209 protein-coding genes, 2 tRNA genes, 1 pseudogene and 1 riboswitch (1 of these 213 only partly in view) are annotated in these 204,911 nt (G+C 37.6%); of the genes and pseudogenes, 75 read left to right on the forward strand and 137 right to left on the reverse strand.

Going from position 1 to position 204,911, the window contains the following annotated elements:
• Nucleotides 1-511: the 3' portion of a helix-turn-helix transcriptional regulator gene (locus U9K52_RS12480; protein WP_322926817.1), read on the forward strand. Its footprint begins 386 nt before the window's first position; the window shows 511 of its 897 coding nt (coding positions 387-897); its start codon lies beyond the left edge, outside the window; its stop codon occupies nucleotides 509-511.
• A 37-nt stretch (nucleotides 512-548) separates the two neighbouring features.
• On the opposite strand, the gene U9K52_RS12485 is transcribed toward U9K52_RS12480, so the two are convergent.
• A complete protein-coding gene (locus tag U9K52_RS12485; protein WP_248390424.1) occupies nucleotides 549-926 on the reverse strand; it encodes a winged helix-turn-helix transcriptional regulator in 378 nt (125 codons plus the stop codon).
• A 113-nt stretch (nucleotides 927-1,039) separates the two neighbouring features.
• Here U9K52_RS12485 and U9K52_RS12490 point away from each other — a divergent pair, with 113 nt between their 5' ends.
• On the forward strand, nucleotides 1,040-1,642 hold the full coding sequence (locus tag U9K52_RS12490) for an FMN-dependent NADH-azoreductase (protein WP_263601592.1): 603 nt from the start codon (nucleotides 1,040-1,042) through the stop codon (nucleotides 1,640-1,642).
• A 128-nt stretch (nucleotides 1,643-1,770) separates the two neighbouring features.
• Here the strand turns inward: U9K52_RS12490 and U9K52_RS12495 are convergent, their stop codons facing one another.
• Nucleotides 1,771-3,108, reverse strand: coding sequence for a dihydroorotase (locus U9K52_RS12495; protein ID WP_322926819.1), 1,338 nt, complete (start codon nucleotides 3,106-3,108; stop codon nucleotides 1,771-1,773).
• A 154-nt stretch (nucleotides 3,109-3,262) separates the two neighbouring features.
• Between U9K52_RS12495 and U9K52_RS12500 the strand changes: the two genes are divergently transcribed.
• The 8 genes from U9K52_RS12500 to ribA all read left to right on the forward strand — a co-directional run bounded on the left by U9K52_RS12500 (nucleotide 3,263) and on the right by ribA (nucleotide 10,291).
• Nucleotides 3,263-4,681, forward strand: coding sequence for a lipopolysaccharide biosynthesis protein (locus U9K52_RS12500; protein WP_248390415.1), 1,419 nt, complete (start codon nucleotides 3,263-3,265; stop codon nucleotides 4,679-4,681).
• A 137-nt stretch (nucleotides 4,682-4,818) separates the two neighbouring features.
• Entirely contained in the window at nucleotides 4,819-5,835 is a 1,017-nt protein-coding gene (locus tag U9K52_RS12505; RefSeq protein ID WP_322926822.1) for a sugar phosphate nucleotidyltransferase, read from the forward strand.
• Between the two features lie 113 nt (nucleotides 5,836-5,948).
• Nucleotides 5,949-6,797: a DUF4292 domain-containing protein gene (locus U9K52_RS12510; protein WP_263601596.1), complete on the forward strand. Its 849-nt coding sequence runs from the start codon at nucleotides 5,949-5,951 to the stop codon at nucleotides 6,795-6,797.
• Nucleotides 6,794-8,359 carry a peptidoglycan DD-metalloendopeptidase family protein gene (locus U9K52_RS12515; RefSeq protein ID WP_322926824.1) on the forward strand — a complete coding sequence of 522 codons (1,566 nt, stop codon included), beginning with the start codon at nucleotides 6,794-6,796 and terminating at the stop codon, nucleotides 8,357-8,359. The genes U9K52_RS12510 and U9K52_RS12515 overlap by 4 nt, the downstream gene beginning before the upstream one ends.
• A 29-nt stretch (nucleotides 8,360-8,388) precedes the next feature.
• A complete protein-coding gene (locus tag U9K52_RS12520) occupies nucleotides 8,389-8,595 on the forward strand; it encodes a twin-arginine translocase TatA/TatE family subunit (protein WP_029297620.1) in 207 nt (68 codons plus the stop codon).
• Between the two features lie 15 nt (nucleotides 8,596-8,610).
• Nucleotides 8,611-9,225 (forward strand): DUF4254 domain-containing protein, encoded by a 615-nt coding sequence (locus tag U9K52_RS12525; RefSeq protein WP_248390405.1) that lies wholly within the window; start codon nucleotides 8,611-8,613, stop codon nucleotides 9,223-9,225.
• Nucleotides 9,222-9,677: a hypothetical protein gene (locus tag U9K52_RS12530; protein ID WP_248390402.1), complete on the forward strand. Its 456-nt coding sequence runs from the start codon at nucleotides 9,222-9,224 to the stop codon at nucleotides 9,675-9,677. The genes U9K52_RS12525 and U9K52_RS12530 overlap by 4 nt, the downstream gene beginning before the upstream one ends.
• A gap of 17 nt (nucleotides 9,678-9,694) precedes the next feature.
• Nucleotides 9,695-10,291 carry a GTP cyclohydrolase II gene (gene ribA, locus U9K52_RS12535; protein WP_248390399.1) on the forward strand — a complete coding sequence of 199 codons (597 nt, stop codon included), beginning with the start codon at nucleotides 9,695-9,697 and terminating at the stop codon, nucleotides 10,289-10,291.
• A 65-nt stretch (nucleotides 10,292-10,356) separates the two neighbouring features.
• On the opposite strand, the gene U9K52_RS12540 is transcribed toward ribA, so the two are convergent.
• Nucleotides 10,357-10,869 carry a hypothetical protein gene (locus tag U9K52_RS12540; RefSeq protein ID WP_248390396.1) on the reverse strand — a complete coding sequence of 171 codons (513 nt, stop codon included), beginning with the start codon at nucleotides 10,867-10,869 and terminating at the stop codon, nucleotides 10,357-10,359.
• 118 nt (nucleotides 10,870-10,987) lie between these two features.
• Here U9K52_RS12540 and U9K52_RS12545 point away from each other — a divergent pair, with 118 nt between their 5' ends.
• Together U9K52_RS12545 and bshA are read left to right on the forward strand one after the other, a co-directional pair.
• Nucleotides 10,988-12,688: a glycoside hydrolase family 3 protein gene (locus U9K52_RS12545; protein ID WP_322926827.1), complete on the forward strand. Its 1,701-nt coding sequence runs from the start codon at nucleotides 10,988-10,990 to the stop codon at nucleotides 12,686-12,688.
• Between the two features lie 32 nt (nucleotides 12,689-12,720).
• A complete protein-coding gene (bshA, locus tag U9K52_RS12550; protein ID WP_288243716.1) occupies nucleotides 12,721-13,869 on the forward strand; it encodes an N-acetyl-alpha-D-glucosaminyl L-malate synthase BshA in 1,149 nt (382 codons plus the stop codon).
• Nucleotides 13,870-14,073: 204 nt separating this feature from the next.
• On the opposite strand, the gene U9K52_RS12555 is transcribed toward bshA, so the two are convergent.
• Nucleotides 14,074-14,814 carry a DUF6261 family protein gene (locus U9K52_RS12555; RefSeq protein ID WP_322926829.1) on the reverse strand — a complete coding sequence of 247 codons (741 nt, stop codon included), beginning with the start codon at nucleotides 14,812-14,814 and terminating at the stop codon, nucleotides 14,074-14,076.
• A 30-nt stretch (nucleotides 14,815-14,844) separates the two neighbouring features.
• Here U9K52_RS12555 and U9K52_RS12560 point away from each other — a divergent pair, with 30 nt between their 5' ends.
• From U9K52_RS12560 to U9K52_RS12575, 4 genes are all read left to right on the forward strand, one after another.
• Complete coding sequence (locus U9K52_RS12560; RefSeq protein ID WP_322926832.1) at nucleotides 14,845-15,090, forward strand: hypothetical protein; 246 nt, start codon at nucleotides 14,845-14,847, stop codon at nucleotides 15,088-15,090.
• A 359-nt stretch (nucleotides 15,091-15,449) separates the two neighbouring features.
• Nucleotides 15,450-16,715 (forward strand): DUF2851 family protein, encoded by a 1,266-nt coding sequence (locus U9K52_RS12565; RefSeq protein WP_322926834.1) that lies wholly within the window; start codon nucleotides 15,450-15,452, stop codon nucleotides 16,713-16,715.
• 1 nt (nucleotide 16,716) lies between these two features.
• On the forward strand, nucleotides 16,717-16,938 hold the full coding sequence (locus U9K52_RS12570) for a PspC family transcriptional regulator (RefSeq protein WP_029297636.1): 222 nt from the start codon (nucleotides 16,717-16,719) through the stop codon (nucleotides 16,936-16,938).
• 3 nt (nucleotides 16,939-16,941) lie between these two features.
• On the forward strand, nucleotides 16,942-17,454 hold the full coding sequence (locus U9K52_RS12575; protein WP_322926839.1) for a GNAT family N-acetyltransferase: 513 nt from the start codon (nucleotides 16,942-16,944) through the stop codon (nucleotides 17,452-17,454).
• A gap of 13 nt (nucleotides 17,455-17,467) precedes the next feature.
• Here U9K52_RS12575 and U9K52_RS12580 read toward each other — a convergent pair whose 3' ends face one another.
• Complete coding sequence (locus U9K52_RS12580) at nucleotides 17,468-18,244, reverse strand: carboxypeptidase-like regulatory domain-containing protein (RefSeq protein ID WP_322926842.1); 777 nt, start codon at nucleotides 18,242-18,244, stop codon at nucleotides 17,468-17,470.
• Nucleotides 18,245-18,265: 21 nt separating this feature from the next.
• Nucleotides 18,266-19,003: a carboxypeptidase-like regulatory domain-containing protein gene (locus U9K52_RS12585; RefSeq protein WP_322926844.1), complete on the reverse strand. Its 738-nt coding sequence runs from the start codon at nucleotides 19,001-19,003 to the stop codon at nucleotides 18,266-18,268.
• Nucleotides 19,004-19,183: 180 nt separating this feature from the next.
• Here U9K52_RS12585 and U9K52_RS12590 point away from each other — a divergent pair, with 180 nt between their 5' ends.
• Nucleotides 19,184-22,324 (forward strand): UvrD-helicase domain-containing protein, encoded by a 3,141-nt coding sequence (locus U9K52_RS12590; RefSeq protein WP_322926846.1) that lies wholly within the window; start codon nucleotides 19,184-19,186, stop codon nucleotides 22,322-22,324.
• A 74-nt stretch (nucleotides 22,325-22,398) separates the two neighbouring features.
• Here the strand turns inward: U9K52_RS12590 and U9K52_RS12595 are convergent, their stop codons facing one another.
• From U9K52_RS12595 to folE, 8 genes are all read right to left on the reverse strand, one after another.
• Entirely contained in the window at nucleotides 22,399-22,905 is a 507-nt protein-coding gene (locus U9K52_RS12595) for a ferritin (protein ID WP_072883991.1), read from the reverse strand.
• Nucleotides 22,906-23,028: 123 nt separating this feature from the next.
• Nucleotides 23,029-23,481, reverse strand: coding sequence for a hypothetical protein (locus U9K52_RS12600; protein WP_322926849.1), 453 nt, complete (start codon nucleotides 23,479-23,481; stop codon nucleotides 23,029-23,031).
• Nucleotides 23,482-23,827: 346 nt separating this feature from the next.
• Nucleotides 23,828-24,844 carry a hypothetical protein gene (locus tag U9K52_RS12605; RefSeq protein ID WP_248390357.1) on the reverse strand — a complete coding sequence of 339 codons (1,017 nt, stop codon included), beginning with the start codon at nucleotides 24,842-24,844 and terminating at the stop codon, nucleotides 23,828-23,830.
• A 139-nt stretch (nucleotides 24,845-24,983) separates the two neighbouring features.
• Nucleotides 24,984-27,635 (reverse strand): 4-alpha-glucanotransferase, encoded by a 2,652-nt coding sequence (locus U9K52_RS12610; RefSeq protein ID WP_263601611.1) that lies wholly within the window; start codon nucleotides 27,633-27,635, stop codon nucleotides 24,984-24,986.
• A gap of 122 nt (nucleotides 27,636-27,757) precedes the next feature.
• Entirely contained in the window at nucleotides 27,758-28,924 is a 1,167-nt protein-coding gene (locus U9K52_RS12615) for a T9SS type A sorting domain-containing protein (RefSeq protein WP_263601612.1), read from the reverse strand.
• A gap of 203 nt (nucleotides 28,925-29,127) precedes the next feature.
• Nucleotides 29,128-30,594 carry a cysteine--tRNA ligase gene (cysS, locus tag U9K52_RS12620; RefSeq protein WP_322926852.1) on the reverse strand — a complete coding sequence of 489 codons (1,467 nt, stop codon included), beginning with the start codon at nucleotides 30,592-30,594 and terminating at the stop codon, nucleotides 29,128-29,130.
• Nucleotides 30,595-30,733: 139 nt separating this feature from the next.
• Nucleotides 30,734-31,369 carry a hypothetical protein gene (locus U9K52_RS12625; RefSeq protein WP_263601614.1) on the reverse strand — a complete coding sequence of 212 codons (636 nt, stop codon included), beginning with the start codon at nucleotides 31,367-31,369 and terminating at the stop codon, nucleotides 30,734-30,736.
• Between the two features lie 25 nt (nucleotides 31,370-31,394).
• Nucleotides 31,395-32,060, reverse strand: coding sequence for a GTP cyclohydrolase I FolE (gene folE, locus U9K52_RS12630; protein ID WP_248390338.1), 666 nt, complete (start codon nucleotides 32,058-32,060; stop codon nucleotides 31,395-31,397).
• Between the two features lie 97 nt (nucleotides 32,061-32,157).
• On the opposite strand from folE, the gene U9K52_RS12635 reads away from it, so the two are divergent.
• Complete coding sequence (locus U9K52_RS12635) at nucleotides 32,158-33,312, forward strand: hypothetical protein (protein ID WP_322926855.1); 1,155 nt, start codon at nucleotides 32,158-32,160, stop codon at nucleotides 33,310-33,312.
• A gap of 16 nt (nucleotides 33,313-33,328) precedes the next feature.
• Entirely contained in the window at nucleotides 33,329-33,814 is a 486-nt protein-coding gene (locus U9K52_RS12640; protein WP_263601616.1) for a hypothetical protein, read from the forward strand.
• 93 nt (nucleotides 33,815-33,907) lie between these two features.
• On the opposite strand, the gene metF is transcribed toward U9K52_RS12640, so the two are convergent.
• The 8 genes from metF to U9K52_RS12680 form a co-directional block, all read right to left on the reverse strand.
• A complete protein-coding gene (gene metF / locus U9K52_RS12645; RefSeq protein WP_322926857.1) occupies nucleotides 33,908-34,867 on the reverse strand; it encodes a methylenetetrahydrofolate reductase [NAD(P)H] in 960 nt (319 codons plus the stop codon).
• On the reverse strand, nucleotides 34,868-35,200 hold the full coding sequence (locus U9K52_RS12650; protein ID WP_248390324.1) for a hypothetical protein: 333 nt from the start codon (nucleotides 35,198-35,200) through the stop codon (nucleotides 34,868-34,870).
• A gap of 9 nt (nucleotides 35,201-35,209) precedes the next feature.
• Nucleotides 35,210-37,876, reverse strand: a complete 2,667-nt coding sequence (metH, locus tag U9K52_RS12655; protein WP_322926858.1) for a methionine synthase — start codon at nucleotides 37,874-37,876, stop codon at nucleotides 35,210-35,212.
• 3 nt (nucleotides 37,877-37,879) lie between these two features.
• A complete protein-coding gene (locus tag U9K52_RS12660; RefSeq protein ID WP_263601619.1) occupies nucleotides 37,880-38,971 on the reverse strand; it encodes a fatty acid desaturase family protein in 1,092 nt (363 codons plus the stop codon).
• 83 nt (nucleotides 38,972-39,054) lie between these two features.
• Complete coding sequence (locus U9K52_RS12665; protein WP_263601620.1) at nucleotides 39,055-40,065, reverse strand: homocysteine S-methyltransferase family protein; 1,011 nt, start codon at nucleotides 40,063-40,065, stop codon at nucleotides 39,055-39,057.
• 63 nt (nucleotides 40,066-40,128) lie between these two features.
• Nucleotides 40,129-41,295 carry an O-succinylhomoserine sulfhydrylase gene (locus U9K52_RS12670; protein ID WP_322926860.1) on the reverse strand — a complete coding sequence of 389 codons (1,167 nt, stop codon included), beginning with the start codon at nucleotides 41,293-41,295 and terminating at the stop codon, nucleotides 40,129-40,131.
• A gap of 115 nt (nucleotides 41,296-41,410) precedes the next feature.
• Nucleotides 41,411-42,952: an ACT domain-containing protein gene (locus tag U9K52_RS12675; RefSeq protein ID WP_322926861.1), complete on the reverse strand. Its 1,542-nt coding sequence runs from the start codon at nucleotides 42,950-42,952 to the stop codon at nucleotides 41,411-41,413.
• 3 nt (nucleotides 42,953-42,955) lie between these two features.
• Nucleotides 42,956-43,894: an alpha/beta fold hydrolase gene (locus U9K52_RS12680; protein ID WP_322926863.1), complete on the reverse strand. Its 939-nt coding sequence runs from the start codon at nucleotides 43,892-43,894 to the stop codon at nucleotides 42,956-42,958.
• 61 nt (nucleotides 43,895-43,955) lie between these two features.
• A riboswitch (SAM riboswitch) is annotated at nucleotides 43,956-44,061 on the reverse strand.
• Between the two features lie 187 nt (nucleotides 44,062-44,248).
• Here U9K52_RS12680 and U9K52_RS12685 point away from each other — a divergent pair.
• Both U9K52_RS12685 and U9K52_RS12690 read left to right on the forward strand, forming a co-directional pair.
• Nucleotides 44,249-46,864 (forward strand): MGH1-like glycoside hydrolase domain-containing protein, encoded by a 2,616-nt coding sequence (locus tag U9K52_RS12685; protein WP_263601624.1) that lies wholly within the window; start codon nucleotides 44,249-44,251, stop codon nucleotides 46,862-46,864.
• Nucleotides 46,865-47,094: 230 nt separating this feature from the next.
• Nucleotides 47,095-48,774: a T9SS type A sorting domain-containing protein gene (locus U9K52_RS12690; RefSeq protein WP_263601625.1), complete on the forward strand. Its 1,680-nt coding sequence runs from the start codon at nucleotides 47,095-47,097 to the stop codon at nucleotides 48,772-48,774.
• Nucleotides 48,775-48,846: 72 nt separating this feature from the next.
• Here U9K52_RS12690 and U9K52_RS12695 read toward each other — a convergent pair whose 3' ends face one another.
• From U9K52_RS12695 to U9K52_RS12725, 7 genes are all read right to left on the reverse strand, one after another.
• Nucleotides 48,847-49,272: an OsmC family protein gene (locus U9K52_RS12695; protein WP_248390306.1), complete on the reverse strand. Its 426-nt coding sequence runs from the start codon at nucleotides 49,270-49,272 to the stop codon at nucleotides 48,847-48,849.
• Nucleotides 49,273-49,394: 122 nt separating this feature from the next.
• A complete protein-coding gene (locus U9K52_RS12700; RefSeq protein WP_322926865.1) occupies nucleotides 49,395-50,717 on the reverse strand; it encodes a DUF58 domain-containing protein in 1,323 nt (440 codons plus the stop codon).
• A gap of 48 nt (nucleotides 50,718-50,765) precedes the next feature.
• Nucleotides 50,766-51,797: a MoxR family ATPase gene (locus U9K52_RS12705; protein ID WP_322926866.1), complete on the reverse strand. Its 1,032-nt coding sequence runs from the start codon at nucleotides 51,795-51,797 to the stop codon at nucleotides 50,766-50,768.
• Between the two features lie 80 nt (nucleotides 51,798-51,877).
• Nucleotides 51,878-53,029, reverse strand: coding sequence for a hypothetical protein (locus U9K52_RS12710; RefSeq protein WP_322926867.1), 1,152 nt, complete (start codon nucleotides 53,027-53,029; stop codon nucleotides 51,878-51,880).
• A gap of 8 nt (nucleotides 53,030-53,037) precedes the next feature.
• Complete coding sequence (locus U9K52_RS12715) at nucleotides 53,038-53,829, reverse strand: DUF4129 domain-containing protein (RefSeq protein WP_263601629.1); 792 nt, start codon at nucleotides 53,827-53,829, stop codon at nucleotides 53,038-53,040.
• Nucleotides 53,822-54,784, reverse strand: a complete 963-nt coding sequence (locus U9K52_RS12720) for a hypothetical protein (RefSeq protein WP_322926869.1) — start codon at nucleotides 54,782-54,784, stop codon at nucleotides 53,822-53,824. Before U9K52_RS12720 ends, U9K52_RS12715 begins: the two co-directional genes overlap by 8 nt.
• Complete coding sequence (locus U9K52_RS12725; RefSeq protein ID WP_322926872.1) at nucleotides 54,768-55,751, reverse strand: stage II sporulation protein M; 984 nt, start codon at nucleotides 55,749-55,751, stop codon at nucleotides 54,768-54,770. The genes U9K52_RS12720 and U9K52_RS12725 overlap by 17 nt, the downstream gene beginning before the upstream one ends.
• Before the next feature lie 26 nt (nucleotides 55,752-55,777).
• Here U9K52_RS12725 and U9K52_RS12730 point away from each other — a divergent pair, with 26 nt between their 5' ends.
• Both U9K52_RS12730 and U9K52_RS12735 read left to right on the forward strand, forming a co-directional pair.
• Nucleotides 55,778-56,527 carry an RDD family protein gene (locus U9K52_RS12730; protein WP_248390292.1) on the forward strand — a complete coding sequence of 250 codons (750 nt, stop codon included), beginning with the start codon at nucleotides 55,778-55,780 and terminating at the stop codon, nucleotides 56,525-56,527.
• 154 nt (nucleotides 56,528-56,681) lie between these two features.
• Nucleotides 56,682-56,972, forward strand: coding sequence for a GNAT family N-acetyltransferase (locus tag U9K52_RS12735; RefSeq protein ID WP_248390289.1), 291 nt, complete (start codon nucleotides 56,682-56,684; stop codon nucleotides 56,970-56,972).
• On the opposite strand, the gene U9K52_RS12740 is transcribed toward U9K52_RS12735, so the two are convergent.
• From U9K52_RS12740 to smpB, 5 genes are all read right to left on the reverse strand, one after another.
• Nucleotides 56,961-57,932 carry a glycosyltransferase family protein gene (locus U9K52_RS12740; protein WP_322926874.1) on the reverse strand — a complete coding sequence of 324 codons (972 nt, stop codon included), beginning with the start codon at nucleotides 57,930-57,932 and terminating at the stop codon, nucleotides 56,961-56,963. The two genes, U9K52_RS12735 and U9K52_RS12740, sit on opposite strands and share 12 nt — an antisense overlap.
• A complete protein-coding gene (locus U9K52_RS12745) occupies nucleotides 57,929-58,756 on the reverse strand; it encodes a UDP-2,3-diacylglucosamine diphosphatase (protein WP_322926875.1) in 828 nt (275 codons plus the stop codon). The genes U9K52_RS12740 and U9K52_RS12745 overlap by 4 nt, the downstream gene beginning before the upstream one ends.
• 123 nt (nucleotides 58,757-58,879) lie before the next feature.
• On the reverse strand, nucleotides 58,880-59,620 hold the full coding sequence (locus tag U9K52_RS12750) for a YebC/PmpR family DNA-binding transcriptional regulator (RefSeq protein ID WP_322926877.1): 741 nt from the start codon (nucleotides 59,618-59,620) through the stop codon (nucleotides 58,880-58,882).
• A 93-nt stretch (nucleotides 59,621-59,713) separates the two neighbouring features.
• Nucleotides 59,714-61,213 (reverse strand): OmpA family protein, encoded by a 1,500-nt coding sequence (locus tag U9K52_RS12755; RefSeq protein ID WP_248390277.1) that lies wholly within the window; start codon nucleotides 61,211-61,213, stop codon nucleotides 59,714-59,716.
• Nucleotides 61,214-61,290: 77 nt separating this feature from the next.
• Nucleotides 61,291-61,749, reverse strand: coding sequence for an SsrA-binding protein SmpB (gene smpB, locus U9K52_RS12760; protein WP_248390274.1), 459 nt, complete (start codon nucleotides 61,747-61,749; stop codon nucleotides 61,291-61,293).
• A gap of 191 nt (nucleotides 61,750-61,940) precedes the next feature.
• Here smpB and U9K52_RS12765 point away from each other — a divergent pair, with 191 nt between their 5' ends.
• The 7 genes from U9K52_RS12765 to U9K52_RS12795 all read left to right on the forward strand — a co-directional run bounded on the left by U9K52_RS12765 (nucleotide 61,941) and on the right by U9K52_RS12795 (nucleotide 70,706).
• Complete coding sequence (locus tag U9K52_RS12765) at nucleotides 61,941-63,563, forward strand: ABC-F family ATP-binding cassette domain-containing protein (RefSeq protein WP_169231294.1); 1,623 nt, start codon at nucleotides 61,941-61,943, stop codon at nucleotides 63,561-63,563.
• Nucleotides 63,564-63,658: 95 nt separating this feature from the next.
• Nucleotides 63,659-65,371, forward strand: a complete 1,713-nt coding sequence (gene recJ / locus U9K52_RS12770; RefSeq protein WP_248390268.1) for a single-stranded-DNA-specific exonuclease RecJ — start codon at nucleotides 63,659-63,661, stop codon at nucleotides 65,369-65,371.
• Nucleotide 65,372: 1 nt separating this feature from the next.
• A complete protein-coding gene (gene nadD / locus U9K52_RS12775) occupies nucleotides 65,373-65,957 on the forward strand; it encodes a nicotinate (nicotinamide) nucleotide adenylyltransferase (RefSeq protein ID WP_322926883.1) in 585 nt (194 codons plus the stop codon).
• Nucleotides 65,958-65,963: 6 nt separating this feature from the next.
• Nucleotides 65,964-66,761: a hypothetical protein gene (locus U9K52_RS12780; protein ID WP_263601636.1), complete on the forward strand. Its 798-nt coding sequence runs from the start codon at nucleotides 65,964-65,966 to the stop codon at nucleotides 66,759-66,761.
• Between the two features lie 5 nt (nucleotides 66,762-66,766).
• Nucleotides 66,767-67,108 carry a DUF3817 domain-containing protein gene (locus tag U9K52_RS12785; protein WP_322926885.1) on the forward strand — a complete coding sequence of 114 codons (342 nt, stop codon included), beginning with the start codon at nucleotides 66,767-66,769 and terminating at the stop codon, nucleotides 67,106-67,108.
• Nucleotides 67,109-67,429: 321 nt separating this feature from the next.
• The gene (locus U9K52_RS12790; protein WP_263601637.1) at nucleotides 67,430-69,706 is read left to right on the forward strand and encodes an outer membrane beta-barrel family protein; all 2,277 of its coding nucleotides are present in this window, start codon (nucleotides 67,430-67,432) and stop codon (nucleotides 69,704-69,706) included.
• 139 nt (nucleotides 69,707-69,845) lie between these two features.
• Nucleotides 69,846-70,706, forward strand: coding sequence for an alpha/beta hydrolase (locus U9K52_RS12795; RefSeq protein WP_322926888.1), 861 nt, complete (start codon nucleotides 69,846-69,848; stop codon nucleotides 70,704-70,706).
• Between the two features lie 23 nt (nucleotides 70,707-70,729).
• Here U9K52_RS12795 and U9K52_RS12800 read toward each other — a convergent pair whose 3' ends face one another.
• From U9K52_RS12800 to U9K52_RS12860, 13 genes are all read right to left on the reverse strand, one after another.
• A complete protein-coding gene (locus U9K52_RS12800) occupies nucleotides 70,730-72,487 on the reverse strand; it encodes a discoidin domain-containing protein (RefSeq protein ID WP_322926890.1) in 1,758 nt (585 codons plus the stop codon).
• A 29-nt stretch (nucleotides 72,488-72,516) separates the two neighbouring features.
• On the reverse strand, nucleotides 72,517-73,542 hold the full coding sequence (locus U9K52_RS12805) for a hypothetical protein (protein WP_322926892.1): 1,026 nt from the start codon (nucleotides 73,540-73,542) through the stop codon (nucleotides 72,517-72,519).
• Nucleotides 73,539-75,128, reverse strand: a complete 1,590-nt coding sequence (locus tag U9K52_RS12810; protein WP_322926893.1) for an FAD/NAD(P)-binding protein — start codon at nucleotides 75,126-75,128, stop codon at nucleotides 73,539-73,541. Before U9K52_RS12810 ends, U9K52_RS12805 begins: the two co-directional genes overlap by 4 nt.
• 10 nt (nucleotides 75,129-75,138) lie before the next feature.
• Complete coding sequence (locus tag U9K52_RS12815) at nucleotides 75,139-75,441, reverse strand: type II toxin-antitoxin system RelE/ParE family toxin (protein WP_248390241.1); 303 nt, start codon at nucleotides 75,439-75,441, stop codon at nucleotides 75,139-75,141.
• A complete protein-coding gene (locus U9K52_RS12820; RefSeq protein WP_076391904.1) occupies nucleotides 75,419-75,763 on the reverse strand; it encodes a hypothetical protein in 345 nt (114 codons plus the stop codon). The genes U9K52_RS12815 and U9K52_RS12820 overlap by 23 nt, the downstream gene beginning before the upstream one ends.
• Before the next feature lie 57 nt (nucleotides 75,764-75,820).
• Nucleotides 75,821-77,335, reverse strand: coding sequence for a polyamine aminopropyltransferase (locus tag U9K52_RS12825; RefSeq protein WP_322926897.1), 1,515 nt, complete (start codon nucleotides 77,333-77,335; stop codon nucleotides 75,821-75,823).
• Complete coding sequence (locus tag U9K52_RS12830; protein WP_248390235.1) at nucleotides 77,328-77,543, reverse strand: DUF350 domain-containing protein; 216 nt, start codon at nucleotides 77,541-77,543, stop codon at nucleotides 77,328-77,330. Before U9K52_RS12830 ends, U9K52_RS12825 begins: the two co-directional genes overlap by 8 nt.
• Before the next feature lie 11 nt (nucleotides 77,544-77,554).
• Nucleotides 77,555-77,752 carry a hypothetical protein gene (locus U9K52_RS12835; protein WP_322926899.1) on the reverse strand — a complete coding sequence of 66 codons (198 nt, stop codon included), beginning with the start codon at nucleotides 77,750-77,752 and terminating at the stop codon, nucleotides 77,555-77,557.
• Nucleotide 77,753: 1 nt separating this feature from the next.
• Nucleotides 77,754-79,223: a DUF4178 domain-containing protein gene (locus U9K52_RS12840; RefSeq protein ID WP_322926902.1), complete on the reverse strand. Its 1,470-nt coding sequence runs from the start codon at nucleotides 79,221-79,223 to the stop codon at nucleotides 77,754-77,756.
• A gap of 2 nt (nucleotides 79,224-79,225) precedes the next feature.
• The gene (locus tag U9K52_RS12845) at nucleotides 79,226-79,585 is read right to left on the reverse strand and encodes an S-adenosylmethionine decarboxylase family protein (RefSeq protein ID WP_248390228.1); all 360 of its coding nucleotides are present in this window, start codon (nucleotides 79,583-79,585) and stop codon (nucleotides 79,226-79,228) included.
• 24 nt (nucleotides 79,586-79,609) lie between these two features.
• Nucleotides 79,610-80,533 (reverse strand): citrulline utilization hydrolase CtlX, encoded by a 924-nt coding sequence (gene ctlX / locus U9K52_RS12850; RefSeq protein WP_312171094.1) that lies wholly within the window; start codon nucleotides 80,531-80,533, stop codon nucleotides 79,610-79,612.
• Between the two features lie 316 nt (nucleotides 80,534-80,849).
• Nucleotides 80,850-80,978, reverse strand: a complete 129-nt coding sequence (locus U9K52_RS21315) for a four helix bundle protein (protein ID WP_323673796.1) — start codon at nucleotides 80,976-80,978, stop codon at nucleotides 80,850-80,852.
• A 154-nt stretch (nucleotides 80,979-81,132) separates the two neighbouring features.
• On the reverse strand, nucleotides 81,133-82,047 hold the full coding sequence (locus U9K52_RS12860) for a dimethylarginine dimethylaminohydrolase family protein (protein WP_248390219.1): 915 nt from the start codon (nucleotides 82,045-82,047) through the stop codon (nucleotides 81,133-81,135).
• Nucleotides 82,048-82,437: 390 nt separating this feature from the next.
• On the opposite strand from U9K52_RS12860, the gene U9K52_RS12865 reads away from it, so the two are divergent.
• A complete protein-coding gene (locus U9K52_RS12865) occupies nucleotides 82,438-82,803 on the forward strand; it encodes a hypothetical protein (protein ID WP_322926905.1) in 366 nt (121 codons plus the stop codon).
• A gap of 44 nt (nucleotides 82,804-82,847) precedes the next feature.
• Here the strand turns inward: U9K52_RS12865 and U9K52_RS12870 are convergent, their stop codons facing one another.
• From U9K52_RS12870 to U9K52_RS12910, 9 genes are all read right to left on the reverse strand, one after another.
• The gene (locus tag U9K52_RS12870; protein WP_322926906.1) at nucleotides 82,848-83,276 is read right to left on the reverse strand and encodes a hypothetical protein; all 429 of its coding nucleotides are present in this window, start codon (nucleotides 83,274-83,276) and stop codon (nucleotides 82,848-82,850) included.
• Nucleotides 83,277-83,388: 112 nt separating this feature from the next.
• Nucleotides 83,389-84,675, reverse strand: coding sequence for a citrate synthase (locus tag U9K52_RS12875; protein ID WP_263601651.1), 1,287 nt, complete (start codon nucleotides 84,673-84,675; stop codon nucleotides 83,389-83,391).
• Nucleotides 84,676-84,761: 86 nt separating this feature from the next.
• The gene (eno, locus tag U9K52_RS12880; RefSeq protein WP_248390209.1) at nucleotides 84,762-86,054 is read right to left on the reverse strand and encodes a phosphopyruvate hydratase; all 1,293 of its coding nucleotides are present in this window, start codon (nucleotides 86,052-86,054) and stop codon (nucleotides 84,762-84,764) included.
• A gap of 194 nt (nucleotides 86,055-86,248) precedes the next feature.
• Nucleotides 86,249-86,806 (reverse strand): hypothetical protein, encoded by a 558-nt coding sequence (locus tag U9K52_RS12885; protein WP_248390207.1) that lies wholly within the window; start codon nucleotides 86,804-86,806, stop codon nucleotides 86,249-86,251.
• On the reverse strand, nucleotides 86,803-87,003 hold the full coding sequence (locus U9K52_RS12890) for a hypothetical protein (protein ID WP_322926907.1): 201 nt from the start codon (nucleotides 87,001-87,003) through the stop codon (nucleotides 86,803-86,805). The genes U9K52_RS12885 and U9K52_RS12890 overlap by 4 nt, the downstream gene beginning before the upstream one ends.
• A gap of 35 nt (nucleotides 87,004-87,038) precedes the next feature.
• A complete protein-coding gene (locus tag U9K52_RS12895; protein ID WP_322926908.1) occupies nucleotides 87,039-87,635 on the reverse strand; it encodes a hypothetical protein in 597 nt (198 codons plus the stop codon).
• Between the two features lie 110 nt (nucleotides 87,636-87,745).
• Nucleotides 87,746-88,501 carry a sensor histidine kinase gene (locus tag U9K52_RS12900; RefSeq protein ID WP_263601655.1) on the reverse strand — a complete coding sequence of 252 codons (756 nt, stop codon included), beginning with the start codon at nucleotides 88,499-88,501 and terminating at the stop codon, nucleotides 87,746-87,748.
• 655 nt (nucleotides 88,502-89,156) lie between these two features.
• On the reverse strand, nucleotides 89,157-89,993 hold the full coding sequence (locus U9K52_RS12905; protein ID WP_322926909.1) for a hypothetical protein: 837 nt from the start codon (nucleotides 89,991-89,993) through the stop codon (nucleotides 89,157-89,159).
• Between the two features lie 6 nt (nucleotides 89,994-89,999).
• Nucleotides 90,000-90,632, reverse strand: coding sequence for a response regulator transcription factor (locus U9K52_RS12910; protein ID WP_322926910.1), 633 nt, complete (start codon nucleotides 90,630-90,632; stop codon nucleotides 90,000-90,002).
• A 182-nt stretch (nucleotides 90,633-90,814) separates the two neighbouring features.
• Here U9K52_RS12910 and U9K52_RS12915 point away from each other — a divergent pair, with 182 nt between their 5' ends.
• On the forward strand, nucleotides 90,815-91,234 hold the full coding sequence (locus U9K52_RS12915; protein WP_322926911.1) for a hypothetical protein: 420 nt from the start codon (nucleotides 90,815-90,817) through the stop codon (nucleotides 91,232-91,234).
• A gap of 57 nt (nucleotides 91,235-91,291) precedes the next feature.
• On the opposite strand, the gene rplQ is transcribed toward U9K52_RS12915, so the two are convergent.
• The 28 genes from rplQ to rplC all read right to left on the reverse strand — a co-directional run bounded on the left by rplQ (nucleotide 91,292) and on the right by rplC (nucleotide 105,156).
• The gene (gene rplQ / locus U9K52_RS12920) at nucleotides 91,292-91,816 is read right to left on the reverse strand and encodes a 50S ribosomal protein L17 (RefSeq protein ID WP_248390179.1); all 525 of its coding nucleotides are present in this window, start codon (nucleotides 91,814-91,816) and stop codon (nucleotides 91,292-91,294) included.
• A gap of 6 nt (nucleotides 91,817-91,822) precedes the next feature.
• A complete protein-coding gene (locus U9K52_RS12925) occupies nucleotides 91,823-92,818 on the reverse strand; it encodes a DNA-directed RNA polymerase subunit alpha (RefSeq protein ID WP_066434456.1) in 996 nt (331 codons plus the stop codon).
• 33 nt (nucleotides 92,819-92,851) lie between these two features.
• Nucleotides 92,852-93,460, reverse strand: a complete 609-nt coding sequence (gene rpsD, locus U9K52_RS12930) for a 30S ribosomal protein S4 (RefSeq protein ID WP_169231317.1) — start codon at nucleotides 93,458-93,460, stop codon at nucleotides 92,852-92,854.
• A gap of 19 nt (nucleotides 93,461-93,479) precedes the next feature.
• Complete coding sequence (gene rpsK, locus U9K52_RS12935) at nucleotides 93,480-93,869, reverse strand: 30S ribosomal protein S11 (protein ID WP_002983263.1); 390 nt, start codon at nucleotides 93,867-93,869, stop codon at nucleotides 93,480-93,482.
• Between the two features lie 12 nt (nucleotides 93,870-93,881).
• Nucleotides 93,882-94,259 (reverse strand): 30S ribosomal protein S13, encoded by a 378-nt coding sequence (gene rpsM, locus U9K52_RS12940; RefSeq protein WP_042720400.1) that lies wholly within the window; start codon nucleotides 94,257-94,259, stop codon nucleotides 93,882-93,884.
• Between the two features lie 9 nt (nucleotides 94,260-94,268).
• The gene (rpmJ, locus tag U9K52_RS21320) at nucleotides 94,269-94,385 is read right to left on the reverse strand and encodes a 50S ribosomal protein L36 (RefSeq protein ID WP_007839480.1); all 117 of its coding nucleotides are present in this window, start codon (nucleotides 94,383-94,385) and stop codon (nucleotides 94,269-94,271) included.
• Between the two features lie 111 nt (nucleotides 94,386-94,496).
• Nucleotides 94,497-94,712 carry a translation initiation factor IF-1 gene (gene infA / locus U9K52_RS12945; protein ID WP_029297754.1) on the reverse strand — a complete coding sequence of 72 codons (216 nt, stop codon included), beginning with the start codon at nucleotides 94,710-94,712 and terminating at the stop codon, nucleotides 94,497-94,499.
• A gap of 3 nt (nucleotides 94,713-94,715) precedes the next feature.
• Entirely contained in the window at nucleotides 94,716-96,095 is a 1,380-nt protein-coding gene (secY, locus tag U9K52_RS12950) for a preprotein translocase subunit SecY (RefSeq protein ID WP_066434454.1), read from the reverse strand.
• A 9-nt stretch (nucleotides 96,096-96,104) separates the two neighbouring features.
• Nucleotides 96,105-96,554 carry a 50S ribosomal protein L15 gene (gene rplO, locus U9K52_RS12955; protein WP_248390176.1) on the reverse strand — a complete coding sequence of 150 codons (450 nt, stop codon included), beginning with the start codon at nucleotides 96,552-96,554 and terminating at the stop codon, nucleotides 96,105-96,107.
• A 19-nt stretch (nucleotides 96,555-96,573) separates the two neighbouring features.
• Complete coding sequence (gene rpmD / locus U9K52_RS12960) at nucleotides 96,574-96,750, reverse strand: 50S ribosomal protein L30 (protein WP_029297759.1); 177 nt, start codon at nucleotides 96,748-96,750, stop codon at nucleotides 96,574-96,576.
• A gap of 11 nt (nucleotides 96,751-96,761) precedes the next feature.
• Complete coding sequence (gene rpsE, locus U9K52_RS12965; RefSeq protein ID WP_034712988.1) at nucleotides 96,762-97,283, reverse strand: 30S ribosomal protein S5; 522 nt, start codon at nucleotides 97,281-97,283, stop codon at nucleotides 96,762-96,764.
• A gap of 18 nt (nucleotides 97,284-97,301) precedes the next feature.
• Complete coding sequence (gene rplR, locus U9K52_RS12970; protein ID WP_169231319.1) at nucleotides 97,302-97,655, reverse strand: 50S ribosomal protein L18; 354 nt, start codon at nucleotides 97,653-97,655, stop codon at nucleotides 97,302-97,304.
• 15 nt (nucleotides 97,656-97,670) lie between these two features.
• Nucleotides 97,671-98,216: a 50S ribosomal protein L6 gene (rplF, locus tag U9K52_RS12975; RefSeq protein WP_076391864.1), complete on the reverse strand. Its 546-nt coding sequence runs from the start codon at nucleotides 98,214-98,216 to the stop codon at nucleotides 97,671-97,673.
• Between the two features lie 17 nt (nucleotides 98,217-98,233).
• The gene (gene rpsH, locus U9K52_RS12980; RefSeq protein WP_116095828.1) at nucleotides 98,234-98,632 is read right to left on the reverse strand and encodes a 30S ribosomal protein S8; all 399 of its coding nucleotides are present in this window, start codon (nucleotides 98,630-98,632) and stop codon (nucleotides 98,234-98,236) included.
• A 147-nt stretch (nucleotides 98,633-98,779) separates the two neighbouring features.
• Nucleotides 98,780-99,049, reverse strand: coding sequence for a 30S ribosomal protein S14 (gene rpsN, locus U9K52_RS12985; RefSeq protein ID WP_027387207.1), 270 nt, complete (start codon nucleotides 99,047-99,049; stop codon nucleotides 98,780-98,782).
• Between the two features lie 3 nt (nucleotides 99,050-99,052).
• Nucleotides 99,053-99,604 (reverse strand): 50S ribosomal protein L5, encoded by a 552-nt coding sequence (gene rplE / locus U9K52_RS12990; protein ID WP_072883928.1) that lies wholly within the window; start codon nucleotides 99,602-99,604, stop codon nucleotides 99,053-99,055.
• A 13-nt stretch (nucleotides 99,605-99,617) separates the two neighbouring features.
• Complete coding sequence (gene rplX, locus U9K52_RS12995; protein ID WP_123852737.1) at nucleotides 99,618-99,944, reverse strand: 50S ribosomal protein L24; 327 nt, start codon at nucleotides 99,942-99,944, stop codon at nucleotides 99,618-99,620.
• Between the two features lie 19 nt (nucleotides 99,945-99,963).
• Nucleotides 99,964-100,332 carry a 50S ribosomal protein L14 gene (gene rplN, locus U9K52_RS13000; protein ID WP_007839504.1) on the reverse strand — a complete coding sequence of 123 codons (369 nt, stop codon included), beginning with the start codon at nucleotides 100,330-100,332 and terminating at the stop codon, nucleotides 99,964-99,966.
• Between the two features lie 2 nt (nucleotides 100,333-100,334).
• Nucleotides 100,335-100,589 (reverse strand): 30S ribosomal protein S17, encoded by a 255-nt coding sequence (gene rpsQ, locus U9K52_RS13005; protein WP_029297775.1) that lies wholly within the window; start codon nucleotides 100,587-100,589, stop codon nucleotides 100,335-100,337.
• A gap of 12 nt (nucleotides 100,590-100,601) precedes the next feature.
• Nucleotides 100,602-100,787 carry a 50S ribosomal protein L29 gene (gene rpmC, locus U9K52_RS13010; RefSeq protein WP_089999869.1) on the reverse strand — a complete coding sequence of 62 codons (186 nt, stop codon included), beginning with the start codon at nucleotides 100,785-100,787 and terminating at the stop codon, nucleotides 100,602-100,604.
• 12 nt (nucleotides 100,788-100,799) lie between these two features.
• A complete protein-coding gene (gene rplP / locus U9K52_RS13015; protein ID WP_002983219.1) occupies nucleotides 100,800-101,225 on the reverse strand; it encodes a 50S ribosomal protein L16 in 426 nt (141 codons plus the stop codon).
• Between the two features lie 99 nt (nucleotides 101,226-101,324).
• On the reverse strand, nucleotides 101,325-102,083 hold the full coding sequence (rpsC, locus tag U9K52_RS13020) for a 30S ribosomal protein S3 (protein ID WP_322926926.1): 759 nt from the start codon (nucleotides 102,081-102,083) through the stop codon (nucleotides 101,325-101,327).
• A 7-nt stretch (nucleotides 102,084-102,090) separates the two neighbouring features.
• Entirely contained in the window at nucleotides 102,091-102,489 is a 399-nt protein-coding gene (gene rplV / locus U9K52_RS13025; protein WP_029297778.1) for a 50S ribosomal protein L22, read from the reverse strand.
• A 2-nt stretch (nucleotides 102,490-102,491) separates the two neighbouring features.
• A complete protein-coding gene (gene rpsS, locus U9K52_RS13030) occupies nucleotides 102,492-102,770 on the reverse strand; it encodes a 30S ribosomal protein S19 (RefSeq protein WP_002983209.1) in 279 nt (92 codons plus the stop codon).
• Between the two features lie 2 nt (nucleotides 102,771-102,772).
• Nucleotides 102,773-103,594 carry a 50S ribosomal protein L2 gene (gene rplB / locus U9K52_RS13035; protein ID WP_034678013.1) on the reverse strand — a complete coding sequence of 274 codons (822 nt, stop codon included), beginning with the start codon at nucleotides 103,592-103,594 and terminating at the stop codon, nucleotides 102,773-102,775.
• Between the two features lie 21 nt (nucleotides 103,595-103,615).
• Entirely contained in the window at nucleotides 103,616-103,906 is a 291-nt protein-coding gene (gene rplW / locus U9K52_RS13040) for a 50S ribosomal protein L23 (RefSeq protein WP_322926933.1), read from the reverse strand.
• A gap of 3 nt (nucleotides 103,907-103,909) precedes the next feature.
• Nucleotides 103,910-104,539 (reverse strand): 50S ribosomal protein L4, encoded by a 630-nt coding sequence (gene rplD / locus U9K52_RS13045; protein ID WP_248390169.1) that lies wholly within the window; start codon nucleotides 104,537-104,539, stop codon nucleotides 103,910-103,912.
• The gene (gene rplC / locus U9K52_RS13050; RefSeq protein ID WP_072883922.1) at nucleotides 104,530-105,156 is read right to left on the reverse strand and encodes a 50S ribosomal protein L3; all 627 of its coding nucleotides are present in this window, start codon (nucleotides 105,154-105,156) and stop codon (nucleotides 104,530-104,532) included. Before rplC ends, rplD begins: the two co-directional genes overlap by 10 nt.
• A 315-nt stretch (nucleotides 105,157-105,471) precedes the next feature.
• On the opposite strand from rplC, the gene U9K52_RS13055 reads away from it, so the two are divergent.
• The 3 genes from U9K52_RS13055 to U9K52_RS13065 are packed head-to-tail and all read left to right on the forward strand — an operon-like array spanning nucleotide 105,472 to nucleotide 109,346.
• Entirely contained in the window at nucleotides 105,472-105,615 is a 144-nt protein-coding gene (locus U9K52_RS13055; protein ID WP_248390166.1) for a hypothetical protein, read from the forward strand.
• Entirely contained in the window at nucleotides 105,615-106,592 is a 978-nt protein-coding gene (locus tag U9K52_RS13060) for a hypothetical protein (protein ID WP_322926936.1), read from the forward strand. The genes U9K52_RS13055 and U9K52_RS13060 overlap by 1 nt, the downstream gene beginning before the upstream one ends.
• A 51-nt stretch (nucleotides 106,593-106,643) precedes the next feature.
• Complete coding sequence (locus tag U9K52_RS13065) at nucleotides 106,644-109,346, forward strand: hypothetical protein (protein ID WP_322926939.1); 2,703 nt, start codon at nucleotides 106,644-106,646, stop codon at nucleotides 109,344-109,346.
• A gap of 48 nt (nucleotides 109,347-109,394) precedes the next feature.
• Here U9K52_RS13065 and U9K52_RS13070 read toward each other — a convergent pair whose 3' ends face one another.
• The 9 genes from U9K52_RS13070 to U9K52_RS13110 all read right to left on the reverse strand — a co-directional run bounded on the left by U9K52_RS13070 (nucleotide 109,395) and on the right by U9K52_RS13110 (nucleotide 119,325).
• Nucleotides 109,395-111,641, reverse strand: a complete 2,247-nt coding sequence (locus tag U9K52_RS13070; RefSeq protein WP_322926941.1) for a zinc-dependent metalloprotease — start codon at nucleotides 111,639-111,641, stop codon at nucleotides 109,395-109,397.
• A gap of 144 nt (nucleotides 111,642-111,785) precedes the next feature.
• Nucleotides 111,786-112,283: a low affinity iron permease family protein gene (locus tag U9K52_RS13075; protein WP_322926944.1), complete on the reverse strand. Its 498-nt coding sequence runs from the start codon at nucleotides 112,281-112,283 to the stop codon at nucleotides 111,786-111,788.
• A gap of 80 nt (nucleotides 112,284-112,363) precedes the next feature.
• Nucleotides 112,364-113,170 carry a GLPGLI family protein gene (locus U9K52_RS13080; RefSeq protein ID WP_322926946.1) on the reverse strand — a complete coding sequence of 269 codons (807 nt, stop codon included), beginning with the start codon at nucleotides 113,168-113,170 and terminating at the stop codon, nucleotides 112,364-112,366.
• A 41-nt stretch (nucleotides 113,171-113,211) separates the two neighbouring features.
• A complete protein-coding gene (locus U9K52_RS13085; protein WP_322926949.1) occupies nucleotides 113,212-114,048 on the reverse strand; it encodes a GLPGLI family protein in 837 nt (278 codons plus the stop codon).
• Between the two features lie 217 nt (nucleotides 114,049-114,265).
• Nucleotides 114,266-114,571 (reverse strand): 30S ribosomal protein S10, encoded by a 306-nt coding sequence (gene rpsJ, locus U9K52_RS13090; protein ID WP_002661363.1) that lies wholly within the window; start codon nucleotides 114,569-114,571, stop codon nucleotides 114,266-114,268.
• A gap of 17 nt (nucleotides 114,572-114,588) precedes the next feature.
• Nucleotides 114,589-116,706, reverse strand: coding sequence for an elongation factor G (fusA, locus tag U9K52_RS13095; protein WP_248390145.1), 2,118 nt, complete (start codon nucleotides 116,704-116,706; stop codon nucleotides 114,589-114,591).
• A 6-nt stretch (nucleotides 116,707-116,712) separates the two neighbouring features.
• The gene (gene rpsG, locus U9K52_RS13100) at nucleotides 116,713-117,189 is read right to left on the reverse strand and encodes a 30S ribosomal protein S7 (protein ID WP_169231334.1); all 477 of its coding nucleotides are present in this window, start codon (nucleotides 117,187-117,189) and stop codon (nucleotides 116,713-116,715) included.
• A gap of 22 nt (nucleotides 117,190-117,211) precedes the next feature.
• On the reverse strand, nucleotides 117,212-117,625 hold the full coding sequence (rpsL, locus tag U9K52_RS13105; protein ID WP_027381287.1) for a 30S ribosomal protein S12: 414 nt from the start codon (nucleotides 117,623-117,625) through the stop codon (nucleotides 117,212-117,214).
• A 110-nt stretch (nucleotides 117,626-117,735) separates the two neighbouring features.
• The gene (locus U9K52_RS13110; RefSeq protein ID WP_322926960.1) at nucleotides 117,736-119,325 is read right to left on the reverse strand and encodes a hypothetical protein; all 1,590 of its coding nucleotides are present in this window, start codon (nucleotides 119,323-119,325) and stop codon (nucleotides 117,736-117,738) included.
• A gap of 107 nt (nucleotides 119,326-119,432) precedes the next feature.
• On the opposite strand from U9K52_RS13110, the gene U9K52_RS13115 reads away from it, so the two are divergent.
• From U9K52_RS13115 to U9K52_RS13135, 5 genes are all read left to right on the forward strand, one after another.
• Nucleotides 119,433-119,909 (forward strand): Dps family protein, encoded by a 477-nt coding sequence (locus tag U9K52_RS13115; protein ID WP_322926961.1) that lies wholly within the window; start codon nucleotides 119,433-119,435, stop codon nucleotides 119,907-119,909.
• A gap of 87 nt (nucleotides 119,910-119,996) precedes the next feature.
• The gene (pncB, locus tag U9K52_RS13120) at nucleotides 119,997-121,175 is read left to right on the forward strand and encodes a nicotinate phosphoribosyltransferase (protein ID WP_263601665.1); all 1,179 of its coding nucleotides are present in this window, start codon (nucleotides 119,997-119,999) and stop codon (nucleotides 121,173-121,175) included.
• 5 nt (nucleotides 121,176-121,180) lie between these two features.
• Nucleotides 121,181-121,693 (forward strand): YciI family protein, encoded by a 513-nt coding sequence (locus tag U9K52_RS13125; RefSeq protein WP_263601666.1) that lies wholly within the window; start codon nucleotides 121,181-121,183, stop codon nucleotides 121,691-121,693.
• Nucleotides 121,694-121,697: 4 nt separating this feature from the next.
• Nucleotides 121,698-122,288, forward strand: a complete 591-nt coding sequence (locus U9K52_RS13130; protein WP_322926962.1) for a hypothetical protein — start codon at nucleotides 121,698-121,700, stop codon at nucleotides 122,286-122,288.
• An 84-nt stretch (nucleotides 122,289-122,372) separates the two neighbouring features.
• Nucleotides 122,373-123,128 (forward strand): DUF5995 family protein, encoded by a 756-nt coding sequence (locus U9K52_RS13135; RefSeq protein ID WP_263601668.1) that lies wholly within the window; start codon nucleotides 122,373-122,375, stop codon nucleotides 123,126-123,128.
• 5 nt (nucleotides 123,129-123,133) lie between these two features.
• On the opposite strand, the gene U9K52_RS13140 is transcribed toward U9K52_RS13135, so the two are convergent.
• A complete protein-coding gene (locus U9K52_RS13140) occupies nucleotides 123,134-123,793 on the reverse strand; it encodes an SGNH/GDSL hydrolase family protein (RefSeq protein WP_322926963.1) in 660 nt (219 codons plus the stop codon).
• Nucleotides 123,794-123,958: 165 nt separating this feature from the next.
• Here U9K52_RS13140 and rmuC point away from each other — a divergent pair, with 165 nt between their 5' ends.
• Together rmuC and U9K52_RS13150 are read left to right on the forward strand one after the other, a co-directional pair.
• On the forward strand, nucleotides 123,959-125,467 hold the full coding sequence (gene rmuC, locus U9K52_RS13145) for a DNA recombination protein RmuC (RefSeq protein ID WP_322926964.1): 1,509 nt from the start codon (nucleotides 123,959-123,961) through the stop codon (nucleotides 125,465-125,467).
• Nucleotides 125,468-125,572: 105 nt separating this feature from the next.
• Nucleotides 125,573-126,340 (forward strand): RNA methyltransferase, encoded by a 768-nt coding sequence (locus tag U9K52_RS13150; protein WP_322926965.1) that lies wholly within the window; start codon nucleotides 125,573-125,575, stop codon nucleotides 126,338-126,340.
• A gap of 91 nt (nucleotides 126,341-126,431) precedes the next feature.
• On the opposite strand, the gene U9K52_RS13155 is transcribed toward U9K52_RS13150, so the two are convergent.
• Nucleotides 126,432-126,698 carry a hypothetical protein gene (locus U9K52_RS13155; protein WP_263601672.1) on the reverse strand — a complete coding sequence of 89 codons (267 nt, stop codon included), beginning with the start codon at nucleotides 126,696-126,698 and terminating at the stop codon, nucleotides 126,432-126,434.
• Nucleotides 126,699-126,882: 184 nt separating this feature from the next.
• On the opposite strand from U9K52_RS13155, the gene U9K52_RS13160 reads away from it, so the two are divergent.
• Together U9K52_RS13160 and U9K52_RS13165 are read left to right on the forward strand one after the other, a co-directional pair.
• Nucleotides 126,883-128,046, forward strand: a complete 1,164-nt coding sequence (locus U9K52_RS13160) for a hypothetical protein (RefSeq protein WP_322926966.1) — start codon at nucleotides 126,883-126,885, stop codon at nucleotides 128,044-128,046.
• Nucleotides 128,030-128,614 carry a hypothetical protein gene (locus U9K52_RS13165; RefSeq protein WP_322926967.1) on the forward strand — a complete coding sequence of 195 codons (585 nt, stop codon included), beginning with the start codon at nucleotides 128,030-128,032 and terminating at the stop codon, nucleotides 128,612-128,614. Before U9K52_RS13160 ends, U9K52_RS13165 begins: the two co-directional genes overlap by 17 nt.
• Here the strand turns inward: U9K52_RS13165 and U9K52_RS13170 are convergent.
• Complete coding sequence (locus U9K52_RS13170; protein ID WP_322926968.1) at nucleotides 128,560-129,138, reverse strand: 5-formyltetrahydrofolate cyclo-ligase; 579 nt, start codon at nucleotides 129,136-129,138, stop codon at nucleotides 128,560-128,562. The genes U9K52_RS13165 and U9K52_RS13170 overlap by 55 nt on opposite strands.
• A gap of 106 nt (nucleotides 129,139-129,244) precedes the next feature.
• Nucleotides 129,245-130,609: a rhodanese-related sulfurtransferase gene (locus U9K52_RS13175; RefSeq protein ID WP_322926969.1), complete on the reverse strand. Its 1,365-nt coding sequence runs from the start codon at nucleotides 130,607-130,609 to the stop codon at nucleotides 129,245-129,247.
• A 353-nt stretch (nucleotides 130,610-130,962) separates the two neighbouring features.
• Between U9K52_RS13175 and U9K52_RS13180 the strand changes: the two genes are divergently transcribed.
• Nucleotides 130,963-132,495 (forward strand): trypsin-like peptidase domain-containing protein, encoded by a 1,533-nt coding sequence (locus tag U9K52_RS13180; protein ID WP_322926970.1) that lies wholly within the window; start codon nucleotides 130,963-130,965, stop codon nucleotides 132,493-132,495.
• A 60-nt stretch (nucleotides 132,496-132,555) separates the two neighbouring features.
• Here the strand turns inward: U9K52_RS13180 and U9K52_RS13185 are convergent, their stop codons facing one another.
• The 3 genes from U9K52_RS13185 to U9K52_RS13195 all read right to left on the reverse strand — a co-directional run bounded on the left by U9K52_RS13185 (nucleotide 132,556) and on the right by U9K52_RS13195 (nucleotide 136,045).
• Nucleotides 132,556-133,008, reverse strand: coding sequence for a hypothetical protein (locus tag U9K52_RS13185; RefSeq protein ID WP_248390098.1), 453 nt, complete (start codon nucleotides 133,006-133,008; stop codon nucleotides 132,556-132,558).
• Complete coding sequence (locus tag U9K52_RS13190) at nucleotides 133,008-133,388, reverse strand: RidA family protein (protein WP_029297852.1); 381 nt, start codon at nucleotides 133,386-133,388, stop codon at nucleotides 133,008-133,010. The genes U9K52_RS13185 and U9K52_RS13190 overlap by 1 nt, the downstream gene beginning before the upstream one ends.
• A 68-nt stretch (nucleotides 133,389-133,456) precedes the next feature.
• Nucleotides 133,457-136,045, reverse strand: coding sequence for a putative LPS assembly protein LptD (locus U9K52_RS13195; protein WP_323673797.1), 2,589 nt, complete (start codon nucleotides 136,043-136,045; stop codon nucleotides 133,457-133,459).
• A 66-nt stretch (nucleotides 136,046-136,111) separates the two neighbouring features.
• Between U9K52_RS13195 and U9K52_RS13200 the strand changes: the two genes are divergently transcribed.
• From U9K52_RS13200 to U9K52_RS13225, 6 genes are all read left to right on the forward strand, one after another.
• Nucleotides 136,112-137,398, forward strand: a complete 1,287-nt coding sequence (locus U9K52_RS13200; protein ID WP_263601679.1) for an N-acetylmuramoyl-L-alanine amidase family protein — start codon at nucleotides 136,112-136,114, stop codon at nucleotides 137,396-137,398.
• Nucleotides 137,399-137,454: 56 nt separating this feature from the next.
• A tRNA-Glu gene (locus U9K52_RS13205) sits at nucleotides 137,455-137,526 on the forward strand.
• Between the two features lie 290 nt (nucleotides 137,527-137,816).
• The gene (locus U9K52_RS13210) at nucleotides 137,817-138,137 is read left to right on the forward strand and encodes a hypothetical protein (protein ID WP_263601680.1); all 321 of its coding nucleotides are present in this window, start codon (nucleotides 137,817-137,819) and stop codon (nucleotides 138,135-138,137) included.
• A 67-nt stretch (nucleotides 138,138-138,204) separates the two neighbouring features.
• On the forward strand, nucleotides 138,205-138,459 hold the full coding sequence (rpsT, locus tag U9K52_RS13215) for a 30S ribosomal protein S20 (RefSeq protein WP_072883895.1): 255 nt from the start codon (nucleotides 138,205-138,207) through the stop codon (nucleotides 138,457-138,459).
• Between the two features lie 11 nt (nucleotides 138,460-138,470).
• Nucleotides 138,471-138,542 (forward strand) — tRNA-Glu (locus U9K52_RS13220).
• A 246-nt stretch (nucleotides 138,543-138,788) separates the two neighbouring features.
• The gene (locus U9K52_RS13225; RefSeq protein WP_322927036.1) at nucleotides 138,789-140,006 is read left to right on the forward strand and encodes a site-specific integrase; all 1,218 of its coding nucleotides are present in this window, start codon (nucleotides 138,789-138,791) and stop codon (nucleotides 140,004-140,006) included.
• 35 nt (nucleotides 140,007-140,041) lie between these two features.
• On the opposite strand, the gene U9K52_RS13230 is transcribed toward U9K52_RS13225, so the two are convergent.
• Nucleotides 140,042-141,790 (reverse strand): AraC family transcriptional regulator, encoded by a 1,749-nt coding sequence (locus U9K52_RS13230; RefSeq protein WP_322926972.1) that lies wholly within the window; start codon nucleotides 141,788-141,790, stop codon nucleotides 140,042-140,044.
• A gap of 256 nt (nucleotides 141,791-142,046) precedes the next feature.
• On the opposite strand from U9K52_RS13230, the gene U9K52_RS13235 reads away from it, so the two are divergent.
• Together U9K52_RS13235 and U9K52_RS13240 are read left to right on the forward strand one after the other, a co-directional pair.
• Nucleotides 142,047-142,304 (forward strand): hypothetical protein, encoded by a 258-nt coding sequence (locus U9K52_RS13235; RefSeq protein ID WP_322926973.1) that lies wholly within the window; start codon nucleotides 142,047-142,049, stop codon nucleotides 142,302-142,304.
• 275 nt (nucleotides 142,305-142,579) lie between these two features.
• The gene (locus U9K52_RS13240; RefSeq protein WP_322926974.1) at nucleotides 142,580-142,870 is read left to right on the forward strand and encodes a hypothetical protein; all 291 of its coding nucleotides are present in this window, start codon (nucleotides 142,580-142,582) and stop codon (nucleotides 142,868-142,870) included.
• A 42-nt stretch (nucleotides 142,871-142,912) separates the two neighbouring features.
• Here the strand turns inward: U9K52_RS13240 and U9K52_RS13245 are convergent, their stop codons facing one another.
• The 8 genes from U9K52_RS13245 to dinB form a co-directional block, all read right to left on the reverse strand.
• On the reverse strand, nucleotides 142,913-144,196 hold the full coding sequence (locus U9K52_RS13245; RefSeq protein WP_322926975.1) for a TlpA family protein disulfide reductase: 1,284 nt from the start codon (nucleotides 144,194-144,196) through the stop codon (nucleotides 142,913-142,915).
• A 1-nt stretch (nucleotide 144,197) separates the two neighbouring features.
• The gene (locus U9K52_RS13250) at nucleotides 144,198-145,571 is read right to left on the reverse strand and encodes a RagB/SusD family nutrient uptake outer membrane protein (protein WP_322926976.1); all 1,374 of its coding nucleotides are present in this window, start codon (nucleotides 145,569-145,571) and stop codon (nucleotides 144,198-144,200) included.
• Nucleotides 145,572-145,584: 13 nt separating this feature from the next.
• Nucleotides 145,585-148,830: a SusC/RagA family TonB-linked outer membrane protein gene (locus tag U9K52_RS13255; RefSeq protein ID WP_322926977.1), complete on the reverse strand. Its 3,246-nt coding sequence runs from the start codon at nucleotides 148,828-148,830 to the stop codon at nucleotides 145,585-145,587.
• Nucleotides 148,831-149,151: 321 nt separating this feature from the next.
• The gene (locus U9K52_RS13260) at nucleotides 149,152-150,348 is read right to left on the reverse strand and encodes a FecR family protein (protein WP_322926978.1); all 1,197 of its coding nucleotides are present in this window, start codon (nucleotides 150,346-150,348) and stop codon (nucleotides 149,152-149,154) included.
• Nucleotides 150,349-150,587: 239 nt separating this feature from the next.
• A complete protein-coding gene (locus U9K52_RS13265) occupies nucleotides 150,588-151,682 on the reverse strand; it encodes a S41 family peptidase (RefSeq protein WP_322926979.1) in 1,095 nt (364 codons plus the stop codon).
• A 270-nt stretch (nucleotides 151,683-151,952) separates the two neighbouring features.
• On the reverse strand, nucleotides 151,953-152,546 hold the full coding sequence (locus U9K52_RS13270; protein ID WP_322926980.1) for an RNA polymerase sigma factor: 594 nt from the start codon (nucleotides 152,544-152,546) through the stop codon (nucleotides 151,953-151,955).
• A gap of 109 nt (nucleotides 152,547-152,655) precedes the next feature.
• Nucleotides 152,656-155,709: a DNA polymerase III subunit alpha gene (locus tag U9K52_RS13275; RefSeq protein WP_322926981.1), complete on the reverse strand. Its 3,054-nt coding sequence runs from the start codon at nucleotides 155,707-155,709 to the stop codon at nucleotides 152,656-152,658.
• Between the two features lie 2 nt (nucleotides 155,710-155,711).
• Nucleotides 155,712-156,869, reverse strand: coding sequence for a DNA polymerase IV (gene dinB, locus U9K52_RS13280; RefSeq protein WP_322926982.1), 1,158 nt, complete (start codon nucleotides 156,867-156,869; stop codon nucleotides 155,712-155,714).
• Nucleotides 156,870-156,954: 85 nt separating this feature from the next.
• Here dinB and U9K52_RS13285 point away from each other — a divergent pair, with 85 nt between their 5' ends.
• A complete protein-coding gene (locus tag U9K52_RS13285) occupies nucleotides 156,955-157,719 on the forward strand; it encodes a LexA family transcriptional regulator (RefSeq protein WP_322926983.1) in 765 nt (254 codons plus the stop codon).
• A 51-nt stretch (nucleotides 157,720-157,770) separates the two neighbouring features.
• Here U9K52_RS13285 and U9K52_RS13290 read toward each other — a convergent pair whose 3' ends face one another.
• Together U9K52_RS13290 and U9K52_RS21325 are read right to left on the reverse strand one after the other, a co-directional pair.
• A complete protein-coding gene (locus U9K52_RS13290) occupies nucleotides 157,771-158,067 on the reverse strand; it encodes a hypothetical protein (RefSeq protein WP_322926984.1) in 297 nt (98 codons plus the stop codon).
• Entirely contained in the window at nucleotides 158,060-158,326 is a 267-nt protein-coding gene (locus U9K52_RS21325) for a helix-turn-helix domain-containing protein (protein WP_323673798.1), read from the reverse strand. Before U9K52_RS21325 ends, U9K52_RS13290 begins: the two co-directional genes overlap by 8 nt.
• Before the next feature lie 561 nt (nucleotides 158,327-158,887).
• Here U9K52_RS21325 and U9K52_RS13295 point away from each other — a divergent pair.
• Nucleotides 158,888-162,046, forward strand: coding sequence for an SIR2 family protein (locus tag U9K52_RS13295; protein ID WP_322926985.1), 3,159 nt, complete (start codon nucleotides 158,888-158,890; stop codon nucleotides 162,044-162,046).
• A gap of 478 nt (nucleotides 162,047-162,524) precedes the next feature.
• Here U9K52_RS13295 and U9K52_RS13300 read toward each other — a convergent pair whose 3' ends face one another.
• Entirely contained in the window at nucleotides 162,525-162,770 is a 246-nt protein-coding gene (locus tag U9K52_RS13300; RefSeq protein ID WP_322926986.1) for a hypothetical protein, read from the reverse strand.
• A 33-nt stretch (nucleotides 162,771-162,803) separates the two neighbouring features.
• On the opposite strand from U9K52_RS13300, the gene U9K52_RS13305 reads away from it, so the two are divergent.
• From U9K52_RS13305 to U9K52_RS13340, 8 genes are all read left to right on the forward strand, one after another.
• Nucleotides 162,804-163,196, forward strand: coding sequence for a single-stranded DNA-binding protein (locus U9K52_RS13305; protein WP_322926987.1), 393 nt, complete (start codon nucleotides 162,804-162,806; stop codon nucleotides 163,194-163,196).
• A gap of 35 nt (nucleotides 163,197-163,231) precedes the next feature.
• Nucleotides 163,232-164,305, forward strand: a complete 1,074-nt coding sequence (locus U9K52_RS13310) for a DUF932 domain-containing protein (protein WP_322926988.1) — start codon at nucleotides 163,232-163,234, stop codon at nucleotides 164,303-164,305.
• Between the two features lie 91 nt (nucleotides 164,306-164,396).
• Nucleotides 164,397-165,014 (forward strand): PRTRC system protein E, encoded by a 618-nt coding sequence (locus U9K52_RS13315; protein ID WP_322926989.1) that lies wholly within the window; start codon nucleotides 164,397-164,399, stop codon nucleotides 165,012-165,014.
• A gap of 17 nt (nucleotides 165,015-165,031) precedes the next feature.
• Complete coding sequence (locus U9K52_RS13320) at nucleotides 165,032-165,250, forward strand: PRTRC system protein C (RefSeq protein ID WP_322926990.1); 219 nt, start codon at nucleotides 165,032-165,034, stop codon at nucleotides 165,248-165,250.
• 17 nt (nucleotides 165,251-165,267) lie between these two features.
• A complete protein-coding gene (locus U9K52_RS13325) occupies nucleotides 165,268-166,428 on the forward strand; it encodes a hypothetical protein (protein ID WP_322926992.1) in 1,161 nt (386 codons plus the stop codon).
• Nucleotides 166,429-166,439: 11 nt separating this feature from the next.
• Nucleotides 166,440-167,162 carry a hypothetical protein gene (locus tag U9K52_RS13330; protein WP_322926994.1) on the forward strand — a complete coding sequence of 241 codons (723 nt, stop codon included), beginning with the start codon at nucleotides 166,440-166,442 and terminating at the stop codon, nucleotides 167,160-167,162.
• On the forward strand, nucleotides 167,162-167,968 hold the full coding sequence (locus U9K52_RS13335) for a PRTRC system ThiF family protein (RefSeq protein ID WP_322927037.1): 807 nt from the start codon (nucleotides 167,162-167,164) through the stop codon (nucleotides 167,966-167,968). The genes U9K52_RS13330 and U9K52_RS13335 overlap by 1 nt, the downstream gene beginning before the upstream one ends.
• Nucleotides 167,969-168,286: 318 nt before the next feature.
• Entirely contained in the window at nucleotides 168,287-169,276 is a 990-nt protein-coding gene (locus tag U9K52_RS13340; protein WP_322926996.1) for a hypothetical protein, read from the forward strand.
• Between the two features lie 241 nt (nucleotides 169,277-169,517).
• On the opposite strand, the gene U9K52_RS13345 is transcribed toward U9K52_RS13340, so the two are convergent.
• From U9K52_RS13345 to U9K52_RS13360, 4 genes and pseudogenes are all read right to left on the reverse strand, one after another.
• Complete coding sequence (locus U9K52_RS13345; protein WP_322926997.1) at nucleotides 169,518-170,174, reverse strand: hypothetical protein; 657 nt, start codon at nucleotides 170,172-170,174, stop codon at nucleotides 169,518-169,520.
• A 64-nt stretch (nucleotides 170,175-170,238) separates the two neighbouring features.
• A complete protein-coding gene (locus U9K52_RS13350; RefSeq protein WP_322926998.1) occupies nucleotides 170,239-170,814 on the reverse strand; it encodes a Crp/Fnr family transcriptional regulator in 576 nt (191 codons plus the stop codon).
• A gap of 210 nt (nucleotides 170,815-171,024) precedes the next feature.
• Nucleotides 171,025-171,294: a hypothetical protein gene (locus U9K52_RS13355; RefSeq protein ID WP_322926999.1), complete on the reverse strand. Its 270-nt coding sequence runs from the start codon at nucleotides 171,292-171,294 to the stop codon at nucleotides 171,025-171,027.
• A 95-nt stretch (nucleotides 171,295-171,389) separates the two neighbouring features.
• Nucleotides 171,390-171,665, reverse strand: a pseudogene (locus tag U9K52_RS13360) (TraQ conjugal transfer family protein); the annotation flags it as partial.
• Between the two features lie 277 nt (nucleotides 171,666-171,942).
• Between U9K52_RS13360 and U9K52_RS13365 the strand changes: the two are divergent.
• The 6 genes from U9K52_RS13365 to U9K52_RS13390 are packed head-to-tail and all read left to right on the forward strand — an operon-like array spanning nucleotide 171,943 to nucleotide 178,449.
• Entirely contained in the window at nucleotides 171,943-172,233 is a 291-nt protein-coding gene (locus tag U9K52_RS13365; protein WP_322927001.1) for a helix-turn-helix transcriptional regulator, read from the forward strand.
• Between the two features lie 7 nt (nucleotides 172,234-172,240).
• Nucleotides 172,241-174,574, forward strand: coding sequence for an N-6 DNA methylase (locus U9K52_RS13370; RefSeq protein ID WP_322927002.1), 2,334 nt, complete (start codon nucleotides 172,241-172,243; stop codon nucleotides 174,572-174,574).
• Between the two features lie 34 nt (nucleotides 174,575-174,608).
• Nucleotides 174,609-175,928, forward strand: coding sequence for a restriction endonuclease subunit S (locus tag U9K52_RS13375; protein WP_322927003.1), 1,320 nt, complete (start codon nucleotides 174,609-174,611; stop codon nucleotides 175,926-175,928).
• A 1-nt stretch (nucleotide 175,929) separates the two neighbouring features.
• Nucleotides 175,930-176,364, forward strand: a complete 435-nt coding sequence (locus tag U9K52_RS13380; protein WP_322927004.1) for a hypothetical protein — start codon at nucleotides 175,930-175,932, stop codon at nucleotides 176,362-176,364.
• On the forward strand, nucleotides 176,361-177,839 hold the full coding sequence (locus U9K52_RS13385) for an AAA family ATPase (protein WP_322927005.1): 1,479 nt from the start codon (nucleotides 176,361-176,363) through the stop codon (nucleotides 177,837-177,839). Before U9K52_RS13380 ends, U9K52_RS13385 begins: the two co-directional genes overlap by 4 nt.
• Nucleotides 177,823-178,449: a retron system putative HNH endonuclease gene (locus tag U9K52_RS13390; RefSeq protein ID WP_322927006.1), complete on the forward strand. Its 627-nt coding sequence runs from the start codon at nucleotides 177,823-177,825 to the stop codon at nucleotides 178,447-178,449. Before U9K52_RS13385 ends, U9K52_RS13390 begins: the two co-directional genes overlap by 17 nt.
• Nucleotides 178,450-178,564: 115 nt before the next feature.
• Here U9K52_RS13390 and U9K52_RS13395 read toward each other — a convergent pair whose 3' ends face one another.
• From U9K52_RS13395 to U9K52_RS13450, 12 genes are read right to left on the reverse strand one after another with little or no spacing between them, the layout of a single operon-like run.
• Nucleotides 178,565-179,014: a DUF3872 domain-containing protein gene (locus U9K52_RS13395; RefSeq protein WP_322927007.1), complete on the reverse strand. Its 450-nt coding sequence runs from the start codon at nucleotides 179,012-179,014 to the stop codon at nucleotides 178,565-178,567.
• An 11-nt stretch (nucleotides 179,015-179,025) separates the two neighbouring features.
• Nucleotides 179,026-179,586, reverse strand: a complete 561-nt coding sequence (locus U9K52_RS13400; protein WP_322927008.1) for a conjugal transfer protein TraO — start codon at nucleotides 179,584-179,586, stop codon at nucleotides 179,026-179,028.
• An 18-nt stretch (nucleotides 179,587-179,604) separates the two neighbouring features.
• Nucleotides 179,605-180,498 (reverse strand): conjugative transposon protein TraN, encoded by an 894-nt coding sequence (traN, locus tag U9K52_RS13405; protein ID WP_322927009.1) that lies wholly within the window; start codon nucleotides 180,496-180,498, stop codon nucleotides 179,605-179,607.
• Nucleotides 180,499-180,523: 25 nt separating this feature from the next.
• The gene (gene traM, locus U9K52_RS13410) at nucleotides 180,524-181,852 is read right to left on the reverse strand and encodes a conjugative transposon protein TraM (RefSeq protein ID WP_322927010.1); all 1,329 of its coding nucleotides are present in this window, start codon (nucleotides 181,850-181,852) and stop codon (nucleotides 180,524-180,526) included.
• Nucleotides 181,839-182,123 carry a nitrogen regulatory IIA protein gene (locus tag U9K52_RS13415; RefSeq protein ID WP_323673799.1) on the reverse strand — a complete coding sequence of 95 codons (285 nt, stop codon included), beginning with the start codon at nucleotides 182,121-182,123 and terminating at the stop codon, nucleotides 181,839-181,841. The genes traM and U9K52_RS13415 overlap by 14 nt, the downstream gene beginning before the upstream one ends.
• Before the next feature lie 18 nt (nucleotides 182,124-182,141).
• Entirely contained in the window at nucleotides 182,142-182,567 is a 426-nt protein-coding gene (locus U9K52_RS13420) for a hypothetical protein (protein ID WP_322927012.1), read from the reverse strand.
• 10 nt (nucleotides 182,568-182,577) lie between these two features.
• Nucleotides 182,578-183,201, reverse strand: coding sequence for a conjugative transposon protein TraK (gene traK, locus U9K52_RS13425; RefSeq protein ID WP_322927013.1), 624 nt, complete (start codon nucleotides 183,199-183,201; stop codon nucleotides 182,578-182,580).
• A 25-nt stretch (nucleotides 183,202-183,226) separates the two neighbouring features.
• Complete coding sequence (traJ, locus tag U9K52_RS13430) at nucleotides 183,227-184,219, reverse strand: conjugative transposon protein TraJ (RefSeq protein ID WP_322927014.1); 993 nt, start codon at nucleotides 184,217-184,219, stop codon at nucleotides 183,227-183,229.
• A 2-nt stretch (nucleotides 184,220-184,221) separates the two neighbouring features.
• A complete protein-coding gene (locus U9K52_RS13435; RefSeq protein WP_123860839.1) occupies nucleotides 184,222-184,854 on the reverse strand; it encodes a DUF4141 domain-containing protein in 633 nt (210 codons plus the stop codon).
• Nucleotides 184,855-184,881: 27 nt separating this feature from the next.
• A complete protein-coding gene (locus tag U9K52_RS13440; RefSeq protein ID WP_322927016.1) occupies nucleotides 184,882-187,386 on the reverse strand; it encodes a TraG family conjugative transposon ATPase in 2,505 nt (834 codons plus the stop codon).
• Nucleotides 187,383-187,712 carry a DUF4133 domain-containing protein gene (locus U9K52_RS13445; RefSeq protein WP_322927017.1) on the reverse strand — a complete coding sequence of 110 codons (330 nt, stop codon included), beginning with the start codon at nucleotides 187,710-187,712 and terminating at the stop codon, nucleotides 187,383-187,385. Before U9K52_RS13445 ends, U9K52_RS13440 begins: the two co-directional genes overlap by 4 nt.
• 11 nt (nucleotides 187,713-187,723) lie before the next feature.
• Nucleotides 187,724-188,029: a DUF4134 domain-containing protein gene (locus U9K52_RS13450; RefSeq protein WP_322927018.1), complete on the reverse strand. Its 306-nt coding sequence runs from the start codon at nucleotides 188,027-188,029 to the stop codon at nucleotides 187,724-187,726.
• A gap of 189 nt (nucleotides 188,030-188,218) precedes the next feature.
• Between U9K52_RS13450 and U9K52_RS13455 the strand changes: the two genes are divergently transcribed.
• Entirely contained in the window at nucleotides 188,219-190,360 is a 2,142-nt protein-coding gene (locus tag U9K52_RS13455) for an AAA family ATPase (protein ID WP_322927019.1), read from the forward strand.
• A 2-nt stretch (nucleotides 190,361-190,362) separates the two neighbouring features.
• Entirely contained in the window at nucleotides 190,363-192,168 is a 1,806-nt protein-coding gene (locus U9K52_RS13460; RefSeq protein ID WP_322927020.1) for an ATP-dependent helicase, read from the forward strand.
• 100 nt (nucleotides 192,169-192,268) lie between these two features.
• Here U9K52_RS13460 and U9K52_RS13465 read toward each other — a convergent pair whose 3' ends face one another.
• From U9K52_RS13465 to U9K52_RS13480, 4 genes are read right to left on the reverse strand one after another with little or no spacing between them, the layout of a single operon-like run.
• The gene (locus U9K52_RS13465; protein ID WP_322927021.1) at nucleotides 192,269-192,799 is read right to left on the reverse strand and encodes a hypothetical protein; all 531 of its coding nucleotides are present in this window, start codon (nucleotides 192,797-192,799) and stop codon (nucleotides 192,269-192,271) included.
• A 29-nt stretch (nucleotides 192,800-192,828) separates the two neighbouring features.
• Nucleotides 192,829-193,464 (reverse strand): conjugal transfer protein TraD, encoded by a 636-nt coding sequence (locus tag U9K52_RS13470; RefSeq protein ID WP_323673800.1) that lies wholly within the window; start codon nucleotides 193,462-193,464, stop codon nucleotides 192,829-192,831.
• Nucleotides 193,465-193,475: 11 nt separating this feature from the next.
• A complete protein-coding gene (locus U9K52_RS13475) occupies nucleotides 193,476-193,925 on the reverse strand; it encodes a DUF3408 domain-containing protein (protein ID WP_322927023.1) in 450 nt (149 codons plus the stop codon).
• 4 nt (nucleotides 193,926-193,929) lie between these two features.
• Nucleotides 193,930-194,697, reverse strand: coding sequence for a ParA family protein (locus U9K52_RS13480; protein WP_323673802.1), 768 nt, complete (start codon nucleotides 194,695-194,697; stop codon nucleotides 193,930-193,932).
• A 745-nt stretch (nucleotides 194,698-195,442) separates the two neighbouring features.
• Here U9K52_RS13480 and mobA point away from each other — a divergent pair.
• Both mobA and mobB read left to right on the forward strand, forming a co-directional pair.
• Nucleotides 195,443-195,874 carry a conjugal transfer protein MobA gene (mobA, locus tag U9K52_RS13485; RefSeq protein WP_322927026.1) on the forward strand — a complete coding sequence of 144 codons (432 nt, stop codon included), beginning with the start codon at nucleotides 195,443-195,445 and terminating at the stop codon, nucleotides 195,872-195,874.
• A gap of 8 nt (nucleotides 195,875-195,882) precedes the next feature.
• Nucleotides 195,883-197,163, forward strand: coding sequence for a conjugal transfer protein MobB (gene mobB / locus U9K52_RS13490; protein WP_322927027.1), 1,281 nt, complete (start codon nucleotides 195,883-195,885; stop codon nucleotides 197,161-197,163).
• A gap of 30 nt (nucleotides 197,164-197,193) precedes the next feature.
• On the opposite strand, the gene U9K52_RS13495 is transcribed toward mobB, so the two are convergent.
• From U9K52_RS13495 to U9K52_RS13515, 5 genes are all read right to left on the reverse strand, one after another.
• On the reverse strand, nucleotides 197,194-198,360 hold the full coding sequence (locus tag U9K52_RS13495; protein WP_322927028.1) for an alpha/beta hydrolase-fold protein: 1,167 nt from the start codon (nucleotides 198,358-198,360) through the stop codon (nucleotides 197,194-197,196).
• Between the two features lie 170 nt (nucleotides 198,361-198,530).
• Nucleotides 198,531-199,526, reverse strand: a complete 996-nt coding sequence (locus tag U9K52_RS13500) for a DUF6624 domain-containing protein (protein ID WP_322927029.1) — start codon at nucleotides 199,524-199,526, stop codon at nucleotides 198,531-198,533.
• 197 nt (nucleotides 199,527-199,723) lie between these two features.
• The gene (locus U9K52_RS13505; protein ID WP_322927030.1) at nucleotides 199,724-200,077 is read right to left on the reverse strand and encodes a DUF4377 domain-containing protein; all 354 of its coding nucleotides are present in this window, start codon (nucleotides 200,075-200,077) and stop codon (nucleotides 199,724-199,726) included.
• Nucleotides 200,078-200,165: 88 nt separating this feature from the next.
• Nucleotides 200,166-201,293 carry a M12 family metallopeptidase gene (locus tag U9K52_RS13510; RefSeq protein WP_322927031.1) on the reverse strand — a complete coding sequence of 376 codons (1,128 nt, stop codon included), beginning with the start codon at nucleotides 201,291-201,293 and terminating at the stop codon, nucleotides 200,166-200,168.
• Nucleotides 201,294-202,006: 713 nt separating this feature from the next.
• Nucleotides 202,007-202,384, reverse strand: a complete 378-nt coding sequence (locus U9K52_RS13515; RefSeq protein WP_322927032.1) for a helix-turn-helix transcriptional regulator — start codon at nucleotides 202,382-202,384, stop codon at nucleotides 202,007-202,009.
• Nucleotides 202,385-202,839: 455 nt separating this feature from the next.
• On the opposite strand from U9K52_RS13515, the gene U9K52_RS13520 reads away from it, so the two are divergent.
• Both U9K52_RS13520 and U9K52_RS13525 read left to right on the forward strand, forming a co-directional pair.
• Nucleotides 202,840-204,420, forward strand: a complete 1,581-nt coding sequence (locus U9K52_RS13520) for a T9SS type A sorting domain-containing protein (RefSeq protein WP_322927033.1) — start codon at nucleotides 202,840-202,842, stop codon at nucleotides 204,418-204,420.
• Nucleotides 204,421-204,422: 2 nt separating this feature from the next.
• Nucleotides 204,423-204,911 (forward strand): hypothetical protein (locus U9K52_RS13525; RefSeq protein ID WP_322927035.1); only part of this gene is annotated, 489 nt, incomplete at its 3' end.

Raw genomic sequence — 204,911 nt, forward strand, 5'->3', positions numbered from 1 at the left:
ACATCTCTCTGAAGACGAAGAAAATGATTTGCTTGAAATCTTATTTAAGATTGATAAAGAATGCCAGCACATCGATCATCATACCCAGGAAATTATTCTGTCACAAATTGAGTTATTGCTGAATTATTCCAAACGATTTTATGAAAGACAGTTTATTACCCGAAAAAGTGGAAATCATCATCTTCTGGCAAAATTTGAAGCTTTTCTGAATGATTATTTTAATGATAATTCAGCTGAAAAAGAACTGCTTACTGTTCAGCAAATCGCAGAAGCCATGAATCTTTCGCCCAATTACCTGAGCGATCTTTTGAGGGTTCATACCGGGCAAAATACGCAACAGCATATTCACGAAAAGTTGATCAGCAAAGCAAAAGAGAAACTCTCAACAACAGAGCTTTCGATAAGTGAAATTGCCTATGAGCTGGGATTTGAGCATGCGCAGTCATTCAGTACGCTTTTTAAAAAGAAAACGAAGATGTCTCCTTTGGAATTCAGACAATCTTTTAATTAGTTATAAACAAAACAGACTTTACGAAACATTCCGCGAATTAAAGCATTTCTTCCTTAATTTTTCGTTTATGCGTTTTTCCCCATTGTGACAGCGACATGATCACAGGCTTTAAAGTATGGCTATAATCTGTTGATATATACTCTACTACAACAGGCATCTGTTCGGCATGCACCACTCTTTTTACAAATCCGTTCAGTTCCAGATCTTTGAGCTCATTCGATAAAACCCTTGCGGAAATACCGGGAATAAGTCTTTGTAACTCATTAAAACGAACATTTCCCATTTCCTGCAGAACAATAATGATTTTGAGCTTCCATTTTCCTGCGATCACATATAATGCATCTTCCACCGCAGCAAGATTTTCACTGCACGCAGCCTTACATCCATTTTTACAGACCTGATCCTGATTTTCCATATGATTAAAAATTAACAACTAATAAAAAGGTTAGTACTAACCTTTTGTTCACTACTTACTTTTCATAAGCAAATGTACATAATTTTGTTGAAGAAATTTTAGTCATTCAAAAAATGAAAAACGTACTTCATATTATTTCAAGTCCGAGAACCAATGGTTCGGCAAGCAGAACACTGGGAAACGCCATTGAAGAAAAATTGCAGGAAACGTATCCTGAACATTCCATAACAACATTGGATCTGCTGAAAAACCCTTTCCCTCATTTGGGCGAAGAGCAGGTAGATTCCTGGTTTATTCCGGCTGAAAACAGAACACCGGAACAAAACGCAGCAGTAAAACGCTCGGATGACGCAATTGCACAATTGCAGGCGTCAGATATCATCATCATTTCTGTTCCTATTTATAATTTTGGGATCCCTTCTGCTTTAAAAGCTTATATTGATCATATTGCACGAGGCGGAATGACTTTCCGATACTCCGAAAACGGATTTGAAGGTCTGGTGAAAAATAAAAAAGTGTATATCGCAGTAGCGAGTGGCTCTATTTTTTCAGAAGGCGATTATCAGGCTTATGATTTTGTAGTACCTTATCTGAAAAGCGTGCTTGGGTTTATCGGGATTACCGACATCAGTGTTTTCCGGGCGGAAGGTTTGGGTCTTCCTGTTATCCAGGATACAGCTTTATCAAAAGGAATTGAAAGTATTGTAATTGCCTGAGTTCAGTCACCAACTTTAATATAATAGAAAAGCATTGATCTTATTTGCAATATTAATGCTGAAAGATTATTACGATTACGGGCGGGCTAAAGCCCGCCCGTAATCGTAATATATTAATTTAAACCTTTTTATTCCTGAACTTCAAAAAGCAGTCGCTCCCCGAATTTCTGTTCATTAATCTTTCCGTTTTCGTAAACTAAATTTCCATTTACAAAAGTATGGGTTACCTTAGAATGGAAACTCATTCCTTCCAACGGACTCCAACCACATTTGTAAAGGATATTTTCTTTTTCTACTGTCCAGTTCTCATTCAGATCTACTAAAACCAAATCAGCTTTATACCCCTCTCTGATAAAACCTCTTTTTTCAATTCTGAATAAAATTGCCGGATTATGAGCCATTTTTTCAACGATTCTCTCTAAAGAAATCTTTCCGTTTTTATAATTTTCAAGCATCACCACCAAAGAATGCTGCACCAAAGGTGCTCCAGAAGGACATTTTGTGTAAACATTCTGTTTTTCTTCCCAGGTATGAGGCGCGTGGTCTGTGGCAACCACATCAATTCTGTCATCAAGCAACGCTTTCCACAGTCCGTCTTTATCGTGTTGTGTTTTTACAGCCGGGTTCCATTTGATGAGCGAACCTCTTGTTTCATAATCCTCGTTGGTGAAAGTCAAATGATGAACACAAACTTCCGCCGTGATTTTTTTATCTTTTAATGGAATATCGTTTCGGAAAAGCTCCAATTCTTTCGCGGTTGACAAATGGAAAACGTGCAGCCTCGCTCCTGTTTTTTTTGCCAGCTCGACAGCTTTTGAAGAAGATTTATAACAGGCTTCTTCACTTCTGATCAAATGGTGGAATTTCACCGGAATATCTTCTCCGTACTGATCAATGTATTGTTGCGTATTGGCTCTGATGGTTGCTTCATCTTCACAGTGAACGGCAATCAGCATTTTCGTATTGCTGAAAATATTTTCCAGTGTTTCCGGATTATCAACCAGCATATTTCCTGTAGAAGAACCTAAAAATAATTTGACTCCCGGAACGTTTCTCGGATTGGTCTTTAAGATTTCTTCGAGATTATCATTTGTCCCTCCCATCATAAAACCGTAGTTGGCATATGATTTCTGAGAAGCAATTTCATATTTATCCGCTAATAATTCCTGTGTTACGGCATTGGGAACCGTATTAGGCTGTTCAATAAAACTGGTAGTTCCACCTGCAACAGCTGCTCGGGATTCACTTTCAATATCACCTTTATGCGTAAGGCCAGGCTCACGGAAATGCACCTGGTCATCAATAACTCCCGGTAAAAGATACTTTCCAAAACCATCAATTGTCTCATCTGCCTGTTCTGAAATATTAGTATCTATTTTGGAAATTATATCGTTTTCTATTAAAATATCGCCTTCAAATATTTTTCCTTCATTAACGATTTTTACATTTTTGATTAAGGTCCTCATTTTTACTTTTAAATTAATTGGTGGTAAATTATCCAACTTTGTCAAAGTTCAGAAATTTCACAAAGTTTTTCAAAATTAAGGTTTATGAATGAATTTAATATCGTCAATAAAAAATCAATTTCTAAATATTTACATTTGCATAAAATTTCAGATTTTGAAGAAACTCCTCAACGAAACAATTATCTACGGAATTGGCGCTATTATGCCGAGGATCATTGTTGTACTGTTAAACTATCTCTTTATAAAAAATATTGATAACAGTTCGTTTGCCATTTTTACCAATTTATATGCACTGATATCTTTTGTTAATATCGTTTTATCTTTTGGTTTTGAAACGGCTTATTTCAGGTTTTCATCCGATAAAGATAATGAACAGAAGGTTTTCAATACTTCTTTCTGGTTTTTAACAGGTTTATCAACTGTTTTTCTGGTGTTGGTATTGCTGTTTAATCAGCCCATTGCCAATGTTTTCGGATATTCTGAAACGCCGGAGTTTATTCGCTGGTTTGCATGGATTGCATTCTTTGACAATATTCTTGTAATCCCGCTGGCCTGGTTCAGATTTCACAACAGACCGATAAAATATACTGCGGTAAGAGTGATTCAGGCTGTCTTCCAGAGTGCTTTTGCTATTGCATTATTTCTTTATATTCCGCAGGAATTCAGTTTAAAATTAGGCTTAAAGGAAAAAGTCTCGTATCCGTTTTACAGCAATCTTGCGGCGAGCTTTTTAGGGGTCATATTGGTCTTACCGGTTATCCTGAAGGTGAAGCTGCAGTTTTCAAAAGAACTCTTCTTCCAGATGCTAAAATATTCTTGGCCGATTATGATTGCCGGACTCGCCTTCATGGTGAATGAAAACTTCGATAAATTCATCCAGAAATTTATCATTGATGACGGTGATGCAGGAGCATATGGCGGATGTTATAAAATGGCCGTTTTAATGACACTTTTCGTTACGGCATACCGAATGGGAATTGAACCGTTTTTCTTTAAACAGATGAACAATGAAAATGCAAAGAAAACCTATGCAAAAGTAACCGAATATTTCTCTTTTTTTGCATCGGTAGTTGCTTTGGGAATCATTGCCAACGTATCCTGGCTTAAGCTTTTACTGGTGCCCAACAGTTCATACTGGGTTGCCATTAACATCATTCCTATTATTGTTATTGCTAATCTTTTTTTCGGGATATATTACAATCTTTCCACGTGGTACAAAGTAACTGACAGAACGAGAGTTGGAACCTATATTTCCTGGATAGGGGCCATTATAACAATCGTTTTGAATCTCTTTTTACTAAGGCAATATGGTTTTATGGTTTCGGCCTGGATCACATTAGGTGCTTATTTTACCATGATGGTCTTATCTTATTTTTTAGGTCAGAAATACTATCCTATTCCTTACAGAATGAAGAAAATTTCCTTTTTCGTTATGCTTTTGGCTGTATTCAGCTATATTATCGTAGAATTTTTTGATTATAATCTTTGGATCGGAAACTTATTATTCATCATTTATGCAGGCATATTGATGTATTCTGAAAAAGAGATGCTTCTTTCAAAAATCAGAAAATAAATTTGGTCTTTAATTTGCTGCGTATGGTTTCTGTTTTAATATTATGCAAAACTCCTGAGATTATACCACAAACATAGTTTTATTGCTATCTTTATAAAAAATTATAACCTAATAAAAAAAACATACTAATATAATTTATGAAAATTATCGTTCCTATGGCTGGACGTGGTTCCAGATTACGCCCACATACTCTTACCGTTCCGAAACCTTTGATTCCGATTGCCGGAAAACCTATCGTTCAAAGGCTGGTAGAAGACATCGCCAAAGTCGCAGGAGAAGAAATTGAAGAAGTTGCTTTCATCATTGGAGATTTTGGTCCCGAGATTGAAAAATCCCTTATCCATATTGCTGAAAAACTGGGAGCGAAAGGAAGTATTTATTACCAGACCGATCCTCTTGGCACTGCTCATGCCATCAAATGTGCAGAGCAATCAATGAGCGGTAATATAGTGATCGCTTTTGCCGATACTCTTTTCCGTGCAGATTTTATTCTGGATAAAAATTCGGATGGTGTAATCTGGGTAAAAAGTGTAGAAGATCCTTCCGCTTTCGGGGTTGTAAAATTAGACAACTACGGGTTTATTACAGATTTTGTTGAAAAGCCACAGACTTTTGTTTCAGATCTTGCCATTATCGGGATTTACTATTTCAACAGTGCTGAAAAACTGATGGATGAAATCAATTATCTAATGGATAACGACATCAAAAATGGTGGAGAATATCAGCTTACCACAGCCTTGGAGAATCTCCGCGCAAAAGGAGCGAAATTTACCTTAGGAAAAGTAAACGATTGGATGGACTGCGGAAATAAAAACGCTACCGTAGAAACCAACAGTAAAATTCTCGCCTACGAACAAGAAGCAATGGCCCAATATCCGGCTTCAGCACAAATCGAAAATTCACTGATTATTCCGCCGTGTTTTATTGGTGAAAATGTCAAAATCTCCAACTCAAAAGTTGGTCCCGGAGTTTCATTGGGAAATAACACGGTAGTGGTTAATTCTAATATTGAAAACTCCCTGATTCAGGAAAATACACAAATCAATCACGGAAACCTATCGAATTCTATGATTGGGAATTCTGCGCAGTATTTCGGGGTGTCGAGAGAAATTTCCTTGGGAGATTATTCCGTTCTTGATTTCTTATCGAAATAATTCTGTCAAAATAGATAATTCAACGCAAATAAGTATCTTCAGACCACACAAAATGTTTTGTGTGGTTTGGCGTTAATATTGCAACGTAATTTTATAAATTGAAAGGTAAATACATGAAAAACTGGATCATAGTACTCTTATTGCTTTTTGCTGTAACATCCTGTAAAACGAGAAATGCAGGCAGAAAAGCCAATAAAAATATAAAAACCGACAGTACGTTTGTACTGGAAACCGACCAGAATCCGAGAGATGTGAATGAACCCATCAGAAATAAACTTCCGTTTTTCGAACATGTAATTCCTCCGCCACAGTTTGAGCAGATTAAAATCAGCAGTAAAGTAAATGTAGAAACCGGAAGCTTTATCCCAACCCTTGATGCTACAATATATATTGAAAAAGACAAAAAAGTATGGATGAATCTTCAGGCATTTATCATTACAGTAGCCCGGGGAATTGCTACTCCGGAAGGAATAAAAGGGCAGGATAAAACCAGTAAAACGTATATTGATTCCGATTTCGATTACCTCAATAACCTCCTGAATGTTAATTTCATAGACTATAAATCTTTAGAGAAAATCTTACTGGGACGGACTTTTGTTAAAATAAACGACTCGCAGTTTACCCTTACCCAAAATCCCCAGGGATTTAAAATGGCATCCAACGTTAATCAGAAAATAGAAACCGAAGGAAGAACCAGAGAATATAAAATCGTCCTTGATTACGACACCAATTATGATCTGCTGAACGTTAATCTTAAAGACGTTTTATCTCCTGATGAACTTAATGTTTCCTACAGTAATTGGGAAGAAATCAATGGAATCAGATTGCCTAAAAATGTTAAAATAATTATAAAAGGCTCAAAAAACAGTCAGATTTTACTGGAAAATACGAAATTTGACTTTTCGAGGATGGATACACCTTATTCTGTACCATCCAGTTATAAGAAAATTGAGATTAAATGATTAAAAAATTTAGCTTTTTAATAGGTATTTTACTGTTCGGACTGCACTATGGACAAGGTGGTAAAAAAGAACAATTGCAAAAACAAAATGCTGAACTTAAAAAACAAATTGCTCAGATAAATACAGATTTAGCAAAAACAAGAAATGAATCAAAACTTTCTATAGCTTATCTTGAAAATGTTAATAAAAAGTTGATGTTGAGAGAAAAGGTTTATAACAACACTCAGAAAGAAAAGAGATTTATTGAAGATGAAATCTACCTTCGTCAGCTTGAAATTAACCGCCAGAACAGAGAGCTTAAAATCCTTAGGGAAAATTACGCCAAAGTTTTGGTGAATGCCTATAAAAATAAGGGAGTCCAAAATAAAGTAACTTTTATTCTTTCTGCTAAAAACCTGGGCGAGGCAATAAGAAGGGTTCAGTATTTAAAACAATATTCCGATTATCAGGATAAAAAAGCTGCGGAAATCACAAACGCGGCAACTAAAATTAAAAAATCTATCGCCCAGAAACAGAATTCTGTAAAAGAAAAAGCAAATCTTCTTGTCAATCAGCAGAAAGATTTAACAACGATTAATGCGGAAAGATCTCAAAAAGAACAGCTGGTAGCAGAATTTAAGAAAAACGAGTCCAAACTTACATCAGAGCTAAGACAAAAACAGGCACAATCAAAAGCATTGGAAGGGCAGATCAGATCAATTATAGCAGAAGAAATCAGAATTGCCAAAGCAGAGGAAGAAACAAGAAAAAAAGCCGAAGCTGAAAAAATCCGTCTTGCCAAAATTGCTGCCGAAAGAGAAAAAGCCAGAATTGAAGCTGAAAATAAAGCCCGTGCAGAAGCACTTGAAAAAGAAAGACGGGCAGCAGAAACTGAAGCAAGAAAAGCATCCGAGCTGGCGGCAAAAAGAGCCGAAGAAGAGAGAAAAAGAAATGAAGATGCTGCAAGATCAGAGGCTACAGCAAGAGATGAAGCCAGAAAAATAGCTGCTAAAAAAGCGTCTGACGAAGCAGCTGCGAAAGCAAAAGAAGCCTCCGATAAACTGATTGCAGCAAGAGCCGCAGAAGCAGCTCTGGCGAAAAAGAATGAGGATGATAAAAAAGCTGCGGAAACAAAAGCAATGACCAATTACGGCGTAACAACTGTTGCAGGAAGCAATTTTGCAGATAATAGAGGAAGATTGGGCTATCCAGCTGATAAAATAGGACAGATTACCCACCGATTCGGAAGACATCCCCATCCGGTATTTAAAAATATTGACGAGGAGAACAACGGTATTAAAATTTCAGTACCGTCCGGAACGCGGGCAAAATCGGTATTTCCAGGAACTGTTTCTTCAGTATTGGCCAATAGTGACGGAACGAAAACTGTTATCCTGAAACACGGGAATTATTTCACCATTTATTCCAATCTCGGAAGTGTTAGTGTTTCCAAAGGCCAGCAGGTTTCGGCAGGAACTCCGGTAGGAGTAATAGGACAGGATTTTGATGGAACTTATACCCTTGATTTCCAGGTATGGAACGGAAGCACACCTGTTGATCCTTTAGGTTGGGTTTCTTATTAAAAAAGATTAACTTTGTAAAAAATTTAGCAATGAATACATTAACAATATTGTCATTATCTTGGCAACACATTCTGATCGTAGCCATCATTCTTCTTTTACTTTTCGGAGGTAAAAAAATCCCTGAATTAATGAGAGGAGTTGGTTCCGGTATTAAAGAATTTAAAGATGCAGTAAAGGAAGAAGACAAGCCTGGTTCTGAAAACAAAACCACAAACAACAATCCTTCAAGCAACTAAAAAATTCTATAACCGATGAATTTTACAGAGACCGCATGGAAAGTCTTCAACAAATCTATTGAAGATTATCACGTGTCTGATGACGTTAACACTCTAATTAATAATCCGTTCGAAAAAGACACTTTGGAACGAATTTTGTATGCAAAAAACTGGATTGATACCGTTCAATGGCATTTGGAAGATATAATTAGAGATGAAAATATTGATCCGGCTGAAGCGCTTCAACTTAAAAGGGCGATAGATGCATCCAATCAGAAAAGAACTGATCTGGTAGAATTTATAGACAGCTGGTTTCTTAAAAAGTATGAAAGTGTAATTCCTAAACCTGAAGCAAAAATCAATACTGAAACTATCGCATGGGCGGTAGACAGATTATCAATTCTCGCACTCAAGGTTTATCATATGTCGTTAGAGGCAAACAGAGATTCGGCTTCCGAAGAACACAGAGCCAACTGTAAGGCAAAATTAGATGTTCTTCTTGCACAGCATGAAGATCTTTCAACTTCTATTAATCAGTTGCTTACTGATATTGAGAACGGTGATGTTAAGATGAAAGTGTACAAACAGATGAAAATGTACAACGATGAAAGTCTTAACCCAGTCCTGTATCAAAAGGGGCAACAAAAATGAAACGATCACTTTTTTTTGGGGTATTACTAATTATAACATCTTGTGCAACGGAAAAACAAAACTTTTCTCCGTTGTCTACCGGCTTTTATAGCGAAACCAAAGGATCAGATTCCGATAAAGGAACAAAAAACAGCATTGATATTAATGTAAAAAGTAATGTAAATGCTTCCGAAATTTCCAATCTGATCGCCACTTTTCCCAAATTCAAAAATACAGCTTTAAACAGCGAAATCATTACTTTGAAATACAGCCTGCAAAACTATCTTTATGCGATAGATGCAGATAATCTGAGCGGGAAAAATAAAGCTTTAAAAGACTTTGAAAAATCTTATAAAAAAGTTCAGAAGCTGAGAACAAGTCTTAACAAGGATGATAATGAAATCCTGAACCGGTATCTGGTAAGATTAAAAACCAATGTTTCTGCAATTGAAGATTATATTAAAGCAAATTAAACTAACTAAGGGTATCAATGATTAAAATTCAGGCGGAGTCCAATGTTCCTACGGAATATGGTACTTTCCGAATGATTGCTTTATCCGAAAATGAGAATGACTGGATGCCTCATATGGCTATTGTCGCAGATAAAACAGATTTTTCAAAACCTGTAAATGTGCGTTTCCATTCAGAATGTATTACCGGAGAAGTTTTCCATTCAAAAAAATGCGAATGTGGGCAGCAATTGGATGCAGCCATGAAATATATCCATGAAAATGGAGGAGTTATTATCTACCTTCGCCAGGAAGGCAGAAATATCGGGATCATTAACAAGTTAAAAGCATATTCTTTACAGGAAAAAGGATTTGACACAGTAGAAGCCAATCTAAAGCTGGGACTCCCTGCAGATGACAGAAACTTCGGTGTTGCTATTGAAATTCTTAATTTATTGGATATAAAAGATATTAATCTGCTTACCAATAATCCTGAAAAGGTAAAATATGTAGAAGAAAGCAATATTCATCTTAATTCCAGAATTCCTTTACAAATTCCCGCCAATGAGATCAGCAGAGGTTATCTGCAGACAAAGAAAGATTATTTTGGCCATTTGTTGGATGAAAATGATAAATAAAAGCAAAGCTCCGGAAATTAATTCCGGAGCTTTTTTGTAATTATAAAAAACTGAAAAGATATGTCTTAATTAACTTTGATTGTCGTTATTTTAGACTCATCAAGGTTATAATATTTCACTACAGCATTATAATCACTTGTATCAACTGCTGATGCACCTTTCGCAGGGCTTGCAGGAACCAAAACTACTCTGAAAGTCTGGCTCGTAAGATACTGTGATACCTCAGAAGAAGTCATTGTTGTCTGATCAAAATTGGCTTCAGTGTAAATTTCCACATTTTGAGAATCAAACAAAGCATTGTAATCGAGCTCTCTTCCACCTGACAAATAATAGGTCTTTGGAATTAACTGCCATGCATTACTTGCTGCAGGATCTCTTCTGTATATTAATACAACATCTGTATTTTGTATATTAATCGGAACTGTAAAGGAATATCCGTTTGCATTGGTAAAGCTTCCACTTACATCCCTCATTTTAGGGTAAGTATCGCCGTCTCCCACAACGTTATCATTATCATCACAGCTGAATATAAATAAGCTTACAAAAGCTAACAGCAAAATTGGAAGATATTTTTTCATTTTATAAAAGTTTAATTGTTCTTGTTATTTATAAAGCGTATTCAAATCATATACCAAAAAACTTAAAAACATTGTTTTCATCATCTTTTTAATTGTATTTTTGTTATTATTCAAAATTATGAAGAAACTGGTCTGTACATCAATCTTTATTATCTCATTATTCAGCCCAAAAATTGCGGCACAATATGTCCCGAAAAACCTTTCCAGGGAAGATATAAAAAAAGCTAATCATTGGGTTGATAAAACATACAAAAATCTTTCACAGGATGAAAAGCTCGGACAGCTTTTTATCATTGCATTATACACCAATAAAGGTGAAAATGAGATCAATACCGTACGGAATATTGTTGTAAATGAAAAGATCGGCGGTCTTATCCTGATGCAGGATGACGCGGCAAGAGAAATCAATCTGGTTAATGAATTCCAGCAAAAATCCAAAATTCCCTTAATGATCGGGATGGATGCGGAATGGGGATTGTACCAGAGAATTGCTGCCGCACACAAATTTCCCTGGGCGATGACCCTAGGAGCTATTCAGGATAAAAATCTGATCCGCCAGATGTCTGCCAAAATAGCAGAAGACTGCCACAGAATGGGAATCAACTGGGATTTTGCTCCCGTTGTTGACGTAAACACCAATCCTGACAACCCGATTATCGGCAACAGAAGCTTCGGATCTGAAGTGAGCAATGTTATCCGCTCTGCATCTGCTTATGCCAGCGGTCTTCAGGACAATACTATTCTGGCGGCCATAAAACATTTCCCGGGACATGGTGATACCAGCACAGATTCTCATCTGGATCTTCCGGTAATCTCCCACAACCTTGACAGGCTTAATACCGTTGAACTTGCTCCTTTTAAAGCATTAATGAAAGAAGGCATCGGAGGCGTAATGGTTGCTCATTTATATGTTCCTACCTTAGAATCAGGAAAAGGAATTCCTGCTTCGGTTTCAAAAAATATTATTACCGGTCTGCTGAAAGAAAAATTAGGCTATAAAGGACTCATTATTACCGATGCATTAAACATGGGTGCAGTGGCCAGCAAATATAAACCGGGCGAACTGGATGCGATGGCTTTTAAGGCCGGAAATGATATTATGCTTTTCTCCCAGGGTGTTGCAGAAGGAAAAAAACTTATTCAGAAAGCAATTGATAATGGCGAAATTTCGCAGTCAAGGGTTGAAGAAAGTGTAAAGAAAATCCTTCTGACAAAATATTTCTTAGGCTTGGATAAGTACAGCCCGAAAAATCCTGAAAACATCAATTCAGATTTAAACAATGATTCTCATAAAACATTGGTTCAGAATTTATATGCGAATGCTTTAACATTATTGAAAGATGATAAAAAACTGCTTCCCCTGAAAGGAAATACAATCTATTATGTTCCTCTGGAGGAGGCACCTTATCAAACTTTTGTTAATGAAATGGGTTTTGAATTGATAATTAAAAAAGCAAATGAGATCAGTACAATTCCTGCGAATTCTACAGTGATTATCGGGTTGCATAAGGACAATTCCACAGCTTACAAATCTTACAAAATTTCAGAGGCATCAAAAAAGATATTATATGAATTATCAAAAAATCAAAATGTTATACTGAATGTTTTCGGAAGCGCTTACGCCCTTAAAGATATTGATATCTCAGGCATCTCGACAGTACTGGTTTCTTATGAAAACAACGATGATTCTATGACGGCTACAGCCAATGCACTGAAAGGAAAAACAAAAATACGGGGCAGGCTTCCTGTTTTGGTAAATCAAAAACTACAGGCAGGAATAGGAATTGACCTTGAGCCTGCAGCCGAAAAAATAAAGTGAATTTATTTACAAAATCAAACAACAATACATCAATGAAAATAGGCATACTTTGCTATCCCACCTACGGAGGAAGCGGAATTGTAGCAACAGAACTGGGAATGTCACTTGCCAATAAGGGGTATGAAGTTCACTTCATCAGCAATGCACTTCCGGCGAGATTGGATATTACCAATCCGAATATTTTCTTTCACAGGGTAAATGTTCAGACCTATCCCCTGTTCCAGTATCAGCCTTATGACATTGCACTGAGCTCGATGATTTATCGCGTAGTGAATCTCTATAAGCTGGATCTTCTTCATGCCCATTATGCCATTCCTTATGCTTATGCCGCATTTACCGCAAAGCAGATGTTGAAGGAAGATGATAATGACATTCCGCTGGTTACTACCCTTCACGGTACTGATATCACACTGGTTGGGCAGCATCCGAGCTACAAACATGCTGTAGAATTTTCCATCAACCAGTCTGATGCGATCACTTCCGTATCCGAAAGCTTAAAAAAAGACACTCTTCAGTTTTTCAATATTAAAAAAGAAATTCAGGTGATTACCAATTTTATTGATAATTCTGAATTTGATGAACCTAGTGACTGTCAAAGGACACAATTTGCAAATCCTGATGAAAAGATCCTGATCCACGTTTCCAACTTACGACCTGTAAAAAGGGTGGATGAAGTGCTTCAGATATTCAAAAGTGTACAGAAAAAGGTAAAATCGAAATTAATCATTATCGGGGAAGGGCCGGATATGGAGAAGGTTAATCAGTTCCTTGAGGAAAATCCTGACCTAATCTCAAAAATCCGTTTGCTTGGAAAGGTAAACGACCTGTACCGAATTCTTCAGTTATCCGATGTCTTTTTACTGCCTTCGGAACAGGAAAGTTTTGGTCTTGCCGCACTGGAAGCGATGGCTGCCTATACACCGGTTATAAGTTCCAACGCGGGAGGAATTCCGGAAGTGAACATCCAGGGTGAAACCGGATTTTTAGCGGAAATCGGAAACGTGGAAGCCATGAGCAACTATACCATTAAACTGCTGAGCAATGAAGAACTTTTAATTGAAATGAAGAAAAATGCGAAAGAACAGGCCATTAAATTCGATCTGAAAAACATTCTTCCTATCTATGAGGAAATGTATAGAACGACTATTGAAAATTTTAAAAATGAACTAACTAAAGTATAGATTTTAGAATCTAAAATACAGGCTGCATTTTTGGTAATGCAGCCTTTTTTGTATGATGTTATCAATTAAACGTTAAGATTTTATAAGGTTTAGAGAGAGTTAATAAAATATCTTTAATATTCCATAAGAATTAATGATTCATTTTTGATCTCCCAACCTCAACCTCTTCTCACATTTTACTTCTTACATCTTACTTCTCACTTTTCACATCTCACTTCTAGCACCATTCTCCGGAGCAGCCGTATCCTTACGATTCACCAGCAGTACATTATATTGATCCGTAAGCGCATTCAGCTGATTGATGACGGTGGTGTATGGCGACGGCGGTGTTTCCACCAGAAGATGAAGCGCATCGATCCTGTCACGCAAAGCATAGTATGCGGCATTCACCTCTTCCCTTTTAGACTTAATGGTTTCCGGGTTGGCATCTCCGTATTCCTGGGTTCGGGAAAGATATTTTGTATTGAACAGTTCATTGGCATTCTTCAGTTCCGCCACCCATCCTGAGAGTTGAAAATAGGAAATAGCATCCGCCAATTCCGGCTTATTTTCCCAATCCCTAATGAGATTATTAAGCGTGGCGGTTTCTGCCTGATAATTGAGACGCGCAATGCCGCTGCCGTACAACGAAATACTGTCGAGAAGCAATTGAGCGTTCTCTTTTCTTGCACTTTCAAAATGGTAAGATTGGGACAGAAGGTAATAATTAATCCCTATCACTGCATTATCCCTTCTCTCATCCAACTGTAAAAGTTCCTGTGTCTTCTCATTAGCCAACGCTTTCTTATACAGATTTTCCAGCTCGGAAATTCTGGTGTTAAAGATGGAAAGCTTGGCATCGATCTGTAAGGTTGCGGGGTTGTTCAGGGCGATAATTCCTGAGAAGTCTTTTACGTATTGCAGGTATTCTGCATTGCGAAGTTTTGGTAAGTCGATAAAATTCATTTGTGTATATTTATTATTAAACCATATGATGTGATTAATTATTTTATTCCGGCAGGCTCTGGTATAAAAATCCCTTCGGACGTTCCCGAAAACCTCCTGCAGGCTGCAGGAAGCTTTCGGAGTTTCCCGAAAAGCCGTTGCGAGGGTACGACAAACTTTCGGGTGTTCCCGAAAAGTCATTACAGGGGTGCAACAGCTTTTCGGGAAAAAAGGAAATTACTTGCTGCTTTCAGCCTGGCTTTTCCAGAAAGCAATCTGGTCTTTCAGCTCAAATAATTTTTCAGCTAATTTACTATTTTTTATAACCCGTTGTGCATTTTGATTCATTTTCGTCTCTTCGAGTAGATTTTTTAAAAAATCGTATCGAGAAGTTTATAATTTTGAAGAGAGATTCCATTCTCGATACATTTTTTCTCCACTTTGTTGCGAAAAAACACTCCAAGTGACGAAGCGACTATCAAAATTTTTCAAAATTCACAATCGTATTTTTTATATTCAAAAAATACAACTTTTGTTGGCGTTTTTACAACTTTAGTTCAGATGCATGTGAAATATTTTCTTTAGATTTGCCGCACAACTATAGATTCGACTCAATAGTATTTTATCCTGTTAAGAAATTAGCAAAAAAAACACTCATGACTGAAAAACTACTCCAATATCTTTGGAACCATAAGATCTTTAAACATTTCGATTTCAGGGATATGGAAGGAAATCCTGTTGAAATTATTGACTTCGGGAAATGGAATACCGATTCCGGACCGGATTTTTTAGAGGCTAAAATTAAAGTCGGCGGCGTTATTTTAGCCGGACACATAGAACTTCATATAAAATCTTCCGACTGGATCTTCCATAATCATTCCCAGAATCCGAATTATCAGAACATTATCCTTCATGCCGTTTATGAACATGACATGGACATTGATGAACTGAATAATAAAAACATTCCGACATTGGAACTGAAGCACCATATTGATGAGGGTATGCTTTGGAAATATGAAAAGCTGTTAAGTGGAAATCAGTTCATTGCCTGCGAAAGCAGCTTCAATCCAAAACATATTCCTGTTGGTTTTCATGAACAAAATATCCTGAAAAAACTGAATGAAAAAGCTGAAGACCTTGAAAAAAAACTGAAGAAATTCAACAATAATTTTGAGGCCATTCTGTTCCACAGCCTTGCCTATTCTTTCGGACTGAAGATCAATGCTGAGATATTCAGGCAAATTGCAGAAAGCATTGAATTTTCAATTGTTCTTAAAGTACGCCAAAACAAAACGCAGTTTGAAGCTTTATTATTCGGGATTGCGGGGTGGTTGGAAGATCCGAAGGATGAATTAGTAAAAATCTGGAAAAGGGAATTTGATTTTTTAAAAGCAAAATTTAAAATATCTGATGTAAGAATCCATCCTAAATTTTTAAGGCTGCGTCCGCCTAATTTCCCCACGCTGCGTCTGTCTCAGCTGGCGGATTTGTATCATCAGCACCAGAATTTATTTTCAAAAGTTATTCATGCAAAATCCGCAGAAGAATTGTTCAGTTTATTTAAAGAAATCAAAGCTTCGGAATATTGGGACAATCATTTCAGCTTCGGAAAAATTTCCACGGTACATCAACCCAAAGTATTGAGCAGAGACTTTGTAGAACTTATCATCTTAAACACAATCCTGCCTCTGAAATATACGTACCACCGATACCACCATGAAGAAATTACAGAGGAACTCCTTGCTTTTTATAAAAATCTGCCTGCAGAAAAAAACGCGGTGATTGACAGTTGGAGTAAAATGGATATAAAAATTCTCAGCTCCCTGGAAAGCCAAAGTTTCATTTATCATTTCAATCATTTTTGTGTACAAAAAAATTGCTTAAATTGCAGTATTGGATTTACACTTTTAAAAGAATCTTAAAATGCTAGATAACATCCGCCACAAAATGGAAAGAGAATGGTTCGGTGTTCTTACGAGAACCGGCGCAAAACTGGGTATTCCGGTATCCAAACTCAGAGTATTTTTTATTTACTCTACTTTTGCTACGGCAGGATTTTTCTTCCTGATCTACCTCGGACTGGCATTTACACTATGGGTGAAAGATATTTTCATCACCAGAAGACCTAATGTTTTTGATCTTTAAACTATGGAATTTTTACAGATTACTTCCCCGGAAGATTACAGAGTTGAGCAGATTTACGGTTCATACTGCACCACTTTTTGTGAAAACGAACGAAGAGACTGGGAAAAACTGGTTCCTTTGTTTACAAATCCTAAAGTAAAAATCCTATCTATCCTCCACGAATCAAACAATATTGGGTACCTCATTCTTTGGGAACTCAGCACTTATACTTTTGTGGAACATTTTGAAGTTTTCGAACAATTCAGAAACCAGAAACTCGGCTCACATATTACAAAATATCTTTTTGAAAACTATCCCAGAATAATCCTGGAAATAGAACCGGAACATGTGAATGAAAATGCGGCAAGACGCTATGCCTTCTATCAGAGAAACGGCTTCCGCCTTATCGATGAAATGTATGTACAGCCAAGTTACGGAAAGGGTAAAAAACCTCTTAATTTATGGTTATTATCCAATTATACGCCAGAGAATGTAAAAGATATTAAAGATGAAATTTACGATATTGTGTATCATTAATATCTGAACCTATTTATTTTCCGACAGAACTTTCCTTCAATCTTTCAACGAACACCGGAAGAGATTCTTCCATTCTTGATAAAGCACCTGTGAGGTTTTTAGCCCTTACAAAAGCTCTTGTCTGTGGTTTGTCTAAAAATGAAAATTCAATAAACTCGGAGATCCTTTCTTTGGGAATGCCTTCTTTGATGAAATAATCATCCTCTACCCTTTCGCGAATCCATGCAATATCTTCCTGGAGGTCATCATATTTATACTGCCTTTTCATTCGCCTCGCATCCCCGCTAACAACATCATAAAGCCCCTGAATATTGAGATTTCCCAGCAAAATAGGAAGTAACACCTGTTTTATATCTGCCGGTGTTTCCCTCATTTTCCCAACAGGTTGCGGAAGTCCTACTGCATCTTCCACCAACTTTCCTTTATCGATTTTGGCCATCGCGCGGGAATCCTTTTTGATATCGCCGGTAAGATTGGCGATTTCTACTTCTTCAATCTGTTCAGCGATTCTTATCAGTTTAATCGTTGTTTTATTTTCTGTAAGATATTTTGCCTGTATAGAAGACCTTTCATAGCCGGAACGTATGAACCGTAATTCATCTTCAGGCGCTGCTTCGATTGAAAAAGTTCCGTCTAAGGCAGTATAAGTCCTTTTCTCTGAAGAGATATTCATGATCATCACAGCAGGAAGCGCAACGCCGTCTTCATCAGTAATGGATCCTTCTATCGTTTTTTGTGAAAATACATGGAGAAAAGGAAATATTACAAAAATTAAAAGTTTGATTCTCATTACTTTTAAGATATAATGAACCTAGGGAGTTTTATAGGCCGAGATTCTGTTTAGTACAGCATTTTTAAACCTGTTCAGATCCGCTTCGGTAACATAGCCGTATTTAAGGATATTTTTTCTTTCAAAACCTGTTCTCAGTATATAAAGGATAAAATGCTGTATCTGTGCTTTTTCAATTTTAAGATCTTCAAAAAACTCTGTTCCAAGGGCATTCTGCAGGTAATTCAGGAGATCCATATCATCCCACTTGTTTTTAACTTTTCCCAGAGAAAATACACCTTTTGTTACCGGCTGTACAAATTCCCCCGCACGCGGTGCTAAAACCGAAGGTGCTGATTTTCGCTTCATGTAGACAGCAAGATCACTTTTAAGTTTCTGGACTTTCCTTGGAGGGTTAAGGTTTTTGGAATCAATTTTAAGATCTCCTGTAATTTCTTTTTTCAGTTCTACTTCTGCAATAAGTGTTGCCGATCTCATGAGCGTAACATTAACAGGTGCACTGATGTTTTCTTTATTGATTTTTCTGTTGGCTCTTTCATAACCGTTTTTCACAAACCGAAGCTCATCTCCTGCTCTTCCGGATATCATAAAATGGCCGTCGCGATTGGTTGAAATTCTTTCGTCAGTCCTTATATTAATGACCGTAACATCGGAAATTTCATTATTATCTTCAGAAGTCACCTTCCCGAAAATATAATCCTGGGCCTGAATATTGATGAAAAGAACGGTAAATAAGACAAAAAGTAGTTTAATTTTCACGGAAAGTTTTTTATTAGAGCAAAACTATAATTATTTTTAAATATTTCGGGAAGTTTAACCACAGTTAACGCGTTTTAGCATTTCTTTTTGATTTATAGCTTTAAAACTGTTAAATCAACCGCTCAATTTGTTAAAATTTCACTTAAAATTAAGTAACTTGCACATTGAATTCCAATCGAAATGCAAAATTCTTATACCGTTATCAATGCTTCAGCCGGCTCGGGGAAAACCTATGCGCTGGTGCAGCGGCTTTTGATGATCTGTCTCCGGTATCCTAATCAACAGCAGTCGATCAGGAATATTCTGGCACTTACTTTTACCAACAAGGCAGCCAACGAAATGAAAGAAAGAATCCTGAGCTGGCTGGGAAATTTCTCGTCGGATGATTTCGCGGAAAATAGTGATCTGAAAAATATCCAGAAAGCGTTTGAACTTGAAGGCATTAAGATTACCATTGATGAACTTCATATCCGTGCAAAAAAACTACTGGATTATGTTCTTCATAATTATTCTACTCTGAATATCGGAACTATAGACCGTTTTAACTCCAGACTTGTAAGAAGCTTTTCTTATGAATTGGGTCTGGCTAAAAATTTTAATCTTGAAATTGAAGCCGAGCCCTTCCTTATTGAAGCCGTGGATAAAATGCTTGACCAGATCGGGGAAAATGAAGTGATTTCCGAATCGTTCATGGATTATGTGGATTACAGCCTTGAGAATAATGAAAGAATTAATTTAAATAAAAACCTGTATGATTCTGCGAAAGAATTTGTGAAGGATATTCATTATGAACATCTGAAAAACAATAAAGACTTCGACAGCACGAATTACGAAAATATTAAAAATACACTTCGTAAAGAAATTGTATTAAACAAAAAACAGGCGAGTGATCTTGCCGCAAAATCGATAGAATTATTCAGGTCGAAAGGTATTGAGATTGAAGATTTCGCGCAGGGCAAAAATGGAATCGGCGGATTTTTCACTAAAGTATTAGATTTTTACCAGCAAAAAAGAACGGGTTTTCCTTTTCCTACCACTGCAGAGGAATCCGTTGTCAATAATTACCGTAAAGGTGCTTCTTCAAAATCAAAACACAAGAAAGGTGATATTTTAGAAATTCTTGATCAGCTTCTTGAAAATAGGATGCAGCTGATTCTTCTTTATATTGAAACACAGAAAAAAGAGAAAATCCTTTCCGCACTTTTGCCACTGAAAGTAAATAAAGATATCCAGGATGAGCTGAGAAAAATTGAACAGGAAAATGATCTTGTGCTATTAAGCAAATTCAATATTCTGATCAACGAAAATCTTAAAAATGAGCCGTCTGCTTTCATCTATGAAAAGGTAGGATCCCAGTTTCAGCACTATTTTTTTGATGAATTTCAGGATACCTCCGAGCTTCAATGGCAGAATTTCCTTCCGCTGAGAGACCATTCCATTTCTACTGAAAATACTTCGTTTACATTGGTTGGAGATCCGAAACAGAGTATTTACCGTTTCCGGGGCGGAGAAAGCAAACTGATGCTTGATATTATCAACAAAAAAGAAATTACTCCCAAGGAAGCCGAACTTCTGGTGCTGAAAGACAACTGGCGGAGCGCCAGGAATATAGTCCGTTTCAATAACGATCTGTATCGCTTTCATTCTGATATTTTAGAAGAAGAGCATAAGAATATTTTCGGGACAGACGCAGAACAGACGCCGAGATCTTCAATGGAAGGCCGTGTAAAAGTAAATTTAATTGAAAATCTTACGAATGAAGATTTTTATAATGATACTTCTGAAAGAATGCGGAAAGATATCCAGGAAAGTCTGGATAATGGTTTCAGATTTTCAGACATTACCATTCTCTGCCGCGGGAATTTTGACATTTTCAGTTATTCCCAGAAATTAGGAAATCTGAAGGTAAATTATAAAGGAGAGGAAACGAATATTAAAACAATTTCTGACAAAGGTTTAACCCTGGAGCTTTCCAATACGTTAAAAGCCGTGATCGAATTCCTGAAATGGGAGGTTAATCCGAAGAATAAACCCAACCTGATTATGATGATGTACTATCTTAACCAGCTGGGAAGAATTCATATGGCAGATTTTACCCTGGAGATGAAAGAAATCCTTGATCTTAGCTCTCATGAAGAAATTTTAGATTTCATCCAGAACAGGTATGCCTTAAAGCTTAAGCAGGATCATTTCCCGAGATTTAATCTTTATAATTTTGTAGAATATTACATCAACGAATTTTCCGTTGAAAGTAAAGAAACGGATTTCCTGCTGAACTTTCTGGAAATGCTTTTTAATTTTACCCAAAATGCAGGGGCAAGTACTAAAGAATTCCTTAAATATTGGGACGAAGAAGCTTCTGCGTATACAATTCAGGCTTCTGAAAATATTGATGCGGTACAGATCATGACCATTCATAAGGCTAAAGGTCTGGAATTCCCAATCGTTTTTATCCCGATGATGAATAAAAACCGTGATGCCGAATTTACCAACTGGTTTGAAACTTCAAAAGACACTCCGCTAAAGTCGGTCAACATTAATCAATTCAGCAAAAATCTGGAGGTTTACGATGAAGAAATTGAAAAATTCAACAGACAAAATTCATACAAAAACTTTGTAGACCGGCTTTGCCTGCAGTATGTTGCCACAACGCGACCTGTGGAACAGCTTTTTTTCTATATCCAAAAAGCCAATAAAACATCAAATAATCTTGAGCTGCTGGAGTTTCTCCAGTCGAAAAATCCTGAAAATCTTGATGAATTTGATCTGTACGAGGTTAGTCCTGAAATGCTGAAAAAATATTCGAAGGAAAAAATTTCATCTTTTAAAACCAAGGACATCCGGGTTCTGAAAAACATCAGTGAAAACAATACTTCAATAAAAATCGCAACCCCTTCCAAGAACTATCAGGTAAGAAATGAAAAGGTGAGAATCGGTCTTTTTGTGCATGAACTTTTATCTCAGATCAATACCGCAAAAGACGTTTCTAAAGTTCTGGAATGCTATATTCTTGAAGGTCAGGTAACCCTTGAGGAAAGCCGTACGATACATTCCGAACTTAAAAAAATCATAGAAACCCATGCCGAATTCTTTGATGAAAAATGGGAAGTTATCAATGAAAAAGACATCATGATTTCCGAAAACGGTGAAAGTAAAGTGTACCGGCCCGACCGTATGCTGAAAAGTGATGAAGGCTATATCATCGTTGATTTTAAAACGGGAGAAGAATCTTCCAAAAATGAACGCCAGATTGAGAATTATAAAAATATTCTTGAAAAACTGGGCAAAAAGGTTTTGAAGACAAGGTTGATTTATTTGTAAATCAAAAACATGATAAAAATTTTCGGCGGCACCTTTGGTGCCGCCGAAAATTTTTATCATTAAGTCAATTCAATTTATTCTCCTTTAGGATTAAAAACCCTTTGTGCCAATTCCTGGTCAAAAAGATATAGTGCTGAAGGGTTATCAGATACCATCTTAATTTTTGTTACCAGTTGTGAAGCACTTGCTTCCTCTTCCACCTGTTCATTAATGAACCACTGTAGAAATGAAGTGGTGGCAAAATCACCTTCATCATTGGCATTTTTAACGATATTGAAAATACTTTTTGTTACTTTTCTTTCGTGCTCCAGTGCTTTTTCAAAAATATCAATTGCTCCAAGGAATTCATGTGGAGGCTTAGGAATTTCACCGATGATTATTTCTCCCCCCACATCGTTAAGGTAATCAAACATTTTATCGGCATGCATTAATTCTTCCTTACTCTGCACTCTGAAATAATTGGCAATCCCATCAAGATCTTTTCCCGAAAACCATGCGGACATTGACAGATAATATTGTGCAGCGTACTGTTCGTGAGCTATTTGTTCGTTAATTAATTTTGCAATTTTCTCGCTAACCATAGGGTATAAATTTACTTTCAAAATTAGGGAATAAACTCTTAAAACAAAAGTTTTAGTAAAAATTAATAAAAAAGGGCAGGATAAATCCCGCCCTTCAACACATTAAAAAATCAAAATTATAAACTACTTTGTTGCATCCGGAGCTACCGTATTCATTGGCTTATGCATTCTGGTACCTCTCTCTTTCATCGCCATTCTTCTTTGCTCCATTTTAGCTTTTCTGTCGGCCTGCCATTTATCATATTGCTGAGGTGTTAAAATCTGCTTCATTTCAGCATCCATTTGTGCTCTTTTAGCTTTCATCTGCTCCGCTCTCGCCTGTCTTTCACCTTTATTTTTTTCAAATTCAGTTTTCATTTCAGCTTTTCTCTTATCATGAAGCGCTTTAATTTTATCAACCTGTGCCTGATTTAAATTTAAATCTTTCTGCATTTGAGCCATATGCTCCTGTTCTTTTTGCTGAAACTTCTGCTGCATTTCAGCTTTTTTTGCCTGTCTGTCCTGTGGAGTAGTCTGTTGAGCCATTGCAAAACCTCCGAATCCGATAAATGCTATCGCTAATACTAATTTTTTCATATTACAAATTTTTAAATATTTCTTGTATATCTTTTTGATTATCCGTTAAAATAAAAGTTAAATAGAAAATATCACAATTATTGTTAAAATTAAATATGAATAATTCAACATTAAGGTACTAAAAAAAAGGCAGAATTATTACTCTGCCTTCACACCACTTAAATATAATATATGAAAATCTATTATTCAATTATTCTCTCTATATCTTTTTGATAATTAGCTAAAACAAAAGTTAAATGCAAAATATTATAATTATTGTTAAAATTAAATATGAATTTCATAAATATAAAAAGAGCAGATTTATAAAAACCTGCCCTTCACACCACTTAAATATAATATATGAAAATTAATTCTTTGCAAATCCGTTTCTGAAACCGCCGTTACCTCTCTTTTCACCACCATTATTCTGCTGTCTCGGTGCGGTATTTTCATTTCTTCTGAAACTTCCTTCATTTCTGAAGCCTCCGTTATTTTCTCTTTTAGGAGCCTCTTCTCTTCTAACTTCTCCACCTCTGAATCCACCGCCTCTGTTGCCATTATTTTCAGCTCTTGGAGCACGGAATCCACCATCATTTCTTACGCCGCTATCATTACCTCCTCTGAAACCTCCGTTATTTCTCGGCGCATTACCATTATTTCTGAAACCTGAATTATCATTACTTTTATTTCCAGCATTATTGTTGCGGAAGCCTCCGTTATTGCCATTATTACCATCTCTCACCGAACCCCGGAATCCATTATTTGGTCTGTCGCTGGATCTTACAATATTAAAGGTAGGATTGTCCATTCTTCTGAATTTCGCCCTGTCTACTCTGTAAATATTGATATTTACATTTCTATATCTTGGCATCGGTCTGCAGATTGCAGCATAATGTGTTCTTCTGTAATTCTGGAAATACACTACCGGACTGTATCCTCTGTAATAATTATTCTGGAACACTACAAAAACCCTTGGACCCATGATTCTCTGTAAAGCATAGAATCTGTCATAATACCATCTGTCCGGATTGTATCTGTAGAACCTGTTCCATGATGAAAAACTTATATACAGATTATTCAGTCTCAGGATCTGATCGATCTGCCATGGATTTAGCCTGTTTTGGGTAAAAAATACATTCCAGTTAATATTAACGATACTGTTTCGGTAATCGTTGTAATTACTCTGATAATAATTCTGTGGATAATAATCCTGTGGATAATTATAATAGTAATCATCCGGGAAATAATTCTGGTCATCTTCATCGCTGTAATAGCCACCGTCATTCTGATAATATCCGTCATTGTCATATCCGTAATCCGGATACTGCTGAGCAAAGGAAAAAACTCCGAGACTCAAAGCAAAACCGATCAATATTTTTTTCATTTTTAAAGTCGTTAATTGGTTAATAATATAGTAGAATTCTTCATTCTATCTTTTGGATATAAATAGAAAAAAGAAGTTAAATCTTTCGATAAAACTTCTTTTAATTATACGTTAATAAATTGATAATCAATTGTTAAATTTACAACCTTCCACTATCTTTGATCCAATATGCTATCTTTTTATTGAAGTCGGATTCATGTTTAAGGTCTTCAAGCTTTAGATGCATTCTATACCTCCAATAATGTGGAAAAACGGCAGGATTGTTAATTCTTTCGTTATCCATTTCAATATTAGCCAATCGCTGATCGGTTGCCAGAAATTCCTGTATCGGGAAAATAGCCAGCATTGCATCATTATAAAGATGTTGTTTCATAATAATTTCAGCAAGATAAGGATCAAGATTTTCCGGTGCCTGTCCGTACTGGATCAGTTGGAGGTTAAAATACTGCTGGGTAAGTGAGGGGTTTTCTTTCCACCACTGTCTCAATGTTGAGCTGTCGTGAGAAGAGGCCGTTACCACATTCAGGTATCCTGCATTTTTAGGATTATAAAAAGGAATGTTATCGGATGGCATTCTCTGAACTTTCAAAGCAACGATTGCCAATTCATCCATTACTACCGGAACACAATCCGGAACCAGCCCCAGATCTTCACCACAAATAAGCATTTTGGTGGCATTCAGGATTACAGGTAATTTTTCCATGGCTTTTTCATACCAGAGATGATCCTGCCTTTTAAAGAAATAATCATGGTACAGATCGTATATTGCTTTCTTTTCCCAATCCGAAAGATATTTGTACGATTCTGTGTTATATACATTAAATCTCGGATGATAAACTATCTGTCCGTTTCTTTCTTCAATTAAAAATAAAACATTGGCACAAAGTGATATAAGCTGGCTTTCAATTGGTCCGCGAGGATTTTTCCTGAAGAAATCCGACAATTTTCTTTGGGTATTGAATTCTTCTTTAAAAGAATAAGTGCCGTCGTAATTATTGTCAATAAATTCAAGCGCATTTGCGTTTTCTTCTCCGAAGTAATTCCAAAGAATCTGATCATTGATATACGGCTTACAATACCTGTCGAAATTGAAAGGAATATTCCATTTACCGAATTCCTCCAGCGTAACCGGAACGGCAGGGTAAAAATATCCTAAAATTCCCTGTGTTGCGGAAATCGGCATTCTCCAGATCCTGAAAAAACCTAAAATGTGATCAATCCTCATCGCATCAAAATACTGCTCCAATGCTTTGAACCTGTTTTTCCACCACTTGTAATCATCCGCTTTCATGGCTTCCCAGTTATAGGTTGGAAACTCCCAGTTCTGTCCAAGCTCTGTAAACTGATCAGGTGGTGCGCCGGCCTGAAAATCCATTCCGAATAACTCAGGCTCCGTCCATGCTTCTACCGAATATCTGTAAATCCCGATTGGAAGATCTCCTTTAACGGAAACACCTAGTCTATGCGTGTAGTCAATAGCATCTTTCAATTGCCTGTGAAGCTGATACTGCACCCAGGCATGCAGCATAGACGCATCATAATCTTTACTTTTTGCGCTGAAAAAAGGCGCAATTTTTCCGGCAATATATTTTTTATGCGTCTTCCACTCGTTGAAATTCGGGGTTTTATATTTATCTCTTAAAACACAGAACGCAGCATACGGAATCAGCCAGGATTCATTGTCTTTAATAAATTTTTTAAAGTTCCTGTCTTTATATATTTTCTCTTTATCAGCATCAAAAACCGCTCTCAGGTATTTCCATTTTCCTGAGATCATTTTCTCATAATCGATCAGATCAAGTGCATTCAATTCGGATTTTTCAGCTTTATATTCAGCAAAAAGATCCTCGGGCAACGGGAAGTCCAGCTGTTCCAGAGCAATATACTGCGGATGAAGCGCATAGACAGAAACTGCTGCATAGGGATAAGAATCTGTCCAGGTATAATTTGCAGTGGTATCGTTGATCGGCAGAATCTGAATAATTCCCAAGTTAGTTTCTTTCGCCCAATCTGCCAGTTTTTTAAGATCTGAAAATTCTCCCACACCAAAGCCGTCATCTGTTCTTAAAGAAAAGATAGGAACAGCCACTCCGGCATCGTGATACATCTGGTAAAGTTTGAATTTAAAATAATGGTCTGCAACGACATGCAAAACATCTTTGGATTGATTGGGAAGGGCAAAACGGTTTTCGCCAGCTTCTACATCAAATACTTTTCCGGATGCTTTATCATAAAGACAGTATTTATATTGTATAAATTCATTTTCTGGAATTTCAACTGAAGTTTCCCAGATACCGAAATCCGTCTGCGACAACTGAATAACCTTATCATAATCCCAATTTCCAAGGGAAGCCGTACTGCCGAACAGGACAACCGCCCAGTCGGGATTATAGATGGGCGCTTCAATTCTAAATAAATGGGTATGCTTTTTTAAAACCGATATTTTTTCGGGTTTAAATGTATTCAGCTTATTGTAAAGTATTTTATTGTTAAGGTAATTTTCAGGAAAATTTTTGTTGTTCCAGCGATCAAAAATAATAAACTCTTTATAATTATGAGGGAAATTCAAACGATGCAGGACAAATTCTTCACGCAGCATACTTCCTTTTTCATCTATAACCTGATATTGATAAGAAATAGATTTTGAAAAGTAATCCACTTCACATTTCCATTGTCCGTTTTCTTCATAAAACATAGGATGCGTCTGCGATACAGCATTTTCTTCGCTGATAACCAGCTGAAGTCTTTCTCCGACTTTTGTACTGTAACCTACATTAAAGTATATCTTCATTTACATTTTTTTATAAAAATACATTATAATATCGAAAAATAAAACTTATTGAATATCAAATATTCATTAAAAAAACCTTCTCAAATATTTTGAAAAGGCTTGATATATTGTAAAGATAATGATTATTCTGTCACTACAATTTTCTTATTGAGTAATACTTTTCCGGATTCATCCGTAATGTTTACGAGATAGGCTCCGCTTACAAGATTTCTGAGATACACCTGTTGTCTCAAAAATCCGTCTTTTACAGATAAAGCTTGTGTGAGGACATTCTTACCGGAAAGATCAAAAATATTAAGTTTTACAGATCCTTTTACCGTTTTGTCATTAACATTAATATTGATTAATTTTTCATCTACTCTTGTAGGATAGAGATCAATATTTGCGAAGACATTTCCTAAAGCCGCCTTATCATTTGCAAAATACTTGCTTGCAAGATCATAAATATGCAGATTTTGCTCTCCCAGAAGCTGTTTGGCCTGTAAAGTATTGAGGTCCACTTCGTATAACGGAGCTCCTTTTGCACTGGCAATAACAACATTCCCTTTTGAATTAACTGCGGATCCATTTACCGAATAATTATCAGGAATTCCGGCAATTTTACCGATAAATTTAGCTTTTAATTCTTTTGTCACGACTTTAAATACATTCCCTGATGCGGAAAACACATAAAAATTACCTTCTGCATCAGCAATCATATCACCACCAAAACCGGTTTCCATGATCGTGAAAGAACTTTTGCCGTTGGCAGCATCATCTGTAATGATACCCAGATCAGTGACGTTATATTGATTTCCCGATTTACTTATTTTGATAAACTGTGTCCCTACATTATTAATTGCGTAAATACTTCCGTCATAGCCTGCAGTCATTCTTGTAAAATGAGAATTGATATCGCAGGAAGTAACTCTTGCCACGTTATTTTCAACCAATGTTATTTCGCGTGATTTTGCATTTAAAACATAGATATTTGAGGAAAACATTGGCATATAAACCAGATTATTGTTGGAAGCATCGTAAGCCAGAGTCGCCATATTCACAGCCTGGGCATTGTTATACGTATTCTTATCTTCCGTTACAGCACCATTTCTGTTTTGGGAAAAAACTTTTGAAGAAGAATCTGCCGTAAAAATTACCTCTCCGGAAACTCCTCTGTTTGCATCAATAGTACGGAAATCGTTAAAAATAATACTTGGTGAATCTTTACCGACAAGCGCAAAAAAATCCTGTTGCGCAGAAGCATTAATACCGATAAACAGCAAAAATAAAGGGAATAGATGTTTTTTCATAGTATATAAATTTTAATTTTTAATCATTTTATTATGACTAAGTTACGTATTTTTTGAATTCATTTTAAAAAAATTTAAGGTTAAAGAAGAATTTTGAATTTGAGCTTTCTGTCAATTCGCTTTGCTCCATTCAGAATGATATCTATACAAAAAAACTCCCACAAAACAACTGTGAGAGTTTATAATATAAATATTTAAAAATTTTAATTTAAAACGTATGTTGTTCCATCCCTTCCGTCTTTCAGCTCGATGCCTTCCGCAAGAAGCCTGTCGCGGATCTGGTCTGACAGTTCAAAATTCTTTGATTTTCTAGCCTGATTTCTTAATTCAATTAAAACCTTCAGCGTCTGATCCAGTTTTTCGTTATTATTTTCTTCAATGGTCTGAAGTCCTAAAACATCGAATATTAAAGCATTTAAAGTAGATTTCAAATCTTCCAAATCATTTTTTGAAATGGTTTCTTTTCCATCCTTTAGAGCAAAAATATATTTTACAGCTTCAAATAAATGCGCGATAAGAACCGGTGAATTAAAATCATCGGTTAATGCATCATAGGCTTTATTTTTCCATTCTTCAAAGCTAAAACCGGATTGCTTTTCATCATTCGGCGTAATGGATTGTAAAACTTTAACGGCTTCCATTAACCTGATGAATCCTTTTTCGCTGGCCAGCATGGCATCATTGGAAATATCCAAGACACTTCTGTAATGTGCCTGCAGGAAACAGAAACGTACAATTGCCGGATGGAAAGGCTTTTCGAAAAAGTCATTTTCTCCGGTTACCAGCTGCATCGGCAAAATATAATTCCCCGTTGACTTACTCATACGCTGAGAATTCATGGTAAGCATATTGGCGTGCATCCAGTAGTTTACCGGAGCGCTATCATTGCATGCTTTACCCTGTGCAATTTCACATTCGTGGTGCGGGAACTTCAAATCCATGCCACCTCCGTGGATATCAAATGTTTCTCCCAAATATTTTGTACTCATTGCTGTACATTCCAGATGCCACCCCGGAAAACCTTCTCCCCAGGGAGAATTCCATCTCATGATATGTGCCGGGGAAGCTTTTTTCCAAAGAGCAAAATCCTGAGGATTTTTCTTTTCACCCTGCCCGTCCAGATCACGGGTATTTGCGAAAAGTTCCTCAATATTTCTTTTCGATAATTCGCCATAATTTAATCCTCTCCTATTGTATTCCAAAACATCAAAATAGACGGAGCCGTTGCTCTCATAGGCAAATCCTCTCTCAATCAATTTCTGTGTAAGTTCAATCTGCTCCACAATGTGACCCGTTGCGGTGGGTTCAATATTCGGAGGCAATAAATTAAACATTTCCAGAACTTTATGAAAATCTACCGTATATTTCTGTACGATTTCCATAGGTTCCAGCTTTTCAAGGCGGGTCTGCTTCACAAACCTGTCGTTATTGACGTCACCATCATCGGTAAGGTGCCCTGCATCAGTGATATTTCTAACATATCTTACTTTATACCCTAGATGAGTAAGGCTACGGTAAATGAAATCAAAAGAAAGGAAAGTTCTTACATTTCCCAGATGGACATTGCTATAAACAGTTGGTCCACAGACATACATCCCGACATTTCCATCTAAAATGGGTTTAAATATTTCTTTTTCGCCGGTAAGCGAGTTGTATATTTTTAGTTGCATGATTTAATAAGTAGTAATTAATGATTAATAAATGATTAATAAATGATTTTTAAATTTAATTCAAGATAAATCTTTCACAACAAATAATGGTTGTGATAAAAATTTTATCTGAGATTTTTTTAAATTTTATCATTATAATTTACTTCCAGAAGTGAGGTTTAATATAAAAAACAGTATCAATAAAATATAACACTCCTTTTTGTGTAAGAACATTTTCGTCATGTAAGTCTTCCAGAATAATTCCTAAAGAAGGATTATAATAATCATTGTTTCTTATATTTTCAAATCCATTATTACCAAGAAAACTTTTGACTTCTCTAAGATCAGTTAATTGATCTAATTTAACAAATCTTTGTTTTACGACTGCATATAAGATATCCGAATTCATATAAAATCCAATTAACTCATAAGCTGTATCCGGAAAAAAATAATTATTTAAAAGGAGATTATGAAAGTAATCCAACCATGATTCATAGTAAATAGAATCATTAAGTTTCAAAACAGAACTATCATCTTTCAAATACACTTTTTGTTCCGCTCCTTCTGAGACAAACAGATCAAAGTCTATTGTATCATACCAAAAGTTATTAGAATTAATCCAATTAATTAACTCTAATGTTTCTTTTCTTTTGAAAGGCTTTTCTTTTGAAGCCAGTTTGCCTGTTTCTTGGCTTCTTCCAAGGTAACCGGCGATTGCTTGGATAATATTTCCATGCTTAACTTCGCTCTTTCCTGAAAGGATATATTGGAGTTCATATTTGATATCATTTAGCATTGTTAAAAATAGTACAATTTTTCATTTAATCCAATTTCGCATGGCTTCCCACATAGTGAAGGAATTCCTGTCTTGTAATAGGATTGGTCCTGAAAATACCACTTAATTCTGCAGTAATGGTAGAGCTTGCCGTATCTTTTATTCCCCTGCAATTTACACAAAGATGTTTTGCATCAATGATACAGGCAACATCTTTTGTACCCAAAGCTTCTTTTAAAGCATCAACAATCTGCATGGTAAGCCTTTCCTGAACCTGTGGACGTTTTGCATAATAGTCTACGATTCTGTTGATTTTAGAAAGCCCGATCACTTCACCGTTGGAAATATAGGCAACGTGTGCTCTTCCGATAATCGGCAAAAAATGATGCTCGCAGAATGAATATACGGTAATGTCTTTTTCCACCAGCATCTGGCGGTATTTGTATTTATTTGAAAAGGTAGAAATGCCCGGTTTATTTTCAGGTAGAAGTCCGCCAAAAATTTCGTTAACGTACATTTTGGCAACCCTGCGCGGGGAATCTTTCAGAGAATCATCCGTCATATCAAGTCCTAGTGTTTCCATGATTTCTCCAAAAAGTACGGTTATTTTTTCTATTTTCTCTTCTGGTGATTTCTCAAAAGCATCTTTCCTGATAGGCGTATGTTCTTTTCCAGTGAAAATATCATCGTCGTTGTCCGTAAAATCAACCATTTTTATTTAATTTGCACAAAAATACGGATAAAATCTGTTCGTCATATTTAATTTAGCCGAAAAACATTATCTTTCGCCGCCAACATCACTTTACGTTATGATTATTGCTGAAGAAGTACAAAGCAAAGCCCGGGAAAGGGAATTTTTAGAGTTTCCGGGAAGACTTTATCAAAATGACCCAAACTATATCAGACCTTTAGATAAAGACATAAAAGAAATCTTTAATCCTGAAAAAAACAGATTCTTTAAAAACGGAGAATGCGCCCAGTTTTTGTTTAAAAACAAGGAAAATGACACCGTAGGAAGAGTTGCCGTATTTGTCAACAATTTTTACGAACAGCAGCAGCCGACCGGCGGAATAGGTTTTTTTGATTGTATTAATGATCAGAAGACGGCGGACTTTATTTTTAATTACTGTAAAGAATGGCTCCAAAAAAGAGGAATGGAAGCCATGGACGGATCCATCAACTTCGGGGAGCGGGATAAATTCTGGGGTGTACTAACGGATGGCTTTGAACAGCCTCTGTATGGAATGAACTATAATTTCCCTTATTATAAGGAGCTTTTTGAAAATTATGGATTCAGGATCTATTTTGAGCAGCTCTGTTTTTCAAGACCTATTTTTGCGGAAGTTTCACGCGTTTTTATGGTTATGCATGCAAAGCACCAACGAAATCCTGACATTTCGGCTCAACCCATGAAAAAGAATGCCCTGAAAAAATTCGCAAAAGATTTTACAGAAATCTACAATAAAGCCTGGGCGGCTCATGGTGAAGGAAAATGCATGGAAGAATCTAAGGTACTGAAGATGTTTAAAACCATGAAACCTATTATTAATGAGCATATTTCCTGGTTTGTGTATGAAAATGAAAAGCCTATTGCCATGTGGATGAATATTCCCGATCTGAATCAATGGTTTAAATATATGAACGGAAAATTTGGCTTTTTTCAAAAACTTAAATTCTTATGGGTAAAAAGATTCAAGAAAAATGAAAAAATGGTAGGCCTTGTTTTCGGGGTGGTTCCGGAATGGCAGAGGAAAGGAATTGAAGGATATATGATCTGGGAAGGGACACAGCATTTAAGAAAGCATACTGATTTTAAAGTTACGGAAATGCAGTGGATCGGAGATTTCAATCCTAAAATGATTAAAATTGCTGAAAATCTTGATACTACGGTAACAAGGAAACTGGCAACCTATCGATATTTATTTGATCGTAATAAAGAATTTGAAAGACATCCTACACTATAATCTAAAAATATATTTTATGAATTCAGTATTTGTTTTACTTGTTTTATTTCTTTTCATCATATTATTGATTCCTGCCATTATTTTTCTTATCGCCTATCTTGCTGCGAGAAGCCGAAAGAAAAAGCAGAAAGTACTGCTCGAAAAAATAGGAACTCCCCAATATTATGCTTTTGTAAGATACAATATGGGAAATACACAAAATGAATTCTTTAAGCTCAAAGCATTTCAGGGCAGTGGAATTTTATATGTTGAAGGCCGAAATATTTATTTTGAAGATACTCTACATCAAAATCCGCACGTATTTCCTATGAGTGAAAGCAACATCAAATGGGAAGATGTTAATATTGTAAACGGACTTTTGAAATGGTTTTCTATCGCCGATCAGGAGAAGAAATATTATTTCAATATTGAAAGCGGAATGTTTATTTTCAATCTTGATTCTTCGAAACCTACTACCAAAAGTGTTTTTGATAAATTATTACAACATCAGAATGAAATTTGATGCGTTTAGTTTTTGGCGGCGGCTCCGCCGCCGCCAAAAACTAAAATAAAAAAACCTCATTCTGGATGAGGTTTTTTAGATCGTATGAGTTTATCAGAATAATGCTCCCGCTACTTTTTTAATATTGTCACTTTTGCCCATTGAATAAAAATGCAGTACCGGAACACCGAAGTCAAGCAATTCTTTGCATTGATTGATTGCCCATTCTATCCCGATTTGTTTTACAGCATCATTATTCCTGGCGTTTTCCACTTCACTGATCAGTTCTTCGGGCAGGTCAATTTTAAAAACCTGGGGAAGAAGTTTCAGATGCTTCTTCGTAGCAATCGGTTTGATTCCCGGAATAATAGGTACCGTGATACCCATTTCGCGGGCTTTGGTTACAAATTCCATAAATTTTTTATTATCAAAAAACATCTGCGTTACGATATAATCGGCTCCAGCATCTACTTTTTGTTTCAGCCATTTTAAATCATAATTCATGGAAGGTGCTTCAATATGCTTTTCCGGATAACCTGCTATGCCGACACAGAATTTATTGTGCTCATCACACTCCTGGTCTTCATTGTGCAGATATTTACCTCTTCCCAGATTATTAATCTGATGAACTAAATCCATCGCACTGGCATGACCACCTATAGTGGGTTCAAAATACTGATGTCCTTTCATAGCATCGCCACGAAGCGCCATTACATTATCGATTCCGAGGTACATACAGTCTACCAGAAGATATTCTGTTTCTTCTTTGGTAAAGCCGCCACAAAGCAGGTGCGGAACCGTATCTATATTGTATTTATGCTGAATAGCAGCGCAAATTCCCAACGTTCCGGGACGCATCCTTGTAATACGGCGCTCCATCAAACCATTTCCTTTATCAATATAAATATATTCTTCCCTGGAAGTTGTTACGTCAATGAAAGGTGGTTTGAATTCCATTAAAGGATCAATATTTTTGTAAAGATCTTCGATTCCGATGCCTTTTTGTGGCGGAACGACTTCGAGCGAAAATAAGGTTTTTCCGTTTGCGTTTTTTATATGTTCGGTGATTTTCATTTAGCTTAAAATGTTGTTTTTTAAAGTTTCGTTTTTAATTTTTAAAATTTCTCCAACTCCAATAATTTTTGCCCCTTCAAGGAATTCAAATTTTACTCCTTCATATAATTTATTTTTAAAAAGGTGTGGAGACATTAGTGTTATTTCAGCTTCGACTTCTTCACCAGGGAAAACCCATTCTTTATTAATAAAAACCTGTCTTCCAGATGAGGTTGATTTCTCAAAATCAAATCTTACTTGAGGTCTGTAATTAGATTGAGCAGGAGTCATGCGTCCTCCTTCATCAGTTGTCCGATATTTTAAATACGCAATAAAGTCAAAATCGTCTTTCATAATTCTTATTTAAATTCCATCTGCCAAATTAGGATTTAACCATTTTCTTGCTTCCTGTAAAGAAATTCCTTTCCTTACCGAATAATCTTTCAGCTGGTCTTCTGCAATCTTTCCCAGTCCGAAATATTTTGCGTGCGGACTTCCGAAATAATATCCGGAAACCGAAGCAGTAGGAAACATCGCTAAACTTTCTGTTAAATAAACACCAATGTTTTCTTCCACTTTCAGCAAGTCCCAGATGGCGTGCTTTTCCAGGTGATCCGGACAGGCGGGATAACCAGGAGCCGGACGGATTCCTTTATATTTTTCGGCTATTAATTCTTCGTTAGTTAAATTTTCCTGATTGGCATAGCCCCAATATTCTGTTCTCACTTTTTTATGTAAAAATTCGGCATAGGCCTCTGCGAAACGATCTGCCAAAGCTTTTACCATGATGGCGTTATAATCATCGTTTGCTTTTTCATATTCCTGCGCCAGTTCGTCAGTTCCGAATCCTGTTGTCACACAAAAAGCTCCGACATAATCTGTTTTACCTGAATTTTGTGGTGCAATAAAATCACTCAGCGCCAGATAATCTTTTCCTTTTGATCGTTGCGCCTGTTGCCTTAACGTAATGAATTTTGCTTTTTGTCGGTTGTCTTTGTCAAAGATGAGAATATCGTCCGTTTCAGTGGAATTGGCTTTAAAAATTCCGAAAATGGCTTTTGCTGTTAAGAGTCTTTCATCCAGAATTCTTTTTAAAATGACCTGAGCATCTTTGAACAGTTCTTTAGCCTGAACTCCGACAACCTCATCTTCCAGAATATTCGGATATTTCCCATGAAGATCCCAGCTTCTGAAAAACGGCGACCAGTCAATAAAAGGCAATAACTCTTTTAAATCCTGATTTTCAACAACGGTAATTCCTAATTGATTTGGAGTAAAAATATCTTCATTTTCCCAGTCAATTTTAAACTTATTTCCTCTGGCTTCTTCGATGGAGACATAATCTTTCTCCACCTGCCGGTTCAGGAATTTTTCCCTGAATTCGGAATAATCATTTTTTAAATCCGCAACATATTCCTTATTTCGGTCGCCTAATAAAGAACTTACCACGTTTACCGCTCTGGAAGCATCGTTTACGTGAACGACGGCGTTTTTATATTTTAAATCAATTTTTACAGCGGTATGTGCTTTTGAAGTTGTTGCACCGCCGATTAGTAAAGGAAAATTTAAATTCTGTCTTTCCAATTCCTGTGCGATATAAACCATTTCATCCAGGCTTGGTGTGATCAGTCCGCTTAATCCGATCACGTCTACTTTTTGTTCAATGGCGGTCTGAATAATTTTTTCAGCAGGAACCATTACTCCGAGATCCACAATTTCATAATTGTTACAACCCAAAACCACACTCACAATATTTTTACCGATGTCATGAACATCTCCTTTTACCGTTGCCATCAGAATTTTCCCGTTAGCTGGTTTTGAGCCGTCTTTTTCTGCTTCTATGAATGGCTGTAAATAAGCCACCGCTTTTTTCATGACCCTCGCTGATTTTACCACCTGGGGAAGAAACATTTTTCCGCTTCCGAACAGGTCTCCTACAACGCCCATTCCGGTCATTAAATTAATTTCAATAACGTGAAGTGGTTTTTCCGCCTGCAATCTTGCTTCTTCAACATCTTCTTCAATAAAACGGTCGATTCCTTTTACCAAAGCATGGGTAATTCTGTCCTGCAAAGGATGATTTCTCCATTCTAAATCCTCAACTTTTTCTTTTTTTATGGATTTATGCTTTTCCGAATAATCTAAAAGTCTTTCGGTAGCATCTTCCCTTTTATCGAGGATAACGTCTTCCACCAGCTCAAGAAGTTCTTTATTGATTTCATCATACACTTCCAGCATCGCAGGATTCACGATTCCCATATTCATCCCGGCCTGAATGGCGTGATATAAGAAAACAGAATGCATAGCTTCCCTCACCGTATCATTTCCACGGAATGAAAAAGAAACGTTTGAAACCCCTCCACTTACCGAGGCATACGGAAGATTTTGACGAACCCATCTTGTTGCTTCAATGAAATCGATTGCGTTTCGGCGGTGCTCATCCATACCGGTAGCCACCGGGAAAATGTTTAAATCGAAAATAATATCTTCCGCAGGAAAATTTAAACGATTCACCAAAATATCGTAAGAACGCTTTGAAATTTCAATTCTTCGTTCGTAAGTATCTGCCTGTCCTAACTCATCAAATGCCATGACAATAACAGCGGCACCGTATCTTTTGATTGCTTTTGCCTGCCTGATAAATTCTTCTTCACCTCCTTTGAGACTGATTGAATTAACCACGCATTTTCCCTGTGCCACCTGAAGTCCTGCCTCCAAGATTTCCCACTTCGAAGAATCGATCATTATTGGGATTCTGGCAATATCCGGCTCGGATGCTATTAAATTTAAAAATTTGATCATGGAAGCTTTTCCGTCAATCAGTCCGTCGTCGAAATTGACATCCAGAATCTGCGCGCCACCTTCAACCTGATGGCGTGCTATATCCAATGCTTCAGCAAATTTTTCTTCTTTTATTAATCTTAAAAATTTCTTTGAGCCGGCAACATTGGTTCTTTCGCCAACATTGATAAAATTACTTTCCGGTGTTATGATCAAAGGCTCAAGCCCCGATAATCTTAAATATTTCATTAATTATTCTTCTAAAATAAAATAGGCGTTGTTTGCATTCTGCTTCAGCAAATCAACATGTTTTCCTAAAGCGGTCGCAATCGGAAATCGTTTATAATTTAATCCGTAATCTCTCGCAAACTGCTCAATTTCTTCTGTAATTTCATTATAATAAGCATAACTGTAATTTGGAAAAAGATGGTGGGCAACATGAAAATTGAAATTCCCCAGCACATTTCTTACAAACCAGTTATTTTCCTGTAAATCATTCGTTACTTCAAACTGATGATGCAGCCAGCTGAAAGGCAATCCGTTTTTTCCATCCAGTTTCGGGAAAGCATTGTCAGGCAGCGGGTGTAATGGAAGCAATACAAAAAGTGCAAAAATACTTGCTGCAATTACCTGTAAAAACCAAGCTCCCAGTGCAAGACCTATTGAAACCTTAAAAAACAAAACCGGTACAGCAATCTGATAAAAAAAATAAAACAGTTTATAAGCAATCATCTTTACTTTTTCTTTTACCGGAATTGCTCCCTGCGTTTTCAGGATCACACGGTTGTTATCAAAAAAATCCCTGAAGTCCCTGATAAACATCCAGTTGAATAAATACAGCGGGTATACCAGGAAGAAAAACCGATGCTGATACTTCTGAACTCCTTTTGCTTTAATCCACGGAACAATCAGAAGCACACCACTTTGTTCAATATCAGTATCCCAACCGTCAACATTAGGATAAGCATGATGGCTTGCGATATGTCTTTTTTTCCAGATATAGGAATTAGCCCCTACAAAATCGAAAATCTGCAATACCAGACTGTTGAGTTTTTTACTTTTAAAAATATTATTATGTGCTGCTTCGTGAATCAGATTAAGATAAATTAAAACAAGCGTTAATCCCATCAAAACAAAACTTAAAATATATAATCCGGCATTTTCCGCATTGAATAATGCAAAAACATACAGCCCGAAATACAACAAAGGCAATATAACGGCTTTGATCTGAATATAAATATCCCTGTTTTCAGGAATTGCTTCTACCCGCTGGTTCACTTTTTTTCTTAATTCATTAAACAATTTTGCATCCTCTGAATCTTTTAAGTAAATAGGTTTTTCCATTATATTTAAATTTTGTGTGATACTTAAAGATAATATTAAAAAACATTCCTTTTCTTCCTATTCAATTAAAAAATTCTATTAAATCAGACAAATTCCTTCAATTTTCTTGGTGGATATTGTGAAACCAGATCCGCAATCGCTTTGATATGATCCGGCGTTGTTCCACAGCATCCTCCGATAATGTTGATCAGTCCTTTTTCCACATACTCTTTGATCTGGGCAGCCATATCTTCAGGCGTTTCATCGTACTTTCCGAAAGCATTTGGTAAGCCGGCATTCGGATAGGCAGAAACATAAAATCCAGAGTTGTGCGCCAGAGTTTCCAGGTATGGCGTCAACTGATTTGCTCCCAAAGCACAGTTGAAACCTACGCTTAGTAAATTCAGATGCGAAACAGAGATTAAAAAAGCTTCCGCAGTTTGTCCGCTCAGTGTTCTTCCTGAAGCATCGGTAATCGTCCCTGAAACCATAATTGGAATGCTGATTCTTCTTTCATCCTGAATTTCATCAATAGCAAACAGGGCTGCTTTTGCATTCAAAGTATCAAAAATAGTTTCTACCAGTAAAATATCTGACCCTCCGTCTAATAATGCTTCGCACTGCTGTTTGTAGGCCACTCTCAATTCCTCGAATGTAATGGCCCTGTAGCCGGGATCGTTCACATCCGGACTAAGGCTTGCCGTTCTGTTCGTTGGGCCGATAGATCCTGCAACGAATCGTGGTTTATCCGGGTTTTTAGCGGTGAATTCGTCACACACTTTTCTGGCGATTTTTGCAGATTCGTAATTTAATTCATATACCAGATCTTCCATATGATAATCTGCCATGGCAATCGTGGTGCCCGAAAATGTATTGGTTTCGATGATGTCGGCTCCTGCTTCAAGATATTTTTTATGAACTTCTTCTATTGCGTGGGGCTGCGTTAAAGACAACAAATCATTGTTTCCTTTTACAGGATGTTCCCAGTTTTTGAAACGTTCGCCACGGTAATCCTCTTCTTCAAATTTATACCGCTGAAGCATGGTTCCCATCGCTCCGTCGAGAATTAAAATTCTTTCGGATAATGCTTTGTATAATTGTTCTGAATTTTTCATTTTTTATATTTTTTCCATAGGTTACACCTACGGCTATTATTGTTGAACCCTTCGGGTTTGTTGTTAATCCAATGCCTGTTTCAAGTCAGCAATAATATCATCCACATTTTCCAGACCAACAGAGCACCGCACCAGACCTGCCGTGATTCCGACTTCGCTCCTTTCGTGATCGGACAATTTGGAGTGCGTTGTTGATGCCGGATGCGTAACAATTGTTCTTGTATCGCCTAAATTTGCAGAAAGTGAACACATTTTTATTTTATCTAAGAAGTTCCTTCCCCCTTCGATTCCGCCTTTGATTTCGAAGGCTACGATATTTCCACCCAACTTCATCTGTTTTTTAGCGATTTCATACCCCGGATGGGATTTCAGGAATGGATATTTCACCAATTCTACATTGGGATGAGCTTCCAGAAATTCGGCAACTTTTAAAGCATTTTCACAATGTTTTTCAACACGGATCGCCAATGTTTCCAGACTTTTGGACAACACCCAGGCGTTGAAAGGCGACATGGCAGGCCCCGTATTCCTTGCAAAGAGGTAAATTTCGCGGATGAGATCTTCTCTTCCTACTGCCACTCCTCCTAAAACCCGACCCTGTCCGTCAATTAATTTGGTTGCGGAATGAACCACAATATCTGCCCCGTATTTTATCGGCTGCTGTAAATAAGGTGTAGCGAAGCAGTTATCCACAATAAAAATTAAATTGTGCTTCTTCGCAATCTGTCCGAAAAATTCTAAATCCAAAACCTCGATCGCAGGGTTGGTAGGTGTTTCCAGATATAAAACTTTTGTGTTCGGCTGAATATATTGTTCCACATTTTCAGCATCTTCCGCTTTGAAATAGGTTGTTTCAATATTCCACTTCGGGAAATATTTGGTAAACAATGTATGGGTAGAACCGAAAACCGACTGACAGCTTACGATGTGATCTCCCGCATTTAATAACGTGGCAAATGTTGAATAAATGGCCGCCATTCCCGTTGCAAAGGCATACCCTGCTTCGGCACCTTCCATTTTGGCTATTTTCTCTGTAAATTCTGTTACATTCGGGTTTGAAAACCGGCTGTACAGATTTTTCTGTTTTTCTTCCGCAAAACTCGCCCTCATATCTTCCGCATCCTGAAAAATAAAACTGGATGTTAAATATAAAGGTGTTGAATGCTCATCAAACTGAGTTCTTTCCGTCTGGGTTCTTATAGCGGAGGTTTCAAAATTATAATTTTCCATATTTTTTTGAAACCTTCAAGGTTTTAAAAACCTTGAAGGTTGTTTAATTTATTTTGTTCTATAGTTTCACCTAAGGCTATTGATATTGAACCCTTTCGGGTTCAAATTATTTGTCCTATTTAGTTTCACTTACTCTTAAAATATCCCCAAAAACGCCTCTTGCGGTAACTTTGGCTCCTGCACCGGCTCCCATGATAACGATTGGATTTTCGCCATAACTTTCCGTGTAAATTTCAAAGATGGAGTCTGATCCTTTTAACTGTCCTAAAGCGGAGGTTGCAGGAACTGAAATCAGCTTCACATCAAGTTCGCCTTTTTCTTTTTGTAAATCACCGTGAAGATCTCCGACATATCTTAACACATGGCCGGATTTCTGATTGTTTTTGATCTTTTGATATTCTTCATCCAACTCGTTCAATCTTGAAAGAAATTCCGGTTTTGAAACGGAAAGCAAGCTTTCAGGAACTAAATTCTGGATATTGATGTCTTCAAATTCGTTGATTAAATCTAATTCTCTCGCCAAAATCAATAATTTTCTTGCGACATCATTTCCGGATAGGTCTTCTCTTGGGTCCGGTTCCGTATATCCTTTTTCCAGCGCTTCATTGATAATCGTTGAAAATGCGTCATCCCTCAATGAAAAATTATTGAAAACATAACTCAGTGTTCCGGAAAAAACCCCTTTAATTCTGGTAATATTTTCTCCTGAAAGGTGTAGAAGCTTTATGGTGTCAATCAATGGTAAACCGGCTCCTACATTGGTTTCGTAAAGATAACGACGGTTGTTTTTGTTCAATGTATATCGAAGCTGTCGATATTCCGAAATAGGGAGCGTGTTGAAAATCTTATTAGATGAAACCAGGTCAAAACCGTTTTCCGCTAATGCATGATAATTTTTAACAAATTCTTTGCTTGCCGTATTATCTACTACAATCAGATTTTCAAGTTGATTTTCTTTCGAAAAATTAATCAGTTCCTGAACATCTGACGGATTTTCCGCTGTTAAAACCTCATCATTCCAGTTACTGTCAAACCCTTTTTTGTTAAAAGCAATTTTTTTTGAATTGGCAACAGCTACTACTTTAAGATCGATTTTTTTCCTTCTTTTAATTTCCTCTGAAGACTCCAGAACCTGTTCTATTAAGGTTTTTCCTACGTTTCCATGACCGATAATGGCCAGATGAACTGTTTTTGGTTTTTTAGAAATTTCAGATTCTATGATATTTTTCGCCTTCTCGTCCTGAGAAGAAGTAACCACAATATTTACTCTTTTCTCTGCTGCAATCTGATTAAGCAACAGCGGGAAAACATTATTTCTGGCCAGCTCAGCCAGTATTTTATTTAAATCTTCCGCAACAAAGCCTAAAACCGATACGTTGTTAATACTATAAATCTGGGAAACCTTGCCCGATTTTCTTTCTGCTTCAAATTCATCAATAAGACAATTCACTGCTTTTTCGGAATCGCTTTCCTGTACAAGAATGGAAATCCCGTTTTCTATCGCCTGTTGTGAAATAACCCCAACACTGATTCTCGCTAACGTAAGCGCTTTAAAAATTCTTCCGTCAATACCGATTTCCCCTAAGAAATCCTCTCCTTCAAATTTGATGATTGACCTGTTTCTCAAAAATTTTATTTCGTTTGCATTGCTTTTCATCTTCTACAAAATATTTTTAATGATCGTATTTAATTGTTCATATTCCATTAGGAAGGCATCATGACCATGAATTGATTTAATTTCATGATAGAATACATTCTCTTTATCTTTCTTTAATTTTTCAAAGCACATTCGGATTTCGGAAGCGGGAAAGAAAAGATCCGTATCTACAGCAATGAGATGTATCTGAGCCTTTATCCTTTTCAGTTCGGATTCATCCGCATCAATGGTCATCAGCAAATGATTCATTAACCGGTATGATGGTAAACTAAATCTTTCGTTCAGCGCATTACCGTGATAAATGAGCCAGTCTTCCGACTCCAACCTCTCCTTCTCATGATTGTATCTGTTTTGAAATCTGTCATTTAACGATTCCGGTGTTCTGTAACATAACATGGCATGAATTCTTGCCTTTTGCAGGGGTTCTTCCTTATGATTTAATAAAAATTTCTGAACAAGACATTGCGCATGAAGCCAGTCGTGGGTTTTAAAATCACAGGCAATGGGAATAAATATTTCAGCGAGTGCCGGATTTTTAACCAGCATTTCCCAGCCGATACCTCCTCCCAGAGAGCCCCCGATAATAGTATGTAAGCTTTTAATATTTAAAATTTCAAGACCCTGTAAAAAGATATTGGCGATATCTGATGGTGTAAAATCTTCGTAGTCATCGATAAAAAAATTATCGTAGCCATTTCCCGGAATATTGAAGCACAAAACGGTGTACTGATCTGTATCAATGATCTGCTTTTTTCCAATCAATTTTTTCCACCATCCTTTTTCTCCAGCAACATCCGAATTTCCGGTTAAAGCATGATTTACCAGAATTACCGGTGCAGAAAACAATTCTTTCCCGAACAGCTGATAGCTTAACGAGATATTGTATTCCCTTCCGGAATTGGTGTGATACGAAAAATTAATATGTCTTAGTTCTGCTTTCAATTTTATTTATTTTAAATACAATTGAAAATGCCACAGGAAATGGCTGAAAAGAACTTCAGGTAAGTTATCTGTCCAAATTATTTGGTAGAACGTAGCACCTTCTTTGCTTGCGCAAAGGGTTGCTAAGGTTTCATCGGGTCTAATCCCTCAACCTTTCTTGATAACATTTTCAATATTTGAATGAACGAATGGTGCAAAGATAAAACTTTTATTTCAATTTTTTATAAAAATTTAACTTAACACTTCAACGCCTCATTTAAAAGGCTTTTCGGCATGATATTAAGTTTAATTCAAATTAAGGAAGTTGGAATTTTTTAACAAAAAGGCTACCTTCGTAATGAAAAATGATGAGATATGATTGCTGAAAAACATAGATTACAAAACACAGACTGGAAAAACTGGGGACCATACGTCAGTAACCGGCAATGGGGGAATGTAAGGGAAGATTACAGTCCCAATGGCGATGCATGGAATTTTGCCAACCATAATAATGCAGAAAGCTACGCTTACCGATGGGGGGAAGAAGGTATCGCCGGAATCTCAGACGCCAAACAGATTTTTTGTTTTGCCCTTTCATTTTGGAATAAGAAAGATAAGATGGTAAAAGAGCGTTTTTTCGGATTGAGCAATCCTCAGGGAAATCACGGTGAAGATATTAAGGAGATCTTTTACTACCTGGACAACACGCCCACTCACAGCTACATGAAAATGCTGTATAAATATCCTATCAACGCTTTCCCTTATGATGACATCCGTGCAGAAAATGCCAGAAGAGGCAAAAAGGAAGCAGAATACGAAATTTTCGATACCGGGATTTTTGACAAGGATGAATATTTTGATATTTTTATTGAATATGCCAAAGCGGATCACAACGACTTCTTAATACGCGTAACGGTTTTTAACAGGAGTGATAATGCCGCCCCAATAATAATTGCACCAACAGTGTGGTTCAGAAATAACTGGAAATGGGGTTATAATACCTACAAAGGACAAACTGTGGCTTCGCACGACGGCTGCATTAATATTCAGCATGACAGTATTTCGATTAAAAAATTCTATTCAAGAGACACGGACGCGGAAAGTGTTTTTTGCGAAAATGAAACCAATAATCCTAAATTATACGGAGCTCCTTATCCCGGAAACACCTATTTTAAAGACGGGATTAATGATTATATTATTTATGGCAGCAATACTATAAATCCTGAAAAAACAGGGACTAAAGCTTCGTTCCTGCTGGATGAAATTATTGAAGCCGGAGAATCGAAATCTTTTGACTTCAGACTTTCTCCACAAGATCTTGATGAACCTTTTGAAAATTTTGATGAAATCTTCAGTGCACGAATTACTGAAGCCAACGAATTTTATGAGGAAATCCAGAATGATGTAACAAACGAAGATGAAAGAAATGTACAAAGGCAGGCTTTTGCCGGATTGCTCTGGAATAAACAGTTTTACCATTATAATGTCGGAAAATGGCTCAAAGGTGACCCTAATTATGAAGCGCCTCGTGATTTCTCAAATTATGTAAGAAATACGGAATGGAACCATCTCCATAATAAAGATATTATCTCAATGCCTGATAAGTGGGAATATCCTTGGTACGCTACCTGGGATCTTGCGTTTCATTGTGTTCCGTACGCTCTGATTGATGCCGAGTTTGCAAAAGGGCAGCTTCTATTGCTTACAAAGGAATGGTATATGCACCCAAACGGACAGCTTCCTGCCTACGAGTGGAACCTGAGCGATGTAAATCCGCCTGTACATGCCTGGTCCTGTTTCAGGGTTTTCAAGATTGATGAAAAACAGAACGGAAAGCCCGATCTTTTATTTTTAGAAAAAGTTTTCCAAAAGCTGCTTCTTAATTTCACATGGTGGGTAAACCGGAAAGATAAAAACGGAAAAAATATCTTCGGAGGAGGATTTTTGGGCCTTGATAATATCGGTGCTTTCGACCGGAATATGGTATTAAAAGACGGGCAGCATCTGGAACAGGCAGACGGAACTAGTTGGATGGCGATGTATGCATTGAATATGATGCGTATTGCAATGGAACTTGCCCAATATTATCAGGTATACGAAGATATGGCCATTAAGTTCTTTGAACATTATCTTTATATTGCTGAAGCCATGGAGAACCTGGGTGACGGGACAAAAGGACTCTGGAATGAAGAAGACGGATTTTTCTACGATGTCTTACAGCTTGGAAATGGCGACAGCGTTTCCCTGAAACTGAGAAGTATTGTAGGTCTTATCCCGATGTTTGCCGTAGAAATTATAGACCATCACCTGCTTGATAAGATGCCTAATTTTGTTGAAAGAATGGATTGGGTGCTCAAAAACAAACCCGAACTTACAAAACTGGTTTCCCACTGGGAAGAAGAAGGCCAGGGAAGAAAGCACCTGATGAGCATTCTCAGAAAAACAAGACTTACAAAAGTACTGAGCCGTATGCTGGATGAAAAAGAATTTTTAAGCGATTATGGAATACGGGCCATGTCTAAGGTATATGAAGAAAATCCATTTGTCTTTTCTGTTCACGGAACACAGAATGTTGTATATTATACACCGGCAGAGAGTGACAGCCGAATGTTCGGAGGGAACAGCAACTGGAGAGGCCCGATATGGTTTCCTATCAATTTCCTTATTGTGGAGAGTTTACAGCGGTTCCATTTTTATTACGGAAACAGCATGAAGGTAGAACTTCCAACGGGAAGCGGAGATAAAAGAAATCTTGATGAGGTAGCCCAAAATATAAGCAATAGATTATGTTCTATTTTTCTAAAAGATGAGGTAGGACAGCGTCCTTTTAACGGAGGAAACGCCAAATTCAATTATGATGAAAATTTTAAAGATTATATTACATTCTTTGAATACTTCCATGGTGACAACGGCCGGGGAATAGGAGCATCCCATCAGACCGGATGGACAGCAACCGTTGCAAAGCTGCTGAAACCAAGAATGTCATTCTAAAAGTATTTTACTCATTACAAGCCTCTCTTCAGAGGCTTTTTTCATATACCACACTTTATTAATTCTTTCAATGATAGAATTCAGAAATATAGTTAAAATCTATTTAATCATTAATATAAAAACATTATTACCGTAAAATCAATATAATATTTATAATATTTTTAAATTTGGATTGATTTTTTAACATTATAATATCTATATTAGCAAATAAATTTAATAAACTATTTCTTATGAAAGGAAAATTACTACCTCTTACAGCTTTGGTACTTTCAGCTGTATGCAATTATCAACTCAATGCCCAGGAATATCAGCCGCTGCCTATCCAGAGTGGTTTCAATGCTGATGTTATTGCCAATGGTGTTGGTCCTTCAGCATCTTCCACTAACAATGATGTAGATGGTGTAAGCTATGCTTTTATTTCACGGGATTTTCAACTGACCGCAACAAGCAATCCACTTACGTACGGACTTCCTACAAATGGAATTATCAATTCTGTTGTAGCTTCAACATCCGGTTTATCTTACCAACTTGGCGCTTACAGTTCAAACAATACCCTGAGACTTCAAAATACCAACGACAACGGGACTTTAATTTTCACGACACCAATGCAGGCCATTACAGTATATATGCTGGCAACGGGAGGAAGTGGGGCCTGTACCGTAGATGTGGACGTCAATTTTACAGATAATACTTCTCAGACATTCTCTGCAATCAGCATTTCCGACTGGTACGGCGGAAGCAGCTATGCGATTCAGGGAATCGGGAGAATCAATTTAAACAACGATAATCTTGAATCCGGCTCGGGGACCAATCCTAGGTTATATCAGATTCCTTTGGCTATCAGCACAGCCAATCAGTCGAAAAGTGTAAAGAGTGTAACGGTAACAAAAGTTGGAACGGGAGGTATTCCTAACATCTTTGCTTTTGCGGCAGACGCCTATAATGCATGCAGCACACCAACAAATATCACGGCTACCACTACCATGACAGAAGCAACACTAAGCTGGACAGCACCGGCAAGTGCGCCTGCTTCCGGGTATCAATATTATTACAGTACTTCACCTACAGCTCCTACAGCAACAACAGTTCCTACAGGAAATGTGACTTCAGGAACTACAGTAACTCTTAATCAACTTACAACCGGGCAAACATATTATTTCTGGGTAAGATCGAATTGCGGAGGTTCTTCACAAAGTTTCTGGAAAATGAAAGAATTTACACCGGGACAGATCAGCACACTTTATACAGCCGGCGACATCAATACACAATATAACAATTCCGGCGTTACCACTTCATCCACTACGAACTGCGCAGGAACCTTAAGTGTAAACGTGCCTTCGGGATATAAAATAAAATCTACAGCCGTTTCTTATAAAATGTCTACCGCTTCAAACGGATGGATGGGTGAGCAGAGAAGTCTTTTGGTTTGTACAACCAACAATGTTACAGAACCTTCAGTAACCTCAGGATCCGGATCTTCTTCAGGTACGTATTCTTACAACAGAACAGGACTCACGCTGGCTAATGATCTTACGGGAACCGTAAATTTCGAGCTGAGAGCATGGAGAACATATGGAGGATCAGATTGCACCGCAGAATATAATAAAGTTGATAACAACACATTTACCGTAACAGTTACCCTGGAACCTTTAGCTTTGGCAACAAATGAAGTTACCGTAAAAGAAAAAGAAAGAATTGCGCATCCTAACCCGTTTGTGGATACTTTATACCTTGAGAAGGCCGAAAATGTGAGAAAGGCAGTAATAACAGATCTTTCGGGAGTAGTGGTAAAAACCATTGAAAACCCTTCTTCAACAGTATTTTTAGGAGGACTAAAATCCGGAATGTACATCCTGACTTTACAAATGAAAGACGGTTCTCTGAAAAGCATGAAAACCATCAAGAAATAATAATTATAAATTATATTAAAAACCCGCGGATAATTCTTTATCCGCGGGTTTCTTTTTGTTAGTATAAACAGCCTAAGGCTGAACAACTTCTCCGTTAACCAAAACTTCAAATCCTATTTCTACAGTCGGTTCCAGGGTTTTGGAAACAGAACAGTATTTCTCAAATGACAACTGGGCTGCTTTCTGAGCTTTTTTAGGATCGATATTTCCTTCCAGTAAAAATTTTACTTTGATGGATTTAAAAGGTTTTGCATCGTCAACCTGAATTCTTTCTCCCTCTACCTCAGCTTTAAAATCTGTAATTTCCTGTCTTTGCTTTTTCAGGATAGAAACAACATCAATCCCGCTGCAGCCTGCAACGGCCATCAGAACACTTTCCATAGGCGAAACACCTTTTGCGCCCGGTTGTGTTGTATTATCGAGAAGAATTGAATTTCCCTGAGCGTTGGTACATTCAAACAAAAAATCGTCGTTGATTCTGTTAAGTGTTATTTTCATTATTGCTTATTGCTTATTGCTTATTGCTTATTGCTTATTGCTTATTGCTTATTGCTTATTGCTTATTGCTTATTGCTTATTGCTTATTGCTTATTGCTTATTGCTTATTGCTTATTGCAAAATTATAAAATTCCTCTCGCTTTTATCTCCAGGTATTTATTGATAACATCGATATTCAAGTTTTCAGGAAGTGTATAAACCGTATAAATCCCGTATTTTCTAAGTTCCTGAATAATCAGTTTCTTTTCAAACTCAAATTTTTCGGCAATAATCTCATCATAAATTTCCTGCATATTTTCCGGATTTTTATTAATCAGCGTCTGAAGTTCAGAATTTTTAAAGAAAACCACTACCAACAGATGGTTTTTAGCGATGCCACGTAAATATTTCAACTGACGGTTAAGTCCGTCCAGCGTCTCGAAATTGGTGAACAGCAGTATAAGACTTCTCTGGTTCAAAGAATATTTTACATCCTGATACAGCCTGCTAAAATCACTTTCAAAAAAATCGGTTTTAATATTATAAAGCGCTTCTGATATTTTTCTGAGCTGACCCGACTTGTTTTCTGCGGCAATTTTATTTTCCGTTTTTTTAGAGAACGTCATCATCCCGGCCCGGTCTCCTTTTTTCAGGATAATATGGGATAAAGCCATTGTTGCATTGATGGAATAATCCAGCAGGCTCAATCCTTTAAAAGGCATCTTCATCGTTCTTCCGGTATCGATCAGCATAAAGATCCGTTGGGATTTTTCGTCCTGAAACTGGTTTACCATCAGCCGGTTTGTCTTGGAAGTTGCTTTCCAGTTGATCGTCCTGATATCATCTCCCGGTACATATTCTTTGATCTGCTCAAACTCCATAGTATGGCCGAGCTTTCTTATTTTTTTAATTCCTCCTAATAGAAATTCGCTCTGAATAGCCATCAGTTCATATTTTCTCAGGTGGATGAAAGAAGGATAAGAAGGCAGATTGGCATCTTTCTGAAAATTAAATCTTTTAGACACAAAACCTAAAGGTGAAGAAACATACACATTCAGGCTTCCGAAATTATATTCTCCGCGCTCTTTAGGCTCAAGAATATATTGAAAAAAGGTATTTCTTCCCGGGAAAATTTGTTTTTCAATCAGAAAATCCCTCTTCTGAAATTGAAAAGGTATCTCATCGATTACCTTAACCGAAATTTCAAAATCATAATTATTTTTAATATCGATTTTCACAGGATTTTCATCTCCGTTGGATAATTTTTCAGGCAAAATCCTTTGTGCCGAAATTCCTTTATTTTTGTTAAAAACAAAGAGAGCATCTACCATTACCGCTAAAAAGCAAAGCAGTAAAGCAATATGCGCCGCCCACATAAGAGACGGAAAGAAGAATGCAAAGACATACAGAATTCCCACTCCGATGAGCACGTAAAAAAAGCGCGTATTGATGTATAAGTTTTTCATTTTTAAATGTCGGCTTTCAGGTTGCAGATAGCAGTTGACTTATTACTCCTATCTTGGAATTTCAATTCCTTCTAAAATTTGTCTGATAATTTCATCAGCGGTAAGGCCTTCCATTTCTCTTTCAGGCGATACGATTACTCTGTGTCTCAATACGGCATAACTCGATTCTTTGATATCCTCAGGAGTTACAAAATCTCTTCCTCTCAATGCAGCAAAAGCTTTGGAGGCTGTTAGCAATGCAAGACTTGCCCTTGGAGAAGCTCCCAGATAAAGGAACTGATTTTCCCTTGTATTCACAATAATCTTGGCGATATATTCCATCAAATGCGACTCAACAATAATCTCTTTTACAAGTTGTTGGTAATTTTTCAACTGCTGAGCCGTGATAACGCGGTTTACTACATCTGTTTTGTCTTCCGTTTTATTTTCGTGCTGATTTTTTATGATGGCAATTTCCTGCTGCAGGTCAGGATATCCTACATTGATTTTAAACAGGAAACGATCAAGCTGCGCTTCCGGCAGTCGATAGGTACCTTCATGTTCAATAGGATTCTGGGTTGCCACTACAAGAAAGGGTTCTTCCATAATGTAGCGTGTTCCATCCATCGTAATCTGTCTTTCTTCCATTACCTCGAACAAGGCGGCCTGTGTTTTTGCGGGTGACCTGTTGATCTCGTCAATCAAAATAAAGTTTGAAAAAATAGGGCCTTTTTTAAATTCAAATTCGGAATTTTTTACATTAAAAACCGAAGTTCCCAAAATATCAGACGGCATAAGATCCGGCGTAAACTGGATTCTGCTAAAGCCTACATCAATGGTTTTTGCCAGCAATTTTGCAGTAATGGTTTTTGCAACTCCGGGAACACCTTCGATAAGAACGTGTCCGTTTGATAAAAGTGCAGCCAAAAGATGTTCTACCATACTTTCCTGCCCCACGATTACTTTCGCAATTTCGGACTTTACTTTTTCCAGACTTGTTCTAAGCTCAATCATATCTATCCTAGACTGAAACTGGTCTTCTTTTTTATCAAGATGTATAGAATGCTGGTCTTCTGTATTGGGGTTTTCTATATTTTCCATTATAATATAATTTAACAATTTACCGATGTAGCAACCAGGAGAGTTGTTACATTGTGATATTTTTAGATTGTTATACTTTTTTAAATTATTTCGTCAAGCAATTTATTCATTTTTCCAAGATCTTCTTTCATTACCTGTGCATACGGATCTTGTGCCTTTTTTATCAGATTCATGGCTTCATTAATCATTTCCATAGGTTTGCCGGTTTTTAGCTGAAGTTTCTTGGCAAATTCTTGATCCAGATGCTGTGTATCGATCAGGAGATCCATTCTTACCTTATTCAGAAAATACTGTGCTTTTTTAGCCATCATATCATGAAAGTCTCCTTCCTGAAGATATAAATTGCCGATGCTTTTCACAAAGTCAACAGAGGTATTTTTTAACGGCTCTATGATCGGGACGATACGCTGTTTTCTTTTAGCATTAAAGAAGATAAAAAGAACCAACCCTCCTAACAATACCCACCACGCATACTTTAACGCAGGTTTTGAGAGGATAAATCTTAGGAAAAACTGCGAAACTTTTGCATCGTTTTCTACAAACCAGATTGTTTCACGGTCATCAAGGTAAGAAAAAACATCCTGGGCGTACCTTACATTCCCACGTTTTAACAGATAATAGTTGGTAATGAAAAGGGGTTCGCAATGCACATAAATTTTTCCTTTTCCGAATGCAATCTTAATAAAATTGGCCTGGTCTGAATTGTTTTTCTCAACTGTTTTTCCCAAAACCTCAACACCCGGCTTTATAAAGGTGAAACCTCTTCCTGAAGGAAATTTATCCAAATGGATAAAATCGTTGCTGAATTTTTTGTCCGTAAGCTTCAGCACATTTTCATCTTCGAAAGAAATCTGTGAATCATAATAACCGATACTATCCGAGATTTGTTTAGGCATTTCACTCACGATAAGCATCGCATCCGAACCCTTGGATACCTGATCCAGAATCTTATTCCATGACGGTCTGTCGATTGTCTCTTCTATAACCAGAATATTATGCGGCTTCTTATCAGCCTGATAATAATCGTATGGCGTCTCTGATATTTGTTTGATTTTATTTTTAAAAAGCGTATTTACCTCATTGTTAAAAACAAACAAACCGAAAGGTGATTTCTGGTTGATATCAAAATTTTTCCTCCAGTCCGTTCTTTCCGTTTTATTCGCTTCAAACAATACCAGAATAATCATCACAACGATGAAAATTACAGCATATATTTTGAAAGTTTTATTCATGGCAAGATTTACGGTTTAAACGATTGATACTGGGTTTTAAATTTCTGATAGCTTTCTTCCGAAATGCTGAATTCTCCGTACCATACGTAATCAAAAATGTATGAAAGCTGAAAGAATTCGTCCTTAAGATGCGGGGCTTTTAGTTCTGCCACATAGTCTTTATTGGTTTTTTCAGGATTCCAGCCAATGAGTTTTTTATCACTGAGTTTTTTTAATACAAATAAAAACTGGTAACGCACCGCGGAACGGAAATCACCGGATTTTTCAAACTTCAGGATGCTTTCCGGAAAATTAATTTCGTGAATATTTTCATGAAGCTCTTCATCTTTAAGATCAACCTTTTTGTTTTTCTTCCCGAAAAGAAAACCTCCATCTTTACCGATAAGATATTTAATAATAAAGTATAGCAGGAAGCCCACGAGAATAATTGCGAACAGCCTTACAAGCATTCCTGCAATATTGGCTGAGTTCGTAAAAACCGTTTCTCCGAAAATGCTGTTCAGGATTTCAACGATTTTTTTCATCAGCTTTTCCCATACTGACATTCTCGGTTTTGTTGTGGTATAGTCAAAATCTTCACCTTTATATCTTGACGGAACGTTTTCTTTAAATTTTTTAGGATAAACCGTATTATCTGTAACCGGTTTGTTCTGCAATACAGAATCTGCCCGGTACATATTTTTGTAGTGGCTTGTACTGACAGAATCTACATACACTTCTGCAGTCGGCGGCGGATCATCCTGTGCATGAACATATCCTGCAGCTAAAAAAATCAGTAAAAAAATAAAAAACTTATTCATTAATCCCGATGGTATCTATTTCTGCCAGCTCCATTTTCTGATGAAGATCTGTGCGGCTGTCATAATACATTAATCCCGAGTTGATGTACAAAACATTCATCAGCAGGGTTGAAATAACGGAAGAAATCCCGTACATCACAAAAAACAAAGTTCCGAAGCTTCCGGCAAAAGGATTTTGCTCAAATTGTGCATCAGGAGCTGTTGTTGAAAGTTTCATAATAAACAGGATCATTGGAATAGATGAAAAGAACAGGCTCACAATGTAAAACAACACCATCATAATGATGGTTGCTCCCCAATATTTCCAATACGGAGAATTTTCTCTTCCGTTTTTATAGGAGAACTGCGATCTTATGGCATAACTTAGTGATTCAAAAAATCCTCTTTTCCCGTTAAAATAATCAAAGCAGAAAAATAAAATGATATTAAACAAATTAGGCACCACAAAAAGCATAATTACCAATCCTATAATAATAAAAATAAGAATATATGAGATCCCGAAAATGACAAATGCAATGGGCAACACCAGAAATGTTAATCCGAAATAAGCAGCGGCTACTTTTTTACCGTTTGATTTAAAATCACTGAGGATATCATCTGCCTTTATATTTGTTTTTCCTTCCGCAATTCTTTTCATGTAAAAAACAGGAAACAGAAAGTTTATGATCATGAGCGCTGAAGAAAGAACAAATAACAAAATTCCGCATACAATAAGCATTCCCATATTATCACTGAGAAACTGCTCAAAATAATAACTCTGCCCTGCCATATTGGAACCGAAAATTGCTCCAAGGAATTCTTTATACCCGAAAACAATAACTACCAACATCAGAATCAGCAGCAATCCGTTCAGGAGCAGAAAATTTTTAAAATAATTCTTACCGTATAATTTGAAAAAAGTGAAACTGTCTGTGATAAAAGTTCCGAAATCTCTCTTTTTATAAAACTGCATCATGGATCTGGTTATTGATTTTTCTGTTAACGATGGGAGGATATATAAAATAGTAAAACCCGATAGTGAGAAGTGATCCGAAGATAATAATAAGGTTTAAAGACAAGGGCATATTCAGGGCATGTCTTGTGACGTAACCTTCGATAATTCCGGCACAGATGGTAAAGGGTACCGTACTTAAAAATATTTTAAATGAATCTTTAAAACCATTCTTAAAAGAATTGAACCTTGAAAACGTTCTTGGAAATAAGATGGACGCTCCCAAAATAAGCCCACACATGGCTTCCACCACCATGGAAAAGATCTCAAAAACACCATGAAGCCATATTCCGCGTGCACTGTCGCCCAAAGCTCCGTAATCATAGAAAAAATACTGGAAAGAACCGAGCATTACACTGTTTGACAAAAGCGCCCACAAAGTACCAACTCCTCCAAAAATCCCATAAATATAAAGTTTGGCTCCTACTCCGATATTATTGAATATAATCCCGATTGTACTCCCCCAGGTAGATCCGCTCTGATAAACGCCAACGGCATTACCTTTTTTGATATTTTCAATGGTCTGGTTTACATAATCTTCTCCCAAAATAATTTTAGCAAAATCTTTATCATAGACTGCAGAAAGCAAACCGATGAGGGTAAATAACGTAAAGAATAAGAATGCATAGCCTAAATATCTTCGGTATTGGTATACAAGCAAAGGGACTTCCGTTTTGAAGAAATATACCATACGGTTTTCTTCTACTCTTTTAGTTTTATAAATTTTCTGAAAGATCTGTGAAGAGAGGTGATTCAGATAAACTGTTGTATTGCTTTTAGGATAATAGGTCTGTGCAAAAGAAAGATCGTTGATAAGATTAATGTACAGCGAAGAGAGGTCATCAGGATTTTTTTTAACTTTCCCCTGGATAACCTGTTCGATTCCCAACCATTTTTCTTTATTTTGTTTAATAAAATAAACTTCTCTCATAACTATAAGGCTAAAATAATAAAATTATGTCTCAAATTGCGATTAATACTTCACAAAATGTAAATATTAATTTCAACATCGCCAGTGTTGGAGACCGGCTGATTGCTTTCTTTATTGATCTTTTAATAAAAATAGCTTATGGGATCGCTGTTGTGTATATTTTCTTCACGGTTCTGAATCTTGGTTATTTATTACAGGGGTTGGATCAATGGTCAATTGCAGCAGTTTATATCATCCTGCTTTTTCCTACGGTAGTGTATCCCGTGGTTTTTGAAAGCCTTATGGAGGGGCAGACTCCCGGAAAAAAAGTTATGAAAATCCGTGTTGTAAAGATTGACGGTTACCAGGCGGGATTCGGAGATTACCTGATCCGATGGGTTTTCAGAATCATAGATACTTCTTTTGCAGGAGTTGTTGCACTTGTTTCGATGGTTGTTTCCAAAAATAATCAGCGATTAGGGGATATTGCTTCAGGAACGGCTGTAATTTCCTTAAAAAACAAGATTAATATTTCACATACTATTTTAGAAAATATCCGGGAAGATTATGTCCCTACTTTTCCCCAGGTGATTGCTCTGAGTGACAATGACATGAGAATCATCAAAGATAATTATCTCAAAGCCCTGAGAATTGATGACAGACATGTTATCAGTAAACTTTCCGATAAGATTAAAAGCATTCTCAAACTGGAAATAGATCCTACAAAAATGACGGAAAGGCAGTTTATAGGAATTATTATCAAAGACTACAATTACTACACCGGTAAAGATAGCTAAAACAAAATGGTCAATCTAATTAAGATCTAAATCACATCATTATCAGAAATTGACAAGTACAGTGAATCAAAATCCACCATTTTCCTTTCTTAACGTACATCAAAAGTTCCGCGGTGCAGTTTTTGTATTTTTACTTTACATAAAAACTTAGATTATGAGATTTGAAAATAATAAGTCAGGAAACGGCGGTGTGATTACTTTAAATAATGAGTTAAAAGAAATCGGAAGATTAACCTATACTATTTTTCCGGATGAAAATAAATTTATCATTTCATTCGTTTTGGTACATCCCGAATTTGAAGGCCGCGGAATGGGAAAATATCTTGTAGAAGAAGCTATAAAATTTGCCCGGGAAAATAACTGGAAAGTTTATCCGCATTGTTCTTATGCAAGATCTGTTATGATGAGAATGAATGATGTGGATGATGTTTTTTTACAACGCTAAAACTTCATTCACTAAGATTTCTTCAATATCATCAGGATAATCCACTTTCAGATGGCGGTCTGAAGCTACCCAATTACGAATTTCTTCAAGATTTAAAATTTTAGAATTCGGTATTCCCATTTTGTCTAAAGCGCAGGCATTGCATTCCTGCTCATACTGATTATGAATAGGAATCACAAATAGTTTCTTATCCATGAAAAGGGCTTCTGCAGGAGTTTCAAATCCCGCATTGCAAAGAATTCCATCGCAATTTTCAAAGCTTCTGAGATATTGAATTTCATCAATAGGAAAAATTTCAACATTACTATCTTTAAGTTGGAGTTTTGAGTATTTGGAAAAAACTTTCCATTCAACCGGAATTTGTTTTAAAACTTTAATGATATTTTCATCTGAAAAACTTGGAAGATAGACCAAATAAAAGCCTTTTTTATTTGGGTTAAGGTTTCTTATTTTCCTTCTGATAACGGGCTTTTTAATCTGAGGATGATAATTTTCGAAATGAAATCCTATTCTTCTCTCACCAGGAACGTAATATTTCAGCACAAGTTCTCCAAAAAAATCTTTTTTTTCCGGCTTAGGTGTTTCTTTAAATAGCATGGAAGCCTGATGGCTCAATTCAATCATGGGGTACTTTTTGAATTTGCATGCCCAGCCGGTAAGCGGTTCATAATCATTAATAATAAGATCATATTCAGAAAGATCTATTTCCCTGATCGTTTTGAAAGCTTCCAGAAAATTATTATCCACAAAAGTTTTACGGTAGGATAATCCTCCTGTTTTATTGTATAACAGGGAAATTCCTTTATGCTGGTAATTAATGTCAAAATCAGCCTTTAACTGTGACTGGTGACCGCTGATCAGTGTTTCAACAGACGCATACTTTTTCAGGATGGGAACAATTTCCTGAGCACGGGCAACATGCCCGTTTCCTGTTCCCTGAAATGCATATAAGATTTTCATTTCGTGAAATTGGTTACTATTTTTAAAAGATCGGTACTTTTAATATCCTGAATTTCGTCCGAAGCATCATCTTTCAAAGAATGCTTATGATCTTCGTAATAAAAAATTTTCCATTCTTTATCATGATACTCCAAAGCAGAAAGATTTTCAATCCAGTCCCCGGAATTAAGATAAACGCAGGAACCTTTTTTATTAACTACTTCACGTATTTGTGGCTGATGAATATGTCCGCATACTACATAATCATAATGATTGTCAATAGCAAGTTCGGAAGCGGTCAGTTCAAAGTCTCCGATATACTTAACTGCTTTTTTTACGTTATTTTTGATCTTTTTGGAGAATGAATATTTTTCTTTTCCCATCTTTTCCAAAAACCAATTTACGATATTATTGATAACAATTAACAGATCATACCCCTTTCCGCCGAGCTTAGCAATCCATTTAGAGTGCTGAACGGAAGCATCAAAAACATCGCCATGGAAAATCCATGTTTTTTTATCATCAATATTTAAACAGATTTTATTGCAGACTTTCAGATTACCCAATTCGAAATCGGTAAATTTCCGGAACATTTCATCATGATTTCCGGTGATGTAGTACACATCCGTATTTTTTGTAGCAAATGAAAGGATCTTTTTAATCACTTTCAGATGAGGCTTAGGAAAATATGACTTTTTGAATTGCCAGATGTCGATGATATCGCCATTTAAAACCAGCGTTTTCGGCTGAATAGAATTGAGATACCGCATCAATTCTTTAGCCTTGCATCCATAAGTTCCCAAATGCACATCCGATATCACAACTAATTCAACGTTTCTTTTCATAGTTTTATGCAAAGAAACTACTTGAAAATTAACTGTATATGAATGTTATATTATTTTTATGTATTGCTTAAAACCTCACAGGTTTTAAAAACCCGTGAGGCTTATATTGTATATGCTCCAATATTAAAGAGTGTTCATCAGCTCTTCTGAAACCTCCATATTGTGATAAACATTCTGCACGTCGTCGTCATCTTCGAAACGCTCAAGCATTTTCATATTAGCTTTGAACTGTTCTTCGTTCACTTCTTTTGTGTTATTAGGAATCCTCTGAAGTTCTGCGCTTTTTGCCTCAATTCCAAGTTCATCTAATTTATGGGATAACGAACCGAAATCTTCGAAAGCAGTAGTGATCATAACTTCTTCTTCATCTTTTTCAACATCCTCAGCACCGCCGTCGATCATTTCCATTTCAAAATCGTCCCAATCCATTTTGATCTGAGACAAATCGATGGTAAAAATTCCTTTTCTGTCGAAGATGAAAGCCAATTCTCCGTTTTTGCCAAGATTACCGTCAAACTTATTGAAAACAGCTCTTACATTCGCAACGGTTCTTGTAGGATTATTGGTAGTACACTCAATAAAAAATGCGACTCCTCCCTGACCATAGCCTTCATAAGTAATTTCCTCATAGTTTTCAGCATCTGCACCACTTGCTTTTTTGATAGCTCTTTCCACATTATCTTTAGGCATGTTTGCTCCTTTTGCATTCTGGATACACCTTCTCAATGCAGGATTTGATTCCGGATCAGAACCGCCGGCCTTTACCGCTAGTGCGATATCCTTTCCTATCTTAGAAAAAGTTTTGGCCATCTTATCCCATCTGGCCATTTTAGAAGCTTTTCTATATTCAAATGCTCTTCCCATTTTATTTTTTAATTTTCAACAAAAATAATTAAAAGTGAACGAAAAAAAAATACCTCCAGAAAACTGGAGGTATTTATTATTTAGAAAAATTGATTATTTTTTCTTTTTAACTACTTTTTTCTTAGTAGTTTTCTTAGCAGGAGCTTTTTTCACTGGAGCATCTTCATAATCTTTCTTCTTCATTGCATTCCATTCGTTCATATCTTCGATAGCTCTTACCACTACTTTTCTGTCAACTTGTCTTTCAGCATCAGAAGCTGTAGCTGGAACTGTAGCTTTAGCTTTACCAACACCTACAGATTTAAGTGCGTTAGCATCTACACCTCTTGCATCTAAAGCAGCAACTACTGCAGCAGCTCTTTCTCTAGATAATTTCAGGTTGTAAGCTTCAGAACCTTTAGCATCAGTTTGACCTTCTAATAGATAGTTACCTCCATCTTTAACGATGATAGCAGCTGCTCTATCTAATGCTGGAGTTGATTCAGCTTTGATTGTAGCTTTGTTGAAATCGAAATATACATTTCTGAATTCTTTTTCAACTTCTTCAGCAGTTACTTTTTTAGGCTTAGGACATCCGTTGTATTCTGGAAGACCTGGAACCGTAGGACAAGCATCATCTTTATCTAAGATACCGTCACCATCTGTATCTGGCCAAGGACATCCGTTGTTTTCTGCAGGACCTGCAACTGTAGGACAAGCATCATCTTTATCGATTACACCGTCACCATCTGTATCTGGCCAAGGGCATCCGTTGTTTTCAACCGGACCAGCTACGTCTGGACATTGATCATCTTTATCTGGAACTCCGTCTCCATCTGTATCAGGACATCCCTGAAATTCTGGTAAACCTGGAGTATCAGGACATAAATCATCTTTATCTAAGATACCGTCCTTATCTCTGTCTCTGTTACCGAATCTGAAGTTCAATGAAGCAGAAGCTTGCCAGAAGTTAGCAACATTTGATTTATCACCTGGAGTTGATACGTAATCTCCTTGGATACCTAAACCGAAGTTTTTAGTCAACCAGAAGTTAATACCAGCACCTGTAGCAACAGTAAAGAAGTTTGCTTTACCATTTTCGTTACCGTTATCACCATTTCCAATTACTTCTCCAGTAGGCATTCCGTTAATAAGAGCTTCTCTTGGGAAAGTAAGAGATGTATAATCATGTCTCAGGTAGTTAGCACCAACTCTTAAATAAGGATCGAACCAAGATTCTTCATCCCATAAAAGACCTGCAGCTTTTGCCTGGAAACCAAGACCAGTCATTAACATGAATTCTTTACCCATGTTAAATCTCTTGTTTTCAACATTACCTACAGTAGTTTGCCAGTCGATTACTAAACCTTTACCTATGTTTCTAGCAACAGTAAGCTTAGATAATGGCGGAGTAATAGAGAAGTTGTTCACATTGAACATGTTCTTCGTCAAATTATTAGCAGAGAACGTATTACTGAAGTTGTCTCTCTGTGCCGAGTGGTTTTCCGCATGAGCACCAACCCCGATCATCCACGGATTGTTGGTAGTCTGAGCGAACACAGTAGAAGCGACAGTAAGCGCCAATGCTGAAATTCCTAATTTTAGATTTTTCATAGAATTAAATGATTAAATAATTGATAATGCAAAATAAATATAATTTTTCTTTATATACAAAGTTTTTCCGATGATTTTTAACTTTTCTTTAATATTCTGTCGAGGTTACGTTTATTTTCTCTATCTTTAATGCTCTCCCTTTTATCAAAGAGTTTTTTACCCCTTCCGAGGGCAATGAGCACCTTTGCTTTTCCCTTATCATTGATATATAATTTCAAAGGTATAATGGTATTCCCTGCATCCTTTAATTTCTTTTCAAGCTTTTGCAGTTCTTTTTTGTGCAACAGCAATTTCCGTTCCCTTTTTGTTTTATGATTATAAAATGTACCCAATTTATATTCATCAATCATCATATTAATTATATATAATTCCCCGTCAATAAACTGACAGAAGGATTCTGCAATAGAAGCCTTGGAAGAACGCAAAGATTTTATCTCCGTACCGGTGAGCACCATTCCGGCTTCATATTCTTCAAGAATTTCGTATTCAAATCTGGCTCTTCTATTGAATATATTGACTGTTTTTTCTATTTTCATCTTGATTTGTCTGATATCTGAATAAATAAGGTCTATCTGATACTCATTAAATTATTTTTGAGAAATCCTTATTTATATAAATTTATTAATGAAATATATAAAAAATACCTTACATTTAAAAACTTGAATATTACATTATTACGAAATACCCAAATTCTTTTCGTATTTTTGCGCCAAATTTACAAAACTATATGTTAACAGTATCTAACTTATCTTTACAATTCGGGAAAAGAGTTCTTTTTGACGAAGTAAACATTATGTTTACGAAAGGAAACTGCTACGGGATTATCGGAGCAAATGGTGCAGGAAAGTCTACATTCCTTAAAATATTAACAGGAAAACAGGACCCAACAACAGGACACGTATCTTTGGAACCTGGAAAAAGAATGTCAGTTCTTGAGCAGGATCACTTTGCTTACGATCAATATACTGTTCTGGAAGCGGTTTTGAGAGGTAATAAAAAACTATTCGAAATAAAAGAAGAGATGGACGCGCTTTATGCGAAGGAAGACTTTTCTGATGAAGACGGCATCAAAGCAGGTGAACTGGGTGTAATCTATGATGAAATGGGCGGATGGACTGCAGAATCGGATGCACAGACCATGCTTTCTAATGTCGGGATTACAGATGATATGCACTGGCAGATGATGAGCGAGCTTGAAAACAAAGACAAGGTAAAAGTTCTTTTGGCTCAGGCGCTTTTTGGGAATCCTGATGTACTGATTCTGGATGAGCCTACCAACGACCTTGATATCGATACGATTTCATGGCTGGAAGATTTCCTTGCAGATTATGAAAATACGGTAATTGTTGTATCTCACGACCGTCACTTCTTAGACACGGTTTGTACCCACATCGGTGACCTTGATTATGCTAAACTTAACCTTTACACGGGTAACTACTCTTTCTGGTACCAGGCTTCACAATTAGCAACAAGACAAAGAGCTCAGGCTAATAAAAAAGCGGAGGAAAAGAAGAAAGAACTTCAGGACTTCATCGCAAGATTCAGCTCTAACGTTGCGAAAGCGAAACAGGCGACTGCAAGAAAGAAAATGATCGATAAATTAAACATCGATGATATTAAACCATCTTCCAGAAGATATCCTGCCATTATTTTCGAAATGGAAAGAGAAGCGGGAGATCAGATTTTGGATGTAAAAGGTCTTGAAAAAACGAAGGATGGAGAATTATTATTCTCTAACATCGATTTAAACCTTAAAAAAGGTGACAAAGTTGCCGTTCTTTCTAAAAACTCATTGGCAATCACAGAATTTTTTGAAATTTTAGCGGGAAATGTTCAGGCAGACAAAGGAACTGTAGCCTGGGGAGTAACAACTACCCAATCTCACATGCCTTTAGATAATACAAACTTCTTTCAGGAAGACCTAAGCCTTGTTGACTGGTTAAGACAATTCACTAAAAATGATGAGGAGCGTCACGAAGAATTTGTAAGAGGATTCTTGGGCAGAATGCTTTTCTCTGGTGATGAAGCATTGAAATCTTGTAAAGTACTTTCGGGAGGTGAAAAAATGAGATGTATGTTCAGCAGAATGATGCTTCAGAAAGCCAATGTACTTTTGCTTGATGAGCCTACCAACCACTTAGACCTTGAAAGTATCACGACGTTGAACAACTCGTTGTCTAACTTCAAAGGAAACATCTTATTGGCTTCTCATGACCACGAAATGCTTTCCACAGTCTGTAACAGAATCATCGAACTGACTCCAAACGGAATTATCGACAGAGAGATGACTTACGACGAATACCTTGCCGATAAAAGGGTAAAAGAATTAAGAGAGAAAATGTATTCTTAAATATTTAAAACCGTTCATAACCTGAGCGGTTTTTTTTAACATTCTGCGGCAACATTAAACTTTCCTTTTAAAATATATTTCCCTATTTTTGTGAAATGAGTCAAAAATGGATTTACAAGCCCGAACCCGATGAAGAAATTGTGGATGGATTAAGTTCGTCTCTTGGTTTTGGAACTTTTGAATCTAAGCTCCTCGTTCTTAGAGGAATTGACAATTATCAAAAGGCCAGAGAATTTTTTAAACCGAACCTTACCGACATTCACAATCCGTTTTTAATGGCAGATATGCAGAAAGCCGTAGAACGTATTGCCACCGCCATTGAGAATGGAGAAAAAATACTGGTATACGGAGATTACGACGTAGACGGAACTACTGCCGTTGCCCTGATGTATCTGTACCTCAGCAAAATTGTTCAGAAAAAATACCTTGATTTTTATATTCCCGACAGAAATTCTGAAGGGTACGGAATTTCCACAGAAGGTATTGATTTTGCCAAAGAAAACGGCTTTTCATTAATCATTGCCCTGGATTGCGGAATCAAAGCATTGGATATGATCAATTATGCCCAGAATTTAGGCATTGATTTTATCATTTGCGATCACCATTTACCCGGCGACGAAATTCCCAGTGCAGTTGCCGTTCTCGATCCTAAAAGAAGCGATTGCCGCTATCCTTTTAAAGAACTTTCCGGATGCGGAGTTGGTTTTAAACTTTGCCAGGGTTTAAATACGATATACAAACTTCCTGAAGCAGAGCTTTTTGAACTCACAGACCTTCTTGCCATTTCTATTGCTGCCGATATTGTTTCTATGACCGGAGAAAACCGGGTTTTGGCTAAAATGGGTCTTAAAATCCTGCGCAAAACGAGAAATTTAGGCTTAAGATTATTAATTCCGGACGACAAACTTTCTCATTTTGAGATTTCCAATATTGTATTCGAAATTGCTCCCAAAATCAATGCTGCGGGAAGAATTTCTCACGGGAAAGCTGCTGTAGAACTCATGGTTTCTGATAACCTGAAGCACGCTCACCAGATCGTAAGCGACATCATGGATCTCAATGATGAAAGACGGGAACTAGATATGAATTCCACCCTTTCTGCTCTGAATCAAATTATTGAATCTCAGCAGGAAACAAAATACACCACTATTGTTTACCACCCTGAGTGGAATAAAGGCGTGATTGGAATAGTAGCATCAAGATTAATTGAAACTTATTATAAACCAACTTTGGTTTTTACTGACGGAAATAATGGTGAAATGGTTGCTTCCGCGAGGTCTGTAGCAGATTTTGACGTTCATGAAGCTTTGGATATGTGCTCTGAGTATTTCCTGAAATTCGGAGGACATCACGCTGCAGCAGGACTTTCAATGGAAAAAGATAAATTTGATGCCTTCAAGGAAAAATTCGAGAGAGTGGTTTCGGAGAAAATTAAAGAACATCAAAAGGAACCTTCCATTACCATTGATTCTGAAATTCAGATAGATGAGATTAACAGGGAGTTTATTAATTTTCACAGAAAGCTGGCTCCTTTCGGGCCTCATAACATGAAACCCATCCTTGCTTTAACCAATCAGAAGGTTTCAGGATATATTAAAACGATGGGTAAAGATAATAATCATCTCAAGTTTTATATCAGACAGGAATCAACGGGAAGAAATATTGAATGTGTAGGTTTCAAATTGGGACAGTTTGCCGATGATTTCAGAACAAAAAGCTTTGATCTTGTTTTTACTCTTGAAGAAAATCACTGGAAAGGTAATGTAACACATTATCTGAATATTAAAGATGTGAAATTCAGGGATTAAAATGAAGAAAATAGGTCTCTTTTTCGGATCGTTCAATCCTATCCATATCGGGCATCTGATTCTTGCGAATTATATTCTGGAACATACGGATATGGACGAACTCTGGTTTGTGGTAAGTCCGCAAAACCCTTTCAAAGAAAAAAAATCATTGCTGAAAGACCATAACCGCCTGGACATGGTACAGCTTGCCGTGAAAAATTATTCAAAAATGCGCGCTTCCAATGTGGAATTTTCTTTACCTCAGCCGAGTTATACCATTGATACGCTAACTTATCTTCACGAAAAATATCCGGATTATTCTTTCAGCTTAATTATGGGCGAAGATAATCTTCAGAATCTTCACAAATGGAAAAATGCAGATACACTTGTTAAAAATCACCATATCATCGTTTATCCAAGGGTATTTGAGGGTGAAAAAAAAGATTCGGAATATCTGCAGCATGAGAATATTTCCTTTATTGGAGCCCCTGTTATTGAGCTTTCTGCAACCGAAATCCGGAATATGATCAAAACGGGAAAAAATGTAAGACCTATGCTTCCTCCCGAAGTTTTCGAATATTTGGACGGTAGTAGTTTTTATAAGTAATTGTTTATGAAACTGTACTTTTTTTTAGCTTTATTATTTTGTCACTATTTTATTTTCGGCCAGGTGATTTTTCAGAAAGATTCTGTTGAAATAAAAAGAGAGTCTGCGATGGAAAAAAGGCTACAGGAAATATTGAAATATAAAAAGGAGCAATGTACCAAAGATTCACTGATAGCCGTGCGTGACGCTAAAACTGTAAATAAGTACTTCATAAATAACATTGCACCTAATGGTTCTGAATTTCCTGCACATAAAGAACTAGAAGCTTCTTTAAAAAAGCTTGGAATATTTTGGGGCGGTACATGGATGGGAAATTGTATGGGAAACTACTCTGCAAATTCGTGTTATTATCACTATATGAATGAATTTACAGAAGAAAAGTTTGGCAAAGAAATAATACAAAATATTATTCGGAAATCGCTTCTTGATTATGTTGAAAAAAATCCTTCTATAATTTTTGAAATTAATGATCATTTGGATTGGTTATATGAAAATAATGGAATGTTAGCTGACCAATTAATCAATCAGCTTTTCTATAAAAAATATAAGTATCCAAAAGGATACAGAAAACCACCAAACATTAAAGATTCCTTTACTACTGTTTACCTTTCCTATGATAATACCTCTCATAGTTTAAAACTTGATCATTTTAGGCATCAAATATCTGATGCTCATAACCAAAAGTTCATTCCTTCTTTTGAAAGAATGATCATTGGTTTTATTAATTCTCCTATCTTTGTACTCTCTGAAAATGCAGGACGGTATAACGGATTAAAAACTTCATTTATCATTTATTATAAATAATTCAAATGAATTTCATCGAAAAATTTTTCTCAAAATATCCGCAGGAAAAAATAATCAAATGGTTTAAGCAGGTTTGCGTTGCCGAAGCAATTACGTGTTTCCTGCTCTATGGTGTTGCCATGATCTGGAAACGGTACGATGATGAGGGACTGCTGCCTACCATTTTCATCATTATCATTGGAAATATACACGGTCTTTTTTTTACGCTCTATTTGCTGCTTTGCCTTCCTGCAAGAAAGATTTATGAATGGGACGATGAAGATTTTGTATTTGCACTTCTTTCGGCATTTTTTCCTTTTGCCACTATCTGGGTCGATAAAAAACTTGCGCGTTTTGACAGAGAATAATACTACACAGGATCTTTTCAGCTCCTTTTTTTTGTAATCAACCCGGAATAGTTATCCTGCTGATTATTATAATTCCTTTTTTCTTTATTTATTTTTTTAGCTTAACATGTAACATTTTATTCAGCTGAATTGTCTCTACAGTAACGAAGACTTAATAAGTTAAAAATTTAACTAAAATTTTAATCACTGCAAATCAATTAGTTAAAGTATATTTAAAAACATTTTAAGTACTTTGTATTGCAAGATACTTACTTTATTATATATCTTTGCAATGTTAAATAATAACAAATACAAGCTATTAAACTTTCTAAAATTAAAGACATGAAAACGACAATTTTAATTGCAGCTATATTTTTCAGCGGAATGACCTTCGCACAGGAGAAAAAACAAGACAGTGTAAAAACGAAAAGTATAGAAGGCGTTACAATGACCAAACAGGTTTTCAAAAAACAAAGTGACCGTTTTGTGTATGACGTAGCAGCTTCCCCAGTAGCAAAAGGAAATACTACTTTTGATTTGCTGAAGCAGACTCCGCTGTTGTCTACAACCGATGATAAGACTTTAAAGATTGCAGGGAAAAACAATGCATTAATATACATTAACGGTAGAAAAACCAATATGGATGCAGAATCTTTAACACAGTTTTTAAAAAATACTCCGGCAGAAAATATACAGAAAATAGAGGTGATTACGGTTCCCGGAAGCGAATATCAGGTAGAATCTTCTGACGGAATCATCAACATTGTTCTGAAGAAAAAAATGAGTGACGGCACAAGCGGAAACATGAGAATGTCTAACTCTCAGAATAAATATAACGCCAGTAACGCAAGTTTCTCTGTAAATTACAGAAAAGATAAACTAGGGATCAATGCCAACCTTAGCGGCGGAGAAAATATTAATCCACAAACATACATTTTGAGGAACAGATCAGGAAATGTTCAGAACGAATCTGTGGGTGATATTGATGATCCTAACAAAAACCTTGGAGGATATCTCAATGTTGATTATCAGCTGACCGAAAAGAGCAATCTTGCATTATCCTGGAATTCATGGGCCAATAAAAGCTATAATTCTACCATCAACTTGCTGAATACCATCACGAGATATGATAATAATGATAACTTGATATCAACAGATTATACGAGGACTAAAAATAAAGAAAATGCAAGAAATTATAATAATTCAGTTAATTTGAACTATGAGCTGAAACTTGATTCTCTCGGAAGTAAATTCAATGTAAATGCCGCTTATCTCAATTATAAAAGATTTCAGTATTCTGACAACAATACGATGATTTCAGATGTTCAGGGAAGCACTTCCGGATTTTCAAGAACAGGGAAGAAAATTATTCAGGATATTCCGCAGATCATCAATAATTTTTCCGGAACGGTAGATTATATTCAGAAATTTAAAAATGATTTTACATTTTCTGTCGGAGGAAATTTTAATAAGACCAAAACAGATAACGACACTAAAAATTACACCTACGATTACATCTACAACAATGCGGGACAGTTACAAATGATTGACTTAACCACAGATCCCAACCACTTTATTTATGACGAAAATATTTATGGAGCATATCTTACTTTAGAGAAAAAATTCTCAGATAAATTTTCGGGAAAAATCGGCGCAAGATATGAAATCACCAACAGCCTTGGAACATCTGACAATGCAAAACAACCTGAATATCAGAGAATAAAAAGAAACTATAACAACTTCTTGCCGTATTTAAGCTTTAACTACGCGATTAATGATAAGAACAATATCTCGTATTCCTTTTCAAGCAGGATGAGAAGACCAAGTTTCTGGGAGCTTAATCCTGTGAAAAACATCATTACACAGGACAACTATACACAGAACAATCCTTTTGTAAAAGCATCTTCCACTTACAACCAGGAATTAACGTATATGTATAAAAACTCGTACTTCCTGATCCTGAATCACACTTATGAAAAAGACCAGATTACACAGGTGCCTTTACAGAGAAGCTATATTGATCCTGAAACCAACCAGAAAAGAGTTCAGTTGGCTTACATCAGGACAAATTTCGGAGACAAGCAGGAAATGTCTGCCATGCTTGGGGTTCAAAAGTCGCTTTTCAAGCAATATCTGACATTGAATTTCAATGCGGGAGTTCAGCACAATATCAACAACGGAACATTGAATACGGATCCTACAACCGGGCAGGTTTTTGACACTTATATCAACGACAGAAAATCTACCAGCTTAGTCATCACCAGTAACAATACCCTGCGTCTTGACAAGAAGAAAACATGGTTCCTGGGAGTAAACTTCTTCTATGTAGATCAACAGCAAATCGAGCTTGGAATTCTGAAAGACCTGATGAGTCTTGACCTTAGCATCAAGAAAAACTGGAACGACTGGACTTTTGCAGTAAATGTGAATGATGTTTTAAGAACCAATTTGGTGGAAATAGAAGATTTTCAGTCGAGTGGAAATTACAATTATATCAGAAATGACCAATACAGAAGAAATCTTACCGTAAGCATTACCTACAATTTCGGAAATCAGAAAGTGAAAAAAGTAAGGGATATCGAAAGCGCTTCGGACGCTATTAAAAACAGAACCAGATAACAACAATCATTTCTTCATATATATTATTTTTTGTGGTAACTCACCGTTTTACGGTGGGTTTTTTATTGTTGAATCCTGGCATATATAATGAAGCATAATTTTTGATCAGGATAAATATAATCAGGAAATATTTTTATACATGAACAACCGTTTATTCATTTTAAGTATTATATTACTTATAATATGCAGTAACTGCAGGCAAAAAAAAGTTAATTTCGGAAATGGGGTATCATTTACGATTGAGAAAAATATTCCGTACGGAGAAGATTCCCAGCAGCAAATGGACATTTATCTTCCGGAAAACAGTAAGAAAGAAAAAGATATTTTTATCATTATTCACGGTGGAGGATGGCGCGCCGGCAGTAAATCTGAACTCACTGCTTTTACCCACAAACTGATGGAAAAATTCCCGCGAAATATCTTTGTCAATGCAGATTACCGACTCGCTTCCACAACAAATTTTGCTCTTCCGGGCCAAACTGATGATATTCGTACTATAACAAAGTACTTCGATCAGACATTATCATTCAAACCCAGATATATCCTTTTAGGAAACAGCGCAGGGGCAAACATCTCCATGTTATACGCCTATCAATTTAACCGGGATAATAAGGTAAAAGCAGTAATCAATATCGTAGGGCCTGCAGATCTCAATGATCCCGGATTTAAAAATTACAATGATTATTCATTTCTTGAAAAACATATGATTGATCCTGCTATTGTTCCCAAAAATAGATCATTAATGGATTTCGGAAGCCCTGTACGATGGGTAAATAAAACCGCTCCTCCTACTCTTTCTTTTTATGGAATTTATGATGATATTGTCCCGTTATCACAAATGAAAACCTTAGATTCCGTATTAGAAAAAAATAATGTATATCATGAATCCTATGAATTTAATGGAAACCATGTTAACTGGATCAATGAACCAAATTCTGATTTTCTTATTCAAAAAATACATATGTTTTTAAAGAATACCGATCAAAAGAAAACGCTCTGAAAATTTCAGAGCGTTTTCTTTTTTTATTCAGACTTAAAGATTTCTGACCTTTCCGAAACTCCGTTGGCATTGAAAGCCTCGATCTGGAAATAATACGCATCGGTTCTGTCGGCTCCGGTAAAGAAATATTCATTTTTCCCGTACACCATAATACTTCCGTATAATTTCTCAGGAGATTTCCCCCAATAGATTACATATCCGTCTGCATCGGAATTCTGCTGCCACTTCATCCAGATGCTTCTTCTTTCGCCGTATTTTTTAGGATCAGAACGTAAAGGCACGAAATTCTGCACTTTTCCGGGAACTGCTCCTGCACCTTTTCCAAACACCCTGAATCCGCTTAATGCAAACTTTCCTGTCGGCATTTTTAAATTTTCCATCTTTAAAAATCTCGCTTTTGCCGGTTTTTCAAATTCTACATAATCGTGCGGAACATCTTTCGTATTTTTACTTTTATCAACAATAACATTCCATTTTTTGCCATCATTGGAACCGTAAATTTTGTACTGATGCATCTTGCCCAGCGTTTTACCCATAAATTCAACATCCTGATCCGCATAATTGATCTGAATGGCATTAATGGTGGAAACCTCTTCTAAATCCGTCTGAAACCACTCTCCGGAATTCCCTGTTTTGGCACTCCAGTAGGTTTTGATATCCTCATCCACCGCATAATTAGAGTGATATCCTCCTAGTGTTGATGAAACCTGAACCGGTTTGTTATAATTCAGTAACATCCATCCGGCAAAAAGCCCTTTGGAAAAGTCTTTTCCCTGTGCATACTGCGGAAGATAGGTGGGATAGTCTCCATAAGCCGTGTTGCAATACATCACATCATCTTTATCAAATCCTGCAGGCCAGATCCCCAGACGTCTTTCAAAATTATTTTTTGTGGAAATAAAAATGGTAGAAATATGCCACCAGTTTTTATAATTATCTTCGAAAGTTGCGCCGTGTCCCGCTCCCCGTGCGAAACCTCCGGGCTTATAAGAAAATGGATTGTGCTGCTGATATTCAAAGCCTTCCAAAGGTTTGTTGCTTACATACACTCCGTCTGAATATCCACTGAATTCTGTTGCCGGAGCTCCGTACTGCATATAATATTTCCCGTTGTGTTTTGTCATCCATGCTCCTTCCACAAAAGGCTGTAGGAAAACATTATCATTGTATTCCCCGAATCTTTCCCAGCCGTGATCTTCAGGCTTCAGTCTTACAATTGGCTTTACAAAACCTTCCGACTGAAGCGTATTTACCTTCACTTCGGTGCCCAGTAAGGGCCATTCGTTACTGGAACCCCAGTACAGATACAATTTATTTTTGTCTTCATCGTAATGAAAGGCAGGATCCCAGGCTCCTACTTTTAGTGTATCAACAGCAATTTTCCAGTCGTCTTTTGTAGGATTGGTGCTTTTCCAGATCGGGAAATCCTGTTCCCAGGTAGATCCGAAAACGTATAATGTATCCTTCATGGCCCAGACTGCCGGAGCATTCAGGTCATGAATGTATTTGTTATCTCTCAGGAATTTTCTCTTTACAAATTTCCAGTCGAGCATATCATCACTGTACCAGTATCCTTCCTGATTGGTAGAAAAAAGAAAGAGTTTATTTTTAAAATTAACAATTACAGGATCTGCGGTAGCACGGTGTTTTCCCTGTTTTGAAAAAACTTCAAACGGGGTATAACCATAGTCGATGTTAATGGGGTTACAAAATGTCTTCTGTTGGGCTTTTAAATTAAACAATCCCAACAGGAGCATTACTGACAAGAGGTACTTCTGCATTTTCATACTTTTTAACTTTGAAGACAAAATTAATTAACTTTTTTGGGTTTTCTCCAAATAAAACCGTCCAATAAATAATGGGTAAGCTGAGGAACGACCAATAAAGGGATTAAAAATTGGAACCAGATAAGTGAAATATTTAGATTTAAAGAAAAATGTTCGTTCCAGATTAAAATTTCCCATAAAAATTCTTCAAAAAATGCAAAGGCAAGAATCGTTACAACAAACAGGAATATTCCGAAAGTTGATTTAAAAAGAGATAAATTATTTAATTTCTGCTCATCTTTCTGTTTTATTTCCCTGATGTAAATTAAGGCGACATAAGGAATCCCGTGTGAAATAACATTCAGGAAAGTGAAAACCAGATCATTATTAAAATAAACAATTCCAAAATACCAGGAAAGATAGGTTCCGGATATTAAGGCAATTTTAGGAATATTATATTGTTTCTTTTTAAATATTTCATACATCGTTTTCAATATCCAGACGATTAAAATTCCGAAATACAGGAAAGTAATCAAAGGAACATAATCCGGAATATTCTGAAGCCAGCTGAATTCATTTTCAACAAACCATGTAAAAGCTCTGGGTGTTTTAAACCAGTACAACATTGGAAAAATGGTGGCAGAATATACGGCAATTCCGTCTATTTTTTTACTCCAGCTATTCGGTTCAAATCGGGCATAAATTCTCATGAAACCGTATTGCTGCCTGATAAAATGAAAAACGGCAATCAGAGCGAGAACCGACCAGAACGTCAAACTTCCGAATTGATATAAAACCAATCCCAAAATCCAGCTTACAGCAGGAATTCCGTAATACAAGAGCTTTCTCTTTCTAACCTCTTGCTTAACAAAATATGTTTTAAACAAAGTTGAATAGACATGCGCAACATCTACAAAAACAATCAGAAACAGCCATGTGTAAAAGGAATAATGATTTTCAAGTCCCTGAATCTGTTTCTGAAACAAGAAAACAATCAGCAAAATGATAAAAGGCGGCGATAAAATAAACCAGCCGTCTGTTTTTGCGTTATGGATCCAGGGTTGTTTCATAACATATTTTTTGCAGTTCTCCATCCCTGATAAAATGCTTCTTCAAAAATTGAAATTCCCGAAAGGTCCGAATGTGCAAAGAAAACTTTTCCGTCAATCGGCTGTTTTGCATTTTCGGAATTTTCGAAAATCTGCCCCGGAACCGGTGCAATCATTGCGTGCCCTATTTTATGAAACTGCATTTCGATAATAAAATCTTCAATCAGAGGATGTGCTTTTTTCAAGTCTTCCAAAACGAGGTTTTTCAGCTGATTTTCTTTTAAAGCATATAATCTTTTCCGTGCTTTCTTACAATTATCCGTCGAAAAACTCCTGTAATAAGTGATCACTTTTTCGCCCATAATTTGCTCTACATTCTGATGTTGGTCATAAATATAACCCAAACCGTCGGAACCATAAATTACGTTATCCCAAGCCAATTCTTCATCTCCTCCAAAGTCATTTCGTAAAATAATCGTTGTTAAAAGCCACGGAACATAATTGAAATTTCCTGCTTTTTTATGATTTAAAATTCTTTCGTTCACAAACTGTGGTGTTGCAAACAAAACCTTTTCAGCTACAATTTTCTTTGTTTTGTTCTGAATATTATCAAAGCTTAAAACCTCAACATTATCATTAATCTTAACATCAAAAACCAAATGGTTAGATAAAGCTTTATCTTTTATATATTTTGAAAAATGCTTTGCCAATCGTGCATTTCCTTCCGGCCAGGTAAAAACCTGATCTTTGTATTTCTTACTCCAGTTGTTTTTTCTTCCGGCAAAATAATGAATTCCCGCCCAGGCCGAAACGTAATCGATTCCCAATCCATAATCGTCGCGGCACGAATAATCCAGCAGCCATAACAATTCTTCCGACATAAAATTTTCCTTTTTAAGCCAGTCTTTAAAAATAATTTTCTCCAATTGTAAAACCTCATCTTCGCGGCTGGAATCATGAACCGGAATGGCAAACCAATAGCTCCCCGATTCGTCTTTTTTGTTCTTGAAATCGTCCATCCGTTTAAAAAAGCGGTCGAATTCCGTTTTTGCTTTTGTTGAAATTCCGTTTTGGGGAACGATATCATTCTGCCAGGAATTTTTGAAGAATAGCCGTTCCTGCTGTGGAAAAGTCATCTGGTATTCATCCAGGAGCGGGTCACCGGTTTCATCGTCGCCCTGATAAATTCCGGTTTCTTTCAGAAATTCAATGATTTCGGTGTTTTCTTTATTGGGCAACGGTAGATAATGTGCTCCCAGAGGAAATTTGGAGAATTGATTTTGTCCGTTGGATGAGTTTCCGCCCAAATGGTTTTCCATTTCCAGTAAGAGATAATCTTGTTCATTATTCTGACTGAAAAACCGGCAGGCCGAAAGCCCTGAAATCCCGCCTCCTACAATAAGATATTTCGTATGAATTTCTTCTGTAGGTTTAGGAAAATCTTTTGCCCAGAGTTTATGGCCTAAAATATGATTGGTTCCGGTGATTTTAAGCAATAATGATTTGCCTTTCTTACTGCAATACTGTAAAAAAGGAAGCATCAGACTGCCTAAAAATAAGGTTTTAAGGAAATCTTTCCGTGAAAATTGAGTGGATTGATTTGACAAGATTTAAAGTTTATTTTGAGATGCTTTCATAGTTATCATCAGGATTCTGAAAATTGTTGATAATTCTTAAAACATACAGAACATCTGATCTAACGTCACAAATCATGGTATTATGTTTTGTTAGAAGGAATTTTCTATATTTGGTATCTTCATATTTTTCAAAAAAGACTTTTCCTGATTCTAAGATTGTAATTGCATTCTCCAGCTTATCATAAAAATTCAACAAAACCTTTTCGTTCCAATTTTGCAGAAGAAATTCTCCAATATTGTCGATATCCTGTTGAGCTTCTTCAGTTATTTCGACTCTTATCATTCTTAGACTGTATCAAATTTTTTCTTTTCTCTGCCAAAAATTCTCTAAAGGAAACAGTTCTGCCATTTTCAATATCTTCTTCAGCCCTTTTTAAAGATTCTAAAATCTCTTCATGGGTTTCATTTCTATAAACTGGCTCCATTACTTTAGCAATCGAAAGCAGTTCTTCGGAAGTAAATCTTTTTTCTTTCATCTTTTTAAAAAAAGTTGGTTTTTTTATTCCTGTTTTTTCAATGATGTAAGAGATTTTAAAGGGCGAATCTTTAAGAATCTGATCGATATTATTTTGGATTTCGATATATTTTTCAATTTCAGCTATCATAATTTTATATTTTAAATATCAATTTATGATACAAATATAGCAAATAATTGATACCCTTTATTGTACTTTCCCCCACTCTTCATCAAAATAACGTACTAAAATTTGGTTATCCAAACGATTCACTTCAATATCTTTTGTCTTCATATCTTTCGTAAAGTATGAAAGTTGGGAAAAATTGTAATCATAAAATTTCAGATTCGGAATTTTTCGGTAATTTTTATTATTAATAGGTTCAAAGGAAGCCATTGAGAATCCCCATTCTCCAAATGACGGAACATATGTATGATATGCCGAGGTAAAAGGAAAAACCTGATTAATTGTTTTCTCAATACACCAGAAGGATTTCGGAGCAAAATAAGGAGAAGTTGTCTGCACAACAATTTTAGTGTCCAAAGTTGTCAGTTTTTCGAGTTCCCTGTAAAACTGTAAAGAGTATAATTTTCCCAAGCTATAATTAGAAGGATCCGGAAAATCAATAATGATAACGTCGTATTTTTTAGTATTCTCTTTCACCCAGATGTAAGCATCTTTATTAATGACTTTAAGTTTAGGGCTGGATAAAGAGCTTTGATTTAACCGACGCATGGTTTCATTATTTTTGAAAAAATTCGTCATTTCTCCATCGAGGTCTACCAAAGTAATGTCTTTTACGGCTTCATATTTTAAGACTTCACGAACCGCAAAACCGTCTCCACCGCCGAGAATTAAAATATGATCAATTTTTTTAACCATCGACATTGCAGGATGAACCAATGCTTCATGATAACGGTATTCGTCTACAGAAGAAAACTGTAAGTTATTATTTAAATACAACCTGAATTCCCGGTTATTTCTTGTTAAAACTATTCTCTGATACGGTGAGCTTTTGGTATATACAACATTTTCACCATATAATTTTTCTTCCGAAAATGATAAAATTTTATCAGAAAAAATAAAAAGAACAACCAATAAAATGAATGCGCCAATCGATTTTATCTTTAATGAAACCGGTCTTGACAATTCATTTTTAAGGTAAAAACATAAAAATATCGCTATCGAAATATTAATCAATCCAAAAAACAATGGCGTTTTTACGATACCAAGATTCGGAATTAAAACCAATGGAAATAAAATAGAAGCCAGCAATGCACCGATATAATCAAATGCAAAAACGTTTGACACCAGATCTTTAAACTGCACCCTGTCTTTTAAAATATTCATCAGAAGCGGAATTTCAACGCCAACAAGGCACCCGGTAAAAAAAACAAAAAGATAAAGAACAGCTTCAAAATGCGCCAGCGTATTGAATAAAATAAACAAAACCACAGAACTGATTCCGCCGATAATGCCTACCAGAATTTCAATTTCTATGAATTTATCAATTAAATTTCCTTTAATAAATTTGGCAAAATACGATCCTACTCCCATTGAGAAAAGATACACGCCGATGATGAAGGAAAACTGTTTTACGGAATCGCCCAAAAGATAGCTTGCCAGCGCCCCTGCCACCAATTCGTAGATAAGTCCACAGGTAGCAATGACAAATACTGAGAACATCAGCAGCAGTTCAAGAGGAATCCTCTTTTTATCCATGAATTGCCGCGCTTATAATAATTGAAATCCCGATGATGAAAGCTCCGAAAATAATAGCCAAAGCTGTATTTTTATTGTGAGCGATTTCGTGCCAGGTTTTTTCAGGGGTTAATTTTTCAATGATTACATAGCAAACCAGCAATATGGCTATTCCCAGAAAGGAATAAATCACTGAATTGATGACCGGTAAAAAGTTGATCTGATCCATAGTTTATATTTTTATTTGTGATAGTATCTGTAATAGCCGACTCCTGAAGAATGATATCTTCTTGTTGTTCCGTCGCGGTAGGTTTCTGTTTTTTCGCAGTCACAGAACTGATTTCCTGCGAAAGTAAGATAGGTAAACCAGCCGATAAAAAAAATTCCGCACAGAAACAAAATCCAGTTTTCTTTTAAGTAATGAAGTATATTTTCCATCTTATGAATAGGTATACGGTGAATTTGAACTGTTGAACCATTTTGATCTTTCAAAGGCCCTTCTTCCGAAATAGAGACCCAAAACCAATGCTATGAGAAATAAAAGAACAAATACAAAATTCCTGAAAGAGACCGGCAACCATTCTGCTTTTATTTTTACAGATTTATTTTCAGGGGTTGCAGATATGCTTTCTGCCTGAGCATTTGCATTTAGTAAAGAATCAATATCCGCTTTTCCCAGTATCTTGTGAACCAATTGTCCGAGTGTACTTACCGAATCTTTTTTAATCATTTTAGCATCCCCGAAAGATGTGGTTTCGAAGGTCGACTGATTAGTTACGCTGACGGTTCCATTCTCTTCCCTCGATATCGAAAGATTACCATCCGGAGAAATATATTTTGCAGGCTGCGAAGTTTTAAGAGGCTCCTGTCTTTCAGCAGAAATCACAAAATGATAATTTCCGGGAGCAACGCCACAAAAATTAAATGATTCACGCTGGCTTCCCTCGCTCCAGTTTTCTCCATCTTCATAGCCATGGTATTGTTCGATATCCTTTGAAGCGAAAACAATTTCGTTGTTTTTTTCATTAACCAGGCCTAATCCTACATTTGCCCAGGAATTATCAACATTGGAAGAAACTTCAACATTCAACGGTGCGGAACCGCCGGATAATTCGAAGCTTTTGCTTACCATTTCTTTATCCGCAACATCGGCAAAGTTAATTTCCTGTTCAAAAACCAGGGCATTTGTTCTGGTACCGACCACGTAAAGCTGAATGAGGCAGATTATCAACGCCGATACAGCCAGAATATTGATAGCCTGTGTTACATTGACATAAAAAGGCTGAACAATTCCTATTCCTGAATAATTCGGAAGACTAAGAATATTAAATGCTTTTTTTACTTTATATTTTGAAATATGTTTCCCGAAGAAAAACTCGGTGTTACTGCCCGACCGTTCCTGAGAAATCATTTGGGTTCCGTTTACATATTCTTTGTAGTTGGCAATCGAAAAATTGAGACTGTCTTCAAAAAAGCCTGCCGCCGCATGTATTGTACATTGCGTAGTTTCGTACCATCTGTAGTTTTTCATATGGAATTCCGCAACTTTATCATTAAGCTTTTTCTTAACATCCATAGCATTAATCACATGCAGAAAAACCCAGTGTCCGTCGCTTTCGCTCAGGAAAGCGTCTTGTCCTTTTTTGTCTTTTAAATAATATTCCCTCCAGAAAACAGTACTTCCGTATTTTCGGATGATAATTCCGGTTACGGTATAGTCTGTTCCGTCAATTGTTCCTTTCTGCCCGACTTCCAGAACAACACTTTCGACAGGCTTTTTAACAACTTTTGCGGAAATATTTTTAGAAATATCAATAAGATTTGAACAGGATTTGCAGATATATTCACTGATTTCAAAATCTGCATCAATTGTATTCTCGGTTTTACATACGGGACAAATGTAATGCATGTTTATCTGTAAATTTTGTGTTTCTGAATGGTTTTAGCTTTAAAATACTGTATCATTTCTTCGGCAATTTTTTCAACTTTTGCCGTATTATCCTGTAAATAATTGCAGAGGAAAACATCAAAGGTAAGCTGCCTGAATTCCGGCCAGGTATGGATACACAGGTGAGATTCCTTAAGGCAGACAGCAGCTGTAAAGCTATGGTTTTCAAAAACATGACTCGTCACTCCTACAATTTCAACATCTTTTGTTGAGAGTACACTTCGGGTAAATTCCAAAAACCCTTCACTGTCTAATAATAAAGCTTCTGACTCCGTTTCCAAAGTCAGAAGAATATGTAAACCTTTGCTGGTAAATGATTCCAATTCAATATATTTTCAGCAAATATATTATTTTTTCGGTAAGAAAACTTCTGCAAGCATACAACGTGCGCTGCCTCCTCCGTTTACTTCAATCGTATTTAAGTCTGAATAAATAATTTCGCAGTATTTCTCTATCGCAGAAATCTGATCTTCATGTAAAGATTTATAAGCGGTTTCGCTCATGACCAAAAACTTCTGCCCTTCTTTATTATTTACCTGAAGCATATTTCCGGCAAACTGCTGCATCTGTTCTTCAGAAATTTCAATGATTTCTTTTCCAGAATTTTTAATGGTTTCAATAACCTTGCTTCTTTCCAGTTCATCGTCAATACAATCCAGGCAAATAACTACAAACTGATCTGCAACACACATCATCACATTGGTATGGTAAATCGGAAGTCTTTCTTCTCCAACCGTCTGGAATGAATGGAAAACAACCGGTGTAAAACCATATTTCTCACAAAACTCCCTGAATAGATTTTCATCCAGTCTTAAAGAAACCGAGCCGTACGCAATTTTATTATCGTGATCGAAGATCATGCTTCCGGTTCCTTCCAGGTAATGACCCTGCGTTTCAGGGAAAGACCAGTCGTCGATCTCCGAAACTTCATATCCCTGGTCTTTGATGGTTTCGATGATATCTTCTCTTCTTTCCACTCTTCTGTTGGAAGCGAACATCGGGTATAAAACCACTTTTCCTTCTTTATGAAAGCTTACCCAGTTATTGGGGAAAATAGAATCCGGAGTGTGGGGATCCAATGTATCTTTTATGGTGATGACATTGATTCCTTTGCTTCTAAGTTTTTCAACAAAAGCTTTAAATTCTGACAACGCTTTGAACTGCGTATCAAATCCTTTCTGCTCTATCTGAAAATAGTTATTTTTTGCCGTCTCTGCATTAAATCCGAATGCAATCGGCTCTATCATTAATACGGTATCTGTTGTCTGCATAGTTTGTGTTGGAGGGGGGTTTTGGGTTTGAGAGTCTGAGTGGTTTAGTGTTTAGTGTTTAGTGTTTAGTGTTTAGTGTTTAGTGTTTAGTGTTTAGTACAAAATTACTTTTCTTCTTTTATTGATGAAAATGTACACCAAGTTTGTGACTGAACTCATCATATTCATTAACATCCCGATTATTTGGTTGTATTGATTGTTTAAAATTTTAAATTATTCTTCATTAATATACTCACAACTTCTTGCAAATTGCAGCCAGGTCTGAGTTTGCTCTTGCCTCGCCTTCAGAATCTGTAAGTTTTGAAATAAAGATTTCTCATATTTCCTTTTTGCCCCATGCTTTACTGATATTGGCTGAAACTGAGCGTGAGGATCTTCGTATTTGATCCGTAAGAGAATCACGTTCTTCTGCAGGGAAAATTTTTGAAAGCTGATAGATTTCCATTGCTGTATCAAAAGATTTCTGATAACCCGCAGATCCTGATGAAATTTTATAGTTGGCATAATCATTTGTATTTAAGTTTAAAAATATAAAACTTTTTAAACAAAATACAATTACACTGATACACTCATACTCTAAAACCCTATAACGTTCAAACTTATTCTCTCACAAGTGGCATCGTAGAACACCTTAACAACCCTCCCATTTTTGAAATTTCGCGATAAGGGATTTCTTCAACGGTCATTCCCCATTCGTTTCTCAGGTGGTTGTTCATCCTGGTAAAAGTTTTGTCTGAAACCACTACTTCCGGAGAGATCGAAAAAACATTCGGGAACATTTCAAACATTTCTTCTGCCGTTACATGGAAACAGTTTTCTTCCCCAAAAATGTCGATAATCAGGCGATAATCACTTTCATCTACAAAACCGTCTTTGTAAATAATACATTTGTCTTTACCGATCGGGTTGAAAGTACAGTCCAGATGCAGAATGCCTTCGTATGGAATTTTATCGTTTTTTTTCAGTTCCAGGTCGATAATTCTTTTTTTAGGAAAGTATTCTTTGAGAATTTCTATAGCATATTCATTAGTTCTTGCTGTCTTATAGCTTCTGTAGTCTTCGCTGAAGCAGGTCCCGATAAACAGGAAATCGTCCCAGACAATTACATCTCCTCCTTCAATATGCGCGGTTTCCGGTAGATTGATAATCTTTCTCCATTCCACTTTTTCAAAAATATTCCTGTAAGCCCCCTGTTCATCTGCCCTGTCGGTAATGACATTAGAAATGATCATTTTATCATCAATAACAAAAGCAACGTCTCTAGCGAAGACCTGATTATAATCTTCTATAATACTCGGGCGCAGTACTTCCACGTCGTATTTTTTCAATACGGATTCGAAAGCATTCATTTCATTAATAATATCCTGCTCTTTCGGGTAAATATTGTTTTGTATGGAATAATAGGATTTGGCATCATAACTTTCCTCAAGAGTCGGAACACCTCCCATAGAATTTGGCTGTCCCAGAACCACTGATTTCAGCCTTCCTGTTTCGTTTTTTATATTTAGTTTCATAAAGATTTATGCAATGCTACAAATATAAGTAAAGGAGTGAATCTGGGAAACTTTTGTTGCATTTTAGATTGTCCGGATAATATTAATCTATTATATTGTCGTATGACAGTTTTTTACTTGAGTAATTTAATAGACTAAAACAATTGTTCGCTTAACGACAGCCATTTTATAGATAATTTTTAAAATAATTTTCAGCATCAAATTAAAAACTCTAAGCTATTTATATAAATCAAAATGTCAAAATCGCTGTCTGTAAAATAAAATAGACCTTGCAGTTGTGCACAAAACTTATTATTTGTTATATTGTTCTTTCACAGAGTAAAAAGTAAAATGAGAAAATCTGATAAATCAATTCATAATATCTGCATCGCAAAAATTAAACGGAGCACAATGAAGCCCTACGATTTTAAATGGACAAAATTTTACGAAATGGATTCCAAAGATTTATTTAAATACTACCCTTTCAAACTGGACAATGAAGAATTAATTATATCCTCTACTATTATTGATTCAGAAAATTTCAGCATCTTGACCACGAGAAAACTGATTACTCTTGAAAATGGAATATTGTTTTCCGGAGATCTGAAAAATGCAAAAGATCAGTTTTACGGACATTTTAAAAGTGAAAAAGAAGAGTTTACCTTTGGCTCTGTAGAACTTGAGAATGAATTGATTTTAAAATACTTTATCGAAACAGGAAAGGCTTCTATGGTAATGATTCAGAGTATAGTGACAGTAATAAAAATTCAACACTAGCATCTAATAAACCACCGACATTTAAACATGAATTTGCAATAATTTTATTTTTCTACTTTTCTCAAAGCTTTAATTGAATACCAAACTGCAATCAAACTCACTATCAACTGCCCCGGAACGAGAGTCCTTCTGAAAAGCATGCTGAAATCATTGGCTCTTTTGTAGATAAAGGGCACCCATCGTTCTTCGGTTTCATAAAAATACAGATAATACACTGTTCCGATTCTGAAAATGAAAAGGCTAAGGCTGATATAAAACAACATCTTTACAGATTGTCTTGTTGATACAAGAATAATAAGACTAAAGGCACAAAGGAAACAAATAAGCATCTCCATCTGGTAGAAAATAACGTTTACAAGACTGTATGTCGGCGAATAATCCGCAGGTTTGGAATGTAACATTTCAAGAAAATCGAATGTTTCAATCAGGAGGAAGAGTCCGTAGACAATATAAAGAACAATATTAATTCTCATTGTTCTTTTTAACGAATTTAATTTCTCATTTTCCATACTTTAAGTTAAAAAAATTCTACGAAATAAAAAATCCCAAAGCAAGCTTTGGGACTATTTATTATAACAGGAAATATTATCTGTTTACCATTTCCATGTAATCTCTCTTTTGAGCGCCTTGGTATACCTGTCTTGGTCTTCCGATAGGGTCTCCTTTTATTCTCATTTCTTTCCACTGAGAAATCCATCCCGGAAGTCTTCCCAACGCAAACATTACCGTGAACATTTCTGTAGGGATTCCTAAAGCTCTGTAAATAATACCTGAATAGAAGTCTACGTTCGGGTATAGTTTTCTTTCCACGAAGTATTCGTCTTCCAAAGCCACTTTTTCCAACTGCATGGCAATATCCAATGCTTTATCCTGAATACCCAATGCATTTAGGATATCATCAGCAGCTTTTTTAATGATTTTCGCTCTTGGATCAAAGTTTTTGTACACTCTGTGTCCGAAGCCCATTAAACGGAAGCTGTCATTTTTATCTTTAGCTTTAGCTACCCATTTGTTTACATCGCCGCCATCTTTTTCGATAAGCTCAAGCATTTCAATTACAGCCTGGTTTGCTCCACCGTGAAGTGGTCCCCAAAGCGCAGAAACTCCGGCAGAAACCGATGCAAAAAGACCTGTATGAGCAGAACCTACCATTCTTACCGTAGAGGTAGAACAATTTTGCTCATGATCTGCGTGAAGGATTAATAACTTATCTAAAGCCCCTACAACAACAGGATCAATTTCAAATTCCTGGTTCGGCATTCTGAACGCCATTTTATAGAAGTTTTCTACATAATTCAGGCTGTTATCTCCGTGGTTAAGCGGTAATCCCTGGGTTTTTCTGTATGTCCATGCACAAAGGTGAGAGAATTTTGCAATAAGCAATTCTGCAGCATGGTCCATTTCTTCTTTAGAATTTACATTAACCGCTTTTGGATTAAACGCCGTTAAAGCAGAAGTTAATGAAGAAAGAACTCCCATAGGGTGAGCAGAACGAGGGAAAGCATCGATGATTTTTTTCATCTCCTCTGCTACGAAGTTATATTTTTTAATGTTTGATTCGAAAGAACTGTACTGATCCTGAGTAGGCAATTCACCGTGCAGTAAAAGGTACATTACTTCTGTGAAGTTTGATTTATCGGCAATCTGCTCAATTGGGTATCCTCTGTAGAATAACTCTCCTTTATCTCCATCTAAGTAAGTGATGTCACTAAGTGTAGCCCCGGTATTTTTATACCCTAAATCAAGTGTAATCAGACCAGTCTGGTCTCTTAATTTTGAAATATCGATTCCTCTGTCTCCGATAGTACTATCCACAATTGGATATTCATATGAATTACCATCGTAATTCAATATTACTTTGTTGTCTGACATTATTTATTTTTTTTCTAAATATACTATTTATTACAAAACACGGCAAACTAAAAATTTCGCTTGCCGTTATTTATAATTTCAATTAATTATCTTTTGATTTTAAATGCATCCAATCCTGGGAATACTGCAGTTTCACCAAGTGCCTCTTCAATTCTCAGCAGCTGGTTGTATTTTGCCATTCTGTCTGATCTTGAAGCAGATCCGGTTTTAATCTGTCCACAGTTCATTGCTACTGCAAGATCAGCAATAGTAGAATCCTCTGTTTCCCCTGATCTGTGGGACATAACGGATGTGAATCTGTTATTCTGTGCCATTTGTACGGCAGCCATCGTTTCAGAAAGAGAACCAATCTGATTTACTTTAACCAAAATTGAGTTGGCAATACCTTCTTTAACACCTCTAGACAGTCTTTCAACGTTTGTTACGAATAAATCGTCCCCTACTAACTGTACTCTGTCACCGATTTTATCCGTTAACATTTTCCATCCTTCCCAGTCGTTTTCCTGCATACCGTCTTCGATAGAAATAATCGGGTATTTCGCAGCCAGTTCAGCAAGGTAAGAAACCTGCTCACTGCTTGAAAACTGAGCGGCATCCGGAGTCTGGAACTTTCTGTAATCGTAAATTCCGTCTTTGTAGAATTCTGAAGCAGCGCAGTCCAGTGCCAACATGATGTCGTCACCAGGCTTGTATCCCGCTTTTTCGATGGCCTGAAGCAATGTATCCAACGCATCTTCAGTTCCGGAGAAAGTTGGCGCAAAACCACCTTCATCACCTACGGCAGTTGAAAGGCCTCTTGAATGAAGTATGGATTTTAGGTTATGGAAAATTTCAGTTCCTTTTCTTAATGCATGGGAGAAAGAATCTGCTTTCACCGGCATGATCATAAATTCCTGGAATGCAATTGGCGCATCTGAGTGAGAACCACCATTGATAACGTTCATCATAGGAACAGGAAGGGTATTGGCATTTACACCGCCAACATATTTGTATAAAGGCATTCTCAGTTCAGTAGCAGCAGCTTTAGCAGCAGCTAAGGAAACTCCCAGGATGGCATTAGCCCCAAGATTTCCTTTATTGTTTGTTCCGTCAAGATCGATCATAATCTGGTCGATAAGATTCTGATCATAAACAGGAAGCCCTACCAATTCAGGCGCGATTACTTCTCTTACATTCTCAACAGCTTTAAGAACACCCTTCCCCATATATTCTGAACCGCCATCACGCAGTTCTACTGCTTCATGTTCTCCTGTAGATGCTCCTGAAGGTACTGCAGCACGACCCATAGCACCGCTTTCCGTGAATACATCTACTTCAACTGTAGGATTTCCTCTTGAATCTAAAATTTGTCTCGCTTCTATGTAAGAAATGTAACTCATTGTTCGTTTTTTTATAGTTCAGACAAATTTAATCAATTTTTAACTTTAAAAAGCAGATGACACGTAATTTATACGTTTATTCAGAGTTAAATTTTAGTTAATATATGAATTAAAAAATAACTGAAATAAAAACAGAGCCGTTATCATTTAAATCATAATGAGAATGATCATCACCTATATCGTGGCCTATTCTTTTATTTATTTAAATTATATTTTTCCCTCTCCTGCGGGCTAAGTGCTCTCATTGTTTTGGCTTCTTCCACTCTAGCTTCATTAGCAGCTGTTTCTGAAATTTTCTCCTGTAATGAGACTATTAAATCTACAACTTTATTAAAGCTGTTAAAATACTTTTCATCTTGGCATTGCTCAGGAAAATTCACACAATGCTCCTCTAATCTGTACAGGGCGTCTCTGAGCATATTCACCGGAGCTGTTCTTTCTCCCAATTTGGATAATGTTTCAGCTATTTTTGTAATTTGTTCGGCGGATACACTATCTCCTGTTTTCAATTTGCCGGTGAGTTTGCTGGTAATATCCGTCGTGGTTGCTATAGCGGCATCAGGCTGAACTTCTGATAAAATTTTATCAATCTTACCATTATTATCAAGACTTATGACAGCTCCCCGGCGTGTAGCATCGTACGACATCTGATAATTTGAACCTTTATTTTCCAGTTCTTTCAATGTGGCTTTATGCCTTATATTACATGAAATACATGACAAAATTACGAGTAGATAAAATATTATTTTCATGGCATTACATTATAAATTGAGTTTTCTGTTTCATCAAATCTTGCATTTCCTTTTTCAAGCACTATTGCCAACGCTGAAAATTCCTGAAAGTTCAGATCATCTATTATTTCAGGATCTGCATCTTTAAGCTTTAATATAACCTTTCCTTTTTTGGAAGATAAATTCCATTCTAATAAATAGTCAACAATTATTTTCATGGTCAATTTTTTAAGTTAGTGTATTATAAAGAACTTTATTTTACAGATGTATTTGTGTTAACATTGATAACCGAGCTATCAGAAACAGTTTTTTTCTGTTTTTCATTTGTTTTAATGAGTAAATAGCCCGCGCTACTTGTTCCCATTAAAGCTAAAGCATAATTATCAAAAACAGGAAACTCCGTAGTATTAGTAATGAATTGGCAGACAAACACTAAACCGAAAATTATATTAAACAACAAAGCTTGATAGCGGTGTACGCTTATTCCGCCCGCATCTGATAATATATCTCTTATAAAACCATTACTATCAGTATTTTTTTTAGGATTTGGTATCTCGTTATCAATATATGTTGCTACACTTGCAGTTCCCACACTTATTCCCAATAAAAGTAAAATTGAAGGTTCTTTCAGTTTCAAAAGCAAATCAAAGTTACCATTGTTTCCCATACCAGCGCACAAACATATTATTACAATCATTGTCCAATAAAACAACTGACTTCTTGAAAAGCTGTATGTTTTTTCTGATCCATTGTCGACCTGTGTGTCTTTTAATAAATCTGTTTTAACAGCAAGCCACATTCCGAATATAAAAATGGCTACAGGAAGAACATATTCGAATAAAATTTTCATGGTTATTAATTTTTAATTTGTACTTCAAAGTTATTTAAAAAATTTACTTCTAAACATTATTCAAAAAGATAATTCTATAGAAAGTGATATTCCGGTTAAAAAAAATTATCCTAAAAACTTATAATGAAAAACAGATGAGTTCCGTTTTCAGTTGTAATTTCACAATGACCGTTCTGCTCCTGCATTCTTCTTTTCATATTTCGGAGACCATTGCCTTCCGGATTTTTATGGTTAATGCCAATTCCGTTGTCGGAAATTTTCATGATAAATTCTTTCTCTTTTTGGGTGAATGATAATTTAATCTCACTGGCCTGACTATGCTTATAAATATTATTCAAAGCTTCTTTCAAGCATAAGAACAGATTTCTTCTCTGTTCGGTTGAAATGGTTGTTTCTTCAGCTATTTTTCCGCTTTCTGTAATGATTACAATTGTTGTTCTCTTAAGAAAGTTTTGAGCATATATTTTAGCATAATCGATAAAACTTCCCAGTGTATCATTCCCTGAATTCAGGCTCCAAAGCATTTCTCTCATGGAAAGATTCATTTCTTCTGAGGTTTTCAGAAGTTCTTCAATATCGTTCTTGAGTTCTTCATCTTCGGCACGCTGTTTTAAAAATTCTGCCTGCAGTTTCAATGCAGAAATTCCGGCCCCGAGATCGTCGTGCATATCGTGGGAAATCCGTTCCCGTTCTTTCTCGATGAGCTTTTGTTTTTCAAGCTCTTTCTGGAGCAGCTGGTTTTGGTGTTCGGATTCTTTGAGCTGTTTTTCTTTGAGATAGAGAAACTGTTTTCGGTTATACATCAAAACAACAAAAATTATAAATGTTACAAAGATCATTACCAAAATTACAGCAATGATATACATTATTTTTATTTCGGTTGGCAACATAGCTTTTCAATTATTTTTTTTAAGAATTTTAGCCAATCCTAAAAATAAGATCCAATAAGTCAATATATTAACACCTGTAAAAATATTTTGAATCATAATCAAAAATCTTGGATCTTGTGAATTGAAAAGATATGTCGGGAGAACTCTGAATATGAAAAAGCAACCCCATAACAATATCCCGCTTGATATCCAAAATGTAAAATCTTCTGACATTCTTTCTGAGTCTAAATCCATTACTTTTTGTAAAAACCAGCATAAACTCAAAATGATATAATAAATAGCCAGACCGACTAAAAAATTTATATTTAATATATGAAATCCTTTACTAAACTGGCTAAAAATACCAAACGTAAAAATACAGATTGTTAAAATAACTATTAAATATCTGATATATTCTATTTTGAATCTCCTTATATAAACGTTGAAAAAATACCCTATAGAAAATAATGTGTAAATAAATATTGAGATATTTTGACCTATTATCTGTGTCTTGGCAATAATAATATCATTTAAAATTGTAAAAAATAAATAAAAATAAATATGATTCTGATCTTTATTTATTCTTTTATATGCTAAATACAATGATAAAAAGAAAGTTATTATAAGCGATAAGTAATAGATATTATTCAAGCTATTTTGCATCACAATTGGAAGGGCATAAAGTATTTAAATCATAATCTGACAATAATGAAATCCTAGAAGAACTATTATTATCTGCCCAAGTATCTGTGATTAGTGTTAGTTGGCCAGGCTTTGCATCGTCATTTTTCTTTTGATAGTAATTTTTATATTTATCCATATCGCTGACAGTAGAAAGTATAAACTTCACAATATTTCCTTTTACAGCATTTGACAACTCATATTTCTGGACGTCAATCAAATAATCTTTTATTTCTTGTTTCTTAATGTTTACATAATCAGTTTGTTCTTGTTCAGGAATACAATTAAATCGGCCGATCTCTTTTTTTATATATTCTTTATAATTATTCTTCATTTTCTCAAAGTCTTCTTGGGAGATATAAATATCTTTCTCTAGATTAAAAATTCCATGATATTTTTCAATGCTGCCGTTTTCTGCATAAGAATAGACAATATATAATTGTTTGTCAAAAGGAATTAGTTCTGGATAATTATTATTGTAGTTTTGCTCCTTACGATACTGAATAAAATGGATTTTTAACGTTTCAGATTTTTGTGGAAAATTATTGTATATGTTTGTAAATTGTTCATTCGTAATATAATAATCTTTTGGATGAGATGTAACAATCTTTTTCAAAACATTATATGGACAACTGTCAAAATTCTTTTTCATAACTGTTGCCAATTCTGCCGGAATCTTTACAAGATCAGGAGATGGCATAAATTTATTATTAGGGTTCTTTTTTTTATTTAAATCACCACAACTTTCTAAACTGCATATAATAGCTAATACAGCTAAAATACAAAACACTTTAAATAAATTTTTCATAAGTTCTTAGTTTTTAAAATGGTTAAATTTATTAATAGCCTCCACTTTATTATTGACATGGAGTTTTCTGTAAATGTTTCCGACGTGTTTTTTGACGGTATCAATACTGATGAATTTCCTATCGGCTATTTCTTTATACAGCAGACCTTGGGAAAGCAGCTCAAGGATTTCTTTTTCCCTCACTGTCAATTCATCGAAACCCTTTATTTCAGGAAGTTTTCTTTCGAAATGGCTTAATACTTTTCTGGCGATGGAAAAGCTCATGGGAGCGCCACCGTTGTAGACGTCCCGGATGGAAGAGAGAATCTTTTCCATGCTTTCACCTTTTACCAAATATCCCATTGCCCCGGCTTTTAAAGAATTAAAAACTTTTTCATCATCTTCAAAACTGGTACACATGATAAACTGAGTATCCGGAAGTTCTTTTTTTAGATTTTCAATAATTTCAATACCGAGCATATCCTGCAGCTGGATATCCATCATTACGACATCCGGAGAAATATCGGGAAGATTATGTAACGCGTCATTCCCATCAAAATACTGGGCAATTACTTTCATATCATCCTGATAATTGATGACTTTCTTTAACGCATTGTTATAATTCTTTTCGTCTTCTACGATGGCTATGGAAATACTCATGTCTGTGATTGTTTAGGTACAAATTTCAACAGAAAATAAACGGAAGTCAATTACTCTTTCGGGTAATTTTAAAAGATTTAAGTTTCATTTGTTGGTTTAGTTTTTGTTTTTATTAAATTTAATAAAAAATATTTTATTTCTAAAAATATTTGGCAATCATCACATTAAAAAAAATTAACATCATGAAAAAGGGACTTTTCGCAGCATTCGCAGTCATTGCACTATCATTTACAAGTTGCAAAAAAAGTGAAACGGGGAATAAAGCTGTATTAAAATCAGATGGTACCGAAAAATCTATGACTGATAGCGGTAAAGCAGATCCTAATATTCAGTATGAAACTGACGTTAACGGAAAAAAATATGTAAAAACAGACTTTGTGTATAAGGCAACTGACGGAAGTCTTGCCAAGGTTGTCTTCAATTATAATGAAAAGACGATGAGCATCAGAAGCAATAATAAAACTTTCATTCTGAATAAAGTTGATTCTGAAGGCAATGAGGCCGTTTATGAGAAAATGGACATGAAAGCTACGATAAAAGGAGACAGCCTGATTCTTGATCAGGACAATAATATCATTGAGCTGGTAAAAACTAAAATCTAAGCAATGAAAAAACCGTTCAGAATCTGAACGGTTTTTCATTTTATATCTGAATGAATATTATTCTTCAGTCTTTTCCTCTGTAGAATCAGCAGCTTCAGCCGTAGGCTCAGCAGCTTTTTCTTCTACTACAGGAGCTTCAGCTACTACAGCTTCTTTCTTAGCTGTTGCAGATCTTCTGCTTCTTCTTGTTGTCTTCTTCTCTTCAGCATTAGGATTGTAAAGCTCGTTGAAGTCTACCAATTCGATAAGAGCAGTATCAGCAGCATCACCAGGTCTGAAACCAGTTTTGATGATTCTTGTGTATCCACCGTTTCTCTCAGCGATTTTAGGTGCTACAGTTCTGAACAATTCAGCAACTGCTTCTTTATTTTGAAGATATGAAAAAACAACTCTTCTATTGTGTGTAGTATCTTCTTTTGCTTTTGTTAATAGAGGCTCAACATATACTCTTAAAGCTTTTGCTTTAGCAACAGTAGTGTTGATTCTTTTATGCTCAATTAGAGAACAAGCCATATTAGAAAGTAAAGCACTTCTGTGAGAAGCCGTTCTTCCTAAGTGATTGAATTTTTTACCGTGTCTCATTATTAATTATTTATCAGCGTCTAACTTATATTTTGCAACGTCGAAACCGAAGTTAAGACCTTTTGAATGCACTAATTCTTCTAGTTCTGTCAAAGATTTTTTACCAAAATTTCTGAATTTCATCAAATCAGACTTACTGTAAGAAACCAATTCTCCAAGAGTTTCTACTTCAGCCGCCTTCAGACAGTTAAGGGCTCTTACAGAAAGATCCATATCTGCTAATTTAGACTTAAGGAGTTGTCTTGTATGAAGAGTTTCCTCATCATATTGGATAGATGCTTTTACAGCTTCCGTTTCCAGCGTGATTCTCTCATCAGAGAACAGCATGAAGTGATAAATTAATATCTTGGATGCTTCTGTTAAAGCGTTCTGAGGACTAATAGATCCGTCAGTTTCTATATCTAATACAAGTTTTTCGTAGTCTGTTTTTTGCTCTACACGATAATTTTCAATGCTATATTGTACTTTCTTGATTGGCGTGAAAATAGAGTCTATCGCAATAGTACCTACCGGTGCATTGTTTGACTTATTTTGTTCAGAAGGAACATATCCTCTACCTTTTTCAATATTGAAAGTAATTTCGAAAGTTACATCACTGTTTAGGTTACAGATCACCAAATCCGGGTTAAGAACCTCAAATCCGTTGATAGATTTTCCTAAATCACCAGCAGTAATAACCGTCTGACCTGATACTTTGGCATTAACCTGCTCGTTTGACTGGTTTTCTGCCGTAGCTTTTAATCTTACCTGCTTCAGGTTAAGAATAATTTCGGTAACATCTTCGATTACTCCTGGAATAGTTGAAAATTCGTGCTCTACACCTTCTATTTTGATAGATGAAATAGCATAACCTTCCAGAGAAGAAAGCAACACTCTTCTCAAAGCATTACCGATTGTAAGCCCGAAACCTGGTTCTAGTGGTCTGAATTCAAATTGACCTCTAAATTCATCAGAGTTAAGTAAAATTACTTTATCGGGTTTTATGAATTGTAAAATTGCCATATTATTGGGTTGAGCAAAAATTTGATTAAAAAATTATTTAGAGTAAAGTTCGACGATAAGCTGTTCCTTGATGTCTTCCGGAATTTGGATTCTCTCAGGAGCAGAAACGAAAGTACCTTCTTTCTTCTCATCGTTGAATTGTAACCACTCATAATTTGCTTTAGAAGCCAATGCGTTGGTAACTACTTCAAGAGACTTAGACTTTTCTCTTACAGCAATTACATCACCTGCTTTTACCAAATATGAAGGAATGTTCAGGATTTCTCCGTTCACAGTGATGTGTCTGTGAGAAACCAACTGTCTTGCAGCAGATCTTGTTTTAGCAAAACCTAATCTGTACACTACGTTGTCCAATCTTGATTCGCAAAGTTGCAATAGAACTTCACCTGTTACACCTTTACTTCTGTGTGCTTTGTCGAATAAGTTAGCAAACTGTCTTTCTAAAATACCGTAAGTATATTTAGCTTTTTGCTTTTCAGCTAACTGAACTGCGTATTCAGATTTCTTAGCACCTCTTCTTTTGTTAGGACCGTGTTGTCCCGGCGGTTGGTTTTTTCTTTTCTCGAAGTTTTTGTCATCTCCGTAGATTGCAGCACCAAACTTTCTCGCAATCTTAGTTTTAGGACCAATATATCTTGCCATAATGGATAAATTCTAAAAATTAAACTCTTCTTCTTTTTGGTGGTCTACATCCATTGTGTGGCATAGGAGTCACATCAATGATTTCGCTAACTTCAATTCCTGAATTGTGAATAGATCTGATAGCAGATTCTCTACCTGCACCTGGTCCTTTCACAAACACCTTTACTCTTCTTAATCCAGCTTCGTGAGCTACAGCAGAGCAATTTTCAGCTGCCATCTGAGCAGCAAATGGAGTATTCTTTTTAGAACCTCTGAAACCCATTTTACCGGCAGAAGCCCAAGAGATAACCTCTCCGTTTTTATTTGTTAAAGAAATGATGATGTTATTGAAAGAAGCCTGAATATGTGCTTCACCAATAGCCTCAACTTTTACTTTTCTTTTCTTAACTACTTTAGTTTGTTTTGCCATAATTCCTAACGATTATTTACTAGCTTTTTTCTTGTTAGCAACAGTTTTTCTCTTTCCTTTACGGGTTCTAGAGTTGTTTTTCGTTCTCTGGCCTCTTAAAGGTAATCCAAGTCTGTGACGTATTCCTCGTTGGCATCCTATGTCCATTAATCGCTTAATGTTCAATTGCACTTCAGATCTTAATTCTCCTTCTACTTTAACGTTTTCAGAGATATAGTTTCTGATTGCAGCCAATTCATCGTCATTCCATTCGTTGACTTTCTTGTCTTCGCTGATACCGGCAGCTTTAAGGATTTCTGAAGAAGTACTTCTTCCAATTCCGTAGATGTAAGTTAAACCGATAACACCTCTTTTGTTTTTTGGTAAATCAATACCTGAAATTCTCGCCATAATTTAATGTTAGCCTTGTCTTTGTTTAAATTTTGGGTTCTTCTTGTTGATTACGAATAGTACACCTTTTCTGCGTACGATTTTGCAATCAGCGCTTCTTTTTTTAATTGATGCTCTTACTTTCATTTGAAAATATTTATTTTTTTAACTGCCAAAAGAATCCTTCGATTTCATTTGATAGTATTTATTTCTTTAACAATAGCCAAATGGAACATACGCTCCATTTGGCAGATTGTCTTAATATCTAAATGTAATCCTCCCCTTCGACAAATCGTAAGGAGACATTTCTAATTTTACCTTATCACCAGGTAATAACTTAATATAGTGCATACGCATTTTGCCGGAGATATGGGCGATGAGAACATGCCCGTTTTCCAGCTCTACACGGAACTGAGCGTTCGAAAGTGCTTCCGTTATAACGCCGTCTTGTTCAATATGTTTTTGTTTTGCCATAAATTAATATCCAGTCGTTCTTGATAATTTAGACTGCATTAAGCCATCATAATGATGGTTCAGCAGATAGGTATTAATCTGTTGAACAGTATCTAAAATTACTCCCACCATAATCAATAGTGACGTTCCCCCGAAAAATAAGGCGAACGCATCTGTCTGAACAAAGCTTCCGTGTACAATTGCCGGAAGGACTGCAAAGATAGATAAAAAAATTGCACCTGGCAAGGTAATTTTTGATAAAATATCATCTAAATAATCAGCGGTCTCTTTTCCTGGTCTTACCTTTGGTACTAAACCTCCATTTCTCTTCAAATCATCAGCCATTTGGTTTACCGGAATTGTGATCGCAGTATAGAAGAATGAGAAAATAATAATCAATAGCGCAAACAATACATTGTACTGCCAGCTAAAAACATTCTTGAAACCTGCAAGAAAAGTGTTTGACTCATCTACTTTAGTTAAAAGCCCCGGAACGAACATCAGCGCCTGAGCGAAAATGATCGGCATTACACCGGCAGCGTTTACTTTCAATGGAATCCACTGTCTTGCTCCTTGCATAAGATTTCTGTTTACACCTCCTCTTGCCTGAGCTCTGCTTACATACTGGATAGGGATTTTTCTCACAGCAACGGATAATACCACTGCTAAAAGAACAACCAACATCCAGAAAATTACTTCAATAAGGATCATGATTGATCCCATTCCTCCTTTTCCGTTCTGAACTGCCATTTCCTGTACGAATGCTTCCGGTAATCTTGAAAGGATCCCCACCATAATAAGGATAGAGATACCGTTTCCGATACCTTTGTCGGTGATTTTTTCACCCAACCACATTGCGAATACTGAACCGGCAACCAAGATTACAATACTTGGTAACCAGAACATGATGGAATTTGGCTCTACATAATATGCAGATGAGAACTGAGCATATGGTAAGAATAATTGAGTAATAGAAGTTAAATAAGAAGGTGCCTGTACAAGACAAACTCCAATTGTTAACCATCTAGTTATCTGGTTCAATGTATTTCTACCGGACTCTCCATCTTTCTGAAGCTTCTGAAGATAAGGAATAGCCATTCCCATCAACTGAACAATAATAGAAGCAGAAATATAAGGCATGATACCTAACGCCATTACGGAAGCGTGACTGAAAGCTCCCCCCGTAAACGACGAAAGCAAGCCAAGGAGACCTGCTCCTTGCTTGTTACCGCCTTGATTTTTATAATGCTCTAAGAGATCTCCCACTTCTGCAAGGTTAATTGCAGGCAGAGAGATATAAGATGCGAATCTATACACAAGGATAATTCCTAAAGTAAAGATAATTTTATCTCTAAGTTCTTTAAGACTCCAAATATTTTTGAGTGTTTGTATAAATTCTTTCATTAGTAATTATTATAAGGTAATTGCTTTTCCACCTGCTTTAGCGATAAGCTCTTCAGCAGATTTAGTGAATTTGTCAGCTGAGATAGAAACCGCAGATTTCAATTCTCCCCTACCCATAATTTTCACTAATTCGTTTTTAGTTGCCAAACCGTTTGCTACCAAAACTTCTTTTGTAATATCTCCTGTGATGGATTTATTTTCAATTAAAGTCTGGATAGAATCAAGGTTAATAGCTCTAAACTCTTTTCTGTTTACGTTTTTGAAACCGAATTTAGGTAATCTTCTTTGTAAAGGCATCTGACCTCCTTCGAAACCGATTTTCTGAGAATATCCGGCTCTTGCTTTTTGTCCTTTATGTCCTTTTGTAGAAGTACCACCTTTTCCGCTACCTTGTCCTCTACCAATTCTTTTTGAATTGAAAGTAGATCCTGCAGCTGGCTTTATGTTGTTTAAATTCATTTTAAAATTATTTTAAAAATTATTTTTGAACTTCAAGTAAGTGACTAACTGCAGCTATCATTCCTAAGATAGAAGGAGTAGCTTCGTGTTCTACAACTTGGTGAAGTTTCTTTAATCCTAATGCTTCAAGCGTTCTCTTTTGGGTTTTTGTTCTTCCAATAGCGCTTCTTACTTGTTTTACTTTGATTGTTGCCATTGTCTTATTTATTAACCGTTAAACACTTTACTTAGTGAAACTCCTCTCATTCTAGCAATTTCTTCAGGTCTTCTGATATCCAATAACGCTTTGAAAGTAGCTTTCACCACGTTGTGAGGGTTTGAAGATCCTTTAGATTTTGAAAGGATATCGTGAATACCAGCAGATTCCAGTACCGCTCTTACCGCACCACCGGCGATAAGCCCTGTACCGTGAGAAGCAGGTCTTAAGAAGATATCCGCACCTCCGTATCTAGCAGTAGTCTGGTGAGGAATCGTATGGTTCATTACAGGAACTTTCACAAGGTTTTTCTTAGCGTCTTCAACTGCCTTAGCAATTGCAGAAGCAACCTCTTTAGATTTTCCTAAACCGTACCCGATCACTCCTTCTTCGTTCCCTACAACAACAATTGCAGAAAATCCGAAAGCTCTACCTCCTTTAGTTACTTTTGTTACTCTGTTTACAGCTACGAGACGATCTTTAAGTTCTAATCCTCCCGGTTTTACTCTTTCTATATTATCTAGTCCTAACATATTTCCGAAATTTAATGATTAGAATTTAAGTCCACCTTCTCTCGCACCGTCCGCAAGAGCTTTGATTCTCCCGTGATATACGAATCCGTTTCTATCAAATACAATATTTTCGATTCCTGCAGCGATAGCTTTGGCAGCAATAGCCTTACCTACGGCAGCAGAAACTTCAGTCTTAGTTCCGTTAGCTTCAACGCCTTTCTCTCTTGAAGAAGCAGAAGCCAAAGTTTTTCCACTGTTATCGTCGATTAACTGAGCGTAAATTTCCTTATTACTTTTGTATACAGATAATCTTGGCAATTCAGAAGATCCAGAGATTTTTCCTCTTACTCTTCTTTTGATTCTTATTCTTTTTTCTACTTTAGTTAATGCCATAATACTTATAATTTATTAAGCAGATTTACCAGCTTTACGTCTAACAATTTCTCCTACGAATCTTACCCCTTTACCTTTGTATGGTTCAGGCTTTCTGAAAGAACGGATCTTTGCAGCTACCATCCCTAGAAGTTGGTTGTCGTGAGACGTTAAAGTAATAATTGGGTTTTTACCTTTTTCAGTCAATGTATCTACTTTTACTTCGCTTGGAAGTTCTAATACGATACCGTGAGAGAATCCTAAAGCCAACTCAAGTTTTTGACCTGCGTGAGAAGCTCTGTATCCTACCCCTACTAATTCCAGTTTCTTTTCGAAACCTGTATTTACACCAACAATCATGTTGTTGATTAACGCTCTGTATAAACCGTGAAGCGCTTTGTGTTGTTTAGCATCAGATGGTCTGTTTACGTTCAGTTCACCATCTTTCTGTTCTATAGTAATTCCTGCTGTAAGCTCCTGAGAAAGTTCTCCTTTAGGACCTTTTACAGTTACCACACCATCTTTTTCAGTGATTGTAACTCCTGCTGGAACTGTTATAATTGCTTTACCAATTCTTGACATTTTCCTGTGATTAAAAATTAATAAACATAGCAGATTACTTCACCGCCTACTTTCTCTTCTCTAGCTTTCTTGTCAGTCATTACTCCTTTAGAAGTAGAGATGATAGAAATACCCAAACCGTTTAGTACTCTTGGAAGTTCTCCTGAACCTTTGTACTGTCTCAAACCTGGTCTAGAAGCTCTTTGGATAGACTTAATAGCTGGTTTGTTGGTTTGCTTGTCGTACTTTAAAGCGATTTTGATCGTTCCCTGAACAGCGCTATCTTCAAACTTGTAGTTTAAGATATACCCTTGATCAAATAAGATCTTAGTAATCTCCTTTTTGATTTTCGATGCAGGAATTTCCACCACTTTGTGGCCTGCGCTTTGTGCGTTCCTTACTCTTGTTAGGAAATCTGAAATTGGATCTGTTACCATTTTTCTTTATAAATTATTGGTTAAAGAACAATCAGTATTGTAAGGACTTGAAGAGTAAAATATCAGACTTCAGAAATCTTCGGTCTGATATTTTTTATCTTTAGTATCCAGACAACTTAATTGTCCCGATTTTTTAATTAGTAATTATTACCAACTAGCTTTTTTAACGCCCGGGATAAGACCGTTGTTTGCCATTTCTCTGAAAGTTACTCTGGAAATACCAAACGTTCTCATGTATCCTCTTGGTCTTCCTGTTAGTTTACATCTGTTGTGTAATCTTACAGGAGAAGCATTTTTGGGTAATTTCTGAAGTCCTTCATAATCACCTGCTTCTTTTAAAGCTTTTCTTTTATCAGCGTATTTAGCTACTAACGCTTCTCTTTTGCGCTCACGCGCTTTCATTGATTCTTTAGCCATTTCTTAGTTCTTTTTGAATGGTAAACCGAAGTGAGTTAATAATGCTTTAGCTTCTTTATCTGTTTTCGCAGTAGTAACGAAAGTGATGTCCATCCCCTGGATTTTTTTCACTTTGTCGATTACGATCTCAGGGAAAATGATCTGCTCAGTGATCCCTAAGTTATAGTTACCTCTACCGTCAAAACCATCCGCTTTGATTCCAGAGAAATCTCTGATACGTGGCAAAGCAGAAGAAGTTAATCTATCCAAGAACTCATACATTTTGTTAGCTCTTAGCGTAACTTTAGCCCCTACAGGCATACCTTTTCTTAGTTTGAAAGCAGCTTCGTCTTTCTTAGAGATCGTACCTACAGCTTTCTGACCAGTGATATTCGTTAATTCTTCAACAGCATAATCGATAATTTTCTTATCTGCTGTAGCATCTCCTAAACCTTGAGACAAAACAATTTTCTCAAGTCTTGGTACCTGCATTACAGATTTGTATCCGAATTCTTCCATCATTGCAGGAACAATCGTTTCTTTATATGCTTTTTTGGGTCTTGCTATATATTCCATGTGTTATTTAAAATTATAAAGTTTCACCCGTTTTTTTGTTGATTCTTACTTTCTTATCTCCTTCGGTTTTATAACCTACTTTGATCGCTTTTCCGTCTTTTCCAACTAAAGCTACATTTGAGATATGAATAGAAGCTTCTTTCTCAGTGATTCCTCCTTGAGGGTTAGAAGCTGAAGGCTTAACGTGTTTTTTAACAATGTTAAGTCCTGCAACGATAACTCTAGGGTCTCTTCCTTCTTTTTTGATCACTTCAATAACTTCACCAGTCTTACCTTTGATATCTTTCTTACCGGTAGTAATGATTACGTTATCTCCTCTTTTTATTTTTAACTTTGACATTTTTTTAAAATTTTAAATATTAAAGTACTTCAGGAGCTAATGAAATGATTTTCATATATTCTTTGTCTCTCAACTCACGAGCAACTGGTCCGAAAACACGGGTTCCTCTCATTTCTCCCGCTGCGTTTAGCAATACACAAGCATTGTCTTCGAATTTGATGTATGAACCATCTTTTCTTCTAACTGCTTTTTTAGTTCTTACTACTACAGCTTTAGATACCTGACCTTTTTTAGCGTTTCCTGATGGTGTAGAATCTTTGATAGTAACAACGATTTTATCACCAACTGAAGCATATCTTCTTCTGGTTCCTCCCAGAACTCTGATAACCAATACTTCTTTAGCACCTGTGTTATCAGCAACTTTTAATCTTGATTCTGTTTGTAACATTATTACTTAGCTTTTTCAATGATTCTTACTAATCTCCATCTTTTGTTCTTGCTCAAAGGTCTAGTTTCTTGGATCAAAACTGTATCTCCTTCCGCGCATTCGTTGTTCTCGTCGTGTGCAGTATATTTTTTCGTTTTCAATACGAATTTACCGTACATCGGGTGCTTTACTCTCGTAGTTTCACTAACAACAATAGTTTTTTCCATTTTATTGCTGGAAACCACTCCGATTCTTTCTTTTCTTAAATTTCTATCCATTGTAAAATGAAATTATTGTTTGTTAGTTAACTCAGTGTTTAGTCTTGCGATTGTTTTTCTCAAATCTCTGATTTGGATCGGGTTTTCAATTGGGCTGATTGCATGAGCCAATTTCAATTTAGAATATTGAGCTTTTGCTTCAGTTAATTGGTTTTGAATATCACCCGCGCTTAAATTTTTAATATCAGCTTTTTTCATTGTATTCAAAGATTAAAGAGGTTTAACAAAATCGTTAGCAACTATAAATTTAGTAACAACTGGTAATTTTTGTGCAGCAAGTCTAAGAGCTTCTTTCGCTACTTCGTAAGGAACTCCTCCTACTTCGAACATAATTTTACCTGGTTTTACTACAGCTACCCAATATTCCACGGCACCTTTACCTTTACCCATCCTTACTTCAGCTGGTTTTTTAGTAATTGGCTTATCCGGGAAGATTTTGATCCATAGCTGACCTTCTCTCTTCATATATCTTGTCGCAGCGATACGAGCAGCTTCAATCTGTCTTGCAGTGATCCAAGCACCTTCTGTCGCCTTGATTCCGAAAGTTCCATAAGCAAGTTGACTACCTCTCTGGGCATTCCCCTTCATCTTCATCTTATGTACTCTACGGAACTTGGTTCTTTTTGGTTGTAACATAATCTCTAAATTTTAGATTTTAGATTTTAGATTTTAGATTGTTTTTTATTTTAAAAAAGTAACGGTAATTTAAAATTCAAAATGGTCTAATCTAAAATTTTAATTATTATTGTTATTATTGTTATTGTTCTTTCTAGGTCCTCTGTTGTCTCTTCTGTCTCCTCCTCTGTTTTCTCTTCTGTCAGACTGACCGCCTTTTTTCTGTTGTCCCACTAGCGGAGAAAGTTCTCTTTTACCGTAAACTTCACCTTTCATGATCCAAACTTTTACACCTAGCTTTCCGTACTGAGTTAATGCCTCACCGATATGGTAATCGATATCTGCTCTGAAAGTAGACAATGGAATTCTTCCGTCTTTGAAAGATTCTGATCTTGCCATTTCAGCACCGTTCAATCTACCAGAGATCTGAACTTTGATACCTTCTGCACCCATTCTCATGGTACCTGCCATTGCCATCTTCACAGCTCTTCTGTAAGAAATTCTGTTTTCGATTTGCTTAGCAATGCTGTCAGCAACTAATACTGCATCCAGCTCAGGTCTTTTAATTTCGAAGATGTTGATTTGAATATCTTTCTTAGTCAATTTTTTCAACTCTTCTTTCAGTTTATCAACTTCCTGACCTCCTTTACCGATGATAAGTCCCGGTCTAGCAGTAGTAATTGTAACTGTTACTAATTTTAATGTTCTTTCAATATAAATTCTTGAAATCCCACCTTTAGATAATCTAGCTTCAAGGTATCTTCTGATTTTGTAGTCTTCCGCGATTCTGTCTCCATAATCGTTTCCGCCAAACCAGTTAGAATCCCATCCTCTGATGATACCTAATCTGTTACCAATTGGATTTGTCTTCTGTCCCATACCTTGATTAATTTTCTTTATTACCTAAGATTAATGTAACGTGGTTAGATCTTTTTCTGATTCTGTACCCTCTACCTTGCGGAGCTGGTCTTAGTCTCTTCAATTGTCTTGCACTATCCACGAATATTTCTTTAACGATAAGGTTTGCTTCCTCGATGTCTGCACCTTCGTTTTTTACCTGCCAGTTGGCAATTGCAGAAAGAAGTAATTTTTCTAATTTGTTAGAAGCTTCTTTCTTAGAATATTTAAGGATATAAAGAGCTTTATCTACTTGCTCTCCTCTAATGATATCAGCAACTAATCTCATTTTTCTAGGAGAAGATGGGCAGTTATTTAATGAAGCTTTAACAACGTCTTTGTTAGCTTCTTTTCTTGCGATTGAACTATCTTGTTTTCTTGATCCCATGATTATCTGCTTCCTTTGTTTTTGTTACCACCATGACCTCTGAAAGATCTTGTTGGAGAAAATTCGCCTAACTTGTGACCTACCATGTTTTCTGTAACATATACAGGGATAAAAGATTTCCCGTTGTGTACAGCAATAGTTTGTCCTACGAAGTCCGGAGAGATCATCGATGCTCTAGACCAAGTTTTGATAACTGTCTTCTTACCAGACTCTATATTTGCCTGAACCTTCTTATCTAAAGTATGATGAATGAACGGTCCTTTTTTAAGTGATCTTGCCATAATTATTTTCTTTTAGATACGATGTAACGGTTAGACACTTTGTTTTTCTTTCTAGTTTTGTAACCTTTAGACGGCATACCGTTTCTAGATCTTGGGTGACCTCCAGAAGAACGTCCTTCACCACCACCCATTGGGTGATCTACAGGGTTCATTACAACCGCTCTTGTTCTTGGTCTTCTACCTAACCATCTGCTTCTACCAGCTTTACCTGATACAGTTAATTGGTGATCAGAGTTGGAAACTGAACCGATCATTGCCATACATTCAGTAAGGATCATTCTTGATTCTCCTGAAGGCAATTTGATGATCGCATATTTTCCGTCTCTTGAAGTTAATTGCGCTGATGAACCAGCACTTCTTGCTAAAATAGCACCTTGACCAGGCTTCATTTCAACACAAGAAATTACAGTACCCAATGGAATATTTTTCAATTTCATTGCGTTACCTACGTTTGGTTCTACGCTCTCACCTGAAACTACTTTCTGATCTACTTTGATACCATTTGGAGCGATGATATATCTCTTCTCTCCGTCAGCATATTCTAATAAAGCGATAAATGCAGTTCTGTTTGGATCGTATTCTACAGATTTTACAGTTGCTTCAACGTTTGCTTTGTTTCTTTTGAAGTCAATAATTCTGTATTTCTTTTTGTGTCCACCTCCGGTGTAACGCATGGTCATTTTACCTGTTTGGTTACGTCCACCTGACTTTTTAATACCAACTGTTAGAGATTTCTCTGGTTTGTTGGTAGTAATTTCCTCAAAATTGTTTACAATTCTGAATCTCTGTCCCGGGGTGATAGGTTTTAATTTTCTAACAGACATTACTATTATTTATAATTATAATTAATTTACAGCAAAAATATCGATAACCTCACCTTCAGCAAGTTTGATTACCGCTTTTTTCAATTTATTCGTCTTTCCAAGCTGAAGACCTTTTTTAGTATATTTCGCAGATACTCTAGGAGCATAAATCATTGTATTTACGTCTGCTACTTTTACACCGTAAGCTGCTTCAACAGCCTTTTTAATCTGGATCTTATTCGCTTTGGTATCTACCAAGAAAGAATAAGTACCTCTTAAATCCGTAAGGTAATTAGCCTTTTCTGAAATAACTGGTTTAATAATAACTGACATGATTTATTTCTTTAAATTTTCCTGGAATTTTTCAACTGCACCTTCGAAGAATACGATCTCACCTGCGTTTACTAAATCGTAAGAACTGATTTCATTGAAGTTCATTACTTTAGTTTTAGGTAAGTTTCTTGAAGATAAATATACATTCTTGTTAGCTTCAGGAAGAACGAATAAAGATTTTTTACCGTTAAGTTCCAATGCATTTAATACATTGATGAAATCTTTAGTCTTAGGAGCATTTAGGCTCAGATCTTCTAAAACTCTGATGCTGTTGTCTCTCATTTTCTGAGATAAAACAGATTTTTTAGCTAATCTCTTAAGAGCTTTATTCAATTTGAATCTGTAATCTCTTGGTTTTGGTCCGAATACTCTACCTCCACCTCTGAATGTTGGAGATTTAATATCCCCGTATCTTGCAGAACCAGATCCTTTTTGCTTCTTAAGTTTTTTAGTAGAAGCAGTGATTTCGCTTCTTTCTTTTGCTTTATGAGTCCCTTGTCTTTGTGCAGCAAGGTACTGTTTAACTTCTAAGTAAACCGCGTGCTGATTTGGCTCGATTCCGAATACTGTTTCGTCCAGAGTTACTTTTCTTCCGGTCTCTTTTCCTGATGTATTTAATACTACTAGTTCCATTTTCTGATAATTACATAAGAATTTTTAGCTCCCGGAACAGCACCTTTTACTACTAAAAGATTCTGATCTTGATCCACTTTTAATACCTGAAGGTTTTGTACAGTTACCTGCTTACCTCCCATTCTACCAGCCATTCTCATCCCTTTGAATACTCTTGAAGGGTCTGATCCAGCACCGATAGAACCTGGAGCTCTAAGTCTGTTGTGCTGACCATGAGTTGCCTGCATTACACCTCCAAAGCCGTGTCTTTTAACAACACCTTGGAAACCTTTACCTTTAGAAGTACCTGTTACGTCAACGAATTCACCTTCAGCAAATAAGTTTACAGTTACTTCCTCTCCTACTTTCACTTCATCAACGAATTCTCTGTAGAATTCTACCAATTTAGCTTTAGGAGCAGAACCAGCCTTTTTAAAATGACCAGCTAACGCTTTACCAACGTTCTTCTCACTCTTGTCATCGAAACCTAACTGAACTGACTTATAACCGTCTTTTTCAATGGTTCTGACCTGTAAAACCGAGCACGGACCAGCTTGAATAACTGTACAAGGAATATTTTTCCCTGCTTCGTCAAACAAAGAAGTCATACCGATTTTTTTACCAATAATACCTGACATTGTTTATGTTATAATAAAATTTATCCTTTATTTATCGTCATTTTCAGGAAGTCTGAAGTAATTTCTACGTTTGATGTAGGCATACTACGCCCCTAAAATGAGTGTGCAAATTTATGAATATTTTTATAACTGACAAATATTTCATGCAAAATATTTTGATTTTTAATCAATTAGACCATTTTTGTAAAATCGGGAGAAAAATTCAGAGGAATAATTTGTGAATAATAAAATTTTTTCATTACAACCGTTCTTCAATTGCTGTAATTACGGTTTGATTTTTGTTAGGTTAAATTTATTTATAAATCTCCTGATGATATGAAAAATACATATAACCAACTTATTCCGCATCTGAAAAATGCATTCAGTAGTCCTTTTAAATTTTTTGAAAGAAACCTTAGTAATGCCGTAGAAGCAATAAATTCTGCTTTTACCTTTGATGATATTGATTTGTATCAGTAATGAGAACACTCAGATTCTTATGTATTCTGCTTTTGATATTTTCCTGCAGCACGAAGGAAGATCATCCTTACACTTTTTATTACTGGAAAACTAAACTTGCTCTCAATGCGGACGAAAAAATGGCATTGAATAAAACTACCGTCCCTTATCTCTATACCCGCTTTTTTGATGTTGATAAATCCGGAGACAAATTCCAGCCTTTAGGGGTTATAATTCAGGACAAAAGTTTTATAGTCCATCAGAAAATAATACCCGTTGTTTTCATTACCAACCGTACTTTTCTTTACATCAAAAAAGATGAAATAAATTTTCTTGCCCGAAGCATTAATGAGCTGGTAAAAAAGAAAATTACAGACTATCATCTGAACTCCGCATCAGAAATACAGATCGACTGCGACTGGACGGCGGGAACACGTAATGATTATTTTACATTTTTAAAAGAACTGAAAAAAATTTCAGGCAAAGAAGTCACCTGTACGCTCCGTCTTCATCAAGTACGGGATAAATCCACAACAGGCATTCCGCCGGTTAATAAAGTTTACCTTATGTGCTACTCCACTTCTTCACCGTTGGAAAACTCTGATAAAAATTCTATCCTGGATGTCCAGATTCTGAAAAGTTATCTGGCAGATGTTGATCAATATCCTATAAAAAAGATAGAGGTAGCATTGCCTATCTATTCCTGGGGAATTGTAACCAATTATCTGGGAAAGCATAAGCTGATTAACGCTTTAGCAGAAAAAGATCTTGAAAATTCAGATTTTAAAAAGATTTCAGATCATGAAATTGAAATTATGAAAGATGGATTTTATTTCGGAAACTATATGAATAAGGGTTTCAGGATTAAAATTGAATCCATTTCTGACAGTCAGCTCACAGCAGTCACCGATTTTCTCGATAAAAAAATTTCCCGTTACCATATTATTTATTATCAATTGGATGGTAAATTTGTCAGGAACCGAAATTTAAATTTTTAGTTCCTTCGGATGATAGTAAACAAATAAATGCTCACTAAACACCGCTATACAATGAAAAAATACCTTCTCTCACTCGCTGTTGTTTCTCTTTTTTATACAGAATCCGGGGCTTGTGCCTGGTCTGATCCGGATTACGAATATTTCAATCTTTTTACACAGAGTATTATTAAGGATAAATCTTACCTGCCTTTTCTTCACAGCTATTCGACCAGATTTTATACTGATTTTAAACCTTCCATAATACCTGATGAAAATATCGATTCATGGAAAAGATATTTCAGCAATCAGCTGAGCTATGCGCAGACGGAATATCTGGTTAATAAAATGAATATTAACGATCTTAATGCTTTAAAAAAAGGATCGCCCACCAACCAGCTATTGGTAACGTTAGGACCTGGATTTTACCAAAAATACCGTGAAGGACTCGATTATCTTATTGAGGCCAAATACCTGGAACCATACATGAAGATTAATTATATTGAAAGCGCAGATTCATTTTATTATTACAGAGAGCCCGGAACAGGAAAGAACGCAACCAATCTCGATTACAATAAAACCATTGCTGCACTTACCTCATTATATAATGCTGCAAAAAATCCCGAAATAAAACAGCGGTACGGTTATCAGCTTGTGCGATTCAATCATTACACAAGAAATTACGATGCGGCGGTAAAAGCATTTAAAACTTATGTAGAACCTCTGAAACTGAAAGGTGCACCATACATTATGGCGCTTGATCAGCTTGCAGGAGCTCAGCGCGGATTGGGAATGAACAGCGAAGCCAACTGGAACTTCTTCCAGGTGTTCAGGGACAGTAAAAGCAGAAAAGAATCCGCTTTCATATCTATGAAACTTTCAGATACGGCCTCATTTAATAATATTTTAAAAAGAGCCGATACTAATGAAGACAAAAACATGGCTTATTTTCTTTTAGGGTATGAAGATTTCAATAATCCCATTCCTGTAATGGAAAAAATGTTTGAGATCAATCCGGATTCTGAGATCCTGAAAGTAATGGCGGTGAGAAGCATCAATGAGCTGGAAAGAAGCTACCTTCCTATTTATTACTATACAAACGACGACAATAGTGAGAAAACAATTACCGGAACAGACAATACGGATCCGGGTAAAACACAAACTGCAGAGCCTAAAAAAGAGGAACTATCGTTCTGGCAGAAAATAATAAGGTTTTTCAAAAACCTATTCAGCAGTAAGAAAGATAAAAATTCTCCTGATGGAAAAGCAGATCAAAGTGATGATGAACTTCTTGATAATCCGGACAGAATTCCTGTATTCACCAGAAATAACTACTGGTATGATGACAAAACTAAAGATTTTCTGGATGACCTGGAAAAATTCACCTCCAAAACAAAAGAAAAATCCAAAGATGAATATTGGCAGATTGCTGATGCATATCTGAAATTCCTGAAAAAAGATTATAAAGCAAGCACCGAAATTCTAGAGAACATCAAAACCTCCAATCCGGAATACACGGAAGAGATTAAAAGAATGAAAGTTCTGAATGATATTGTTTCCCAGCCGAAAATTGATGCGGATTACGAAGATCATTTAATGAAAGACTATTCAGAATATTTTACAGAAAAACCGGAAGTAAAAAAGGATAGTACCGAAACAGATGAATATAATTATTACGGTGAAGTTCCTTCTACAGCAGACTTTCTGAAAGATGTTCTTGCCAACCGTTATTTTCTTCAGGGTGAAGATGGCAAATCTTTCCTGATGAACAATAAGCTTTCCGACCTGCAGTATAGCCCGAATTCAAGTCTTGTGAAAAGTGTGGAAGATTTCTACAGAAAAACAAACAAAACACAGTTTGAGCAGCAGATTATTGCTAAAAACATTAACGACGTCGGAAATATTGATGCCTTTTTTGCCGTAATTTATGGAGACCGGGCCATGAGGCAGGCAGATTTTGAAAAAGCTAAATCATATTATGCAAAAGCCCAGAACTTCTCCGGAATTCCAAGATCCGATTGGAACTATGATGAGAAAAAACTTACTCCCTTGAAATATCAGGCAGGAGCTTACAATGGATTCAGCAATATCTCCGATCTTGTTTTTGGCCATAATGTCTGGGTAAGTTATCAGAGTGCTCCTGATGAAAGTATGAAGAAGGAAGATTATTCCGCATTTCCATTCATTAAGCCAGCTATGAATAAACTCGAACTGGCGGATGCATTGATCCAACTGAAGAAAATCGGAAATGGAAAAGATGAAAAATCTGCTATAGCCAATCAATTGATAGGAAATGTATTGTACAATACTTCGATTCTCGGATATTACAGGCAGCTTTTTGTAATGGATCTTGACAATTCAAACGGAGGAAAATATTACTTTGACACGTCGCCACGAACAAATCCTTACAAGTATTACTACAAAGGATTCCCGGACAGAATTTATATCGAACCGGATAATTTTGATCTGGCGATCAATTATTATAAACGAGCATTGAGCATTTCAGCCAATAAAGAACAGAAAGCGAGAATTCTTTTCCAGATGGCAAGTGCCGAACAGGGAAAATATTACCAGTATGAGGCCTCACACCCTTCAACCGTTGATTATTCTGATCCTAAATACAGTGAGAAAAGCAATGCTTATCAGAAACAGCTTGATCAGATTAAAAATCAGAAGTACAGAACCTATTTTGCTTTGCTAAAAGCACAATATGCAGATACGGAAACAGCTAAAGACCTGCTGGGAAGCTGCACTTATTTTGGTTATTTTATGCAATAAATTATTAAAAAAACCCTCTGATTAATCAGAGGTTTTTTCTTGTCATTATTATTTTTTTATAAACTTGTTTTTATATAGTGTTCCTTTTTCATCGATATTAATAAAGTAAACACCTTTAACCAAACCTCTTACTATAATCTTACCATCCCCTACTGATCCCTTATTAATCAGCTGCCCCGGAGCATTATAGATTTCATATGTTGCTTTAGATGAAATATTTTTCACGTTTAATACGTCATCAACAGGATTTGGATAAATCTCAACAGTTTTAACATTTTCGGTTTCTGATGTTGCCAATGTTCCCACATTGTTCTGTTTTACCGCATAGAAGACATTTCCAATGGCAGAAACTCTTATATGTCCACTTTTCCCGGCCAATGCTGCAGGAACAAAAACCGTCGCCGAACCTGAATTGGGAACGGACGCCGCTAAAACAGTCCAGGTGTCTCCTCCGTCATAAGTATAATCAATCTTTACGTTGGCAACATTATATGGAGCAGCCGTAGTTCCGGAAACTACCCATGTTACAGTTGAATTGGTATTAGGAGTTAATGTTGTTGCATTAACAGTAAACGCCGCTGCAGATCCTACGACGATTGTCTGAGTAGCATATGCAGTCTGAGCTTGTCCACCGATTTTATTATCTCTTACAGTTACCCGGAAGTTTGTAGTTCTTGCCACAGTAGAAGCAGCCTCAAAATCAGCAGTATTTTTTACCGTTCCTGCCAAAACAGTTGATAATTTAGGAAAATATCTTGTAGGGGTTGATGTAGCAGGCCATGATCTGAAACTTGCTCCGGAAGTAGTGTTGCCAATAGCTTCTGCCATACCATAATCATTGGCTCCTACTGTCATTCCTATGCCCCCATCAATAATACTTGCATCCATTTCTTCCCAACAATATGTTAATGCATCACCATCAGGATCAACAGCATTTGCAGTTAAAACAAAAGCTGTAGATTTTGGGATGGTATAAGTATTGGTCATTGATGTAACTACAGGTGGATTGTTTGCAATATCCGTTTCCACATCTACTGTTTTCAATGCTAAATTTGTTTGAACCTGATCAATACTTGCACTATGAAAATAAGGATCAGAATGCATTTGAAGATCTGTATTATCTCCCGTAATTCCAGCATATCCCATAATGGTAGATCCGGAACCGGGTTCCATTTCATTATCTAGAAATTGTTCATAAAAACTATATGTATGAGAATCTCCTAATTGATGTCCCATTTCATGAGCTACATAATCAATATCAAAATTATCACCCTGTGGTGCTCCGGATCCGGGAGAAGTAATACCGCTTCCTTTATAATCATCAGGGGAAAAATATGTTGACGACGAGCATCCGGAAAATCCACCGCTATATGTTGAATACGTTACCGTATTGCTGCCAATACAACCAATACAACCTGCATTACCACCTCCACCGCTTCTACCAAATAAATGACCAATATCAAAAGTTCCATCAGTCACTCCATAATTTCCTCCATGCAATACATTCATAAGTTCATAATTCCATTTACACATGTTACTTGAACTGCTATAAGGGTCGGTAGAAGCATTAGTAAATATGAGATTAGGAGCGCTTACCATATTCAGATGTAAGTTAAATTCTTGTTCAAAAACTCCATTTACTCTTGTCATTGTAGCATTCATCTGGGCAAGTGCTCCAGCTGCACCACCATAATATGCGCCATATTCTCCAGTAACTGATAAAGCTAATCTAAGTGTATGAAATTTTTTATTCCCCGACTTTTCTAGAGCTCCATTCTTCAATAAATTATTTAATCTTGCAACAGATGCAGAATTTTCTTTTGTAGTACAAGTAAAAGCCCCTCTTTTACTGGATTTTCCATGAACAAAATAAACTGTTTTATCTGCAGATGCCGGCTCAATAAATTCATATTTCCCATTGCTGATAATCATCGATTGAAAATCATTAGGAGCCACACTAAATCTGATATATTTTTCAGGGTCATCAATTCCTTTACCTACGTAAGATCCCAGTTGATATTGATTTGCCATTGCTTCGTCAACTACAGGAAAGCTGTTTACGGCAAATATTTCAATCTTACCTTCCAGAGTAGGAATCTTGATTGTGACCGCTTTACCTTCGCCTATTTTTTGAGCTTGCAAGAGCTGTGTTCTAATTTGATCTATATCCAATTTGTAATAAATAGGATTATCATTTCTTCTTACAGCATCTTTTCCAGGCAGTGTTCTGCTCCATTGTGCGTTTACCATTGTTCCGGCAACAGCCAGCAACAGAATTGGTAGTTTTGTTTTCATAAATTAAAATTAGGGCAACAAATTTAAAATTTAATAACAAAACAGCAATAATAACTTTTAAATTATAAATTAATTAACAATTATATAAGACCCATCTATTGAAAACATTAAACCTTATTGATTTTAATAATTATCTGAATAGAATCAGTTTGATTCTTTCTTTTGTTGTTCCTGCAGCCACTCTTCATGCTTTTTCCTGAAGATTCTGTCTTTATGATCCTGATTTCTATGCGCCGCATCGATAGAGTGTGAGGAATGAATATCATCATCTTCTTCCGCAAAATCCGCAAGTTTTTCATAATAGCAGTGCAGCTGGTCCAGCTCCTTTTCCGTGAGGTCTTCAATATCCACTATTCTGTTGCTCGCTTTTTCATTGGCGGCAATCAGCTCATTCAGCTTGATCTGAATTGCTTTTGAATCTTTATTCTGTGCCTTCTGAATTAAAAACACCATCAGAAAAGTGATAATTGTAGTTCCGGTATTAATAAAAAGCTGCCATGTTTCCGAATAATTAAAAACAGGTCCTGAAACACCCCAGATGATTATAATTAATGTTGCTCCTATAAATGCATAGGAACTTCCCGTAAATTTTGTTGCCCAATTTGAAAATCTTTCAAATATACTTTGATCTGATTTAGACATTACACTAATTTTTTCAATAAAAAGCAGCAAAAACTCCGCCGAAGTAGCAGAGTTTCTGGTTAAATTAACTGGTAATAAGATTAGTTATAATGTATCGCTTTATCCACTTCTATAGGATTATTATTTTTCGTAATATTTTTCCGCATCATTTCAGAAAGTTCTTTGAACTGTTCAGGGCTTTTTACTTCGATTCCCATTACCATAAAACGTGCATCAGGATGGGTGTTGTTTTTATATTGTTCTTTAAAGCCATGCAGCGGATCATTATAATGGTCAAGCAACATTTTCTTAAGTCTGGATTCAGGGATTTTGACAGGTTTCTGTCCGCCAAAATTTTCGAGGATCTCTCTGGTTTCGTACGTTTTAGAAAGTTTGTAACTTTTCACTAATGAGAATCTGAAGTTATCTTTATCATCATAAATCTCAAATATCATTCCTGGAAGGCCATTAAATTTGTACGGACCTTCATTCAGGCTGATTTCTTTAGTAAACCATGCGGTCCAGTTTCTTCCTCCATATTTCGCCGTTGCTTTCTGAAGCTTATAACCTCCGATTATTTTTGTCTCGTTATCAAGATTCCAGTTTATTTTATCAGTGGTTTCCACAATAAACATATTCTGAACCATAATATAATTTGAAGTTACTAGTGAATTTTTCTTTCTTGTAAGCGCAGGAGTATCATCCCAAACTATATTGTTTTCACCTTTTGTCTTATTGATAGAGTCTGTAACAACAAAATCATAGTTATAGAACTTTACTTCGTCAGGATTCACATCCAGCACCATGCTCACTTTCCTTTTTTCGGCTGCTGTGGAATCCGTTTTAAAATGATATTCATAAATGAATCGGTGCGTTTGTGCACTCAATGATAAGCTAAATAGTATCATTACAAATAGATATTTTTGCATAGTAATTTTACGTTTACTTATTATTTTTTTATTTTCGGATAGCGAACTGCTTGATCGATCTCGATAGGGTTGTTATATTTTCTAATTCTTCGCTGTTCCTCAAGTGCATATTGGCGAAGTTCTTCAGGCTTATAAATTATCCTTCCGTCTTCCAATCCCAATTTATGTTCTTCATTAATCTCGATCTGACCACTGTTGATAAACTTTATAGGATCATGATAATAGCTCAATAGCATCGATTGGTATTTTGAATACGGGATTTCCACTCCTCTTGCCTTTGCATTTTTGTAGAAACTTATGAATTGTGTTTCAGTAAAGTTTTCAGATTTATTTAATGAAAAATGGTAATTCTTTTTATCATCATATATTTCAACAATCAATCCCGGCAAACCGTGAAACTTATAAGGCCCTTCCTGAAAAGCAATGTCTTTAGAGAACCAGGCGATCCAGTTTCTGCCTCCAAACTTCGCCGTCGCTTTCTGTAGCTGCAGAGAAGAAGACTTTTTGGTTTCCTTTTCAATTTTCCAAGAGATTTTAGGGTTGTCTTTTAACTGATAAATATCAAAACTCTGGATGCTGTATAGCACATACTCCTGCGTTTTAATTTTTTTACTCATAAGATCCGTAACCTTTCCGTTGAAAGTTCTTAAACCGGAAGCCTTTTCTATAGAATCGCTTACAAAGAAAGGACGTTCATAATAAAATGTTTCATCCGGATTAATATCAAGATAATAATTCGCTTTACGTACTTCAGTTGATGCAGAATCCGGCCGGTAAACGACATCGTATATAAAACGGTGGGTCTGTGCGGTCACTGAACAAGCAAATAGTATGATCAGGTGCATGAGTTTATTCATAGTAATAATTTTCTCCAAATATACATAATAAACAGAACCTTGCAATACATAATACTAATTTTAACATTTTATTTTGAATTTGAAGCATAAAAAAATCCCTCTTCTTTAGAAAAGGGATTATTATCATAGCACGCTTCGACTATGCTCAGCGTTTGGAAACTCAATTGTGATGCTCAGAAAACTTTATCATTCAGACTTCCGTTTTCCAGCAGATTTATCACACTTTAATTTCTACGTCTACACCTGAAGGAAGTTCTAATTTCATTAGAGCATCAACAGTCTTAGAAGAAGAAGAGTAGATATCCATCAATCTCTTGTGAGCTGATAACTGGAACTGCTCTCTTGCTTTCTTGTTTACGTGTGGAGATCTTAACACAGTGAAGATTCTCTTGTTTGTTGGCAATGGAATAGGTCCGTTTACAACAGCACCTGTAGCCTTTACCGTTTTTACGATTTTCTCTGCAGATTTATCTACTAAGTTGTAATCGTAAGATTTAAGTTTTATTCTGATTCTTTGTGACATTTTAATCTAATTTAATATTAACCTTTAGCCTTAGCGATTACTTCTTCAGCAACGTTACTAGGAGCAGCTTCGTATTTCTCGAATTCCATAGAAGATGTTGCTCTACCTGAAGATAACGTTCTAAGAGAAGTTACATAACCAAACATTTCAGAAAGCGGAACGAAAGCTTTGATAACTTTAGCGTTATTTCTGTCATCCATACCGTTTACTGTACCTCTTCTTCTGTTAAGGTCACCTACGATATCACCCATGTATTCTTCAGGAGTTACCACCTCAAGCTTCATGATAGGTTCCATGATTACTGCTTTAGCAGCTCTACCCGCTTCTTTGAATCCCATTTTAGCAGCTAATTCGAAAGAAAGCTGATCGGAGTCAACCGCGTGGAAAGATCCGTCTTTAAGAACAATCTTCATTGCCTCAACTTCGAAACCAGCCAAAGGACCGTTCTTCATTGATTCTTTAAATCCTTTCTCAACAGCAGGAATAAATTCTCTAGGAATATTACCTCCTTTAATTTCGTTGATGAATTCAAGACCTGTTTTACCTTCGTCTGCAGGACCGATTTCGAATACGATATCTGCGAACTTACCTCTACCTCCGGATTGCTTTTTGTAAACCTCTCTGTGGTTAGCTTTTTGTGTAAGAGCTTCTTTATATTCTACTTGCGGCTGTCCTTGGTTAACCTCTACTTTGAACTCTCTTCTCATACGGTCTACGATGATATCCAAGTGAAGCTCACCCATACCGGAGATGATTGTTTGTCCTGAAGCCTCGTCAGTTTTAACCTGGAACGTTGGATCTTCTTCAGCCAATTTAGCCAAAGCGTTACCCATTTTATCCTGGTCAGCTTTCGTTTTAGGCTCAACAGCGATACCGATTACCGGATCCGGGAAGATCATTGATTCAAGAACGATAGGGTTCTTTTCGTCAGATAACGTATCTCCTGTTTTAATATCTTTAAATCCTACAGCAGCACCAATATCTCCAGCCTCGATATACTCAACCGGATTTTGTTTATTTGCGTGCATCTGATAGATTCTTGAGATTCTTTCTTTATTGTTTGAACGGGTGTTCAATACATAAGAACCTGCATCCAATCTTCCTGAATAAGCTCTGAAGAATGCTAGTCTACCTACGAACGGGTCAGTAGCAATTTTGAAAGCTAATGCAGCGAAAGGCTCATCTACAGATGGTTTTCTTTCAATATCAGCATCAGTTCTTGGGTCTGTTCCTTTGATATTATCCTTATCCAGTGGAGAAGGAAGATATTTACAAACAGCATCAAGCATAAACTGTACTCCTTTGTTCTTGAAAGAAGAACCACAAGTCATTGGGATAATAGAAAGGTCGATAGTAGCTTTTCTAAGCGCTTCGTTGATTTCTTCTTCAGAAATTGAATCCGGATCTTCGAAGAATTTCTCCATCAAAGTCTCATCATAATCAGCTACCGCTTCTACTAATTTCTCTCTATATTCAAGAACTTCATCTTTCATATCTTCCGGAATTGGAACTACTTCATAAGTAGCACCTTGTCCAGCTTCATCCCAGATGATCGCTCTGTTTTTAATTAAGTCTACAACTCCTTTAAAATCTTCTTCAGCACCGATTGGTAAAACGATTGGAACGGCGTTGGATCCTAACATTTCTTTTACTTGTTTTACAACGTTCAAGAAGTCAGCACCCTGTCTGTCCATTTTGTTTACGAATCCCATTCTCGCCACTTTGTAGTTGTCTGCAAGTCTCCAGTTTGTTTCAGACTGAGGCTCTACACCGTCTACGGCAGAGAAAAGGAATACCAATCCATCTAATACTCTCAAAGATCTGTTTACTTCTACGGTGAAGTCAACGTGTCCCGGTGTATCGATAATGTTGAAGTGGTAAGGCATTGTTTCAGGTAATTTCTTACCTTGATCTGTTGGGAAATTCCAGTTACAAGTAGTTGCAGCAGAAGTAATGGTAATACCTCTTTCTGCTTCCTGTTCCATCCAGTCCATTGTAGAAGCACCATCGTGAACCTCTCCAATTTTGTGGTTTACACCTGTATAGAATAAAATCCTTTCTGTAGTGGTTGTTTTTCCTGCGTCAATGTGAGCAGCAATACCAATATTTCTTGTAAATTTAAGATCTCTTCCCATTTCAGATTAGAATTTGAAGTGTGAGAAAGCTTTGTTTGCTTCCGCCATTTTGTGAGTATCAGTTTTCTTTTTGAATGCAGCACCTTCTTCTCTTGCAGCAGCTACTACTTCATTAGCCAGTTTCAAAGCCATAGACTTGTCATTTCTAGCTTTAGAATATTTGATTAACCATTTCATTGCCATAGAAATTTTTCTATCAGCTCTGATTGGCATTGGGATCTGGAAGTTAGCTCCACCTACTCTTCTGGAACGTACTTCTACGTGAGGCATAACGTTTGTTAATGCATCTTTCCAGATTTCAAGGGCTGTTTTCTCAGTATCTCCTTTTTTAGTTTCTACGATATCCAACGCATCATAGAAAATTTTGAATGCGATTGACTTTTTACCGTCAAGCATTAAGTTGTTTACGAATCTAGTTACCAATTGATCATTAAATTTCGGATCTGGTAACAACGGTCTTTTTTTAGCTTTCGTCTTTCTCATTGTTTTATTCCTTATTTAATGATTATTTTTTCTTTCCTTTTGCTGGTGCAGCTGGTGCCTGACCTGGCTTAGGTCTCTTAGCTCCATACTTCGATCTTCTCTGTGTTCTTCCATTTACACCAGCGGTGTCTAAAGCACCTCTTACGATGTGGTAACGTACTCCCGGTAGGTCTTTCACCCTTCCGCCTCTTACCAATACTATCGAGTGCTCTTGAAGATTATGTCCTTCGCCCGGGATGTAGGCGTTGACTTCTTTACCGTTAGAAAGTCTTACCCTTGCAACTTTTCTTAGTGCAGAGTTCGGTTTCTTAGGAGTGGTAGTATATACTCTCGTACATACACCTCGTCTTTGTGGACAAGAATCAAGGGCAGCCGATTTGCTCTTCTTGGCAAGCGTGGCTCTTCCTTTTCTTACTAATTGTTGAATAGTAGGCATTTAATTGCTTTTTATTTTAGGGTGCAAAAATAATAATATTTTTTTAATTAACAAGCAGTTATACAGAAATAATATTTTTATTTAAAAATTAATTAACAGATACTTACGTTTCACTTTACTACAGTAACCTCAATATTTCTGTTCCATCTAAAATTTCTGATATTCTCCTTTAGCTTTTCAAGATTTTTTTGATCAACAGTATAAATACTTACTTTATCTCTTGCTACGGTAATAGGATTATTTATTTTCAGTTCAGCTGCTTTTTTCCAGTTCCCAGGAATATTATTATGGAGCCATGCATCATAAATAACAGCAATATCATATCTATTATTGATCGTATAATGCGTTAGAAAATTTTGAAATTCTGCATCGGGAACCCTTTTATTTTCATTAAAGACAATAGTCTCTAACGAGCCCAGCCCTGCAGTATCCAATAACTGAATCTCCGTAAAGTAGGTAATCGCTCCAATATCATTTGCCACTACTTTTGATTCATTATAATAAGTATGAAGAAACTTTGCCGACTGTATTTGCTGTTCGTAAATATTTTTCCCGCCGTTTTCCAGCATTTTGTGAGCAAAGGCAAATTTGTAAATCAGCAGAAAAATATTTATCAATACAATTCCGGCAATTAACTTTTCCTTTTTAACATAGCTTCTGAAATTTTCAAAAAGACCTTTAAGTTTCGGAATAAGAGCCATTGAAAATCCGGTGAGAATGTATGCTTCGTAACGGAACATTCCTTTAAGGTCTGCAAACATGGAATGAAAAATCATCAGTAAAGAAATAACGATTAACAAAAAATTGCCCCTTATAATATCCTGAAAATTTTTACCTTTCGAATTCCTTATTATGAAAATAGTACTTAACACAATAGGAAAAAACCCGACTTTATAAAAACTTACATTCAATAAAAAATTATCTAAAAAAATGGCTTTTAACTGATGTGGAAAATTCAAATTGAAGCTTAATTTTGTCCCTTTTACGATTACGGAGTTCGGGAATAAATATCCGTCCTGCTGAAAATTAAACCAGCAAAAAAGAACAATCGGAATAAACCCTGTTATTAAAACCAGAAAAGTTTCTTTCCACTTTTTCATTAAAGCAAAGACAAAAGCAAGCGTAACAAAATAAAACATGCTTTCGAAACGTACCAATCCCATCAATAATAACGACAGATAAAATCCCGCAAGCGAAAATTTATTTTTAATTGTTGATAAACAGTATATATTCAGCACGAATAAAAAAACATGGAAAACATGTTCCATTCCGGATAAAACCTGTAGATGCAGAACTGAAAAAAACAATGTGAAAAGCACTGAAATTACGATATATTTAGCATTACTGAACATTCCTGAAAAATACCGGCTTAAAAAATATACGGTCCCGAAACTAAAAGCAATATTAACATAAAGGGAAAACCGGTCTGTATTTCCAAAAAATTTTATCAGCAAACTTAGAATATAAGTAAAAAACGGCGACGAAGAAGTGGAGGAAAATTTATATTTGGTAACGCCCCAAACTTCATGAAGCGCAAAATTTTTAGCCATTGCCAGATGAATATATGCATCATCTATAAGATAGATATAATAGCCATCTGTTTTAGAAACCGATAATAAATAATATCCGGCGCATACCATTGTAAAAACAGCCATTGAAATGAAAAAGCTTTTTAAGGCAAGCTTAGATTTACTCAACATAAAAATTAATTCTAAGAATTTCAAAGATAAGTATCATCAATCACGATTTTAGCATTTCGGCATAATATTTACTTAAATTTGTTGTACAAAAATAAACTATCATCAATATGAAAAATGCTAATATTATAGGACTTCAGGAGGACGACTGCCAGAAAATAGCTGAAAAGCTGAATGTACTTTTGGCCAATTATTCAATATTTTACCAGAATACCAGAGGTTCTCACTGGAATATTAAAGGAGATCAGTTCTTTACGCTCCATCCTAAATTTGAAGAATTATACAACAATCTGGTATTAAAAATAGACGAAATCGCAGAGAGAATACTCACCTTGGGTTCAACACCTGCTCACAATTATTCCGATTATCTGAAAGTGGCAACCATTAAAGAGAGCCTGGAAGTAAATGATGCGACAAAAAGTGTAGAAAATATTCTTAATTCCTTTAAAGTAGTGATTGATTTACAGCGAGAACTTCTCGACATCACAGATCAGGCTGGAGACGAAGGAACGAATTCTCAGATGAGCGACTATATTACCGAACAGGAAAAAGAAGTGTGGATGTACAACTCTTATCTTGGTAAATAATAAATTCGCATCAGCAATTAAAAAAATCACCTTACATTTAGGTGATTTTATTTTTATTAATTATATTTGCGTATAAATTACACAATTATGCACGACGTTCGATTAAATTCTATTCTTGATAATGATTTCTATAAAATTACCATGCAGAATGCTGTGGTAAAACTATTCCCTGGTTCTGTGGTAAAATATGAATTCATCAACCGCGGAAAACACCAGTTTCCGGCCGGTTTTGATATTGCTTTACGGGAAGCAGTTAATAAGATGGCGGAACTAAAGCTTACTAAAGAAGAAAAAAAATATATGGCGAGAACCTGTCCATATATCGATTTACCTTACCTTGATTTTCTGGAAGGCTATCATTATGATCCTTCTGAAGTAAGAATACACCAGGAAGGAACAGAGCTTTCCGTTACCGTGGAAGGTCTTTGGTACAGAACAATCCTTTGGGAAGTGCCCTTGTTAGCCTTAATCAGTGAGCTTCATTATGAAATGAACCACATGGAAAGAGATTCTAATGAAGTGATCATGAACAGAACATTAGAAAAAGCTGCCACTTTGGAGAAACTCGGAGTTAATTTTGCTGAATTCGGAACAAGGAGAAGACATTCTCATAAAGTGCAAAACCTGGTAATGGAAGCACTTACTCAGAACAAAAACTCTACATTCATTGGAAGTTCAAACGTACACTTCGCTATGAAATACGGCGTAAAGCCTATTGGAACCCATGCCCATGAATGGTTTATGTTTCACGCCGCAGAATACGGTTTTAAAATGGCTAACGAACTGGCTCTTGAACATTGGGTAGATGTTTATCGGGGTGATCTGGGGGTAGCCCTTTCGGACACCTATACCACGGATGTTTTTTTCAAGCAGTTTGATAAAAAATTCGCCAAGCTTTTTGATGGAGTGCGCCACGACAGTGGAGATCCGCTTGAGTTTACAGACAAAACCATTGCTCATTATCAGAGACACGGCATTAATCCTTTATTTAAATATATCATTTTTTCCGACGGGCTGAATCTTGAAAAAGTGGAAGAAATCACCAATTACTGCAAAGGAAAAATCGGGGTATCTTTCGGAATTGGCACCAATCTTACCAATGATGTAGGCTTAAAACCTATGAACATTGTGATGAAATTAATAGGTGTTCAGGCTCCGAACAAAGAATGGATCCCTACCGTAAAACTTTCCGACGAACATGGAAAATATACCGGTGATCCTAAAATGATTGAACTGGCTAAGGAATTTCTAAGAATAAAAAATTAAACGCTATGAAAAAATTTTTATTACTACTGTTCCTGTCTACCTTTCTCTTTTCCTGTGTCATTACAAGAGGGAAAGACGGTGAACCGGGAAAGCCCGGAAAGAATGGATCAGACACAGGTTCTTCAACTATATTCGATCAGGAACTTGCCACAAAGCTTGGTGCCGATCAATATGGTATGAAGCCTTACGTTATCGTAATGCTCACCACCGGCTCTGCAAAAGTTGAGGATAAAACCAAAATGGGAGAATTAATGAAAGGACATTTAGCCAATATCAGGAAACTTTCCGACGAAGGGAAAATTGTTGTTGCAGGTCCTTTTTTAGAGAAAAATAAAGAAGACTATCGTGGTATGTTTATCTTCAACACTCAATCAAAAGAAGAAGCAGAACAATGGGTAAAAACCGATCCCGCCGTACAGGCTGGAGTTTTCAGTTATGAAATTTTACCGTGGTATGGATCGGCTGCGTTGCCGATGTATTTAAAGCATCATAAGGGAATTGCAAAAGAAAATCCGTAATCAAATGGGATTTTACACTAAGTTTTCAGAGCAAGATCTTATTGAGTCATATAAAAATCAAATTGATTACCAAGGTAAGCCAAGTAATGAGCTATTAGAAGAGATTAAAAAAAGAGGCTCTTTGGAAGATTTTCAGTTAAAAGTTGAGGATCAAAAAAAGACATTGGATGAAAGAAATAGAATTATTCGGGAAATTCATCAGCATTATATGAATAAATCTCTTGAACTGGAATGCCTCAGACAGATCGATTCTGATATATACACTAAAAAGGAAATCCATTTAATGATTCATCAGAAGTATGGTCACATCAGCAAGAATGTTGAAAACCTAAAAGTTGATTCGGACACGATTCTATTCAGTATATTAGGAATTATGGTTTCAACGGTTGCAAGTTCTGTCATTCTTCTCCTATGCTTATATCAATTTGAGTTCCTGGCAGCATTTCATTTTTATTTGCTTGTTCCGGTTTATATCATCAATTATCTGATCATAAAATCAATAACACGGAAAACAAGGGATAATATCGTGGTCTTTCTTGCAACTTTTATAGCAACAGTTTTAAATGTTTTAATATTTATTCTTTTACTAAGATAATAGCGTCTTAGCTATATAAATTATCCAAACACAGCCTCGCATAATTTGTGAGGTTTTACTATATTTATTAAAAGAAACAAAACCATGAAAACCATTGAAGAAGTTCTTAAAAAATTAGACGACATTATCCTTTGGGCTAAGCAAAACCAAAGTCCCATCGGATATTTTGCCTGCACCTACCGAATCATGACCGCAGCGGTTCTGAAAGGAATCCAGCAGAAAAAATTCGAGGACAATCCCAGGATGATACAGCTTGACATTGCCTTTGCCACCCGTTATCTTGAGGCATGGGAAGCGTATTTCAAAGGTAAAAAATGCACCAATTCATGGTATATCGCATTTGAAGCGACAAAGAATCAAAACCTGTTGATTCTCCAGCATATTTTTCTCGGCATGAATGCTCATATCAATCTTGACCTCGGAGTTTCTGCAGCATCCATTATGCCGTACCGGAAAATTAATCCTTTAAAAAAAGATTTCGAAAACATCAACAACGTTATTGCATCGATCAACCAAAATGTTCAGGATTCATTGAATACAATCTGCTATCCTGTAGATTTAGTTGATAAAATTTCAAACGGCAAGGACAATGCTGTTCTGGATTTTGCCATTTCAAAAGCCAGGGAAACCTCATGGGCATCAGCCGTTATCACTTCAAATACTCCCGCATTTTTACGTGAATCCGTTATTGGCATCATTGATTATGCCGCAGCAAAAGTTGCCACGCAGATTATTAATCCAAAATTTACAACTTCAGCCCTGCTTAAAGAATTAAAAAAATGCGAAAGCAACAATGTTGTGAAAAACATTGAGATTCTTGCCTCAACTAAGAATTTATAAACAGACTATTTTATTCCTAATTTTTTAATCAGAATAGATTCCATTTTCTCATAGCCTTTTGCGGTAGGATGAATTTCGTCTTCCGTATAAATTTTATCAAGTCCGTTCCGTGAGTCTTTCATTTCGGAATGATAATCTATATAGGGAATATTTCGCTTTTTGGCGTAATTCTCAATCATTTTATTGAGGGCAATTACTTTTTCTGCGGGATGCATATCCTTTCTCCACCCAAAATCATATGCAGGAAGAAGAGAGCATAAAACAACTTTAATGTTATTTGCTTCTGCAAGCTCTACCATTGAAACAATATTTCCAAATACTTTATCCAGGGAAATCGGCCCCTGATTTTCTGCAACATCATTTGTTCCTGCAAGAATAATTACGCGTTTCGGTTTCAGATTAATAACATCTTCCCTGAATCTCAAAAGCATCTGCGAAGTAACCTGCCCGCTGATTCCTCTCCCTACAAAATTATGTTTTGTAAAGAATGACGGATCTGTAGAAAACCAGCCCTCTGTAATGGAATCACCCATAAAAACCGTATTCGGAGCAATATTTTGGGATAAAATTTCCTGATTTTGTTTTTCATATTTAGCATAATTGGCAAAATCCTGTGCTGACAATACGGCTGAAAACATAATAGCTGCAATACTTAAGAATTTCATTAAAGAATATTTAAATTAAACGGATGCAATAATAACAGTACAAATATACGTTTTGAAACGAGCTGTAAAACCTTTTAATAAAATACTATTTAAAATTTTATTCCCGAATTAAAACTTACGGTTTCCCGCAAAAGAAATCAGCTTTGCTTTTTGTAATTTTGAAAAATGGAGATCACATATTTAATATTAGGATGTATCGCAGGCGGATTTATCGGGTCTGTCATTCAGTATTTTGCCTTAAAATCGTCAATGATTTCAAGAAAATCCTTTGACGAACTGAATAATCTTTATATCAAAAGCAATTCTGATCTGGAAAATTCAAATCTCAAAATCCAGGAGCTGAATCTACAAATCATGAATGATAAAGAAATAACCCTTCAGCAAACCGACCTTTTGAATGACTTAAAAAATGAATTTGCAAAAATTTCAGCAGAATACACCTTATTGAACACCCAGTTTACTGAGCAAAAACAAATACATTTAAAGCAAACTTCCCAGATCGAAAGTCTTCTGACAGAGAAACAGGCACTCTTTGCAAAAAACTCTGAAATTTCTGCTATCAATGAAAGCTTACAGAAATCTCTTGAAACCCAAAAACAGGAAATAACCAAAATTCAGGAAGAATCCAAATTGCAGTTTGAAAATCTCGCCAATAAAATTTTAGAAGAAAAGGCAGAAAAATTCACCACTCTGAATCAGCATAATCTCAAAACCATCCTGGAGCCTTTTCAGGAAAAAATTACTGATCTCAAAAACCGTGTTAATGAAGCCTATGAAAAAGAAAATAAAGAGCGTTTTTCACTGGCAGAAAGAGTTAAAGAACTCGCCGAGCTGAATCAGCAAATTTCAGAAGATGCCAAAAAACTGACCCGTGCCTTGAAAGGCGAAAGCAAAACGCAGGGTAACTGGGGAGAAATGATCCTTGAAAGCATCCTTGAAAAATCAGGGCTGGTAAAAGGCAGGGAATATTTTCTGGAACACGAGCTCAGAGACGAAGACAATAAAGCACTGTTTTCAGAATTCTCCGGTAAGAAAATGCGCCCCGACGCCGTGGTAAAATATCCGGACGAACGAAATGTAATTATTGATTCAAAAGTTTCTCTTACCGCTTTTACTGAGCTTGTGGATGAAGCCGATCAGGATGTATATCGTATAAAACTGAACCAGCATCTGTCATCCATCAAAAACCATATCACTCAACTGAGCCAGAAAGCTTACGATGATTACGGGAAATCTCTTGATTTCGTAATGATGTTCATTCCGAGCGAACCGGCTTATATTGCAGCTATGCAGGCAGACCAGGATCTCTGGAATTATGCATACGAAAGACGGATTTTATTATTGAATCCAAGTAATCTGATCACTTCCCTAAAACTGATCTCCGATCTCTGGAAACGTGAATACCAGAACCGGAACTCTATGGAAATCGCAGACCGCGGCGCCCGGCTGTATGATAAATTTGTCGGTTTTATCGATAATCTGGAAAAAGTAGGTAAAAATCTTGATCTGGCGAAGAACGTTTATAATGATGCTTTTAAACAGCTGTCTACAGGAAATGACAATCTGGTAATACAAACTCAAAAACTTAAGCAGCTGGGGATAAAGAACAAAAAAGAACTCCCTCAGAGCCTTATCGACAGCTCGCAGGTACATCTTGATATTTCCGGGGAGTAAATTATCAATATAGTCTTAAGATTAAGCTCCGGCCTTCGGCCGGAGCTTAATCTTAAGGCGCATTTATCAGAGGGATCTTAAAAAGATTTTACATAATTTTGCAACATGTTAATAGAAAGTTTTCAGAACGAAAAAGTAAAATACATTACTAAACTCCTTACCGATAACAGATTTCGTAAAAAGTCGGAAGTTTTTGCGGTGGAAGGACAGCAGGAAAATGAGAGGGCACAAACCTTCGGTTTTGAACCTGTTGAGTTTTTCATATGTGAAAATATCTTTCAGAAAGAATTTCCAAAAGGTAAAATTCATCTTGTAAGCGAAAAAGTGTATGAAAAGATTGCATACCGCGGAAGCTCAGAAGGAATTATCGGGGTTTATAAAACAAAAGAAACCGATTTATTTTCATTTAAGCCTAAAGCAGATTCTACGATCATTGTGGTAGAGGGTGTTGAGAAGCCCGGAAATTTAGGCGCCATTTTAAGGAGTTGTGAAGCTTTTGGGATTGACGGACTTATTGTTTCCGACGGAAAAACAGATTTTTACAATCCCAATGTCATAAGATCAAGTGTAGGCTGTCTTTTCGGAATGAACGTTTTTCAGGCAGCAAATGAGGAGACTTTAGAGTTCCTGAGTAAAAACGGTTATGAAATTTACACTACCATTATGGATGAAAGTTCAAAAGATCTATATACAAGAGATTTCAAAGAGAAATCAGCTGTGGTATTTGGGACGGAGCATTCTGGCCTGAGTGGCTTCTGGATAGGAAAAGGAAAAAACACCCTCATTCCTATGACGGGAAGCATCGATTCACTGAATCTGAGTAATGCCGTAGCTATTACCTGCTATGAAGCACTGAGACAAAAAACAGTTTGATAACTGCAGTATTACCATATTGGAGAATTTTGAGCATAAAAAAACCGCATCACTGAGTGAGCGGTTCTTTTATTTTTAAAGCGTGCTTTAATTATTTAGCAGCTTCTTCTTTCTTAGCTTCAGCTTTAACTTCTTCTTTAGCTACTTTAGCATCAGCTTTAACTGAATCTTTAGCAGCTTCAGCGTTAGCGTTTACTGAATCCTTAGTAGCATCAGCTGTAGAATCGATAGCTGTAGTAGCTGAATCAGCAGTAGCGTTTACTGAATCTTTAGCAGCGTCAGTTGAGTTAGTTTCAGTTTTTTTACAAGCAACTAAAGAGATAGCAGCGATAGCAGCTACGAATAATGACTTTTTCATAATAAATTAAATTTAATTTTGTTAATATTGTTTTATAAAATCTTTTCTCTGTTCGGTTATTTGAACGAGACAAAGGTATAGCAGATAGAAAATTTGTTTAAGAAAAATAATTGTAATACCTTTGTAAAATAGATTTACAAATAAATATACCTGATAATCAATAATTTAATTATTTTAAAATAAATTGACTGATTTAGATTTATTACACTTTGAGCAGCTGAAAAAGGATGTACAGGCTCAATACCTGAAAGAACATACCCCTTCCTATGATGATATTTCTAAATGGAAGGGAATTGATATCATTTATTTTCAGGAAGACCTTCGCAAAAAAGCGAAAGGAAACATCAGCGAAAAATCTTTTTATACCTATTTTAAAAATTCACCCGTTACCAAATTACCCAGAATTGATATGCTTAATTTGTTGAGTATTTATGCGGGTTATGAGTCTTGGTACGAATTCAAAAAGCAACACCTTTTTGCCGGAGAATTTCTAAAGGATGACGAAGAAATTACCGATGAAGATCTTGTTGAAATTGAAAAAACAGTTTCAGAATCCCCTGTTTTCTCAGCAGATGAAATTTCAGTTCAAAAACAGGACCGAAAAGCACCTGAAAATACAGATTTACAAAAATCAACTACTGAAAATCAAACAATTAACCAAAAACAGGAATCGCCTGTCGCAATCAGTACCAATGAGTCGAAACCAAAGAAAAGCTTCGTTCGAAAAAACGTCTGGGCTCTTGTAACCTCTGTTCTGGTAATTCTTACAGGGCTTTTGGGATTCAAAGATGTTATTTTTTCAAAAACGTATAAATACTGTTTCACTGACGCAGACAGAGGGGTTGGTGTTGTAAACACCATCGAAATTAAAGTGATCAAGGAAAACGAATCCCCGATTCTTTATAAAATCAAGCCTGGAGAATGTTTTTATTACTCTACGAAAGATAAGAATCTAAAAATGCAGATCAGCTCACCATTTTATGAGTACCTTGAAATCAACAGAAGCCTGGAAAACGCACCGGATGAAGAAATTATTGAATTGAAACCGGATGATTATAAGATGGCGGCCTATTATTTCTCTATTAAAGATGCTAATGGAGATCCTGAGGAACTCAAAAGAAAAAGAAATCAGCTGGAAAGTCTCATCAGCAGTAATGCTGTTATTTACCAAATTTATGACAATAATATCTACGGAATAGAAAGGCTGGACAAACAAAAATATATTACTCTGGTAACAACCCCTACTACATCCCTGAAAAATTTAAGTGTTATTGAAATGAAAAAAGACAATAACGGAAAAATCATCTCCATCAAATTTAAAATTGCAACAGATGAAAAGAATAAATAACTTTTTAATATTTACAGTTCTGCTTCTTGCATTTGTTTCCTGTAACAACAAAAAAACTGAAATAAGTGACCTGGACAAGCTTCGAAACAGCAATAATACCAAAACCTATCCTGCAGTACAGATGGATAGCGCACAGGCTATTAATTACATTACCAAACAAAAAGTTCAGGAACTTCTTGACCTGTCAACACTGTATTTATCCGGAAATAAAAATACGGAAATTGATACCCTGATCTATTCCCAGATGCAGAGCTATTTTCATAAACCTGACAGTCTTACTTTCAAAAATCTTTTTCATGAGCTGGACAGCCTGAAGGTAAAAACCGTTAAGGTAAATAACCTGGAAGTATATAAAGACATCTACAATCAGGATACCCTGGATTTTGCAAAATTTAGTGTAGAATATTTCGACAATAAGAATAAAACGTTGGGAACATTTGAGAAAACTGCACAATACATTCTTGTTTCCACACCGAATACAAAAAAGGAGTTTAAATTTTTCTTTCTGAACTTTTATTCCAATCCTTTATTAAAGAAAGACAGCACATCGGTAGGTGTAACCAGATAATCCAAAGAAATGTCCTCTTCCCGGACATCATCGATATTTTCATCGGGGTTAAAGTAATTAACTCCGATTTTTTTTGATTCAGCAGAAATATTTCTGAAAAAATCATCATAAAAACCTTTTCCGTATCCTACTCTATTGCCGTTTTTATCAGCATACAGCAAAGGGGTAATTACATAATCAAAATCTGTAATCCCTGAATCCTCATTGCTAACAGGCTCCAAGATACCCCATTGATTTAAAGAGAATGCCGTATCCTCAAAAATTTCTACAGAAATCAGCATTGTATCAACTATCTTAGGCACAAATACCCTGATATTTCGACTAAAAAAATAACTTGTGAAAAACCGGGTATTAATTTCCCTGAATTTATTAATAGGAATGAAAATGTGTGCTTTTTGCTGTGGTAAAGGCTTGAAATATTCAATAAAATTTTTAAAGATATTTTCAGATTTCTGAAAGATTTCTTCATCAGATAAGAACTTTCTCTTCTCCAAATATTTTTTTCTAAGCTCAGACTTTTTCATAGTTAAATTTATAAAAAAGATAGCGCTCCTACGGAGCGCCATTTTATTATTTTCAAAACTTTGTTCTACACAAATAAAACTCTACGGAGTTTCAATGCCTAAAACATTACTCGGTAATTTTATATAATTTGTCCGATAAACGAACTCTGAAAGGAAGCCCGAAAGTAATCTGATCTCCGGCTTTTGCCAGATTGTTAAAACTTCCGTTAACAAAAATATCAGATATTGTCACTTCCTGTTCCCCTGTTGTGGGCCCGGAAATTAAAACCTTATCTCCTACGGTAAGCTCCCCATTTTCAATTAAGAACTGGGCAATTTTAGATTTTGAATAGTAATGCTCTGCTTTTCCGATCAATGTTTTTTTGATTTTGATTTTCTGGCGGATATCCTTTATTTCAGGTTTTGCTGCTTTTGCTAAAGGCACATCCGGTAAATCACCTGACTTTTTAAACTTCAATGCTCCGGATTTTCCTTTTCTGAAAACTTTATTTCCAACCTGCAGTCCTTTTCTCAGTTTTACCTGTTCTTCCCATGGCATATGAATTGTTTCCTGGCATTCTGTGGAACAGCAGTTTTCCATCGCCGTCTTACACTCGTCACATTGAATAAACAATAAATGACAGGCATCGTTTGCACAATTGGTATGGTTGTCACACGGTTTTCCGCACTGGTGGCACTGTGCAATAATATCGTCGGTAATTCGCTCACCTAACCTGTGGTCAAACACAAAATTTTTTCCGATAAATTTACTCTGAATCCCCTCTTCTTTAATCTGGCGGGTATATTCAATAATTCCTCCTTCCAGCTGGAAAACATTTTTAAAACCCTGATGCTTGAAATAGGCACTTGCCTTTTCACAACGGATTCCTCCGGTACAGTACATCAAAAGGTTTTTATCTTCTTTGAAATCCTGTAATTGTTCGTTGATAATAGGCAGGCTTTCTCTGAAATTTTCAACATCCGGCGTGATGGCCCCTTCAAAATGGCCTACTTCGCTTTCATAGTGATTTCTGAAATCTACAACAATCGTATTAGGATCTTCAAGCAATTCATTAAATTCTTTTGCCTTTAAATGAACGCCTTTATTGGTAACATCAAAAGTTTCATCGTTCAGGCCATCGGCAACGATTTTATTTCTGACTTTGATGGTTAATTTTAAGAATGAATGATTATCCTGCTCCACTGCTACATTAAGACGAATACCCCGCATGAACTCATATGCCTCAAGCGTTTCACGAAATGCATCAAAATTATCCGCAGGAACACTCATCTGAGCATTAATACCTTCATGAGCAACATAAATCCGTCCTAATGCATCCAGTGCATTCCAGGCTACAAATAAATCGTCACGAAATTTTTTGGGATCTTCAATTTTGGCATACGCATAGAAAGATAATGTAAGACGCTCTTTTCCGGCCTCATCTATAAGTCGAGCTCTTTCTTCTGCGCTTAAGGTGTTGTACAGTTGCATGCTATAAACGTTTTAAGTGAGAAAATTTTTGCAAAGATAATTATTTCTAACTATTGAAAAAATAACAATTGTCATATCGGCCGGTGACGTGGTATTGTTTTGGTGTTATAACACTCATTAAATTTAACTTTATGACAATAAAGACATCCATATGTCATAATGTCATTAAGTTTTTTTTAAGTTTCGTTAATTAAGATTTCAAATTTACAGGAAACTATATAAAGTATTACAATTGCTGTTAAATTTTAGTTAAAATTGAAACATTACATACCAAGTGCATACTTATTTAGCATTAAATTTGTTCACAACAATAATGAAAATTTCACATAATAATTAAATAAGAAAGATATATAATGAAGAGTACTTTAAAAAAGCTATTACCATTTGCCGTAGTAGGAGTGATCTCAGGAGCTACTACCGTTGGAACCTTACAATATTTTAATCATGACTCCAACAGTGCGGACCAGTCATACTTTACCAAATCCGCTTCTGATGTTACCTTTGCTGGGATGAATTCATCTGCTGTGGGTGATGATTTCGTGAAAGCAGCAAAAACTACTGTTCCTGCCGTAGTAACCATTAAAAATTACCAGTCCAGAACGGCCAACAGAGCTTCCGAGCAGGATTTATTTGATTTCTTTTTCGGGGATCCTTTCGGAGGAAGAGGACAGCAAAGACAACGACAGCAGCAACAGGTTCCTGATAATATGCCTTCAGGAATGGGTTCCGGAGTAATCATTTCTCCTGATGGTTATATTATTTCAAACAACCACGTTGTGGCAGGAGCTAATAAACTCGAGGTCGTTTTAAGCAACAAAAAATCTTATATCGCAACTTTGGTAGGTACAGACCCAAACACTGATATTTCTTTATTAAAAATTGAAGAAAAAGGGCTTCCTTACCTGAATTTTGCTAATTCGGATAATATTGAAGTAGGACAATGGGTACTTGCCGTAGGAAATCCACTTGGATTAAATTCTACTGTAACTGCAGGGATTGTTTCTGCAAAAGGAAGAGGGATCGGAATTTTAAGTTCACAAGGTAAAGCTGCCAACCCTATTGAAAGCTTTATTCAGACCGATGCAGCCATTAACCCCGGAAACTCAGGAGGTGCTTTGGTGAATACGAACGGAGATCTTATCGGTATCAACTCTGCAATACAGTCTACTACAGGATATTATCAGGGTTACGGTTTCGCCGTTCCATCCAATTTAGCAAGAAAAATTATTGAAGATATCAAGAAGTTCGGTATTGTACAGCGAGGCTTCCTGGGCGTACAGTCATTAGATTTATCCAATGACATGCAGGTAGCTGCTTATAATAAAGAGAAAAAAACCAATATCAAAGCTGGCTCAGGAGTATATGTAACCGGGTTCGGAGACAACAGTGGGGCTGAAGATGCAGGTATAAAAGTTGGTGACGTTATTACAAAAATAGATAATATGGCAATAACGGATTTTGCAGATTTATCAATAGCTATCGGAAGCAAACGTCCTGGTGATAAAGTTTCGGTAACTTATGTAAGAAACGGAAAAGAAAACATGACTACCGTAACGCTGAAAGATCAGAAAGGCGGAACCTCAACAAGAACTAAAGCAGACCTTAGTGTTACAGAAAAAATCGGAGCTGAATTCAAACCTCTTGATGAGAGATTTAAAACAGATTACGGATTAAATAGTGGCGTAATTGCGACAAATGTCACAGAAGGAAGCGAGATTGCTAAGATAGGAATCGTAGACAACTATATTGTTATTGAGGTTAATGGCAAGCCTGTGAATTCGCAAAAAGATGTAGAAAAGATTCTTGATAAATATTCAGGGAATGTATCGGTAAAATTTGTGGATGCTTACGGACAGATTTATACCAGAGGATTTAAAATGCCTTAACAAATATTCACATTCATATCAATAAAAAACGCTGCCGTTGGCAGCGTTTTTTTTATGTTTTTATGATTGATTTACTTTTTCGGAAATTCTTCTTTTATTCTTACGTTCATAAATAATTTCTACAATCTTTCCTCCTATCCATGAAAACGGAAAAAAAGTTAAGAAAATGGAAATTTTATAGAAGGTAGGATGATACGGGAAAATAATAATATCCAGCATAGCCAGAAACAACATGATGAAACCGATTAGAATAGCATAAGCCACCTTCGCATATTTTACAATCATCGCCGTAGCAACGCCTCCTACTGTTGTTCCCAGTCCTGAAATAAACAAAAGAAAACCAAAGAATGCATCATCATTCTGCATGCTTTGAAGAAATCTTTCCCAATGCTCAAAGGGAGCAAAAGCTTCAAAAGTAATCCATTGCGGAAACACCCTTATCCCAAGAGTAATAATAAGCCCGGCAATTCCCAGACCTACAATAACCGCAATTGTATTTCTTATAAAATTCATTAATCCTGATGAGCAATCATAGAAATTTCGATATCCACATTTTTCGGCAGACAGGAAACCTGTACTGTTTCACGAGCCGGGAAGCTTTCTGCATCAAGATAAGATGCATAAATATCATTCATTACTGCAAAATCATCCATACTTTTAAGGAAAATGGTTGCTTTCACCACATTTTTAAATGTCATTCCTGCTTCCGTAAGAATAGCTTCAAGATTTTTCATTACCTGATGTGTTTCCTTTTCAATTCCTTCCACCAATTTACCTGTTGCAGGATCTACAGGAATCTGACCCGAAATGTATAAAATTCCGTTTGCCATATTGGCTTGTGAATAAGGTCCGATTGCTGCAGGAGCATTTACAGTGTTGATTATTTTTTTCATTAGAATTTATTTTGGGTGCAAATATAAAATTTATATTCTATTTCTATAATCAAATATCAAATCTAATGCTAGAATGGTGCATTCGGCTGTGTAAAACTTCTGTCTTTATATTTCAGTGCATCACTTAAGATATTGGCTTTGATACCGATAAAGAAATCATACACCTTATATTGCCCGAAAGGTACCCAGTTAAAATTGATGGTAAAACTTCGCTGATCCCTTGCGAAACCAATCCTGGTATATGCCAATTGTTTGGTCACCATATCATAGTGAGTACTTGCATTAATATTCCAAAACGGTGTGAGCTTAATACTTCCGTCAAGCCCTACAGAAGCTAATCTCGTGGGCGTTCTTGAAGCATAGCTTTTTGTGTAAGCATAATTCGCATTTACATTCAGGGTCCAGGCCTGATCAAAATGAGCATAATTATCATCATCAAAATAATAATTCTCATTTCTCACCTCCCCTTTCGACTGGTACTTTTTGGAATAATCTGTTTTTTCACCGAAAATTTCGCTGCTTAAAGGATAAGACAGCTGAACATTAAAGCCCTGTACGCTGAAACCTCCCAGTTCTTCCGTTCTGATTCCGGTATCCTGTCCGGGAAGATAAATGATTTTATACGGATCTAATGACAAGCTAGTGTTTACGCTTAATTTATTATCAAAGAATGAAGACTGCCCGTTGATGGTAAGGATGGAAAAAGGATGGTCTTTTGCGGCAAAATTGTAATTTCCTGAAAGATTTAAAGATTCGAAAATTTTTATCTTCTTTACTCCCGTAGAATCTTTTTTAGACTTCACCTTCATTTCAATATTGTTTCCGATATTGAATCCCAGCGCGCCTACCATTCCACTGCTTGGCGTTCCTACAATACCGCCTTCAAAAATAGAATAAGGCGTTAAAGCTCCGTTGGCATCATAATAATTCTTATAATACCCGAAACCGGAACCTCCGAAATCGGGAGAATAGGTAAAGCCGATGCTTGGCGTCATCATATGCCTGATAGCCTCAATTGCAGAACCCTTCTTGAAATTTGCCTGCCCGTATAAAGTAGTCTGAATACTCGCCGTCGTTGAAAAAGTAGAATATCCCGCAACTCCTTTATCGGTTGCCGTAATAGCTTTGTTGGCTATAGGATCATAATATTTTCTAACAGTTTTAGTCGTTAAAGCATTATCGATATTAGCTCCTAAACTGAATGTGAAATATTTCGCGATGGTGGTATTGGTTCCTAAGGCAATATTATTTTTCAGTCCGGTCTGCAATTTATCCCACATCGCCGCTTTGAAAAGTTCTCCTTCATCCGTCTGAACAAAATTGGTAAGGTTGATTCCAGTATTTACCGTGATATTTTCCAGCAATCCTGTTCTTGTTCCGGTTTTGGAGCCGAAAAGATAAAACTGATTAATTGCCACATTCATCTGCGGGAGACGAAGATCTGACAATCCGGTAGCAAAGTTCTGGGAATAAGATGCTGTTGCTGTAATGGTTGCCGGTAATCTCAAAAATCTCTTAGTAACCGTTACGGTTGAATTTTGCTGGGTATTTAATACGTTTTGATTTAAAATATAATTGTTGTTCAGGGTATTGTTGTAGAATTTGGTACTCACAATATCTACCGACGCAGAAAAATTAAGAAACGGATTTGATTTGGTATCCTGAGTATGTCTCCACGCAATTCTGTAGGTACTTGTTTTTCCGTAATCATCCAATCCTTTAATTCCGCGCACCGCCGTTCCGATATCTGCGGAGAAGTTTCCGGAATACCTGTATTTCTTGACATAGTTCATTTCCGGGCGTAAGTTCCAGCTTCCTTTTGTATAAATATCGGCCAGAATCTTAAGGTCAAAATGCTCTCCAATCGGCTGATAGTATCCCAGTCCGTTCAGGAAAAAGCCGACATCCTGCCTTTCCCCGAAACTCGGAATCAGGATTCCCGCAGACCTTTTGTCTGAGAACGGCAAAATCGCAAATGGCATGATTAACGGAGTAGGAACCTGTTCGATATACATCTGAATAGGTCCTGAGATGATAGAAGATTTATTTTTTGTTTTAACCAGTTTAATATTGGAAGCACGCAAAAAATAGTCTGCCGTAGTATCTTTCTTTTTAATGAAATAATCATCGGTTGTATAATCCGCCCGCCTCATGGCGAAAACAGAATCATTATATTTCTTTGTCTTTTCAGCAACAATGACCCCTTCATTTTCCTCGGTCCTGGCATTAAATGCGATAGCCTTTTTTGTTTTTGTATTGTACTGAAACTCGTCGGTTTCATATTTTTTACCGGCTTGTGTAATAACAGCGGGCTCGATATATCTTCCCAAAGAATCCTGCTTCCCGCGCGCGTACATAAGACTTTTGGTTTCATCGATGGAAATATAATCCGCATCGATCTGAACATCCTGGTATTTTACCTGTGCATTCTTGTTCAGATAAATCATTTTTTTCTGAAAATCCCGGCGGTTATAATCTGCTTTGGTCTGAAGAACACTTTCGAGAGGCTCTTTCTTCAGAACAACAGTATCTTGTTTGGGAATAGTATCATTAACCGTATTTTTAGTCAATTTTTCGGGAGCTTCCTGTGCTAAAAAATTGTTAAAAATTAGGATAATTAAAATTTGTAATATATTTTTGGAGACGGTTTTGACCAATTTATTTGTTATATTTATTTATATACAATTAAGGCTCAAAATTAATATAATTTTTAAAACTGTAGGATGCACAAAGTAAATTTTAAAATAATTTTATCATTTCTCCTTCTTCTTTCGATCAACTTTATTTTTTCGCAAAAGAAATTCACCATTGTTCTGGATGCAGGACATGGGGGAAATGACCATGGGGCTAACAGAACTTATGAAGATATAGGCAGGATTGCTGAAAAAGACATCACGCTTGCCATTACCTTAAAAGTTGGAGCAATGCTCGAAAAAAATAAAGATTTCAAAATAATTTATACCCGAAAAATAGACGAATACCCTTCATTGTCGGACAGAACCAACCTTGCCAATAGAAGCAAAGCGGATCTTTTTATTTCAATACATTGCAACTCTTCCAAAAAGCCTACCGCCTACGGAACGGAAACTTTTGTACAGGGGCCGGACCAGAATGACACTAATCTTGAAGTTGCCAAAAGGGAAAACGACGTGATATTTCTTGACGAAAAAGACAAACAGACCTTCGGTTCTTACGATCCGAGTTCACCGGAATCCCTGATTGCACTGAAACTTCAGCAAAGCAAATACCTGGAATCCAGCTTGCTTCTGGGCGGTCTTGTGGAAGACAACTTTGTTAATAAAGACAAAAGAAGCTCGCGTGGTGTTTTCCAGAAAAACCTGCACGTTCTTCGTATGAATGCGATGCCTTCCGTTCTTATTGAGACTGGTTTTATCAACCATCCCGAAGAAAGCCATTACCTTGCTTCAGATAAAGGACAGGATGAAATTGCAGAAAGTATTTACAGAGCGGTTATTGATTACAAAAAAGCGGTAGACCGTAAATCAGGATATGCTGCATCAACGAAAAAACCGGAACCGGAAAAACCTGTGGAAGTTGCCCTGAAAAATGACTTCAGAATTTTACTTCTAAGCTCTCCAACAAAATACAACGACGGAGACCCTGCATTAAAAGGATTAAACTACATTCTTCCCATTAAGGAAAACGGACAGTATAAATACTATTACGGTGTCACAAATCTCGCTTCTGTGCGGGATATTAATATCAAAACAGCTAAAGATGCGGGATTCCGAAATGCATATGCGGTAGGTTTTATGCCGAATCAAAAGCTGAATACAGGATACTACACAATTGAAGTGTATGCAGGTGATAAACTGAACGGAAATTCATTTATCCTGCAAAACCTGAAGGACGTAGAACGAAATAAGGAAAACGGTGTTTTCTATTATACGTATGGAAAAGTACAGACACTGGAAGATGCAGTAAAACTTCAGAAAGATCTTGAAAATAAAGGCATTAAGAATACGGTCATCCAAAAAGTAGCTAAATAAAGCAATATAATTTTGAAGTTAAAAAGTTAATAACTACTTTTGCAACCTCAAAATTTGGCCTATTCGTCTAGTGGTCAGGACTCAAGATTTTCATTCTTGCAACAGGGGTTCGATTCCCCTATAGGCTACGACATACAATTAATCTCTGATCTGTAAAGATTGGAGATTTTTTTGACTGTAATTAGATAAATAATTACATTCATTTTCATCATTCAATTTTATTACTTATAATTCATTTTACCATCAGACGACTTTCCAAACCCAATAATCCTAATAAAAAAATGATACACATTATGAATTATTTATCTTAAAAAACACCCAAAAATAGACAGAGGCATTTTGTTGAAAAGAAAAAAATATTATCTTTGCACCGCTTCAAAAAAGAATAGTTATTCTTTCAAAGCCACAAATGTATATCATGCCGGATTTAAAAATACAGGAAGCGAAATTGCTTTTCAAAAAAATCCACTCTAACCCAAAAAGTTACGATTTAAGAATCAATGAAGACGGGATTACAGGCAATGATGATGAAATAAGTTTCAGACTTTACAGGACAGAAGAAAGAGTCGATTTTGCAGTAACGATTGACGGACTTACCTTCACCAACACCACTGGAGAATGGAACAACGCGATGGCCATGCTTACCGCAACCATCAAAAAATTAGAAAGAGAAGAAGAGAATATTAAAATAGAACAGGCAATAGGAAAACTCCGAAAATATTTATCAGAAGAAAATTAAAAATTTTTAAAGATAAATTTGGCAGATAAAAAAAAAGTTTTTACTTTTGCACTCACATTTGAACGATATGGCAAATCATAAATCAGCATTAAAAAGAATTAGACAAAACGAAGTAAGAAGACTTCGTAACAGATACTACCACAAGACTGCTAGAACAGCAATGAAGGTGTTAAGAAATGAAGAAAACAAAGCTGCTGCTACAGAGCAATTGCCAAAAGTTATCGCTTTGTTGGATAAATTAGCTAAGAAAAATATTATCCACAAAAACAAAGCTGCTAACTTAAAAAGCAAATTAACTAAGCACGTTAATAAACTAGCTTAATAAGTATAGTTGGCCCGTTCGTCTATCGGTTAGGACCTCAGATTTTCATTCTGGTAAGAGGGGTTCGATTCCCCTACGGGCTACTTATTAGCAAGCGAAAGCTTGTAAAGACCTGCAAATCATATGATATGCAGGTTTTTTTTAGTTTACATGGGTACCAAAATATTCAAATATTCTCAAAAGAAAAGTGAGTCATTCGGTGAGTTGCTTCTTTGAAAATATTTACTCACTGGAAAACAGATAACACTCTGATAACCAAGTCCAAATATTGGACATCTTGACTTCATTTTACTGCAGGGCTAACTTTGTTTAACCTAATGAGTAAAATCATGAGTGCAAATTATTCACTACTCTTCTACCTGAAGAAACCTAAAGGTTACTTAGCCGGACCTAAACCAATTTATATGCGTATCACTGTTAGCGGAGTTCCAAAGGAAATTTCGACGAACCGTGAATGTGATCCGACCCGTTGGAATTCTAAAGCAAATAGAGCCTCTGGTACCAAGGAGGAAATCAAAACGCTGAATCTATACCTTGATGCACTTGAGCATAAGGTAATGAACATACACTTGGAATTACTTAAAAGCGGAGCCGAAATAACCGCGGAAATCCTTAAGCAAAAATTCGTAGGAAAGGATATTGAGCGCAGAACCTTAATACAGCAGTTTTCTGACCATAATAAAAAAATGGAAGCTCTGCTTGGGAACGGTTTCAAAGAGAATACCCTAAAAGGATACAAAACGACATCAAGCCATATCCAGCAATATATAGAGAAGGAATATAAAACATCGGATATTGATATCCGGCATGTTGATCATGCCTTTATAGTGGGTTTTGAATTTTATTTGCGATCATCAGCGAATTGCTCTGCCGTAACCACTGCCAAATACATCAAGAATTTCAGAAAGATCATGAACCTTTGCCTGGCACACCGATGGGTTAAAGAAAATCCTTTTCTTTTGTATAAAACAAAGGTAAAAGCCAAAGAAAAAGAATTTTTAACAAAGGCAGAGCTGGAGAGAATTGAAAATAAAGAATTCAGAATCGATCGACTAAATCATGTTCGTGACATTTTTGTGTTCTGCTGTTATACCGGATTATCTTATATCGACGTTAAGCAGCTTCGCACCACGGATATTGCTAAAGGGGTCGATAACAAATTATGGATATTGACAAGCAGGGCTAAAACTGAGATCAATTCCAATATCCCTTTACTCCCCAACGCTCTTGCTATTATCAATAAATACTCCGACTATCCTCCAAGCGCAGCTAAAGGATTGGCTCTACCTGTTTTAAGTAATCAAAAAATGAACAGTTATCTTAAAGAGATTGCCGATCTATGCGAGATTACAAAGGAACTCACCTTCCATAAAGCCCGCCATACCTTTGCTACAACAATAACACTTTCAAATAATGTCCCGATAGAAACCGTATCCCGAATGCTGGGTCATACTAATATTAAGACGACGCAACATTATGCGAAACTCCTTGATACCAGGGTTGGAAGCGATATGGATATCTTAGAACAAAAATTACAGTTGATGTAGGAAATAACATTGACTACCTTAAGCGCCTGATATGTTTATTTATCAGGCGTTTCTCGATTATTGCCTTTTTTCACTTCTTCATTAGTAATGTCAGCAAGCCTTTTTCTAATAAAATCAGTGGGCCGAATGCCGTTAATCTGAAAGAATAAATCTGAAAAATTGTTGCGGGAAGCAATCCCACACTCTTCCGCCAAAGTTTCGATTTTGTAATAGAGATACTTTTTTTCGTTATACAATTTTTTTGTAATAAATGAAATCCTTAACTCACTGATATACCTGTTAAAATTCATTCCTTTGGATTCGTTGATTACTGATGATAGGTATTTTTGATTGGTATGGAATCGTAGGGCTAGTTTGCCAAGAGTAAGTCCGCTTTCTGTAAACTCATATCTATCCTCAAACTCTTGTAATTTTCTTAAAAGGTCGCCCCTTATCTTTGTTTCGGCACTTATATTATTCTCTGGCGTTTCTTTAATACCGTTTATTTCACCAGGTGCATGAGCACTTAAGATCTTGCGCTCAAGGGAAAGATATTTATTACGAATTTGCTGCTCTCTTCTGTATCTGAATAACAGGATTATTATTAATCCTACGGTAAGTGTGCACCATATACGGGTTAGCCACACCTCCCGGCTAATTTTTTTCTCTAATAGACTCTTTCCTTCACGCAATATCTTTGTGTCATACTCTCTGTGTATTTTAGAAGAAAGGTGTTTGAAGTCACGGGAGATCTGCTCATCTGCTTTTAAAAGTTGTTTTGTATAATAGAGCTGTTTTTTTAAATCACCAGACTCTCGATAGTGGTCGATCATTAGTTCGTAACTGCTTCTGACTTCCGGAAGGATAAAATGATGCGTGTCGAAAATTGAATCTACTTTACGAAGGAACCGAAGCGACCTATCTTTGTCACCAAGCTCTTTGTATGTTTTACCTATGTAGGAGTAGCATACGGTCATCCACGAAAAATCGTTAACAGCAGCAATATCAAGTGTTGCTTCCTGCAGAGAATTGAGGGCATTTGTATAATCTCTCTTATTAAACTCGGATATTCCTTTTTCTTTTAAAAAATATCCCTTTTCCTGCTTATAGTCTTTGTCCATGCCAATGCCGGACAGCCCTACATCAGTTATTGAATCAGCTAATTTTTGATGACCTAAATTCCGGTAACATACCGCCATCTGGTGTAAAGTGTTGTAGTATCCTCTTTTGTTTCCATACACAAGATTGGAGTGTTGGTCCTTTGCAGATTCTTCCTCGAAAAACACCTTTGTTTGTCGAAATATAATAAGTGCCTCTTCATAATAACCAATATAGCTTTTGACAACTCCCAGCAGGTACAACACTTTATTTTTATCATACTGATTGCCGCTTTTCTGACTATAATCGTAGGCGATGAGCAATTCCTGAAGTGCCAGATTATATTTTTTTAAATGAAAATAGTATACGATGCCTTTTGAGGTATGCGCTCTTCCGATCAGGTCATCATCCCTTGTCAATTTTGCAGCCCATAATGCACTGTCGGCATATTTTAGTTTGCGGTCAGCGGAAATGGAGAACAGCAGACCGTCTTTATAACCCTCCACCAGTTTCGCATATTCTTTTTCATGTCGGGCTTTGTTAATAAACTTTTGTACTAGGGGTAAAACACTTGCATCATTCTCTAACCTATTTTCATAATTCTTTTTGATTTTATAGTAGCCACTGATTTCCTCTCTTTGTGCGAAGAGAGGCTGAAAGAAAAATAGGAAGTGAAGCAGAATACAAATACGAACTTTTATATTCATTGGAATAGGCACTTTCCTATCAAATTTAAGGAAAATCACGCAATTGGAAATAGTGAAACCCTCGTTTGCCAAAACCTATTGAATATTATTTTAACATTTTGTCTTTCAATTATTTAACAATGCACTAATTCATGAATCAGTGCGCCCCTATTCTGGAATTGGTGCAGAAGTCAGTTTTTTCGGCTAAAAAAGCTTGCTACCTTCGATCTCAGAATTCAAATAGATCCGGCCGGGATAATCTCAAAACTACTTACCTATGAAAACGATTATCTCCACAATTTTGCCCATAGTGTTTATGATGTCACTTTACTCGTGTAGTGGATTGGACGAGGACGAAGGGAAAATTCAGCACATTAGTAGCAAATCTGTAAACAAAGGGTTGCAGACAAAAGCAGATAGTGCTGATATGACCTACCAATCAGGCTCTTCCAGAGATACGATAAATTTGGAAGGCAGTATTATCCTGTCAGATCCACCTCCTAAAGATCGCGATCAATGGAAGGTCACGGAGTAACGAATAACTATCTACAAAAAATATTAATATCTGACGCATGAAGATTCTTCATATCGCAGCAAAAAAATAAGCGGACCCCAAATCTTCTTGTATGAATGTAACGGTAATGTCAGACAAAACCGAAAAAAAGGATTCTTGTGAGAATTATAATATCATTACTCTAACACCTCAGGATTTTAAAGTAACCCATAGACCTCTTGTTTGTCTATATCTTTTTTAATCCAATAACGGCAATTGCATTTGCCAAATTATTAATAACCTTAAAATATATCACAATGAAATCATTAAAAACAGCCATTGCAGCGTTATTAATTGCTGGTGGCACCATAGCCGCTTTCGCCTTCACAACAAATCAAAAAGAAACAAAATCCAATGATACGGTTCTTTATTGGTTTGACCATAACACAGGAGATTATCTCGGACAAAGACTTGACAGTGACCAACAACAGGATTGTGGAACGCCGGGAAGTAATATCTGTGCGGATGGTTACAACCAAATCACCGGAACACCCGGTAATGAAGAACCGGTGGGAAGCGCTCCGGTGGCAATTACAACAAGACAATAGTATCAGAAATACAGTAGCCTCTGCGGCTACTGTATTTCTACTTTACTTTGGATCTGTTAACTCAATGACTTTGGTCTTCCATTTTTTAAGGGAAATTTTAAGATTATACGCTTTCAATTGTTCATTCATCAGGTCTAAATGTTCCGGGTCCCATATCACTTTGAAGCTGACGCGTCTGTGGTCCAGCGGCCAATTGAAAACAACCGGAATATCTGACCTACTAATATATTGAGTTGCCATCGACATAGCTGGTATTTTATTGATTTCTACATTCGTGAGTTTTTCCAGGTGCTGATTGGTCATATACGGGCGTTTATCCGCTTCCAGTGGCTCAAAATATTGTAAACCTCTGCCATCAGGCTCAATCACATAGGAAAGTATTTTTTTGGTAACTTCTCTACTTTTAAAGCCCAGGTAGTGATCGAGGTCCCTGATCATCCGGTATCCAAAGCCGGAGACAGTAGTGTCGGGGTATATGAGATCGTAACAAAAGACATTGGTAAAGTCCTTGTAATCCGGTTCCTTTGGCAATGGATTATGATCTTTTCGTAAGACCCTGCTTTTAGGATCCAAAGGAACGCCTGTCTTTCCTGCGTAGGCATAATGGTACATTGAAATATAGTCTACGTTCATGAATTTGACTCTTACCGTTCCCTCGCCATCCTTACCAACTTGTCTCATTCCTGCAAATTCAGGCCTAGGCTTACTCAAGTATGAATAATGGATAATCTTATCTTTATTCTGCTCAAATTTAATTCCTGCCATGGGCTCAACAGCATTTCTTATGGCACCATTAATTTCATCCTCTTTGACCTTTAATTTCAGATCATTCGCCTGGATGAGTTTTTCGAGGTTTTCAGCTGTTAGCTGCATTCCATCATTGATGGATTTGATGATCCCGTTTTTATCGATCCATATTTGGTGCGGAAAGGCGGTCGCCGGAAAGTACTGTCTTGCAGTAGAATCTTCTACAGCCTGCGTAAAGATCAGGTTTCCAACCTCTTTATGCTCCCGCCAGAACTCTTCGATTTTTTTTCTGGATTGCCAGGTGACAAGTATTATTTTAAGGTCGTTTTTATATTTGTTCTGGATTCGGTTAAGCTCGGGAAAAAGTTCGATACAGCTCCCACATTCGCGGAACCAAAAATCTAAGATAACAGCCTTGCCCTTAAAATCCGATAATTTTGCGTTTGATGCGGTATGGTTGAGCATCTGTGTAAACACTATGTCTGGTACACGGTCACCTACCTTTAAAGGTTTAATTTGTGCTGAGGCATTGAGATAAAGCGTTAGCAATAAGAATGAAAGTATTTTAAAGGTATTCATATCAGTATCCTGGATTTTGAGTTAAATTGGGATCAACATTGATTTCAGACTGCGGTATGGGAAACAGGGCGTCCGTTGCCTGCCATCCTGCTTTATAGCTCAGGGTATTGTTCAGTTGGCTACTCCTTTTCAGATCGAACCAGCGATGTCCGAATTCCGCAAAAAGTTCAATTCTTCTTTCCCTGTTAATGGCGGCAAGCAATACGCTCTCACTGCCGAAAGAAGCAGTTGCTAGCCCTGCCCGTGCCCGCACTAAACGTAAATCACTTTCAGATCCACTAAGATCATTCAACTTTGCCCGCGCTTCAGCACGAATCAGATATTGCTCCCCAGACCGTAACATAATTGGCTGCTCGACTTTTTCGGTAACAGCCGTTCCCCGGCTCTTATATTTATTAGGGTAATAATAGGAAATGCCATTAACGGTTTTACTTCCTACCCAATTGCTGTATCGCTGATCGCCGGTTTCAAAGGCAAAACGAAGCATGTCGGTTATCGGATAGGAAGGCAGCACCGAAGCGGTAACCCTTGGAACAAAACTACCGCCGTCGTAGGTATTTACCGTTTGTCCATCTATCGTGGTCTGCCAGATGGCTTCTGAACTTGATTTTAAAAAGGAATTAGCGGGTGATGGAAGTGGGTATAAACCTGAAGAAATTATTTCAGTGCTGTACCTATCAGCATCCTTCCAATCTCCTGCGTACAGACACAATCGCGACAATAATGCTAAGGCTGCATAACGGTTTGCCCGGAATTTACCCTCACTCGGGTATTCGGGTTTTAGTAGGGTTGTTGCTTTTATAAGGTCATCTTTCATCTGCTTATAGACCTCAGCAGATGCCGATCGGGGCAACAATGAATTATTTTCATAGTTCGTTACTGTTGTAAGGGGAATATCGCCAAAGAGATTGACCAGGTAAAAGTAACAGAACGCTCTAAGGAAATAACACTCACCCTGCCATTGATCTTGTGAAGGCTTAGGGATTGATGTGGTATTTTGCAGTCCCTGGAGACAGCGGTTGACCTGATAGATGGTTTCATAGCCATTTCGCCAGAAGTTGGAGAGGACGATTGAATTATTGCTGCTCAGGTTTGAATTAGCAAAATCCGTATAGTCCGTCACGGTTATATTGGTTGTAAGTTCATCTGCATACATGCCCAGAAAAACCGATGATCCGCCGTTAGCGAAAGTTAATGAGATATTAGAAAGCCTTGCGTAACAACCGTTGACGGCAGCTAATGCCGTCGCCTGATCCTGAAATACAACATCTCCGGTGATTCTGTTGGAAGGCTGTTCGACTTCGATGAATTTTTTGCACGACGTGTTACAAATCGTAAGCGCTAAAATGTATAAGAAAGTAAGTTTTTTTTTCATACTGATTCAGGATTTAGAAAGTCAAGGAAGCCCCCAGGTTCAAAACCCTCAGAGGGGCAAGTCCATACAATTGTTGTGTTTCAGGATTATAGCCCTTAGTCTTTGTAGTAGTAAAAAGATTTTGTGCTTGGAAGTAAACCCTTGCACTTTGTATTGATAATGTCCTCATCACTTTTGAAGGTATGTTAAAGGCCACTGCTATGTTCCGCAGCCTAAAGAAGGACTGGTCGCTGTAGCCCTTGTCAGAAAGGGGCAGTCTATCGGTTTCACTGGTCGCGCTCATAAGATATTTTTCGTAGGGCGCTGAAACATTCGCCGGAGTCCAATGATTCAGCAGTGCTGCGGGTTGATTAAACATGGTCCCACCGACTCTTCGCAAAGAATAAATCGAAAACAGGAAGTCCCTTCCCGTTTGTCTGCGGAAGTCTGCAAAAACATCGAGCTCAAAACCTTTATACTTAAAATTCGAGGTGATCCCACCATAGTATTTAGGGTCCGTACTCCCTAAGTTTTCGTAATCGGCAGTATTTAAGAACCCATCCTGGTTCAGGTCTTTATACGTGTACTTACCGGTCGCGGGATCTAAACCAGTTGATTGGTATCCTTTGATCAGGCTTAAGGGATAACCAATGCTGTACTTATAGGCATAATTTGATTCATTAAGGCCTGGAAATTCAAGCAGCTTGTTTTTAGGGATGGTCACATTGCCCCCCATGCTCCACTGCAAATCTTTCTTTTGGATAATCATGCCAGTGAGTTGCAGCTCCCAGCCTGTATTCTCTACCTTGGCAGGCAGGTTACGGGTGATGTTGGCAAAACCGGTAATATAGGGCAATTTGTATTGTACCAGCTGATTGTCACTTACATTCCGGTAATAATTGGCGCTAAGAAGCAACTTGTCATTCCAAAAGCCAAAATCAACAGCAGCTTCCGTTTTGACGTTTCTTTCCCACCCATATCCCGCGTTAAATAGACCTAGCTGTGCTAACGTATTAGCTCCCTGGTAAGTAGTGCTGTAGCTTCCCCACGAATCTAAGTACTGGTAGTCGCCAATCTGGTCGTTACCCGTAACGCCGTAGCTTCCCCTCAACTTTAAAAAACTGATTATTGGTTTGAACCTTTCCATCCAAGGTTCCGATGAAATCAGGTAGGCCGCGCCTATAGCGCCAAAATTCTCAAAACGGTTGTCAGGTCCGAAACGGCTTGAGCCGTCCCTTCTGCCGGTAAGATTAATCAGGTATTTATCATTGATGTTGTAGTTGATACGGGCAAAACCGGCGGTATACCGATAATCGGTATAATTATCTGTTTTAGCCGAAACAGTGCTTGCGGCCTGGATGGAAGCCATTAATGCTTCCGAAGCGAAGCCCTGGAGTTGCAGGTAAGTAAGCTCGTTTTCCTTCCTATGGAAGGTTGCGCCCGCAAGAAAATTAAGATTCCCTTTCCATATCCTCCTTTGATACGTGAGCTGAGGCTCCAAATTATAGCTGGTAAAAGCATTGTTGCCGTGAGAAGCCACATTCTCACCGATAAAGCTCGGAGAATTAGAGCTCTTGGGGAATGCTGAGTAATCTTTGGCATTGAGCTGGTTATAGCCCGCCAGTAGCTTTGCTGATAACCCGTCCATGATACGGTATGATAGATTGAGGCTCGTGGCAAAACTGTTGCTTTTCGCTTCATAGCTTTTTTTAAGATAAGCATAGGGGTTTTCATATTCTATGCCGCCCTCGCTCCATTTTAGCGTGCCATCACTATTAAAGAATTCAGGGATATTTGGTGGCAAAAAGGCATAATTGGTAAGGTCTCCCGAATTTGACGTGTTTTTAGTTACTGTGAAGCTGCCCGATAGGGTAAGACTTAATCGGCGGTCTTGGGAGTTGTGGGTTAAACTAAAATTCCCATTGCCACGGGTATTGGGCTGTTTACCTGGCAAAACATTGGTTTCCCTGTTATAGCCGCCACTGATCAGAAACTGTACCGCGTTACCGCCGCCCGAAAGGGAAAGGTGGGCTTGGGTCGCATATCCGGTATTTCCGGTTAAATCCTTTTGAAGATCGGTATTGCGCTTTGAATCCCATAGGGTTAGATCAGGCGCATTCGCATTAGTGGGCGTAATACCGCTATTTGAAAAAGCTTCCCGGCGCATATCGAGATACTGCCCCGTATTCATAAGTTCCATTCCGCGTGGAGCCGAGAGTATGCCCTGATCAATCCGGGCCGTTACATTAGTTTTACCGGCCATGCCTTTCTTTGTGGTAATCAAAATTACCCCATTGGCACCTCGGCTCCCGTAAATTGCGGTTGCGTCAGCATCTTTGAGCACATCAATACTTTCAATAATGGCAGGATCAATGGTCGTGAAAGGACTTAGCGAACTTCCATTACTACTTGTAATGGCTGAACTCAATACATTAATGCCTTGATTTTGCGGTGCAAAAGGAATACCATCGATAAGGATAAGGGGATCTGATCCTTGTGCAAGTGAATTTCTCCCCCTAACCTGTATACTAAAGGAAGTGCCGGATACGCCGCTGGATTGGGTTACTACCAGACCCGGAATTTTTCCCGAGAGCGCAGCCAAAGGATTACTAACAGGCTGCTGAGCAATATCTTTGGCAGAGATACTGCCAACCGATCCTGTATTTAAACGTTTTGTTGTTGTCCCATAGGCAATCACCTGCACCTCGTCTAATTTTGAATCGTTTTGTTGAAGAACGATTTTTCCGGCATCTTTCACAGGAACTTCCCGGGTCTGATAACCGATATAGGAAACAACGAGAACCGCACTTTCCTCAATATTTTGGAAAGAAAATTTCCCTTCATTATCGGTCATCGTCGTCTGGGAGCCTCCCTTCACCGTTACCGTAGCACCCGCCAGTGGGCTGCCATTTTCATCAATGACAAGTCCGGTTAAAGGTTGTTTTTCCTGCGCTTTGCCACTCTTCTCTAGAGTGACGGGCTTTTCTGTTACGACAATTGTTTCTTCAACAATTTCGTAGGCGAAGGGTACACCGGCAAAGATCTTATCCAAGGCCACGGAAAGCGGAACGTTGACTACCGTTACTGTTACGGGGGTATTCTTGCCGATCATTTTTCCTTTGTACCAGAATAGATAGCCCGTTTGCCTTTCTATCTGTTTAAAAACCTGGTACATGGGTGTAGCTTTGGCTTCAATGGTAACACGTTGGGCATGTACGTCAGCGGCCAGTACGGTCATAAAAGTCGAAGTCAATAAAATCAGAATAACAGAAAGCCTCATTAGTATTTTTTTTAGGGGTGTAATGAGTTCATGGTGCCGAAAAAGCGGCCAATAAACGGCATGGCTATGTCCTTTGCGATAGCGGCAGTTTGGTGAAAAAGTCATAAGTTTGTTTGGGTTATGCAAGGCAGTCACATTGAGAACATGTTCAATGCCTTGCGGATTGTTGATAAAATCGGTTCGCACCGGTTGTTGACAAGACCTACTGAACCGGAGCATCCTCGTACGATGTCTCCGGTTTTTCGTAGGTATCATTAACTATTAACTTAAAAAAAACTTACTTCATAGGCTACGGCGGTTTATGGGTGATCTACTGGACATTTATTTCGTTTGTGCGACCATTAATACAGTTGCACCATTTTTTTTGATGAGTTTAAAATTCACATTACTAAGTTCAAGTATCCTTAACACGCTTGACAGGTTGGCGCTGCGTTTAATACCGCCGTTAAATACCTCTTTGGTAGGTTCTCCTTTATATTCGACCTGGATATTGTACCATCGGCTGACCTGATGTAGTACCTCCTGGATCGAGGCATCCTTAAAATAAATTTTACCGTCCTTCCACGCCAGTGCGGACTGCAGGTCCGCTTCCTGAACAATGATACGGCTATCAGTTGCGAAAGATTGCTGGCCAGGCTTAAGAATGACGGGACGATCCTTATCTCCTGGGGTTGACACTTTTACCGAGCCCTCTGCAAGCGTGGTCACTGTCTTAGCTTCATCAGCATAACTGTTGATATTAAAATGGGTTCCCAGAACTTCAACTTTTTGGGATGGCGTTTCAACAATAAAGGGGTGTTTCCTATCCTTGGTTATCTCAAAGTAAGCCTCTCCGGCTAAAAGCTTTACATTCCGCGTTCCCTGGGAACCCAGGTTGGCAGCGTATTGTAACGTGGTAGCGGCATTAAGCCAAATCCTGCTGCCGTCAGATAAGGTGATCCGGTAGGTCTGTCCATTGGCTGTAGATAAGGTGTTAACACCAGTATTCGAACTTTCATTCATTCCTCTGCCCGTGTACACCACCGCTCCATCCTTTGTTTTCGTGACTTCTATACCTTGTTCGGATGCCAGGATACCGGCAGAAAGACTATTAAGCCTGATCTTCTTTCCATTGGAAAGGGTTAATGTGGCTGCGGATTGTCCGGGACTGACATCTGCAACCGCAGCAAACTCGGCTCTTTTTTGCTTGCTATTCGTGGAGATAAGATAAAAGCTGATTCCGATAGCAAGAAATAAAAATACTGCTGCTGCATAGGGGATATACTTTCCGAGCCTGATTGTCTTCTTAGGTTGCAATTGTTCCCGTAATCGGTAGGAAACAGCGTCAACTGCCTTTTCCAACCTTATATGATTATGCTCGGGAAGCCCACCGGATAATTCTTTCAGCACCAATTCATAAAGCTCTCCATCATCCTCTTCCTTTCCAAAATAGTGCACCAAAACCTTATATTCATCTGCATTGATGGTGTTATCCAGGTATTTGGCGAAAATCTTTTGAATGTTTTGATTATTTTCCACAGCTTGTTTTTAGGATATTACGCAGGTTGCGCAGAAACCAATAGCTGTATGATGAAAATACTTTAAAATTCTGTACTGGATATCAATAACCACAGATCGAATTTATAATTCCGAAGATAATCGGGAGCCAGGGTCATTGGTGCATTGAAGTGCTAACCGATAACAAGAAGAAACGCCCGTATAGAGATTTACACCGAAATCCTTCCAGTGATTCCTTTTATAAGGGATAAGATGTCTGCTTATCGCTCCAATTGCTTTTGAACAAACTTGATTTTGTCCCTTTCAGTAGCTTTAATCTTGACGTCTGGAGCTATTCCAATATTATCGATAGGATATTGAGGTAATCTTTTAGACCTAGCGATGGGAATAACAAGATTGAGGTCGGCACATGGAATATCGAAATATTGATTACTGCTATAATCTAACATCCCTGCCGAATTTTCTCCGTAAACTTTTACCTTTTTGCTTTGCATCGCCATCAACAAAAATGATTCGGTAGAGCTTGCACTGTTTCTGTCTATTAAAATCGCTACTTTTTTGGGGAATGAATAAATAGAGTCAAGCCTAACCTCGAACGACTCTTTACCGGATGGATTTACAAATTGATTAGGATGTAATTTCATCAGGCCAATAATGTTGCTTAGAAGCTCTTTTGCCGATTCGGAAATGTCAGGATCTTTTAAATTACCTTCCAAAACAGAGATATTATTTTCTGATGATCGATACTCATCCGGTTTAATATAAATGGGGTTGGCGTAAATATGCGGCATTAGAGAATTGAAGGCGTAGTCTGTTCCGCCGCCATTACCACGAATATCAATGATCCAGTTAGTTGTCTTTTTAAAACTTTCATCATTAACTTTAAACAAGCTGTCAATTATTTTTTTCTCACTCCATTCAAACGAAGGCAGCCTTAATAGTACTGTACTTGCGCTTAACTGCTTTATACTGGTTTGATTGTTCAATTTCTCATCCGATGCGGGTAAAGCCGGTTTTTTAAAGAGCTTATTAAGCTGTTTAACCTGCTCGGGATACTTTTCCCGGTATCTCCAGTCTAATTGCACCCGCAGATGCTTATCTTTAAAGTAGTTAACAAATGTTTTTAATATCACATAACAAGAGTCCGTACCGGCTGCTTTTGCTGCTCTTTGCCGAAGTTGTCCGGTGAAATTGGTAAACTCATTAAGGTTTTTACTTTTTACTTTGTCGCTGTACCCTGAATAATTATCCGCTATGTGACTGGTGGTATAATCAAAATTCACAAGGCAATCACAATTTTGGGCAAACGTACATAGGGGAAATAGAGCGATAAAACAAAAAAGTATTTTTTTCATAGGCAAGTTAATTGTTGAGGGGACGATAAATGAATCCAGAGAGTTCCAAGGAATATCATATTCTTATAACAGTCCAACCACCTGATCTCTTACATTTAACTTCCTTTTAAAAAAAACCGTAACAATATCTTTTATCATTGAAATTCTATTAAAACAGTTTCTCTCTTCGTAAAGATAAGCATTTTTGCGTTCCCCTTTCGCCTGAGCTTGATATGGTGACAGGGAATGAAACGATACAGCTAGGCACCATCTTAATTATTAACTTTGTAATTACTGTCCAAAGAGGTTCTGACAGAAAAACACAACTACATACGGGATGGCCCTGTTGTAATGGTTCTTTAAGAATCGGTTGGCCTTCGTGATGTGATCATTAACCGCAGCTTCTGAAATCTGCAACAAACGGCTCACCTCAGCATAACTTTTCTTTTCCATTTTGCATAGAAGAAATACTTTTCTCCGTTGCTCAGGAAGCCGATCGATAGAACGGAAGAGCTCCATGTCGGCATCCACAGCGGACATCTCTTCAAAAGGATTATAAGCATCCGAAATGCGGTGCCATAATTCCTCCGCCAATTTTTTGTTCCTGGAGACATTTCGGAAATAATCGTTGACAAGATTGGCCGAGATACGGTATAAATAGGCCTCCAGCGGTCGTTCAGGGTCTATAACACCTCTGCTGTTCCATAATTTTATAAAAAGTTCCTGTAAAACATCTTCTGCCAGGTCCCAGGATTTAAGCAACCTGAAAAGGCGTTGGCCAATGGCGCGACTGTGCTTGTTGTAAATGGTTTCGAAAGCAGTGTAATCCCCTTCACGCAACCGAAGCAGCAGTTCTTTTTCAGATGATATTAAAGAGGAGGTCATTTCTTTGAGCACTATGACCTTAAAGTTAATAAATTGTTAGTGAATTTGGAAAGGGATTCCCAATTCTAATAGGGCCGACACGATGTGTCATGTACACCACATAAGAAGATCATTTCATTTTTAACCGAGGCAATCCAATTTCATGCTCCTGCGGATAGGGTTGTCTTTGGGTCATGCTTACATCTTCTTTGATCCGCTCATGTGCTATATACCTTTTATCTTCGTCATGGTAATACCTCGGATCGGGAATAAACGGCATTTTGGCCATTTTCATGATAGTAATGGTCGGGAAATGAAAATCAACTTCCACGGTTCCTAACAGTAAATAGCAACCACCGCCTTTGAAGGGATACTTCTCCAGACAATCGGGAAAGTGCGCCGTGTCAAAATAATTGCCCTCTGCGTCAATCCACGTTCCAAAGAACATAGTCCCTCTTTTGGTAGGCACATGCTTTCTGGAAATCAGGTAAGCCAGCATCTTTATTTGTTTTTTGTGGTGCTTTACCAAATCCTTAGCCATCACCGATCCACGGTATCTGGAAACCAGCAGATCAAAGGGGCTTACCGAAACGGGGAATCCCAAAAGTTCAATTTCATCGAAAGCATCCTCAAACAAATCCCTTTTGAGCACCGGAAGCTGGTATTCTTTTACCGGTTCGTCAAACAATGCTTCCATTCTTTTTTCAGGCTTGAAGTCGTTAAGGAGCATTCTGGCTTCGATTAACAGTTCATTCTTCTGTTTGCCTGTAAACCTGAAAGCATCGATAAAAATAAGGATTTCTATTCCAGCTATGCCAATGGGGATTCTCTTGATAAAGTCTTCCAGAGATTTATAAGCCCCTCTTATTACACGATCTTCTACAATGAGCTCAGCTACGGCTTTTTCTATTGATTGTAAGTGCATGAAACCAAGATAAACATCCTTACCGTACAGTGTGGTCTGGTACTCGCTCATGTTGACACACGGGTTTAAAATATTGGCGCCTGACATTCTTGCTTCATGGATATATACCTCTGTGCGGTAAAATCCTCCCTGGTTATTGATGACCGCGACCATAAATTCAAGGGGATAATGCACCTTTAAATACAAGCTTTGATAACTCTCTACCGCATAAGAAGCAGAGTGGGCTTTACAAAAGGAATAGCCCGCGAAACTTTCAATCTGACGGTAAACTTCAGCACTTAATGCTTCAGGGTGTCCCAGCCGTTTGCAGGATTCAAAAAAGTGATCTTTCACTTTTTGTAGCGCAGCCAATGACCTACCCTTACCGCTCATCGCCCGGCGCAACACATCGCCATCCGTAGCCGGGAGCCCTCCATAATGCAAAGCAATTTTAATCACATCTTCCTGATACACCATAATGCCATAGGTTTCTCCCAATTGCTGCTCGAAAACGGGATGAAAGTATTCAAACTGGTTAGGATTATTGTGACGGAAAATATATTCTTTCATCATTCCGCTCTGCGCCACCCCCGGCCGGATAATCGATGAAGCTGCGACCAGGACTTTATAATTATCACATTTGAGACGGCGTAATAACCCGCGCATGGCAGGGCTTTCGATATAAAAACACCCTATGGTTTTTCCAATACTTAAAAATTCATTGCATTGTTTTTCATTCTTGGACAGGGAGGTATTGCGAATATCCACCTGTATACCTTTGTTTCTTCTAATCAGCTTGACGGCATCATTGATGCTGCCAATTCCTCTTTGGCTCAGGATGTCAAATTTTTCAAAACCAATTTCCTCCGCCGTATGCATATCAAACTGTACAATTGGAAATCCTTTCGGGGGCATAATAAGTGCTGTATAATTGCTGATCGGTTCTTCCGAAATTAAAATCCCGCAGGAATGCATACTTCGTTGGTTTGGAAACTGATCCAGCATCGTACCGTATTGATGCACCTGCCGAACCACCGAATTGTCATCATGCAAATCCATAGACTGCGTAGTCAGTGCATCGAGTTCTTCTTTAGGCAGCCCGAATACTTTCCCCACCTCACGCAAGATCGATCTGTATTTGAATTCCACATTGGTACCGCAAAACGCTACATAGTCCTTACCATACCGGTCAAAAATATATTGCAGAATGACATCCCGATCCTGCCAGCTCCAGTCCAAATCAAAATCAGGCGGCGTTTTCCGGTTAAGGTTCAGAAAACGCTCAAAATATAAATCAAGTTCCAAAGGGCAGATATCGGTAATACCCAGACAATATGCAATAATGCTGTTCGCTCCGCTTCCACGACCAATATGCATAAAGCCCATGCTGTTGCTGTAGCGAACAATGTCCCAGGTTATTAGAAAATAACCACTGAAGGAAAGTTGATCGATCACCTTCAATTCTTTCTCAACCCTTTTTCTGGCTGCCACGTGATGATCCCCATATCTGGCTGTTAAGCCCGCATAGGCAAGAGAGGTAAGCAGTTTAATATCGTTCTGTTTATCGCGCGTATAATGTTTTTTATTTCTTGGATAGGAAAAATCATAATCAAAACTACATTGGCCTAAGATCATTCGCGTGTTACTCACGATCTCCGGATACCGCTCAAAATAGTACAGCAGTTTTTCCTGATGCAGCATGATCTCATCTGCCCGGCAGTGCTGATCGGGTTTTAGCAAGGTAATCAACGTATTCAGGTCAATAGCCCGCAATACCTTATGGAGCTCATACTCCTGCTCATTCTTAATGGTAACGGATTGAAGGATTACCATTTTATGGATCAGCTGCCGCCACTGTTTCTGAAACAATAGATTGACCTGGTCGGGCCGTATACCAATATATTCATGATCCAAGAGATTTACTGGTGAATTTTCTAAGGGATAAATGGTAAAAGATTGTTTGAATTCGGGATGGTGCCGTGGCAGGGGAACATTATCACAGTTATGACTTGTCAATAACTGGTTAATTTCGGAAAGCGCTCGTTCACTTTTTGCTAATGCGATATATAAGAGTTTCCCTTCATCCCTGAATTCCATTCCCACCACAGGTTTAATCCCTGCATCTTTACACGTTTTTAAAAACTCATAAATGGCAGTCATCGTATTGATATCGGTAAGGCAAAGCACCTGAGCGCCTGCTTCTACAGCAGATTGCACCAGGCTCTGAACAGAGAAGGTTCCGTAACGCAGGCTATGATAGGTATGGCAGTTCAGATACATGGCTAATACTGTTTTGAAGGGAAATCAAATCCTGAGGCACGGCCGACCGCATTTTTTCCAAACCTGTTCTTAATCTTATCCATGGATTGATAGAGGTTTATCATTTCCTGCGTATCTTCAAACATATTCATCTGGTATTCTCCATGAACCAGTCCGGTCAGTTTCAATCCAACCAAACGTATCCGCATTCGGCGGGTATACAGCTTGTCAAATAATTCCAAGGCATACCTGCTGATCGTATGGTCAGCCGAGGTATAAGAGACTTTGCATTGTTTAATTTCCGTATCAAAATTGGAATAGCGGATCTTTACCACGATGGTGGAGGTCAGCCACTTTTCCTGTCTAAGCTGGTGGGCAAGTTGCTCGGCCATGCCGGTGATCAGTGATTTTATCCCGTATATATCTATCGAGTCCTTTTCAAAAGTATGCTCCGATGAAATTGATTTCCGCTCGGTGTACGGAATTACCGGACTGTCATCAATCCCATTAGCCTTGCGGGATAGCTCGATGCCATTTTTTCCTAAAATCTTTTGAAGCACTTCCGTGGGCATTTCAGCGAGCGTATGAATTGTCCTAATGCCAACCCGGGAAAGCAGTTGATAGGTCACTTCACCGACCATCGGAATTTTTCGTACGGAAAGCGGATTTAGGAATGGACGAATCATGGCGGGCTGTATTTCCATATGCCCTTTGGGCTTAGCTTCTCCGGTACCGATCTTCGATACGGTTTTATTATTGGAAAGGGCAAAACTGATCGGCAGATTAGTATGCTTGACTACATGGGCAGCCAATTCCTTGGTCCACTGATAGGTTCCAAAAAAACGGTCCATTCCGGATAGATCCAGGTAAAATTCATCAATACTGGCTTTTTCCAGTAAGGGGACTTTTTCTTCGATAATTTCAGTGACCTCATGTGAAAGCTTGGAATAAAGATCCATATCGCCCCGGATTATTCTCGCCTCAGGGCAAAGTTTCATCGCCATTTTGATAGGCATGGCAGAACGCACCCCATAGTATCGGGCCTCGTACGAGCAGGAAGCCACTACTCCGCGGTCGCCACCGCCGATGATGATCGGTTTCCCCGTAAGCTCACTATTATTTCTTCGTTCACATGACACGAAGAAAGTATCTAAATCCATATGCACTATTGCACGATCCATCTCCTAATTTTCTATAAACTGTACAGTACAAAATTGCTAACTTATTTAGCAAAATATCATATATTTGTTGCTATAATTTATAGCAATGTCAATTTTATCAGAAAACATCAGGTATTTGAGAGCTCAGTTGAAATACTCCCAGCAGAAAATCGCAGATGATCTTTTGATCACCAGAGGAAGGTATGCAAAATATGAAGACGGTGATACTGAGCCACCTATCGAAATCCTTTTGAAGATTTCGAGGTATTTCCGCGTTAGCATAGACCTATTAGTTTCTGTGGAGCTTAGAAGATTTCCGATGGATGAACTGTTGCGCCTCCCGGATAACCGCATCTTGCTACCCATTACCATTGACGGTTCGGGTGAGAATAAAATTGAAATCATTCCCTACAAAGCATCGATGGGATACCTCAACGGCTATGCTGATCCTGAGTATATTGAAACCCTTCAGCACCTTTCCCTTCCTTTTCTTCGCAACGGAAACTACAGGGCTTTTCCGGTAGAGGGAGATTCCATGCCGCCCTTTAAAGATGGTACTTTTATTATCGGTAAATACATCGAAAATATACAGGAAATGAAAATTGGGAAAACGTATCTGTTGGTTACCCGTACAGGGTTTGTTTACAAAAGGCTGGCTGAGATGGACGAAAAGTCTATTAGGGTAGTGTCGGATAACAGCTTTTACGAACCCTACCGAATACCGTTCCATGACCTCCTGGAAATCTGGGAATATGAATACAGTTTAATGAAGGATTATGATTTTTCAGACTTTAATACCCAGGAGATTAAGGGGATGTTCCTATCCTTAAAAGATGATATCAAACGGGTGGAAAGTCATTTAAGGCGATAGAAATGTTAAAAGGATTTTAATCATTAAAAATGCCAATGTATAAAACTGCTATCAATCAAAGGTAAAGCTAAACCTGCTGCCCTGTTCCGGATGCCAGCAAGGAACATATTTTATATATCCGTAAGTAACCAGTTCTCCCAGGTACTTATGATAGGTTGTGATTGACCGTATGCCCGAAAACCACATCAGCTTTTTTCGGCTCGCATGAAAATCATCAGAAAGCTTTGCACCATTGTGATGATACAACAAAGCCATCAATAGTCCGATATGGGTCGGTACAATCCTGCTGTCCTCTGCCAGCTTTTTACACAGAGAGCGCAGCAAAGCATTTTCGTTCCACTCACCCATTCTTATTCAGCATTTTAAGGATATCCTCTTGACGGTAGTAGAAGCTGCCTCCCACTTTCCGATACGGAAGAGTACCCTTCATCCGAAGGTTCTGCAGTGTGCCGGGTGATATCTTTAGTAACTCCCGAACATCTGAACTCTTTAGCCACTCTCTACTTTCCTTTTGCCCTCCTTCCTTATTCATCAAAGCCTTTAGCTCTTCCAGGATTTCGCTTTTGAACTGTAGCAGGTCCTTCAAAGTAATAACAACTATTTCCATAATGATCACGGAAGTACCATTTATGATCTCCCGGGCTATACTAAAATAGACCTAAACAATGCCTAATAAGATAAAATGGCACTTAGTGGCACGTTATGGCTACCCATGACCAATTATGATATGTGATTCCTGAGCTTTTTTGCGCAGCCATTCACTTCAATACTATCTCAAAATGATATTCAAATATTAATACCGCAAATACACAGAGTATACAAGTGCTCGGGAATGATAATTCGTAAGTATTTATCTAAAAGTCGGCTCGTAGAACATAAGTGACCGCGTACTGAGTGATCTCTCTTACCAGCGATTTGAAAAGAAGGAAATGCTGAAGGGCTTAGAAAGATGTAGTATCTAAATTTGTATTCCAATATTTCAACTGGAAAAACCACACCACATTATCTTTTCCAAAAATTTGTCTATGATAATTATAGTCTTACGGAAAAACGTAATGTTTGGTCGATTTTGATTTGTTATATTTATAGTATTTAAACTTGGATATTATTTGTAACTACAGATCTCCAATTTACATTTTAATGCGTAACTAATGATTTTTAATAATAAATGGAAGACAATTTAAACCTTGATTATGATGCATTTCTACGATCTATAAAAAGAAATATTGATGTTCCGCACTCTTTCCTATTAGGTGCTGGTGCATCCATCAGTTCAGGAATACAGTCTGCTTACGACTGTATCTGGGAATGGAAAAGAGATATCTATGTTTCGAAAAACGTTAATGCCGCTGATTATTACAAAAATCACAGAAATGAAAATGTGAGACTAAGCGTCCAAAAATGGTTGGACAATCACGGCGGCTTTCCAGAGCTGGACGCACCGCAAGAATATTCCTACTATGCAGAAAAAGCCTACCCGATTGCAGAAGACAGAAGGAAATATTTTTTTAGCTTGATTGAAGGCAAAGAGCCCTATATTGGTTATAAATTACTTTGCTTTCTTGCAGGCCAAAATATCCTCAAAGCTGTATGGACTACAAATTTCGACGGTCTAATGGTTCGGGCAGCCCATCAGAATAATTTAACGCCTATTGAAATAACACTCGACAATGCGGATCGTATATATCGAAATCAAAGTACAAAGGAACTTTTGTGCATTGCCTTACACGGTGACTATAAGTATACTAAGCTTAAAAACACCGATAACGAACTGGACACACAGAACGAGATTTTTAAGGAGCATATCGCAAATTACCATACTGATAAAAACCTTATCGTTGCCGGCTACAGCGGCCGCGACGTGTCGCTGATGGATGCACTTAAGACCGCATTTTCAAGAAGAGGTACAGGCCGTCTCTATTGGTGCGGATTTGGAGATCGTATCAGCCCTGAAGTCAAAGACCTGATCGAACACGCACGAGCTTACGGGAGAGAGGCTTTTTATATATCAACTGATGGCTTTGATAAAACTCTTATACATTTATCCAAATCCATATTTGAAGACAATAAAGAAATTTCCAATCAAATCCAGCAACTGCTTGAGATTTCAGATCACGAAGAAACAGTAACATCTGATTTTAAGCTTGAGGTTACTAAAACTGACAAGTACATCAAAAGCAATCTGCACCCTATTGTTTTTCCACGCGAAGCGTTTCAATTTGAGGTAGATTACGGCGAAAACCGGCCGTGGGCATTCCTAAGAGAACTTACCCAAAATACAAGCATTGCAGCCGTGCCGTTTAGAGGAAAAGTTTTTGCATTGGGATCGCTCAGCGAAATCAATACAGTATTTAGGCCATATATCAAATCCAAAATACAGCGTGAACAAATTTCACGCTATGATATTGAAAATGTTTCGGCTTTTAAAAACCTGATGCTGACCGCCCTTCTAAAATACTTCTGTTCCACAAAAGAAGTCTTGTCCAACTACAAGGATAAAATTTGGTTTAAGAATCCAAGTAGTAATGATGGTGAAGTTTCGATCCATAAGGCAGCATACGTATCATTGTACTTCGACAGGAATCCGGTTTTTGGCTATCTTGCATTAGCTCCAACCGTATATTTAGATTCGGATAACGAAATCCATAAATCCCGTAAGCAACAAATTAGCAAAAAAATCCTTGAAAAACTGTTTAATGATAAATATGATCATGAATTACAGTTGTGGACGACAACCTTATTTAGCAATAGGAAGTTGGTATTTGAATATCCATTTCAGTCGGGAACCGGTTTTGAGTTTCAAATAAGCTCAAATACAGCCTTCGGCGAAATTGATGTACTGGACAACAAATATAGGCCAGCCATCCCACAATATTATAATTATAAACAGACCCAGTTTAGGGGTGTACAGTTTCTAGAACCTCAGTTGATTTTTAAGAACATTTCGAGCAACAACGATTTTAAGGACTTTCATCCTATGCGTGGCTTGATTAACAATCGTCCTTATGACGTTAATCTTAATGGTATCATACACTCCAATGAAATTGAGCTTTCGGTAATCTGCGCATCGAACTATGCCAATAGACTGTTTACCTTTCTTTCAGGACTTAATGTCAAACACCCAACTCAGGGAAAAAATGCAGATTACCTTATCGACTATCCTGGTTTTGCTTCCGCATATAATATACCGATCAACATACCTGTTGTTGAGGATGATTCGTCTTGGATCGACATTAATTTTTCGGCGGATAACGGCAAGGAGACACACGAAAATGCTATTGCGTTGGCACATCAAATCACCGACAAACTCAAGAAAATTTCAGCCGTAAGAGGTTCTGGTCCCGTCGTTATCTTTATACCAGAGGAATGGCAGCCTTTTGAAACCTATTTGAACGAGGTCGAGAGTTTTGATCTGCACGACTATATCAAAGCGTTTGCCGCCTCCCAGGGAATCGCTACTCAGCTGGTTCGAGAGGATACTTTGGAAGATCCCCTGAAATGTCAGATCTACTGGTGGCTATCTTTATCTTTTTATGTCAAGTCGCTCCGAACACCTTGGATATTAAACAACCAGGAGAGAAAAACTGCTTACGCGGGAATAGGCTATAGTGTTTCAAAAACTAAGGGGCTAATCGACATTGTTATAGGATGCAGCCATATTTACGACTCCAATGGACAGGGCTTGAAGTACAGGCTTTCTAAAATAGACAACTATGTTTTGGATAAACAGAATAATCCTTATCTTTCCTATAAAGATGCCTTTCAATTTGGGGTGTCCATCAGGGAATTATTTTATCAATCAATGGATACTCTGCCTGAACGCGTCGTTATACATAAAAGAACGAAGTTCACCCAAGATGAAGTTAACGCGATTAAGGCAAGTCTTAATCAGGCAGGTATTAAAAAAATCGACTTGATTGAGATAAATTACGATGTCGATGCGAAATTTGTAGCGATGAGCATTTACAATAACCGTCTGCAAGTCGATAGATTTCCGATCTCCCGCGGAACTTGTATTGTGACCAATAAAAGAACAGCGCTACTTTGGACGCATGGTATTGTTCCATCTGTAAAGCAGCAGAGTCATAAGTTTTATCTGGGCGGAAGGAGTATACCAGCTCCAGTAAAAATCACAAAACATTATGGCGAATCTAATATAGACCTTATAGCTACTGAAATATTGGGTTTAACAAAAATGAACTGGAATTCACTAGATCTCTACTCAAAACTCCCTTCTACTATTGATTCATCTAATCAGATTGCAAGAATCGGAAAGCTACTTGCCAGATATGAAGGGCGATCCTACGATTACAGATTATTTATTTAGCAATAGTTTTTCTATTTATTTAATAGAATGCATATTCACCTCAAGTCTCACCCATTTTTAAATTTATAGGTTGAACTATATTTTAATTTAATTTTCCAATCGATTTTCTATATTTAATCCGAGAGCAATAATTTAGAACGGGGATCGTCGTCAGATTATTCCCGTTTTTTTGGTAAGCGCTTTGCACAGTGCTTTACGTTCCAAGTCTTCGGAAGCTGTGGGTTTCCTTGCAATCACTATCGCGTTCTTGCCGTTCCTATACTCACGCCAATATTGGAACTTAATCTCCCGAAATGGCATCGGTACAATATCGTCGCAAAATGGGTTTCTGAACATTTATCACCTTACATAATTCTGTTTTACAGCAATCTCTGATTGCCTAACCCCTGGTTGGAATTGTTGGAGTTGCTATCGCCTGTTGGAAAATGATTGGATCAATCAAACTATTTCCAAATCAACCGGTAAAAAGGCAGCTAAGTTATAGCGGGCAGCCACCCCAAACAGCCAACCAAAAGACTACGGCATAATGGCAAGGCAAAGTGATGGCTTCGCCGAACTGCTGTGTGTTGCCTTGCCACCCGCCGGGACTTATTCCGTTTCCTTTTGGTTTTCCCCTCAGCCCGCTTGGATTATCTGCTTTCTTTTTTCCGGTTTTTCTTTTGGAAAAATTTAAGCGAAGCGAAGCAGACCACAACAGGAAGCAGGGAACGAGAAAAGCGGACATAACAAAATGTAAAACTTTTAAAACAGGAAGATTATGAACATTATCGGAAGACTGACAAGAGATGCGGAAGTACGCACAACGTCACAGGACAAACAAGTAGTGAATTTTTCAGTAGCGGTGGGCGACAGCTACCTTAACAAGCAGGGCGAGCGTATCGAGCAAACTACCTATTTCGATTGTGCCTACTGGCTATCGGCAAACGTGGCAAGACTGCTCACTAAAGGCACATTGGTAGAACTCACAGGCAGGGCAAGCGTAAGGGCATGGATAAGCAAAGACGGTGAAGCCAGAGCAGGTCTGAATTTTCACACCTCCCAAATCAAATTGCACGGCGGTGGCAAGAAAACCGAAACCGTACAGGCTACTGCACAAACCGTCAACAACAGCATTACAGCACAGGGAGCAGATGACGACCTCCCATTTTAACAAAAAATATTTCAAACCCTTAAAATCATTTTATCATGGCACATAATATTAATTTCAACGAGCAAACAGGACGTTATTCATTTTTTAGCGTACAACAAAAAGCATGGCACGGTTTGGGGCAAATCGTGGAAGAATACCCAACAAGCGAAGAAGCGATCAAACATGCAGGGTTAGATTACGAAGTAGTAAAATCCCCACTGTTCACCAAAGGTTCGGGTATTATCGAAACTTCGGGAGGAATAGAGATAGGAAGTACGGAACTGCAAGTCCCTGATTATTTCGCCAATATCCGCACCGATAACAATTCCGTATTGGGTGTAGTCGGCAAGGATTACCACATCGTACAGAACCGGGAAGCCTTCAATTTTTTTGATGCTATCGTAGGTGGTGGCGAGGGCATTCTATATGAAACCGCAGGGGCATTAGGTAACGGAGAGCGCATTTTTATCACCGCGAAACTGCCCGATTATATCCGTGTGGGAAATGGTGATGATGTCACCGAAAAGTACATTTTCCTAACAACTTCGCACGATGGTAGCGGAAGCATTACCGCTGCATTTACGCCCATTAGGATTGTATGCCAGAATACCCTTAACGCATCCCTGCGCAGTATGACCAATGTCGTGCGTATCAAACACACTTCGGGAGCGAAACAGCGTATCGAGAATGCCCACAAGATTATGGGATTGGCAAACACATTGAGCAACCAGTTGGAGGGTATTTTTAATGAGTGGACTAAGGTAAAAGTAAACGACAAAGAAGTACGAAAGCTCATCCAGTTGGCACTTTGCCCCAACAAGGAAACGCTTGACCTTATCAAAAAAGGCGCTGACGATGAAATTTCCACTGTGTTCAAAAACACCGTTGAGGACGCATTTGCCTATGCGATGATTAGCGACACCCAGCAAATGGATACCACCAAAGGCACATTGTTCGGAGCCTACAATGCAGTGACAGGCTATTATCAGAACGTAAGAAACTACAAGAACGATGAAGCCAAGTTACAGAGCATTGTATTGGGTGGTACTGCGCAACTCAAATCACAGAAAGCATTTGAACTGTGTACCGCATTTGCCTTAGACGGTGCGGAAATCCTAAACCTTAATTAGATAACCATAGGCTACCACTTTAATCGGTGGTAGCCTACTAGATAAGGATATGAAAGCAATACGAGCAACAACACATTAAAATTTTACAGCAATGAATACCAATTTTTTTAAGCAGATACAGCAGTTGGACTTTACAGGAGTATTGCAACTGAACATTTCAAAAGGGATAGACACAAATCTGATTGTAACGGTATTGGTCAATAATGATGGGTGCGGAGACAGTGCCAAAAACCTAATTCCCCCTTTGACATTCAACGCCACGCCCCAAGAGTTTGACGAGGGATTTTTTGAGCAGATCACCACACCGATACAAAAGGTATCGGGACTAATGGTGGATATGGAAAAATTCCAGAAGCAATTGGATGAAGCCAAAAAGCAATCGGCAATCGAAAAAGACAAAGCCGAAAAGCAGAAAAAAGAACAGGAAGCCAAAGACAAGAAGTTTAAGGAAGGTATGGCAAAAGCGGACGAACTCGAGAAAGAGGGCAAATTCCGTGAAGCGTGGATGAAAGTTCCCGACATAGCCGAATTCCCCGAAAAAGCAGACGAGATACGCAAGCGCAAAACATCATTATCTGACAGGTTTGCCACACCGAGCCTTTTCGGAGCAATGGAAGAAGCGACCACCGAACCGCCAAAGGCGGTGGAAGCTACTGCCAACTACCTTGACGATGAAACGGACGAAGCCAAAGGGGGAATAAACTATTAATCTAAAATCAGAACGTTATGTTGTTAGCAACGCCATTAGAGCGAGTTTTTATACTCAAAGATAAAGGACAGGACATCAGACTGACCGACCCCGAACCACGTTGGAGCGTGGAAGCGGTAATGAATTTTTACGCCAACCTGTATCCCATTCTAACAACCGCAAAAATATCGGCACCAAAGATTAAGGACGATGCCGTTGAGTACAAATTTGAAAGCGTAATGGGGACGAAAGGGTAAATCAAAAATCAAAAACAATGAATTATGCAACCACATATCATATCGGGAATGGTCAGCCTACCCGAACAAAAACGGCAACAGCATTTGCACCGACAGTTAGGCGAATTCGCAAAATGGATGCAAAAACCAAAAGATGCAAACCAAGTGCTGAAAGACAGGCAGAAGTCCGTACCGATAGCCATGCTACCAATGGTATTTTGAAATGCACCTTTTTGCCAAAACTGAAAACGGCACAACCCGTACAGGCTTGTAAAGAAACAACTTTAACGGAGAGGGATTTTTACAAGTCCCTTTCCAGACTTGCCGAGCATTACAAAATTGAGCCCATGCAGACCAAAAATTATGGTTTCCCTTACAACATCGCCCTGTCTATGTGGGATATGGAAGCTAAAGTGAAACGCACCAACATCAACTGGAATCATTTCCAATTGGTACAGGATCGTAAGAAAACCTTTTTCATAACCGAAGAACGTTACGAGGTGGGGACAACCCTGTATTATGTTCCGGTTGTACCGCTCTTTAAAATGCTCCACGACAGAGGACGAAAAGATACGGCACAACTGCTATTATCCGTATTCAGCTACCTGTACCATATTGCTGATATTCCCTATTACAGGCAGGAAGACAGTTATCTGTACTGGCAGTACGAAATGCATAGAGAATGGGTGGAACAGGACGAGGAAACGGACGCCACCGAAACCTACCTAAGCGAGTTGCGCAATGCCGAATATATTGGCTACAGGATAGAACAGAAACTATTTAACCGTATCAATCTGAAGTTTTTTGAACAACGTTTGAACCGATTTAAGAGCCTTGATCCATTCGACAAAGAGTGCCGAAAGGTAGCTTGTGATGCGTTTGCCCTGTACACGGAATATCCGACAGCAAGCATTTTCAGAAATGCACCATTACCCGAAAACGACCCCTATCATGATGAGTATGAAAATGGAACCATCGGGATGCACAAGTATATCTCATTTATTGCCGACACAAAAGGGTGGCTCCATGACAGCCTTACCGACACCATTAACAACGAATTTAACGAGTACGGCTTAATAGAAGAACCCACCATTTGCAAGGCGTTCGATGGAAGCAACATAACAAACGCTAATCTTGATTTTGAGAACCGCCTGTTTTCCTTACTGGACGACCTCTGCACCCTATTGTATAACTATTAAAGAATAAGCAAATGAACAACGTAAATAACATTGCCGAAAACTTCGGCACCTTATACCATCCAACATCCACATTGGTTTTCTATGAAGCAAAAGGAACGGAAAACAATATGTACGTGGAGCATTTTGATATGGACAAAAACGGAATGCCCATCAATGCCCACCCATTGACAGTAAAAGAAGCCAATGTACTGGCAAAGGCTTTACAGACCGATGAAGAAAGGAGTCATGCCTTTTTAAAGCCAAAGGGAGTGTTACCTACCAACATCCTGCACATCAATCCGAGCGAAAAAGGTACGGTCTTATGGTACACCAAAGCACAAGAACGGCAGATGTATTTTGTGGAAAGTTTGGGTGTACCCAACGGAGTGGCACACACACCGCCAATATTGTGGTATGCCAATAAAAACAGCCTTGCCGTTTTTGCCCTTGCAACCGACAGAAGGCCAACCGAGAAAACGCCACTACATTACGCTCCCTTTTTCAATATTTATGAAGATGGTAAAGTGTGTATGGGTACGGTGACGATTGACATCAAAAACTCGTCTTCGGTTGAGGAATTTATTGGTGCGTGGGAAAGCTACTTTTTTAACAGCTACTTCAGCCATTTATTGGGAAGCCACAGCCCCATTAAAGTGAATTGCGTAAAGGTATGGAAAGACCTTATCGGAACAGCGAAGCCCTTTCCTAAAGACGTACTGAAAAAGAATAACAGAACCCTCAAGAATCTATTGTGATGGAAACAGCAAAAACAGCCGTCCATTTTACGGATAGTTATCTGATAAGCCCTACCAACCCCGTTTCGGTAAACCTTATCGGTGCAGGGGGCACAGGCTCAAAGGTGTTGACTGCCTTAATGGAAATAAATGAGAGCCTGATCGCATTGGGACACGCAGGGTTACAGGTGCGTTTGTGGGACGATGATATAATCACAAGCGCCAATTTAGGCAGACAGCGATTTTTTGAATGCGAAACAGGACTGTACAAATCCGTTGCACTCATTAACCGTATAAACCGTTGTATTGGCTCCAATTGGAAAGCCGAAACAGCAAAGTTTGAAAAGGACAGGTTCGGTAGATTGCCCGAAAATGCAAGGGCAACCATTACCATTACCTGTGTGGATACGATACGGGCAAGGTTTGGCGTTGCTGAAATTCTGAAAGAAGCAAGCTGCCGCAGGCACTACCACGACGAGCCGAAATATTGGCTGGATTTCGGCAATAGCCAAGATACGGGACAAGTGTTGTTATGTACCATCGGAAAGATCAAACAGCCCCATTCTGAAAAATACCAAACGGTGGCAAGCCTGCCATTTGTTACCGATGAATATGGGGAATTGCTGAAACAGTCGGAACAAGAGGATAACACGCCAAGCTGTTCCCTTGCCGAAGCATTGGAACACCAAGATTTGTTTATCAATGCATCATTGGCTCAAATGGGATGTTCCCTATTATGGAACTTATTTCGCAGGGGAATGACCGAATACAAAGGTTTTTTTCATAACCTGAAAGACTTCCGAACCCATCCGATAAAAGTCGCCTGACCCGAAAAATCGGGCGGCAAAAAGACACTCCCTCACCGTTGGTCGGGGCTGTCTTTTTGCATCTAAGCAGTGCAACCCCATTGCCAAAATGCACCGAAACACATACCCTTTCTTCTTCATTTTACCAAAAAGGTTGCGATGGTATTGCGTGGGAGATACAATATCTCATCTGTTGTTTTTGCAGACTTCTTTTCTTTCCACACGTCGGCCAAAGAAAAGAAGTAAAAGAACACCGCCTGATCAATTGGGATTGTTTATGAGATTAGCGAACCTGTAAATTGAGTAAATTTGAGTTCTGATAATGCCTAAACATTTAAAATGATTGAAACTGAAATAGCAATAACGGTTAACAGGAAATCCGATATTGATCTAATCGAACAAAAAATTATTGAAAATAAAATCATGTTTCCGGTCTACATTCGGGAATATGAATTCAGCTATCAAATAAATTTCACCAGTGATTATGAGCAGTGGGAATTGGACACCGCCATTCTCAGCACTTTTCCGGGGTATGAATACACCAAAGACCTTGAAAGGGGACGAAAGGAAATACGAATCCAAATTTCCCGATACCAATCTGAATTATCGACCGATGGCTGGGGAAGACCAATTGAAAATCCTTTGAATGAGACGAAGTATCTCGTTAAATCATCTGTCCATAAGGCTGAAAAGTTCAGCCCTAAAATCAAGGTTTTGTTTGAGGATAAAGAGCAGTATTATTTTATAAATATTATAGGAGGTACGAACCGTGCAACCGAGGAAAATGGCTTTCTGCTTCTCGATCATTTCACAAGCAATAAAACTGACGACGCTACATTTTTTAAAGATCGGCTGTATAAATCCCCTCTAGATGCGTTTCATTCAGGTTATTATAAGTTGGCCGAAGTGGTAGATAAGGATTTTAATACCTACATTGAAAATAAAAAGAAAGAAATCAGGGCCATTCAAAAGCTTCCTCGAAAAATAATAAGAGATTTTATAAATGCCTGCAACAGCTCCGATATCAGTAGTATCCTGAAAAATCTTGATGAGAATGTTGTTTTTCGAGTACGTAAAAATTGGCAAACCATCTCAGAAATCGAAGGACTTTCAACGTTTAGACAATATTTGGATTCATCCGAACAGCAATTGTGTGGTAAAGATTTTAAAATCAGATCATCCTGGAGTTTTAGCTTACCGAATGTAACCATTGGAGTTAAATATTTTCCACCCCCGACAGAACAAAATATGCATCCCTTCCAGAAATATGAGCACGTAAAGTTTTTGCTAGATAATAATAAAATCGTTAGTATTTTGTATGAATGCTAAAGCGGATTGCTGCCATGAAGCAAGCTCACGTCCCTGTATATAGTCAGTAGTTTTATTTCTCTTATTGGTGGTGCTCTAAAAAGTATCTGACTTTATAATCCAAATCATAAAGTCAACACCAACTTTAGTGATACTTTTATGAGATCCACAATCATAATATAATTTTGTAGATGTGTGCTGTAATCCTTTCGTTATCGAAAGGATTATTTTATACCGTAGACCCCCAAAGGGGCACGACGATTTAAGTCGGTTTATTTTTAATCAGTAAACGGTAAATAGCCAGGCAGCCAGGTACCATGGGAAGAATAGCAGTCCACATTCCGGGAAAATAGTAATGCCCTGTAGTTCTGAAATAGAAATTCGGCATCTCCGGAATCACTGTGCCTTCTATAGCTGCAGTCAACGAACGCGGATTATGGGGAAGCAAGTTGGGAGTTATGAATGGAAAAATAAAGTGGGTGAATTCTGCGACTCCCGGACCGATAAAGATAAACCAGGCTACAAATCCGGCAATCGGGATTTTATAGTAAAGTCCCAGAGAAGTGAGCGTATAAATTATTGGTCCGATAAGCGCAAACACCATCAGAAAGCTTTTCTCACTCCACGGAATATCGAAGAGCCTGCTCATGGCCGGTGCAAACCCCATCAAATATTCTTCAACAATGTGAATCTGAAGACCAGCAACTGTAAGGATAAATAGTGGAAGAATAATTCTGGGTTCCACGGGTTTTCTTAAATACGTGAACGACCAGCAAAGTAAACCGATTAATGCCGAACCCCCAACAATAATTACGGGTGCAAGCCCAATGGTAAGGTATCCCATAACCGGAGCTATGATGGTGAAAAGACAGGCTGCGAGAAAGCTTAGTTTCTGCGTTAGTGATAATGAATATTTCATAACGGATAGATTTTATCTGAAGGTACTTCCGTTATATGAGCCGGCATTTATCAAATGATAAAAACTACTTCATCGCCCTGATTCTGCTTAAAGATACCTGGGTAATCCCAAGATAGGAAGCCAGATCAGCCAAGCTGATCCGTTGCATCAACGGACCGTAGTCTGTCAGAAATTTGAGATAAGCTGTTTGGGCCTTCTCTTCTAGCGTACCGCTAATTCGGTCCATCATATTCACCGCAGCCAGCGAAATAAGTTTGCGGTAAAAAGTTTCGATGGCGTGGTATTGTTGACAAAGCATTTCCAGATCATCATGATTGAGACAGGTTATCGTGGTGTCTTCAAGAGCCAGCACGGAATATGATGAAGGCTTCTGAAGAACGAAACTGTCGAGAACAGTAAACATGCTGCCTTCAGGAAAAAAGCGCATGATAAATTCGCGGGTATCCGTATAAAAGAAGGTTTTTACAAGACCGCTGTCTACAAAATAAATTCGTTTACAGACTGTATTAGTTTCCAGGATGAGTTCGCCTTTTCGGTATTTCTTGTGGTAAAGTTTTGTTTGTAAAACAGCTTTGGTTTCGCTTTCAAGAAAGGAAAGTGAAGAAGCGAAACTTGAAAAGTCCATTGGATTAGTTGGCATGTTACTCATTATCAAAGCAAGTTACGAAAATGATATTCTTTTGAATTATGGTCCTCTTAATTCACTATTCTATTTGAAAAGAGCATATGGGTGGTGTAAAGTTTATAGGAAAATAAATCTCAAATAACGATTAGTTTCTTAATGAATTTATAAATGTTAAACGCTGAAATAAATTCTAATAATGTTAATTGTTTTAATTTAAAATACCGGTCATTTCAACTTTTGCATTTCAATTATTTTTTCACGGTCTTTTTTCTCCCGAAAGTACACCCACAACGACAGCAGACCAAATATGATCAGGGCATAGGCTATCCATTTGCCAATTCGTTCGATGAATTTGATAAAGACCGAACCTTCATACGATGAAAAACCCTCGGCCCCCATAGGGCCGCACCTATAAAACTTACGACGGTTGATCCAGTAGCGGAGTGCCAGGCCTGCAACCAAAAATATGATACCGATAACCAATGAAGCGACCATAACAAAACATTTAAAAGTTACCACCTAAATTTACAAAAATTTGTTTTACGTAGTTAGATAAGAAATCCCGCCTGTATTTGGCGGAATTTCTGGGTTTAATCGATGCTGTTAAATTCAGAACCGATCTGCTTTTCATTGCCAAAGCTGTCCGAAATCCAAACATCAAAGGATTGTGATGTGGCAGAGGTTGAAGTGTAATACAACCTGAACTGCTCAGTTGGTAATGGGTACAGTTCATTGGGCTGGTAGGGCGGCTCATCGTAGTACTGTAACTTGCCGTGACCGTCAAACTGAAAGTAACGCAGGAAATATTGGGTGTTACTATAATTGCCTGTTCGCTGTAAGGTCATTCGTATTTCCACCGTCTGCCCTCATTTTAAGCCCCACATAAAAAATTGGAAAGAGGACAATTAACTTATATTCCTTATACCTTTCATTATAAATTGCTAATAAAATTGCGTAACAATGAATGCAATAAGCATGACTGCCTATTTGTTACAGATTATAAATTCCCGCCTCGTAAACTTATCATTGCACGTCTACTTATCATTTCGTTACTTTCTGGCTAAAAATAAACACCTACTGCCTCATCCTTGTGTATATTTCACTAATTTAGCCAAAATTTGACAAGTCAAAAATTAACAGGTCATGCATTTTGGTGAAAAAATTCGAGAATTGAGAGAAAAACAAGAGCTGTTGCAGCGACAACTAGCGGCAAGCCTTGAAATTGATACTCCAATGTATAGCAAAATTGAAAGAGGCGAAAGAAGAGCAAAAAGAGAACAAGTAATCGCTTTGGCTCAATTGCTGAACATAAATGAGGAGGAATTATTGACTATTTGGCTGTCAGACAAAATCATTGAGAATGTTGGGAATGAAATGGCTGCATTAGCAGCACTTAAACATGCCGAACAGGAACTAAAAAAGAAATCGAAATAATTGAGCAATGGCTATAGAAATCAAAAAAAACGGCAACAAGATTTTTGCCCCATTGATCGGAAAAGAATTAATCTGTACTCCGGAAGAAGAAGTCAGGCAGGAATACATTGTTCACTTAGTGAATCAATATGGTTATTCCCTTGATCAAATGGCACAAGAGGTAAAAGTAAATAACTCCAAAAGAGGTCAAGGGAAAGCCAGAGCTGACATTGTTATATGGAAAACAAAAGAAGATCGTAACTCTGATAACAGTCCAGTGATAGTGATTGAATGTAAGGCAGAGCAAATTACTATCCATGAGGAGGATTATTATCAAGGCTACAATTATGCTTCTTGGGCTGGCGCCGACTTCTTTGTTACTACCAATTTAAAGGAAACAAAATTCTTTAAAGTGGTCAAAGGTAAAATGCCAAAGCATTTAGAGGAAGTGGTGGAGATACCTAATGTTTCTCAGTTATTTGATGAAAATAAGATTGAAGAATTATTAACCAAGACTAAAGAGTTTACTCGGGACGAGTTTAGTAAATTGTTGTTCAAATGCCATAACATCATCCGGAATAACGATAAGCTATCGCCAGAGGCCGCGTTTGATGAAATCAGCAAGATTCTATTTATGAAAATTCGCTACGAAAGAGAACAAGCTAAAACGAAGGCGCTGTTTTCCAGAAAGGAATTTGAAGAATTGAAATTTGCTTATGAAAAAATTACTGGCAAAGATTCACTTCCCTTTTACCAACACTTTTTTGAGAAGACAAAAGAAGTTTTCAAAGCAGATGAAATTTTTGATCATAATGACAGTATAAAAATTCGAGAAACTAGCTTCCTGCAAATTGTGAAGGAGTTAGAGAAATACAATTTATCTAATACTTCTGATGATATAAAAGGTATTGCCTTTGAAGAGTTTTTGGGTAGAACATTTCGCGGAGAGTTAGGTCAGTTCTTTACCCCACGTACCATAGTGGATTATATGGTAGATGTACTTGATCCAGAAGAAGGTGACATAATTTGTGACCCGTGTTGCGGCAGTGGCGGTTTTTTGATTAAAGCATTTGAATATGTGAGGGATAAGATCGAAAAGGATGTCCAAACCCAAAAAGAGAAAATCAAGGAACGCTACTTTGGCCAGGACTATGAAAGATTGCCGGAAAAGAAGCAAGAAGAAATAGCAAAACAAGTAGATGAGCTATTTGCCAAGCTCAATTTTGAGTTGGATATACACAATCCCAAAGGCCGTTTAAAAACGCTTTCGTATGACTGCATTTTTGGAACGGACGCCAACCCAAGGATGGCGCGTACTGCCAAAATGAATATGATTATGCATGGAGATGGCCATGGAGGCGTACATCATCATGATGGGTTACTGAATGTCAACGGCATATTTGATGGGCGATTTGATGTCATACTCACCAATCCTCCTTTCGGTTCCAGAGTCAACAAAACATTAAAAGTTACTCCTTCTGATGTTCCCAACGAGGACAAAATCAGATTCTATGAAGATCGATACGGCAGCCATTACAGACAAACTGTAGTAAAGCAAATTCAGGATTGGGCAAATCACGATAATGGTCATGGCAAAAGCCGTGGTAAAGCTTTGTTAGACATTTTTGATGTAGGTGTATGGAGTGGTTTGACGGAAGTTCTTTTTATGGAAAGATGCCTCAACCTTCTAAAACCAGGTGGCAGAATGGGGATAGTATTGCCAGAAGGCGTATTGAATAATAGTGCATTGCAAAAAATCAGGGATTACATTGAAGGAAAAGCTAAATTAATCAACATCACTTCCATCCCTCAGGATGTATTCATTGCCTCAGGGGCTACAGTGAAACCCAGTTTGCTATTCCTTAAAAAATTCAATGAAGAAGAATTGGCAACCTATCAAAAAATCACGGAGGACACCACCAGAGAGATTAAAGACAAGTACCAGCCCAAATTGGATGAACTGAAAGCGACTTTCAAAAAGGAAGAGAAGAAATTGAAAGAAAGTAAGTCTTCCAAAGAGTTTCATGCGTTGAAAAAGAAATATGCAGAAGATATTAGGCAAATAGAAGAGCTCATTGCTACGGAGATTAAACCGCTTGTAAAAGAGCGTTTCGATTACCCTATTCCTGTTATTGAAGTTGAGAAAGCAGGAATATCCAGTACAGGTGCACCCTGCGAAAATGAGTTAGAAGAAGTGGCCATAGAGTTCAGGGCATACCGAAAAAAAAACAAACTATGGGATGAGCCAAAGAAAGAAACACAATACCCTGTAGATGATGAAGGTAACATTTCCAGACTGCAGTTAATTGACGGAAACCTTGTAAGCGAACCTGAAATATTCTATGAACCATATGCCCACTGAGACAGCATTCAAATATCTCAATGAAGTACGCTTCATGACCCTCTCCAATTGGAGCGTCGGGGCTATATTAAGCGATAAAGTCCTTTACAAAGAAGGGTTCAAACTTGAACCTATCGGAAACCTTATCATCCGTAATCGGGAAAAAGAAATTTTGGAAGATGATAAAGCCTACAAGCAAGTAACCATTAAGCTATATGGTAAAGGCGTAGTACAACGTGGTGACGAACTGATTTTTGGCAAAGACATTGGCACAAAGAACCAGTTCCGTGTTTCAGAGGGGCAGTTTATTATGAGCAAAATAGATGCCCGTAATGGAGCATTTGGGATTGTACCTGCTGAACTGGAGGGCGCAATTACCACGCAGGATTTCTTGAGCTACAACATCAATAGAGAAAAGATACTACCTGAGTTTTTCAACCTGATCACAGGTACGAAACACTTTGCCGAACTGTGCCAAAAAGCCAGCTCTGGTACTACAGGTCGCCAAAGGGTAGATGAAAAAGCCTTTTTAGGGTTTAGGATTCCTGTGCCTGATAAAGATATTCAGAAGAAATTAGTAGAGGGCTATTTTATTAGGATTAGAAAATCAGATAAATACATTAAAAGTTCTGAAAAGTCAATCCTAAAAAGCGATGAAACATTCCTTAATCTTCTTGATTTAAAGCAATTAAACAAAGTCTACAAAAATAAAAAATTTCAAATTTTCAACTTTAAGGATTTTGGTCGCTGGGATGTTTTTTCATTAGATAATACCATTTATGCTAGTCTTAAGAAATCCAAGTTTGAAGTAAAATCTCTAGGTCAAGCATTTTTATTTACAAGACGAAAATGGTCTCCGAAATTAGAAACAGAAAAGTATATTAGTTACATAGAAATTGGTGATGTTGATCCAATAAGAGGAATTGTCAATAGTACTAAGACCGAAACTAGGAAAGCTCCAAGTCGTGCTTCACAACTTGTCTTTGAAAATGACTTAATAATTGGAACCACAAGGCCTTATCTGAAAAAATTTGCGATTGTGAGTGCAGAATTTCATAATCAAGTTTGCTCCTCAGGTTTCTCTGTTGTGGCTCCTAACGAGAATTATAATCTTGAATATTTGAGGATGTTTCTTATCTCTGAGTATGGAATAGAGCAACTCAAGAATAATATGTCTGGGGCATTATATCCAGCAATTACTCTGAGTAAACTACAGGACATTTTGATTCCTTTCCCTCCTCTCTCAGTACAAAATGAAATAGTCGAAAAAGTAAATTTTGAGCTTAAAGACGTAGTCACGTCCCAGAAATTGGCGGAAAAGGAACAGGAGCTGGCAAATAGGGAATTTGAATCAGCAATCTTCAATATCGATTAAAATGAAAAAATCAGTCATTGCCATATATGGACCATCAAGTCAAGGGAAATCAGAAACGGTTCGTGAAACCGCTAATTTGTTGATAGCAGCTTTTCCAAACCACACCCTTCAGGCTATTAACACTGGTGCAGATATAACTTATATCCTTGACATCAATGGCATAAAAGTCGGTATAGAAAGCCAGGGAGATCCGAATAGCAGAGTGTTTCAGAGCCTTCAAAAATTCGTAGCTCAGGGATGCGACATTATTATTTGTTCGTGCCGCTCCAGAGGTGCAACAGCAGACGCTGTAGAAGATTTACACCGAAACCATCAATACGAAATCATTTGGTCAACCAATCACCGTTCATGGCATAAAAACCGAACGCAATTGAATCAAATAGCTGCCAGTGAAATTCTGGAATTAATCAAACTCATCATGAATGGACAGTTATGAAATTACTCAAATTAGACATAAAGAATTTTAAGCTTTTCGAAAACCTCTCAGTTGACTTTCAGGACAGTGGTCATATAGCAGTTTTTATCGGTAAAAATGGTTCTGGGAAAACAACGTTAATCGAATCATTGACACAAATCTTCGCTACGCTTTTAGGTACAAAGGATTTTAAGTCATTGGAGAAAGAAACCTTTACTGTCCAATTTTCTATCACTTATTTATTAAGAAGGGAAAAAATCACTGAAACATCCATGTTTGGTGAATCCTTTGTAAACTACATAGGTGTAGAGGTATCATTTGAAGATAAACTACACATCAAATTATTTGAGGGTAACGATATTATAGAGGGCTTACCAAAGATAGAAAAGCATTTGCGTAACAAGGGCGAAGAGTTGGCTTACATTCTGCCTGACAATTTTGTGGTTTACTATTCTGGTATTTCCAACAGTATTTATGAAATCTATACTAAGTTTCAGCGGAAGCTAATTACTGGAACACTTACTGGAGAAGTTCAATTCGATCAGCCTTTCTATTATTTCCTACCTCAGAACCTACCTGCTATTTTGATAGGATTGTTGAGTTATGAATATGGTGATGTGCCAGACGCATTGCAAAAACAATTTGGCATTAGTGGCTTCTCAACTATTCAACTCAATTTCAAAAAGCCAAGTTGGGCAAAGTCGAAATCTACGATTGAGGACTTTTGGGGAGCAATGGGAGAATTGAATCAGTTCATGAATATCTTGAAAGGGGCAACTACAGCAAAATTTCAGTCTGACTCAATCACTTTTAGTATATCCGATAAATCACAACTCGAAAATATTTGGAGTTTTTACGGGACAGAAAAAAGGCTTTTTGAATACTTGGTTTCCTTGCAATCGAATGATTTTCTTGAAAGTATCGATCTGAACCTCATTAAAAATGGAAGAGAGGTAAGCTTCAACAACCTGAGCGAGGGTGAAAAGCAATTATTGATTATTACGGGTTTGAAAGAACTACTGGCCGCTGATAATAGCTTGTTTTTACTAGATGAACCCGACACTTATCTCCATCCTGAATGGAAACGTGAATTTGTGTACAACCTATTTAAGGAAGAAGAAGATTTATTCAAGAATTTCTCTATCATAACTACCCATTCACCAAATGTTCTTTCTGCATTAAAAAAAGGACAATTGAATGTTCTTGTAAATGAAAATGGAAAATCTAGGATTAAGAATATTTCTTTTAATCCTTATGGTAAACCCGTTGATGACATATTAACAGATTTCTTTGATTTAGAAGGACTGCGCTATAAAAAAGTGCAACAGCAGCTAAATGACATTTGGGACTTTATCAGGGCTAATAATTATAAATCAGCAGAGTTTAGTGAATTATTCGCAAAACTGGAAAAGGATCTGGGTAAATCGGATAAGGCTCTAACGGATATAAGGCTTGAAATAACAAAAAGGAATAAGCTCAATGAGAAAGATAAATAAAGATTCTCCTTTGGCTTCCTTTACTGATTTTAAAGACAAGAACCCTGGAGCCGATTGGAATATTGATTTTAGTAAACCTGGTTGTGCTGGGCATCCAACTTATTTGGAGACTAGAGCAACCATCCTAATTAGTGAACAGGATTGTTTTTGTGGCTATTCTGAAATACCCATAGAAGATGAGCGAGACTGTCATATTGATCATTTTCGAAAGCGAAATATGTTCCCTGAGCATACTTTCAACTGGGATAACCTTGTAGCTGCATGTAATGATGAAGATTTTGGTGCAAAATACAAGGACAATAAATCAGGCATAAAGAAACCTGATTATGCAGGGTTTTTTAATCCTGTAGTGGATTCTGTTCAAGATTATTTCTATTACAATGAGAGAGGCGAAATAGAACCACATCCAACTTTATCTGACCCTGTTTTACAAGCAAAAGTTCAAAAAACTATAGAGGTCTTCAATCTACAAGACAGAAGTCTGGTAAATAGACGAAAAACCGTAATAGAGCAAATAAAAGCATATACAGGGCTTACAAAAGAGGAGATTTTTGACGCTTTGAAATTTGGTGGGTTCCCAAGTTTAATTCAGCAATACACCAGTGTTTAAAAATGGGAGGACTACTTTAAGGAAATAATACTTTTAAGATATCTTCTAAATTGATGAAATTTGTCCTACGTACTGATAAAAGAATTCCTGCTTTAATGGCAGGAATTCTTTTGTTTTAGTCGACGCTGTTAAACTGAAAACTCAATTGCTTTTCATTACCAAAGCTATCCGAAATCCAAACATCAAAGGATTGTGATGTGGCAGAGGTTGAAGTGTAATACAACCTGAACTGCTCAGTTGGTAATGGGTACAGGTCATTGGGCTGGTAGGGCGGCTCATCGTAGTATTGTAACTTGCCCTGACCGTCAAACTGGAAGTAACGCAGGAAATATTGGGTGTTACTATAATTGCCTGTTCGCTGTAAGGTCATTCGTATTTCCACCGTTTGCCCTTTCTTAATATCTTTAGGCACAGGCATCACTTTCACCTCAAAAGGGAAGTTGCTCTGTATTTCAAGTTCATCATCTTTGTTGCAGGATACCAGCGTAAACGAAACGGTGAGAATTGCCAGAAGTACATATATCGGCAATAACCCCATTTTACATCTATTGAATATTGCTCTCATTGCTTTACGTTTTAAAAGTTAAATCTTAGTCCTACACCTGCCGATGGTCGAAACTGTTTGAGGTCCGTACCCCAAAGGGCTTTTGTACGTCCCTGCAGGACCAATACAAAACGGTCGGTCAGGTAGGTGTCCAAGGTAATCCGCGCACCAGTTCCGTAGATAAAATTACCTTCATTCAAAATCTTTGACCCGTCGTACAACATTACTTCATTCCGGTTAATGCTTTCGTAGCCGACCACACCCGTTATCCCCAAGTTGAGGGCAATATTTCTTCCGCCGTCACCCAACAAATAAAAGCTGTAGCCACCTTCTGCCGAGTACGTTTCCTGCGGAATGCGATGATCTTTATACTCATGGTACCGGTGCATATATTCCAATGCCCAAAGTTGGTAATTGCCGTTTCTGCCATTGACGGTCATTGCGGCACTGAGGTAATAATCATTGCCGATCTTATCATTGGATAATATGCCTGCGCTGAGTTCCAATCCCTTCTGTTTTGGCAGCATTCGCTGTGCCTTTACAGCCGTAACACCCATTAAAACAAGCATCACGGTATAGATATACTTTTTCATATAATTGATGTAAGGTTGTTAAAATTTCAGGTGCATATCATTGATCAAACGGGCCTTCATCAAATCCGCATTTTCCACTTGAAGCGTCTGATGCCTTCCGCCATTCTTCTCGAAAATCTCGATCAGCAGTATCTTGTCATCGCTGATTGTAAACTGGTCTAACAGAAATACATTGTGTTCGGTAGATTTCCCTGCGATGCCCTCCAGTGGCTTGTACGTCCTAAGCGGTTTCAACGGATGTTCCTGCACGACAGTACGTTTAGCCACTTTCTTATCAACAACCTTGAAACCCATCATATCGATCTCAAAAGGCACATTGGTTTTGTTTTGTATCTCCGTATGGAAATAGTATTTACCATTGTGGATGTAAATTCCTTTGAGAATACATTTGATGCCAAAGACCGTAGACCCGATGTGCTTAATGACTCGCTTATCCTGTTTGTAGATGGTTTCAAGCAGCAAGCCTGCCAGTGAAGGAGAACTCTTGCCCAGTTCTTCAAAGAGTACATCGTTACCATTTGACTGATCAACGGCCTTTTGCATGGTAAGCAGGTCATAGCTGATCGCATCAGGATAAGAGCTATAATATACATCGAAGCTGTAAAAACGTCCGTCATTGGTAATTACCGAGAAATTGGTTTCCGGCTCAAAATCCCTTACGGCAGCTTTTACACGCAAGACATTTTCCGCATCTTCCGCTTTATCTGCGATTAGGTATTCGCTGCCTAAATCCACATAGCGGATGGCAGATGGGAAAATCAGGTGTGATGTTTTATCGTAGGTAACCTGCAAATGATAGGGCTCAATCCTGCCTAACAAGAGAGGGGTCTTAATATTGTCCTGGGCATAGGATGTGACGGCAAAGCCGAAGATCAGGGCCAAAGCCCAAAAGATTTTTAAATGATTTTTCATTGTTCCAAATAAATTGCATTCAACATTATTTTTTAGAAACCAAATAGACCTGGTGACCTGCCTTCAGGGTCACCTTCGGCGTACGTACCTTTTTGGCGAAGTAGCCGGATATTCCCTGTACCACTCCTCGGCTCAGGTCAGCAGCTATCTGCTGTCCGGCATTCTGCGTGAGCATGACACTGGTACCGCCGGTCTGGCTCATATTGCCCGCCATTTCAGAGAGGGCGTTCATTTCCGGAGAATACGGTACAGCTAAACCTTGCTGTCCGTCCAAATCATAAATGGTTAAATCGACCGGGATGATGTTGCCATCCAGTTCTATGGAGGTAACTTTTAAGTGCAGTCTTCCGTTCTGAAACTTTGCACCAGCCGTTACCATCGTTCCTTTGGGTATGGCACGTTGCGGTGTTTGGGCAGGCTCCAACAGCCGTAAACGTACACCTGTTTCGCCCGCTACCGTCTGGGTTTCGTGTACAATGGCTTTGATGCTGTTTTTAGGCTGTACCGCTTGCTGCATAGCAACCGCGTTATAAAAAACCCGATTTTTTGTTTGGCTCCAATCTGTCGCAAAAGCACTGTCTGACGGTTCACGATACAGAGCTGATACAATGTTTCTTCTTGGGGGTGTGAACGACACAAAATATTCTTTTTGCGTAGGAAGAGAGGATCTGCGGTTAGCACTATCGGTAACAGTTGACGGTCCACCGTTTGCTGAAGGAAGATATTTCGCTGCCATCTGATACGACTTTTCCATCAGAGCCAGCTGATCGGCTACGGTGCTAGGCTTGGGCACCTCTTTTTCGGCAAGTTTATCTTTTAGCTCATCAATTTGTCGCCGCAATTCAATGGTTTCTCCATTATCGCCGCCATAAAAAGATCCCAGCGTGCTTTGTGCATTGCGGTAACTTTGCAGTGTTGGATTAGGGGATGGAACAGTGATACCATCCCGAGCGTCGAGGCCACCCGCTTTTTGCTGTCCAGCTACGTTTTCACTATCAGTAGCAGTACTGTCCTCATTCCAGTAGTCTGAAAGCGTGGTCAGGGCATTACGCTTTTCCCTGTCTTTCTGTTCCAAGAGTTCCTGCTCATAGGCCTTTTGCTTATCAGATTGCATCCCGGCATCCGTTGCCTCCGGAACCGCCTCATTGAGTCCGGCATCTTCAGGAGTTTTATTTTCTTGTGATGGCTTAAAAATGAGAAACAGGCAACCCAGGAATACAATTCCCATAAGCACGAAGATCACAAGCTTTTTAATGTGTTGCTTATTCATTTTCTCAAGGCCCGATCCATCGGACGCTTTGTTATGATCGTCATCATCAACGATGATGCTGACCCTTTTTTCATTGTCTTGCATATATCTTATTTTTTAAAATTGTTGATACACTGTCCTGCAACCTTACAGGATCTTTACTTCTAAGGACGGGGTTCTCGATATGCTCAATGACCATATCGTTATCAGACTTTGAGGTATCGTACCATATTTTGCAACTGACCCCTGCGGTAAGCAGCAGATAACCTACAAAGAGATACAATGTATATTGATGCTGTTTACGAATTGGCTGTGTCCGCCAACGGTGATCAAGCTTATCAAGGTACCTGTCCATATTGGCTCTTAATATTTTCATATACTTACTATTTCTGTTTTATAGCTTGAAGCGCTTAGAGTTTATCTTCGCATTTTCCTTAGGTTTGTTGACCAAAGCGACGGCATCGACTGCTTTGGGTACAGATGTCACTGACACGCCTGCCAGTTCCGATTTTTTAAGCAATTGTCCCCAACAGTCTTTTTTTGTAATTTCCATTCGGTTAAGCGATAATTTACCGTCTTGGTATTTTACCCACATCTGGCATTCTACACGGGATTTGTCTTCACCCGACCATTGCAGGTAACCCGTCACCAGTAAATCTTGCTTTGGCCAACTATCAATACCTTTTTGGCAGCTTTCGAAATATTCGCTGATGCTGTCTTTTAATTTCCCGGGATACGCACCTTGCGTATGGAAATAGCCGTCATATCCTTTGTCGCTGAGGATTTTGGCAAAGGTGTCTACATCTGATAATGTCTTCAAAAGATTTGTTTTAGCGTTCAATAACTTCCAGATCTTTATTCTCTGCAACGGCAAACTTTTCAATTGTAAAGCCCTGCGGATTACTGTCCGACCTTACCGAGTTCACCAGGAGACACGTAGTGGTCAGACTGCGCCTGGTCACGTTGCTGGATCTGATGATAAACTGCTGGGCATACGTGCGGACCGAGTAAGGATAATTGTCAAAGTTGCACACCACGCTGTCCACCTCAATCCGCTGCTGGATGTTTCCCGAAATGATCCGGTTATAATAGCCTTTCTCCGAAAGGTCTTGGTAATAGTCGAAGGCGCTTTTGTCAGCGAGGTCAAAAGCCCTTTTCATATTGCTTTCAATAGCCCTTTTATCAGGAGCCAACGTGAAGAAAAGTTCATGAAAGCGCCGAACATGCTCCCTGGCTTCTACAGGGCGGTTGATGCTGGCATCTTGTGATAATGCCAGCATCAGTGATTTTCCATTGTCGAGCACATAAATTTTTTGACGCTGCTGTTCTGCAAAATGATAGGATTGCCAAATGGCATATCCCACCACCACAATGCAGAGCGAAGCAAATACAATCGCGTACAATCTGATCTGCCGAAAGCTGTTTTCGATATTTCTTAGCGTTTTAAATTCCATTTTCTTGATAGGTTATGATTTGAAATTATTTGAGAAGCTGACCACCGATATTTCCGGCCACCGAACCGGCACCTGCACCGGTGATATTTCCGACTTTCATCGCTGTCTGATTAACATTACGGGTAAAGTTCCCTGCACCTCCTGCTTGGATAACCCATCCTGTCACAGTGGGAATGGTAAAGTACCCGACGATACCGATGATCATAAAAATGATGTACACGGTATTCGAAGTATCCGGAATGTAGGTTGGATCTTCTAACATCGCAATATCTTTTTCCAGGATTAGCGACTGTATCCTTGCCAACATCGAGCTGAACAGATCGGAAACCGGAAGCCACAGGTATACGCTCACATACCTCGTGAGCCACTGCGTAAGTGTAGATTGGAACCCGTCCCAGACCGAAATAGCAAATGCAATCGGGCCAAGAATGGAAAGTACGATGAGAAAAAACGTTCGTATCGTATCGATCACCAAAGCGGCCGCCTGAAATAAGATCTCCAGTAAATTGCGGAACCAATCTTTAATAGCCTTTTCGATTTTATACGACTGTCGATCCATATACATCCCTGCCATCGTCCCAATGTCTGATGGTGACCAGCCCAGCTCGTCCAGTTTCTTATCGAATTCCTCATCTGAAACCATAAAAGCAGTTTCAGGATTTCTGACCATCGCCTCATATTCCAGCTTGTCTTTCTGCGCTTGAAGTTTGTTCAGGTCAAGCACCTGGTCTTCCAAGATCGCATGGGTACCGGTAACCAGAGGACTCAACACTGCGTTGATCGTTCCGAGCACAATGGTGGGGAAAAACATAATGCAAAGCCCCAATGCAAAGGGTCTCAGCAGCGGAAAAAGGTCAATCGGTTCGGCTCGGCTAAGTGCCTGCCAGACTTTTAAGGCCACATAAAACAGTGCGCCCAATCCCGCTAAACCCTTCGCTACGGCTGCCATGTCGCCTGCAAGCGGCATCATGTCGTCATAAAGCGAACGCAGGAGTTCGTGAAGATTATCCCATTCCATGATTACCAATATTTTTGATTAGCGGTTCCGTAGAGTTCCAGCACCCTCTTGGCATCATTTTTTTTCTTTGCCCTCAGGTAGCTTACTGAGATATTTTTGTTGGTATAATAGCGCACCAGGCTATGGTAATCCTTCACCTCTTTATACACCCGGTCAATAATATCCATGCGCTCCTTATCATTCAGCGATAGGCTCGAAGCAGTGACAATCTGCTTCAGCTCCTTTAGCAGTTCCGTACTTTCATTAAGCAGCGCCGCATACCCATTGCCGATAGCGGTAAGTTCCTGAGGGGAGAAATTCGGATCGTTCATCATCTTCCCGAAATTCTTCACATACATTTCCGAAACATCACCCACCAAAAGAACGGTCTGTTGAACTTTGCGCGCATCCTTCACCAGATTGTTGATGGCTTTCAGCTTGTCGTAATACTCTTTTCCCTGCTCGTACACTTTCTTCACTTCATTGAAGTTTTTAATTACATTGCTTACCGTTGAGGAAGTCTGTACGATCTCATTGGCAGAGTTCAAGATGCCCGATGCCAGGTTTCCCGGATCGGTTACCACCCATTGGGCTTTTGCCGACGGTGCCACGGCAAGCATCAATGCCGTACACACCAGATACACTACTTTTTTCATTGTTCGTAAAATTTAAATTGTTAATGACTATTGATTTTCCTGATCCCGACGTTTCATCGCGATATGCTTGATGGCGAGCTCTACATTGCCAACGAGTTCCGAAGCAAGCTGCATGACCTCCAGCTTTTCTGTTTCCTCAGTCGTATAGGCGAGATATTCTTCGAGGCTCACTTCAGTAGCGTATACCGCTGAGTGCGTACCGCCCAATCCAATCCATACTTCCTTATAGAGTCGCGAGGGATCATTGTTCATGTTGATCGACAGCACCTGTCCTTTCTCCTTGTCTGTAAGCCCCAGCATCGCTTGTATATCATCAAACTTGTTCATATACTTGCGCTGGTCGAGCAGGATCTTGCAGTCGGAGTTATTGATGATACTTTCTTTCACAATGGGCGACTGGATAATATCATCCACTTCCTGTGTCACCACAATGGCTTCCCCGAAAAATTTCCTGACGGTCTTAAAAAGATATTTGATGTATTCCGCCATTCCTTCTTTCGCAATTGCTTTCCACGCTTCTTCAATCAGGATGAGCTTCCGGATTCCTTTTAGTCTTCTCATCTTGTTGATAAAGACCTCCATAATGATGATGGTCACAATGGGAAATAAGATTTTGTGGTCTTTAATGGCGTCAATTTCAAACACAATAAAGCGTTTGGATAAGAGGTCAAGCTGTTTATCAGAGTTCAGCAGGTAATCATATTCGCCCCCTTTATAATAAGGTTCCAGCACATTCAGGAAATTAGCCAGGTCAAAATCCTTTTCCCTGACTTGTTTTTCCGTCAGGATCTTGCGGTAATCATGCTGCACATATTCGTAAAAGCTGTTGAAGGACGGATGGATATGCGTATGTTTGACTCTTTCAATATAGCCGCTTACCGCATTGGATAAAGCCACCTCCTCGGAGCGAGTCGGCGGTTCATCATCTCGTTTCCAAAGCGTAAGGATCAAAGTCTTAATGCTTTCTCGCTTCTCGATATCAAATACCCCGTCATCGGTATAAAAAGGGTTAAAGGCAATCGGATTGTCTTCGGTATAGGTGAAGTACACCCCGTCTTCGCCTTTCGTTTTCCCTTTGATCAATTCGCAGAGGCCTTGGTATGAGTTCCCGGTATCTACCATGAGGACATGGGCGCCCTGCTCATAATACTGCCGTACCATATGGTTGGTAAAGAACGATTTCCCTGAACCTGACGGGCCTAATATGAATTTGTTGCGATTCGTGATAATTCCGCGTTTCATCGGCAAATCCGAAATGTCCAAATGGATCGGTTTTCCCGTCAAGCGGTCAGCCATCTTAATACCGAACGGCGAGGGCGAATTATGGTAGTTCGTTTCTTCCGTGAAGAAGCATAGTGCCGGTTCGATAAACGTGTAAAAACTTTCCTCGCTCGGAAAATCAGCGGCATTGCCCGGCATTCCTGCCCAATACAAGGTAGCCACATCCGTAGTATTGTGGCGGGGCTTACATTCCATCAGGGCCAAAGCGCTTCCTGAGTCATTTTTAAGCTGTTTCAATTCCCTGGGATCTTCTGACCAGGCCATCACATTGAAATGGGCACGGATGGAAGACAGTCCGAAACTGTGGGCTTCATTCAGGTATTTTTCGATCCACTCCTTATTGATCTGATTGGCACGGCTGTACCGTGCCAGCGAGTGCATATTCCTGGCGGACTTTTCAAACTTTTGCAGGTTCGATTCACTGTTATCCAAAAACAGGTATTGGTTGTAGATATGGTTACAGCTTAGAAGTAGGCCCACGGGCGCAGCAAAAGACAAGCGGCAGTCGCTCCGGTCCGTAGATAGTTTTTCATAGCGTGTATCCGCCGATACTGCCGCCGGCAAGTCATCCGTGTCGGAAAGCGTGTGCAGGCTCAGCCGTTTGTTGCCAATGCGGACCTCCTCTGTGCCGAGTGCAATATCCTGCATCGCTGTTCCGGCTTCTCTTGAGAGTGTCAGGTACTGCTCCAATAGTCCCTGCGCGTTTTCCGTTCCGACGATCTCATCCTCTGCGAGGCGTTTTAGGCTTACAAAACCGCTATCGTTCACGATGCGTTCAAACTGCTCCACCGCTTCCATAAAACGATGTATCGTTTCCTTGTTTCTGATTTCTTTTGGGATCAGAGAACCTTTACAAAGCGAACTGAAGTTGCTTTGCATCCGCATTTTTTCCTTAGTGGTTTTGGTCAAAAACAGATAACAATAATGATTAAGGAAAGGACGCTCATTGAAATGCCGCTCAAAGGATTTTGATAAAAAGCCCTGATCTTCTTTGGTCAAATCGGGGGCATAGCTTTCCTTAATGTACCAATCCTGTTTATGCACTACTGTGAAATCAGGAAGGGTCTTGATCGCCTTGTGCCAGGCGGAGTGCATCGCTTCATACTCTGCAGAAGCTACCGTAAAAAGTTCAGGCAAATGCACCTCAAAGCAGGCGGTTATATCAGCATCTTTGGAAAGGATGCAGTTGTTCTCCACAGCCATCAATGGAAACTTATGTTCCAGTGTTGTGGTCTTCGCTACATTTCTCATACGGCATTCTGTTTAGGAGTGATCTGGATATAGCGTCGTACAGTCCTGCGGCAGATGATGAAGCGCGGATGCCTTTTTTTTGCAGCTATTTTCATGAGTCCATGCTCACCGTATTTGCTGTTTAGTGAAAAGGTCTGCCAGATAATGAGCGAAGCGCCGACAGCTCCGAGAACGATGCACAGGTATGAGTTAATACCTATCATATACATAATCATGACCAGGATCAGTACCCCAAGAAGGCCTCCTGCAAAAATGAACAGGTATTGCGCTTTCAGCCCCTTAAATTCCACGGTTCTTCCAATGCCTTTGTTGATGTTGTACTTCATAGGGCAAGGGATTAAAGGAAGAATGAACGCAGGATCGTAGCCGCAACAATCAGGAAGATACACGCGCCAAACCACGAGGCTGCCGTTTTACTCGTATCAGGGTCGCCGGAACTAAATTTGTTGTATACCTTAACACCGCCGATAAGCCCAACCACCGCGCCGATTGCATAGATTAATTTCGTCGCGGGATCAAAATAAGAGGTGACCATCTGGGTCGCCTCATTAATGCCGGATGCTCCGTTGCCCTGTGCAAAGGAACCCACTGCCAAAAGCATAGCAAATGCCGTCAGCAAGACTTTCTTTCTTTGTTTTTCCATAACTGAAACACATGATTTTGTTACTGTGGTCCCGCGCTTTGCGGGCCTTGGAACAAAGGTGTTTCAGAAAAAAAAGCAGCCTAACAAAGTGGCAGTCAGAGGAATTATTTGGCAGGAAATGACTTTCAAAAGAAGAAATGCACTATATTAGTACATTTAAAAAGTTCAATCTAATAACCTTATTTGCTAATGTACATATCTAGAGTTAGCCTCATCAATTATAGAAATTTTGCAAATGCAAATTTTCGTTTCAATAAAGGAATTAACACTATCATAGGTGAGAATGGATCCGGAAAAACAAATGTGTTTAAAGCAATAAGATTGCTTTTGGAAGATGCATCTTTACAATATGCTTATAAACTTACGGAAGGTGACTTTAACAGAAGTTTAGATCAGAATAAATGGAAAGGACATTGGATTATAATAAGTATTGAGTTTGATGAACTAAATGACGAAGAAGCAATTCAATCCTTATTTATTCACGGAGCCGGCATTGCTGAAGAGAATTATGTAAAAAAGGCTACCTACAACCTATTCTTTCGTCCTAAAGCGGATATAAGGCAAAAGCTATCAGAACTTCCTAAAGGAGATATTGTTGGACTACAAACCCTACTTAACGACATCACCATCCAGGATAATTACGAAACTTTTTTTACAGGAAAAAGTACGGCAGATTTTAATGATCCCGAAATATATAAAGAACTTGTGGGTGATTTTGAAAATGTAATTTTTCCTCCTACTATAGATGCCGCAAAATTTGGATCAAAAATTCCTCATCAACTATCCGTTGCTAAGGAAATCTCATTTACTTTCATTCAAGCCCTACGGGATGTTGTAAGTGATTTTCACAATAACAGGACTAATCCACTATTAACACTTCTGAAAAATAACAGTGGGGAAATTAATGAGGCGGAATATCAACCAATTAGCAATTTAGTAAAAACGCTTAATGAAAGCATTGAGGCACTCCCTGATGTACAAAATATTAGAGATGATATTAAATCTACAATTCAGGATGCCGTAGGACTTACTTATTCTCCATCATCATTATCGATAAAATCAAGCGTTCCTAATGAAGCAGAAAAGCTGCTCCAATCTTTAAAATTATTTATAGGAGAGCCTGGAGAAGAGTATGAAGGCGGCATCCAGGAATTAAGTTTGGGAGGTGCCAATCTTATTTTCTTGACCTTAAAACTTTTAGAGTTCAAGTATCGAAAATCAAAAGATACTTTTGCTAATTTTCTCATTATTGAAGAGCCGGAAGCCCATATCCATAATCACATTCAGAAAACTTTATTCGATAAGCTAGATTATGGTGATACACAGATTATATATTCAACGCATTCAACACAAATATCTGAAGTCAGTAACGTCGAGAATATAAATATACTTGCAAAGAAATTAAATTATGCTGAAGTTTATCAGCCTTCAACGGGATTGAATGCTGAAAGCATAAATCAGGTTCAACGTTATTTAGATGCTGTCAGAACTAATTTGCTGTTTGCTAAAGGCGTAGTCTTGGTTGAGGGTGATGCTGAGGAAATCTTGATTCCTATAATGGTTAAGAAAGTCCTTGGAATAAGTCTTGATGAACTCGGCATAAGTCTTATAAATATCCGAAGTACAGGCTTTGAAAACGTGGCTCAACTTTTTCATGATGATCGAATACAAAGAATGTGCGCAATTCTTACGGATTTAGATGATGCCATCTGCGACACTACCATAATGGCCAGCGATGATGATGCGTTAAAAAAATATAAAAAGAAAGTTGCTGGTTCAAAAAAAAGAGGCCTAGAAAGAAAAGCAGTATTGGATGCATTTGAAATAGGTAATCCATGGGTCAAAGCATTTTATGCGAAACACACATTCGAAGTTGACTTTGTCAGCGAAGGTAACGAATGGGAAGCTAAAGAAATAATTAAGCAAGTGTACGTTGACCAAGGTACTATTGATCTGGCAAAGGCTGATCTCGAAGATGCAGATGTAGCTGTATACGGAAGGCGAATACTAACAATGGCCAAGCAAGAAGGAAAAGGTTGGTTCGCAATTCTATTGGGTAATTACATCTCTTATAGGACTGTGATACCCGCATACATCTTAGATGCTATCTTTTTTGCAAAGGACACATATTCCGCAAATATTGTTGCAGACATAATTGACTATCGAATTAAGAAAAATTTAGAAGAAAATGATGCATTAGACTTTGCAAGTTGCAGAGTAGAGCTTGCAAAATATCGAAATGGGGAAATTAAATTGAAAGATTTAGCTTTTGATTTCGACCTTATCATCCCTCATGATCAAATTTTAACCCTTATTGATAAACTAAATTAGTTATGTTTATTTGGGAAAAAGATAGTATTAATAAAGAACAAGAAGACGCGATTCTTGAAAATAACAGCGTGCTTTTGATTGCTTGTCCCGGAAGCGGTAAAACAAGAACACTGACATTCAAAATAGCTTATGAGCTAAGTAGATTGGAGTCTGACAAGCAATTTGTAATCGCTATAACGTATACAAATAGAGCTTCTGATGAAATTAAGGAACGAGTTGAATTATTAGGTGTAGATACAACACAATTGTGGATAGGCACTATCCATGCCTTTTGCATGGAATGGATTTTAAAACCATATCATCTTTATTCTGAAAGATTGAAGAATGGTTTCAAGGTGATTAACTCGTTTGATTCAGAAAAGATCTTGGCCGAATTATGTGAGCCTTATAAAAAAGAGAAAATAACATATTACGACTGTGGTATTCTAGCCAAAACAAACGGCTTTTACTTGACCTGCCTTGATAGTAGGAAACATAATTCATTAAAAAAAATTTTAGGTGAATACTTTAAAATCCTTGAAAAAAATCGACAAATTGATTTTGAACAAATTTTATTCTACGCTCATGAAATACTTAAATCAAAACCAGTTATAGCAAATATTTTATGCAAATTATTTCCATTTATATTGATCGATGAATATCAAGACACTAAAGAAATTCAGTATCACATAATATCGAAGATTTTATGTGTAAACAAAGGAAATTCAAAGACACTTATAGTGGGTGATCCGAATCAATCCATTTATGATTCGTTGGGAGGATATCCGATGCCAAAAGAAGAGTTAGAGAAATTATTGGGATTTGAATTGACTTCATTAAGCCTAGACAAAAATTATAGGTCTTCGTCAGCAATTATTGACTATTTTGATTATTATAAAACTTTTGATACTCCAATTGTAGCATTTGGGAGTGGAAAAGACTATCCAAGTTTAATCACATTCAATACTTCCGTTTCAGTAGATAATTTGATTGAAGAGTTGGCTCAATTAATACTTTATAATATAGAAAAGGCAGGAATTAGTCCTAACGAAATCTGTATTACTGCGCCACAATGGGTACACATAGCAAGCATTACAAGAAAACTGATAATCCGACTTCCTGATTTCAGTTTTGACGGACCGGGAATGGCACCTTTTTCTCGCGATATTGATAATTTTTGGTTCAAAGTTTCAAGAGTTGCATTGACAGAACCGTCGCCATTTATGTATATTAGAAGATTAAGGTGGAGCAAGGAAATATTAAATGAACTGGATTCAGCAGGTGTTGATGTTTCAGAACTAAGTAGTAAAAAATTTTTAAGAATTTGTAATTCTTTAGTTATCATCGATACTGATGGATTAACATACCTTAAAACATTTTTTAATGAGATTTGCGAAAAGTTAAGAATAGTACTACCTAATTATCCTCTCTTGGAGGAACATTTCAACTCATTTTTTGCAAGTTCAGAAAGCAGAATTCAGAGATTAATTGACGAAGGTAATCCGTATATCGGTGATATTGAAAACTTCCGAAAAGTGTTCAGACAAAGAGATGGAATTACAGTATCCACTATTCATGGAACCAAAGGTGAAGAATATGATACAGTTATAGGTTTTGCCTTGTTAGATGGCTATGTTCCCCACTTTAATGATAACAATGGTGCTGAAAATTCAAAGAAGTTATTGTATGTATTAGCTTCAAGAGCAAGAAAGAATTTACACCTCATTTCAGAGAAATACAGAAACGTTCATTGGTACCATGCACCAGAAGGAAAACCGCCAACATCACATTTAATTGAGTACAATTTCAAATATTTAGATAAGCTATAATTTAAACTTTGAACGAACAACTTCCTCAATGTCAAAATTCCCAAACACTTTTCCGTAAGGTGAAAGGTGCCGGCTCCTTTTCATTTCAAGTGTTTCCGACTTACATTTTTCTCCCTCTCGGTTTATTTTTCTTTGGTAGAGTTGGCTGTTGTATTTCTAAAGCTTTCTGTATGTTTTTATACGTTTTGAGATTACTTTTGATCAAATCAATAAGAAAGGTTTTTTCCCAGGGTATTTGTTTTGCTTCAAACTCCAATTTCAGGCCCTGCTTTGCAAGTCCATGGGTAAGCTCAAATCCATACTGCCTGTTCCAACCAATCCTGTCAAGCAGTCTTTCAGAGGGAAAACTCACCGCTATTAAATCCTTAGGTAGCATTTTCATGTTACGGTAGTCAGGTTCCTGAAATTCGTGCGTCTTAGGATTATAAGGTATAGTATAGGTCCTTTTCTTTTCATCGTAGTAATTCTGTATATCCGAGAACACAATACCTTTAGAAAGAAAGTCATCTTTAGGTCGAAGCATATCCATCCGAATATCTACATAGAATGTATGCCCTACAATATCAATGGTTGGCAACATTCCTTTATTCACACGAAGGTCGTAGACTTCCTGATTAAATTCCTCTTCCATAGTACCTTTTTAAAAAGACATTGGAAAGTTTAAGTAAACTCCCCAATGTCAAAATCACCTAAACCACTTTTCCGCAAGCTGGAAGAACCTTCGTCGCTTTCACTTGATAGTGTCCTATCCAAAAGTTCGGCAATCTTTCTGGAGGCACCCTCTATGGAATTTTCCAGTAGGCTGAATAATTCAGTTCCCTGTAATCTTTGAACTATCGCTACCGCTGTTTCCTTTTGAGCCTGATCCAAATTATCTTTTTGGAGCAATGCCCCGACAGAGCTTAGTTCGTCGTAGGTAACCCCTTGAGCAAGACTATTATCGCCACCAGATATTCCGTACCTGTTCCACTCTTCTTCCTCTTCTTCCAAATCAGGCATATTACTGAAAACTTCGTCCAGCTCTTCCTGCGGAATTTGAATGTCGACGGTTTCATTCTCGTCGTATTCTATGTCTAAATTATCGGGGTTTATTTCCTCTTCAGCTATTTGGCTTTCATGGGCGGTGTTTGGCATTGAATGGCTTCGTACTGGCTTGGGCTGCCCCATAATATCGGGCAGGTTAGGATTTACCTTCTCCTGCTTCTGCTTTTTTTTCGCCTTTCTATGAATGACGATCTTATCCTGCAAAAGCAGGACGATAACGATCAGCAGGCATATCACAATTACTATTTCCATAATCAAATGCTTTAAAAAATGGGCTTAAACTTTTCGTTGAAATCATCTGTAATTGCTTTCTCAAACATTTCAAAATGATGTTCCAGTATATTGTCGAGATAGGCATACAGCGGTATCTCATCTTTGCCAATGACCTGTACAATGCGGGATAGCCGTTCGTGGTATTCCTGCCGGATGTAGATGCTTTTATCGCCCCGTTTCGTCATCGAGTGGGTTTTTAAAAAATGTTCGCCATAGCTTCCGTCAAGATTTTTCCTTATGCGGTTCCTTTCTCGTTGTACAGGCTTGCTTTGCAGTAATTCTTCCTGTTTTGTTTCTTCTTTAATAGCTTCCTTTTCAGGCTCTTCGAGTGGTTCAGGCGGAGGCTTCAAGCCGTCCTTTTTAATGCCATCCACCATCAGGTTCATCATCATTTCCTCGTTAATGTCCGGCGTGACCTTTCTTTTATTATCTTTTTCCATAGGACTACAATTGAATGATTTTTAGAAATTCGTCAATGAACAGATCAAAGTGGCAGGCTTTCATCAGCCGTTCATCAGGAGGCATTACAGTAGAACGGAAAACGGTTTTGCTATCCGCTTCACTTTCCTTTCGGAAGCGTGTACTGTTCTTAATCTGACTTTGCATCAAGCTTAATCCCAATTGCGTAATAAGCTGGTTGTACACACCGTAAAGTGGCGTGCTTTCCCTGCCGTCCACCTGATTCCAAAATAGGTTTATGGTTTGTATGGAAGTTTCGCCCTTTTTCATAATCACGTCCTGCAAAAGCTGTGTGAAGATGAGCGTACTTTCCATTACCACACGGTCCGCTGTGATCGGCGTAAAGATGTGATGCATTCCCGCTAACGCTTTGAGGATGCCGGGTGTATTCACAGTTCCGGGCAGATCAAAGAACAGCACATCAAGCGGCAAGGAAGAAGCGTTTACAAATTCGTGGGCAGCTTCCAGTACGTTATCTGCTTTGTTTTGGTTAATAGGATAGGCTTTTTTATTGATGGTGGTAAATTGCTTGTATGCCAGTTTTTTCAAAGCTTCATTTTCCATTACCATTGCCAAATCCCTTGTCTTCATTTTTATCAGACTGTGCTGCGGAAAATCCGCATCAAATACGGCTACGTTGTAACCCAGCCGGTAGTGCATCGTACTTGCAACAAGCGTGGTAAAAGTGCTTTTGCCAACACCGCCTTTTTGAGAAGAAAAGGCGACGAACAGAGGTTTCTTTTTTGTGTCCATATTTTTAAAATTTAAAGTTTTACTTATTCCAGTTTTCAGTCTTGCAGGCGTTTCGGCAGGCTGCACTGATTTCACGCCTTCTTTCAGGATAGCGTTCAGAATTGCTGGCTGGCTTTGCTGATTGTCCGCTTGTTTGCTGTACGGCAGCATTCCATTCGTTCTGGCATCTTATCAAGCAGGATTGCCGCCTTGCTTACATTCTGTCTGTCAACCCGTCCATCAGGCGGGCAAAATATTCGGATAGCAGGCTGTCCTGCAATCTTGCTTTCTTGCATTCCTGCAATCAGGCAGGCAGGATAGCCTGCCGTCTTGAAAATGTATCGTCTGCTCTTCATGAAGCACGGACTGTTTGCCGGTCTGCCGACATTCAAAGGCAAAGAACTCATCATTTTCATTCGGCTGTGCGTCTACGGCACTACTTGGCGTTCAGGGGCAATATTTGGCACTGCCGTACTGTACAATGCTTTCATAAAGAGGGGCGTACTTTGTAAAATGATTTTTATTAACAGATTTATGCAGAAGTGTACTGGCCTATCAGGGAGTAAAAGGAATGGCATCGAGTTGTTTTTCCCTGTTACACTCAATCCATCCCGCAGGGTGGATTCTTGTGTTCATCAGAACACGGCAAGTTGTGTTTTGAGGCACTCGAAACTCATTTCGTGCCTCAAAACAACTTGCCCTTTGCAGGGGGCAGAAAACACCTTCCGAAGTCAGGGTTTTGCATGAAATTTAAAATGGATTTGTGATGAGCGAGAACAAGTACACCAAACAGAATAAGGGCGGACGGACCCCGAAAACCAACCCAAGCATCCATCGCCACGTTTTCCGTCTTACAGATGAAGAAAACGCCAAGTTTTTATCACTTTTTGAAGCCTCGGGAATGACCAATAAAGCGAAGTTTATTATTTCTCTACTGTTTAATAAAGAAATGAAATCGGTTAAGATCGATAAAGGAACCATTGATTTTTATATGCGACTGACCTCTTTTCACAGCCAGTTCCGTTCCGTAGGCGTGAACTATAACCAGATCGTAAAGCTCTTGTACAAGAATTTTTCCGAGAAAAAAGCTGCCGCATTCCTGTATAAACTGGAAAAACAAACCGCTGAAATGGCGATGCTTTGTCAAAAAATCATTCAGCTAACGGAGGAATTTGAGACGAAATATCTCAAAAAATAGTGGTAGATATGATTGCAAAGATTGGTCGAAGCGGAAATTTATACGGGACGTTGGCATATAATCAACTCAAAGTCGAAAATGAAAACGGGCAAATTCTGTTTACCAACAAGATGATTGAAACCGCAAATGGTCATTATTCTGCCAGCCAGTTAGCACAGTCTTTTGCCCCTTACCTGATAGCTAACCGAAATACAGAGAAGCATACCCTGCATATTTCGCTTAATCCCGACCCCAATGACAAAGTAAGTGATGATAAGTTCCGGGAAATGGCAGAACAGTATATGCGGGAAATGGGTTACGGCGAACAACCTTTTGTCGTGTTCAAACATACCGATACCAGCCGAGTGCATATCCATATCGTATCGGTTTGCGTAAATGAGGAAGGGAAAAAGATTTCAGACAAGTTTGAGAAAATGCGGTCTATGAACCTGTGCCGGGAGTTGGAACGAAAACACGGTTTGATACCCGCACTCGATAAAGAGCGAAATCAGAATGATAGGATTTTTCGTCCGGTGGACTATCGGGCAGGCGATGTAAAAAGTCAAATCGCTTCAGTAGTTCGCCATTTGCCAAACTATTACCACTACCAGACATTAGGCGAATACAATGCCTTATTATCCCTCTTCAATATTACTACGGAAAAAGTGGAGAACGAATTACAGGGACAACTAAGGCAGGGCTTACTGTATATTCCTTTAAATGAAAAAGGCCAAAGAGCCGGGCATCCGTTTAAGGCATCGTTATTCGGAAAGAATGCAGGGCTTCCGGCTTTGGAACTGCATTTGGAGAAATGTAAAATAACTTTAAAAGGCCACCCCAGCAAGCAGACCTTAAAAGCCGCGGTTACGGTCGCCCTGAAAACCACAAGCGGTGAGCAGGCTTTTAAAAAGCAATTGGCTGAACAGGGCATTAACGTAGTGGTACGCCGGAATGATACAGGTCGCATTTACGGAATGACTTTTATAGACCATAATTCCAAAACGGTTTGGAACGGTTCACGTTTAGACAAGGAACTTTCTGCCAATGTCTTTAACGATTATTGGAACAATAACATCAAGCCGGAGATAAAAGAACCCGCTTTACAACAACCCCAAATAACCACATCAAATGATGCGGATCTTCCTACGGAAGAACCACACCACTTGTTCGACTTCTTGACTACGGATAAGCACGAAGACGGCTTAATTGAAGCATTGGGCGGTTTGCTACCCGAAGCCCAAGGCGAAGATTATATGGAACAGGATTTTGCTAAGAAAATGAAAACAAAGCCTAAACGCAAAAGAAACTAATAGTGATCATTGCAGTTAACTGCCTATGTATTAGAGTTTACTTATTGTTTCAGCTAATTCATTCCTTAAGTCCATTTTTTGTTCTTCTGTATAAAATTCAGAATGATCCAAAGACTTTTTAAAGTCATCCACGGTGTTCTTAAAGTTAAGTTTTAATTGAATCTGGGCATTTATGATGTATAGATAACCCTCCGAAAAATTCGGGTATAACGACATTAAGATCTTCCACGCCTGGATTGCTTTATCGTATTGTTTTTCATTGTAAAAACTCCATCCCTTACCATTTAAAACACCAATGGAAAAATTAATGTTAGTTCCGTAGTTTTTGATTACTTCCTGGTCAAGACTTGTTTTAATTTTCAAATCCTTCTGTTTATTCGCGGAATACTTCGCCTGAATAGCGAACCACTCTTCAAATATTTCATAAAGTGCCGAACTGATCAATAAACCAGGTGTAGCATTATGGACGGCTTCTTTAAAGCTAACCCCCTTAACATCTAAAAAAGGATTTGGGTTAAATTTTTTTATAACGGAGTCCATCTTAACAAAATCCTCCGGAAAATCACCACCAATTCCAAACCGATAATATTTTTTTGAACCATAAGCATGTTTATTGGACAACATAATTGAATCTGTTAAATCAATATTTTTTTGGGTAAAAAAAGGACTCATGGAAATAACTGCGTTCAGATCATTTATTCTGGAGTTAAAAATAGAAGAAGTGAAATAGCCGTATCTCGAGTGGCCGATAAATAACCTAAAAGAGGAAGCCTTGTACTCTTTTTCGGCTAAAGGGATGAGTTCATCAAAAATGAATTTTTCATTCTCCAAAGCCAGTCCATTTGAATCAGAAATTTTATACTGGGTTTCGACATAGCGATAACGTTGGTCCGATTCTACGCTGATAATTATTGATGATGGCATTTGTTCATTACTTGTCAGGTAATCAATTGCATTAATAATGTAATTATGACTTCTTTTATTTTGCCTGTCAAATACAATAATTAATGGAAAATCATTTTTTAAATCCTTTTGCCACTCAATTGGAACCGTAATAGATATCTTTTTGTCATATCTGAGATGGTTAGACTTTAGTGTTGTATCTTTTAGTTTCTTGTATCTTTCGAAGGTTTGTCCAAACAGAGATGTGGCTAGTAAAATGAGAATAAAGAGAAGTACAGACTGTTTTTTTATCATTGCGGTTTGTTATGCTACGTTATAGCGGATATAATGATACCAAATCTATAATAATGTCACATTGTTAATATTTAATATTTAACGTTTTCTGACATTAATACCGTCAGACATTTAAATATCTAGCTTGAGCGCATCCCTTGCAGTGACCATCATTAAATAGTTCAGCAGGTTTATTTGATATATTTATTTTGGAGTGCGGGCAGCTCTTCTTTGTATTGTTGTAGATTAAAGTCAATATTAAAGCTAGACTTCACATAAGCTTTTAATGATTCCAAGCCAACAGAAGCACGCCGTTGATCTACATGATCAACATCTTCTATTGGAAAGATTACAAATTTTTTACTTACTTTATCAATTACAGTTTGTGATCCATACTGCTGCATCTTTCCTTCTCTCATATTTATTCGATCCTCTAAATAGGCCAGATCTTTTGGAAGTACTTTACCAGCCTTGCAGCTTTTCCTGAAAAGAGGTAAATATTTTTTTTGAGAAGTAAGATCTGCATGCTGAAGTATCAGGAAAAGATATTGATTATTCTTGTATCCAATCTCAGAGGGACCAAGCCATCCATACTGATTAATAATTTCCTCAAACGCATTAAAGTTATTTGCGTCCACTTTTTTCATGGCATCAATTAAATCTTTTTCCCCTGACGAATTTAATCCAGAAGCCTTTCTTAGAGAATCCAGCTTTACCCTGATCGACTGGTCCGATTCCCCCATCTCCTTAATACGGTTAGCAATATCTTGTTTTATGCCTTTTAAAAACGCTTGTTTATTACGTTCCGCATGACTCAATACACCCGTCCATTTCGGATCGTTTTTAATGTTATTAAAATCTGAGTCTTTACTGAGCATACTGTAAAACTCAACCGGGTCATCCCATCCTTTGATTGTTTTTCCTGCGAGGATTTTTTGCAGGTAAAAAAAAGCTTTATTGTTACTTCCAGCTAAACTCCAGGCGCAGGCAGCATTATAGAAGTTGGTTTGGGTACTCTTCCCATTAAAGTCCTCGAAAGCGCGGTCAAATGATTTTCCGGCATCCGCATATTGTTTTCCATGGTAGAACCTCATGCCCTCATCGATATATAAAAAATATGTAAATTCTTGTGCATGTATGGTGTGTGATATTAATACGATTATTAAAGCAGCAAAAAAGGTTTTCATCAGACAGTGTTAAATAATAAGCGATAAATATTAAAAACTAATTAGGAACGGAGTTTTGCCTGTAAATGCAAAACGCGCAGGAAACTTAATGGACTACATATCTTTTAAGCCTGCTTTTACTTTTTATAAATTATTAAAATAAAAAACCGTCTTAACTAAATCGGCTAAGACGGTAAGAATAAATTAATAGGTGTTTATCAGTCAACCTTCTCTTTAGAAAGCGTTTGTATCAGCTCGTAATGGGTATCACTTCCGTCAGCCGGTGGATTTTGAAGCTTTGTTAGCCTAATGCGCAACTTATATTGATACCCCGGCTCATAGCTAAAGCCAGAGATCGTTCCGTCACTCACCGTATAGCTATTGTTTGTACCCGCTTCTTTGATGGTTAAACAAGTATTAGATTCCGTGGAATTAAAGCTAGGATTACATTTGCTGTATGAAGAAGCAATCTCAAATTCAGCCTCTCTAACCTGCGGCTCATCGTCTTTACTGCACCCCAAGCCAAGCGATAAGGTCAGTAACAAAGCCATTAACGTCATAAAGTTTTTCATAATATTACAATTTGATTATGACAAAGTTATAAAAAATATCACACCATCGAGACATAAATTAAACTGTTTTTTTTCTCTTATCCTCACCTTATTGGTATCTGGAATGGTCATTGGGAATTCTTCCCCCAGCGGGTGGATTGGGATTGCCATTGTTTAGCTGAGCCTGGAACTGCAGCCTTTCCTGCGGAGTCATAACCGTATTGTCCGTCTTATATACCGTGGTAGCAAGCTCCCTGTACACATCGGATCGGGCGATATAGGGAATGTAAAAGCTGTTGGCCCATTGCCTGTCGGTAGATGATGTGACATCATTACCCGTAAAGGTACTGCCATCAGATTTTTTGGTCATCACAATTAGATTAGGGCTGCTAGCAAATGCCTGGGAATCATAGATCATAACAGACTGAAAATCCACAGACCCAATATTGTAGTAATTGCTTGTCCTTTTATTAAAATTAAACCGCTTTTCAGGAAGTACATTATTTAAATTAAGGTTAACATAGTTGTCGCGGTCAAAAGAATTATGCTCATGATCCAGTCCAATTGCATGTCCTAATTCGTGAATAGCAGCACCCACGACGCCACTATAGACAAAAGATGCCGTTTGTATTTTAAGTTCCTGCCGACCACCATTAGCATTTCTTCCGATCTGGGAACTATTAGTATTGCCGCCGTTCACAAACTCTATGTAAGGATAAGCAAACCCATACGTCGGATCTACGGTAGGCATTCCGGTCGCATTATAAAACCGGATGTTTGAATTGGCCTCCCAATGTTCAATTGCCAATCTCATAATATCCTTTTGGACTGTTGACAGACTTGGTCCATAAACATACCTTACCATTGCCCACATATTATAGGAGGTCGGATACTGGCCAACGGCCTTATTGCCTTGCGTAAGACTCAGTGGCATTCCGGTAGCCGGATGGGTGGTGTGGTCGGCACTCAGAGGGCTAGAATTAGCGGGCACCAGATCACCATATTTGTCTAATGATTCCAGCTGTGCTTTATTAAGAATAATATCATCTGATAGATAATATTGTCCATCTTTCAACAAGACCTGGACTCCTGATTTCAGCGTAATTAAATCTCCCTTCCCTGTCACCGAAGGATTAGTGTCATTGTTCTCGGTAATGGTATTGTCTCTGTTGCAGGATAAAACCATCAATAACATTACCATACTTGCCAATAGTTGGCGGTAGGATTTTTTAATCATGATATAAAGTTTTTGATTATATGCCCATTATACGCTGGGCATGGCACGTTATATCTTTTGAAAAGTATTGTATTATGGTCTGATCGGATGACTTATGCCAATTTTGAGGAGAAGCACTAAAATTGTGTATGAAACTTCAGTATATGTAACCGGATATTTGATTAACCTAAAATTAAAAGTATTTTGAAGGGTCCTTATAATAGACGGTTATATAGCGTGCAGTGATTGAGACAAGACATCTCAACAGATATTGATGCAATACTTTATTAATCGGTACGGTACTTAAAATTACATCCTTGAAAAAGGAATACAGATCGGCTACTGGGTTGGCCGTGTCGTTCTACAATATCAAAATAATAGAATGAGAATTCTATTAATTGAATATTAATTCACTTTGTAGTGTAAATTTATAAAAAAAAATAATACAATAAACAATTTTTTTGCCTTTGTATTAGATTGCTGTTGCTTTGGAAGATTTATACCACAGTATTACTCTTAGGCAAGCGCTAACCTACGAGCATTTTAATTTAAGCAAGACATATATTGTCTTTTGTATAAGAATTATTCGATCTTTACCCAAAAACGATAAACCAAAGCCTGTCAGTCTTTTTTTTAAGGCTACTGTTTAGAATTAAGTGCGAATATCACCTTATACTCTCATAATACATCGGATTTTTGTCGTCCAACGCAATGATCTTCGCGCCATCGAACGTTTATCCCTTATTATCTATAAGCTTCTCTATCAACTTATTTTGGGTGACCAGTAAACTTGTTATTGCATCCTGATTTCTTAATATACCTTTAACAATCTCCTGAGATTCATTATAGGAAATTGAGTTGGTATTACCCATATTCTGGATCTTACAATCGTTATTGGTAATGTTAAATACTAGAGAATCTTCCAATAGATCACTTATCTCAACGTCGAATAGTTCGCAAATCTTTAAAAGTTTTTCTGTCGTTGGTCTTGCGATATCAGTTTCCCATTTATGATAAGCCGGTTGCGATACGTTTAATGAATCAGCGACTTCCTGCTGTGTAAATCCCTTATTTGTCCTAAGTCTAGCCAGCTTAGTTCCCAATGTTATCATGCCGAAAATTTAGATATGCTAATTTAAAGAATTTAAATTTACTGGTAGTTTAATTTTATAACCACTGGTTATAAAATTTATAACCGAAACACTATTCTAACTAATCTTTTATTGATAGCTTGCCTCCCGAAAAATACTCTGCCAAGAGTTCAGACATCCGAAAAAACCCGGTATGTCTTAGGGGGAAACCCCTATTGTCTGGTATATCAGATTTCAACTATCTTTAACCCAAAACAATAACCTAAACGCTATGAATATCATATTTTATAATATTACTCTATAAAAATTACCCACAATTTTTATACGTCACTTTATAATACGACATGATTTGTCGTTAAGGGCCAATATCTTCGCGCCATCGAATGTTACCTGAATGAAGGGCATCCCAAGCCCACCTTTTCATCGTCAGGATATAACACACAGACCCCATCTAATAAATTAAAAACAATATAACTATGAGGCGACTCTATGTATATGCATTTCTATTGTGCATCCCTGGCTATAGCTATAGCCAGGAAGTAGTCTGGCAAAAAGACATCACATCTTCAACGCAGGATTTTCTCTCCCAGGTCACTACTACCATTGACCAGCAGTATTTAATAACAGGAAGCTCTATCCAGACAGGAAATAACATGTCCAAAGCTGGAGGCAAAAGCCATTTGCCAACAGCCAACAACCAGCAGCAAAACAACGGTTACGATTTCCATTTGGTTAAACTGAACCAGCAGGGCGAAGAAGTCTGGGAGAAATATTTCTCGGGACAAAATCATGATTTTTTATCGGCTACCGTGAATACACAGGATGGCGGGTTCCTTATTTCAGGAACTTCGTTTAGCAGTAAGGGGTTGGATAAAAAAGAAGATTCCAAAGGCGGAAGCGATTTTTGGCTGATTCGCATCAATGAATTCGGCGATGAGTTGTGGCAGAAAACCATTGGCAGTGCTTCAGATGAGGAAGCAAGAGCGGTGATCCAGATAACGGATCTGGGATTTTTTGTAGCAGGCAACATTCAGAATGCTGCTAAAGGTTATGGTTCTAAAGATGTCCTTATTGTAAGATTGGATAAAAACGGAAAAGAAGTATCCCAACTCATTGTAGGCGGAAAAGGATTGGATGAAGTTGAGAAAATGATTCCTACGAAAGACGGAGGCGCTTTACTTGGAATGTATTCCAGAAGTAATGCCGGAGGATCCAAAAAGACAGAAAACTTCGGTGAGGGCGATTACTGGATTATCAAGCTCAATAAAGAAGGCAAAGTAGAATGGGAAAAGAATTTCGGAGGAAAAGGCGATGATCATTTAAGGACATTGGCTTTAACATCCACAGGTTTTTTAATCGGTGGAGAATCAAGGTCTGAACGGTCAGGAAATAAAACGGTAGGCATTGAAGAAGGAACGGACCTATGGCTGATTTCACTCAACGAAAGAGGCGAAGAGATCTGGCAGAAATCCTACAATTTCAAGAACCGGGATGTGCTGATGGGAATGAGCGTCGTATATGGCTCTGATGACAAATCTTCAAAAGGCATTTTGTTGGGAGGCTACACGCAGGCTGAAGGAAGAAGGATTGAAAGTGATGATGAAACGTTCTGGATGCTGTATCTGGATCAGAACGGAAATGAGCAGTGGAGAAAGCATGTAAAAGGAGAATCCAGGAAAAGAGAGGAAAGATTATCTGACATAAAACTAAACAGGGACGGGTCCATTGTATTGGCCGGAACGAGTGCAGAGGAATTAGGAAAAGAGAACTGGAAGATCGTAAAGCTGGGTGACAAGCAGATTGACCAGCTGATTGAAGAGCAGGATATCAGGATCTATCCGAATCCGGTATCAGATTATGCGTATGTGGAGGTCGGTCATGACTTTAAGGAAGCGGATATTGTGCTGTACGATATGGGCGGAAGACAATTGCAGAGCCTGAAAACAAAAAATAAAGTCACCAAGATCAATACGCAGAATCTTATTCAGGGAGCGTATCTGGTAACGGTGAAAACGAATGATAATAAAATAGCGAGTGCTAAACTGATTAAGAAATAACCATGAGAATAAAGAACCTTATAACAATACTGCTTATAGCAAAGTTTTCTGTAAGCCTTATTTCAGCCCAGTCGGCTACTATTGAAGAGAATTTTCTTTCAGCTCCGTCTGCCGCTTCTTTACCAACCTATGTAAAAACTCCCGTAGCTATATCTTCCGGTATTCCGGAAACCAATATTCCGTTCTTTTCTCTAGCAACGCATCGTAAAGAAATTGCTGTCAATTGTGGTATGAATTACCACCCCAACAATTCGGGACGCTATAACAAGGCCTCAGATCTGGGTTTAGGATGGTCAACCTACGGATTAACGGCTCTTATTTACAGGAACATTAATCCTTTTAATGGCTTTCCTGAAGATACTTATTATTATAACGTATTAGGGCGCAGCGGAAAGTTTTCCCTGAGCAAGAATTCATCCGGAGTCAATATATTCCGTAAACTGACTTATGATAAGTTAAATATTACTTTTACCGAACCAAACGGACAGTAC

This window comes from Chryseobacterium sp. MHB01 (assembly GCF_034651565.1).
Taxonomy (GTDB): Bacteria; Bacteroidota; Bacteroidia; order Flavobacteriales; family Weeksellaceae; genus Chryseobacterium; species Chryseobacterium nepalense.

Bases quoted from the DNA above. Each gene is read 5' to 3' on its own strand.
- rpsL (WP_027381287.1), bottom strand. From the start codon at position 117,625: ATGCCTACTATTCAACAATTAGTAAGAAAAGGAAGAGCCACGCTTGCC.
- rplP (WP_002983219.1), bottom strand. From the start codon at position 101,225: ATGTTACAACCAAAAAGAACCAAGTTCCGTAGAGTACATAAGATGAAG.
- U9K52_RS13125 (WP_263601666.1), top strand. From the start codon at position 121,181: ATGAAAAAATTTTTATTACTACTGTTCCTGTCTACCTTTCTCTTTTCC.
- U9K52_RS13185 (WP_248390098.1), bottom strand. From the start codon at position 133,008: ATGAATTTTATAAGAAATACAATTGCGGTTATTGTAGGTCTGGGAATT.
- smpB (WP_248390274.1), bottom strand. From the start codon at position 61,749: ATGAAAATAGAAAAAACAGTCAATATATTCAATAGAAGAGCCAGATTT.
- U9K52_RS13450 (WP_322927018.1), bottom strand. From the start codon at position 188,029: ATGGAAAAACAAAGAAAGAAAGTCTTGCTGACGGCATTTGCTATGCTT.
- U9K52_RS12705 (WP_322926866.1), bottom strand. From the start codon at position 51,797: ATGGAAAATATAGAAAACCCCAATACAGAAGACCAGCATTCTATACAT.
- U9K52_RS12590 (WP_322926846.1), top strand. From the start codon at position 19,184: ATGCAAAATTCTTATACCGTTATCAATGCTTCAGCCGGCTCGGGGAAA.
- U9K52_RS12685 (WP_263601624.1), top strand. From the start codon at position 44,249: ATGATTGCTGAAAAACATAGATTACAAAACACAGACTGGAAAAACTGG.
- U9K52_RS13415 (WP_323673799.1), bottom strand. From the start codon at position 182,123: ATGAAAATATTAAGAGCCAATATGGACAGGTACCTTGATAAGCTTGAT.
- rpmD (WP_029297759.1), bottom strand. From the start codon at position 96,750: ATGGCAACAATCAAAGTAAAACAAGTAAGAAGCGCTATTGGAAGAACA.
- U9K52_RS13495 (WP_322927028.1), bottom strand. From the start codon at position 198,360: ATGATAAAAAAACAGTCTGTACTTCTCTTTATTCTCATTTTACTAGCC.
- rpsQ (WP_029297775.1), bottom strand. From the start codon at position 100,589: ATGGATAGAAATTTAAGAAAAGAAAGAATCGGAGTGGTTTCCAGCAAT.
- U9K52_RS13200 (WP_263601679.1), top strand. From the start codon at position 136,112: ATGCACAAAGTAAATTTTAAAATAATTTTATCATTTCTCCTTCTTCTT.
- rpmJ (WP_007839480.1), bottom strand. From the start codon at position 94,385: ATGAAAGTAAGAGCATCAATTAAAAAAAGAAGCGCTGATTGCAAAATC.
- U9K52_RS13265 (WP_322926979.1), bottom strand. From the start codon at position 151,682: ATGAAAAAAATACTTTTTTGTTTTATCGCTCTATTTCCCCTATGTACG.
- U9K52_RS12665 (WP_263601620.1), bottom strand. From the start codon at position 40,065: ATGAAAAATTCAGAACAATTATACAAAGCATTATCCGAAAGAATTTTA.
- folE (WP_248390338.1), bottom strand. From the start codon at position 32,060: ATGGTTGATTTTACGGACAACGACGATGATATTTTCACTGGAAAAGAA.
- U9K52_RS13385 (WP_322927005.1), top strand. From the start codon at position 176,361: ATGAAATTACTCAAATTAGACATAAAGAATTTTAAGCTTTTCGAAAAC.
- U9K52_RS13315 (WP_322926989.1), top strand. From the start codon at position 164,397: ATGAATACCAATTTTTTTAAGCAGATACAGCAGTTGGACTTTACAGGA.
- U9K52_RS12565 (WP_322926834.1), top strand. From the start codon at position 15,450: ATGACTGAAAAACTACTCCAATATCTTTGGAACCATAAGATCTTTAAA.
- U9K52_RS12780 (WP_263601636.1), top strand. From the start codon at position 65,964: ATGAAACTGTACTTTTTTTTAGCTTTATTATTTTGTCACTATTTTATT.
- U9K52_RS13140 (WP_322926963.1), bottom strand. From the start codon at position 123,793: ATGAAATTCTTAAGTATTGCAGCTATTATGTTTTCAGCCGTATTGTCA.
- eno (WP_248390209.1), bottom strand. From the start codon at position 86,054: ATGAGTTACATTTCTTACATAGAAGCGAGACAAATTTTAGATTCAAGA.
- rpsN (WP_027387207.1), bottom strand. From the start codon at position 99,049: ATGGCTAAAGAATCAATGAAAGCGCGTGAGCGCAAAAGAGAAGCGTTA.
- U9K52_RS13515 (WP_322927032.1), bottom strand. From the start codon at position 202,384: ATGATAACATTGGGAACTAAGCTGGCTAGACTTAGGACAAATAAGGGA.
- U9K52_RS12835 (WP_322926899.1), bottom strand. From the start codon at position 77,752: ATGGAAAATATACTTCATTACTTAAAAGAAAACTGGATTTTGTTTCTG.
- U9K52_RS13305 (WP_322926987.1), top strand. From the start codon at position 162,804: ATGAACATTATCGGAAGACTGACAAGAGATGCGGAAGTACGCACAACG.
- U9K52_RS12520 (WP_029297620.1), top strand. From the start codon at position 8,389: ATGAATACATTAACAATATTGTCATTATCTTGGCAACACATTCTGATC.
- U9K52_RS13330 (WP_322926994.1), top strand. From the start codon at position 166,440: ATGAACAACGTAAATAACATTGCCGAAAACTTCGGCACCTTATACCAT.
- U9K52_RS13375 (WP_322927003.1), top strand. From the start codon at position 174,609: ATGACCCTCTCCAATTGGAGCGTCGGGGCTATATTAAGCGATAAAGTC.
- U9K52_RS13285 (WP_322926983.1), top strand. From the start codon at position 156,955: ATGTCAATTTTATCAGAAAACATCAGGTATTTGAGAGCTCAGTTGAAA.
- U9K52_RS13170 (WP_322926968.1), bottom strand. From the start codon at position 129,138: ATGAAAAAGTCTGAGCTTAGAAAAAAATATTTGGAGAAGAGAAAGTTC.
- rpsG (WP_169231334.1), bottom strand. From the start codon at position 117,189: ATGAGAAAGACGAAAGCTAAAAAAAGACCGTTGTTACCAGATCCGAAA.
- U9K52_RS13075 (WP_322926944.1), bottom strand. From the start codon at position 112,283: ATGTCTAAATCAGATCAAAGTATATTTGAAAGATTTTCAAATTGGGCA.
- U9K52_RS12870 (WP_322926906.1), bottom strand. From the start codon at position 83,276: ATGAGAATTAATATTGTTCTTTATATTGTCTACGGACTCTTCCTCCTG.
- U9K52_RS13380 (WP_322927004.1), top strand. From the start codon at position 175,930: ATGAAAAAATCAGTCATTGCCATATATGGACCATCAAGTCAAGGGAAA.
- U9K52_RS13500 (WP_322927029.1), bottom strand. From the start codon at position 199,526: ATGAAAACCTTTTTTGCTGCTTTAATAATCGTATTAATATCACACACC.
- U9K52_RS13155 (WP_263601672.1), bottom strand. From the start codon at position 126,698: ATGAAAAAGTCATTATTCGTAGCTGCTATCGCTGCTATCTCTTTAGTT.
- U9K52_RS12865 (WP_322926905.1), top strand. From the start codon at position 82,438: ATGAAGCCCTACGATTTTAAATGGACAAAATTTTACGAAATGGATTCC.
- U9K52_RS13390 (WP_322927006.1), top strand. From the start codon at position 177,823: ATGAGAAAGATAAATAAAGATTCTCCTTTGGCTTCCTTTACTGATTTT.
- U9K52_RS12815 (WP_248390241.1), bottom strand. From the start codon at position 75,441: ATGATAAGAGTCGAAATAACTGAAGAAGCTCAACAGGATATCGACAAT.
- U9K52_RS13470 (WP_323673800.1), bottom strand. From the start codon at position 193,464: ATGGAAATAGTAATTGTGATATGCCTGCTGATCGTTATCGTCCTGCTT.
- U9K52_RS12800 (WP_322926890.1), bottom strand. From the start codon at position 72,487: ATGCAGAAGTACCTCTTGTCAGTAATGCTCCTGTTGGGATTGTTTAAT.
- U9K52_RS13400 (WP_322927008.1), bottom strand. From the start codon at position 179,586: ATGAAAAAGTATATCTATACCGTGATGCTTGTTTTAATGGGTGTTACG.
- rpsJ (WP_002661363.1), bottom strand. From the start codon at position 114,571: ATGTCACAAAGAATCAGAATAAAACTTAAATCTTACGATTACAACTTA.
- U9K52_RS13365 (WP_322927001.1), top strand. From the start codon at position 171,943: ATGCATTTTGGTGAAAAAATTCGAGAATTGAGAGAAAAACAAGAGCTG.
- U9K52_RS12840 (WP_322926902.1), bottom strand. From the start codon at position 79,223: ATGCATTACATTTGTCCCGTATGTAAAACCGAGAATACAATTGATGCA.
- metF (WP_322926857.1), bottom strand. From the start codon at position 34,867: ATGAAAATCACCGAACATATAAAAAACGCAAACGGAAAAACCTTATTT.
- rplX (WP_123852737.1), bottom strand. From the start codon at position 99,944: ATGTCAAAGTTAAAAATAAAAAGAGGAGATAACGTAATCATTACTACC.
- U9K52_RS12485 (WP_248390424.1), bottom strand. From the start codon at position 926: ATGGAAAATCAGGATCAGGTCTGTAAAAATGGATGTAAGGCTGCGTGC.
- U9K52_RS13275 (WP_322926981.1), bottom strand. From the start codon at position 155,709: ATGTATCTGAACTGCCATACCTATCATAGCCTGCGTTACGGAACCTTC.
- U9K52_RS12890 (WP_322926907.1), bottom strand. From the start codon at position 87,003: ATGAAAATAATTGTTGACTATTTATTAGAATGGAATTTATCTTCCAAA.
- U9K52_RS12625 (WP_263601614.1), bottom strand. From the start codon at position 31,369: ATGCTAAATGATATCAAATATGAACTCCAATATATCCTTTCAGGAAAG.
- U9K52_RS13505 (WP_322927030.1), bottom strand. From the start codon at position 200,077: ATGAAAAACTTTATGACGTTAATGGCTTTGTTACTGACCTTATCGCTT.
- U9K52_RS13115 (WP_322926961.1), top strand. From the start codon at position 119,433: ATGAAAAATGCTAATATTATAGGACTTCAGGAGGACGACTGCCAGAAA.
- U9K52_RS12720 (WP_322926869.1), bottom strand. From the start codon at position 54,784: ATGATGCAGTTTTATAAAAAGAGAGATTTCGGAACTTTTATCACAGAC.
- rpsM (WP_042720400.1), bottom strand. From the start codon at position 94,259: ATGGCGAGAATTTCAGGTATTGATTTACCAAAAAACAAAAGAGGTGTT.
- U9K52_RS13085 (WP_322926949.1), bottom strand. From the start codon at position 114,048: ATGAATAAACTCATGCACCTGATCATACTATTTGCTTGTTCAGTGACC.
- U9K52_RS12510 (WP_263601596.1), top strand. From the start codon at position 5,949: ATGAAAAACTGGATCATAGTACTCTTATTGCTTTTTGCTGTAACATCC.
- U9K52_RS12740 (WP_322926874.1), bottom strand. From the start codon at position 57,932: ATGAAAATCTTATATGCATTTCAGGGAACAGGAAACGGGCATGTTGCC.
- U9K52_RS13435 (WP_123860839.1), bottom strand. From the start codon at position 184,854: ATGAAAAAAGTAGTGTATCTGGTGTGTACGGCATTGATGCTTGCCGTG.
- U9K52_RS13465 (WP_322927021.1), bottom strand. From the start codon at position 192,799: ATGGAAGAGGAATTTAATCAGGAAGTCTACGACCTTCGTGTGAATAAA.
- U9K52_RS12710 (WP_322926867.1), bottom strand. From the start codon at position 53,029: ATGAATAAAACTTTCAAAATATATGCTGTAATTTTCATCGTTGTGATG.
- rpsS (WP_002983209.1), bottom strand. From the start codon at position 102,770: ATGGCAAGATCACTTAAAAAAGGACCGTTCATTCATCATACTTTAGAT.
- U9K52_RS12875 (WP_263601651.1), bottom strand. From the start codon at position 84,675: ATGTCAGACAACAAAGTAATATTGAATTACGATGGTAATTCATATGAA.
- U9K52_RS12545 (WP_322926827.1), top strand. From the start codon at position 10,988: ATGAAGAAACTGGTCTGTACATCAATCTTTATTATCTCATTATTCAGC.
- U9K52_RS13245 (WP_322926975.1), bottom strand. From the start codon at position 144,196: ATGAATACCTTTAAAATACTTTCATTCTTATTGCTAACGCTTTATCTC.
- U9K52_RS12490 (WP_263601592.1), top strand. From the start codon at position 1,040: ATGAAAAACGTACTTCATATTATTTCAAGTCCGAGAACCAATGGTTCG.
- U9K52_RS12530 (WP_248390402.1), top strand. From the start codon at position 9,222: ATGAAACGATCACTTTTTTTTGGGGTATTACTAATTATAACATCTTGT.
- U9K52_RS13520 (WP_322927033.1), top strand. From the start codon at position 202,840: ATGAGGCGACTCTATGTATATGCATTTCTATTGTGCATCCCTGGCTAT.
- U9K52_RS12900 (WP_263601655.1), bottom strand. From the start codon at position 88,501: ATGTATATCATTGCTGTAATTTTGGTAATGATCTTTGTAACATTTATA.
- infA (WP_029297754.1), bottom strand. From the start codon at position 94,712: ATGGCAAAACAAAAACATATTGAACAAGACGGCGTTATAACGGAAGCA.
- U9K52_RS12905 (WP_322926909.1), bottom strand. From the start codon at position 89,993: ATGAAAAATTTATTTAAAGTGTTTTGTATTTTAGCTGTATTAGCTATT.
- rplC (WP_072883922.1), bottom strand. From the start codon at position 105,156: ATGTCAGGTATTATTGGTAAAAAAATCGGTATGACTTCTTTGTTTGAC.
- U9K52_RS12750 (WP_322926877.1), bottom strand. From the start codon at position 59,620: ATGGGAAGAGCATTTGAATATAGAAAAGCTTCTAAAATGGCCAGATGG.
- U9K52_RS13370 (WP_322927002.1), top strand. From the start codon at position 172,241: ATGGCTATAGAAATCAAAAAAAACGGCAACAAGATTTTTGCCCCATTG.
- U9K52_RS12925 (WP_066434456.1), bottom strand. From the start codon at position 92,818: ATGGCAATTTTACAATTCATAAAACCCGATAAAGTAATTTTACTTAAC.
- U9K52_RS12675 (WP_322926861.1), bottom strand. From the start codon at position 42,952: ATGAAAAGCAATGCAAACGAAATAAAATTTTTGAGAAACAGGTCAATC.
- U9K52_RS12830 (WP_248390235.1), bottom strand. From the start codon at position 77,543: ATGGATCAGATCAACTTTTTACCGGTCATCAATTCAGTGATTTATTCC.
- U9K52_RS12595 (WP_072883991.1), bottom strand. From the start codon at position 22,905: ATGGTTAGCGAGAAAATTGCAAAATTAATTAACGAACAAATAGCTCAC.
- rplV (WP_029297778.1), bottom strand. From the start codon at position 102,489: ATGGGATCAAGAAAACAAGATAGTTCAATCGCAAGAAAAGAAGCTAAC.
- U9K52_RS12640 (WP_263601616.1), top strand. From the start codon at position 33,329: ATGAATTCAGTATTTGTTTTACTTGTTTTATTTCTTTTCATCATATTA.
- U9K52_RS12820 (WP_076391904.1), bottom strand. From the start codon at position 75,763: ATGATAGCTGAAATTGAAAAATATATCGAAATCCAAAATAATATCGAT.
- U9K52_RS13135 (WP_263601668.1), top strand. From the start codon at position 122,373: ATGAAAACCATTGAAGAAGTTCTTAAAAAATTAGACGACATTATCCTT.
- U9K52_RS13175 (WP_322926969.1), bottom strand. From the start codon at position 130,609: ATGCAACTGTACAACACCTTAAGCGCAGAAGAAAGAGCTCGACTTATA.
- U9K52_RS13345 (WP_322926997.1), bottom strand. From the start codon at position 170,174: ATGAAATATTCATTATCACTAACGCAGAAACTAAGCTTTCTCGCAGCC.
- rplE (WP_072883928.1), bottom strand. From the start codon at position 99,604: ATGGAATATATAGCAAGACCCAAAAAAGCATATAAAGAAACGATTGTT.
- rpsT (WP_072883895.1), top strand. From the start codon at position 138,205: ATGGCAAATCATAAATCAGCATTAAAAAGAATTAGACAAAACGAAGTA.
- U9K52_RS13300 (WP_322926986.1), bottom strand. From the start codon at position 162,770: ATGTCCGCTTTTCTCGTTCCCTGCTTCCTGTTGTGGTCTGCTTCGCTT.
- U9K52_RS13230 (WP_322926972.1), bottom strand. From the start codon at position 141,790: ATGAATATAAAAGTTCGTATTTGTATTCTGCTTCACTTCCTATTTTTC.
- U9K52_RS12660 (WP_263601619.1), bottom strand. From the start codon at position 38,971: ATGGAAAAACCTATTTACTTAAAAGATTCAGAGGATGCAAAATTGTTT.
- U9K52_RS12910 (WP_322926910.1), bottom strand. From the start codon at position 90,632: ATGAGTATTTCCATAGCCATCGTAGAAGACGAAAAGAATTATAACAAT.
- U9K52_RS13110 (WP_322926960.1), bottom strand. From the start codon at position 119,325: ATGTTGAGTAAATCTAAGCTTGCCTTAAAAAGCTTTTTCATTTCAATG.
- dinB (WP_322926982.1), bottom strand. From the start codon at position 156,869: ATGGATCGTGCAATAGTGCATATGGATTTAGATACTTTCTTCGTGTCA.
- U9K52_RS12650 (WP_248390324.1), bottom strand. From the start codon at position 35,200: ATGAAAGACGATTTTGACTTTATTGCGTATTTAAAATATCGGACAACT.
- rmuC (WP_322926964.1), top strand. From the start codon at position 123,959: ATGGAGATCACATATTTAATATTAGGATGTATCGCAGGCGGATTTATC.
- U9K52_RS12895 (WP_322926908.1), bottom strand. From the start codon at position 87,635: ATGAAAATTTTATTCGAATATGTTCTTCCTGTAGCCATTTTTATATTC.
- U9K52_RS12860 (WP_248390219.1), bottom strand. From the start codon at position 82,047: ATGAAACTAAATATAAAAAACGAAACAGGAAGGCTGAAATCAGTGGTT.
- U9K52_RS12745 (WP_322926875.1), bottom strand. From the start codon at position 58,756: ATGAAAAGAAACGTTGAATTAGTTGTGATATCGGATGTGCATTTGGGA.
- U9K52_RS13290 (WP_322926984.1), bottom strand. From the start codon at position 158,067: ATGGGTGAGTGGAACGAAAATGCTTTGCTGCGCTCTCTGTGTAAAAAG.
- U9K52_RS12615 (WP_263601612.1), bottom strand. From the start codon at position 28,924: ATGAAAAAACATCTATTCCCTTTATTTTTGCTGTTTATCGGTATTAAT.
- pncB (WP_263601665.1), top strand. From the start codon at position 119,997: ATGCACGACGTTCGATTAAATTCTATTCTTGATAATGATTTCTATAAA.
- U9K52_RS12765 (WP_169231294.1), top strand. From the start codon at position 61,941: ATGTTAACAGTATCTAACTTATCTTTACAATTCGGGAAAAGAGTTCTT.
- rplO (WP_248390176.1), bottom strand. From the start codon at position 96,554: ATGAATTTAAACAACATAAAGCCAGCTGCAGGATCTACTTTCAATTCA.
- U9K52_RS13055 (WP_248390166.1), top strand. From the start codon at position 105,472: ATGAAAAATACATATAACCAACTTATTCCGCATCTGAAAAATGCATTC.
- rpsC (WP_322926926.1), bottom strand. From the start codon at position 102,083: ATGGGACAGAAGACAAATCCAATTGGTAACAGATTAGGTATCATCAGA.
- metH (WP_322926858.1), bottom strand. From the start codon at position 37,876: ATGAAATATTTAAGATTATCGGGGCTTGAGCCTTTGATCATAACACCG.
- traK (WP_322927013.1), bottom strand. From the start codon at position 183,201: ATGGAATTTAAAACGCTAAGAAATATCGAAAACAGCTTTCGGCAGATC.
- U9K52_RS13130 (WP_322926962.1), top strand. From the start codon at position 121,698: ATGGGATTTTACACTAAGTTTTCAGAGCAAGATCTTATTGAGTCATAT.
- U9K52_RS12915 (WP_322926911.1), top strand. From the start codon at position 90,815: ATGAAAAAGGGACTTTTCGCAGCATTCGCAGTCATTGCACTATCATTT.
- rpmC (WP_089999869.1), bottom strand. From the start codon at position 100,787: ATGAAAAAAGCTGATATTAAAAATTTAAGCGCGGGTGATATTCAAAAC.
- U9K52_RS12555 (WP_322926829.1), bottom strand. From the start codon at position 14,814: ATGAATTTTATCGACTTACCAAAACTTCGCAATGCAGAATACCTGCAA.
- U9K52_RS13065 (WP_322926939.1), top strand. From the start codon at position 106,644: ATGAAAAAATACCTTCTCTCACTCGCTGTTGTTTCTCTTTTTTATACA.
- U9K52_RS12755 (WP_248390277.1), bottom strand. From the start codon at position 61,213: ATGAAAAATCTAAAATTAGGAATTTCAGCATTGGCGCTTACTGTCGCT.
- U9K52_RS12715 (WP_263601629.1), bottom strand. From the start codon at position 53,829: ATGAATAAGTTTTTTATTTTTTTACTGATTTTTTTAGCTGCAGGATAT.
- rpsD (WP_169231317.1), bottom strand. From the start codon at position 93,460: ATGGCAAGATATATTGGTCCTAAAACTAAGATTGCGAGAAAGTTTGGT.
- U9K52_RS12670 (WP_322926860.1), bottom strand. From the start codon at position 41,295: ATGGAAAATTATAATTTTGAAACCTCCGCTATAAGAACCCAGACGGAA.
- U9K52_RS13165 (WP_322926967.1), top strand. From the start codon at position 128,030: ATGAAAAGAATAAATAACTTTTTAATATTTACAGTTCTGCTTCTTGCA.
- traJ (WP_322927014.1), bottom strand. From the start codon at position 184,219: ATGGAATGGGATAATCTTCACGAACTCCTGCGTTCGCTTTATGACGAC.
- U9K52_RS12790 (WP_263601637.1), top strand. From the start codon at position 67,430: ATGAAAACGACAATTTTAATTGCAGCTATATTTTTCAGCGGAATGACC.
- traN (WP_322927009.1), bottom strand. From the start codon at position 180,498: ATGAAAAATCATTTAAAAATCTTTTGGGCTTTGGCCCTGATCTTCGGC.
- U9K52_RS13455 (WP_322927019.1), top strand. From the start codon at position 188,219: ATGTACATATCTAGAGTTAGCCTCATCAATTATAGAAATTTTGCAAAT.
- rplF (WP_076391864.1), bottom strand. From the start codon at position 98,216: ATGTCAAGAATTGGTAAAGCAATTATAACAGTTCCAGCAGGAGTTACA.
- cysS (WP_322926852.1), bottom strand. From the start codon at position 30,594: ATGCAACTAAAAATATACAACTCGCTTACCGGCGAAAAAGAAATATTT.
- U9K52_RS12690 (WP_263601625.1), top strand. From the start codon at position 47,095: ATGAAAGGAAAATTACTACCTCTTACAGCTTTGGTACTTTCAGCTGTA.
- U9K52_RS13355 (WP_322926999.1), bottom strand. From the start codon at position 171,294: ATGGTCGCTTCATTGGTTATCGGTATCATATTTTTGGTTGCAGGCCTG.
- U9K52_RS13255 (WP_322926977.1), bottom strand. From the start codon at position 148,830: ATGAGGCTTTCTGTTATTCTGATTTTATTGACTTCGACTTTTATGACC.
- U9K52_RS13475 (WP_322927023.1), bottom strand. From the start codon at position 193,925: ATGGAAAAAGATAATAAAAGAAAGGTCACGCCGGACATTAACGAGGAA.
- rpsK (WP_002983263.1), bottom strand. From the start codon at position 93,869: ATGGCAAAACAAACTAAAGTAGTTAAGAAAAGAAAAGTAAAAGTTGAG.
- mobA (WP_322927026.1), top strand. From the start codon at position 195,443: ATGAGCGAGAACAAGTACACCAAACAGAATAAGGGCGGACGGACCCCG.
- U9K52_RS13070 (WP_322926941.1), bottom strand. From the start codon at position 111,641: ATGAAAACAAAACTACCAATTCTGTTGCTGGCTGTTGCCGGAACAATG.
- mobB (WP_322927027.1), top strand. From the start codon at position 195,883: ATGATTGCAAAGATTGGTCGAAGCGGAAATTTATACGGGACGTTGGCA.
- U9K52_RS13320 (WP_322926990.1), top strand. From the start codon at position 165,032: ATGTTGTTAGCAACGCCATTAGAGCGAGTTTTTATACTCAAAGATAAA.
- U9K52_RS13240 (WP_322926974.1), top strand. From the start codon at position 142,580: ATGAAATCATTAAAAACAGCCATTGCAGCGTTATTAATTGCTGGTGGC.
- U9K52_RS13295 (WP_322926985.1), top strand. From the start codon at position 158,888: ATGGAAGACAATTTAAACCTTGATTATGATGCATTTCTACGATCTATA.
- U9K52_RS13060 (WP_322926936.1), top strand. From the start codon at position 105,615: ATGAGAACACTCAGATTCTTATGTATTCTGCTTTTGATATTTTCCTGC.
- U9K52_RS12580 (WP_322926842.1), bottom strand. From the start codon at position 18,244: ATGAGAATCAAACTTTTAATTTTTGTAATATTTCCTTTTCTCCATGTA.
- U9K52_RS12785 (WP_322926885.1), top strand. From the start codon at position 66,767: ATGAATTTCATCGAAAAATTTTTCTCAAAATATCCGCAGGAAAAAATA.
- rplQ (WP_248390179.1), bottom strand. From the start codon at position 91,816: ATGAGACACGGTAAAAAATTCAATCACTTAGGAAGAACGGCTTCTCAC.
- U9K52_RS13395 (WP_322927007.1), bottom strand. From the start codon at position 179,014: ATGAGAGCAATATTCAATAGATGTAAAATGGGGTTATTGCCGATATAT.
- U9K52_RS12525 (WP_248390405.1), top strand. From the start codon at position 8,611: ATGAATTTTACAGAGACCGCATGGAAAGTCTTCAACAAATCTATTGAA.
- U9K52_RS21325 (WP_323673798.1), bottom strand. From the start codon at position 158,326: ATGGAAATAGTTGTTATTACTTTGAAGGACCTGCTACAGTTCAAAAGC.
- bshA (WP_288243716.1), top strand. From the start codon at position 12,721: ATGAAAATAGGCATACTTTGCTATCCCACCTACGGAGGAAGCGGAATT.
- U9K52_RS12610 (WP_263601611.1), bottom strand. From the start codon at position 27,635: ATGAAGATATACTTTAATGTAGGTTACAGTACAAAAGTCGGAGAAAGA.
- U9K52_RS13510 (WP_322927031.1), bottom strand. From the start codon at position 201,293: ATGATTAAAAAATCCTACCGCCAACTATTGGCAAGTATGGTAATGTTA.
- U9K52_RS13480 (WP_323673802.1), bottom strand. From the start codon at position 194,697: ATGGACACAAAAAAGAAACCTCTGTTCGTCGCCTTTTCTTCTCAAAAA.
- U9K52_RS12885 (WP_248390207.1), bottom strand. From the start codon at position 86,806: ATGAAAATAATATTTTATCTACTCGTAATTTTGTCATGTATTTCATGT.
- U9K52_RS12540 (WP_248390396.1), bottom strand. From the start codon at position 10,869: ATGAAAAAATATCTTCCAATTTTGCTGTTAGCTTTTGTAAGCTTATTT.
- U9K52_RS13080 (WP_322926946.1), bottom strand. From the start codon at position 113,170: ATGATACTATTTAGCTTATCATTGAGTGCACAAACGCACCGATTCATT.
- U9K52_RS13235 (WP_322926973.1), top strand. From the start codon at position 142,047: ATGAAAACGATTATCTCCACAATTTTGCCCATAGTGTTTATGATGTCA.
- U9K52_RS12570 (WP_029297636.1), top strand. From the start codon at position 16,717: ATGCTAGATAACATCCGCCACAAAATGGAAAGAGAATGGTTCGGTGTT.
- rplN (WP_007839504.1), bottom strand. From the start codon at position 100,332: ATGTTACAAACAGAATCAAGATTAAAAGTTGCTGATAACACAGGTGCT.
- U9K52_RS12700 (WP_322926865.1), bottom strand. From the start codon at position 50,717: ATGAAAAACTTATACATCAATACGCGCTTTTTTTACGTGCTCATCGGA.
- U9K52_RS12575 (WP_322926839.1), top strand. From the start codon at position 16,942: ATGGAATTTTTACAGATTACTTCCCCGGAAGATTACAGAGTTGAGCAG.
- U9K52_RS12730 (WP_248390292.1), top strand. From the start codon at position 55,778: ATGTCTCAAATTGCGATTAATACTTCACAAAATGTAAATATTAATTTC.
- U9K52_RS13150 (WP_322926965.1), top strand. From the start codon at position 125,573: ATGTTAATAGAAAGTTTTCAGAACGAAAAAGTAAAATACATTACTAAA.
- U9K52_RS13210 (WP_263601680.1), top strand. From the start codon at position 137,817: ATGCCGGATTTAAAAATACAGGAAGCGAAATTGCTTTTCAAAAAAATC.
- U9K52_RS13445 (WP_322927017.1), bottom strand. From the start codon at position 187,712: ATGAAGTACAACATCAACAAAGGCATTGGAAGAACCGTGGAATTTAAG.
- rpsH (WP_116095828.1), bottom strand. From the start codon at position 98,632: ATGGTAACAGATCCAATTTCAGATTTCCTAACAAGAGTAAGGAACGCA.
- U9K52_RS13225 (WP_322927036.1), top strand. From the start codon at position 138,789: ATGAGTGCAAATTATTCACTACTCTTCTACCTGAAGAAACCTAAAGGT.
- U9K52_RS12805 (WP_322926892.1), bottom strand. From the start codon at position 73,542: ATGAAACAACCCTGGATCCATAACGCAAAAACAGACGGCTGGTTTATT.
- rplR (WP_169231319.1), bottom strand. From the start codon at position 97,655: ATGGCATTAACTAAAGTAGAAAAAAGAATAAGAATCAAAAGAAGAGTA.
- U9K52_RS12795 (WP_322926888.1), top strand. From the start codon at position 69,846: ATGAACAACCGTTTATTCATTTTAAGTATTATATTACTTATAATATGC.
- rplW (WP_322926933.1), bottom strand. From the start codon at position 103,906: ATGTCAGTTATTATTAAACCAGTTATTTCAGAAAAGGCTAATTACCTT.
- U9K52_RS13310 (WP_322926988.1), top strand. From the start codon at position 163,232: ATGGCACATAATATTAATTTCAACGAGCAAACAGGACGTTATTCATTT.
- U9K52_RS13325 (WP_322926992.1), top strand. From the start codon at position 165,268: ATGAATTATGCAACCACATATCATATCGGGAATGGTCAGCCTACCCGA.
- nadD (WP_322926883.1), top strand. From the start codon at position 65,373: ATGAAGAAAATAGGTCTCTTTTTCGGATCGTTCAATCCTATCCATATC.
- U9K52_RS13350 (WP_322926998.1), bottom strand. From the start codon at position 170,814: ATGCCAACTAATCCAATGGACTTTTCAAGTTTCGCTTCTTCACTTTCC.
- U9K52_RS12725 (WP_322926872.1), bottom strand. From the start codon at position 55,751: ATGAGAGAAGTTTATTTTATTAAACAAAATAAAGAAAAATGGTTGGGA.
- ribA (WP_248390399.1), top strand. From the start codon at position 9,695: ATGATTAAAATTCAGGCGGAGTCCAATGTTCCTACGGAATATGGTACT.
- U9K52_RS12495 (WP_322926819.1), bottom strand. From the start codon at position 3,108: ATGAGGACCTTAATCAAAAATGTAAAAATCGTTAATGAAGGAAAAATA.
- rplB (WP_034678013.1), bottom strand. From the start codon at position 103,594: ATGTCTGTTAGAAAATTAAAACCTATCACCCCGGGACAGAGATTCAGA.
- U9K52_RS13190 (WP_029297852.1), bottom strand. From the start codon at position 133,388: ATGAAAAAAATAATCAACACTGTAAATGCTCCTGCAGCAATCGGACCT.
- recJ (WP_248390268.1), top strand. From the start codon at position 63,659: ATGAGTCAAAAATGGATTTACAAGCCCGAACCCGATGAAGAAATTGTG.
- U9K52_RS13340 (WP_322926996.1), top strand. From the start codon at position 168,287: ATGATTGAAACTGAAATAGCAATAACGGTTAACAGGAAATCCGATATT.
- rpsE (WP_034712988.1), bottom strand. From the start codon at position 97,283: ATGTTAGGACTAGATAATATAGAAAGAGTAAAACCGGGAGGATTAGAA.
- fusA (WP_248390145.1), bottom strand. From the start codon at position 116,706: ATGGGAAGAGATCTTAAATTTACAAGAAATATTGGTATTGCTGCTCAC.
- U9K52_RS12605 (WP_248390357.1), bottom strand. From the start codon at position 24,844: ATGAAAAAAATATTGATCGGTTTTGCTTTGAGTCTCGGAGTTTTTTCC.
- rplD (WP_248390169.1), bottom strand. From the start codon at position 104,539: ATGGAACTAGTAGTATTAAATACATCAGGAAAAGAGACCGGAAGAAAA.
- U9K52_RS21315 (WP_323673796.1), bottom strand. From the start codon at position 80,978: ATGGAAATCTATCAGCTTTCAAAAATTTTCCCTGCAGAAGAACGTGAT.
- traM (WP_322927010.1), bottom strand. From the start codon at position 181,852: ATGCAAGACAATGAAAAAAGGGTCAGCATCATCGTTGATGATGACGAT.
- U9K52_RS12695 (WP_248390306.1), bottom strand. From the start codon at position 49,272: ATGAAAATAACACTTAACAGAATCAACGACGATTTTTTGTTTGAATGT.
- U9K52_RS12505 (WP_322926822.1), top strand. From the start codon at position 4,819: ATGAAAATTATCGTTCCTATGGCTGGACGTGGTTCCAGATTACGCCCA.
- U9K52_RS12600 (WP_322926849.1), bottom strand. From the start codon at position 23,481: ATGAAAAAATTAGTATTAGCGATAGCATTTATCGGATTCGGAGGTTTT.
- U9K52_RS13270 (WP_322926980.1), bottom strand. From the start codon at position 152,546: ATGACCTCCTCTTTAATATCATCTGAAAAAGAACTGCTGCTTCGGTTG.
- U9K52_RS13440 (WP_322927016.1), bottom strand. From the start codon at position 187,386: ATGAGAAATGTAGCGAAGACCACAACACTGGAACATAAGTTTCCATTG.
- ctlX (WP_312171094.1), bottom strand. From the start codon at position 80,533: ATGCAGACAACAGATACCGTATTAATGATAGAGCCGATTGCATTCGGA.
- secY (WP_066434454.1), bottom strand. From the start codon at position 96,095: ATGAAAGAATTTATACAAACACTCAAAAATATTTGGAGTCTTAAAGAA.
- U9K52_RS13460 (WP_322927020.1), top strand. From the start codon at position 190,363: ATGTTTATTTGGGAAAAAGATAGTATTAATAAAGAACAAGAAGACGCG.
- U9K52_RS12825 (WP_322926897.1), bottom strand. From the start codon at position 77,335: ATGGATAAAAAGAGGATTCCTCTTGAACTGCTGCTGATGTTCTCAGTA.
- U9K52_RS13335 (WP_322927037.1), top strand. From the start codon at position 167,162: ATGGAAACAGCAAAAACAGCCGTCCATTTTACGGATAGTTATCTGATA.
- U9K52_RS13250 (WP_322926976.1), bottom strand. From the start codon at position 145,571: ATGAAAAAAAAACTTACTTTCTTATACATTTTAGCGCTTACGATTTGT.
- U9K52_RS12515 (WP_322926824.1), top strand. From the start codon at position 6,794: ATGATTAAAAAATTTAGCTTTTTAATAGGTATTTTACTGTTCGGACTG.
- U9K52_RS12635 (WP_322926855.1), top strand. From the start codon at position 32,158: ATGATTATTGCTGAAGAAGTACAAAGCAAAGCCCGGGAAAGGGAATTT.
- U9K52_RS12735 (WP_248390289.1), top strand. From the start codon at position 56,682: ATGAGATTTGAAAATAATAAGTCAGGAAACGGCGGTGTGATTACTTTA.
- U9K52_RS13180 (WP_322926970.1), top strand. From the start codon at position 130,963: ATGAAGAGTACTTTAAAAAAGCTATTACCATTTGCCGTAGTAGGAGTG.